General features: G+C 42.2%; 230 protein-coding genes, 1 tRNA gene, 1 other RNA gene, 2 pseudogenes and 1 CRISPR repeat array (2 of these 235 cut by a window edge). Of the genes and pseudogenes, 83 read left to right on the forward strand and 151 right to left on the reverse strand.

The features are described from left to right. A protein-coding gene (locus CDG61_RS09520; protein ID WP_087551060.1) for a M16 family metallopeptidase crosses the window boundary here: on the forward strand, window positions 1-449 show its final stretch. The gene continues 1,129 nt to the left of window position 1, outside the view; 449 of the gene's 1,578 nt are visible here — the last part of the coding sequence; its start codon lies off the left edge, out of view; it ends in the stop codon at window positions 447-449. Here CDG61_RS09520 and CDG61_RS09525 read toward each other — a convergent pair. After that, a complete protein-coding gene (locus tag CDG61_RS09525) occupies window positions 373-696 on the reverse strand; it encodes a hypothetical protein (RefSeq protein ID WP_087551059.1) in 324 nt (107 codons plus the stop codon). The genes CDG61_RS09520 and CDG61_RS09525 overlap by 77 nt on opposite strands. A gap of 114 nt (window positions 697-810) precedes the next feature. Further along, entirely contained in the window at window positions 811-1,164 is a 354-nt protein-coding gene (locus tag CDG61_RS09530) for a hypothetical protein (protein ID WP_087512218.1), read from the reverse strand. 212 nt (window positions 1,165-1,376) lie between these two features. On the opposite strand from CDG61_RS09530, the gene CDG61_RS09535 reads away from it, so the two are divergent. From CDG61_RS09535 to CDG61_RS09545, 3 genes are all read left to right on the forward strand, one after another. Continuing rightward, window positions 1,377-1,610, forward strand: coding sequence for a hypothetical protein (locus CDG61_RS09535; protein WP_087512219.1), 234 nt, complete (start codon window positions 1,377-1,379; stop codon window positions 1,608-1,610). Between the two features lie 139 nt (window positions 1,611-1,749). Next, window positions 1,750-2,127, forward strand: coding sequence for a DUF2750 domain-containing protein (locus CDG61_RS09540; RefSeq protein WP_087512220.1), 378 nt, complete (start codon window positions 1,750-1,752; stop codon window positions 2,125-2,127). 134 nt (window positions 2,128-2,261) lie between these two features. Continuing rightward, window positions 2,262-2,693, forward strand: coding sequence for a CBS domain-containing protein (locus CDG61_RS09545; protein ID WP_087551058.1), 432 nt, complete (start codon window positions 2,262-2,264; stop codon window positions 2,691-2,693). Between the two features lie 63 nt (window positions 2,694-2,756). Here CDG61_RS09545 and trpB read toward each other — a convergent pair whose 3' ends face one another. The 10 genes from trpB to CDG61_RS09595 form a co-directional block, all read right to left on the reverse strand. Beyond that, complete coding sequence (trpB, locus tag CDG61_RS09550) at window positions 2,757-3,965, reverse strand: tryptophan synthase subunit beta (RefSeq protein WP_087551057.1); 1,209 nt, start codon at window positions 3,963-3,965, stop codon at window positions 2,757-2,759. Between the two features lie 45 nt (window positions 3,966-4,010). Next, the gene (locus CDG61_RS09555) at window positions 4,011-5,198 is read right to left on the reverse strand and encodes a vWA domain-containing protein (RefSeq protein ID WP_087551056.1); all 1,188 of its coding nucleotides are present in this window, start codon (window positions 5,196-5,198) and stop codon (window positions 4,011-4,013) included. 285 nt (window positions 5,199-5,483) lie between these two features. Next, a complete protein-coding gene (locus CDG61_RS09560; protein WP_087551055.1) occupies window positions 5,484-5,729 on the reverse strand; it encodes a hypothetical protein in 246 nt (81 codons plus the stop codon). A 406-nt stretch (window positions 5,730-6,135) separates the two neighbouring features. Further along, on the reverse strand, window positions 6,136-6,987 hold the full coding sequence (locus tag CDG61_RS09565) for an AAA family ATPase (RefSeq protein ID WP_087512225.1): 852 nt from the start codon (window positions 6,985-6,987) through the stop codon (window positions 6,136-6,138). Window positions 6,988-7,008: 21 nt separating this feature from the next. Further along, window positions 7,009-7,392 (reverse strand): hypothetical protein, encoded by a 384-nt coding sequence (locus CDG61_RS09570; RefSeq protein ID WP_087512226.1) that lies wholly within the window; start codon window positions 7,390-7,392, stop codon window positions 7,009-7,011. Between the two features lie 20 nt (window positions 7,393-7,412). After that, window positions 7,413-7,706 (reverse strand): YcgL domain-containing protein, encoded by a 294-nt coding sequence (locus CDG61_RS09575; protein ID WP_087512403.1) that lies wholly within the window; start codon window positions 7,704-7,706, stop codon window positions 7,413-7,415. A gap of 128 nt (window positions 7,707-7,834) precedes the next feature. Next, window positions 7,835-8,977 (reverse strand): ribonuclease D, encoded by a 1,143-nt coding sequence (locus tag CDG61_RS09580; protein WP_087551054.1) that lies wholly within the window; start codon window positions 8,975-8,977, stop codon window positions 7,835-7,837. A gap of 220 nt (window positions 8,978-9,197) precedes the next feature. Further along, window positions 9,198-9,794 carry a recombination mediator RecR gene (gene recR, locus CDG61_RS09585; protein WP_087551053.1) on the reverse strand — a complete coding sequence of 199 codons (597 nt, stop codon included), beginning with the start codon at window positions 9,792-9,794 and terminating at the stop codon, window positions 9,198-9,200. Between the two features lie 12 nt (window positions 9,795-9,806). Next, a complete protein-coding gene (locus tag CDG61_RS09590; RefSeq protein WP_087512229.1) occupies window positions 9,807-10,136 on the reverse strand; it encodes a YbaB/EbfC family nucleoid-associated protein in 330 nt (109 codons plus the stop codon). 39 nt (window positions 10,137-10,175) lie between these two features. Further along, complete coding sequence (locus tag CDG61_RS09595) at window positions 10,176-11,363, reverse strand: O-succinylhomoserine sulfhydrylase (protein WP_087512230.1); 1,188 nt, start codon at window positions 11,361-11,363, stop codon at window positions 10,176-10,178. A 129-nt stretch (window positions 11,364-11,492) separates the two neighbouring features. Between CDG61_RS09595 and CDG61_RS09600 the strand changes: the two genes are divergently transcribed. The 5 genes from CDG61_RS09600 (at window position 11,493) to CDG61_RS09620 (ending at window position 15,592) form a co-directional block, all read left to right on the forward strand. After that, window positions 11,493-12,593, forward strand: a complete 1,101-nt coding sequence (locus CDG61_RS09600; protein WP_087551052.1) for an alpha/beta fold hydrolase — start codon at window positions 11,493-11,495, stop codon at window positions 12,591-12,593. Window positions 12,594-12,602: 9 nt separating this feature from the next. Then, entirely contained in the window at window positions 12,603-13,475 is an 873-nt protein-coding gene (locus CDG61_RS09605; protein WP_087551051.1) for an NAD(P)-dependent oxidoreductase, read from the forward strand. A gap of 85 nt (window positions 13,476-13,560) precedes the next feature. Next, complete coding sequence (locus tag CDG61_RS09610; RefSeq protein WP_087551050.1) at window positions 13,561-13,830, forward strand: YARHG domain-containing protein; 270 nt, start codon at window positions 13,561-13,563, stop codon at window positions 13,828-13,830. 30 nt (window positions 13,831-13,860) lie between these two features. After that, on the forward strand, window positions 13,861-14,274 hold the full coding sequence (locus CDG61_RS09615; protein ID WP_087551049.1) for an HIT family protein: 414 nt from the start codon (window positions 13,861-13,863) through the stop codon (window positions 14,272-14,274). 265 nt (window positions 14,275-14,539) lie between these two features. Further along, window positions 14,540-15,592, forward strand: a complete 1,053-nt coding sequence (locus tag CDG61_RS09620) for a porin (protein ID WP_087551048.1) — start codon at window positions 14,540-14,542, stop codon at window positions 15,590-15,592. A 132-nt stretch (window positions 15,593-15,724) separates the two neighbouring features. Here CDG61_RS09620 and CDG61_RS09625 read toward each other — a convergent pair whose 3' ends face one another. Together CDG61_RS09625 and CDG61_RS09630 are read right to left on the reverse strand one after the other, a co-directional pair. Then, on the reverse strand, window positions 15,725-16,315 hold the full coding sequence (locus CDG61_RS09625) for a YidB family protein (protein WP_087551047.1): 591 nt from the start codon (window positions 16,313-16,315) through the stop codon (window positions 15,725-15,727). A 125-nt stretch (window positions 16,316-16,440) separates the two neighbouring features. Then, window positions 16,441-16,911, reverse strand: a complete 471-nt coding sequence (locus CDG61_RS09630; protein WP_087551077.1) for a DUF6231 family protein — start codon at window positions 16,909-16,911, stop codon at window positions 16,441-16,443. 33 nt (window positions 16,912-16,944) lie between these two features. Here CDG61_RS09630 and CDG61_RS09635 point away from each other — a divergent pair, with 33 nt between their 5' ends. Next, window positions 16,945-17,817 (forward strand): DUF2797 domain-containing protein, encoded by an 873-nt coding sequence (locus tag CDG61_RS09635; RefSeq protein WP_087551046.1) that lies wholly within the window; start codon window positions 16,945-16,947, stop codon window positions 17,815-17,817. Between the two features lie 130 nt (window positions 17,818-17,947). On the opposite strand, the gene CDG61_RS09640 is transcribed toward CDG61_RS09635, so the two are convergent. From CDG61_RS09640 to CDG61_RS09650, 3 genes are all read right to left on the reverse strand, one after another. Then, window positions 17,948-19,819, reverse strand: a complete 1,872-nt coding sequence (locus CDG61_RS09640) for a SurA N-terminal domain-containing protein (protein ID WP_087551045.1) — start codon at window positions 19,817-19,819, stop codon at window positions 17,948-17,950. Between the two features lie 132 nt (window positions 19,820-19,951). Continuing rightward, on the reverse strand, window positions 19,952-20,224 hold the full coding sequence (locus tag CDG61_RS09645; RefSeq protein WP_087512240.1) for an HU family DNA-binding protein: 273 nt from the start codon (window positions 20,222-20,224) through the stop codon (window positions 19,952-19,954). Window positions 20,225-20,394: 170 nt separating this feature from the next. Next, window positions 20,395-20,862: a phasin family protein gene (locus CDG61_RS09650; protein WP_087551044.1), complete on the reverse strand. Its 468-nt coding sequence runs from the start codon at window positions 20,860-20,862 to the stop codon at window positions 20,395-20,397. A 215-nt stretch (window positions 20,863-21,077) separates the two neighbouring features. Here CDG61_RS09650 and CDG61_RS09655 point away from each other — a divergent pair, with 215 nt between their 5' ends. From CDG61_RS09655 to fdx, 8 genes are all read left to right on the forward strand, one after another. Continuing rightward, window positions 21,078-21,722, forward strand: coding sequence for a hypothetical protein (locus CDG61_RS09655; protein WP_087551043.1), 645 nt, complete (start codon window positions 21,078-21,080; stop codon window positions 21,720-21,722). A 111-nt stretch (window positions 21,723-21,833) separates the two neighbouring features. Next, entirely contained in the window at window positions 21,834-22,307 is a 474-nt protein-coding gene (locus CDG61_RS09660) for an Rrf2 family transcriptional regulator (RefSeq protein ID WP_087512243.1), read from the forward strand. 1 nt (window position 22,308) lies between these two features. Continuing rightward, window positions 22,309-23,526: an IscS subfamily cysteine desulfurase gene (locus CDG61_RS09665; RefSeq protein WP_087551042.1), complete on the forward strand. Its 1,218-nt coding sequence runs from the start codon at window positions 22,309-22,311 to the stop codon at window positions 23,524-23,526. A gap of 113 nt (window positions 23,527-23,639) precedes the next feature. Then, the gene (gene iscU, locus CDG61_RS09670) at window positions 23,640-24,026 is read left to right on the forward strand and encodes a Fe-S cluster assembly scaffold IscU (RefSeq protein ID WP_067667749.1); all 387 of its coding nucleotides are present in this window, start codon (window positions 23,640-23,642) and stop codon (window positions 24,024-24,026) included. A 44-nt stretch (window positions 24,027-24,070) separates the two neighbouring features. Next, a complete protein-coding gene (gene iscA / locus CDG61_RS09675; RefSeq protein WP_087512245.1) occupies window positions 24,071-24,391 on the forward strand; it encodes an iron-sulfur cluster assembly protein IscA in 321 nt (106 codons plus the stop codon). A 107-nt stretch (window positions 24,392-24,498) separates the two neighbouring features. Then, on the forward strand, window positions 24,499-25,014 hold the full coding sequence (gene hscB / locus CDG61_RS09680; RefSeq protein WP_087551041.1) for a Fe-S protein assembly co-chaperone HscB: 516 nt from the start codon (window positions 24,499-24,501) through the stop codon (window positions 25,012-25,014). Between the two features lie 46 nt (window positions 25,015-25,060). Further along, on the forward strand, window positions 25,061-26,920 hold the full coding sequence (hscA, locus tag CDG61_RS09685) for a Fe-S protein assembly chaperone HscA (RefSeq protein WP_087551040.1): 1,860 nt from the start codon (window positions 25,061-25,063) through the stop codon (window positions 26,918-26,920). Between the two features lie 14 nt (window positions 26,921-26,934). Then, window positions 26,935-27,273: an ISC system 2Fe-2S type ferredoxin gene (fdx, locus tag CDG61_RS09690; protein WP_087512248.1), complete on the forward strand. Its 339-nt coding sequence runs from the start codon at window positions 26,935-26,937 to the stop codon at window positions 27,271-27,273. A gap of 98 nt (window positions 27,274-27,371) precedes the next feature. On the opposite strand, the gene CDG61_RS09695 is transcribed toward fdx, so the two are convergent. The 7 genes from CDG61_RS09695 to CDG61_RS09725 all read right to left on the reverse strand — a co-directional run bounded on the left by CDG61_RS09695 (window position 27,372) and on the right by CDG61_RS09725 (window position 35,674). Then, window positions 27,372-28,823 carry an adenylate/guanylate cyclase domain-containing protein gene (locus tag CDG61_RS09695; RefSeq protein ID WP_087551076.1) on the reverse strand — a complete coding sequence of 484 codons (1,452 nt, stop codon included), beginning with the start codon at window positions 28,821-28,823 and terminating at the stop codon, window positions 27,372-27,374. Window positions 28,824-28,883: 60 nt separating this feature from the next. Next, entirely contained in the window at window positions 28,884-29,318 is a 435-nt protein-coding gene (locus CDG61_RS09700; protein WP_087512249.1) for an HIT domain-containing protein, read from the reverse strand. Between the two features lie 312 nt (window positions 29,319-29,630). Continuing rightward, window positions 29,631-33,098, reverse strand: coding sequence for a transcription-repair coupling factor (gene mfd, locus CDG61_RS09705; RefSeq protein ID WP_087551039.1), 3,468 nt, complete (start codon window positions 33,096-33,098; stop codon window positions 29,631-29,633). A gap of 88 nt (window positions 33,099-33,186) precedes the next feature. Further along, window positions 33,187-33,540 carry a hypothetical protein gene (locus tag CDG61_RS09710; protein WP_087551075.1) on the reverse strand — a complete coding sequence of 118 codons (354 nt, stop codon included), beginning with the start codon at window positions 33,538-33,540 and terminating at the stop codon, window positions 33,187-33,189. Between the two features lie 131 nt (window positions 33,541-33,671). After that, entirely contained in the window at window positions 33,672-34,457 is a 786-nt protein-coding gene (locus tag CDG61_RS09715; protein ID WP_087551038.1) for a glutathione S-transferase N-terminal domain-containing protein, read from the reverse strand. Between the two features lie 29 nt (window positions 34,458-34,486). Next, window positions 34,487-34,996, reverse strand: a complete 510-nt coding sequence (rraA, locus tag CDG61_RS09720) for a ribonuclease E activity regulator RraA (protein WP_087551037.1) — start codon at window positions 34,994-34,996, stop codon at window positions 34,487-34,489. A 12-nt stretch (window positions 34,997-35,008) separates the two neighbouring features. Next, window positions 35,009-35,674: an NAD(P)H-binding protein gene (locus tag CDG61_RS09725; RefSeq protein ID WP_087551036.1), complete on the reverse strand. Its 666-nt coding sequence runs from the start codon at window positions 35,672-35,674 to the stop codon at window positions 35,009-35,011. Window positions 35,675-35,888: 214 nt separating this feature from the next. Between CDG61_RS09725 and rpsT the strand changes: the two genes are divergently transcribed. After that, complete coding sequence (gene rpsT / locus CDG61_RS09730) at window positions 35,889-36,158, forward strand: 30S ribosomal protein S20 (protein ID WP_087512254.1); 270 nt, start codon at window positions 35,889-35,891, stop codon at window positions 36,156-36,158. Window positions 36,159-36,363: 205 nt separating this feature from the next. Next, window positions 36,364-37,074: a DUF3592 domain-containing protein gene (locus CDG61_RS09735; protein WP_147387783.1), complete on the forward strand. Its 711-nt coding sequence runs from the start codon at window positions 36,364-36,366 to the stop codon at window positions 37,072-37,074. 39 nt (window positions 37,075-37,113) lie between these two features. Here CDG61_RS09735 and CDG61_RS09740 read toward each other — a convergent pair whose 3' ends face one another. The 3 genes from CDG61_RS09740 to CDG61_RS09750 form a co-directional block, all read right to left on the reverse strand. Beyond that, on the reverse strand, window positions 37,114-39,783 hold the full coding sequence (locus CDG61_RS09740) for a M66 family metalloprotease (RefSeq protein WP_087551034.1): 2,670 nt from the start codon (window positions 39,781-39,783) through the stop codon (window positions 37,114-37,116). Window positions 39,784-40,145: 362 nt separating this feature from the next. Further along, window positions 40,146-40,880: a histidine phosphatase family protein gene (locus tag CDG61_RS09745; RefSeq protein ID WP_087512256.1), complete on the reverse strand. Its 735-nt coding sequence runs from the start codon at window positions 40,878-40,880 to the stop codon at window positions 40,146-40,148. Between the two features lie 55 nt (window positions 40,881-40,935). Next, a complete protein-coding gene (locus tag CDG61_RS09750) occupies window positions 40,936-41,787 on the reverse strand; it encodes a 3'(2'),5'-bisphosphate nucleotidase CysQ family protein (RefSeq protein WP_087551033.1) in 852 nt (283 codons plus the stop codon). Between the two features lie 11 nt (window positions 41,788-41,798). On the opposite strand from CDG61_RS09750, the gene CDG61_RS09755 reads away from it, so the two are divergent. The 4 genes from CDG61_RS09755 (at window position 41,799) to CDG61_RS09770 (ending at window position 44,920) form a co-directional block, all read left to right on the forward strand. Further along, complete coding sequence (locus tag CDG61_RS09755) at window positions 41,799-42,485, forward strand: HAD-IA family hydrolase (RefSeq protein WP_087551032.1); 687 nt, start codon at window positions 41,799-41,801, stop codon at window positions 42,483-42,485. Continuing rightward, the gene (locus CDG61_RS09760) at window positions 42,478-42,903 is read left to right on the forward strand and encodes an RNA-binding S4 domain-containing protein (protein WP_087551031.1); all 426 of its coding nucleotides are present in this window, start codon (window positions 42,478-42,480) and stop codon (window positions 42,901-42,903) included. The genes CDG61_RS09755 and CDG61_RS09760 overlap by 8 nt, the downstream gene beginning before the upstream one ends. A 145-nt stretch (window positions 42,904-43,048) precedes the next feature. Next, on the forward strand, window positions 43,049-44,095 hold the full coding sequence (gene recA, locus CDG61_RS09765; protein WP_087551030.1) for a recombinase RecA: 1,047 nt from the start codon (window positions 43,049-43,051) through the stop codon (window positions 44,093-44,095). Window positions 44,096-44,290: 195 nt separating this feature from the next. Continuing rightward, window positions 44,291-44,920, forward strand: a complete 630-nt coding sequence (locus CDG61_RS09770; RefSeq protein ID WP_087551029.1) for a regulatory protein RecX — start codon at window positions 44,291-44,293, stop codon at window positions 44,918-44,920. 72 nt (window positions 44,921-44,992) lie between these two features. Here CDG61_RS09770 and ffs read toward each other — a convergent pair. Further along, window positions 44,993-45,089: signal recognition particle sRNA small type (gene ffs / locus CDG61_RS09775), an RNA gene on the reverse strand. 287 nt (window positions 45,090-45,376) lie between these two features. On the opposite strand from ffs, the gene CDG61_RS09780 reads away from it, so the two are divergent. Beyond that, window positions 45,377-46,258, forward strand: coding sequence for a tetratricopeptide repeat protein (locus CDG61_RS09780; protein ID WP_087551028.1), 882 nt, complete (start codon window positions 45,377-45,379; stop codon window positions 46,256-46,258). Window positions 46,259-46,322: 64 nt separating this feature from the next. Here CDG61_RS09780 and lpxA read toward each other — a convergent pair whose 3' ends face one another. From lpxA to rimO, 12 genes are all read right to left on the reverse strand, one after another. Beyond that, complete coding sequence (gene lpxA / locus CDG61_RS09785; RefSeq protein WP_087551027.1) at window positions 46,323-47,111, reverse strand: acyl-ACP--UDP-N-acetylglucosamine O-acyltransferase; 789 nt, start codon at window positions 47,109-47,111, stop codon at window positions 46,323-46,325. After that, the gene (gene fabZ / locus CDG61_RS09790; protein WP_171405497.1) at window positions 47,108-47,593 is read right to left on the reverse strand and encodes a 3-hydroxyacyl-ACP dehydratase FabZ; all 486 of its coding nucleotides are present in this window, start codon (window positions 47,591-47,593) and stop codon (window positions 47,108-47,110) included. The genes lpxA and fabZ overlap by 4 nt, the downstream gene beginning before the upstream one ends. A 7-nt stretch (window positions 47,594-47,600) precedes the next feature. After that, window positions 47,601-48,674, reverse strand: coding sequence for a UDP-3-O-(3-hydroxymyristoyl)glucosamine N-acyltransferase (lpxD, locus tag CDG61_RS09795; RefSeq protein WP_087551026.1), 1,074 nt, complete (start codon window positions 48,672-48,674; stop codon window positions 47,601-47,603). 3 nt (window positions 48,675-48,677) lie between these two features. After that, window positions 48,678-49,175: an OmpH family outer membrane protein gene (locus tag CDG61_RS09800; RefSeq protein ID WP_087551025.1), complete on the reverse strand. Its 498-nt coding sequence runs from the start codon at window positions 49,173-49,175 to the stop codon at window positions 48,678-48,680. A gap of 44 nt (window positions 49,176-49,219) precedes the next feature. Next, window positions 49,220-51,739: an outer membrane protein assembly factor BamA gene (gene bamA, locus CDG61_RS09805; RefSeq protein WP_087551024.1), complete on the reverse strand. Its 2,520-nt coding sequence runs from the start codon at window positions 51,737-51,739 to the stop codon at window positions 49,220-49,222. A gap of 38 nt (window positions 51,740-51,777) precedes the next feature. Further along, window positions 51,778-53,133 (reverse strand): RIP metalloprotease RseP, encoded by a 1,356-nt coding sequence (gene rseP, locus CDG61_RS09810; RefSeq protein WP_087551023.1) that lies wholly within the window; start codon window positions 53,131-53,133, stop codon window positions 51,778-51,780. 3 nt (window positions 53,134-53,136) lie between these two features. Next, window positions 53,137-54,333, reverse strand: coding sequence for a 1-deoxy-D-xylulose-5-phosphate reductoisomerase (ispC, locus tag CDG61_RS09815; RefSeq protein WP_087551022.1), 1,197 nt, complete (start codon window positions 54,331-54,333; stop codon window positions 53,137-53,139). Further along, on the reverse strand, window positions 54,334-55,158 hold the full coding sequence (locus CDG61_RS09820; protein ID WP_087512270.1) for a phosphatidate cytidylyltransferase: 825 nt from the start codon (window positions 55,156-55,158) through the stop codon (window positions 54,334-54,336). It abuts the gene before it with no gap. A gap of 3 nt (window positions 55,159-55,161) precedes the next feature. Next, entirely contained in the window at window positions 55,162-55,914 is a 753-nt protein-coding gene (gene uppS, locus CDG61_RS09825; protein ID WP_087512271.1) for a polyprenyl diphosphate synthase, read from the reverse strand. Between the two features lie 6 nt (window positions 55,915-55,920). Next, window positions 55,921-56,475, reverse strand: a complete 555-nt coding sequence (frr, locus tag CDG61_RS09830) for a ribosome recycling factor (RefSeq protein ID WP_087512272.1) — start codon at window positions 56,473-56,475, stop codon at window positions 55,921-55,923. A gap of 79 nt (window positions 56,476-56,554) precedes the next feature. Then, the gene (gene pyrH / locus CDG61_RS09835) at window positions 56,555-57,283 is read right to left on the reverse strand and encodes a UMP kinase (RefSeq protein ID WP_087512273.1); all 729 of its coding nucleotides are present in this window, start codon (window positions 57,281-57,283) and stop codon (window positions 56,555-56,557) included. Between the two features lie 66 nt (window positions 57,284-57,349). Next, on the reverse strand, window positions 57,350-58,693 hold the full coding sequence (gene rimO / locus CDG61_RS09840; protein WP_087551021.1) for a 30S ribosomal protein S12 methylthiotransferase RimO: 1,344 nt from the start codon (window positions 58,691-58,693) through the stop codon (window positions 57,350-57,352). Window positions 58,694-59,044: 351 nt separating this feature from the next. On the opposite strand from rimO, the gene glnL reads away from it, so the two are divergent. Together glnL and glnG are read left to right on the forward strand one after the other, a co-directional pair. Beyond that, the gene (glnL, locus tag CDG61_RS09845) at window positions 59,045-60,154 is read left to right on the forward strand and encodes a nitrogen regulation protein NR(II) (RefSeq protein WP_087551020.1); all 1,110 of its coding nucleotides are present in this window, start codon (window positions 59,045-59,047) and stop codon (window positions 60,152-60,154) included. After that, window positions 60,141-61,616, forward strand: a complete 1,476-nt coding sequence (gene glnG / locus CDG61_RS09850; RefSeq protein WP_087551019.1) for a nitrogen regulation protein NR(I) — start codon at window positions 60,141-60,143, stop codon at window positions 61,614-61,616. Before glnL ends, glnG begins: the two co-directional genes overlap by 14 nt. 63 nt (window positions 61,617-61,679) lie before the next feature. On the opposite strand, the gene CDG61_RS09855 is transcribed toward glnG, so the two are convergent. Then, window positions 61,680-62,000 (reverse strand): hypothetical protein, encoded by a 321-nt coding sequence (locus CDG61_RS09855; RefSeq protein ID WP_087551018.1) that lies wholly within the window; start codon window positions 61,998-62,000, stop codon window positions 61,680-61,682. Between the two features lie 292 nt (window positions 62,001-62,292). Between CDG61_RS09855 and CDG61_RS09860 the strand changes: the two genes are divergently transcribed. Next, window positions 62,293-63,192 carry a LysR family transcriptional regulator gene (locus CDG61_RS09860; RefSeq protein ID WP_087551017.1) on the forward strand — a complete coding sequence of 300 codons (900 nt, stop codon included), beginning with the start codon at window positions 62,293-62,295 and terminating at the stop codon, window positions 63,190-63,192. Between the two features lie 264 nt (window positions 63,193-63,456). Here the strand turns inward: CDG61_RS09860 and map are convergent, their stop codons facing one another. Beyond that, the gene (map, locus tag CDG61_RS09865; RefSeq protein WP_087551016.1) at window positions 63,457-64,251 is read right to left on the reverse strand and encodes a type I methionyl aminopeptidase; all 795 of its coding nucleotides are present in this window, start codon (window positions 64,249-64,251) and stop codon (window positions 63,457-63,459) included. Between the two features lie 341 nt (window positions 64,252-64,592). Between map and brnQ the strand changes: the two genes are divergently transcribed. Together brnQ and CDG61_RS17475 are read left to right on the forward strand one after the other, a co-directional pair. After that, window positions 64,593-65,885: a branched-chain amino acid transport system II carrier protein gene (brnQ, locus tag CDG61_RS09870; protein ID WP_087551015.1), complete on the forward strand. Its 1,293-nt coding sequence runs from the start codon at window positions 64,593-64,595 to the stop codon at window positions 65,883-65,885. Window positions 65,886-65,996: 111 nt separating this feature from the next. Further along, window positions 65,997-66,452 (forward strand): hypothetical protein, encoded by a 456-nt coding sequence (locus tag CDG61_RS17475; protein ID WP_171405596.1) that lies wholly within the window; start codon window positions 65,997-65,999, stop codon window positions 66,450-66,452. On the opposite strand, the gene CDG61_RS09880 is transcribed toward CDG61_RS17475, so the two are convergent. The 27 genes from CDG61_RS09880 to CDG61_RS10010 all read right to left on the reverse strand — a co-directional run bounded on the left by CDG61_RS09880 (window position 66,449) and on the right by CDG61_RS10010 (window position 87,509). Next, the gene (locus CDG61_RS09880; RefSeq protein WP_087551014.1) at window positions 66,449-66,802 is read right to left on the reverse strand and encodes a lipopolysaccharide assembly protein LapA domain-containing protein; all 354 of its coding nucleotides are present in this window, start codon (window positions 66,800-66,802) and stop codon (window positions 66,449-66,451) included. The genes CDG61_RS17475 and CDG61_RS09880 overlap by 4 nt on opposite strands. 15 nt (window positions 66,803-66,817) lie before the next feature. Continuing rightward, window positions 66,818-67,126, reverse strand: a complete 309-nt coding sequence (locus CDG61_RS09885) for an integration host factor subunit beta (RefSeq protein WP_087512282.1) — start codon at window positions 67,124-67,126, stop codon at window positions 66,818-66,820. Between the two features lie 166 nt (window positions 67,127-67,292). Further along, complete coding sequence (rpsA, locus tag CDG61_RS09890; RefSeq protein ID WP_087512283.1) at window positions 67,293-68,969, reverse strand: 30S ribosomal protein S1; 1,677 nt, start codon at window positions 68,967-68,969, stop codon at window positions 67,293-67,295. Between the two features lie 108 nt (window positions 68,970-69,077). Then, entirely contained in the window at window positions 69,078-69,767 is a 690-nt protein-coding gene (gene cmk, locus CDG61_RS09895) for a (d)CMP kinase (protein ID WP_087551013.1), read from the reverse strand. A gap of 10 nt (window positions 69,768-69,777) precedes the next feature. Beyond that, window positions 69,778-70,209, reverse strand: a complete 432-nt coding sequence (locus CDG61_RS09900; protein WP_087551012.1) for an SRPBCC family protein — start codon at window positions 70,207-70,209, stop codon at window positions 69,778-69,780. An 82-nt stretch (window positions 70,210-70,291) separates the two neighbouring features. After that, entirely contained in the window at window positions 70,292-70,813 is a 522-nt protein-coding gene (tadA, locus tag CDG61_RS09905; RefSeq protein WP_087551011.1) for a tRNA adenosine(34) deaminase TadA, read from the reverse strand. A 7-nt stretch (window positions 70,814-70,820) separates the two neighbouring features. Beyond that, window positions 70,821-71,945, reverse strand: coding sequence for an enoyl-CoA hydratase/isomerase family protein (locus CDG61_RS09910; RefSeq protein WP_087551010.1), 1,125 nt, complete (start codon window positions 71,943-71,945; stop codon window positions 70,821-70,823). Next, complete coding sequence (gene ung, locus CDG61_RS09915; protein ID WP_087551009.1) at window positions 71,942-72,655, reverse strand: uracil-DNA glycosylase; 714 nt, start codon at window positions 72,653-72,655, stop codon at window positions 71,942-71,944. The genes CDG61_RS09910 and ung overlap by 4 nt, the downstream gene beginning before the upstream one ends. Window positions 72,656-72,692: 37 nt before the next feature. Continuing rightward, the gene (locus CDG61_RS09920) at window positions 72,693-73,292 is read right to left on the reverse strand and encodes a 6-pyruvoyl trahydropterin synthase family protein (RefSeq protein WP_087551008.1); all 600 of its coding nucleotides are present in this window, start codon (window positions 73,290-73,292) and stop codon (window positions 72,693-72,695) included. A 102-nt stretch (window positions 73,293-73,394) separates the two neighbouring features. Beyond that, complete coding sequence (gene gspK, locus CDG61_RS09925; protein ID WP_087551007.1) at window positions 73,395-74,387, reverse strand: type II secretion system minor pseudopilin GspK; 993 nt, start codon at window positions 74,385-74,387, stop codon at window positions 73,395-73,397. Continuing rightward, on the reverse strand, window positions 74,388-75,014 hold the full coding sequence (gene gspJ / locus CDG61_RS09930) for a type II secretion system minor pseudopilin GspJ (RefSeq protein WP_087551006.1): 627 nt from the start codon (window positions 75,012-75,014) through the stop codon (window positions 74,388-74,390). It lies immediately after the preceding gene. After that, complete coding sequence (gene gspI, locus CDG61_RS09935) at window positions 75,011-75,394, reverse strand: type II secretion system minor pseudopilin GspI (protein ID WP_087512292.1); 384 nt, start codon at window positions 75,392-75,394, stop codon at window positions 75,011-75,013. The genes gspJ and gspI overlap by 4 nt, the downstream gene beginning before the upstream one ends. Next, on the reverse strand, window positions 75,381-75,941 hold the full coding sequence (locus CDG61_RS09940; RefSeq protein WP_087551005.1) for a pilus assembly FimT family protein: 561 nt from the start codon (window positions 75,939-75,941) through the stop codon (window positions 75,381-75,383). Before CDG61_RS09940 ends, gspI begins: the two co-directional genes overlap by 14 nt. A gap of 8 nt (window positions 75,942-75,949) precedes the next feature. Next, window positions 75,950-76,564: a TetR/AcrR family transcriptional regulator gene (locus CDG61_RS09945; protein ID WP_087551004.1), complete on the reverse strand. Its 615-nt coding sequence runs from the start codon at window positions 76,562-76,564 to the stop codon at window positions 75,950-75,952. Between the two features lie 49 nt (window positions 76,565-76,613). Then, window positions 76,614-77,387, reverse strand: a complete 774-nt coding sequence (locus CDG61_RS09950) for a TatD family hydrolase (RefSeq protein ID WP_087551003.1) — start codon at window positions 77,385-77,387, stop codon at window positions 76,614-76,616. A 25-nt stretch (window positions 77,388-77,412) separates the two neighbouring features. Next, entirely contained in the window at window positions 77,413-77,754 is a 342-nt protein-coding gene (locus tag CDG61_RS09955; protein ID WP_087512296.1) for a PilZ domain-containing protein, read from the reverse strand. A gap of 11 nt (window positions 77,755-77,765) precedes the next feature. After that, a complete protein-coding gene (locus CDG61_RS09960; protein WP_087551002.1) occupies window positions 77,766-78,749 on the reverse strand; it encodes a DNA polymerase III subunit delta' in 984 nt (327 codons plus the stop codon). A gap of 15 nt (window positions 78,750-78,764) precedes the next feature. Then, window positions 78,765-79,526: a 3-deoxy-manno-octulosonate cytidylyltransferase gene (gene kdsB, locus CDG61_RS09965; RefSeq protein ID WP_087551001.1), complete on the reverse strand. Its 762-nt coding sequence runs from the start codon at window positions 79,524-79,526 to the stop codon at window positions 78,765-78,767. Between the two features lie 8 nt (window positions 79,527-79,534). Further along, a complete protein-coding gene (lpxK, locus tag CDG61_RS09970) occupies window positions 79,535-80,539 on the reverse strand; it encodes a tetraacyldisaccharide 4'-kinase (protein ID WP_087551000.1) in 1,005 nt (334 codons plus the stop codon). Window positions 80,540-80,541: 2 nt separating this feature from the next. Next, window positions 80,542-82,269, reverse strand: coding sequence for a lipid A export permease/ATP-binding protein MsbA (msbA, locus tag CDG61_RS09975; RefSeq protein WP_087550999.1), 1,728 nt, complete (start codon window positions 82,267-82,269; stop codon window positions 80,542-80,544). A 3-nt stretch (window positions 82,270-82,272) separates the two neighbouring features. Continuing rightward, a complete protein-coding gene (locus CDG61_RS09980; RefSeq protein WP_087512301.1) occupies window positions 82,273-82,695 on the reverse strand; it encodes an ExbD/TolR family protein in 423 nt (140 codons plus the stop codon). A gap of 8 nt (window positions 82,696-82,703) precedes the next feature. Continuing rightward, window positions 82,704-83,342 carry a MotA/TolQ/ExbB proton channel family protein gene (locus tag CDG61_RS09985; protein ID WP_087512302.1) on the reverse strand — a complete coding sequence of 213 codons (639 nt, stop codon included), beginning with the start codon at window positions 83,340-83,342 and terminating at the stop codon, window positions 82,704-82,706. A gap of 55 nt (window positions 83,343-83,397) precedes the next feature. After that, window positions 83,398-84,288 carry a ParB/RepB/Spo0J family partition protein gene (locus tag CDG61_RS09990; RefSeq protein ID WP_087550998.1) on the reverse strand — a complete coding sequence of 297 codons (891 nt, stop codon included), beginning with the start codon at window positions 84,286-84,288 and terminating at the stop codon, window positions 83,398-83,400. Next, on the reverse strand, window positions 84,285-85,067 hold the full coding sequence (locus CDG61_RS09995) for a ParA family protein (RefSeq protein ID WP_087512304.1): 783 nt from the start codon (window positions 85,065-85,067) through the stop codon (window positions 84,285-84,287). Before CDG61_RS09995 ends, CDG61_RS09990 begins: the two co-directional genes overlap by 4 nt. Before the next feature lie 22 nt (window positions 85,068-85,089). Next, window positions 85,090-85,722 carry a 16S rRNA (guanine(527)-N(7))-methyltransferase RsmG gene (rsmG, locus tag CDG61_RS10000; protein ID WP_087550997.1) on the reverse strand — a complete coding sequence of 211 codons (633 nt, stop codon included), beginning with the start codon at window positions 85,720-85,722 and terminating at the stop codon, window positions 85,090-85,092. 84 nt (window positions 85,723-85,806) lie between these two features. Further along, entirely contained in the window at window positions 85,807-86,496 is a 690-nt protein-coding gene (gene murU / locus CDG61_RS10005) for an N-acetylmuramate alpha-1-phosphate uridylyltransferase MurU (protein WP_087550996.1), read from the reverse strand. Further along, window positions 86,496-87,509: an aminoglycoside phosphotransferase family protein gene (locus tag CDG61_RS10010; protein WP_087550995.1), complete on the reverse strand. Its 1,014-nt coding sequence runs from the start codon at window positions 87,507-87,509 to the stop codon at window positions 86,496-86,498. Before CDG61_RS10010 ends, murU begins: the two co-directional genes overlap by 1 nt. 120 nt (window positions 87,510-87,629) lie before the next feature. Between CDG61_RS10010 and CDG61_RS10015 the strand changes: the two genes are divergently transcribed. Together CDG61_RS10015 and CDG61_RS10020 are read left to right on the forward strand one after the other, a co-directional pair. Continuing rightward, window positions 87,630-90,089, forward strand: coding sequence for an LPS-assembly protein LptD (locus tag CDG61_RS10015; protein WP_087550994.1), 2,460 nt, complete (start codon window positions 87,630-87,632; stop codon window positions 90,087-90,089). Next, on the forward strand, window positions 90,089-91,405 hold the full coding sequence (locus tag CDG61_RS10020; RefSeq protein ID WP_087550993.1) for a peptidylprolyl isomerase: 1,317 nt from the start codon (window positions 90,089-90,091) through the stop codon (window positions 91,403-91,405). The genes CDG61_RS10015 and CDG61_RS10020 overlap by 1 nt, the downstream gene beginning before the upstream one ends. Before the next feature lie 127 nt (window positions 91,406-91,532). Here CDG61_RS10020 and hfq read toward each other — a convergent pair whose 3' ends face one another. From hfq to tsaE, 4 genes are all read right to left on the reverse strand, one after another. Further along, window positions 91,533-92,060 (reverse strand): RNA chaperone Hfq, encoded by a 528-nt coding sequence (gene hfq, locus CDG61_RS10025; RefSeq protein ID WP_087550992.1) that lies wholly within the window; start codon window positions 92,058-92,060, stop codon window positions 91,533-91,535. Between the two features lie 94 nt (window positions 92,061-92,154). Next, window positions 92,155-93,099 carry a tRNA (adenosine(37)-N6)-dimethylallyltransferase MiaA gene (gene miaA, locus CDG61_RS10030; protein WP_087550991.1) on the reverse strand — a complete coding sequence of 315 codons (945 nt, stop codon included), beginning with the start codon at window positions 93,097-93,099 and terminating at the stop codon, window positions 92,155-92,157. Window positions 93,100-93,102: 3 nt separating this feature from the next. Continuing rightward, window positions 93,103-95,043: a DNA mismatch repair endonuclease MutL gene (gene mutL, locus CDG61_RS10035; protein WP_087550990.1), complete on the reverse strand. Its 1,941-nt coding sequence runs from the start codon at window positions 95,041-95,043 to the stop codon at window positions 93,103-93,105. Further along, window positions 95,036-95,512: a tRNA (adenosine(37)-N6)-threonylcarbamoyltransferase complex ATPase subunit type 1 TsaE gene (gene tsaE / locus CDG61_RS10040; RefSeq protein ID WP_087550989.1), complete on the reverse strand. Its 477-nt coding sequence runs from the start codon at window positions 95,510-95,512 to the stop codon at window positions 95,036-95,038. The genes mutL and tsaE overlap by 8 nt, the downstream gene beginning before the upstream one ends. Window positions 95,513-95,646: 134 nt before the next feature. On the opposite strand from tsaE, the gene CDG61_RS10045 reads away from it, so the two are divergent. The 3 genes from CDG61_RS10045 to CDG61_RS10055 all read left to right on the forward strand — a co-directional run bounded on the left by CDG61_RS10045 (window position 95,647) and on the right by CDG61_RS10055 (window position 97,533). Beyond that, a complete protein-coding gene (locus tag CDG61_RS10045; protein ID WP_087550988.1) occupies window positions 95,647-96,552 on the forward strand; it encodes a pseudouridine synthase in 906 nt (301 codons plus the stop codon). Between the two features lie 110 nt (window positions 96,553-96,662). Beyond that, window positions 96,663-96,995, forward strand: a complete 333-nt coding sequence (locus CDG61_RS10050) for a type II toxin-antitoxin system RelB/DinJ family antitoxin (protein ID WP_087512314.1) — start codon at window positions 96,663-96,665, stop codon at window positions 96,993-96,995. A 94-nt stretch (window positions 96,996-97,089) separates the two neighbouring features. Continuing rightward, a complete protein-coding gene (locus tag CDG61_RS10055) occupies window positions 97,090-97,533 on the forward strand; it encodes a GNAT family N-acetyltransferase (protein WP_087512315.1) in 444 nt (147 codons plus the stop codon). Window positions 97,534-97,670: 137 nt separating this feature from the next. On the opposite strand, the gene CDG61_RS10060 is transcribed toward CDG61_RS10055, so the two are convergent. After that, on the reverse strand, window positions 97,671-98,393 hold the full coding sequence (locus CDG61_RS10060; protein WP_087550987.1) for a pseudouridine synthase: 723 nt from the start codon (window positions 98,391-98,393) through the stop codon (window positions 97,671-97,673). Between the two features lie 135 nt (window positions 98,394-98,528). Between CDG61_RS10060 and CDG61_RS10065 the strand changes: the two genes are divergently transcribed. Continuing rightward, a complete protein-coding gene (locus CDG61_RS10065) occupies window positions 98,529-98,990 on the forward strand; it encodes a DUF441 domain-containing protein (RefSeq protein ID WP_087550986.1) in 462 nt (153 codons plus the stop codon). Between the two features lie 22 nt (window positions 98,991-99,012). On the opposite strand, the gene CDG61_RS10070 is transcribed toward CDG61_RS10065, so the two are convergent. Both CDG61_RS10070 and CDG61_RS10075 read right to left on the reverse strand, forming a co-directional pair. After that, the gene (locus tag CDG61_RS10070; protein ID WP_228199564.1) at window positions 99,013-100,191 is read right to left on the reverse strand and encodes a CynX/NimT family MFS transporter; all 1,179 of its coding nucleotides are present in this window, start codon (window positions 100,189-100,191) and stop codon (window positions 99,013-99,015) included. A gap of 124 nt (window positions 100,192-100,315) precedes the next feature. Beyond that, entirely contained in the window at window positions 100,316-101,335 is a 1,020-nt protein-coding gene (locus tag CDG61_RS10075; protein WP_087550984.1) for a sensor domain-containing diguanylate cyclase, read from the reverse strand. A 385-nt stretch (window positions 101,336-101,720) separates the two neighbouring features. Between CDG61_RS10075 and CDG61_RS10080 the strand changes: the two genes are divergently transcribed. Next, the gene (locus tag CDG61_RS10080) at window positions 101,721-102,383 is read left to right on the forward strand and encodes a hypothetical protein (RefSeq protein WP_087550983.1); all 663 of its coding nucleotides are present in this window, start codon (window positions 101,721-101,723) and stop codon (window positions 102,381-102,383) included. 52 nt (window positions 102,384-102,435) lie between these two features. Here CDG61_RS10080 and CDG61_RS10085 read toward each other — a convergent pair whose 3' ends face one another. From CDG61_RS10085 to gltS, 4 genes are all read right to left on the reverse strand, one after another. After that, the gene (locus tag CDG61_RS10085; RefSeq protein WP_087550982.1) at window positions 102,436-103,356 is read right to left on the reverse strand and encodes a LysR family transcriptional regulator; all 921 of its coding nucleotides are present in this window, start codon (window positions 103,354-103,356) and stop codon (window positions 102,436-102,438) included. 390 nt (window positions 103,357-103,746) lie between these two features. Further along, window positions 103,747-103,893 carry a hypothetical protein gene (locus CDG61_RS17480; RefSeq protein ID WP_171405597.1) on the reverse strand — a complete coding sequence of 49 codons (147 nt, stop codon included), beginning with the start codon at window positions 103,891-103,893 and terminating at the stop codon, window positions 103,747-103,749. A 78-nt stretch (window positions 103,894-103,971) separates the two neighbouring features. Beyond that, entirely contained in the window at window positions 103,972-104,118 is a 147-nt protein-coding gene (locus CDG61_RS17485; protein ID WP_171405598.1) for a hypothetical protein, read from the reverse strand. Between the two features lie 138 nt (window positions 104,119-104,256). Beyond that, window positions 104,257-105,471 carry a sodium/glutamate symporter gene (gene gltS / locus CDG61_RS10090; RefSeq protein ID WP_087551074.1) on the reverse strand — a complete coding sequence of 405 codons (1,215 nt, stop codon included), beginning with the start codon at window positions 105,469-105,471 and terminating at the stop codon, window positions 104,257-104,259. Between the two features lie 667 nt (window positions 105,472-106,138). Here gltS and CDG61_RS10095 point away from each other — a divergent pair. Next, window positions 106,139-107,335, forward strand: coding sequence for an MFS transporter (locus CDG61_RS10095; RefSeq protein WP_087550981.1), 1,197 nt, complete (start codon window positions 106,139-106,141; stop codon window positions 107,333-107,335). Between the two features lie 61 nt (window positions 107,336-107,396). Here CDG61_RS10095 and CDG61_RS10100 read toward each other — a convergent pair whose 3' ends face one another. The 3 genes from CDG61_RS10100 to CDG61_RS10110 all read right to left on the reverse strand — a co-directional run bounded on the left by CDG61_RS10100 (window position 107,397) and on the right by CDG61_RS10110 (window position 112,283). Further along, window positions 107,397-108,380: an ion transporter gene (locus CDG61_RS10100; RefSeq protein ID WP_087550980.1), complete on the reverse strand. Its 984-nt coding sequence runs from the start codon at window positions 108,378-108,380 to the stop codon at window positions 107,397-107,399. Window positions 108,381-108,477: 97 nt separating this feature from the next. Then, entirely contained in the window at window positions 108,478-110,193 is a 1,716-nt protein-coding gene (locus tag CDG61_RS10105) for an AAA family ATPase (protein WP_087512324.1), read from the reverse strand. 89 nt (window positions 110,194-110,282) lie between these two features. After that, the gene (locus CDG61_RS10110) at window positions 110,283-112,283 is read right to left on the reverse strand and encodes a hypothetical protein (RefSeq protein WP_087550979.1); all 2,001 of its coding nucleotides are present in this window, start codon (window positions 112,281-112,283) and stop codon (window positions 110,283-110,285) included. A gap of 366 nt (window positions 112,284-112,649) precedes the next feature. On the opposite strand from CDG61_RS10110, the gene mdh reads away from it, so the two are divergent. The 4 genes from mdh to CDG61_RS10130 all read left to right on the forward strand — a co-directional run bounded on the left by mdh (window position 112,650) and on the right by CDG61_RS10130 (window position 116,797). Next, window positions 112,650-113,822, forward strand: coding sequence for an iron-dependent methanol dehydrogenase (gene mdh, locus CDG61_RS10115; RefSeq protein ID WP_087512326.1), 1,173 nt, complete (start codon window positions 112,650-112,652; stop codon window positions 113,820-113,822). A gap of 205 nt (window positions 113,823-114,027) precedes the next feature. Further along, on the forward strand, window positions 114,028-114,858 hold the full coding sequence (locus CDG61_RS10120; RefSeq protein WP_087550978.1) for an SDR family oxidoreductase: 831 nt from the start codon (window positions 114,028-114,030) through the stop codon (window positions 114,856-114,858). 76 nt (window positions 114,859-114,934) lie between these two features. Then, window positions 114,935-115,768 (forward strand): SDR family oxidoreductase, encoded by an 834-nt coding sequence (locus CDG61_RS10125; protein ID WP_087550977.1) that lies wholly within the window; start codon window positions 114,935-114,937, stop codon window positions 115,766-115,768. A gap of 66 nt (window positions 115,769-115,834) precedes the next feature. Beyond that, entirely contained in the window at window positions 115,835-116,797 is a 963-nt protein-coding gene (locus CDG61_RS10130; protein ID WP_087550976.1) for an alpha/beta hydrolase, read from the forward strand. 33 nt (window positions 116,798-116,830) lie between these two features. Here the strand turns inward: CDG61_RS10130 and CDG61_RS10135 are convergent, their stop codons facing one another. Then, window positions 116,831-118,012 (reverse strand): transcriptional regulator, encoded by a 1,182-nt coding sequence (locus tag CDG61_RS10135; protein WP_087550975.1) that lies wholly within the window; start codon window positions 118,010-118,012, stop codon window positions 116,831-116,833. Between the two features lie 332 nt (window positions 118,013-118,344). Here CDG61_RS10135 and CDG61_RS10140 point away from each other — a divergent pair, with 332 nt between their 5' ends. Further along, entirely contained in the window at window positions 118,345-119,856 is a 1,512-nt protein-coding gene (locus CDG61_RS10140; RefSeq protein ID WP_087512331.1) for an aldehyde dehydrogenase family protein, read from the forward strand. A gap of 299 nt (window positions 119,857-120,155) precedes the next feature. Here the strand turns inward: CDG61_RS10140 and CDG61_RS10145 are convergent, their stop codons facing one another. Further along, window positions 120,156-121,028, reverse strand: coding sequence for a LysR family transcriptional regulator (locus CDG61_RS10145; RefSeq protein WP_147387804.1), 873 nt, complete (start codon window positions 121,026-121,028; stop codon window positions 120,156-120,158). Between the two features lie 129 nt (window positions 121,029-121,157). On the opposite strand from CDG61_RS10145, the gene CDG61_RS10150 reads away from it, so the two are divergent. After that, window positions 121,158-122,075, forward strand: coding sequence for an AEC family transporter (locus tag CDG61_RS10150; protein ID WP_087550973.1), 918 nt, complete (start codon window positions 121,158-121,160; stop codon window positions 122,073-122,075). Window positions 122,076-122,345: 270 nt separating this feature from the next. Here the strand turns inward: CDG61_RS10150 and CDG61_RS10155 are convergent, their stop codons facing one another. Both CDG61_RS10155 and CDG61_RS10160 read right to left on the reverse strand, forming a co-directional pair. Beyond that, window positions 122,346-122,942: a 2-hydroxychromene-2-carboxylate isomerase gene (locus tag CDG61_RS10155; protein WP_087550972.1), complete on the reverse strand. Its 597-nt coding sequence runs from the start codon at window positions 122,940-122,942 to the stop codon at window positions 122,346-122,348. Window positions 122,943-123,064: 122 nt separating this feature from the next. Continuing rightward, entirely contained in the window at window positions 123,065-123,802 is a 738-nt protein-coding gene (locus tag CDG61_RS10160) for an SDR family oxidoreductase (protein ID WP_087550971.1), read from the reverse strand. Between the two features lie 141 nt (window positions 123,803-123,943). On the opposite strand from CDG61_RS10160, the gene CDG61_RS10165 reads away from it, so the two are divergent. Both CDG61_RS10165 and CDG61_RS10170 read left to right on the forward strand, forming a co-directional pair. Continuing rightward, the gene (locus tag CDG61_RS10165; RefSeq protein WP_087550970.1) at window positions 123,944-124,513 is read left to right on the forward strand and encodes a TetR/AcrR family transcriptional regulator; all 570 of its coding nucleotides are present in this window, start codon (window positions 123,944-123,946) and stop codon (window positions 124,511-124,513) included. A 104-nt stretch (window positions 124,514-124,617) separates the two neighbouring features. Beyond that, window positions 124,618-125,331: a glutamine amidotransferase gene (locus CDG61_RS10170; protein ID WP_087550969.1), complete on the forward strand. Its 714-nt coding sequence runs from the start codon at window positions 124,618-124,620 to the stop codon at window positions 125,329-125,331. A gap of 74 nt (window positions 125,332-125,405) precedes the next feature. Here CDG61_RS10170 and CDG61_RS10175 read toward each other — a convergent pair whose 3' ends face one another. Next, window positions 125,406-126,011 carry a YceI family protein gene (locus tag CDG61_RS10175; RefSeq protein ID WP_087550968.1) on the reverse strand — a complete coding sequence of 202 codons (606 nt, stop codon included), beginning with the start codon at window positions 126,009-126,011 and terminating at the stop codon, window positions 125,406-125,408. A 305-nt stretch (window positions 126,012-126,316) separates the two neighbouring features. On the opposite strand from CDG61_RS10175, the gene CDG61_RS10180 reads away from it, so the two are divergent. After that, window positions 126,317-126,721, forward strand: coding sequence for an OsmC family protein (locus CDG61_RS10180; RefSeq protein WP_087550967.1), 405 nt, complete (start codon window positions 126,317-126,319; stop codon window positions 126,719-126,721). 248 nt (window positions 126,722-126,969) lie between these two features. Here CDG61_RS10180 and CDG61_RS17665 read toward each other — a convergent pair whose 3' ends face one another. The 5 genes from CDG61_RS17665 to CDG61_RS10200 all read right to left on the reverse strand — a co-directional run bounded on the left by CDG61_RS17665 (window position 126,970) and on the right by CDG61_RS10200 (window position 131,773). Further along, window positions 126,970-127,080, reverse strand: a complete 111-nt coding sequence (locus CDG61_RS17665) for a hypothetical protein (RefSeq protein ID WP_087512410.1) — start codon at window positions 127,078-127,080, stop codon at window positions 126,970-126,972. 285 nt (window positions 127,081-127,365) lie between these two features. Continuing rightward, complete coding sequence (locus tag CDG61_RS10185; RefSeq protein ID WP_087512411.1) at window positions 127,366-127,581, reverse strand: hypothetical protein; 216 nt, start codon at window positions 127,579-127,581, stop codon at window positions 127,366-127,368. 190 nt (window positions 127,582-127,771) lie between these two features. Beyond that, a complete protein-coding gene (locus CDG61_RS10190; RefSeq protein ID WP_147387784.1) occupies window positions 127,772-128,311 on the reverse strand; it encodes a hypothetical protein in 540 nt (179 codons plus the stop codon). A 132-nt stretch (window positions 128,312-128,443) separates the two neighbouring features. After that, complete coding sequence (gene tkt / locus CDG61_RS10195) at window positions 128,444-130,432, reverse strand: transketolase (protein ID WP_087550965.1); 1,989 nt, start codon at window positions 130,430-130,432, stop codon at window positions 128,444-128,446. 159 nt (window positions 130,433-130,591) lie between these two features. Beyond that, window positions 130,592-131,773: a GGDEF domain-containing protein gene (locus CDG61_RS10200; protein WP_087550964.1), complete on the reverse strand. Its 1,182-nt coding sequence runs from the start codon at window positions 131,771-131,773 to the stop codon at window positions 130,592-130,594. 509 nt (window positions 131,774-132,282) lie between these two features. Here CDG61_RS10200 and metK point away from each other — a divergent pair. Then, a complete protein-coding gene (metK, locus tag CDG61_RS10205) occupies window positions 132,283-133,449 on the forward strand; it encodes a methionine adenosyltransferase (RefSeq protein WP_087512343.1) in 1,167 nt (388 codons plus the stop codon). Between the two features lie 114 nt (window positions 133,450-133,563). On the opposite strand, the gene CDG61_RS10210 is transcribed toward metK, so the two are convergent. Continuing rightward, window positions 133,564-133,809 carry a hypothetical protein gene (locus CDG61_RS10210; RefSeq protein WP_394357268.1) on the reverse strand — a complete coding sequence of 82 codons (246 nt, stop codon included), beginning with the start codon at window positions 133,807-133,809 and terminating at the stop codon, window positions 133,564-133,566. Window positions 133,810-134,060: 251 nt separating this feature from the next. Here CDG61_RS10210 and CDG61_RS10215 point away from each other — a divergent pair, with 251 nt between their 5' ends. Continuing rightward, the gene (locus tag CDG61_RS10215; RefSeq protein WP_087550962.1) at window positions 134,061-134,270 is read left to right on the forward strand and encodes a hypothetical protein; all 210 of its coding nucleotides are present in this window, start codon (window positions 134,061-134,063) and stop codon (window positions 134,268-134,270) included. Here CDG61_RS10215 and CDG61_RS10220 read toward each other — a convergent pair. Both CDG61_RS10220 and CDG61_RS10225 read right to left on the reverse strand, forming a co-directional pair. Beyond that, window positions 134,241-134,882: a LysE family transporter gene (locus CDG61_RS10220; protein WP_087512346.1), complete on the reverse strand. Its 642-nt coding sequence runs from the start codon at window positions 134,880-134,882 to the stop codon at window positions 134,241-134,243. The genes CDG61_RS10215 and CDG61_RS10220 overlap by 30 nt on opposite strands. Before the next feature lie 130 nt (window positions 134,883-135,012). Beyond that, on the reverse strand, window positions 135,013-135,582 hold the full coding sequence (locus tag CDG61_RS10225) for an FxsA family protein (protein ID WP_087550961.1): 570 nt from the start codon (window positions 135,580-135,582) through the stop codon (window positions 135,013-135,015). A 537-nt stretch (window positions 135,583-136,119) separates the two neighbouring features. On the opposite strand from CDG61_RS10225, the gene CDG61_RS10230 reads away from it, so the two are divergent. Continuing rightward, complete coding sequence (locus CDG61_RS10230) at window positions 136,120-137,481, forward strand: NAD(P)-binding domain-containing protein (RefSeq protein ID WP_087550960.1); 1,362 nt, start codon at window positions 136,120-136,122, stop codon at window positions 137,479-137,481. A 181-nt stretch (window positions 137,482-137,662) separates the two neighbouring features. After that, on the forward strand, window positions 137,663-138,208 hold the full coding sequence (gene ruvC, locus CDG61_RS10235) for a crossover junction endodeoxyribonuclease RuvC (RefSeq protein WP_087512349.1): 546 nt from the start codon (window positions 137,663-137,665) through the stop codon (window positions 138,206-138,208). A gap of 139 nt (window positions 138,209-138,347) precedes the next feature. Here ruvC and CDG61_RS10240 read toward each other — a convergent pair whose 3' ends face one another. From CDG61_RS10240 to CDG61_RS10255, 4 genes are read right to left on the reverse strand one after another with little or no spacing between them, the layout of a single operon-like run. After that, window positions 138,348-138,689, reverse strand: a complete 342-nt coding sequence (locus CDG61_RS10240) for a hypothetical protein (RefSeq protein ID WP_087512350.1) — start codon at window positions 138,687-138,689, stop codon at window positions 138,348-138,350. A 1-nt stretch (window position 138,690) separates the two neighbouring features. Beyond that, window positions 138,691-139,542 carry a hypothetical protein gene (locus tag CDG61_RS10245; protein ID WP_087550959.1) on the reverse strand — a complete coding sequence of 284 codons (852 nt, stop codon included), beginning with the start codon at window positions 139,540-139,542 and terminating at the stop codon, window positions 138,691-138,693. Window positions 139,543-139,588: 46 nt separating this feature from the next. Next, window positions 139,589-139,861, reverse strand: a complete 273-nt coding sequence (locus tag CDG61_RS10250) for an acylphosphatase (RefSeq protein WP_087550958.1) — start codon at window positions 139,859-139,861, stop codon at window positions 139,589-139,591. A gap of 24 nt (window positions 139,862-139,885) precedes the next feature. Next, window positions 139,886-141,403 (reverse strand): NAD(P)H-hydrate dehydratase, encoded by a 1,518-nt coding sequence (locus tag CDG61_RS10255; protein ID WP_087550957.1) that lies wholly within the window; start codon window positions 141,401-141,403, stop codon window positions 139,886-139,888. Window positions 141,404-141,435: 32 nt separating this feature from the next. On the opposite strand from CDG61_RS10255, the gene queG reads away from it, so the two are divergent. Together queG and bioB are read left to right on the forward strand one after the other, a co-directional pair. Further along, on the forward strand, window positions 141,436-142,530 hold the full coding sequence (gene queG, locus CDG61_RS10260) for a tRNA epoxyqueuosine(34) reductase QueG (protein WP_087550956.1): 1,095 nt from the start codon (window positions 141,436-141,438) through the stop codon (window positions 142,528-142,530). 303 nt (window positions 142,531-142,833) lie between these two features. Beyond that, window positions 142,834-143,823: a biotin synthase BioB gene (gene bioB / locus CDG61_RS10265; RefSeq protein ID WP_087550955.1), complete on the forward strand. Its 990-nt coding sequence runs from the start codon at window positions 142,834-142,836 to the stop codon at window positions 143,821-143,823. 178 nt (window positions 143,824-144,001) lie between these two features. Here bioB and CDG61_RS10270 read toward each other — a convergent pair whose 3' ends face one another. Beyond that, a complete protein-coding gene (locus tag CDG61_RS10270; protein WP_087512355.1) occupies window positions 144,002-144,211 on the reverse strand; it encodes a hypothetical protein in 210 nt (69 codons plus the stop codon). A 771-nt stretch (window positions 144,212-144,982) separates the two neighbouring features. Here CDG61_RS10270 and CDG61_RS10275 point away from each other — a divergent pair. After that, window positions 144,983-145,273: a hypothetical protein gene (locus tag CDG61_RS10275; RefSeq protein WP_087512356.1), complete on the forward strand. Its 291-nt coding sequence runs from the start codon at window positions 144,983-144,985 to the stop codon at window positions 145,271-145,273. Window positions 145,274-145,508: 235 nt separating this feature from the next. Further along, entirely contained in the window at window positions 145,509-147,131 is a 1,623-nt protein-coding gene (locus CDG61_RS10280) for a long-chain fatty acid--CoA ligase (protein ID WP_087550954.1), read from the forward strand. A 122-nt stretch (window positions 147,132-147,253) separates the two neighbouring features. Here the strand turns inward: CDG61_RS10280 and CDG61_RS10285 are convergent, their stop codons facing one another. The 3 genes from CDG61_RS10285 to CDG61_RS10295 form a co-directional block, all read right to left on the reverse strand. Continuing rightward, complete coding sequence (locus CDG61_RS10285; RefSeq protein ID WP_087550953.1) at window positions 147,254-147,475, reverse strand: hypothetical protein; 222 nt, start codon at window positions 147,473-147,475, stop codon at window positions 147,254-147,256. Window positions 147,476-147,747: 272 nt separating this feature from the next. Then, window positions 147,748-147,975: a hypothetical protein gene (locus CDG61_RS10290; RefSeq protein WP_087550952.1), complete on the reverse strand. Its 228-nt coding sequence runs from the start codon at window positions 147,973-147,975 to the stop codon at window positions 147,748-147,750. 173 nt (window positions 147,976-148,148) lie between these two features. Beyond that, entirely contained in the window at window positions 148,149-148,364 is a 216-nt protein-coding gene (locus CDG61_RS10295; RefSeq protein WP_087512360.1) for a cold-shock protein, read from the reverse strand. Between the two features lie 289 nt (window positions 148,365-148,653). Then, a CRISPR array of direct repeats spans window positions 148,654-151,142; the repeat unit is 28 nt; unit sequence TTTCTAAGCTGCCTATATGGCAGTGAAC. Between the two features lie 554 nt (window positions 151,143-151,696). Here CDG61_RS10295 and CDG61_RS10300 point away from each other — a divergent pair. The 3 genes from CDG61_RS10300 to CDG61_RS10310 all read left to right on the forward strand — a co-directional run bounded on the left by CDG61_RS10300 (window position 151,697) and on the right by CDG61_RS10310 (window position 153,790). Continuing rightward, a tRNA-Ile gene (locus CDG61_RS10300) sits at window positions 151,697-151,773 on the forward strand. A gap of 591 nt (window positions 151,774-152,364) precedes the next feature. Then, window positions 152,365-152,928, forward strand: a complete 564-nt coding sequence (locus tag CDG61_RS10305; protein WP_087550951.1) for a 1-acyl-sn-glycerol-3-phosphate acyltransferase — start codon at window positions 152,365-152,367, stop codon at window positions 152,926-152,928. Between the two features lie 112 nt (window positions 152,929-153,040). Then, window positions 153,041-153,790, forward strand: coding sequence for a YebC/PmpR family DNA-binding transcriptional regulator (locus tag CDG61_RS10310; protein ID WP_087550950.1), 750 nt, complete (start codon window positions 153,041-153,043; stop codon window positions 153,788-153,790). 82 nt (window positions 153,791-153,872) lie between these two features. On the opposite strand, the gene CDG61_RS10315 is transcribed toward CDG61_RS10310, so the two are convergent. Further along, a complete protein-coding gene (locus CDG61_RS10315; RefSeq protein ID WP_087512413.1) occupies window positions 153,873-154,346 on the reverse strand; it encodes an Lrp/AsnC family transcriptional regulator in 474 nt (157 codons plus the stop codon). Window positions 154,347-154,568: 222 nt separating this feature from the next. Beyond that, window positions 154,569-155,333, reverse strand: coding sequence for a glutathione S-transferase family protein (locus CDG61_RS10320; protein WP_087550949.1), 765 nt, complete (start codon window positions 155,331-155,333; stop codon window positions 154,569-154,571). A gap of 274 nt (window positions 155,334-155,607) precedes the next feature. Between CDG61_RS10320 and ychF the strand changes: the two genes are divergently transcribed. Next, window positions 155,608-156,699, forward strand: coding sequence for a redox-regulated ATPase YchF (gene ychF / locus CDG61_RS10325; RefSeq protein WP_087512364.1), 1,092 nt, complete (start codon window positions 155,608-155,610; stop codon window positions 156,697-156,699). 72 nt (window positions 156,700-156,771) lie between these two features. Here the strand turns inward: ychF and CDG61_RS10330 are convergent, their stop codons facing one another. Then, window positions 156,772-157,314, reverse strand: coding sequence for a DUF962 domain-containing protein (locus CDG61_RS10330; RefSeq protein WP_087550948.1), 543 nt, complete (start codon window positions 157,312-157,314; stop codon window positions 156,772-156,774). 115 nt (window positions 157,315-157,429) lie between these two features. On the opposite strand from CDG61_RS10330, the gene CDG61_RS10335 reads away from it, so the two are divergent. Next, entirely contained in the window at window positions 157,430-158,134 is a 705-nt protein-coding gene (locus CDG61_RS10335; protein ID WP_087550947.1) for a Crp/Fnr family transcriptional regulator, read from the forward strand. Between the two features lie 92 nt (window positions 158,135-158,226). Here CDG61_RS10335 and CDG61_RS17490 read toward each other — a convergent pair whose 3' ends face one another. Beyond that, window positions 158,227-158,391, reverse strand: a complete 165-nt coding sequence (locus CDG61_RS17490; RefSeq protein ID WP_171405599.1) for a hypothetical protein — start codon at window positions 158,389-158,391, stop codon at window positions 158,227-158,229. A 234-nt stretch (window positions 158,392-158,625) separates the two neighbouring features. Next, window positions 158,626-159,108, reverse strand: a complete 483-nt coding sequence (locus CDG61_RS10340) for a hypothetical protein (protein WP_087550946.1) — start codon at window positions 159,106-159,108, stop codon at window positions 158,626-158,628. A gap of 103 nt (window positions 159,109-159,211) precedes the next feature. On the opposite strand from CDG61_RS10340, the gene CDG61_RS10345 reads away from it, so the two are divergent. From CDG61_RS10345 to dapC, 5 genes are all read left to right on the forward strand, one after another. Beyond that, window positions 159,212-159,952, forward strand: coding sequence for an AzlC family ABC transporter permease (locus CDG61_RS10345; protein ID WP_087550945.1), 741 nt, complete (start codon window positions 159,212-159,214; stop codon window positions 159,950-159,952). Between the two features lies 1 nt (window position 159,953). Then, window positions 159,954-160,295 carry an L-valine transporter subunit YgaH gene (gene ygaH, locus CDG61_RS10350; RefSeq protein ID WP_087512369.1) on the forward strand — a complete coding sequence of 114 codons (342 nt, stop codon included), beginning with the start codon at window positions 159,954-159,956 and terminating at the stop codon, window positions 160,293-160,295. A 350-nt stretch (window positions 160,296-160,645) separates the two neighbouring features. Then, on the forward strand, window positions 160,646-161,860 hold the full coding sequence (gene purT / locus CDG61_RS10355; RefSeq protein WP_171405600.1) for a formate-dependent phosphoribosylglycinamide formyltransferase: 1,215 nt from the start codon (window positions 160,646-160,648) through the stop codon (window positions 161,858-161,860). A 28-nt stretch (window positions 161,861-161,888) separates the two neighbouring features. Next, window positions 161,889-164,555 (forward strand): [protein-PII] uridylyltransferase, encoded by a 2,667-nt coding sequence (gene glnD / locus CDG61_RS10360; RefSeq protein ID WP_087550943.1) that lies wholly within the window; start codon window positions 161,889-161,891, stop codon window positions 164,553-164,555. Window positions 164,556-164,580: 25 nt separating this feature from the next. Further along, complete coding sequence (gene dapC, locus CDG61_RS10365; RefSeq protein ID WP_087550942.1) at window positions 164,581-165,750, forward strand: succinyldiaminopimelate transaminase; 1,170 nt, start codon at window positions 164,581-164,583, stop codon at window positions 165,748-165,750. Between the two features lie 81 nt (window positions 165,751-165,831). On the opposite strand, the gene CDG61_RS10370 is transcribed toward dapC, so the two are convergent. The 3 genes from CDG61_RS10370 to msrB are packed head-to-tail and all read right to left on the reverse strand — an operon-like array spanning window position 165,832 to window position 167,227. Continuing rightward, the gene (locus CDG61_RS10370; RefSeq protein WP_087550941.1) at window positions 165,832-166,269 is read right to left on the reverse strand and encodes a hypothetical protein; all 438 of its coding nucleotides are present in this window, start codon (window positions 166,267-166,269) and stop codon (window positions 165,832-165,834) included. 59 nt (window positions 166,270-166,328) lie between these two features. Beyond that, window positions 166,329-166,811 carry a glutathione peroxidase gene (locus CDG61_RS10375; RefSeq protein WP_087512373.1) on the reverse strand — a complete coding sequence of 161 codons (483 nt, stop codon included), beginning with the start codon at window positions 166,809-166,811 and terminating at the stop codon, window positions 166,329-166,331. Continuing rightward, window positions 166,808-167,227: a peptide-methionine (R)-S-oxide reductase MsrB gene (msrB, locus tag CDG61_RS10380; RefSeq protein ID WP_087512374.1), complete on the reverse strand. Its 420-nt coding sequence runs from the start codon at window positions 167,225-167,227 to the stop codon at window positions 166,808-166,810. Before msrB ends, CDG61_RS10375 begins: the two co-directional genes overlap by 4 nt. Before the next feature lie 151 nt (window positions 167,228-167,378). On the opposite strand from msrB, the gene CDG61_RS10385 reads away from it, so the two are divergent. Further along, window positions 167,379-168,614: a pyridoxal phosphate-dependent aminotransferase gene (locus tag CDG61_RS10385; RefSeq protein WP_087550940.1), complete on the forward strand. Its 1,236-nt coding sequence runs from the start codon at window positions 167,379-167,381 to the stop codon at window positions 168,612-168,614. 129 nt (window positions 168,615-168,743) lie between these two features. Next, a complete protein-coding gene (gene gloB, locus CDG61_RS10390; protein ID WP_087550939.1) occupies window positions 168,744-169,475 on the forward strand; it encodes a hydroxyacylglutathione hydrolase in 732 nt (243 codons plus the stop codon). A 71-nt stretch (window positions 169,476-169,546) separates the two neighbouring features. On the opposite strand, the gene CDG61_RS10395 is transcribed toward gloB, so the two are convergent. From CDG61_RS10395 to CDG61_RS10410, 4 genes are read right to left on the reverse strand one after another with little or no spacing between them, the layout of a single operon-like run. Then, complete coding sequence (locus CDG61_RS10395) at window positions 169,547-170,590, reverse strand: alpha/beta hydrolase (protein WP_087512377.1); 1,044 nt, start codon at window positions 170,588-170,590, stop codon at window positions 169,547-169,549. Beyond that, window positions 170,591-171,718: a YdcF family protein gene (locus CDG61_RS10400; protein WP_087551073.1), complete on the reverse strand. Its 1,128-nt coding sequence runs from the start codon at window positions 171,716-171,718 to the stop codon at window positions 170,591-170,593. It lies immediately after the preceding gene. Between the two features lie 3 nt (window positions 171,719-171,721). Further along, a complete protein-coding gene (murB, locus tag CDG61_RS10405; protein WP_087550938.1) occupies window positions 171,722-172,768 on the reverse strand; it encodes a UDP-N-acetylmuramate dehydrogenase in 1,047 nt (348 codons plus the stop codon). 15 nt (window positions 172,769-172,783) lie between these two features. Then, window positions 172,784-173,287, reverse strand: a complete 504-nt coding sequence (locus tag CDG61_RS10410; protein ID WP_087550937.1) for a low molecular weight protein-tyrosine-phosphatase — start codon at window positions 173,285-173,287, stop codon at window positions 172,784-172,786. Between the two features lie 117 nt (window positions 173,288-173,404). On the opposite strand from CDG61_RS10410, the gene CDG61_RS10415 reads away from it, so the two are divergent. Both CDG61_RS10415 and CDG61_RS10420 read left to right on the forward strand, forming a co-directional pair. Next, entirely contained in the window at window positions 173,405-174,565 is a 1,161-nt protein-coding gene (locus CDG61_RS10415; RefSeq protein WP_087550936.1) for an iron-containing alcohol dehydrogenase, read from the forward strand. A 173-nt stretch (window positions 174,566-174,738) separates the two neighbouring features. Further along, complete coding sequence (locus tag CDG61_RS10420; protein WP_087550935.1) at window positions 174,739-175,176, forward strand: acyl-CoA thioesterase; 438 nt, start codon at window positions 174,739-174,741, stop codon at window positions 175,174-175,176. A 59-nt stretch (window positions 175,177-175,235) separates the two neighbouring features. On the opposite strand, the gene CDG61_RS10425 is transcribed toward CDG61_RS10420, so the two are convergent. The 5 genes from CDG61_RS10425 to CDG61_RS10445 form a co-directional block, all read right to left on the reverse strand. Beyond that, window positions 175,236-177,464, reverse strand: a complete 2,229-nt coding sequence (locus CDG61_RS10425; protein WP_416240712.1) for a phosphocholine-specific phospholipase C — start codon at window positions 177,462-177,464, stop codon at window positions 175,236-175,238. 309 nt (window positions 177,465-177,773) lie between these two features. After that, the gene (gene dnaX / locus CDG61_RS10430) at window positions 177,774-179,840 is read right to left on the reverse strand and encodes a DNA polymerase III subunit gamma/tau (RefSeq protein ID WP_087550933.1); all 2,067 of its coding nucleotides are present in this window, start codon (window positions 179,838-179,840) and stop codon (window positions 177,774-177,776) included. Between the two features lie 187 nt (window positions 179,841-180,027). Beyond that, complete coding sequence (locus CDG61_RS10435) at window positions 180,028-181,293, reverse strand: serine hydrolase domain-containing protein (RefSeq protein WP_087551072.1); 1,266 nt, start codon at window positions 181,291-181,293, stop codon at window positions 180,028-180,030. Window positions 181,294-181,361: 68 nt separating this feature from the next. Then, window positions 181,362-182,216 (reverse strand): MaoC family dehydratase, encoded by an 855-nt coding sequence (locus CDG61_RS10440; protein ID WP_087550932.1) that lies wholly within the window; start codon window positions 182,214-182,216, stop codon window positions 181,362-181,364. Window positions 182,217-182,352: 136 nt separating this feature from the next. Next, a complete protein-coding gene (locus tag CDG61_RS10445; RefSeq protein WP_087512385.1) occupies window positions 182,353-183,744 on the reverse strand; it encodes a 3-oxoacyl-ACP reductase in 1,392 nt (463 codons plus the stop codon). Between the two features lie 241 nt (window positions 183,745-183,985). On the opposite strand from CDG61_RS10445, the gene CDG61_RS10450 reads away from it, so the two are divergent. Continuing rightward, a complete protein-coding gene (locus CDG61_RS10450) occupies window positions 183,986-185,518 on the forward strand; it encodes an acetyl-CoA C-acetyltransferase (protein WP_087550931.1) in 1,533 nt (510 codons plus the stop codon). Window positions 185,519-185,682: 164 nt separating this feature from the next. On the opposite strand, the gene aceI is transcribed toward CDG61_RS10450, so the two are convergent. The 8 genes and pseudogenes from aceI to CDG61_RS10490 form a co-directional block, all read right to left on the reverse strand. Next, window positions 185,683-186,105 (reverse strand): chlorhexidine efflux PACE transporter AceI, encoded by a 423-nt coding sequence (gene aceI / locus CDG61_RS10455; RefSeq protein WP_087550930.1) that lies wholly within the window; start codon window positions 186,103-186,105, stop codon window positions 185,683-185,685. A gap of 167 nt (window positions 186,106-186,272) precedes the next feature. Next, complete coding sequence (locus CDG61_RS10460) at window positions 186,273-187,052, reverse strand: Rossmann-like and DUF2520 domain-containing protein (RefSeq protein WP_087551071.1); 780 nt, start codon at window positions 187,050-187,052, stop codon at window positions 186,273-186,275. Between the two features lie 96 nt (window positions 187,053-187,148). Then, entirely contained in the window at window positions 187,149-188,183 is a 1,035-nt protein-coding gene (locus CDG61_RS10465; RefSeq protein ID WP_087551070.1) for a lysozyme inhibitor LprI family protein, read from the reverse strand. Between the two features lie 123 nt (window positions 188,184-188,306). Next, window positions 188,307-189,791 carry an OmpA family protein gene (locus CDG61_RS10470; protein ID WP_087550929.1) on the reverse strand — a complete coding sequence of 495 codons (1,485 nt, stop codon included), beginning with the start codon at window positions 189,789-189,791 and terminating at the stop codon, window positions 188,307-188,309. 165 nt (window positions 189,792-189,956) lie between these two features. Next, window positions 189,957-191,201 (reverse strand): dihydroorotase, encoded by a 1,245-nt coding sequence (locus CDG61_RS10475; RefSeq protein ID WP_087550928.1) that lies wholly within the window; start codon window positions 191,199-191,201, stop codon window positions 189,957-189,959. 15 nt (window positions 191,202-191,216) lie between these two features. After that, window positions 191,217-192,233 carry an aspartate carbamoyltransferase catalytic subunit gene (locus CDG61_RS10480; protein ID WP_087512391.1) on the reverse strand — a complete coding sequence of 339 codons (1,017 nt, stop codon included), beginning with the start codon at window positions 192,231-192,233 and terminating at the stop codon, window positions 191,217-191,219. A 220-nt stretch (window positions 192,234-192,453) separates the two neighbouring features. Continuing rightward, window positions 192,454-192,816 (reverse strand): hypothetical protein, encoded by a 363-nt coding sequence (locus tag CDG61_RS10485; RefSeq protein WP_228199565.1) that lies wholly within the window; start codon window positions 192,814-192,816, stop codon window positions 192,454-192,456. 255 nt (window positions 192,817-193,071) lie between these two features. After that, window positions 193,072-193,719 (reverse strand): annotated as a pseudogene (locus CDG61_RS10490) (LysE family translocator). A 188-nt stretch (window positions 193,720-193,907) separates the two neighbouring features. On the opposite strand from CDG61_RS10490, the gene rlmKL reads away from it, so the two are divergent. Beyond that, a complete protein-coding gene (gene rlmKL / locus CDG61_RS10495; protein ID WP_087512394.1) occupies window positions 193,908-196,112 on the forward strand; it encodes a bifunctional 23S rRNA (guanine(2069)-N(7))-methyltransferase RlmK/23S rRNA (guanine(2445)-N(2))-methyltransferase RlmL in 2,205 nt (734 codons plus the stop codon). A 20-nt stretch (window positions 196,113-196,132) separates the two neighbouring features. Here rlmKL and CDG61_RS10500 read toward each other — a convergent pair whose 3' ends face one another. The 4 genes from CDG61_RS10500 to epsC form a co-directional block, all read right to left on the reverse strand. Next, complete coding sequence (locus CDG61_RS10500; RefSeq protein WP_147387785.1) at window positions 196,133-196,621, reverse strand: hypothetical protein; 489 nt, start codon at window positions 196,619-196,621, stop codon at window positions 196,133-196,135. A 163-nt stretch (window positions 196,622-196,784) separates the two neighbouring features. After that, the gene (locus CDG61_RS10505) at window positions 196,785-198,074 is read right to left on the reverse strand and encodes a DUF945 family protein (RefSeq protein ID WP_087550926.1); all 1,290 of its coding nucleotides are present in this window, start codon (window positions 198,072-198,074) and stop codon (window positions 196,785-196,787) included. A gap of 205 nt (window positions 198,075-198,279) precedes the next feature. Next, window positions 198,280-200,859, reverse strand: a complete 2,580-nt coding sequence (clpB, locus tag CDG61_RS10510; RefSeq protein WP_087550925.1) for an ATP-dependent chaperone ClpB — start codon at window positions 200,857-200,859, stop codon at window positions 198,280-198,282. Between the two features lie 356 nt (window positions 200,860-201,215). Continuing rightward, on the reverse strand, window positions 201,216-202,124 hold the full coding sequence (gene epsC, locus CDG61_RS10515) for a serine O-acetyltransferase EpsC (RefSeq protein WP_087551069.1): 909 nt from the start codon (window positions 202,122-202,124) through the stop codon (window positions 201,216-201,218). A gap of 370 nt (window positions 202,125-202,494) precedes the next feature. Between epsC and CDG61_RS10520 the strand changes: the two genes are divergently transcribed. The 3 genes from CDG61_RS10520 (at window position 202,495) to CDG61_RS10530 (ending at window position 206,015) form a co-directional block, all read left to right on the forward strand. Continuing rightward, the gene (locus tag CDG61_RS10520; protein ID WP_087550924.1) at window positions 202,495-202,983 is read left to right on the forward strand and encodes a rhodanese-like domain-containing protein; all 489 of its coding nucleotides are present in this window, start codon (window positions 202,495-202,497) and stop codon (window positions 202,981-202,983) included. A gap of 178 nt (window positions 202,984-203,161) precedes the next feature. Further along, complete coding sequence (locus CDG61_RS10525; RefSeq protein ID WP_068974224.1) at window positions 203,162-204,094, forward strand: family 2A encapsulin nanocompartment shell protein; 933 nt, start codon at window positions 203,162-203,164, stop codon at window positions 204,092-204,094. Beyond that, a complete protein-coding gene (locus CDG61_RS10530; protein ID WP_087550923.1) occupies window positions 204,069-206,015 on the forward strand; it encodes a family 2A encapsulin nanocompartment cargo protein cysteine desulfurase in 1,947 nt (648 codons plus the stop codon). The genes CDG61_RS10525 and CDG61_RS10530 overlap by 26 nt, the downstream gene beginning before the upstream one ends. Before the next feature lie 151 nt (window positions 206,016-206,166). On the opposite strand, the gene CDG61_RS10535 is transcribed toward CDG61_RS10530, so the two are convergent. Further along, on the reverse strand, window positions 206,167-206,586 hold the full coding sequence (locus tag CDG61_RS10535; RefSeq protein ID WP_087512401.1) for an OsmC family protein: 420 nt from the start codon (window positions 206,584-206,586) through the stop codon (window positions 206,167-206,169). A 147-nt stretch (window positions 206,587-206,733) separates the two neighbouring features. Between CDG61_RS10535 and crp the strand changes: the two genes are divergently transcribed. Together crp and CDG61_RS10545 are read left to right on the forward strand one after the other, a co-directional pair. After that, window positions 206,734-207,441: a cAMP-activated global transcriptional regulator CRP gene (crp, locus tag CDG61_RS10540; protein WP_087513889.1), complete on the forward strand. Its 708-nt coding sequence runs from the start codon at window positions 206,734-206,736 to the stop codon at window positions 207,439-207,441. Window positions 207,442-207,602: 161 nt separating this feature from the next. Further along, window positions 207,603-208,651, forward strand: a pseudogene (locus tag CDG61_RS10545) (NADP(H)-dependent aldo-keto reductase). Between the two features lie 107 nt (window positions 208,652-208,758). On the opposite strand, the gene CDG61_RS10550 reads toward CDG61_RS10545, so the two are convergent. From CDG61_RS10550 to CDG61_RS10580, 6 genes are all read right to left on the reverse strand, one after another. Further along, window positions 208,759-209,538: a M48 family metallopeptidase gene (locus tag CDG61_RS10550; RefSeq protein WP_087513887.1), complete on the reverse strand. Its 780-nt coding sequence runs from the start codon at window positions 209,536-209,538 to the stop codon at window positions 208,759-208,761. A 112-nt stretch (window positions 209,539-209,650) separates the two neighbouring features. Beyond that, entirely contained in the window at window positions 209,651-209,956 is a 306-nt protein-coding gene (locus CDG61_RS10555; RefSeq protein WP_087513886.1) for a hypothetical protein, read from the reverse strand. A 158-nt stretch (window positions 209,957-210,114) separates the two neighbouring features. Then, a complete protein-coding gene (locus CDG61_RS10560; RefSeq protein ID WP_087550922.1) occupies window positions 210,115-210,957 on the reverse strand; it encodes a M48 family metallopeptidase in 843 nt (280 codons plus the stop codon). 160 nt (window positions 210,958-211,117) lie between these two features. Beyond that, window positions 211,118-212,437 carry an adenylosuccinate synthase gene (locus CDG61_RS10565; RefSeq protein ID WP_087513884.1) on the reverse strand — a complete coding sequence of 440 codons (1,320 nt, stop codon included), beginning with the start codon at window positions 212,435-212,437 and terminating at the stop codon, window positions 211,118-211,120. 71 nt (window positions 212,438-212,508) lie between these two features. Continuing rightward, window positions 212,509-213,675, reverse strand: a complete 1,167-nt coding sequence (locus CDG61_RS10570; protein WP_087550921.1) for an ATP phosphoribosyltransferase regulatory subunit — start codon at window positions 213,673-213,675, stop codon at window positions 212,509-212,511. A gap of 223 nt (window positions 213,676-213,898) precedes the next feature. Next, entirely contained in the window at window positions 213,899-214,354 is a 456-nt protein-coding gene (locus CDG61_RS10580) for an Lrp/AsnC family transcriptional regulator (protein ID WP_087550920.1), read from the reverse strand. 159 nt (window positions 214,355-214,513) lie between these two features. Here CDG61_RS10580 and CDG61_RS10585 point away from each other — a divergent pair, with 159 nt between their 5' ends. Both CDG61_RS10585 and CDG61_RS10590 read left to right on the forward strand, forming a co-directional pair. Continuing rightward, window positions 214,514-215,257, forward strand: coding sequence for an AzlC family ABC transporter permease (locus CDG61_RS10585; protein ID WP_087550919.1), 744 nt, complete (start codon window positions 214,514-214,516; stop codon window positions 215,255-215,257). Next, complete coding sequence (locus tag CDG61_RS10590) at window positions 215,254-215,553, forward strand: AzlD family protein (protein ID WP_087550918.1); 300 nt, start codon at window positions 215,254-215,256, stop codon at window positions 215,551-215,553. Before CDG61_RS10585 ends, CDG61_RS10590 begins: the two co-directional genes overlap by 4 nt. A 132-nt stretch (window positions 215,554-215,685) precedes the next feature. On the opposite strand, the gene CDG61_RS10595 is transcribed toward CDG61_RS10590, so the two are convergent. The 6 genes from CDG61_RS10595 to gap all read right to left on the reverse strand — a co-directional run bounded on the left by CDG61_RS10595 (window position 215,686) and on the right by gap (window position 221,320). Then, a complete protein-coding gene (locus CDG61_RS10595; RefSeq protein WP_087550917.1) occupies window positions 215,686-216,426 on the reverse strand; it encodes a PqiC family protein in 741 nt (246 codons plus the stop codon). After that, window positions 216,416-218,080 carry an intermembrane transport protein PqiB gene (locus CDG61_RS10600; protein ID WP_087550916.1) on the reverse strand — a complete coding sequence of 555 codons (1,665 nt, stop codon included), beginning with the start codon at window positions 218,078-218,080 and terminating at the stop codon, window positions 216,416-216,418. Before CDG61_RS10600 ends, CDG61_RS10595 begins: the two co-directional genes overlap by 11 nt. A gap of 2 nt (window positions 218,081-218,082) precedes the next feature. Continuing rightward, window positions 218,083-218,895: a paraquat-inducible protein A gene (locus CDG61_RS10605; RefSeq protein ID WP_087550915.1), complete on the reverse strand. Its 813-nt coding sequence runs from the start codon at window positions 218,893-218,895 to the stop codon at window positions 218,083-218,085. Further along, the gene (locus tag CDG61_RS10610) at window positions 218,892-219,527 is read right to left on the reverse strand and encodes a paraquat-inducible protein A (protein ID WP_087550914.1); all 636 of its coding nucleotides are present in this window, start codon (window positions 219,525-219,527) and stop codon (window positions 218,892-218,894) included. The genes CDG61_RS10605 and CDG61_RS10610 overlap by 4 nt, the downstream gene beginning before the upstream one ends. A gap of 336 nt (window positions 219,528-219,863) precedes the next feature. Further along, window positions 219,864-220,163 carry a hypothetical protein gene (locus tag CDG61_RS10615; protein WP_087513875.1) on the reverse strand — a complete coding sequence of 100 codons (300 nt, stop codon included), beginning with the start codon at window positions 220,161-220,163 and terminating at the stop codon, window positions 219,864-219,866. Window positions 220,164-220,297: 134 nt separating this feature from the next. Continuing rightward, window positions 220,298-221,320, reverse strand: coding sequence for a type I glyceraldehyde-3-phosphate dehydrogenase (gene gap, locus CDG61_RS10620; protein ID WP_087550913.1), 1,023 nt, complete (start codon window positions 221,318-221,320; stop codon window positions 220,298-220,300). A 295-nt stretch (window positions 221,321-221,615) separates the two neighbouring features. Here gap and CDG61_RS10625 point away from each other — a divergent pair, with 295 nt between their 5' ends. From CDG61_RS10625 to csrA, 4 genes are all read left to right on the forward strand, one after another. Then, window positions 221,616-222,413, forward strand: coding sequence for a hypothetical protein (locus CDG61_RS10625; protein WP_118998484.1), 798 nt, complete (start codon window positions 221,616-221,618; stop codon window positions 222,411-222,413). Between the two features lie 181 nt (window positions 222,414-222,594). Further along, window positions 222,595-225,288, forward strand: a complete 2,694-nt coding sequence (alaS, locus tag CDG61_RS10630) for an alanine--tRNA ligase (protein WP_171405601.1) — start codon at window positions 222,595-222,597, stop codon at window positions 225,286-225,288. 64 nt (window positions 225,289-225,352) lie between these two features. Then, window positions 225,353-226,633 (forward strand): aspartate kinase, encoded by a 1,281-nt coding sequence (locus CDG61_RS10635; RefSeq protein WP_068974245.1) that lies wholly within the window; start codon window positions 225,353-225,355, stop codon window positions 226,631-226,633. Window positions 226,634-226,884: 251 nt separating this feature from the next. Beyond that, window positions 226,885-227,139, forward strand: a complete 255-nt coding sequence (gene csrA / locus CDG61_RS10640) for a carbon storage regulator CsrA (protein ID WP_087550910.1) — start codon at window positions 226,885-226,887, stop codon at window positions 227,137-227,139. Between the two features lie 57 nt (window positions 227,140-227,196). On the opposite strand, the gene rnhB is transcribed toward csrA, so the two are convergent. Together rnhB and CDG61_RS10650 are read right to left on the reverse strand one after the other, a co-directional pair. Beyond that, complete coding sequence (gene rnhB / locus CDG61_RS10645; RefSeq protein WP_087550909.1) at window positions 227,197-227,766, reverse strand: ribonuclease HII; 570 nt, start codon at window positions 227,764-227,766, stop codon at window positions 227,197-227,199. A 62-nt stretch (window positions 227,767-227,828) separates the two neighbouring features. Next, a complete protein-coding gene (locus tag CDG61_RS10650) occupies window positions 227,829-228,173 on the reverse strand; it encodes a hypothetical protein (RefSeq protein WP_087551068.1) in 345 nt (114 codons plus the stop codon). A gap of 242 nt (window positions 228,174-228,415) precedes the next feature. Between CDG61_RS10650 and CDG61_RS10655 the strand changes: the two genes are divergently transcribed. Continuing rightward, complete coding sequence (locus CDG61_RS10655; RefSeq protein ID WP_087550908.1) at window positions 228,416-228,970, forward strand: cytochrome b; 555 nt, start codon at window positions 228,416-228,418, stop codon at window positions 228,968-228,970. Between the two features lie 122 nt (window positions 228,971-229,092). Here the strand turns inward: CDG61_RS10655 and CDG61_RS10660 are convergent, their stop codons facing one another. The 3 genes from CDG61_RS10660 to CDG61_RS10670 all read right to left on the reverse strand — a co-directional run. Beyond that, on the reverse strand, window positions 229,093-229,446 hold the full coding sequence (locus CDG61_RS10660) for a hypothetical protein (protein WP_087551067.1): 354 nt from the start codon (window positions 229,444-229,446) through the stop codon (window positions 229,093-229,095). A 74-nt stretch (window positions 229,447-229,520) separates the two neighbouring features. Then, complete coding sequence (locus CDG61_RS10665; protein WP_087550907.1) at window positions 229,521-230,522, reverse strand: adenosine deaminase; 1,002 nt, start codon at window positions 230,520-230,522, stop codon at window positions 229,521-229,523. Window positions 230,523-230,614: 92 nt separating this feature from the next. Next, window positions 230,615-230,686 carry the 3' portion of an NCS2 family permease gene (locus tag CDG61_RS10670; RefSeq protein ID WP_087513865.1) on the reverse strand. It continues 1,251 nt past the right edge of the window, so the window shows 72 of its 1,323 coding nt (coding positions 1,252-1,323); its start codon lies beyond the right edge, outside the window; it ends in the stop codon at window positions 230,615-230,617.

A 230,686-nucleotide genomic window follows, 5' to 3' on the forward strand; every position in this document is an offset into this window, starting at 1 on the left:
AGGTTGCACATAAAGCTTTGCTTGATTTTGTTAACCATCCTATAGACAAAAAACAGCTTCGGGAAACAAAGGCAGGCATGTTACGGGCATTTCCAAATACCTACCGAAGCAATGCATCCATCAATGCACAACTTGGTTCAATTGGTTTTTATCAGTTACCTGCCAGCTATCTGAGTCAATACCAGCAGTTACTGGAAAAAATCTCTGCGGATGATGTGCAAAAAGCCGTCCGAAAATATATTCACCCTCAGGATATGACACTTGTGATTGTCAGCGAAGAACTGGATAAAGAAAACCTGAAACTGATGCTGCAACGCAACTCAGATCCATCCTACAAACCAGACACCATCAGCCCTGCAAAGAAAACTGAGGCTACTGATCCTCAAGTGCCATTGCAGGAAGCTGTTTTGCCTGATGAAGTTCAGTCTGATGCGCCTGCATCAGTTTGAGGTATTCACCATAAGAAATATGTTCCTGCTCCATTAACACCGTTGCCATCTCCTGAGTCTGAGTATGGACCTGCTGCATGGAAAGTTTTTTGATATTTTCAAACTGAACACTGCCAATGGGACGTAACAGTGCGAAGACTGAGAGCAGCATAATGACTGCTACAATCAGAAGAATAACGCCATTATAAATCTGTTCGAGTGAAAACTTTGATTTGATATTAATGATTTTTTGAATAGCAATATGCATGTTCTACCTCAGTTCAAAGGTAGTGTATGGCGCATATTTGAGAATCACAAGCATATTTGCTCAAATTCACAACAGTAAAGCTGTGAATCTGAGCAATATAAACAGCCGGTTCATTTAAACCAGTTTCAAGACTGCTGAATAAAGCACCACGGCGATAATCAGCAGAACAATTACAACCGCAAAAGCACTGACACCACCTTCAGCATCTGCGGGATGCAGATCTTCATCATCAGCAATTCTGCGTAACTCCCCATCATAGGTCTGATAAAATGCTTCTCTCTGTTCTGGAGCTAAGCTGCTGGTAAAGTCATACACCCTTTTGCGCTGTGCCAGGCAATAATTTCCAAGATGTATTTCATTGTGAAAAACTGCTTCATCAAGCTGCTGTCTATGAAACTGAGCCAGGGCAACGACCTGTGAAGCATCCGGAGGAACATCAAACGCAAATCCATCTATCATTGTTGTCATTTTCTTCTCCTTCTATTACAGTTTCCTGTATAATCATTTTAATAAAAATTATTTTTGTTCATTGTTTAATCGTGTAACCTTGAAATTCAACGATGTACCCCCATAACTTATTTGACAATTCATTTAAATTGTAATATTAGTTTAACAATAGCCAGTTAAACTGGTATCAGGCTTAAAAGCCATCAGATCATAATTACAATAAGGAGTTATATATGATTCAGAACATCTCTCACCATGACCTCGAACACACTTATGCAAACGCGGTCAATACAATCCAGTCTCAGATGAACTTTGTGGATGCAGTAAAACAACTTGAAGAAGTTGCCCGTGCAGGTCACGGTAAAGCAGCACTTTTCCTTGCTGAACTTTATTATCAGGGTTTCCGTGTTGAACGTGACTCGCTTAAAGCTCAGTACTGGCAGAAGCTGGCCACAATGCAGGCATAATAAAACGTCACTCAGGTGGCGTTTTTTAATGCCTGTGATTTAACCAGGACATAATTTTTTACGATTTATATCAATCCTTACACTGAATTTTCATAGATTTTTCTTAAAATAATAATGGTATTCACAACTAAAGACGGTCATGAATCAAATCAGTCAATTGCAACCAGTGCAAAGAGACTTCATTCTGAAAATCAATATTTTAAAAACCATGATGTATTGTGGTGTTTTATGGGGACTCTATCATCAGGGATGGGCAATCATGTCTGACCATGAAGATAATATTTTTCCATTCTGGCTGAATGGCGTGCAGGCAAGCAGATATGCCAAACGTCACTGGCCGCACTATACACCAAGGAAAATTACGCCTGAGGATTTCCAGAAATCCTTACTGCCAACCCTGACACGACTTAAAGTGATTCCTGCACTGTGTAACTCTTCAAGTCAGACACTGAAACTTACAACGCAGCAGATGCGTCATTTCTTTTTTACTGAAAACAATGCCATGCAGACTGCATGAAAATTTTAAGCACAAATAATATGGAGAAGCTGGAATCTTGTAAATAGTTTATTCTGACTGATGAAGTATTTTCATTTTCCAGTTTTCACGCTAATTTAATATCAAACAATAAACAACAATTCAGGATCAGCCCCATGACAAATGTAGCTAATGTTCTTAAAGATAAAACCAGCATTTCTGTATATACAATCAGCCCTGAAGCGACAGTACTTGAAGCAATTACCCTCATGGCTGAAAAAGGCATCGGTGCTCTGGTTGTCACTGAAGGTGAAGAAGTTGCAGGCATTCTCTCTGAACGTGACTACACACGAAAAATTGCCCTGATGCAGCGTAAATCATTCGACACCACTGTCAGTGAAATTATGACAGCCAAAGTTCTGACTGTTTCCAATGCAACTACAGTTGAGGAATGCTTAAACCTGATGACGGACAAACATCTTCGACACTTGCCCGTGGTTGAAAGTGGCAAACTGATCGGTCTGGTTTCCATTGGTGACCTTGTTAAAGCAACCATGGAAGATCAGAAAAAACTGATTGAGCAGCTTCAGCAATACATTTCAGGCTAAACCAGATGACAGCAATAAAAAAATCCCTCATCAGAGGGATTTTTTTATGACAAGATAATCCGTTCAGTGTAAACCAAGCTTATCAGCTACATAGTCAGAGTCTTTATCGCCACGACCAGACAGGTTCACCACAATCTTCACATCTTTGGACATTTTTGGTGCTTCACGCAAAGCCCAGGCAACTGCATGACTGCTTTCCAGTGCAGGTACAATACCTTCAACCCGCGAAAGTGTCATAAATGCATCCAGACATTCCTGATCCGTTGCAGTCGAATATTCCACACGGCCAATATCTTTTAAGAAGCTGTGCTGTGGACCAACACCTGGATAGTCCAGACCAGATGCAATGGAATGTACAGGTAATGGTTCACCTGCTTCATCTTCCAGAACATAACATGCCATACCATGAATCTGTCCTGGTTTACCCAAGGTCAGAGTCGCGGAATGCATATCTGTATCCAGCCCATGTCCTGCTGGTTCCACACCCACCAGTTTTACTTCCGGATCATTTAAAAATGCAGTAAAAGCACCTACAGCATTTGAACCACCACCCACACATGCCACAACATAGTCAGGCTGCGCACCGAAACGCTCCTGTGTCTGGACTTTGATTTCATTTCCAATAATCGACTGGAAGTCACGAACCATTTTAGGGAAAGGATGTGGACCAACCACTGAACCGATTGCATAAATGAAATTTACAGGGTCTTTCAGATATTCTTCAAATGCACTGTCCACAGCATCTTTTAAAGTTGCTGTGCCCTGGGTCACTGAAACCAGTTTTGCACCCAGAATCTTCATTTTTACAACGTTTGGATGTTCTTTTTCAATATCCACCTGCCCCATATGAATTTCACATGGAATACCCACCAGAGCACAGGCAGTTGCCAGCGCAACACCATGCTGTCCTGCACCAGTTTCAGCAATCACTTTTGTTTTACCCATGTATTTGGCAAGTAATGCTTCACCCAGACAATGGTTAATTTTATGCGCACCGGTATGGTTCAGATCTTCACGCTTCAGATAAATCTGCGCCCCACCCAGTTGCTGAGAAAGTCGTTTTGCATGAAACAAAGGGCTGGGACGACCGACATAGTTTGCAAAAAGATCATTCAGCTCATCCTTAAATTCAGATGTATTACGAATGGCTTCATAGGCAACATTAATTTCATCCATCGCTTCTTTCAGATGAGGTGGAATGAACTGACCACCATATTCACCAAAAAATCCGTCTTCATTGGGTAATGCGATGCCATTAATCTGATGATTCATTTAAGTTCCCTGTTTTATCCCTGGTACAAATTCAATTTAGCCGATTTAACGGGCCAGATAACGGGTCATATCTTCAATACCTTTCAGGGTCATTGGATACATATGATCGTCAAAAATATGCTTAATTAAACCAATAGTCTGCGTGTAATGCCAGTAATTTTGTTCTTCAGGATTCAACCATGCGGTTTTATCAAAGTGCTTACGCAAACGACTCAGCCACACATTTCCAGCTTCATCATTCATATATTCAACAGAACCACCAGGAGAGTTCAGCTCATAAGGTGCCATACTGGCATCCCCCACAACGATCACTCTGTAATCCCGCCCATAGGTATTGAACAGATCCCATGTGTTCATCCGTGTATTTGAACGTCTGAAGTTATCTTTCCACACATGGTCATACAGGCAGTTATGAAAATAAAAATATTCCAGTGTCTTAAATTCTGTTTTTGCTGCACTGAACATTTTTTCACACTGAGCAATATGTGAGTCCATAGAACCGCCCACATCGAACAGCATCAGGACTTTAATACGGTTGCGTCGTTCAGGAACAAGCTGTACATCCAGAATACCCTGTCTTGCTGTTTCTTTAATTGTAGAGTCAATATCCAGCTCTTCTGCTGCACCCTGACGGGCAAATTTACGCAGTCTGCGCAGTGCAAGCTGCATCTGGCGTGTTCCCAGTATCTGTTCATCATCCAGATTCTGATATTTACGCTGTTCCCAGACTTTGACAGCAGATTTTTTACGCCCAGGTCCACCAATACGAACCCCTTCAGGATGATCACCAAACGCACCGAAGGGAGAAGTCCCTCCGGTACCGATCATCTTATTACCACCCTGATGCTTTTTATGCTGTTCTCTTAAACGCTCTTCCAGCATTTTCATCAGTTCTTCAAGTGAACCCGCCTTGAGCAGTTCTTCGCGCTGTTCAGGTGTCAGATGCTTTTCCAGCAGCTCAAGATCAAACCATTCTTTAGGTAACTTATGTACCTGATCAAGCAAAGCATCAAGATCAAAGGTTGAAATACCTTCAAAATAATCTTTCATGCCCCGGTCAAACTTATCAAAGAACCGTTCATCCTTAACCATGACCGTTCTGGCAAGCTGATAAAATTCCTCCTGATCTGCAAATACCAGACCCGCAGCAACAGCTTTGTTAAGATCAATCAGTTCCTGAGTGGTTACAGGAACACCATATTTTCTGAGGGTATAAAACAGTCGCACAAACATGCCGAGACAAATCCTTTTACTTTATTCGTTTAATTACACTGTTTGCTTTGGATTGGGCTTGGGAAAATTTCAAAATTCAAAAACATCAGCAAATCATTCAGCTTTTTCATTATGTGAGATCACAAAACACAAGTAAAGTCAGAAAACTTTACTCTGCGTTCAGCAGCATCCATTGCTATGCTTTACAGAGAATACAGAATCGGCTCCATAATTCTGCGCTCATTATAAACATTATATTTTTCAGCATACTGTCACTTCAGGACAGAAAATATTTCATAAAACATACTAATGCAGAATCTCCAGCACAAATAAGGAATGCACATATTCCTGCCCTGGTCTTGCTGAATCAAAAAAGTCAGATACAGATGGATCTATCACTTTGGCACCATAGTCACTGACCCAGTATCCTTTTTTAGCCAGTGAAATGTAACCCTGTCCACAGGAAACCCATTCTTCATCGTATGCATACTGCACATAACCTACGGAAATTTCCTTTGTTTTACGGTCTGTCCGTTTTACCCTGACCCGCATCTCCCTGTTCCCCAATAAAAAATAAATCAGATCATAGAGTCAGACAGTTGAAAAATAAACTGATTATTCTGACAGAAAGGCAGTTGATGCCCATCTTTTTACAACTGTCAGCACTCAATTAAAAAATAGCGGACAAAAAAAATCCTGAAACTTTGGGGAAAGTAACAGGATTATTAACTGAAAAATCTGTTTTCAATGAGACTTATCTCTATCTCTTAAACACATTATGTGACACAGTTATCATTATTGCAAGCTTTTATTTAAAATAATTTAAATGTCTTTGTATCCAGTCCTTAAACTCCTGTATTCACACATTTTTTGATAACAAAAAAATCCTGCACAATGCAGGATTTTTTATTTCCATACTCAGGATCTGAAAAATCAGTAATCCATCGTCTGAAAGGGATTATCTTCTGGACATGAAAGCAAGACGCTCAAGCAACTGTACATCCTGTTCATTCTTGATTAAAGCACCATACAAAGGCGGAATTGCTTTGGATTTATCATGATTACGCAGTACATCTTCAGGCATGTCATCTGCCATCAGCAAGCTCAGCCAGTCAATCAGTTCAGATGTTGAAGGTGGTTTTTTCAGACCCGGCACCTGACGCAATTTAAAGAAAATCTGTAAAGCTTCGCTGACCAGCGTCGTAGAAATATCATCAAAATGCACACTGATAATTTCACGCATTGTTGCTTCATCAGGAAATTCAATATAGTGGAAGAAACAGCGACGCAAAAATGCATCTGGCAGTTCTTTTTCATTGTTTGAGGTGATGATGACAATCGGACGCTGAGTCGCTGTAATGGTCTCACCCGTTTCATAAACATAGAAAGACATTTTGTCCAGTTCATGCAACAGATCGTTAGGGAACTCAATATCTGCTTTATCAATCTCATCAATCAGCAGAACGCAGCGCTCTTCACTCGTAAATGCTTCCCACAGTTTACCTGGCTTAATATAGTTCCGGATATCATATACGCGATCATCACCAAGCTGACTGTCACGCAACCGCGACACGGCGTCATATTCATAAAGCCCTTGCTGCGCTTTGGTGGTTGATTTGATATGCCAGGTGATCAGTTTTAATCCAAGACTCTCTGCGACCTGTTCAGCCAGCAAGGTTTTCCCTGTACCCGGCTCACCTTTAACCAGCAGTGGTTTTTGCAGTGCACGTGCTGCTTTCACAGCAAGCTTAAGGCTATCCGTAGCGATGTACTGATCTGTACCAGTGAATTGTTGTTTATCAACAGACATGTTTTAACCTTATTTTTTTACTTAAAGCGGTGTGCTTTTTTTGTTAATCACAAGTTTTGCTTTTTCAGACATGTATCTGTTCCAGCAGTATCCCACAAGCATTCCAAGTCCAGTGACAAACAGAATAGCGGAAAGATTGGACCAGATCAGCGGTTGTTCCTTTGTCAACACACCAAAAAGTAATCCAAAAAATGCCGGAGCAATTGATGCATTGTTTCCTTCAGAGACCGTCGGTGTAAGCAGTATTGCAAAACCGATAATCCAGCTGATACCACCTAATGGCTTGGGTAACAGTCGGGCTACCGCATACCAGCACCATAAAATAATGATACTGCCAAGCAGATATACCGTGATTGCAATACTGTCTTCAGGAATTGAGTCCAGTATGGAAAGAAATTCATTCATTGCTCAACCCCCAGGCTGCATTAAGCACCACGCAAACCTTCCGGTTCCATGGCATTCACATCAATAAGACCTTCTGGCGGTACCTGAATAAAGAAACCACGGTTCTGAATTGAATCCATAACATGCAGAACATTTACACGAGCCAGCTTCCGTGACTCACTCAGTTCCAGATGCATTACAAATGTTGCACGACCAAAAGCTGTACGCATGACTTCAGGTACAACCTCCAAAGGATCTGTACCCTCTTCCTGTGTTTTAGACACATACAGGTACATCTCGTCTTTTTTGCTCGATTTATAAATTGAACAATACATATTTAAAACAGCACTCATAAAACTCAGAACAAAGCATACATCAAAAAAAAGACTGATACATTAGTGATTATTAACGCATCAGTCGTGAAATTGTGTAATTGACAATTCTTTAAACAAACAGCCCCTGACTAATCAAGCACTTTCATCTGACCTGACAGATACTGCTCATCTGCCTGAAGAATTTCAATCAAGGGCTGTGTCAGCAGCTCATAACGCCAGCCTTTCAAAAATGCAGGCAGTTTTTCTTCATCATTATGAAATACGACATGCTGATAAATAGCATTCATCCATTTTTTTCTGATCAGAACTTCTTTTGGAATATCCGTTTCAAGTGATGCTTTCTGAATCACCATCTCCACCTGGGATTCGGTTTCTTTACTTGCATGTCTGATCGGTCGTGCCATTCTGAGTGGCCAGTGTTCCTGCTCAGGTAAAAACTTCAGCAGATCCAGGATGGTTTTACCATGCTCTCGCACAATATTGGGTCTGATGTCTTTTACTGTTGAAAGCTGAAAATGATTGCGTGGATTTTTTTCGACCATGTCAATCATGGTTGAATTACGCAATATAAAGCTTCTCGGCTGATTTAATGCCTTGACCATCTGTTCGCGCCAGACAGCAATCTGCTGCAGCTGCATTAACTGACGCCGTGAATGTCTGTAGTTGCCAATATCATGGTACAGCTCATCCACAAGGGTTTCCACACCAATTTCATGTGTCAGATTTGAACAGTCTTCAAGCACAAAACTGAGGAGACTTTTATTCTTAAGTTCAAGCTGAATATGGTCTGAGAGCTTCATCAGATACAGCACATCATTGGCTGCATAATTCATCTGCTCAGGACTTAAGGGTCTTGCCAGCCAGTCTGAACGGGTCTGGTCTTTTTCAATATCCACATCAAGAATAAGTTTTAAAGCATTCTGATAACTGACCTGCAACCCATGTCCCAGAAAAGATAATGCCACCTGTGTATCAAACACATTCTTCAGTTCTTTCTGCTGTGAATAATGGTAAATCAGGTCGATATCTTCACTGCAGGCATGAAAGACGTTCTGCTGAGCTGAAAAAAGCCGCTGCCAGAACCCTGTCAGATCCAGTGTTGTACCATCGAGTAAATAAATCTGATCATTTACGTTAATCTGAAAAAGCCCAAGTTTAGGCCAAAGGGTATCCACCTTAATAAATTCGGTGTCGAGCCCATAAGTTTTCGTCTGACCCATCAATGCCAATACATTTTCAAGATCTTTTTGCTGTTGAATAAACTGAAACATAATCTGCGAGTCTAATATTAGATTCTCTTGAATGGCATTCTAACTCATATATAGTCTATATATATAACAAATTTCATCCACTCAGGTTTTATTTAATATATATTTGGTGTTTAAGAAAAATTTAATAGTTTATTTATATGTTTTTTATATTATTTAATACCTGCATTCTTTCATTATAAACAGATGAATGTTCATGGTATGTATGAAATAAGTTCAGCACTTATTTCATACGCATTCTGTTGTGTACTGCCTGACTGAGTGTGTGACTGTCCACATACTCCAGTTCACCACCCTGAGGTACGCCCTGAGCAATCCTGGTCATCTGTACAGGTAAATGCCTGGCTGCTTCCACCAAATAGTGAGCCGTTGCCTGCCCCTCTATGGTTGCATTGGTCGCCAGGATGACTTCTGTAATCTGACCATCGCTTAAACGGTGTATCAGATGCGGAATACCGATTTCGTCAGGACCTATTCCATCCAAAGGTGACAGATGTCCCCCCAGAACATGGTATCTCCCCCTGAAACTGCCACTCTGCTCAATAGCCATAACATCTGCCGGTGATTCAACAACACACAGTACATGTGTGTCACGGTCATGAGACAGACAGATATTACAGACTTCATCCTCTGTTAAAGAATGACAGACTGTACACTCCTGAATATATCCAGTTGCTTCATTTAAAGCATGTGCAAGCCCTACAGCACCTTCCCTGTTTTTCATCAACAGGTGTAATGCCATGCGTTGAGCCGATTTCGGCCCAACACTTGGTAAAATACGCAAAGCCTGTACAAGCTGATCAAAACGATCGCTGAACACTATATGCTTTCCTTAGAATAAACCTGACAGACCTGGTGGCAAGCCCATTCCAGAATTAGCACCTTTCATTTTCTCTTCAGTAATCACTTCAGCCTGACGTGCAGCATCGTTCATTGCAGCAGCAATCAGATCTTCAATCATATCTGGGTCGTCCTGAAGCAGTTCAGGATTGATTTCAATACGTTTAACAACATTGCGACAGGTCATGGTGACTTTCACCAAACCACCACCTGCTTCAGCCTGAACTTCAGTCTGCGCGAGCTCCTCTTTGGCTTTTTTGACATTGCTTTCCATGTCTTTCTGCATACGCTGCGCTTGCTGCATCAACATATTAATGTTCATAAAGTTCTCCGAACATAAAATTTAAATCATAAAACGGGATCAGATTAAATCCAGACCACGACTGATGTCACCGATAATATCATCAATATCTTCAAGACCAACAGATATACGGATTAATCCTTCCACAATTCCTGCTGCCTGTTTAGCATCTGCGGACATTCTGCCATGAGAAGTGGTTGCAGGATGAGTAATGGTTGACTTAACGTCACCCAGATTACTTGTGATGGATAAGAAACGTGTATTATCAATTACTGTCCACGCACCCTGACGTTCACCTTTCACTACAAAGGAAACAACGCCACCAAATCCAGACTGTTGTTTTTTAGCCAGTTCATGTCCTTCATGATGTGGCAGACCCGCATAATAAACTTTCTCAACTTTTTCATGCTGATCCAGCCATTCCGCCAGTTTTTGAGCGCTTGCACAATGTGCTTTCATACGCAGACTGAGTGTTTCCAGTCCTTTTAAGAAAATCCAGGCATTAAAAGGACTCATGGAGTTACCCAAAGTTCTGATTACACCGTTAATTTCTTCCAGTAACTGATGATTACCCACAACAGCACCACCCAGCGCACGCCCCTGACCATCAATATATTTGGTTGATGAATAAACAATCAGGTCTGCACCAAATTTTATCGGTTGCTGTAAAACAGGCGTGCAGAACGTATTATCCACCGCAAATAAAGCACCATGTTCATGTGCAATATCTGCAATTGCCTGCATATCACCGACCTGAGCCAGAGGATTCGATGGTGTTTCAATAAACAGCAGGCGGGTATTCGGACGGACTGCCTTTTTCCATGCATCCAGATCTTCAAGGTCTACAAAAGTAACATCCACACCGAATTTGACGACATATTTTTCAAACAGTGAAATGATTGAACCAAAGACTGCGCGCGAACAGATAACATGATCACCTGCTTTCAGATAAGCCAGACATACTGCATGAACTGCTGCCATACCTGAACTGGTCGCAACTGCACGTTCTGCACCATCCAGTACAGCCAGACGCTTTTCAAAAGTATGTACGGTTGGATTTGTATATCGTGAATAAGTATTCCCTGGAATTTCACCTGAAAATTTAGCAGCAGCATCGGCAGCACTTTCACAGACAAAAGAAGAAGTCAGAAATATTGGCTCACTGTGTTCCCCCTCAAAAGTACGGTCATGACCTGTACGGATTGCTAAAGTATCCAGCTGATATTCAAATTCGTCTTGTTGGTTCATGTCTTTTGCTCAGTCCTTCAGACCGCCTGTATAAATCATTGCCAATATTTTGAGCGTCTACGGTATTTAAGGTCAAGGCATAATATGAAATTATCGCTTAGACTTCATACAAGCCCGCCATTTCAGAATATGAAAAGAATGAAAGAAACCGAAAATAAAAAGCAACTGCTCAACAGCAAGCTCAAAAATCTGTCCACCCGGATTTTTAATGGCAAATCACTGGTGCTCTCTCAGTCCACACCTTATGAGGTCATTGCCCGTTTTGACCGTACCCGTGTCCGTTATTATGCAGCGCCAGAAAAAAAGTATGCTGAACCACTGGTGTTTACAGCACCGCTGGCAATCAATATGGCAATTTACGATCTGTACCCTTACCGCTCACTGATCAAATACTTCCAGAATGCAGGCTTTGATGTCTATCTGCTTGACTGGGGAAGACTGAAATATGACAGCCGCGATTTTAATTTCCTGACATTCATCGACAATTACATTCCACAGTGTATCGAAAGCATTCAAAAACATTCAGGCAGTGAAAAGATTTCATTACATGGATGGAGCATGGCAGGTATTTTTGTACTGCTTTACACTGCACGCCATCACCCAAGTGCTGTTAAAAACCTGATTGTGCTGGGCAGTCCAATTGACAGCTATAAGTCTGGTGGCATTGGTAAACTGTATCGCCGTATTAACTATATGCTGTCAAAACGTCCTGCTTTTCAGCAAAAAGTATATAAAGGGATTTTACCGAAACGACTGCTGCATACCCCAGGCCTCTTAAATGCCATTGGTTTTAAAATACTCGATCCTAAAGGCTGGTACGACGGTCATAAGCAGCTGTTACAGAATCTGGATGATGATCAGACCATTCATGAGCATGCAACACTGGGTAATTTTCTGAACCATATGGTAGATTATCCCGCTGGCATAAACCAGGATATGCTGTTTAATGTATGGCTGCAGAATCCATTGAAAAATGGCTCAATTCAGCTGAAAAAGCAAAAAATTGAGTTAAAGCATATTGATTGTCCTTTGCTGATTGGTGCGGGTAAAAATGATCAGATGGTGACGGCTGCTGCTGTTGAACCACTGACTGCATTAACTGGCAGTAAAGATGTTACATTTACACTTATTCCAGGTGGACACCTGGGACTGATGTCCAGCCAGAAGAGCTCAGAAGAATTCTGGCCTGCACTTGCTGAATGGCTGGATCAACGTTCAACAAAAATTTAAGGAGTTTTCATGATTCAGTCAGTCGCATTTATTGGATTAGGCGCAATGGGTTACCGTATGGCAGCTCATTTAACCAAGCACTTCAGTACGGTACTGGTCTGGAACAGAAACTTTGAGAAAGCTGAAAAGCATGCGGCTGAGTATGGAACACAGGCTGTCACATTAAACGAAGCTGTTCAGGCAGACATTATTTTCTCCTGCCTTCCAACCAGTCAGGATGTTGAACTGCTCATTACAGAACTGGAACTAAAACCAGGTTCTGTCTGGGTGGACTGTACAAGTGGCGTGCCTGCATCTGCAAAAACACTAGCGGCACAGCTGAAACTGAAAAATATCGATTTCCTGGATGCACCTGTCAGTGGACAGACTATAGGCGCTGAAAATGGAACACTGACCGTCATGGTCGGTGGTGATGCTACAGCATTTGATAAAGCACTGCCTGCCATGCAGACATTTGGCAAGCTCATTAAACATGTTGGTGAATCAGGTGCAGGTTTTGCAGTCAAAGCTGTAAATAATATGTTAATGGCTGTAAACCTTTGCTCAGTCGCTGAAGGATTTACCACACTGAAAGCACACGGTGTGAATCTGAATGAAGCGCTGGATTGTATCAATGCTTCAAGTGGCAAAAGCATGGTGACCGAAACTGTTTTACCACAACGTATTTTAAACCGCTCATTTCCTTTAACCTTTGCTCTGCCTTTACTGGCAAAGGATACAGGAATTGCACTCGACCTGATCCGCGATGCAAAACTCTCCGCACCTGTGATTGCTTTAACACAAAGCCTGATTCAGGCTGCCAGTGATTTATCTGAAAAAGACAGTGACTTTTCCACTGCTGTAAAAATGTACGAATCATGGAGTAAGATTACAATAGAATAATAAGATACTATTGATTAATCATAACGAAACCCAATATTGTGAATATGTGCCAACACACAATGTTACAAACTCTGAGGAAACTCTTATGAACAGGTTCACTATTGCTGTATTTGCGAGTCTTGCTGCTCTTACCGGGGTAAACTCTATGGCCGCTTCACCTGAACAGGAATGTCAGAAACTTAAAAATGATCATGATGTCATCTATGCATCAAAAGGTTTCTGTTTCAAAGATCCTGAAGCACAAGCAAAGTTTGGTAATGACAACTGTTATACAACTAAACCAAAGTTTTCAGATAAAGAGCAACAACGACTTGACGAAATCAAGGATCGTCAGAAAGAATTGAACTGTAAATAATTACGTTCATTCACTTAATAAGGAACAGACATGGCTTACGACAATCAGAATATCTTTGCCAGAATTTTACGTGGCGAATTACCCGCCATCAAAGTCTATGAAGATGATCAGGTTCTTGCCTTTATGGACATCATGCCACAGGCAGATGGTCACACACTTGTCATTCCTAAAACAGCTGCCGTTACTCTGCTGGACTTACCTGCTGAAAATGCAGCATATACCATTCAGATTGTTCAGAAAATTGCCAAAGCTATGGAAAAAGGGCTGGGCGTTGAAGGGATTGTGCTGATGCAACTGTCAGGTACCGCAGCAGGTCAAACTGTTCCACACGTACATTTCCACCTGATCCCAAGTTCAGTACACGAACTGGGTAAACATGCCATTCAAATGGGTGATCAGGAAAAAATTGCAGCGCTTGCGGAAAAAATTAAAGCTGCGCTCTGAATATTCTGAAGTAAATACACAAAAAAATTTAAAGGAGCTTCTGCTCCTTTTTATTTAAACTTATAAAAATAAAGAAAATATCAAATTGTCATACACTTCAAGCCATGTCATCAAACTGTCATCTCCTCTTCATTTCACTGTCACATAGATTGCAGATACTTCAATGCAAGTTAGTAAGCACATGTAACTTTTTGTACTACATAGGCAAACTTAAAAAAAGAGTTAAGGCTAACGCCATAAAAAATTGTGTTCTGGAGAAATCTAAATGAAAAAATTGCTTCTCGCTGCCGCGGTATCAACCTTAAGCTTAAGTGCAGCGCAAGCAGCACCTACTCTTTATGGTAAGGTGAATGTCTCTGTTGATCAGTTTGATAATAAAAGCTTCGGCACAGAAAATGTGACTGAAGTAAACTCAAATGCTTCCCGTATTGGTGTTAAAGGCGAAGAAAAAATTTCTGATAAACTTTCTGCGGTTTATCTTGCTGAATGGGAAATCAGTGTTGATGGCGACGAAGATGACAGCCAGACTTTCAAAAAACGTAATATTTTCGGTGGTTTAAAATGGGCTGATATCGGTACCTTAAAAGTCGGTAACTATGACTCATATTTCAAAAGTGCTGCTGCCAGTAAAAATGATATTTTCAATGATCACGCTTTCGATATCACAAGCATGATGTATGGTGAAGAACGTCTCAAAAACGTTATTGGTTTCGAAACAGATCCTAAACTGCTTGCCGGCATTGGTTTCAACCTGATGCTTCAACAAGGTGAAGAAAACAAAAAAGACGGTGACAACGGTATTGGCGACGCAATTTCATCTTCCATTACTTATGAAAATAAAGATTTAGGTCTTGCCGTTGCTCTGGGTGCTGACTTTGATGTTAAAGGTAAATACTCTGCATCAACTTTTGGCAGCACGAAACAGGCAACTGATGCATTCCGCCTTGCAGGTTCATATGACTTAGGCAAAGTAGGTGTTGCAGGTCTGGGGCTGAATGCACTTTATCAGACTGCTGAAGCAACTTCTGATGAAGGTAAAGCTGCAAACCTTGAAGAAGATGCATGGGTAATCAATGCAGCATACAAAATTGCTGAAACACCTGTAACAGTTAAAGCTCAGTACCAGTCGGCTGACACTTCTGAAAAAGGTCAGAAAGACAAAACTGTTGACCAATACGGTTTAGGCGTTGACTATACCCTGAACAAACAGGCAAAACTGTATGGCCTGGTTGCTCAGCAGAAACGTGACTGGACAACAACAAAAACTCCTGAGAAGAAACAGACTGTATTTGGTGTAGGTCTGGAACTTAACTTCTGATCAGCAGTATCTTCCTGAATAAAAAAGAATATGCCTCGGCATATTCTTTTTTTTGCTTTCAGTAAGTCTGTATATCCACTTTACAGATAAAAAATCCAGCAACATAGCTGGATTTTTTACAGCAGAAACAATTTAACGTTTCAGAAAACCAGAAACCAGGTTCATGACCTGTTGAATATCTACATTCGCTTCATGTTGATCAGTTGCATCACCTTGTGGTGTCAATGAATCTATGATCTGCGGCAATACGGATGAAATAGCACCATAGACTTCCTGAGCTTGAACCTGAGCCTGTTGCGCAACCTGTTCAACCTCCTGTGAGTTGAACAACGACTGTATCTGCTGTGCAGAAGCAGCGCTGTTGGACTGAGATGGATCTACCCAGCTCTGAACCTGACCGCCCAGACCCGCGCCCTGCAGTTTAGCCAGTGCACCCTGTAAACCACCCTGTTGCTGAATCCAGCCCAGAACCAAAGGTACAACTGCGATCAACAGCGATTGTGCATTAAATCCACCTGTAGCTGCTGGCGCTGACTGCTGACCGCCCAATCCACCCAGCACCGAACCCAGAATACCGCCCAGTCCGCCCTGCGCCTGCTGTTGTCCACCACCCAGTCCACCCAGGACCGAGCCAAGAATACCACCCAGTCCACCCTGTGACTGCTGTTGACCACCGAGTGCCTGCTTTGCAAGAATTTCTACAATATTACTTAAATCAGTCATACGTCATCCTTTTATCTGATAATTTTTTACTCAAAGACAGCATACCTGGAAATACCAGAGTTACAACAGCGCGATTTGTTAATTTTTGCAAGAAATTTTATTATTCCTGGTGGATATTCAAGTGTTTACCAACGAAATTTATTCCAGTTTTCGGGATTTGCCCAGAATTTTGAATTGAACCAGTCCGGCACATGTTTGTAGGTCAATATATTGAACTGCCAAAGTGCAAAATCGCTGTCATGTGTTGTTTTATCTATCAGCTGTGTAAATCCTAAAGACCTTAAAAGTTGCTCATCTTGCCTTTGACAGAGCACAACAATCTTTTTTGCCATCAGATCCCGCAACTTCACAAGCAGCTGAGATTTATGCTGAAGCGTGATTGACGCCATTTCATCTGTATCCAGCAAAACAAATGCAAGATCAAAACGCTGCGTAAATGGCAGATTTAAAAAGTCAGTTGCGTTAAAATACTGCCATTGAATTGCTTGATTGTTGTCATATTGCGTCAGATTCTGCCCAATACAGAGTGCTGTCTGTATAGACTGCTCGGCAGATAAATCTTCCAGCATAGATGTAATGACATTCTGTTCAGCCATTGCAGCATCCTTTTTCAGATTGAGAGTATTTAAATGGAACTTCAGGGCATTTGCCATAAAATGCACGCGGGTCTTAAAGACCTTAGTGTAACTGATCAACAGACGCACAGGGCAAATGTTGAGTACAAATTCATACTGGACCGATCAGAAGTTCAGCTGCCATTCCTGCCTGGACAGGAGATCGAGCTGGAATGGACCGGAAATATCTACTGCGTATCCTGTGGTTCAAAAACCCCTAAATCCTATTCGCAGGGACATTGCTTTAAGTGTTTTAAAACAAAAGCTTCATGTGATATGTGTATCATGAAACCCGAAACCTGCCATTACCACCTGGGAACATGCAGAGAAGACTCTTTTGCTCATGAAGTCTGCTTTCAGCCTCATATTGTTTACCTTGCCAATTCCAGTGCCTTAAAAGTTGGCATTACCCGCCTTGGACAAATGCCAACACGCTGGCTGGATCAGGGCGCAACTCAGGCATTGCCTATTATGAAAGTGGGCTCAAGAAGGCTGTCTGGTCAGCTTGAAATTATGTTCGGAACTCAGGTTGCTGATAAAACGGACTGGCGTAAACTGTTAAAAGGTGAAGCAGAGCCAATTAATCTATCAGAAATCAGAGAGCAACTGATCAATGAGTTTGCTCCAAAAATCGAAACGATCCGTAATGAGTTCGGGCAAAATCTGGAATTTAATGAAAATATTGAACTGCTTGAAGATGAACTGCCACGGGAGTTTATTTATCCAGTTGAACAATACCCTGAAAAAATCAAATCACATAACCTGGATAAAACACCGGTTATCCGTGGGAAATTGCATGGGATTAAAGGACAATATCTGATTATGGACACAGGCGTTATCAATATCCGTAAATATACCGGTTATGAATTAAAAATCCGAACTGAATAAGTCGATATATCTGCAGCACAACCTGCCATGATCAGCCTGTAACTTATATGATTTTTATTTCATACTTATACAGCGATTGTACAGAGCATAAAAAAACCAGCCTTAGGGCTGGTTTTTTATTACAGAGGTTTTATTTCAGTTTTGCATGAGCTTTCAGATACTGAGTGTAATCATCCAGTTCCTGCTGACCACGAAGTTGCTGATACAGTTTGGTCAGTTCCTGAAGCTGTTCAGCTGGAATTGCATCCACTGCTGATTTATCGACAGCAGAAACAGCCACTACAACCATCTCTCCCGGTAAGGCAGCTGTCGTTACAGACCACATACCTGCTTTTGGCGTATTGAGACTGAATGCAGCTCTTTCAATTTCACGTTTCAAACGACCTTCAGAACGGGTAAACACACCAGCATCAACAAATGCAATTTTATTTTTTGCTACAACACTGGATGCAGGCTGAACTTTAAACTCATTTAAAGTTGTCTGAATTTTAGCTTTAGCCGCTTCATATGCTTTCTGATCAATCAGTTTAGCTTTGACAGCCGGCGTTGCTGCTGCAAGTGTCTGTACACCTGCTGAAACATGGTTACGAACTTTCACCCAAACCACATTGCCATTTGCCAGCTGAATATTGCCAGATGCATTTCTGTCACCACTTTTCACATCTTCATTGAAAAGTTTAACTTTTACTGCTGGATCGCTCAGTACAGGATGCTGTGCAGAAAGTGTCAGACCTTTGACAGACTGAACCTGAACACCTTTCACTTCCTGAGTAATTACACTCAGATCATCACTGCCAACAACAAGCTCATTCAGGCTGTTTACAGCATCTGAAAATGCATTGGCAGTTTTTGACTTTTGAAGCTCAGCCATCAGACGCGGTTTTTCTGTTTCAAATGAAGGCAATTTCAACTGTGCAGATTCTGCCTGAATCAGATGATAACCGTACTGTGTTTTAACAGGTGCTGAAGTCTCACCAGCTTTCAGTGCTGATACAGCCTGATCAAAACTGTCACCAAAGACACCTTTATCATAAGCAGCGACCTGACCACCCGCATTCTTGGATGCAGGATCATCAGAATACTGTGCCGCAGCCTGAGCAAAGCTTAAACCTGCTTTGATTTTGGCAGAAACATCAGCAGCCAGTTTTTTAGCTTCAGCATCACTACGGGTATCAGCAGTAATCAGAATATGTTTAACAGAAACTTTCGCTTCTTTTTTCTGTGTTTCCACAAACTGCGCATAAGCCTGCTGTAACTCAGCATCGGTAACCTGGGTACTGGCAGGTGCAATATTTGCAGGAGTCAGCTCTACATAATCCACATCCACACTTTCAGCCTGTTTAAAGCTGTTTTTATGCTTAGCGTAGTAATCTGCTATTTCTTTAGCACTGACTTTAACAGCTGGCTTATATTCATCAAGCTGAATACTTGCAAGATGCAATGTCCGCTGTTCAGCCTGTAAAGCAGCAATCTGACGGATATCAAGCTGGCTGACCAGTGTGTAATCCGTAAATGTCGCTGTCAGCATTTTTAATGCATGATCCTGACGCAGATTTGCAATCAGTGCAGGACTGGTCATACCCACAGACTGTAAATAATTGGAATACAGTTGCTCAGAAAATTTACCGTTTGCCTGGAAACTTGGCTGTTGAGCAATCATCTGTTCAATCTGTGTATCACTTAATGAAATCCCCAGCTTTTCAGCCTGCTGCAAAAGCAAAGTACGTGCAATCAAGGTATCCATTGCTTTATTTTTTATAAAGTTCTGATTCAGCAGCGTTTCATCACCATTCACATATGAAAGGTATTGTTTTTTGAATGTATCGGTCAGTGAGTCAAGTTCTTTTTGCGTTATATCCTGACCATTGACAGATTTCACAGCGTCTTTAGATTGTCCACTGCTAAAATATCCTTCAATACCTACAAGCGCCAATGGGGTCAGAAACAGTACCAGCAGTACCTTGCCCAACCAACCCTTAATAACTTTACGAAAAGATTCCATAAGTATTCCAATATTTTATTTCTGGGGGATTTTACCCGAAAACCAGTAATGAATGAATGCGCAGGCGATGCATTTTAGAAATAATAATAAAAAACGCGCCAAACTGGCGCGTCTTCTGGCAAATACAGTTACTTATGCAACTGAATCTTTCAGACCTTTACCTGCTTTGAAGCTAGGCACTTTGCTTGCTTTAATTTCAAGCGTTGCACCAGTCTGTGGGTTACGACCAGTACGGGCAGCGCGTTCTTTAACGCTGAAAGTACCAAAACCGACTAAAGTTACTGTATCACCAGCTTTAAGTGCTTCTGTAACGGAAGCAATCGTTGCGTCGAGGGCTTTACCAGCGTCAGTCTTAGACAATCCCCCTTTTTCTGCAATCGCATCAATTAATTCTGATTTATTCATGAAGGTTACGTCCTCTTAATATCGTTTATTTAAGGTCCAGAAATATAGTTTATATTACCATAACGCCTTTATAGCAATGCTTTAGGGGTAAAGGCAATACTTGTTTTATGCATTTCTACAAAATAATGACCAAAAAATCGGTGAAAAATTGAGAAACAGATAAAGTAATTTCACTTTTCAGTGATTCTTTCTTTTATTTTCCTGTTTTCTTCAGACAAAGTGTCGACCTTTTCATGCAGCTGCATGATCAATTGTTCCAGATGCTGGATGTCCTTTACAGAAACAAGCCCGATACGGTTAAGAGAATGCGTAACCCTCTGATCAAGCAGACGTTCCACTTTGTCTTTAGTATCCGATACAGATTCTTTTGCTTTTTCCGAAACTTTCTCTACAGCCTGATCAGCTGCATCAGTCGTCCTGGATTCCAGTTCTTCACCCACCTTCACCAGTGAGTCGAACAGTTTGTTACCTTCTTCTTCCGCTCTTGAAAAAGCCCCAAGACCTGCAAGCCAGATCTGTTTTGTATATTTTCTGAAATCCAGTGCAGATTTTCGTCCCTGGCGGGATTTCTGTCCTTTTTCCGGCACAGCGTCCTGTAGATCCTGATCCACTTCCACCTCTGTAGTTGCTTTATCCATCAGCAATACTCCTGCTTATTTTATAATCTGCAATACATATGCAAGACAATTTTATCCACAAAATATGGGTATAATCGCATAATATCAAATTAAAGACTTGAACGTTTTATTAAACTGTTCTACAAATCAGTTTTATTTTTTGATTTTTTGAAATCATTTTCCTACACAGGAACAGGACTTCCTGAATTCAGGAACAGGAAAAGGAACAGGCTGTTATGAGTGAAGCGCAACAAAGACAAAATCAACCACATTTGTTGCTGACATTAATGATGATTATTATTGAAACAGTTTTCACCATTATCTTGAAGCACGACAAAGTAGCAGCTCTTCAGGCAAAGAAATTTGTAGATCAGAAAATCGCTATCAAATTCAACAGCTATATCCCTTATTTTGACTTCTATGTACAGTTCAGCGAACACGGTGTGCTTTTTGACTTAAAAGCACCTGAAAAAGCCGTTGACCTTGATATCCGCACGACCCTGATGGATCTGGTGAAAATTTTTGTTTTCGGAAACAGAAAAAGCGTCAAATCAATGCGTATAGATGGTGACAATACATTAAAGGATGAATTTCGTGATCTTGTGCTTATCTTCAGCATCCCTAAAGTTCTGTCTGACTGGAAACTCTGGTTCAGATCATCCGATGAAGATGAAGCTGTTGCTTCAAAAAAACGGATTGCTCCCCTGCTTGAAAAAATTGATCAGCAACGTTCACGGATCAATACTTTACAGGTTGAAGTAAAGCAGTATCAGAACCGTATCCGTCGCATGGAGCAGAAACAGAAGCGTATTAACATCACATTTTTTGTAACAGTCGTGCTTTTAATTGCTTTATTAGTGTATAATTTTTGGCTAGCCTAAATACTTAATTTTTTTAACGAATTAAAAATAATAGATCATTAATAAAAAACTTGACTATTTTAGTCAGGATTCTTAAAATCTACACATCCAGTACAACATGTGTATCGAATCATGCGCTTAACAACTCGCGGTCGCTACGCAGTGACTGCACTTCTTGATTTAGCTTTGCAGCCATCTGAGCAGACGATCACACTTGCAGAAATTGCAGCCCGCCAGACCATTTCAGTCGCTTATCTAGAGCAGTTATTTGCAAAATTAAAGCGTCATGGCCTGGTTTCCAGTGTCCGAGGTGCAAATGGTGGTTATCACCTTGCACGCAGCGCAGAAGAAATTACAGTGTTGGAAATCATTGAAGCTGTAAATGAAACTGTCGATGCGACCCGTTGTGACCATAAAGGAAACTGCCAGAATGGTGCAATGTGCCTGACTCACGACTTATGGCATGAACTCTCCCACCACATTGCCGATTATCTTGCAAAGATCACCCTGGCTGACCTTGTAGCCCGTGACAACGTTCAGACCGTTGCCATCCGCCAGAATACAACCAGTTTTGATTCAGCTTTATTATCGGTTACAGGTATTTGACATGAAACGTCCTATTTATCTCGACTACGCAGCAACAACCCCTGTCGATCCTCAAGTTGCAGAACGCATGATGGAATGCTTAACTTTTGACGGGACTTTCGGTAATGCTGCATCACGCTCTCATGCGTATGGTTGGCAGGCAGAAGAAAAAGTTGAATATGCCCGTGAGCAGATCGCAAACCTGATTAAAGCAGATCCACGTGAAATCGTATGGACTTCTGGTGCTACAGAATCTGACAACCTTGCACTCAAAGGTATTGCTCAGTTCTATGGCTCAAAAGGCAAACACATTATTACAAGTAAAATTGAACATAAAGCCATTCTTGATACTTGCCGCGAGCTTGAAGAAGAAGGTTTCGAAATTACTTATCTTGAACCAGAACCACGTACTGGCCTGATCACACCTGAAATGGTGAAAGCGGCTCTGCGTGCTGACACCATTCTTGTCTCCCTGATGATGGTAAACAATGAAATCGGTACTGTAACTGATGTTGCTGCCATTGGTGAACTGACCCGTGCCAACAAAACATATTTCCACGTCGATGCGGCTCAGGCTGCAGGTAAAGTAGAAATTGATCTTTCAACCATGAAAGTTGATTTGATGAGTTTCTCTGGACACAAAGTTTATGGTCCTAAAGGCATTGGTGCACTGTTTGTACGCCGTAGCCCTCGTGTTCGTATCAAAGCTCAGATGCATGGTGGTGGTCATGAACGTGGTATGCGTTCTGGTACACTTGCAACTCACCAGATTGTTGGTATGGGTGAAGCATTCGAAATCGCAGGAAAAACCATGGCTGCTGAACAGGCTCGCTTACGTGTTCTGCGCGACAAATTATGGAATGGCTTACAGGAAATGGAACAGGTTTTCCTGAACGGACATCCTGAACACAATGTAGCCAACTATCTGAATGTCAGCTTCAACTTTGTTGAAGGCGAATCACTGATGATGGCACTTAAAGATGTAGCTGTATCTTCTGGTTCAGCATGTACATCTGCAACACTTGAACCATCATACGTTCTTCGTGCGCTTGGTCTGTCTGATGAGCTTGCTCACAGTTCAATCCGCTTCAGCTTTGGTAAATACACCACTGAAGAAGATATTGATCACGTGATTGCCATTTCCAAAGCTGCGGTTGAAAAGTTACGTGAACTTTCACCACTTTGGGATATGTACAAAGACGGTATCGACTTAAATTCTGTAGAATGGGCTGAACACTGATTTTCAGCCTTGCTCTAAAGGCATTTTGTTGAAATTCAGTAAAATGCCCCCATATTATTTAGCATGTAGCAATACATATTTTTAACGCTGACCCCGAGGTTTGGAGAAGCATCATGGCTTATAGTGAAAAAGTAATTGATCATTACGAAAACCCTCGTAATGTTGGTGTTCTGGATAAAAATGCTGAAAACGTTGGTACAGGTATGGTCGGCGCACCTGCATGTGGTGACGTTATGCGTTTACAGATTCAGGTCGATGATAATGGCGTGATTGAAGAAGCACGTTTCAAGACTTACGGCTGTGGTTCTGCAATTGCGTCCAGCTCGCTGGTAACTGAATGGCTCAAAGGTAAAACTCTGGATCAGGCTCAGGCAATTAAAAACATTGATATTGCGACTGAACTTGCTCTGCCACCAGTGAAAGTACACTGCTCTGTACTTGCAGAAGATGCAATCAAAGCAGCTGTGGAAGATTACCGCAGTAAAAAGACTAAAGCTTAACAGCAGTCTGGATTTTAAACAGAACATAAATTAACGGAGTTTTCATGATCCATTTAACTGAACATGCTGCAACGCATATCAGCAATTACCTGAAAAATCGTGGTAAGGGTGAAGGAATTCGTCTTGGTGTGAAAACTTCCGGCTGTTCTGGTCTGGCTTATGTACTCGAGTTCGTAGATGATATCGACACACATGATCAGATGTTTGAACAGTTCGGTGTTAAAGTTTTTGTAGACCCGAAAAGCCTCGTTTATCTTGATGGTATGGAAATGGACTATGTTAAAAATGGTCTGAATGAAGGCTTCGAGTTCAATAATCCAAACAAAAAAGGTGAATGCGGTTGCGGTGAATCCTTTACCGTTTAAACTTATGCACCTTTTTCATTAAAACAGTGCAATGCACTGTTTTAATTACATTTACAGCAATATTTTTGTATTACCTGTCAAACACATCATTGTGGATGAATCCTCCCATGAGTCATTTTGAGCTGTTCAACCTCCCTGTCGCACTTGATCTTGATCCTGCCAGTCTAAAATCCAGTTTTCTTGCATTACAGCAACAGTATCATCCCGATAAAGCTTCCGATAAAGATACAGCCCTGATTAAATCCAGCGAAATCAACCAGGCTTATAAAGTGCTTGCCAATGTAGACAGCCGTGCTGCATATTTACTGGCGCTGAAAAAGCAGGATCATCATCTTGATCAGTCCATTAATGATTTTGAGTTTTTACAGTCAGCGCTTGAAATTCGTGAACAGCTGGATGAAGCGGCTGACAGCAAAGAACTTCAGTCACTGAAAATTGAAGTACAGCAATGGATTGATGGTCTTGTCCGCGAGTTCAAAATTGATTATGACGATGAAGACTGGGCTGAAGCCCGTGATGCTGTACGTAAACTGCGTTTTTTCCAGAAAGTGATGAATGATATCGACAAAGCAGAAGACCAGTTGCTTGATGATGACAGTTTTGATCTGGACGATGAATTTTAATTTTTTGATTTCACTTTTTGATATTTTTTTGTTAAGGATGTAACCCATGGCACTCTTGCAAATTGCAGAACCCGGACAATCAAGTGCGCCACACGAACACCGCATTGCAATTGGAATTGACTTAGGCACAACCCACTCCCTGGTTGCCACCCTGCTGTCAGGTAAAGCAAAAGTTCTGAACGATGAACAAGGTCGGGTGTTACTTCCTTCAATTGTTCACTATTCTAAAAATTCAACTGAATATGGCGATGCTGCAAAGCCATTTATGACGACCGACCCTAAAAATACAATCGTTTCAGTAAAACGTTTCATGGGTCGTTCAAAGTCTGATATTAAGTTCCAGCACCCGTATGTGCTTGTGGGCGAAGATAACCAGATGCCTGCTTTTGAAACTGCACAGGGACGCAAAACACCTGTTGAAATATCAGCAGAAATTTTAAAGCAACTGAAAGACCGTGCAGAATTAAGCCTGAAAAATCCTGTAAACGGTGCTGTCATTACAGTACCTGCCTACTTTGATGAAGCTCAGCGTCAGGCAACCCGTGATGCTGCTCAGCTTGCAGGCTTAAATGTCCTGCGTTTGCTGAATGAGCCGACAGCAGCAGCAGTTGCCTATGGACTGGATCAGGAAACAGGTCTGGCAACTGACCAGAACTATGTGATTTATGATCTGGGTGGCGGTACTTTTGATGTCTCCATTCTACGTTTCTCACAAGGTGTCTTTGAAGTTCTGGCGACCGGTGGGCATACTGCACTCGGTGGTGATGACCTTGACCGTCTGATTGTCAAATGGGCTAAAAAACAGCTGAATATTGAAACACTGGATGATGCCGAATATGCTCACTTTATTGTGACTGCCCGCAAAGCCAAAGAAGCACTTTCAGATACTGATTCGGTAGAAATGAAACTGCTCGATCAGAAGCTGACACTGAACCGTCAGACTTTTGAAGAAATCATTCAGGTTGCACTGGACAAAACCATCAGTGTCTGCAAACGTGTTTTACGTGACGCTAAACTTGAACTGACTGATATTCAGAATGTGGTTCTGGTGGGTGGTTCAACCCGCTCTTATGCTGTTCAGAATGCGATCCGCGATGTATTTAACCAGGAACCTCTGTGTACCATCAACCCTGATGAAGTTGTTGCCATTGGTGCAGCAATCACTGCCAATCAACTGATTGGAAACTCTCAGGACGGCTCCTTACTGCTTGATGTTACTCCATTGTCACTCGGTCTTGAAACCATGGGTGGACTGGTTGAACGTTTGATTTCACGTAACACCCCTATCCCTGTTGCACGCCGTCAGGAATTCACCACGTACCAGGATGGTCAGACTGCCATGCTGATTCATGTTGTTCAGGGTGAGCGCGATCTGGTTGAACATTGCCGAAGCCTGGGACGTTTTGTTCTGCGTGGTATTCCACCAATGACTGCCGGTCAGGCCCGTATTGAAGTCACCTTCCAGGTCGATGCAGATGGACTGCTTTTTGTGTCTGCCAAAGAAACCTCTTCAGGTGTTCATGCTCAGATTGATATCAAACCATCCTATGGTCTTTCTGAAGATGACACTCAACGTTTATTATTGGATGGTTATAAGTTTGCTGAAGAAGACAAAAATTTACGCCATCTGAATGAAACAAAAGTTGAAGCCCGTCGTGAACTTGAAGCTCTTGAACAGGCTTTAAAAGCTGATGCAAAACTCCTGAACAGCGAACAGCTGTCGAGTCTGAATCAGGCAGCTGATATTTTAAAATCTCAGCTTGAAACAGATGATATTAAAAACATTGAAGAAGCCGTACAACAGCTTAAAATACACAGTGATGCTTTTGCTGCTGCCCGCATGAATCAACATATTGATCATGCACTGAAAGGCACTAAGCTGGATGACTGGTCAAACTCAAACTAATCAAGGTCAAAACTATGCCACGTATCAAAGTATTACCACATGCGACAATTTGCCCAAATGGTGCTGAGTTTGAAGTTGAAGCCAACAGCAACCTGTGTCAAAGCCTGCTGGACAATGGTATTAAAATTGAGCATGCCTGTGATATGTCCAAAGCATGCACCACCTGTCACGTAGTGGTTCGTAAAGGTTTCGATGAACTCGAAGAAATGGATGATGTAGAAGCAGATCTGCTTGACCGTGCATGGGGTCTGGAACCAGACTCACGCTTATCCTGCCAGGTAAAAATCACAGATGAAGACATGGAAATTGAAATTCCAAAATACACGATTAACCATGCTTCAGAAAATCACTGATATTCTGTAAAAATATTAAATATTAAAAAACCATTCCATGAGAGTGGTTTTTTATTGCCTTGATTCAGCATCTGTTATGAAATGGATCGTATTAAAAACTATTTAACCTCATCTACAATAATTTCATCTTCCAGTTTTAGCTTCACAATTCCCTGAGAGTTCGTCAGTTTCTGCTGGGTATGGATACGTTTAATCATTTTTTCCAGAACATTAATCAGTTCAGGATACTCAAAGTTCTGAACTTCATCCAGATTAAGCAACAGATGGAATCCTTTATATTCATAATCAAACCAGCGCTGATAGTCAGACTTACTGGCGGTATATTTTTCCATGACCTGCCAGGTACGCACAGGACCATTAATCCCTTTCAGAAAAATAGGAGCTTTAGGCGCGCAAAGATAATCATTTTTAATTAATTTATAGGTTTCATCAGACAGCAGAATCTCATCCACTTCAGCCGCACTTTGCAGTCTTGCAGCAAGGTTGGCATCCCGTCCAACAATGGTATATGCCATTCGATGCGCTGCGCCGTAATTCCCCACGTGGCAGTAACCTGTACTGATACCCATACGGATATGCAATGGAGGGTAACCCATCTTAATCCAGCGCTCCCGCAACAGCTTCATCTGCTGACGCATGGCAATCGCCATTTCCACACAGGTTTTTGCATCCTGCTCGACGCCCTGAGTGGTCGGATCGCCAAAAAAGATCAGGATTGCATCACCCATGAACTTATCAACGGTTGCTTCATACTGTTTTGCGATCTCAGTCATATGACTCAGATAGTCATTTAAGAGGAACGCAAGATCATCAGGAATCAGCGTTTCTGACAGCTCAGTAAAGCCCTGAATATCTGAAAAGAAAATTGTCATTTTCTTACGTTTGTATTCAATTTTGGCTTCGGCTTCTCCCTTCATAATAGACTGCCACAGCTGCAAAGGCGCATAACGGCTCAGCTGATTGGCAAATTCCATATAACGGTTCATCTGAGCGTAGTAATAGTCCTTACGCCCAATCGAATAACGGATGCGCTTGGTCTGATAGACACTGCCCACACCGAAATATGTGATCATGCACAGAAAAGCGAGTACAGTCAGCTCACTGGATGTGTGCTCAAAGTATTCACCGAATCCAAATACAAAAATATTGCAGATATAAAAGACGGTAGCCCCAATCAGGCTTGCCAAAGAAGCAACCACAAAGGATGTTCTGATATTGATTGCGGTATACAGCAGTACAAAAATTGCTGCAAAAGTCAGCACAAGATTGAGATGTACAGCTGACAGACAGATCGCAACGACCACAATATCAATAATAAACATGACATTGGCTCGCATGCGGTTATTGAAACGGTACTGCAGCCAGTGAGACAGTTTTGGAATTATCAGAATCAAAAAACCCAGAAACAATGGCAGATAGATCTGATAATTTGTATCTGGGGAGGTGTAATAATAAACAACTAATATCAGAGATAGCATTGTATACCCCATCAAACGATGAAGGTAATCAAACTGCTTCGGCTCTCGTTCCATCCAGCTGTCCAATGACACCACTTTTCACCCCTTTCGGACTTTACAGTTACACATCCCTATGCAACCGAAATGTGAATATCAATCCATGCGCCAGTCAAACGGCATATCACCCTGACCACGCAGTGCCAGCATCAGCGTCTGGCGCATATGTGCCAGTACTTCATTGTTATATGGAACTGCCGGCGTACCCCATACAGGTTTTGGCCATGCAACATCATTCTGATAGCGTACAACGTGATGAAAATGCAGCTGTGGAACCATGTTACCTAAAGCAGCTACATTCATTTTGTCTGCACGGAACACACGTGATAACTGACTGGATAACCAGCTTGATTCGCGTAAAAACTGTTCCTGATCCGCCTGGCTGAGTTCGTATAATTCTGTAACACCAGGTACACGTGGAATAAGAATCAACCACGGGAACTGCATATCATTCATTAAACGACATGTTGACAGCGGAAAATCGCCTACAAAAAAAGTATCTTGAGCAAGTTGTGGATGCAAACTAAACATATCTTTATAAATGATGCAAAATTAGAATGATGACCAATACTATCACATACAAATCAGTGTGAATATTCCATAGAGCGTGTTTCAATGCAAATAAAGCTATATTTGCTTTGAAATCCATCACACTTCAACTTTAATAAATTATCTAAAAAAATCAAGAACTTCTTTCCGCTTATTTTCCTGATTTCAATCGTTTAAAATAATCATATAGTTTTCAGATACTTTCAGGAAGCCTCTGTATTTTGCGCTGTTCCCACCTATGGGCTCATGACACACATAACAGAGCTTCCTCCTGAAAGAATCAGATCAACCAGACTATGGCTTAAGACCTGATTCACTGACCAGACTGTTCAGCAGATCACTGATAAATCTGATCCGTTTTTCATACTCTTCCATCATGACCATAACCCTCAGTCGCTGCCCACCTTCCATTCGGAACCAGGTCGGATGCTTCTGCATCATCTGAATAATGGTGATTGCCTGTACGGGAGTGTCTGGTGAAAATTCAATAGAACCGCCGTTTGCACTCAGATCAATTTTAGTAATTTCAAGTTTTTCGGCAATGATCCGAATCTGATGCACACTGAAAAGCTGTTTGACCTGTACAGGTGGCACACCAAAACGGTCAATCAGTTCCATACGGATATGATCCAGTTTTTCCTGAGTATTTGCATTACTGATACGCTTATAGAACATCAGACGCTGATGGACATCACCCAAATATTCATCGGGGATCAGCGCAGGCATATGCAGGTTGATTTCCGCTGTCAGTGACAATGGTGCATCGAAATTTGGAGTTTTTCCGTTCTGAATGGCTTTGGTCGCCTTTTCAAGCATTTCCATATACAGACTGTAGCCTATTGCCTGCATGGAACCACTTTGCTGTTCGCCCAGCAGTTCACCCGCTCCACGGATTTCCAGATCTTCGGTCGCAAGCATGAAACCGGCACCCAGCGTAGATGCCCGGCTGATGGCATCCAGACGCTTTTCGGCATCACCTTTCAAGCCTTTGATTGAAGGTACCATGAGGTAAGCATAGGCCTGATGATGTGAACGTCCAACCCGCCCACGCAGCTGATGCAGCTGAGCCAGTCCAAGTTTGTCTGCCCGTTCTATAATGATGGTATTGGCATTTGGTACATCAATACCTGTCTCAATAATGGTTGAACAGACCAGGACATTAAATTCTTTATGGTAGAACTGCTGCATAACCTGCTCCAGTTCACGCTCACGCATCTGACCATGTGCAACAGCAACACGGGCTTCAGGCACCAGGTTACGGATATTTTCCGCAGCACGTTCAATCGTATCCACTTCATTATGAAGAATATAGACCTGCCCACCACGCAGCAATTCACGCAGAATCGCTTCTTTCATGGTTTCATCGGTCTGTTCATTGACAAATGTTTTGACTGCAAGACGACGTGCAGGAGGCGTTGCAATAATAGATAAATCACGCATGCCGCTGAATGCCATATTCAACGTCCGTGGAATCGGAGTTGCCGTCAGGGTCAGCATATCCACATCTGCACGCATCGCTTTAATACGCTCTTTATCACGTACGCCAAAGCGATGCTCTTCATCGACAATCATCAGCCCTAAATTTTTAAACTGGATATTTTCCTGCAGGATTTTATGTGTGCCAATCACAATATCTACTTTACCATCAGCAAGATCTTCAATGGTTCTGGTATGTGCTTTACTTGTTCCGAAGCGGGACAGAACCTCTATGCGGATAGGCCAGTCAGCAAAACGGTCTTTGAAAGATTCATAATGCTGCTGCGCCAGCAAGGTTGTCGGCACAAGTACTGCGACCTGCTTATTGTTCTGAACAGCTACAAATGCAGCCCGCATCGCGACTTCAGTCTTACCAAAGCCCACATCACCACAGACCAGTCGGTCCATCGGTTTTGCCAGCTGCATGTCATAAAGTGTGGCTTCGATGGCATTCGCCTGATCCAGTGTTTCTTCATAAGCAAAACCACTTGAAAACTGCATATAGCTGCTTTGCTCAAGTTCAAAACTGATCCCAGGTTTTGCCTGACGACGTGCCTGAATATGCAGTAGTTCTGCTGCTACATCGTGAATCTGCTCCAATGCTTTACGTTTGGCTTTGTTCCAGGCATCTGTACCCAGTTTGTGTAGAGGTGCAAGATCAGGATCTCCACCACTGAAGCGACTGATCAGATGCAGGTTGGTCACAGGAACATAGACTTTAGCTTCATCTGCATAATTCAGCTGTAAAAACTCGTAGTCCTGATCATCAATATTCAGCGTGATCAGACCTGCATAACGCCCAACACCATGATCAATATGTACAACAGGCGCACCAATACTCAGCTCTGTCAGACTGCGAACCAGAAACTCTTCAGAAACTTCATGCTGACGTTTACGACGGCGTTGAACCACTCGATGTTCATACAGCTGATTCTCTGAAATAACCGAAAGATGATCTGTAATGACCAGCCCTCGATCCAGAGGTGCATTGGTGATTGCTACTGAAAAATGTGATTGCTGAAATTCAGCAAAGTTACTGACTACAGGAATTTCACCCAGCGTTGGGCATAAAGCATCTTTCAGGGTTTCACGGCGTCCTGCACTTTCTGCCACCAGCAATACAGGATGATTTGCGTCATCAATATATTTTTTGACGGCTGAAAAAGGTTTTTCCTGCTTCGGATCTACAGCTAAGCGTGGCGGTAATTCTGCGGATAAATTCAATGCGCCTGAACGGATTTCCACAACTTCTGTATCTGCAATGATGCGTGGAAACTGATTCAGAAATTCAAAGATCTGATTGGGCTGTAAAAAAATCTGTTCAGGGGGTAGTAAGGGCTGATCCACATTATGACGGCGGTCTTCATAACGGCGCATCACATCTTTCCAGAAACTGGTCAACCCATCTTCCAGATGTTTATCTGTAATGACAACTGCATTACCAGGTAGGTACGATATGAGGCTGCTTTGGGTCTGCATAGCCTCTGCACTGAAGAACAATGGGAAATAAAAGTCCAGCCCTGGTGATGCAATACCTTCCATGACATCCTGATAAATTGGATTTTTCTTTGGGTTTGCAGTTGGAAAACTTTCTGCATAACGATCACGAAAGGTAGAGCGTGCTTCTTTCAGTGGAAATTCTTTGGCAGGAAGAACAGTAAAACTTTCTATTTTTGTTGTTGTTCTCTGAGTTTCAGGATCAAAAAATTTCAGCGTATCAATTTCATTATCAAACAGGTCTATACGGATCGGAGCATCCTGTCCAGATGCATAAATATCCATAATACTGCCTCGCACAGCAAATTCGCCATGATCATAAACAGTATCCACAAGATGATAACCTGCCTGAATCAGTCGCAGTTTCTGCTGCTCCAGATCAAATGTCTGACCGATTTTAATATCGAAATGTTCACCCAGTACCCACGATGTCGGTGCTACACGCTGAGCCAGTGTAGTCGCTGAAACAAGCAGAATACCCGACTGAGGCATGTTGGATAAAATTGAAAGGCGTTCCGACACAATATCCTGGTGTGGAGAAAGTCGGTCATAAGGCAAAATTTCCCAGTCCGGAAAAATAGTCGGTTTTATACCATAAAACTCAAGTTCACTTTCCAGTTGCCCCAGATGCTGATTGTTTCTTGCCACCAGTACAAATAACTGGCTAGATTTTTCTGAAATTTCCTTGAACAGTAATGCAGCTGATGAACCAAGCATGGAACCAATCCAGCGTTTTTCACCAGCTTTGAGTTGTTTTAAATTCAGTTCTGAAATTTCTTGTGTAAACATAATCGCTTTGGGTCAGAATGACATGGGCGATAGTTTAACATGATGCATCAAAGGCAAGCATTCATTTCATGACTAAGTTCAGTGAGTATCAGCGATCCCGTTTAAACTGTTTATAATAGTCATTCAACTTAAAAATCACAGTCTTCAGCTGTTGTAGATTTTCTTCGTTATTGCCTAAACGAGCCACATAACGACCTGATGCAATTTCCAGATCTATTTTTTCATTGATCAGAATTGCTTTATAAAAAAGTTCTTTTAAATCATCAAAATTATTCAGTTTACGGTTAGAAAAATATTCCAGCCGTTCAGACAGACTGTTGGCAACAATTCCATCGACAATAAAACCCCGCTCTGCATCGATCTGAATATTATTTTTTTCTAAAAACTCAAGTTCAGCTTTCGCCTCTTTACCTTTAAATAAATCAGCAATTCTGTTCAACATCTGATATTCCAGCATTCCAAGCAATAGTTCAGTTTAGTTTGATTTAAACCCATATAAAAGTATAGATATGCTTAGGCTATTTTATTCCAATGGTAAAAAAAGCATCCTTTCGGATGCTTCATGACGCAAGATTATGCATATCTACGTTTTAAATAATCCACAATAACCTCAGATTCAAAAAGTTTTGCACCTGTATTAGGATCTGCCAGATAAGGCACCTGAATATCTTTTTTATGACGGCCCATGACTGGAACTACTTTTTCACGTTTTCCTCCAGCCAGAGGAATATATTTGCCTGGTTTTAAACGTAAAACCGATGGTCCCTGATCCTGCCAGCGTTCTTTTGCTACGTTATGAAAAACAAAAGGCAGTTCCAGTTCGGTCAGAATCCCACGCACGATACGGGTATATGGACTAGCTTCAAAACCCCACAGTTCCAGAAGCTGTTCAGGTGTTTCACGGTTTATAATTTTTTTATTGACCCAGACACCCCGTGCGCCATTCAACAGTGTTCCTGCTAAAGCAACGATTGGATATTTTGGATAATGTGCATATTTTTCAGGCGTTTTGCCACTTTTGCCATAATGCTGAAACAGGTAATGAATAATATCCTGTGATTCATACATGGCTGTGCCGGTATTTTCATCTACAAAATACGGAAAACGCAGTTTACCGCCTTGCTCTTTGACGATTTTACGGAATTTAGTACCGCCTTTTGGGCATGGATACACTTCATAATCCAGGTTCAGTAAAGTCATCACTTCACGGACACGGCGACAAAATGGTGAACCTTCAAACTCATACAGTTTTAACGCTTTTTCAGGCTGAACTGGAAATGCGGTTCCGTTTGCTCCACGACCACCTTCTGTCAGCGAAGTCGCCAGAGCCTGAATGACTTTGATTTGATGATACACCATTTTGTTATCTCCAGGCTTTGCGCCTATTTTTATAAATCGACCAGTTTTTCTTTGGATACAACAATTCCGTTATTATCTGCATAGACATAATCACCAGAATTGAATGTCACACTGCCAAAATACAGTGGAACATCAACCTCGCCTATGCCTTTACGGTTACTTTTTTGAGGAATTGAAGCCAATGCATGTACTCCCAGATCGAGTTCTGCAATTGCATCAACATCTCGGACACATCCGTAAATAATCACACCATTCCAGTTATTTTTTACAGCAGATTCAGCAATCATGTCACCCATCAGTGCGCAGCGCATTGATGCACCACCATCCACAACAAGTACTTTGCCCTTGCCATCTGTAGCAAGCAACTGTTTGACACGTGAGTTATCTTCAAAACATTTTACAGTGACAATCTGACCACCAAAACTTTTACGCGCGCCATAGCTACGGAAAAAACGACCATCGAGCGATGGAATCAGAGTCTGAATATCTTTTTCAGGATGATCATCAAGTAAATCACAGGTAACGAATGCAACAGTCATGCTTATTTCCTTTTATATGGATTTTTGTATGCGTAAATTATCATAAATTTCAAATGGCTTTTCCTGCTTTTGTGCAGCCTCGACCATAGTATGAGCCACCTGTTCAGCAGTCACAGGCTTATATTTAAATGAATCTGGAACCAGATAAGCGAATTTTCTGTACAGCTTCTGTGTCGCATCTTCAAGTGTACGCTGTTCAGTACGCTCACCCAGCAACAGTGATGGACGCACGATAGACGCCTTACTCAGTTGCAGTACCTGAACATGATCTTCAAGCTGTCCTTTGACCTGATTATAAAAAATTTTAGATCCAGCTTTAGCCCCCATGGCACTGACCAGCAGATAATGTGTCGCTGTTTCTTCAAACAGATCGGCAAAATGTGCATTGATTTCAAAATCAATATTATAAAATGCTGATTTCGACCCTGCTTTTTTTATCGTACTCCCAAGGCAACTGAAAGCATGGCTATAACCATTTACATCTTCATCATTCAGTAACAGAAAATCAGACAGAACCAGCTGTTCAACCTTATTTAAACTTTTAAACAGCTCATCTTCATATCGGACCACTGCTGTTATCTTTTTACATGAAGGCAGCTGGTTCAGTTGTTTCAGCAGTTCTCTACCCACCAGACCCGTTGCCCCGATCACGATTGCACTTTCAATTGATTTTGTCATTTTTTAACCACTCACTCCCTCTCAGCACTAATCTAACGATTTAATTCAAAAAAATCTTCATCTAAAATGTTGCCAAAGTATGTCAAGGCTTGACTTCCGTGCTCTATTTAATCACAATATGGCACTTGTTTACGGGCTGGTGAAAATTCTCTGATGTAGGTTTTCAGATGTAATTTCAGCCCGCCCAGACCAATCTATTTCAAGGAGTGCACGAGTGGCAAACTCTGCTCAAGCAAAAAAACGTGCTCGTCAAAACGTTAAAGCACGTAAACACAACGCTAGCTTACGTTCTATGGTTCGTACTTATATCAAACGTACAGTAGCTGCTATTGCAGCTGGTGAACATGCTGCTGCTGCTGAAGCATACAAAGTAGCGGTTCCTGTAATCGACCGTATGGCTGATAAAGGCATCATCCATAAAAACAAAGCTGCTCGTCATAAGAGCCGTTTAAATGCACAAGTTAAAGCATTAGTTGCTAAATAATTTTGCATTTGAAAAAAGCCCGCAAGGGCTTTTTTTATACCTGAAATAAATTCATTCTTATTAAAACGACACAATTAAAAACGAATTTCAGCAACACCATCTTCTATACTCTCAAAATTAAAACCCATGATAAAAACGAATAATGACAACATCAGGCTATATTTTTGTAATCTGCTTTTTTCTGTTGGTGATCTGGTCAAGATGGTTGGCAATCAGACTGATCCGCAAAAGCAACACGGATACTTCTGAAAAAATCACCCTCAGCACATATATTTTTCCGGCACTGATTATTTTTGTCATTTCATCACTGGTTATTCCCTTTTCCTTTTTCATTCCACAGTCAGTATATAACCTGTTCAGCAAACCAGCTTACGAAGCAACCATACAGCGCTACAGCAGCGAATGGGTCAACAACCCTGGCAAAGGGGGCAACCGAATCCTGATGTACCACAGCTATGTCAGTTTTCAGACTGAAGACGGTATAGTTCACAAAGACATACCCACCGATATACGCTCCGGAGGAAGACCTGTCATTGGAGATAAAGTTACGATTGTCTATACTCCAGGTGATAAAAGAGTCGGAGAAAAGTCTGCCCGTAGTGGTCTGCTGCTTTTTGCAGGCGGTTTAATGACATTCATGATGGCAATGGTGCTCTATACGCTGTTTTCTTATGCCATGAACTTCAAAACAAAGTCTTTAGGGAATCTATGGAGTTTTCTGCTTCTTCGGGTCATGATCCCATTTGCAACATTTGGCATGTTTGCACTGCTTCTCAGTGTTGTTTATAAATATATTTTTTTAGGAAATCCTGCAAATGATCCTGTGATCGTACCGATTCTTTGTGGATTTTTTGCATTTTCATTATTACCACTGATGATTTTACTGGTGCGCCCCAGATCAAAACATACAGAATAAGCCCCCGAAGGAGCTTATTCATCATGATCATTTACATATTTACTGACTGACTTCAGATGTCATCAGACGAGTGATCAGTCCAAGATTTTCAGCTTTTGACAATCCAAGAATCAGACTCTGATTCTGCTCCATTATTGTCCATTTCTGGTTTGCACCATTGGTACATCCATAACGGATCAGACGGGCGCGGTTTTCTTTCAGATTGCCACCTTCAAGATCGAAACACTGATTTGCCTGTCTGATTGTTCCAGTTGCTTCATGCAAACTCCAGAGCTGATTTGCCTGATTGCTCTGACAGGTAGCCATACTGATAACATTACCACCACCCGTTGTCAGACACTGATCCAGCGCGGCACGGTTATGAATCTTACCGTCAATATCGTAAATCCACTGTTCAGTTTCATCATTGCTGCAACCACTTGCACCGCTGATATAAGCATTCAGCTGACCATTTGCCAGCGTTTCAGTTTTCAGACAGTTTGTTCTGTTCTTGATACTGGTCACTCCCTGCAGAGGTTTTTCCTGATCCAGTCTCAATACTGTCAGAAAGTTTTTAAAAGCTGATTTAGCCTCAGGCACACCTGATGTCAGATCAGCACGATAAGCATCCACCCAACGGTTTAAACGGTGCATGGTGCCTGTCTGCTGGACGTAACGGTCAAACACAGCCTGTGCAGCAGCTGAAAGCTCTGATTTATACGCCGAATACGAATCCATCCAGAGCCGTGCATCTGTTCCCAGGTGAATCACAGATTTATCTGCATTTTCAAGCAAGGCCTGTTCCAGCAGTGGCAACTCAATCTTTCTCAGCGCACTGTAACCCGCTTCACGACCAATTTTCACATATGCAGGCAGAGCTGCTAAAACAGGAATATCAATCTGTGACAGTTTAACGGCATCAGCTCCTACTTTCTGGCAGAACAGCTCTACGTGTTGTGGCTGATCGCTCTGTGCAAGATTGATATGGAATTTATTGGCTTTACTGTTGGCTGCCAGCTGAGCCGGTGCAAGTGCGATATTTTTTGCACCATTTGCAAACTGTACATTTAACCAGCAGTTGGCCGTACCTGCAGACAATACTGGTGCAGGCAGATTAAAGACATTCCCCCAGTTACCACGTGCCGCAGGATAAATAATACCGCTCTGGTTCTCTACATCGTAACCACCCAGAATGGTATATACAGGCACACCAAACATAGCAGGCTTCAGATAGTTACCATCTGCACTGTTATACCAGACCCCACTTGATTTAGGCACTTTAGGCTGAACGACTTCCATTTTTCTGGTCGTCTCATTCCATTTTTTATAGCCCGTAGGAGATTTTTCATCCCAGACATGGCGTGCATTGAAGTGCGGCTGAATCTTCCAGCGGGTGCTGTAACCCGTGTAGTGGGTATAACGGGAAATCGAACTGGACGAATATCCACCCGACATCGCATCTTTACCATACGGATACAGGTTCTGGAAGTTAGGAATACCATTACTTCCATCTCCAAGGTTTTTATTGCCCCAGTCCAGGTTGCCCCGCATTTTGTTACGGTAGGCAATATAACCCCATCCGCTGTCTGCATGATGCGCCGCCCAGAACATGTTGTTTCCAACAGAACCCGGGTAGTGCCCCAGTCCATAATGATGCCCGATTTCATGACTGAACTCATTTCCAACAGAGTCAATAATGGTCAGCATACCATTACCACCACTCAGACCATGATTTGCTTCACCATTGGCGTATTTACCACGTGCATGATGCACCACAACACTCTGAGTCAACTGTGGCTGTTCCTGACTTGCCATGGATGAAGATGTCACGCCCCAGTTCGCAAGATTAGTTCCCACACTGAAGGTTGATTTTGCAGTATTTTCCCGCATATCTCCATCATAATAACCACCATTTGATGCACTGACAGAATCATAAATTGTGCCGCTAGCGATCATGACCCGATCAAGTTTCATATCATCATATTTAGTAACAATCATCTGTGCAGCAGGAATTGTCTGAAAATAATCCGTTCCCGCTTTTTCAGGCTCAAGCAACATATAATGACCGCTTGATTTAGGTGGATCGGTCAAAAGACCTAAACGGATATTCTGTAATACAAGCTCACCCGGTGCAGCAAAATCAATACTTTCAGCCGTAATCTCACCACGTTTACCTGAGTCCGGCTGAACAATCTGAATACTCAGACCAGGCACAACCTCATCCCACTTCAACACAGCCGACCATGCTTTTTTTGAATACAGCACTTTAGGTCTGTCATCCGTATTTGCCTGATCAGACAGCGGAAGCTGAGCTGGATCATTCAATTCAACTGTTCTGAGCAAACGGCCATCCTGGTAAATTTCAGCATTTAAACGCCGAATATCTCCCATACCCTGTACAGGTGTCACCAGCAGTAACGCTTCACGTTCACCGGTCAGGCGAGGCATATTCTTATCTTCATTTCCTTTCGGATCTACAACATGCCCCTGTGCAAACTGAAGCATAGCTTCAAAATTCCCACTCAGATCATTGCGGATTTCGCGGTTCTGTCCCTCTGCATTTAAGTCATAAAAACCCAGCGTACTGCTCTCAATGCTGTCCTTTTCTGGCTCCGCATATTTTTGTACAACTCCACCTTCTGAAGCTGACTGGCTTCCGCCCCCGCCACCACAAGCCATAAGCATGGCTGATAGTGTACAAATAGTTAAATATTTATACTGAAGCTGCATCACATTTTCCAACTCAAAATTGGCACGATTCTCTAACAAAAAGAAAAATGTGCACTTATTAATTATGTTTTATCAAGCATTTAATGCTTAAGGCATGCTACACAATCAGATGTCAGAACTTCAATACTATTCACTTTTTTTATTAAATAATTATTCATGTATATTTGATCGTTATTAAGTTTTATTAAAACAATACAACTCAGTTTACAGATCAGGAGTGGAACAGGGAGAAAGACTTAAAATTATAATTTTACATATAACACTGATCAGAACAGAATTAAGGATGGGAACTGATCCACAAAAAATATGACCAATAAAAGCAGAGATACGAACGGATTTAAACAGTTGACACCAAATCAATATCAGCCATTTTTCTGAAAATCACGGATAGACAGCTCATGTCGCTCTCCCCGCCAGATCCATTTCAGATGAGAGTCCAGAAAATCCTCGCCTTCAAACCAGACAAACAGACCTTCCATCATTTCCGGCCAGTCCTGCTGAGTGACTTCATTCCGTCCTGAAATAACCGCCAGAATTGCAGCCAGAATCGTGTCATGACTGACAGCAAGGCTTAAACCATCCGCCTGCTGTGGATGTGTCTTATAAATCAGCTCCAGTACGTCTACAACTCCCGTAATCGGGTGTTTCATACCAGGCAGTGCATTATTGACAAAACTGTTGATAAACCCAAGCGCACCCTGCTTCCTGAAATATGGACCTGCCTGCTGGATATCCAGCACAAAACTTCCCGGTTCCACCAACAAACGCTGCTCCACTATTTCAATATGATGCGTATTGGGCTGAACAGTAATGGAATCAGCTCCCTGAATCATCAATGCTGCGGTATCCACACAGCGCTGAATTGGACTGGAGATGCAGTGCTGTACAGCACGGTCTGTATTTTCAATCAGATACGCTCCCCATGCCTGTGCAAGGTCACGCCCCTCAGAAGTCAGCTGAAGATCGTAACCTGCCAGTCCCTGACCACTGACAACCTCACGAATTGAATGTCGTGTAAACAGAGTCACTGGAGTTTTAACATCAGGCAATAAATCAATCGCCTTCAGCATACTGGTCGGGAGCAGGTCTAATGCCATGATTCAGTCAGATTTCAACAAATTTATGGACACTATAGCATGTTCTCTTTTTTGCTCAATGCTTGTACTGCATCTGCGTAAGTGCCTGTAAAGCAATTTTTTTCATATTTATATTCCGATAAGCAATGAAACCATTATTCAACAAGGTATCCCGTTGATTATACAGAAATGGACGCTGCCTGAAATCGACCAGCCCACCACCGATCCGTTCGATCAAACACTGACCTGCACTGGTATCCCATTCACAGGTTGGATGAAATCTTGGATAGATATCCACCTGATCTTCAAGCATCATGCAGAACTTATAAGCACTGCCCGCACGTACAGTTCCAAAAGACGCTATGTTTGCCAGTTCATCCAGATAAGCTGCATATTCCTGTTTCTCCTGACTGCTGTGACTCAAGCCCACACAAAGCTCATGCTCCGTTTCAGACGACTCAAAAACACTCCATTCACCTGAGTCTGTTTTCAGCTTAAGTGGCATACCCTGTTCAGGACAGACATAGATTACAGACTGAGCCGGAACAGCGAGCAAAGCGAATACAGTATCGGCACCTTTGATCATACTCAGATTGATTGTAAATTCGGGTCTTTTGTGCAGAAACTCTTTTGTTCCATCCAGAGGATCGAGCAACCAGAATTCTTTCCAGTTCTGCCGATGTTCAGCACTGCCTTCTTCAGACAGTAATGGCAGTTCAGAAATCTGTGCCAGTGCATCAGTCAGATAGCTGTTCACTCTGTAATCCGCCTGAGTTACAGGTGAATTATCGGATTTTTTTACAACGTCAAAATCTGCGCCTGAACAATAACGCTCATATTCTTCTCGCAAAATTTCACAGGCATGTGTCACAATGGGGATCAGTTTTTGTATAAGCGCATCCTGCGGCGCTGTTGTAATTTTAAACATTGAATTCCTATATGCTGAATATGTCTGAAAAACCTACCATCATTTTCGATATGGATGGAACCTTACTTGATCTGGCTTATGATGATCAGATCTGGAATCATCTGCTTCCTGAACGCTATTCCCAGATCCATCAGTGCTCACTGGAACAGAGTAAATCCACTCTTGCAGAATTTTATCAGGAACACAATCATACCCTGAAATGGTATTCATCCAGCTTCTGGACTTCAAAAATAGGCGTTGATGTACTGGCTCTGCAAATTGAATTTCAGCACAAAGTCGCTTTACGTGAAGGTTGTCTTGAATTACTGGACTATCTGAAAGAAAACCGTTATCCCTGCTGGCTTGCGACCAATGCCGATCTGGCAGGATTAAAGTTTAAACTTGAAATCACAGGTCTGGCTCAGTATTTCGATGTGATTGTCAGCAGTGAAAGTTTTGGACATTCCAAAGAGTTTCCTGAGTTCTGGCAAAAACTGAATACGCAGCACCCTTTTAATGCTGATCAGGTGTTCTTTGTAGACGATACTGAAAAGGTTTTACAGGGCGCACAAAATTATGGCATACAGAATCTTGTCACCATTCAGCAACCATCCTCCATGGGCAATATCCGACAGCATAGCGCTTATCCTATGCTGAACCGACTCACTGACTTAATTCCACTGATTGAACAGATTGAGGGAAATAAAAAATATGCCTGAAACCGCTGCGGGTATCCGAATTGATAAATGGCTATGGGCTGCACGATTTTTTAAAACACGCTCTATTGCCAAAGCTGCAATTGAAGGCGGAAAAGTCCACCACAATGGCGATCGGGTAAAAGTTTCAAGAGAAGTCCGTATAGGCATGGAACTGACCATTCAGCAGGGTTTTGACAAAAAAACCGTGACAGTCAAAGCACTCTCCAGTGTCCGGGGTCCTGCTCCAGTCGCCCAGCTTCTTTATGAGGAAACTGAGGTCAGTATTGCGCGCAGGGAATTGATTGCAACCCAGAGAAAGTTGCATAATCTAGCCCGACCTGACAATCGGCCAAGTAAAAAAGACCGTCGGGACATCAATAAGTTTAAACAGGACAATGATCACCAGTTTGACCAGTTCTGGTCATATAATGATGATTGAATTAAGCGTCATATTATGTCGCACATGATATGACTTTTATGGAACAGAAATATAAATTCTGTCACTATACTTGCCGTGGACAAGGTTTTAATTTAATACATCCACTTGAGTATATAGTTAAGTGACATCGTTTTGAGGTTGTAAGATGGATGATAACAAAAGTAAGGCACTGAATGCTGCACTGAGCCAGATTGAAAAACAGTTTGGTAAAAATACAGTCATGCGTCTTGGTGATAATAATGTACAGGCAGTTGAAGCAGTATCCACTGGTTCACTGACTCTTGATATTGCACTGGGTATTGGCGGTCTGCCAAAAGGTCGTATTGTTGAAATCTATGGTCCTGAATCTTCAGGTAAAACGACGATGACCCTCCAGGCCATTGCTCAGTGTCAGAAAGCTGGCGGAACCTGTGCATTCATTGATGCTGAACATGCACTTGATCCACAGTATGCCCGCAAGCTGGGTGTAGATATTGATAACCTGCTGGTTTCTCAGCCTGACAATGGTGAACAGGCGCTTGAGATTGCAGACATGCTGGTACGCTCTGGTGCGATTGACATGATTGTTGTCGACTCCGTAGCGGCATTGACACCACGTGCTGAAATCGAAGGTGAAATGGGCGATTCGCACATGGGCTTACAGGCTCGTTTAATGAGTCAGGCGCTGCGTAAAATCACCGGTAATGCTAAACGCTCGAACTGCATGGTGATCTTTATTAACCAGATCCGTATGAAAATCGGAGTCATGTTTGGCAGTCCTGAAACGACAACTGGTGGTAATGCACTGAAATTCTATGCTTCTGTACGCCTTGATATCCGCCGTGTCGGTCAGGTTAAAGAAGGTGATGAAATTGTAGGTTCTGAAACCAAAGTTAAAGTTGTTAAAAATAAAATGGCGCCTCCGTTCCGTGAAGCACTGTTCCAGATCCTGTACGGCAAAGGTGTTAACCACTTAGGCGAACTGGTGGATCTAGCTGTAGCACAGGAACTGGTTCAGAAAGCGGGTGCATGGTATTCATATAAAGGCGAAAAAATTGGTCAGGGTAAAAACAATGTGATCCGTCATCTTGAAGAAAACCCTCAGATTGTCCAGGAGCTGGATAAAGCAATCCGTGAACAGCTGTTGGTTACTGCAAATGCAGCACCTGCTGAAGAAAAAGACGAAGAAGAACCAGATTTTCTGGATGTCTAAGATTCAGCAATAATCAAACGCCTTTCGGGGCGTTTTTTTTATCATAATGCATATTCAAGCCCTTAATAGTCTGCAATAGTGAACCATGCGCATTGCATCGCCCACCATTCAGACATCTACGATGAATTCAGCTACATTCAGACGTATAAAGCATTAAACTAATCCCGTTATATTCAGGCATCTTTTCCAGACATTATGAGTCACCCCAAATTTACCAAACTGATTGATTATGAAGCCCTGAAAGAACAATATGGGGAATCAGATCCATCCATTACCCAGAAAGAACTGGAAAAATCATCTTCAGGGCACTTTTCACAGGATCATGCCGACCCCAATGCCCTCTCATTTTCCAGTGACAGCCAGAAGTCCGATCAAGGGCTGACAGGCACACGCTTACGCTCTTATGCTTTTGCCGTCCTCACTCGCAAAGAATACTCAAAAGCGGATCTGATAGAAAAACTGGCAATGTACGCTCAGAACCGTGATGAAGTGATAGAACTGGTCAATGAGCTTGCCAAAGAAAACTATCAGAGTGATTTACGTGTTGCAGAAATGACACTACGCAGTCAGGTACGCAAAGGAAAAGGACCCAACAGGATAAAACTGGCTTTACGCAGTAAAAGCCTGGATAGAACCCTGATTCAGGATGATCTGAATGAAATTAACTGGTATGAACAGGCTTATCAGTTAAAAATTAAAAAATACGGCGTGAAGGTCGAAAAAGATCAGAAGCTCAAAGCCAAGCAAATCCGTTTTTTACAGTATCGAGGTTTTGAAATGGATGTGATTATGAAAGCGATATCAAGAAAAGAAGATGGAGAATAAATAACAGGACAGGAAACAGAAGCTAAGAATAGATTTTGAAAGGAGATTATTATTTTAAAAATATGGTGGCAACCCTACCAGCAAAGCCTCGGCACATCATAGTTCTGATACCGTTGCTACCTTCCGGTCCTGGCGGGGTTTTCAGATTACAATTGCGAAGTAACCAGCAGGGCTACCATTACAGGAACAGAGTATAGAGATTTTTTCTTAAGTTGCAAGCCTTGCACAGCACTTTTAAAGAAACAGCTATCCGTTTGATTATTTTAAAAACAATCCATACTTTTTACACTCCTGAACACAAAATTCATATATGCAATCAAACACTTTAAAGTATGACCTGTTTTGTAAAAGCTTATTGCATTTCAATGCATGGGCGTTTTTAATGTGTTCATTCAAAGAATTTTTATCGGAACTCCGTAATATCTACAGTATCCGTTATACAGATGGAAATTTACTATGCTAAAAAAGCATGCTCTTTATGCGCTCACACTTACCTGCTCTGCATCTTTATACGCCAACATCCCAATTGAGTCTCGAGGTCTGAGCCAGGGAAGCAATGAACTTTCTTCTGGCAACAGTACAGCAGTCAACAGCACTGCTCAGGTTCAGACCAATCCAACCTGGCAACTGATACAGAAAAACCAGCAGCTTGAAAATGATATCCGTGTACTTCGTGGAAAAATGGAAGAACAGGACAATGAAATAGAGAAGCTGAAGAAAGAACTGACCAATCGCTATACCGACCTGGATCAGCGACTTGAACTTCTACAACAAAAAGTAGACCCTGAAAGTGCAGCCAGCCCAGAGGAGGATAACCAACAGGATACTTCTCCCAGCACAACCACAGGCACCACAGGCACCACAGGCACCACAGGCACCACAGGCACAGTAAACACAACTGTACAGCCCAAAGCACCTGCCACAACTCCTGCCATCAATGCAGGGACCACAGTCAATGTCAGCTCACAGCTGGAACTGGAAAAAGCAGCCTATACCATTGCTTTAGATGCCTATAAGCAAGGTGGTGCAAAAAAAGCCATTGCACCTATGCAGAATTTTATTAAAAATCATCCCAACAGTGTCTATATTGGCAATGCTTATTTCTGGCTGGCAGAATTTAATCTTGCAATTGAACCCACCAATTACACTGAAGCCAAAAAGAACTTCAATATCGTTGCAAACCAGTATCCCAACTCTGCCAAAGCATCAAATGCACTCTATCGCCTATACAGCATTGCGAAAGACGTAGATCGTGACTCTGTGCAGGCAGCCAAAGCTAAAAATAAAATTCTGGCTAACTATCCAAAATCCGAAGAAGCCAGCTATTTCAAAAAATAAATATTCTTTATTCTTCAAAAGAAAAGGCACCCTACAGGTGCCTTTTTATTAACTCATCATTATATTAACGTACAATACCACGACTTGAACTCTCTACAGAGTCAATCAGAAGCTGAGCTTCAGACACTGTTGGCAGTATTTCATCACGGATTTTACTGATCGCCTGTTCAGTTGTCAGCCCAGATTTATAAATAATTCTGAATGACTCACGCAGTCCCTGGATAACATCACGGGACCACCCTTTACGGCGCATTCCTTCCACATTCATTGCATAAGCATGTGCAGGATTACCAGAAACCATCACATAAGCAGGAACGTCTTTCAGAATCAAAGAAGCTCCACCAATCATGCTGTAGGAATCAATTTTACAGAACTGATGAATACCTGAGTTACCACCAACAATGACATAGTCACCGATGTGGACGTGGCCGGCTACACCAACATTATTTGCAAAAATATTGTGATCACCCACAACACAGTCATGCGCGATATGTGTATTGACCATAAGCAGATTATGACTGCCTACTTTGGTTATTCCACCATCCTGAACCGTACCACGATGCAGACTGCAATGCTCACGAATGGAGTTATGATCTCCAATTTCAAGCCAGGTCTCTTCACCCTTATATTTTAAATCCTGGCACTCTTCTCCGACACTGGCGAACTGAAAAATATCATTATGTTCACCAATTCGGGTATAACCCCCAATTACAACATGGGAGCGAAGTCGGGTACCAGCCCCAATGCTGACATTTGGACCAATAATACAGTACGGTCCAATCTGAACATCAGGTGCAATTACTGCTGATGAGTCAATAATAGCTGTAGGGTGAATAAGTTCTGTATTGCTCATGCCTTCTCTATTTTCTGATGCGAAACAATAATTTCCGCTGTGGTTGCAACTACGCCATCAACTGTGGCAATACAATTATATTTGTAAATGCCACGCTTTTGCATCACAAGTTCTGCTTTTAAGACCAATTGATCGCCAGCCACAACCTGTTTTTTAAATCTGACTTTTTCAGCACCAGCAAACAGGAACAATGAGCCAGGTCCTGGTTTTTCATTATTCATAATGAAACCCAGAATACCGGCAACCTGTGCAAGTGCTTCAATAATCAGAACACCAGGCATAATTGGATAGTCAGGAAAATGCCCCTGAAGAAATTCTTCATTAATGGAAACATTTTTATAACCCACAATACCATTGTCAGTTACTTCAACTACGCGATCGACCAATAAAAAAGGATAACGATGCGGTAAATATTCACGAATCGTTTGAATATGCATTGGCAGTTCTGGTTTCGTAAACACAGGAGAATTCGACTCAGTCATCATATTTCTATTTACGCAATTTAAAAGTTGATTCAAGGGACTCAATTTGAGCCTGTATATGATCAAGTTTTTTGGCAAACTGGGTCAATGGCACATCTGCTAATTGTTTGAAGCGTATCGCAGCCCGCTTCCACTGAGCAGTTTCCAGCATTGGCGTACCAGAAGAATAACTTCCAGCTTCAGAAATACTTTTTGTGACCATTGACATGCCGGTAACAGTCACATTATCAGCAATATTAATGTGCCCTACAACACCTACAGCACCAGCAAAGACACAGTTTTTGCCAATGACCGTACTTCCAGCAACACCACACTTTGCAGCCATTGCTGTATTTGCACCCACTTTAACGTTATGCGCAATTTGCACAAGGTTATCAATAATTACACCATCTTCAATAACAGTGTCATCCAGAGCACCCCGATCCACACTGCAGTTTGATCCAATCCGGACATCATCTCCAATGCGGACCGAGCCTAACTGAGCAATGCGGTTCCATTTTCCCTGATAAGGTGCGAAGCCAAAACCTTCTCCACCAATCACAGTATTTGCATGGATGCGCACGCGGTCAGCCAATGTACATTCACCTGTCAATGTGACATGAGAATCAATAAAGCATTGCTTTCCAATTTCAACACCATCATCCACTTTTGTATGTGAAAGAATAACGGTGTCATCTCCCACTACACAGTTTTCACCAATATAGACAAAGTGCCCAATATAAGCACTGTCAGAAATCATGGCTGATGGATGGATGAATGCAGAGCTTTCAATACCGCGCTGCTCATGCTTCCGTTCAAATGTATGTGTCAGTATTGCAAAAGCAAGATACGGATTTGCAACCACAATGAAGTTCTGATGAACATCCTGCAATTGAGCCCGTAACTGCTCAGTGACAATTAAAGCGCCTGCTTTAGACGACCTTGCCAGATCCAGAAATTTATCTGCATTTACAAATGCAATATCATCTGACGATGCATTTTCCAGACTTGCAAGGCGCTTAAGTTTTAAGTCTGACTGACCAACAGGCTCGCCCTGGACCTGCTTTGCGAGTTCATCAAGACGATATTGTTTTGAAATCATGGTTTACTTAATTGCATTAACCTTTTGAATCATTTTATCAGTTAAATCATACTTAGCGTCATACGCCAGGGCAGAGTTTTTATTTAAAATAAAATCCAGTGTGTTTTCTTTACGCAATTGCTCTGCAGCCTGTTTGATTCGACCATCCATCAGCTTATTGGTACTCTGAATGGAACTCTGCACAGTTGTCTGAACACTTTGCTGAATCGTATTAAATTCTTTCATTTTAGACTGATACTGAGCAGACATTTTCTGCTTATCCGCTTCAGACAGATTGGTGCTCTGCTGTGCTTTCTGCTGCATTGCCTCAAGCTCTTTACCCAACTGTTCAAGTTTGGTTGACTGCGGCTTTAAAGACTGCTGTAAAGCTGCATTCTGCTGTTTAAGAAAACTGCTTGATTCTACAACTTTTTCCAGATCAACCACGCCATATCCTGCTGCATGAGCACCAGAACTCAGAATACTTACTGCGACAGCCATACTGCAAATTATTTTTTTCATGTTCAGCCCTATATTTCCATATTAAAGTCAGATGCGGACCGTACTTAGAAAGTACGGCCGATTTCAAACTGAATACTCTTCGTATCATCACCCTCTTTATCATTCAGCGGATAAGCATAGCTGAGTGATAATGGACCAATCATCGTAATCCAGGTAAAGCCTGCACCCACACTGTAGCGCATGTTGCCAAAATCGAATCCAAAGTTATCTTTACAGTACTTTTTCGCATCGAGCAGTCGATTGGTTGGTCCACCCAGATACAGTTCACCTTTAGGAACATCACACTGTGTATCAAACACCTGCGCACCTTCAGCAAAAAGAACCGGACGGATCTGACGTACCCAGTCCCCTTTAAACGGTAGTGGCAATGCCAGTTCAGTACCAAACTGAAGCAATGCATTACCACCAACTTCTTCATAAGAAGGGTCTACGTTTTTAGTTTCATTAAAGTAAACACCAGGATACTTAGGACCCAAAGTACTGTTGTCATATCCACGTACCGAGCCATAACCACCTGCATAGAAGTTTTTATAGAATGGCAGATCATTACCGTATCCCAGCTTACCATAACCACGCAGAACAAAGTCCTTACCTAAAGGTATGAAACCCTGTGCATCATAGGTCACTTTCTGATATTCAACATCACTGCCAGGAAGTGCAATCTCGGCATTAACACGATGTGACATACCATTGGTCGGGAAAATTGGACGGTTAAGTGTATTGTACGACCAGCCTAAATTCAGGTTATAGGTCAGGAAGTCACCCTTGTATTCACTGAAATAAGTATTTTCATCTACAGGGCATTTATAACCTGTAATTACACCATCATTGTCTTTGATCGCTTCAAGATCCTGAGGACAGTAAGTTGCTGTTTTAGTCCCCTTACCATCATGCGCCATCAGATAGTCTTTTACATAAGTCGAAACGTAAGGACCTGTTGTCACTTCAGTCTGGTCAATATTCAGACCTGCACTGATGCTCTGGTTTTCATCAATTGGGTAACCAAATGTGATACCACCACCCAGACTGTCTGTAACGTAGTTGTTGACGTTATAATCATCATCCAGTTTAGTTTTACGGTAGTAGACATTGTAACCACGACGAACACCATCAATCGTGAAATATGGATCCGTCACACTCAGGTTATAATAATCCTGCGTTTCAGAACGGGATAAATCAACTGAAACACTGTTCCCTGTACCCAGGAAGTTTGTCTGACTTAAGCCTGCCTGGAATGTAATACCGCCACTGGCAGAATAACCGACAGCCAGTGTACTGGTACCTGAATGCTGTTCTTCAACATCAATGTTCAGATCCACCTGATCCGGCACGTTGGGTACACGAACAGGTTTTACATTGACCGTTTTAAAATAACCTGTGCGTTCAAGTCGAACTTTAGACAGATCAATTTTTTCATTACTCGCAAGAGCACCTTCCATCTGGCGCATTTCACGACGTAAAACTTCATCAGCAGTTTTAGTATTACCTGAGAAATTAATACGACGAACAGTAATCTGTTGACCCGGGTTGATAAAGTAGTTCAGATCAACAACTTTGGTTTCTTTATTGATTTCTGGAACGACATTCACTTCAGCATAGTAATAACCGGCATTACCATATTTTCTGAGCAGCAACTGTTTAACAGCATTGACCTGTTCCTGAGAATAAGTTGCGCCATCTTTATAAATCTGTAGAACTTTCAGATCTTCCGGCTTATATAAAGCATCGCCCAGGAACTTACTTTCACCAAATTTAAACTGCTCGCCTTCATCAACAGAGACTTCAATAAAAATATTCTTTTTATCTTCACTCAAATTCAGACTGGAGTTTGAAATATTGAAATTGATATAACCTTTGTTGAGATACATCGCACGCAGTGCTTCAAGACTTGCTGCCATTTTTTCACGAGCATAGCGGTCATTACGTGAAATCACAGAGCTCCAGCTGCTTTCTTTCACAGAGAAAGCCTGTTTGATTTCACTGTCTTTAAAGACTGTATTACCAATCATATTGATGTCTACAACTTTTGCAGACTTACCTTCAATAAATTCAATCGTCAGATCAACACGGTTATTGGGTCTGGCTGTAGTGACGACTTTTACATCAGCATCATAACGACCCTGTTGCATGTACTGTTGCTCAAGTTCTGATTCAACTGTCTGTAGTGCAGACTTTTTCAGAACCTCACCTTCACTGATGCCCATTTTCTTCAAGCCATCCTGAAGTGCTTCTTTAGGAATCAGCTTATTACCTTTAAAGTCAATTTTTGAAATTAACGGACGTTCTACAACTTTAAAAACCAGAGCTCCATTTTCATTTGAAGCTTTAATATCATCAAATAAACCTGAGGCATAAAGAGAACGGATTGCATTTGCAACCACTGGGTCATTAACACGATCACCTTTCGTTACAGGAATCATTCCATAAACATTGGCGGGTGTTAAACGCACAAGACCATCAACTTTTATATCCTGTACAATAAATTCATCTGCTGCATATACTTGTTGTACAGCTGCCATTGCACTCACGAGCGCCAGTGGCATAAATAAATGTTTGTGCTGCATGCCTGTTTTTCCGATGTTAATTTAGTCCATTACGACGCTTATAAACGCATAAAGTCATTGAATAATGCAAGGAGCATCATACTGCCGAGCAATACCATACCAATTTTTAAGCCAACCAATTGTATTTGTTCAGATACAGGTTTGCCTCGAAGAAGTTCCACAAAATAATAAACCAGATGCCCACCATCAAGCATCGGGATTGGTAATAAATTCAGAATCCCCAGACTGACACTCATCAGTGCCATAAAGGAAATAAAGGTCTGCCAGCCCATTTCTGCACTCTGACCTGCAACCTTGGCAATAGTAATCGGACCTGATAAATTTTCAAGACCGATCAGTCCACGTACCATTTTCACGATTGAGTTCAAGATCATGCTTGAGATCTGACCCGTTTTTTCAACTGCTTTTATACCCGCTTCAGCAGGAGAATACTGAATCACCTGTTTGTATTCATCAGGAATAATCACTTTTCCAGGATTATTCTGCACACCAAGCATACCTGTGACATTACCCATACTGTCACGTTTGCCTTGTGGCATAACCTCAAGCTGTACCCGCTGAGAATTTCTCAGCACATCAATTTTGAGCAGTTTTTCTGGTGAAGCCTGAACAACCTGAACAACATCAAACCAGTCATTCATTTTCACACCATTAATCGCGATAATTTTATCGCCATTTTTCATCCCTTGACGGATAGCAGCACCATCCTCACTCAGCTTTGAAATCACTGCAGGAATGTGTGGGCGGTATGGTGTGAATCCCAGTACATCAAGCGTAGACTGACTCTGATCTTTCAGAAAGTTCTGAACAGGTAGATTAAAAGTCCTGATCTGCCCCTGACGCTCTGCCTGAATTTCAATTGTGCCGGTTTCACCTACCCGATCCACCAGAGCAAAGTTGAGTTTTTCCCATGTAGATACAGGAGTTCCATCAACAGCAGTAATCAGGTCTCCAGATTTCATCTGAACTGTAGCCGCAGGTGTACCAGGAATCACCTTACCCACTTTAGTGTTCAGCTGTTCCTGAGATGGCAGAAACAGTATCCAGAAAAGCAGAGCAGCAAAAACCAGGTTGATTAAGGGACCTGCCGCAACAATTGCAATACGTTTCCACGGATGCTGTCTGTTAAACGCTTTAGGGCGATCCTCTTCAGACACATCACCTTCACGCTCATCCAGCATCTTCACATAACCACCCAGTGGCAATGCAGACAACTGATACTGAATACCTGATTTTTTAGATGTCCATTTCAGCAGTGTCGGACCAAACCCAATGGAATAGACCAGCACTTTAACACCCAGTTTACGCGCAACGATATAATGCCCAAACTCATGAATGGCAATCAATGGACCAAGTAAAAGTATGGCTGCGACAATAATAAACAGGGCATTCATCGTTTAACTTCCTTTACTTGAAACAAACTGCTGCGCCAGCAGCCTGGCTTTCTGATCTGCCTCAAGAATAACATCAAGACTGGATGCTGCTGCATTAGATAAAAGGTTCAGCGTATGTTCAACAACCACAGGAATATCTGTAAATTTAATCTGATTGTTTAAAAACGCACCGACTGCAATTTCATTTGAAGCATTCAGCACAGCGGGTGCCAGTCCGCCACTTTTCATTGCTTCTCTTGCAAGTTTCAATGCAGGAAAGCGCAATGTGTCCGGCTCCTGGAAATCCAGCTGATGATTTACAAACAGATCAAGAGGAGGAACATGGGTCTGAATTCGTTCAGGCCATGCCAAAGCATGCGCAATTGGTGTACACATATCCGGATTCCCCATCTGAGCCAGTGTAGAACCATCTACATACTGAACCATAGAATGAATGATACTCTGCGGATGCACAACAACTGTAACAAAATGTTCTGATATTGCAAAGAGATGGCACGCTTCGATCAATTCCAGCCCTTTATTCATCAAGGTAGCCGAATCGACAGATATTTTTTGCCCCATTGACCAGTTTGGGTGCTTACACGCCTGAGCAGGCGTGACCTGACGCAACTGATCAAGTGTGTGATTTCGGAATGGACCACCGGAAGCCGTCAGAAGTAATCGGGACACCCCTTTTTTAGGCTGCCCATTTCTTTCTGCCTGAAGGTAATCCGCAGGAAGGCACTGAAAAATTGCATTATGTTCTGAATCGACAGGAAGCAGTAAAGCCTGATGATCAATGGCAGCCTGCATCATGATGTCACCAGACATCACCAGTGCTTCTTTATTTGCCAGTAATACCCGCTTACCTGCCTTGACCGCAGCCAGTGTAGGCAATAGCCCTGCTGCTCCAACAATAGCAGCCATCACCACATCCACTTCAGGATGTTCCGCAATGCTGATCAACCCTGCTTCGCCTGACAGAATTTCAATGTGATGAAGGTCTGACTGTTTTAACAGTTGCTGTAATTCACCGACTTTATCAGAAGGAACTACAGCGACTTTCGGTCGGAACTGTCTGCATATTTCTACAAGTTCAGCAATCCGACTGTGTGCCGTTACTGCAAAAACCGAATACTGCCCAGGATGTTGCTGCAGTATTTTCAGGGTGCTTTGTCCAATGGAACCAGTTGCACCCAATATACAAACAGATTGAGACATCTATAAATCTACACCAATGAGTTTTAAAATATACATACCCGCAGCAAACACAGGAGCTGCTGCAAGCAGCGAGTCAATACGATCCAGCACACCGCCATGACCAGGTAAAATCCGACCAGAGTCCTTAATACCGGCACGACGTTTGATCATAGACTCAAACAGATCACCAAGCACTGAACTGAATACAGTTACAACAGAAAGAATAAGAAATAAAACATGCTGAGCAAAAGTCAGATCGAGATACAGTAACTCAACAGCAACCACAATGATCATTGCTGTAAACAAGCCACCATAGAGACCCTCTACAGATTTATTAGGACTGACATCAGGTGCCAGTTTCTTTTTACCGAGTTTACGCCCAACAAAATACGCACCGCTGTCTGCGCCCCATACCAGCAGAAAGAGATACATCAGCCACCATGGTGAGCTATGCCATACAGCAAAAATAGCGGTTACAGCAGCAGAAATCAGAATAAAACCGATGAAATTCAGACTCGGATTATACCAGCCATCATATTCAGGATAGGCTTTTACCCAGTAAACACTCAGTATCCAGGATAAAATGGATGCTGCCCACAATAATAATGCAACATCATCCAGATATAATGCCAGTGCAGCAAGTGCCGCTGTAAAGGCACCATAAGCCCATGCAACCGGTTTCAGGGTGTTTTTTGTTTTTTTAGGCATGAGTTTATACCACTCATAGCCTGCAACCCCAGCTGCAATAATCATCAGCACAAACATTGGGTATTGTGACTGAGTTGCAAACATGCAACTCAATACAACAGCAACCAGTACCAATGCGGTAATAATCCGCTCTAACATTTATTAATTCTCAGTTTTTTCTTGCAGAATCTGTTCTGAAGTTTTACCGAAACGACGTTCACGACCACCAAATACAGCAAGTGCATCATCAAACTCTTCAACAGTAAACTCAGGCCACAAGGTCTGGCTAAAATACAATTCAGCATAAGCTGCCTGCCAGAGCAGGAAGTTAGACAGTCTGAAATCACCACCAGTACGGATCAACAGATCAACAGCAGGCAAATCAGCCATACTGACATACTTTCCAAACAGCTGGCTGTCTATCTGCTCAATCTTTATTTTATCTGCTGATACATCCGCAGCAATCCGTTGAGCAGCCTGTGCCATATCCCACATACCACCATAACTGATCGCAATGGTTAATGTCATGCTTGTGAACTTAGCAGTCCTTTCCTCAGCATGCAACATTAATGCACGTAAATGTTCTGGTAATGGCGCACGGTCACCAATAAAGCGCAATGCGATATTGAATTTTTCCATACGCGGTAACTGCTCATGAATGGTTTCTTCAAGCAGTCTCATTAACAGATCGACTTCAAACTGTGGTCGGTTCCAGTTTTCACTGGAAAACGCAAAAACAGTCAGTGCTTTAACACCTACCTTTCGGCAATGCTCAACAATCGGATCAAGGACATTTTTTCCTTCACGGTGTCCATCACCCTTTTGCATCTGATTTTTTTTAGCAAAACGGTTGTTGCCATCCATAATGATGGCAACATGTTCTGGAAGATTTTTACAGTCTTCGGATGAGGTCATTGAGTATCAGACCTTCATCAAGTCAGCTTCTTTCGCAGCAAGACGTTTTTCAACTTCAGCAACAAATTTATCTGTAATTTTCTGAATATCATCACCAGCACGACGCTCATCATCTTCAGAAATTTCTTTTTCTTTCAGCAATGCTTTCACATCACCCAGAACATCACGACGGATATTACGGATCGCAACTTTAGCATTTTCAGCTTCGTTACGCGCAACTTTCAGCATATCCTTACGTGTTTCTTCTGTCAGAGCAGCCATTGGAACACGGATGGCATCTGCAGTAATCGGGTTTAAGCCCAGATCAGATTCACGGATTGCTTTATCAATTGCAGAAACCATTGAACGCTCAAAAGGCTGAACCAGCAATGTACGTGAATCTTCAACACCCACGTTCGCAACCTGATTTAAAGGCACGTCAGAACCATAGTAAGAAACCATGACACCATTCAGGATGGATGGATGTGCCCGACCCGTACGGACCTTTGCAAAACCATGTTCCAACGAGTCCAGTGACTTGTTCATACGGTCTTCAGCATCTTTTTTAAGATCGTTAATCATATGATCTTCCTTACTTAATAATCTAAATGTGTATAACGTAAAATTGCAGCAGTATAAAGAGCTTTCAGGCTCACGTACATCAGTTTGTAACGTGAGTTCCTTCTTTTTCACCCATAACGACTGAAAGTAAAGCACCGGACTTATTCATATCAAAGACCTGTAACGGTACATTGTGGTCACGGCATAAGCAGATAGCTGTCAGATCCATAACACCCAGTTTTTCATCCAGCACCTGGTCAAAAGTCAGATTGTCATATTTAACAGCATCATCATATTTGCTTGGGTCTTTGTTGTAGACACCATCAACCTTAGTAGCTTTTAAAATCAGATTGGCTTCAATTTCAATACCACGTAAGCACGCTGCTGTATCTGTCGTAAAGAATGGGTTACCTGTACCAGCAACAAATACGCAGACTTCGCCCTGAGTCAGATGACGGATTGCATCACGGCTTGAGTAAGATTCAACCACTGCACCAATTGGCAGAGCAGACATCAGGCGGGTTTTGATATTACGACGGACCAGTGCATCACGCAAAGCCAGACCATTCATCACAGTTGCAAGCATCCCCATCTGATCGCCTGTTACACGACCAACCAGACCTTCTTTCTGAAGCTGGCTGCCACGGTACAGATTACCACCACCAACCACGATACCAACCTGCACACCCAGTCCAACCATGTGTGCAATGGACAATGACATCTGATCAAGTACCTGAGCATCAATACCCATATCCTTGTTTCCAGCCAGCGCTTCGCCTGAAAGTTTCAGCAGGATGCGCTCATAACGTGGCTTTTTTGAATCCATCATCACTTTACTCCAATATCAATCTCTAAAATTTTATTCGTTTCAGGTTAAGAACTGCTTAAAACCAGCTTAAGCTGATTTAACCTGAATTAATCGGGCATACAGGTCATATTCATCTGCATCGGTAATTTCGACTTCAAGCAGATCACCTGCTTTAATCTGAGTTTTATCGATATCTTCAACAAAAACATTACCATCAATTTCTGGCGCATCTGCATAAGAACGTGCAACAGCAACCGGGAATTCTTCTTCCAGGTCATCCACCAGCACTGTCATTGTCTGACCAATACGTTTCTGCAGTTTGGCTGCAGAAATTTCCTGCTGTACTTCCATAAAGCGTTCATAACGCTGCTGTTTGATCTCTTCAGGCACATGATCAGGCAGATCGTTCGCTGTCGCACCTTCAACAGGTGAATATGTGAAACAACCAACACGATCAAGCTGAGCTTCTTTAAGCCAGTCAAGCAGCATCACGAAATCTTCTTCAGTTTCACCAGGGAAGCCAACCACGAATGTTGAGCGGATGACCAGATCAGGACATTTTTCGCGCCATAATTTCAGTCGTTCCAGTGTATTTTCACTGTGGGCTGGTCGCTTCATCAGTTTTAAGATGCGCGGACTGGCATGCTGAAAAGGAATATCCAGATATGGCAGGATTTTGCCCTGTGCCATTAAGTCAATCACCGCATCCACATGTGGATAAGGGTAGACATAATGCAGACGCACCCAGATGCCTAACTGACCCAGTGCTTCACACATGTCATAGAATTTGGTTTTAACTGGCTGACCATTCCAGAAATCAAGCTTATATTTAGTGTCCAGACCATAGGCAGAAGTATCCTGGGAAATTACAAGGACTTCTTTTACACCTACATTTTTGAGTGCCTGAGCTTCACTCAGTACAGAACCCACAGGACGGGAAACCAGATCACCACGCATGCTTGGAATAATGCAGAACGTGCAACGGTGGTTACAGCCTTCTGATATTTTTAAGTAAGCATAATGCTTCGGGGTCAAACGGATACCCTGTTCTGGAACAAGGTCAATAAACGGATTGTGCTTCGGTGGTTCAGGAACATACTCGTGTACGGCTTCCATCACTTCCTGATAGGCAGCTGCACCTGTTACTTTTAAAACATTGGGGTGCATTGCACGGATTTTATCTTCATCTTTACCTAAACAGCCTGTCACAATAACACGGCCATTTGCACTCATTGCTTCGCCAATAGCGTCGAGTGACTCCTGTACTGCTGATTCAATAAAACCGCAGGTATTTACAACTACAAGATCTGCACCATCGTAATCTGATGCAACATCATAACCCTCAGTCTTTAACTGAGTTAAAATTCGTTCAGAATCTACCAATGCCTTAGGACAACCTAAAGATACAAAACCGACTTTGGGGGACTTCATGAATCTGCGCTCCACTAGAATGCGCGTATTGTATGACTTTTCTGTTTATAAAAACAGGTGAAAAGCGGACTCTTTGTATAATGCACCAAAATACAACCATCAAAATTATGCCATAACACTTGTTGCACCATTTTGGTTCGTTTTTAATATACACTGATTCATGAACAGGTTATACATTTAATAATAAGTCCACTTTGAGCGCATTTATTTCATTTATGACCTTATCTGGCACCATTTTTATAAAGTTGGCTTATATTTTGCTTTATTTGCCTCAATTCAGTCCTTTTATATGGACATTGCTTATTTTATGAAGTTGCCATTGCGCTATTTTAATACAGGATGCTTACGCTAATGGAACAACCGAATGCGATCGACTACCGATTACTGGTGGACAATTTAACCACCGCAATTCTGCTCGCCGACAGCAATCTGAATATCTTCTATCTAAACTCCTCCTGCGAATCACTGTTTGACATCAGCCTGCTCAGAGCATCAGGACAGCCCGTTCTGAACTTACTGCATATGCCGGATGATGAGTTCAATACCCGAGAAGCCTTACTGAACACTCTTTCCAAGGGACAGCACTACACAAGACGTGAAGCAACCATCAATGTCAATTTCAAAGATATTCATGTCGATTATTCTGTATCACAGCTCAACACTGGCAAACCCTACCACCCTCTGCTATTGATAGAACTCAATCCAATTGATCGCATGCTGAAAATCTCAAAAGAAGAAAACCTGATCCAGCAGCACCAGGTTGCGCGTCAGCTGATTCGGGGTGTCGCTCATGAAATCAAAAATCCTTTGGGCGGAATACGGGGTGCAACACAGTTACTTGCCCGCAGTCTGAACGATCCTCAGTATGCAGAATTCACCGATATTATTATCAGTGAGGTTGACCGTTTAAGGAATCTTGCAGATACCATGCTCGGCTCAAGACAACTGCCGAGTTATGAAGCAGTTAATGTCCATGAGCCACTGGAACGTGTCCGCTCACTGATTGCAAACCAGACCAAAAAGAAAATTAAAATTACCCGTGACTATGATCTGTCTTTACCTGATGTCAAAGCAGATCGTGATCAGCTGATTCAGGTCATGCTCAACATCAGTGTCAATGCCGTGCAGGCAATGATGGAAAATAAAGACTTCTTTATAGATCATCAGCCCGAACTGATTTTAAGAACACGGATTCAGCGATTGGTGACCATTAATGGCACGCTGAACAAATCAGCCATAAGAATAGATATTGAAGATAACGGACCTGGTGTCCCTGAAGAAATTCTTGAGTCTGTTTTCTATCCACTCGTGACAGGTCGCGCCAAAGGTACCGGTCTGGGACTCAGTATTGCTCAGAACATCATGCATCAACATAACGGAATGATTGAATGCCAGTCAGTTCCAGGAAAAACAACATTCAGCTTATATTTACCTTGGGAGTCAAATCATGTCGCGAAATAAAATATGGGTCATTGATGATGATCGCGCCATGCGGTGGGTGCTGGAAAAAACATTCAAAGAAGAAGGTTTTGATGTAACCAGTTTTGAGGAAGCTCAGTCAGCTCTGGATCAGCTTAGCCTGGATGCACCCGATGTCATTCTCACGGATATCCGCATGCCTGGAATAGACGGTCTGACTTTCCTCGGTAAAGTAAAAGCAAATTATCCGGATCTGCCAGTTATCATTATGACTGCACATTCAGACCTTGAATCTGCCGTTTCAAGCTACCAGACAGGTGCATTTGAATATCTGCCTAAACCGTTTGATATTGATGAAGCACTGGCGCTGGTTAACCGCGCTATTCTCCACATCACTAAGTTACAACAGCAGGAATCTGCCAAAACTGTTCAGCCTATTCAGTCCACTGAAATTATCGGTGAATCTCCTGCTATGCAGGAAGTATTCCGTGCAATTGGTCGCCTGTCTCAGTCTCACATTACAGTCCTGATCAATGGTGAGTCCGGTACAGGTAAAGAACTAGTCGCTCATGCACTGCATCGCCATTCTCCACGCAGCAGCAAACCGTTTATTGCACTGAATATGGCGGCTATCCCCAAAGACCTGATTGAAACCGAACTTTTTGGTCATGAAAAAGGAGCATTCACAGGAGCCAATTCACAGCGACAAGGGCGTTTTGAACAGGCAAATGGCGGCACACTGTTCCTGGATGAAATTGGCGATATGCCTTTTGAAACTCAGACCCGTTTACTGCGAGTCCTTGCAGATGGTGAGTTTTATCGTGTAGGCGGACACATTCCTGTCAAAGTGGATGTCCGTATTGTTGCGGCAACCCATCAGGACCTTGAGAAACTTGTGCATGAAGGTCGCTTCCGTGAAGACCTTTATCACCGCCTGAATGTCATCCGTATCCATATTCCAAAACTTGCGCACCGCAGTGAAGATATTCCTATGCTGGCTCAGCACTTCCTTGCACGGGCAGGTAAAGAACTGGGGGTGAGTCCAAAAATCCTCAGACCAGAAACTCAGGAATACATGCAGCAACTGCCCTGGCAAGGTAACGTCCGCCAGCTGGAAAATACCTGTCGCTGGCTGACAGTCATGATTACCGGACGTGAAGTCTACCCTGAAGATCTGCCTTCGGAACTGAAACAGATTCCAATTGAAAAATCAGGTGAGCAACAGGCAAATACGCAGTTTGACCGTATTTCACTTCACCACTGGGATGAACTGCTGGGACAGTGGGCGATTCAGAAACTGAAAAATGGCGAAATGAAAATCCTGGATATTGCAACACCCATGTTTGAACGTACCCTGATTAATGCTGCACTGCAACAGACCCGAGGACGTAAACGGCATGCAGCCGAACTTCTTGGATGGGGGCGCAACACGCTGACCCGCAAGCTGAAAGAACTGGGTATGGACAGTACAGATGATGATGTTGAAGAAGAAGTGGAAAACTGAGTACTGAATCAAACGAACCTGTCTTTAAATAAAAACCCCCTCAATTGAGGGAGTTTTTATTTCTTACTTTGAAAAGCCTGTATATCTGAACATATCCATCACCCCAAGATCTGACTTCACAATCGTCATATCATTGATATTCACAGCACTCACAATTTTAAAAATATCCTGCTCAAGATCTTCATGCAGCTCATCTACAGATTTCGGTAGAAGTTTTTCAAATCTGTCTGCCACATATTCAAAACCGATATTCAGCGCAATAAACAAAGTATGTTTACATGGCTGAATGTATTCTTCATTTGCAAGATTCACAACTGCCTGCTGACAGTGTGGGCAATGAATATTTGCAGATGCATCTGTTACTTCTATTAAATGATATGACATAAAAACACTGAAAAATGAAGATTTCACCAAGTATAAAAGATTCGCATCCGCAGGTTAATCAAAAAATGCAGCTCGATATGATAAACCTTACACCCAACCCGCATTCTTCTGTACAAAGCATTCTTTCGGGCTTAAATCATCTGTCACTTTTCATTCATTTTCATTCTGATTCAGACAGTGAAAATGAACCCAATCAAGCAAATACGTTAATTAAAAAACACAAATCTATATTTGACATTGTGCAACGATAATTTTCTAATTTGTAACATTGTTGCAAAAATGGTGTAAACAAATGCTTTCCGATCTGGATGATTTTTATTGCTTCGCCCTTGTGGTTGAGCATGGTGGTTTCAGTGCTGCCGAGCGCGCTACAGATATCCCAAAATCCAAACTCAGCCGCAGGGTTTACAACCTCGAAGAACGCCTGGGAGTCAGACTGATCCAGCGCAGCTCAAGACATTTTGCAGTGACCGACATGGGCATGAATATTTACAGACATGCGCAGGTCATGATGAATGCTGCCCAGGCTGCACATGATATGGTTGACCATTTAAGTATTCAGCCGCGTGGTGTGATCAAAGTCAGCCTGCCCGTTTCCATTGCCCAGAATGAAATAGCAAAAGTTTTACCTGAATTTTTAAAAATTTATCCCGAAATCAAAGTTCAGCTCATGGTCAGCAACCGACGTATCGACATTATCAATGAAGGCATTGATATCGCTTTACGTGTCCGCTCCAGCCTGGACGATGACCCAAGCCTGGTTATCCGAAAATTCAGCACCATAGAACAGCATCTGTTTGCCAGCCAGGCATATTTAAATGAATTTGGCGATCTGAAACAGCCGGAAGATTTAAGCCAGCACAAAATATTAAGCATGGCAGATGAACATCTTGATCAGCATATCGTGGTACATGATCACAATAATCATCAAAAGAAAATTAAAGTGAATCCTGTTGTCATGGGTTCTGATCTGATGATGCTTGCACAACTGACCCGTCAGAACTGTGGTATCGCACTTCTTCCAGATACCATTGCCCAGGATTTTATTAAAACAGGCGAACTCGTGCGTGTCCTGCCCGAATGGAAAGCTCCCCACGGTATATTCCACGCCGTTTATGCATCCCGCAGAGGAATGCTGCCTGCCGTACGCGTATTTATAGATTATCTGGTTGAAAAGTTCAGCATCCGATAACAGCCTACTGTTTGCTGAATTACAGGCAAAAAAAAGCTTATCCTTGGAGGATAAGCTTATAAACTGAAAATAAAGAAACTACAGCTAGTATCTTCAGTTTTTATTTTAATCACTTTACCAAACCACAACTAATACTTAAAAACGATCAGTTAATATAATTTACATCTAAATAAAGCAATAAGTTACGTAATTTTCAAATTAAATGATAAGCATTTATCAATCAATCACACCATCATTAAAGCAAACATAGACTAAAGTATTGAATTATATAGCAGGATATTCCCCTGTTCCCTCAGGCCATGGTGAAAGTAACTCAAATCCTGTTTCAGTCACAGCAACCATGTGTTCCCACTGAGCTGAAAGTGATTTATCTGCCGTCACAACAGTCCAGCCATCTTTCAGCTCTTTAACATGAAGTTTTCCGGCATTGACCATCGGCTCAATGGTAAAGACCATTCCTTTTTTAAGAACCATGCCTGTACCTGGCTGTCCGTAGTGCAGAATATTCGGCTGCTCATGATACACCCTACCAATTCCATGCCCACAATATTCACGCACGATACTGTAACCTTCGCGCTGAGCAACTTTCTGGATCGCATGTCCAATATCACCCAGTGTCGCACCCGGTTTTACTGTATGAATACCCGCAACCATCGCTTCATAAGTGGTCTCACATAATTTGCGCGCTTCAGGGCTGACATTCCCGACATAATACATCCGACTTGTATCACCAAAATACCCATCTTTAATAATCGCAACATCAATATTAATAATGTCGCCATCTTTTAAAACAGTTGAACCCGATGGAATACCGTGACAGACCACTTCATTGGGTGAAATACATGTTGTTTTGGTATAACCGTAATATCCCACATTTGCAGGAATCACTTTCAGCGTATTTACAATATAGTCATTACAGATATCATCAAGATATTCCGTCGTGACACCTGGCTTGACATACTTCCCTATCATTTCTAAAACACTTGCGGCAAGACGCCCCGAAATCCGAAGTTTCTCCAGATCCTGTTCGGTTTTGATTGTGACAGTGGAAGCTCGCATAACATCGCCCTCTTGGTAAGGCTTGTAATTATATGCCTTTTCTGAGTATTTTGCTCAAGTATCAACTGCAGTCATCGAAAACTGGTCAGATTATATACTCCACCCATCAATACAACCAATCAAAAGCCCGACACCATCAAAAGTCCATCCTGGCTTATGCAGTTTTTAACTATTTATTTTTCTGTTTATATTTTAATTATATAAATGAACCATGAATCCTCCTCTACGAGTACAACTCTCTAAATCATAAAAAAAATTAATAGCATGCATAAAATAAATTACAAAATTTAAGCAACATGGACTAAAATCCTTTTCTTTTGTGAACAATACCTCTCCCCACTATGACGAATCTACGCACAAGGGATATTATTGCATTAGGTTTTATGACCTTTGCACTGTTTATCGGTGCAGGTAATATTATCTTCCCTCCTATCGTTGCACAGCAGGCTGGCGCTCATGTCTGGCTTGCTGCAGCAGGATTTCTGATTACAGCTGTAGGATTACCCGTAATTACAATTATGGCATTATCCCGTGTTGAAGGCTCTATTCAGCTACTCAGCTCTCCGTTGGGTAAAATCGCCAGTCTGATCCTGACAGTGGTCTGTTATCTGTCGGTTGGTCCACTGTTTGCCACTCCAAGAACAGCAACTGTTTCCTATGAAATAGGCTTCTCTTCTTACTTTGGTACATCCGCTGGCAGCTTACTGATCTACAGCATTATCTATTTTGCTGTTGTCACGATAGTCTCACTTTACCCCAATAAGCTACTTGATACAGTCGGGCACTTTCTTGCTCCACTGAAAATCATTTCCTTAGCGATCCTGGGTATTGCTGCCGTAATGATCCCTTCAGGTTATATTCCACCTGCCGTAGGTAACTACATCAGCAGCCCGGTATCTGAAGGTTTTGTAAGCGGCTATCTGACCATGGACACATTAGGTGCACTGGTTTTTGGTATCGTAATTATTCACGCCATTCACTCCCGCGGTGTTACAGACAAAAAACTTGTCACACGCTATGCCATTATTGCCAGCCTGATTTCGGGTATAGGACTGACACTGGTTTATCTCAGCCTGTTTAAACTGGGCTTAGGAAGTCACGAAGTTGCTCCAAATGCTGCGAATGGTGCAATTATTCTACATGCCTACGTACAGCATGCCTTTGGTGATTTAGGTTCACTGTTTCTGACAGGAATGATTTTCCTTGCATGTATGGTGACAGCAATTGGTCTGACCTGTGCCTGCGCCGAGTATTTTTCACAACTGACCAAGATTCCTTATAAAATCCTGGTATTTGTTCTTGTTGGCTTTTCCCTGCTCATTTCAAACCTGGGTTTAACCAAGCTGATTACAGTCTCTGTACCTGTTTTAAGTGCAATCTACCCACCAGCGATTGTGGTAATCATGCTGAGCTTTTTCTCAAAATTCTGGAATAACCCTTCACGTGTGGTAGCACCTGTTACAGCAGTTGCATTTATCTTCGGTATCATTGAAGGAATTAAAGTTGCAGGTTTTGAAGCAATTCTGCCTGAAACCATTCAGCACCTGCCTTTAAATGAACAAAACCTTGCATGGCTTATTCCTGCTCTGATCGTTTTAGTACTGTCAGTTGTAATTGATAAAATCAAAAAATAAGCAGCACTGAAAATAAAAATGGATTTTACCAAGATCTGTTTTTATATGAGGTCAATATCTGTCTAATCTTACCCAGATCGGCAAATATTGCTTACCTCACAAGCCTTGCTTATGTTAACGATTTACACCCATAAAAGCCCCTTAAGAAGCTCCCTGCTTAATCTTTTAACAGCACTCACCCAACCCGCTCAAACGCTCAAACGCTCAAACGCTCAAACGCTCAAACGCTCAAACGCTCAAACGCTCAAACGCTCAAACGCTCAAACGCTCAAACGCTCAAACGCTCAAACGCTCAAACGCTCAAACGCTCAAACGCTCAAACGCTCAAACGCTCAAACGCTCAAACGCTCAAACGCTCAAACGCTCAAACGCTCAAACAGAATTCAGTATCCTCAGAATCGGGTAAATACCATGATAACCCATACACAAAAAACATCCCTACGCACAGATAACCTGAAACCCATACTGACAATCCAGGCAGATATTCTTTTTAAAAGGCATAAAAAAGCCCTGTACCATAAAGATAAAGGGCATTTTTATATTAATCGTTTTTATAACGGATTTTAAGGTCTGTCTTCAGGCTGAATATCCAGGACAGTCTTCTCATGACGGGTACTTGCAGCAGCTTCAGCGGCAGCCTGCTGAGCAGATTTAATCTGCTCTTTACGCAGATAATCAATATCTTTACGCAAGCGTTTAATTTCCCAGCTGTTCTGAAAAACACGGAACACCTGAACACCCAACAACAGACCGACCACTATACCCAATGCCAGCGTGAGTAAAAGCAGTAAGCCTAAACGCATCGCTGGAACCTGAGTAAACAGTAAATCAACTGTCAGTTCAGTGCCATTTTGCAAAACCAATGCCAGGGAATAACCAAACAGAACGATCAGCAGTGCAACTAAAACATAACGCATATGTACACCTACCTGTTATCCCTGGTTGATTGATTCATTTACAGCATCACGCAATGCCTTACCAGGTTTGAAGTGAGGAACAGCTTTCGCTGCTACATCTACAGATCTGCCTGTTTTAGGATTACGTCCTACTCTTGGTTCACGGTGATGCAGTGCAAAACTGCCAAAACCACGAATCTCTATACGGTTATCAGTAGATAGAGCTTCTATCATCTGATCAATCATGATCTTAACTGCTTCTTCCACTAAAGGCTCAGCCAGATGTGGATTCTTAAGTGCAATACGTTCAATTAAGTCTGACTTATTAAGTGCTTCGGTAGTCATCTTCGACCTCTTTAATTATCAAGCTACTTTCATAGATGCGAAGATAATAACCTGTTTAAATACAAAACGGTAGCGTAATAAGTGAATACTACGCTACCGTTTACAGTAATTGTGCAAAAAGTATTAGTTAAATTACATTAATAATACTTTTTTTACATCCAACTACTTAGTGGTTCATTTGAGCTTTGATCAAATCACCAATAGTCTTAGGACCGTTGTCCTGACCAGTTGTTGTCTGACGTAAGTTAGCAACAGCTTCTTTCTCTTCAGCTTCGTCTTTCGCTTTGATAGACAGGTTGATAGAGCGAGACTTACGATCAACGTTGATGATTTTCGCTTCAACTTCCTGACCAACTTCTAAGAATTTAGTAGCATCTTCAACGCGATCACGGTTGATTTCAGATGCTTTCAGAGAAGCTTCAACTTCATCAGCTAACTTAACAGTTGCGCCTTTAGCGTCAACAGCAGTTACTGTACCTTTAACCAGCGCACCGCGCTCGTTAGCAGCAAGGAAGTCATTGAACGGGTCGTTGTTCAGCTGTTTGATACCAAGGCTGATACGGTTGCCTTCAGCGTCAACTGACAGAATAACCGCTTCAACTGTGTCACCTTTCTTGTAACGACGGATAGCGTCTTCGCCTTGTTCGTTCCAAGAGATGTCTGACAGGTGAACCAGACCATCAATACCACCTGGTAAACCGATGAAGATACCGAAATCAGTGATTGATTTGATAGTACCAGAAACTTTTTCGCCTTTATCGTGGTCTTTAGCAAACTCTTCCCATGGGTTAGCACGAGTCTGTTTGATACCAAGAGAAATACGACGACGCTCTTCATCAACTTCAAGAACCATAACATCAACTTCGTCACCGATCTGAACTACTTTAGATGGGTGGATGTTTTTGTTAGTGTGATCCATTTCTGAAACGTGTACCAAACCTTCAACGCCTTCAGCGATTTCAGCGAAACAGCCGTAGTCAGTTAAGTTAGTAACGCGAGCTTTAACGATAGAACCTTTAGGGTAACGGTTCATGATCGCTAACCATGGATCTTCACCAAGCTGTTTAAGACCTAAAGATACGCGGTTACGTTCGCGGTCAAATTTAAGTACTTTAACAGTAACTTCCTGACCAACTTCAACAACTTCTGAAGGATGCTTGATACGTTTCCAAGCCATGTCAGTGATGTGAAGAAGACCATCAATACCACCAAGGTCAACGAATGCGCCGTAGTCAGTAAGATTTTTAATAGTACCAGTAACTGTCTGACCTTCTTCAAGCTGAGCAAGAAGAGCTTCACGGTCAGCTGAAGATTCAGCTTCCATAACAGCACGACGTGAAACAACAACGTTGTTACGTTTAGCGTCAAGTTTGATTACTTTAAATTCTAACTCTTTACCTTCTAAGTGAGTAGTATCACGAATAGGACGAGTATCAACTAAAGAACCTGGAAGGAATGCACGAACTGGACCGATGTCAACAGTGAAACCGCCTTTAACCTTACCAGAGATAACACCAGTAACGATTTCGCCGTCTTCAAAGATTTTTTCAAGTTTAGTCCATGTCTCAGCGCGTTTAGCTTTTTCGCGAGAAAGAACAGTTTGACCCATACCGTTGTCAAGAGCTTCAACAACAACGTCTACAGTGTCGCCAACTTGAACTTCAAGTTCACGTTGTTCATTTAAGAATTCAGCGCGGTCAACAATACCTTCTGATTTAAGGCCAGTGTCAACTGTTACCCAGTCAGAATCGATGTTTACTACAACGCCCTGGATGACAGCACCCTTTTCAACGTTGAGGTTTAATTCGCTTTCTTCAAAGAGGGCTGCAAAAGATTCGGTCATGATATACCTGATAAAGTCAGCGGTCTTGGATCAGACAAGGCCGGTTTAATAAAGCGTCTACATAGTCCATATAAAACTGATCAAGCTATGCTTCTGCTGAAAGATTTTTTAATCAGCCAGTTTAAGGTCGATATATTCAGTCATCAGATGAAACACCTCATTGATGTTCAGTTCTGAACTGTCAATGATATATGCATCTTCGGCTGGCTTGAGAGGAGCAACTGTTCGCTCCATATCACGCTTATCCCGAGCCTGTATATTGGCTAAAATGTCGTTCATTTTAACATCCTGACCCATACCCTGCAACTGGTTTACGCGACGCTGTGCCCTCGACTCTGCTGATGCAGTTAAATATATTTTTGCCTGAGCCTGTGGAAAGATGGATGTCGCCATATCACGCCCATCTGCAACCAGACCTGGAGCCTGAGCAAAAGCATGCTGCCGTGCAACCAGTGCTGCTCTCAAAACAGGAATGGCAGCCACTCTGGACGCATATTCCCCCACATGTTCAGTACGGATGGTCTGAGTAACTTCTTCGCCATCCAGAAATATCTGGGTACCCTGTTCTGCTGTCTTAAATACAATATTCAGATGTTCTGCAATTGAAGCACTTTGCTGTAGCGCATCTTCATCATCAAGCTTTTCAATTAATTCAGCTTTATGCAAAGACAGCCCAAGCAACCTGTAAAGCGCCCCTGAGTCCAGCAGATGGTAACCATAGTGATCAGCCAGTTTTGCTGCGAGCGTACCTTTTCCAGAACCACTCGGGCCATCAATTGTAATAATTTGAATTGTCATAAACTTCCGCTTATACAGATTTTGCCAGTTTTGAAAAACCTAGTGTAATCGCAAGTTTCAGCTGTGCAAGTATTAATTTACTGACAAACGGTGCACGCGCCTGCAGTTCAATCGTGTATTTCACCAGAGTTTTTGCAGGAGTGATACTTTCAAACTCAATAACACCGAGATGATGTTTGATCAGTGGATTTTTAATCAGCTTGTATTCTATGCGTTTATTTAGGTCAACCAGTGTGATCTGCTCCTGAATCGGTTTTACAGGTCCAAAGCCCATACGACGGATAGAACCCAGACCATCTGGACGCCCCGGATCTGTCGAATCCTTTACACGAACCACCTGAATCGGTGCAAATGCAACATTATATGTCGCATGTTTCGACAACAGATCAAAGACCTGTTCCACTGATGCATTAAATTCTTTTTTGACCTGGATGGAATTCATTATTATTTCCCTCAGCAATATGTGTGGTATCAAAATATATTTTTGACAATTATTATTGTCAGTTATGCAGTCTCATTCTAGATTATTTATGACTGTCATTTAAGGACTTTTGTTGCTGTCTCAGTATTTTTTTTTGTTCTCTGCGCATTTTAAAGAAACTGGAAAGCTGTACAGAACAGGCATCCTGCATGCAGCCTGACTCATACTCAAAAACATGATTGTAATAACCACTTTCAAGCAGTCTGCGTGCACTGACCAGTGAACCTGATTTTGACTCAAGCGCACCAAACACAACTTTTTTGATGCGTGAATGAATCAATGCCCCTACACACATGGTGCAAGGCTCAAGCGTAACGTAAATAACAGCATCATCAGGCATACGATAGTTATCTATCTGACTGCATGCCCGTCTGATTGCCTGTATTTCTGCATGCGCTGAAGGATCTTTCAGGCTGATCGGTGCGTTGAATCCCGCACCGATCACTTTGTTCTGACTGACAATGACAGCACCAACAGGAACTTCCCCCTGCTCAGCAGCAAGTTGAGCCTGCTCAAGCGCAAACTGCATCCAGTATTCATCAGTGTATTCAGAAATATCCGTCATTTATGAATCAACTGACGACACCGTACTGTTTCAGCAAAGCCATCCAGCTTTCATTGTCAGCCAAAGGAGGATTATCTGACAGAATGCCTTTTAAGGACATATCAGCACCGGTTTTCCATTCCGGAGACAGGTCTTTATCAACCAGGCGGGCGCGCACGCCTTCAACAAAGTCAGGGTGACGGATTTTCCAGTCTGAAATCTGAGTTTCAAGCTCAAAAACTTCATTCCAGGCATGTACCTGCTTACCCCATTGCCATAAAAGCCAGGTTAATGCAGCCGTGGTTGGTGAACCTTTCTGAAGGTTTTCACTCGCCTGACGAAGCCAGTCACTGCGGGCGTCACTTAAACCAATGATAGACTCATAATCATGTTCGAAATTAACACCTCGGCATACGCTCTGAATCACATCGAGTGAGTTTTGCAGAGGACCAGGTGCAACTGGACGGTGCATGCTGTTCAGTGTGTCATCAATTGCTCTGAAGTCACCTGCCGGATAATGATCCCAGTCAATATTAATGACTTTCTGAAGGACATTATCACGCTGTGTATCACAGATATGCGTAGCCCATCCAATACCATAGGCACCGGCAGCGGTCATAATTGAACCCGTCAGACCAGTAAACAGACCAATCGCACCTCGATCTGCCAGGAAGCGTGTTGCCCCGACATCTGGATAAAGCCCAATGTTGATTTCAGGCATAGCCAGTCTTGAATAAGGTGTCACCAGACGGAATGGTGCAGCCATAAACAAACCAAGCCCACCACCCATCACATAACCTTCACCCCATACAAGTACAGGTTTTGCATAGTTGTGCAGCAGCAGATCAAGCGCATATTCCTGCTCAAAGAATTTATTGGCAGTATCCACTTCATCATTGATGACAAGCTGACGGAGTTTACGGACATCACCACCAGCACAGAATGCTTTTGGTGTTGTTGAATCAAGCCAGATGGCTTTAACACTGCTGTCATCATGAAAGTCAGTAAAAACTTCCAGTAACGCAGTAACAATGGATTCATCCAGAGCATGCAGAGATTTTGGGCGGTTCAGTCGAACAATACGCCATCCATTCTTTGCTTCTTCTACAAGGATATCCGGATGATAATTTTTTAATACAGGAGAATTTGTCATGCGTCCAGCTGCCAGTCTATGGGCTCAATGCCATTTTGTTTCAGATAATTATTGGATTTAGAAAAAACTTTACAACCAAAAAAACCACCACGGTTTGCTGCAAGCGGAGAAGGATGTGCAGCTTTCAGTATGAGATGTTTTGTCGGGTCGATCCGTTGCCCCTTACGTTGCGCATATGCTCCCCAAAGGATAAAGACAATATGCTCACGCTGTTCATTTAAAACATCAATCACGTGATCTGTAAAATCTTCCCATCCACGCTTCTGATGTGAAGCAGCCATACCTGCTTCAACTGTTAAAACACTGTTCAACAGTAATACACCCTGTTCTGCCCAATGGCTCAGATTGCCATGTTTAGAGACAGGAATCCCCAGATCAGTGTGTAATTCATGAAAAATATTACGTAAAGAAGGTGGTAATGCAACCCCTTTCTGCACTGAAAAACTTAGACCATGAGCCTGACCTGGACCATGATATGGATCCTGCCCTAAAATAACGACTTTTACATTCGCCATAGGTGTTGTATTCAGCGCATTAAAGATCAATGATCCTGAAGGATAAATCACTTTACCTGCCTGCATTTCATTTACAAGAAATGCTTTCAGCTCATCCATGACAGGACTGAGCAGAAAGTCTTTCAACCCGTCTTTCCATTGTGCTTCGAGTTGAATTTTATCCAGTTTTATCTGCTGTAATTCCGTTAAAGACATATAATCCCTGATTCCTTTTCAGTACGATGGACTGGTTTTATTCACTGTGAACCTGAAGTTCCACAGCAGGATTCAGAAATTTGACACCCTGTTTCAGTTTTTCATACATTTCGGGATCAGCCCACTCTGACTGAATCTGTTCCGAAAACTCAATCTGTTGCAGACTCAACACCCCCATCTGCTCATTTTCAATATCTTCAATAAAGCTTTGTGCATAACCCGTATCTGTTTCATGCACAATAACCGAATACACTTCCACATCTCCCTCGCCATTCTGAGTTTCTGTGGAGCGCAGAATCTGCTGAGCAAGGTAGAAAAAAATTCGGGAAAACTGTTCTGCTGATGGTGAAACGGGCAGTGCGACCCATCGTGCACTGAATTTTTTACATGCAGCAATATATTCAGCATCATCTTTCTGCCAGAAACAGATCGCATGATCGAAGCTGTCAAAAATATCTTTTATTACGCCTTTAAGCAGACCAAAGTCATATACCATCTGACCATGGTCAAGCCGATTTGCTTTCAGCAGCAGCTCAACTTTATAACTGTGACCATGAATGGAGCGTTTGCAACGGTCTGATGTGCAGTTCCGCACAATATGAGCATTTTCAAACTTAAAAAGCTTACGTATTAACATATACCTTGATGTAATCAGAAAAATATGAATTGTGTTTGATTATAATGCAAAAGCGACAGGATAGGCATCAATTTTACCATTGAGACTTATCTTAATAAAATATCAGTATTTTGCATCCTGTGCAGAGTTACTGATCTCAATAGGTGTAAAGGGCGCCATACTTCTGTTCAGTATATAAACTTTCTTATCCTGACGAACCAGCAATGAATTGAACTGTCGCACACGCTCACCTAGTGAGACTTCAATCTGAGCTCTGAAAAATGTGGACTGAACACCCAGAAGGTTATTCAACTGAACTCTTTTTTCATTATCAACTTGAGTAAATGGTTCAACATCCCACAGTTCATTTACAGATTTAAAGTGTTCAAGTGCAGTCTGTTTCGTATTCAACATATTCTGCACCACTTTTTCATCCAGCCGTTCATCCATGCTTGCCAGTAAAAAAGCAGATGCAGTGTTGATATTGACCTTAGCTTCAGTCGAGGGATTTGCAGTTACATACGGTTCCAGCTGCAGATATTTCTGCCCTTCAAATCCTCTGACCATTTTCAGCTCTTCAACGCTGTGAAATTTATTGTTTGCAGGTAAATAACCCGGGTTCAGACCTTGATAATAATTACTTTCCGCACCCATTGAACCTGATGTTTCATCATCAGTATCCTGCCAGTCAATCACTGCCTCAGAAAGCTGTGCCGGCAAACCTGCCTTTACAAGCAGTTTTTCAAACCAGTTTTTTGCCTGAGCATTTACTTTCCCACTCTTATCTACAAGACTGTTTAAATTAAACTTTCCACTTTCATCACGTAAAATTCCTGCCACATATCCATCATCCACAGGAAATGCAGGCATAGGCTTAGCCCAGGTTTCCTGCAGATGATCCACTTCACCTGCATTTTCAGCATCATCCACCAGCAGTTCTGAAAAAAAGGATTCAGCACTTTTTGCATAATACAGAGACTGATTCTGCCGCATGACATAAGCAGTACTTTCAGCAGTTGCAGACTGTCTTTTTGCAATCATAGCAGCAAGTATGGTTGCCAGAGCAACCATGATCAGAATAGTCAGCAGTGCAATTCCACGTTGGCTCTGTTTCATTTATTTTACGGCTTCCTGTTTCAGAAAGTCTGTATTCAACAGGCTATACAACCACTGATAGGATATCCCCTGTACAGTCAGTCTCAGCATAATCCCTCTAGGCAACAATGCTTTCTGCTGAACATTTTCTGCATCTGCCGTCGCCTCAGGCCAGCTTCTCAGCTCTGCTGGATTCAGTACTGAGACATCATACTGTTCAACATTTTCAAGCAGTACACTCGAAACCGGCTGTTCCTGCCCTGTCTGATTCAGGTAACTATATTTTAATCTATAGAGTTTTTTTTCATCTGCACGATAGCGGTATTCCACCCGCTCATCGGGTGGTGTGCCCTGAGCCAGAGGATCTGTAACGCCTGTTTTACTGAAAATCAGCACACCATTCTGCAGAATCAGCGCGGGCGCTGTTTCACCTTTGATATTTGCAGTTAATGGTGCAATCTGAAGACTGTCTCTGAGAATCTGCTGATGAGCTTCCTGTAAGGCTGATAAATTCGCCTCATGCATTTCATTACGCTCACTGACCTTCGAGAGATAATCAAACACTTTCCAGCCGAGTGCAGAGAGCACTGCGAAAATTGCAATTGCAACCAGCAGCTCAACAAGGGTAAACCCTTTTGACCTGCTCATGATGCAGCTATCCGATAATTAAAGAACACAATATTGGTAATACCGGCTTCGACTTTACCTGTTTCCTTATTGAACAGACTCACCTGAACAGTGACACGCTGTACATCAGGACTGACTGTGGGTTGAGTACTTTTATCAATCTGCCAGTTTTCGCCCTGTTGTTCCACCTGTTCTGACTGAGTTCCCTCCAGCCATTCTCTGTTGATTTCCATCTGCGCTGCTGCATTCATTGCAACAAACTGTGCTTTGGTGCGCAGTACAGCATTTGAGGTTGCCTGGGTATACTGCATCGCCACTTTGGTCAGCGCCATTGCGGCTGTGGCAAAAATTGCGAGAGCAACCATCACTTCAAGTAAGGTAAATCCTTTATTTTTCTTCATGAATCTTACCCAGGTGATCAATTTCTATTTCCTGACCAATAGGCTTTTGCTGAAAATAGAACTGAATTCTTACAGGTTTTGCCTCACCATTCCCAAGCCATACCAGCTGTGGAGCATCATTTGAGATCAGTTCAGTATTCGCTGCATTCTGAAACTGATAGTCAAGTGACTTCACTGTAAAACTGACTTCTTCCGGTAATTCTTTTGATTTAAATTCTTCCCATTCTTTCCAGATCTGTTTTTTATCCAGCCTTGAACTTTTTATCTGCTGTACAGTCGGGTTCTGGTATTCAACTACAGTATAACGAAACGGTGACACATCTGTTTTACTCTGAACATTCAGTGCCAGTATTCTTGATTGGTCTGTTGCTTCACGCTGGATTTTTTTCATATCCATCAGGAAAACAGCCCTGGACTGCATTGCTTTACGCTGATCAACACCACCTGTATTCATCAGCACAAGAGAAGCCATGATTGCCATAATCACAATCACCACCATCAATTCGACCAGTGTAAAACCCCGTATTGATGATGGTCGCATATTCATACGAACCTTCAGGCAACCTGCTGTGCATGACTGGCATGCTTAGGCAAAGCCAATGCCTGATCAATATAGGCGACGCGCAGTGTATCCCTGGAGCCCAGATAACGCTGATAAAAACTTGAATTCAGGATTGCAGCAGCACCATGTGTCAGTGCCCAGATGGAAGCCAGATAATCCCTGACCGTCATTGTACTGTGTATATCCAGCAGATAGGTTTCCGTCATACGTATAATCAGCCTGAGACGCTGACGTCTGATCTGATACAGCTCACTGAACAGATGATAAATTCCTACACCTGTGGTTGAAAGTCTCTCTTCAATCTGATGAAACAGCACAGTACGTTCAGGATGGTGCAAATGATGCAGCATAAAGAATGCGAGGTGTTCAGGGAACTGTTTTTCAGTGTCTTTTATCATCTCAAGCAGCATATTTTCATTGCGGATGATCAGCAGCATATACAGCTCATCCTTACTCTGAAAATGCTTATAGAGGGTTCCTTTTGCAAGATCAAGTTCAGCTGCGAGCGCATCAAGCGTCATTCCTGACTCGCCATTTTCCAGCAGCAGCTGTTCCGCCACCTGAAAAATCAATGATTCTCTTGCCCTGAACTGCGCCTGACGATCCATCTTCACCCTGTCACTCTCTTCTATGCTTCTAACTGTTTATTCAAGCTATTTATTTCATTTTCAGCAGGTTTTCAAAATTCTGCATTGTAATAAATGCCATTTCTTCAAGTGACTTATCATATACATCACTTAGCGCTTTTGCTACATATGGAACGTATTTTGGTTCGTTAGTTTTACCACGATATGGAACCGGAGCCAGATACGGGCTGTCAGTTTCAATCAACACTCTGTCCAGTGGTACCTGTTTTGCGACATCACGCAGATCCTGCGCATTTTTAAAAGAAACAATGCCCGAAAATGAAATGTAGTATCCGCAATCCAGTACAGCTTTTGCCGTTTCCCAGTCTTCAGTAAAACAGTGCAGAATGCCGTGTGTGGATTTTTCTGCACGGATAATATCCACAGTGTCATGCTTCGCAGATCGGGTATGCACCACTACAGGTTTAGATACCACCTGGGATGCATGGATATGTCGTGCAAAACAGGCTTTCTGTTCAGTAATAAAATCCTGACTGTGAAAATAATCCAGCCCCGTTTCACCCAGTGCCCAGACTTTTTCAGACTGTGCAAGCTCAATCAGACACTCCGTAGTTGCCCGTGCCATGGTCTGAACATCTTCACAGGGATGTACCCCAACGGTATAACCGACGTCATCATGACGGGCGGCAATCTCTGACAAAGGAATATGATCATCCAGATCGACAGAGATACCCATAAACTTACTGACGCCAGCTTCACGTGCCTGAGCCAGTGCCAGATCCACATCACCATTATAAGGTGTAAGGTCGAGCATGGTTAAGTGGCAATGAGTATCTACAAACACGGTCTGATCCTATGAAGTTTTTAACCTACATAGTGTAACTGGATCTGCCGTCAGACTTAATACCTGCAAGCAGTTTTTCCGCTTCTGATTTGTAATAAACACCCTTTTCACCCATCAGCTGAATACCAAAACCCTGAAGTTTTGCACCATTCTGCTTATGTGCAATCCAGATGACTTTTCCTGTTAAAGGGATTTTCTGAGACTGTTCCGGCAATGTTGCCAGCACAAAAACCTCTTCGCCCAGTTTCACCGGCTGTTTTGATGGTATAAACAGACCCCCACCCACAACATAAGGCATATAACTGGCGTAAAGTGTATTTTTATCAGGAATATTTGCCTGAATAATCCCACCCATACGTGGCTGCATACTGTTCCCCTTTAAACATTCATTAACTTTATACACAACTGATCAAGTACAAGATTTCCCTGTATATTCTGCTCAGTCATTTTTTTTGATTGTTGTAAATCTGCATAGATCCCAAATAATGTTTCAAGTGTGTACTGTTCCGCAAGTACTGCAAAGTCCAGATCAGTATTATTCACCTGCTGATTGAGCTTGACACAAATCAGGTCTGACAACAAGTATTCAAACATCTGACTGAACTCATTGAAACCAAGCTCTTTATTCCATCTGGTCGCTGTTGCCATTGGCATATTTTTCTGCTGTACCAGTTTCTGCCAGTCCTTTAAAAAGTCATTCCTTCTGGAAAACCACGTGCTCTCTGCCAGATGAACTGCCTGTAATGGCATCTGCCCTGAAAGATTCAGCAGCAGCTGTTTCTGCTGCTGCAGGTCTTCAGGTAAATGCTGACTTAAAAACTCATCCGACTGCGCCGAAGTTATACGATCCATGGCAAAGTGCTGTAAACGGCTGCGAACAGTTGCAGGCAGTTTAAGAAAGTGATCTGCCAGTAAAATGATGATGACTCTGTCACCAGGCTCTTCAAGCGTTTTCAGCAATGCATTTGCCGAGGCGATATTCAGGGCTTCTGCCGGTTCAATAACAACGACTCTCCAGCCATCCACTGTCTGCTGCACAAATGGTAATAAATCCCGGATCTTCTCGATCTTAATTTTCGCGTTCTGCTTTTTATTTTCTTCATCGATCGTGATGTATACATAGTTTGGGTGCGTATCCGACTTCAGCCACTGGCAACTGCCACATTCACCACATGCTACACGATCCACATGACGGTTTGAACACAGTATCCAGGCAAGAAAATGCTTGGTAAAAGCATCTTTGCCACATCCTTTTTTGCCATAAAACAATAAGCCATGACCAATTGCAGGAAAGCGCCCTGTGAGCGTATTCCAGACATCCTGTTGCCAAGGATAGACCCTTGCCTCAACCTCACTCAGCATCCGATATTCCTGCTTTTACTGAAACAGACTGATATCAAGTTCATTTAAACGATCCAGATCCTGCTGCGTATCCACACCTGGCGGCAGACTTGCTTCTGCAACTGCAATTGCAATCCGGTGACCATTTTCAAGTACTCTTAACTGTTCGAGGCTTTCCAGTTTTTCCAGCATCCCCATTTCCCAGCCAACATATTCCTGAAGCAGTTTGACACGGTAGCCATAAATACCCAGATGACGATATGCCTGATTATGCAAAGCTGGATTTTCCTGTTTATTGCCATCACGGTCATAAGGAATCGTTGCCCGACTGAAATACAGTGCTTCATTAAAACGTGACATGACAACTTTTACGATACTGTCGCGCTTGAATTCATCCAGATCTGTGACTGGCTCACATAACGTAGACATTGAACACAATGGTTTCATTTCAAGTAACTGAGCAACCTGCTGAACCAGCTGAGCAGACAATAAAGGCTCATCACCCTGTACGTTGACAATAATATCTTCAGCAGCCCAGCCTTTAATTTTTGCAACTTCACTCAGCCGATCCGTACCCGATGGGTGATCAGGTGATGTCAGAACTACATCCACACCTTCAGCAATACAGACATCTGCGATCCGCTGATCATCCGTCGCCACACAGAGATCGTCAAAACCTTCGACTTTTCGAGCCTGATCCACAACCCTTAAAATCATTGCGCGACCATGAATCTGCAATAATGGTTTACCCGGTAAACGCGAGCTGGAAAAACGGGCAGGAATAACAATGTGTTTCATAAAGTCGCCTAAGAGATCTGAATGCCTGATTCCTGTAACTGCTGATGCAGCTTCAGATAGCATGCCTCAGAGAGTACTGCTTCCACAGGAACCACCCAGATTTCACGATTAAAAGCTGGGTTCTGTTTCAATAAAGGTAAAATTTTAACTGCATCTTTTTCAGTTGTAATCACCGGATTTGCATCATCAAACTGAAAATCCGCAATTTCATATTCATAATGATCGGGAAACTCATGACACTGAAAATGGTGTATACCCATAGATTCGAGCGTTGCGTAAAATCTCTGAGGAAAGCCAATACCCGCAACTGCGTAAAAATCTGCTTCTGGATTAAACACCCGTCCATCCATTGCATTCAACAGATAAGGTTCAGCAACTTCAAGGTGCATATATAGCTCACTTTCAGGCTCTGCTGCATGCTCAATCACAGTAGCCCCTTCAAGTCTGGACGGAGGTTCTCTCAGATAACCCTCAGGGAGGATTTTCCCGTTGCCTAAACCACGGTTATTATCCAGAACAATCCACTCAATCTGCCGGTTCAGTGCATGGTGCTGTAATCCATCATCACTGATGATCAGATCCAGTTCATATTTTTCAAGCAACAGCTCAATACTTTTTTGCCTGTTAGACCCCACAGCCATAGGCACACCCGTTGACTGAACAATCAGACAGGGTTCATCTCCAACGGTTTCAGGTACAGCATCGAGTCCTACAAATGCAGGAAATGGACCTTTCCCACCATAACCACGACTGATGACACCTACTTTGACATGATGTCTGAGCAGATAGGTCACAAGCTGAATCAGAAGCGGAGTTTTTCCACTGCCACCTACTGTAATATTTCCAATAACCATGACAGGAACAGGAGCTGTATAAGCCTGTTTAACATCCATTTCATAGAGTTTTCTGTTCAGCAGAAAACCTCCACGATACAGCCACGACAAAGGTCGAAGCACAATCAGCCATCCTGCCTGTTTATTCCAGGCATCCTGAATGAATTGCGCCAGTGACATAATTACTGTTCCTCAAAGTTACGCTGATGTAACTGATAATAAGCACCATGCTTTTCAATCAGTTCTGTATGAGTACCTTGTTCTACAATCATCCCTTTGTCCATCACAACGATCAGATCTGCATTTTCAATGGTAGAGAGTCTGTGTGCAATAACAATAGTGGTTCTGTCCTGCATCGCAGCATCAAATGCCTGCTGAATGAAATATTCGGATTCGTTATCCAATGCACTTGTTGCTTCATCCAGAATTAAAATCGGTGCATCTTTCAGGATAGCCCGAGCAATGGCAATACGCTGTCGTTGACCACCAGAAAGATTCAAGCCCTGAGCACCCAGTTGCGTATCATAACCTTGAGGTAAGGACATAATAAAATCATGTGCATAAGCTGCTTTTGCCGCAGCAATCACCTGTTCATCTGTTGCATTTTCCAGCTGCCCGTATGCAATATTTTCACGGACAGTCCGGTTAAACAGAACGACCTGCTGATTGACCATAGCAATCTGAGTCCGCAGACTGGTGATTTCAATATCCTGAATGTCATACTGATCCAGCAGAATACGACCTGAGCTCAACTCCTGGAATCTGACCAGCAGATTCACCAATGAAGTCTTACCCGCTCCTGACCGCCCCACAAGTGCGACAGTCTGACCTGCTTTTACATTCAGGTTAAAGTTTTTAATCGCCTCATGTCCATCAGCATAGATCAATCCAGCATTTTCAAACTGAATATTGCCTTTTAATGCAGGTGTCAAAGTTCCTGTATTTTTTTCTTCCGGCAGATCAAGCAGTTCAAACACTGAATATGCTGCAGCCATACCACGCTGAAGTTTTTCATTAATATCTGTCAGCGCTTTGATTGGCTTACTGAGCATACCAGCTGCTGTGATATACGCAACAAATTCACCCGTAGTGGTTTCTCTGAGAATTTCAGGGCGCAATGCAATCCAGATAATAATACTGAGCGACATGGCCATAATCAGCTGCACAACAGGACTGTTCAGCTGCTGTACAACCACCATTTTCAGACCACGACGCAGGTTTTCAAGGGAATGTAATTTAAAACGTTCCTGCTCATAAGTCTGTCCGCCAAAACTTTTAACCACCAGGTTACCGTTTACCGTTTCCTGAACCACATGATTGACGTCACCCATAGTGTCCTGCACCTGCATGGACAGTGTACGCATACGCTTGGCAGCTTTACGGATTAAAAGACCAATCAGTGGACCAAAAACAAGAATACACAGTGTTAAACGCCAGTTGCTGTAAAGCAGATACCCAAGCAGAGCCATTGCAATCAAGCCCTGCTGAACCAGCGTTCTGAGTGAATCAGTTGATGCCGCTGTCAGCTGCTCAACGTTGTACATAATTTTAGCTGTAATGTGTCCACTGGTATTATCCAGATAATACTGTGACGGCAGTTTCAGTAACTTGGCAAACACTTCCTGACGGATGTTAAAAACCAGATTCCGGGAAATGACTGAGGTATAATATCCACCGACAAAACTTCCCACACCACGGAAAAAAATCAACAGAACAACCAGAAACGGGAAAAGCGAAGTAAAACTTTCATCCCTGTCCTGAATTGCAGTAATGATTTTTTCAAGCAATTTGGCTACCGACACTTCCGTTGCTGCATTGATAGCAAAACCTACAACAACCAGTATCATCAGACCCCAGAATGGTTTCAGATAACTGAGCAGGCGCAAATAAACTTTTAAATCGTGGTTCACTGATTAATAACCCCTGGACGGCACTTTCGTACTGATATTGATGTTAACAAAGCCCAATTGCCCTGCAACATCCATGACTCGAATTACATCCTGATGCGTTGCTTTGGCATCAGCAGCAATGACAAACATTAAATCACGCTGATCATTGGAAATCTGTTTAATTGCCGTATTTAAATCTGCTGATTCTTTACTGGACAATGCCTGTCCATTGACCGAGTAATGCCCGGAAGCATCCACCACAACTTCAATCTTATGATTGAACTGCTTCGGTGGTACTCCCTGGGCATCAGGTAAAGTCAGATTCATACGGCTGAACTGATTAAATGTTGTGGAAAGCAACAGGAACACCAATATGAACAACAGGCAGTCAATCATTGGCGTCAGGTTAATATGAATATCTTCCACTTGTGTACGTTTAAATTTCATATTTCACCTTAACTTGCTTTCTTCACTTCCTGTTCTTCCACAGAATCATTCTGATAGAAAAGTGCTGCATGAAAAAGTGTTGACTGCTGTTCAAGTTCCGCAATGTACTCCTGAACCAGCCGCTGAAAATAACGGTATGCAAACAGCGCTGGGATAGCAATCAGCATACCTGCTGCTGTTGTAATCAAAGCCTTGGAAATACCCGGAATCATGAGTGTTGGATTACTGTTGGTTCCCAGGTCAATCACCAGAAATGATTCAATAATTCCCAGTACTGTACCCAGCAGACCCAGCAATGGAGCAACAGCACTTAAAGTCCCCAGAAAATTGATATTTTTTTCAAGATATCCGATTTCCTGAGAAGCTGTGGCTTCCATTTGAGCACGAGCATAATTTTCCGGCTGCTGGCGATTCTGATAGCCTGCCATAAAAATCCGCCCAAGTGTACTGCTCTGTGCCGAATCATTCTGTTTCAGGTACTGCATTACACCTTTAACCCCCGCTCCCTGACTCAGCAGCAAGCCCGCAGGTAAAATATTCGATTTTTTCAAGCGAATGAAACGCTCAATTGCAATTGCAACGGTAAAAATCGAACAGATCACAAGCGGCAACATCAGCCACCCACCAGCTTTAACCAACTCCCACATTCCGCTTCCCCAAGACTTTCAAAACTGCAAATTTAAAAAATTTAAAACGATAAAATTATTCAGCAAGACAGATATTTAAAATACCATCCAGTTCTTCAAGCGAATGATAATGAATAACCAGTTTTCCTTTACCCTGCTTATTATGATCTATTTTTACATCCGCACTGAAACGCTCAGTTAAGCGCTGAGTCAACTGTTGTATATCCGACTGAAGTTCAGGTTTTTTCTTTTCCTGTTTCGGTGTGTTCATGTCACGGACAATCTGTTCTGTCTGACGGACGGACAGATTTTTTTCAACAACCTGCTGTGCTACTTTCAGCTGTTCTTTTTCTTTCAGTGTCAGTATTGCACGGGCATGCCCCATATCGAGCAAGCCTTGCTGCATCAGATCTTTTACAGGTTCTGCAAGTGCAAGCAACCGCAGTAAATTACTGACTGTCGTTCTCGCTTTACCTACTGTTTCTGCAATTTCCTGATGGCTCAGACCAAATTCTTCATGGAAACGCTGTAATGCCATTGCCTGATCAATCGGGTTCAGATCCTGACGCTGAATGTTTTCAATCAGTGCCAGAGCAATCGCAACCTGATCAGTCAGATCACGGACGATCGCCGGAATCTCAGTCAGACCCGCCTGTTTTGCAGCACGCCAGCGACGCTCACCCGCAATAATTTCATAAGGATGAACTTCATCATCTGCAACAGAGCGGATAACAATAGGCTGCATCACACCATGTTTTTTAATGGATGCTGACAGTTCCTCAAGTTCCTGTTCGTTGATGAAACGGCGTGGCTGATATTCACCACGCTTCAGCAAATTCACATCAATCTGTTTCAGCTGACCATGATCCAGGGTTTGAACTTCGAGTTGTAATTTTTCTTTCTGAATGGAACCCAACAGGGCATCCAGACCACGACCCTTAGCTAATCCGCGTTTTTTTGTGGTCATGCTTTCGTTCCTTTTTTCACTTTACTTTTTTTCAACATTTCAGCCGCAAGGTTTAAATACGCTACAGCACCCTTTGAGCTTTTTTCAAAATAAATAATAGGCAAACCATGTGCCGGCGCTTCTGCCAGACGGACATTTCGTGGAATCACAGTATCGTAGAGTTTTTTCCCAAAATACTGTTCAAGCTCTGCGGATACGTCACGCGTCAAAGCATTACGGGCATCGTACATGGTACGCAGCACACCCATAATTTCAAGTTCAGGATTCAATGCCTGCTGAATGCGGTCTATGGTCTGTGTCAGATCTGCCAGACCTTCCAGTGCATAATATTCGCACTGCATCGGGATCAGCACACTGTGTACAGCTGCCATCGCATTTACAGTGATCAGGCTCAGACTTGGCGCACAGTCAACAATGATATAATCAAAGTCTTTTTCAATCTGCTGCAAAGCATTGCGCAGAATATACTCTCTGCCTTCCTGCTCTGCAATGACAAGCTCAACACCCGCCAGATCACGATTTGAACCAAGTACTTTATAACCGACTTCTGCCTTGGTGATGGCTGTCTCAATCGGCACTTCACCCAATAAAACATCAGTAATGGAATAAAGTAAATCATTTTTCTGAATGCCCGAACCCATCGTGGCATTACCCTGGGAATCCATATCGACCAGCAGCACACGCTTTTTCAGAACAGCAAGAGAAGCAGCAAGGTTTACAGCTGTTGTCGTTTTACCGACACCACCTTTCTGATTCGCGATTGCAATAATTTGCGCCATGGAAACCCCAACTCTATAAGTCTTAAATTTGTTTTAATAACAGCAAATGACGCTGTTCATCCAGTCTCGGAACTTTCAGTTCAATAATGTCACAGCTGAACTGTTTTTCTACAGCTTTGACTTCATCTTCTGGAATCAGACCTTTCATTGAAGCAATGATGCTCTGATCATGCATATACGGTCTGGAAGCAGCTATAAAATCGGTTAATGATGCAAATGCCCGACTGGTAATGACATCAAATTTACCCAGTTCATTAATACTGTCTTCGTTTTCAACCCGTGTCTGCACAGCAATAACATTCTGCAGTTTCAGGTCTGCGATAAACTGTTTAAGGAAACGGATTTTTTTGCCGTTTGAATCCAGCAGCACACACTGACGTTCAGGCTGACATAAGGCAATAATCATGCCTGGCATACCGCCACCCGTTCCGATATCCAACAGACGACCTGCAGGCAGATCTTTCAGAATACTCAGACTGTCGAGCAGATGCTTGACCAGCATTTCCTTAGGATCACGGATTGCAGTCAGATTATAGGCTTTATTCCAGAGTACCAGTGCATCCTGGTATTTAAGTAACAAAGTTAAGGCATCTTCACTGAGTTCAAGCCCAAGTGCCAGACTGCCCTGTTTAAGTTCCTGAAAAAAAGGATGCATAGATAAAACGTCCCGAGAAAGTTAGGTGGAAGTATACCGATTTATCGTTATAGTCACAGTAGCCGATGATTAGTGAATATGCACTTAAGCATATTCACCCTGACGAATTTGCGAATCAAGTGCAATAAGGCGCTCAGGTGTACCTACATCCACCCAGGCAGCTCGCATTTTTTCTGCAGAAATCCGCCCATCCAGCATTCCCTGCTTTAAAATAGGTGCCAGTGGACGTTTTCCTGCTTCCAGTCCATTGAACATTTCAGGATGAATCACAGAAACGCCGCTGAATGTTAAATTCTCACCTTCACGCTGCTGATCAAATGTATAGGCACGCCCATCCGCCAGTGTGAAATCACCTTTTGGGTGCTGTTCAGGATTCTGTACAAACACCAGATGCGCCAGATCCTGCTGCAGATTTACATCCAGCAATGAAGCAAAATCAAATGTTGTCCAGACATCACCATTGATCAGTATGAACGGCTCGCTGCCAAGTAAAGGCAAAGCATTGATGATTCCACCAGCGGTTTCAAGCCCTTCATCTTCACGTGTCCAGCGAATGTTAACCCCAAACTGAGAACCGTCGCCCAATGCACCGATCAGCACATCTGCAAGCCAGGCTGAGTTAATGATAATTTCGGTCACACCGATATTTTTCAGTTTTTCGATATGCCAGACGATCAGCGGCTTCCCGCCTACTTCAAGTAAAGGTTTAGGCTTATAAAGCGTCAAAGGACGCATGCGGTTTCCAAGACCCGCTGCCAGAATCATGGCTTTCATTATGCAACAACCTCATATTTGCCGTATTTGGCTTCAAATTCCGGCATTACTCTATTATGAATAAACTGCATAAAAGGTTGTAATTCTGCATACGCTTTGCTTTCTTCAAGTAAATACCACATCACACGAGGTAAATCCTTGAGGTAGCCTGATTTGCCATCACGTTCAAACAGTCGCATAAAAATACCCAGAATTTTGATATGACGCTGAATCGCCATCAGGTCTGCATCACGTCTGAACTGTTCAAAATCGCGATCCTGCTTTGCAGACTCGGGCAACAGGTCATAGAACACTTTAAACCACTGATAAACACGCTCAGGATTCCACTGCACATAAGCATCGCGTGTAATGGAAATCAGGTCATAAGTGTCTGCACCAATCACAGCATCCTGAAAATCAATCACACCCAGATCCGTTTCACCTTCTATTTTCATCAGGTTACGACTGTGAAAGTCACGATGTACAATCACCTGAGGCTGTGCAAGCGCAGCATTTGCCAGGATTGCAAAACTGCGTTTGATCAGTGCCAGCTCATCTGCTGTTGGCTGAATCTTCAGTGATGGCAGCATCCAGTCGGTCAGCAGTTCCATTTCTGAAATAAGCTTTTCATACGCATATTCTGGGAACTGGTTTTTACCATCAATCGACTGTAACTGTACCAGCTGCTTAAAACTCTGCGCATAGTACTCATCCACAGTTTCATCTGTTAAAAGTGTAGAAAGTAATACATCGCCAAAATCTTCAAGTAAAAGAAAGCCCTGCTCAAGATCTTTTGCCACAATATGAGGTACACGAACCTGATGAGCATCGAAAAATTCGTCTATCGTCACAAAAGGCACACAATCTTCTTTTTCAGGAGGTGCATCCATCAGCATAAATGTTTTATTATTCAATTTGATTCGTGCATAACGACGGAAGCTCGCATCACCTGCAAGGAAGTTAATTTCAAATTGATCTGAACCAAGTACAGATGTAATCCATGTTTGTATCAATTGTTCACGTTGTGTATTCATTTGCGATAAATTCTAATACAGGCTGAGTTTTTAAAGTGCTAAGTGTAGCCACTTATCAACTTTTTCTCTATGATGCGACAATAATTAATTGCGATTAAGCATGCCTGGTTAATGAGACAAATGAAGCATCAGTTTAAATTCAATCCTCTAGCAACTGCGATCTTCACCCTTCTGTGCGGTAGTTCCGTTTCGGGTTTTGCTGAGTCCGTGGATGTAGATCAGGTCTCTACCACAAATAACCAGCAACTTAAGCAGACCATCCAGGAAGCATATCCAGGTCAGCAGTTTTTTGAGCAGTATTATGTGGATAAAACCGCACCTGAAGCTCAGATGCGCAATGGAAAATATTTAAGTTCCGCATTCTGCAGCGGTGCCTGGATTACCCCGGTCAGCCCAGAAGTCAAACCCGTTCCTGCGGATCAGGCGACATCCACTGTCACCGCTGATTATGGACACTATGATCCAAATGGTGACTCTGTACTGGAAGGCAATGTTCTGATTGACCAGGAAGGTCGACAGATCCGTGCAGACAAAGTCACGATTGATAAAACACAGACTTTTGCCAACGCACAGGGGCGTGTCCAGATGGCACAGGCAGGTCTGCTGGCTCAAAGCGATCAGATTGATTACAACCTGAAAACTCAGAAAGGTGAACTGAACAACAGTTTCTATATTTCTGAAGAACAGCATGCGCATGGCCGTGCAGAAAAAATTGCCCGCACTTCTGAAAATGTTGTGGTCATGAATAATGCAACCTATTCAACCTGCCCACCCGATCAGTCACCTGGATGGAAAATCCAGGCAGATCAGATCGAACTGAATCAGGATACAGGTCGTGGTACAACCCGCGGTACTAAGCTTTATGTAAAAAATACGCCTGTACTGGCTGTACCTTATTTTAATTTCCCGATTGATGACCGACGTACAACCGGTATTCTCACACCGTCTTTTGGCTTTACCAATGACGGCGGAGTTGAACTTGGTGTTCCGGTTTATCTGAATCTGGCACCAAATTACGATGCAACGCTCACACCTCGATTTATCAGTGACCGTGGACCCATGCTTGAAGGCAGTTTCCGCTATTTAACTGAAAATTTCGGTGAAGGTCAGTTATGGGGTGGATATCTTCCTTCAGATAAAAGTTATGATGATGAAGACCGTAAGGATCTTCATTTTCTGCATAACTGGCAGATCAACAAGCAGTTCTCTACCAATCTTGAATACAACTACGCTTCAGACAAAGATTATTTTTCAGATCTGAACAACAATCCAAACTCTAAAACAGATCTGAACCTGCGTCGTGCATGGGAGCTGAATTACAAAAATGGTATTCCCGGTTTAAAGGCTCAGCTGAAAGTTGAAGACTTCCAGACGCTGGATCCTGAGGTACCTCAGTCTGACCGTCCTTATGCCCGTCTGCCACAGTTCCTGCTGAACTACAAAGCAGGTGATCTGCAGGGTCTGCAGTATGAATTTAACAGTGATACTGCTTATTTCAAAAAGGACATCAATGCCTTAAACCAGAGCAGCAGTACATCTGAACCAAGTGGTACACGACTGTATAATGAATTTGCTGTGCGTTATAATTACCGCAATCCATGGTCATTTGTTATTCCTGAAGTCAGTGTTGCCAATATCAATACTTTCTTTGACAAAAAAACCGTTGAAGCACAGAATCTGAATTCTTCTGACGAATCGGTTTCCGTAACTGTTCCGCAGTTCACACTGGATGCCGGTCTGACTTTTGAAAAAGATGGTAAATATCTTCAGACCATCACACCACGTGCTTTCTATGCATATGCACCATATCAGAACCAGCAGAACCACCCTAACTTTGACTCTGCAACAGCATCCATCAACTATGACCAGCTGTTCAGTCCAAACCGTTTTTATGGGCATGACCGACTTGAAGACAACAACTTCCTGTCTCTCGGTTTAAGCTACAGCCTGTTTGATGATATTGGTCTGGAACGGATCAAAGCCAGCGTTGGACAGAGTTTCTTTTTTGAAGACCGTCGTATCACACTGGAAAATTCACCTGATGAATTTGACCGTGAAAGTCGCACAGGACCTATCGTCAGCCTTGCAAGTCAGCTGTCTGAAAACTTCAGCGTCGTGGCAAATTCTGCCTGGATGTCCAACAACGATAATGCCCAGCGTGATTTCCAGCTGTACTACACTGGCGATCAGGGCAATCTGTACAATGTTGGATATTTCTACCGTAAAGATATTACCAACCGTCAGGATCACTACGATCAGGTTGTTGCCTCTTTCATTCAGCCTGTTCATAACAACTGGCGCATTATGGGGCATGCACAGTACGACATGGACAACAATGTTGCCCGTGAATACCTGCTGGGTATCAACTATGAATCCTGCTGCTGGGGCATCTCAGTCTATGGCCGTTCTTATTATAATGACCTTGACAACGTGAATGACGCGGATGTAAAACCTAAACGGGCTATCATGGCGGAAATAAACCTGAAAGGACTGGGCGGATTCAATAACAAACTGGCTTCCTTACTGGAAAACCGTATTTTAGGTTTTAATAAAATTAATCAATCCTGGACACAACGTTAATGAAGACGAAACAGTTAAGAACTTTTTTTAAAGCAACGCTACTGGCAGCAGCAATTTCATCCTCACTGCCTGTTTTTGCCCAGTCAACTGATGAAGTCGTTGCCGTTGTAGACAACAGTGTTATTCTCCGCAGTGATCTTGCGCAATCCATTGCTGAAATCAAACATCAGCTGGAATCACAGAAAAAACAGCTGCCGCCTGAGCAATACATAGAACAACAGGCGCTTGAACAGTTGATTATCCGCCAGACACAACTCGAACAGGTCAAACGCTACAACATCAGACCCGATGAAAAAGCACTGAATGAAGCTGTGATGAAAGTTGCTGCTCAGTCCGGTTCATCAAGTCTCGAAGCTTTCCAGCAAAAACTGGATGCAATGGCACCAGGAACCTATGCATCTTTACGTTCCCGTATTGCTGAAGACCTGACGATTAACCGCATGCGTCAGCAAGTGGTGACTTCACGTATTAAAATCAGTGACCAGGATGTTGAAAACTTCCTGAAAACACCTCAGGGACAGGCTGCATTAGGCAACCAGGTTCACGTTCTGCACGTCCGTATTTCAGGTAACAATAATGTGGGATCTGTAGCCAAACAGGTACAGGCTGAACTCAAAGACAATAATGATATTGCTGCCATCAGTAAAAAATTTACAACTGCCGGCACCAAAGTTGAAGGTTCAGATATGGGCTTCCGCAACCTGTCTGACATCCCGTCTGAACTTGCCGCCCGCGTCAGTACGATTGAACCTGGTCAGACCACAGAACTGATTTCTGTACGCGATGGTATTCATATTCTGAAATTACTTGAGCGTAAAGGTTCTGAGCAAAAAGCCATTATTCCTCAGTATAAAGTCCGCCATATTCTGATTCAGCCAACTGAAGTGGTCAGCCCTGATAATGCAAAACAGATGATCGACAGCATCTACAACCGCTTAAAAGCGGGTCAGAATTTTGCTGAGCTAGCCTCCACTTTTTCTACCGACCCTGGCTCTGCCCGCGATGGCGGTAGTCTGGGCTGGGTTTCTCCAGGTGTGATGGTGCCAGAGTTTGAAGAAAAAATGAAAAATACTCCTGTGGGTCAGATCAGTGAGCCATTTCAGTCTCAGTTCGGCTGGCATATTCTGGAAGTCACAGATACCCGTCAGCAGGATATGACGAGTGAATACCAGCAACGTATGGCGCGTCAGATACTTGGTGAACGTCAGTATGATGCTGAACTGGACAGCTGGTTACGCGAAATCCGCAGCAATGCTTTTGTTGAAATTAAAGATCCTGCACTGGATCGTAAAAACAACAAAAAATCTGACAGCTGATCTCATACTGACAACATTGAAACCAGTGCTTTAAGCACTGGTTTTTTTATTTGCACTCCATTAGATCCTGCAGCTTAAGCATAAAAAAAGCCCCTGTAAAACAGGGGCTTTTAAATACAATCAGATATTAACGATTGTTGTCATCTTCCTGCGAGTCTTCAAATTTTGATTCGCCGTCAAAACCTGTAGAAGACTGACCACCGAAGCCGCCCTGACCACCGAAGCCGCCTTGACCACCGAAGCCACCCTGACCACCGAAGCCACCGCCTTGACCACCGAAGCCGCCTTGACCACCGAAGCCGCCTTGACCGCCAAAACCACCGCCCTGACCGCCGCCAAAGCCACCGCCTTGACCGCCACCAAAGCCACCGCCCTGACCGCCACCAAAGCCACCAGTCTGAGCACCACCACCGAAGCCGCCAGCCTGACCAGCAGGAGCACCAGCAGGACGTGGGTTACGTGCAGGAACTACAGTTGAAATCGCATGTTTGTAAACCATCTGGCTTACAGTATTTTTTAACAGAACAACATACTGGTCAAAAGATTCAATGTGACCCTGTAATTTAATACCATTCACAAGGAAAATAGAAACTGGAATACGTTCTTTACGGAGAGAATTTAAGAACGGATCTTGTAAGGTTTGACCTTTAGACATTTTATAACTCCAAAAATAATTCAAAAATCAGCGCAAAAAACTATCTTTATTTTTCAATTAAAATTTATAAAAAAGACAGCTGTTAAATTTTGCTTTATCCGTAACAGTTTCGCAAGTCTTCTTGGGCTTGTTTTATTGTTAAATATGTCTGAAAATTATGCGATTCCTGCAACGATCTAAGCCACGTATATTGACGTTTTGCCAATTGTCGTGTCGCAAACAGGGCTTTATCCTCCATTTCCTGTATTTTTTTGAGACTTCTGTCACCATTGTACAAAAATTCCAACACCTGACGGTAACCTACAGCACGCATAGAGGGTAAATTTTCATTTAAATCGTATTTTTTAATCAGGTCTTCCACCTCATTTAAAAAACCGATTTTCCACATAATTTCCAAACGCTTTTCTATGCGCTTATGCAATTCTAACCGATCTGGCAACAGGGCGTGATTATGAAAAGTGTAACGATATGGTACGTTTTTAGGCTGTTCTGCCTGTAGTTTTGTAATCGGCTGCCCGGTCAGCTTATAAACCTCAAGAGCACGGATAATCCGCTGCCTGTCACTGACCTTAAACTTTTCACCTGCAAGCACATCCACCGCACACAATTCAGCATAAACTGCCTCCCAGCCTTCCTGTTCAGCTTTGGCTTCAATCTCTGCTCTGACTGTCGCATCTGCACCTGGCAGATTTGTAGACAAACCTTCCAGTAACGCTTTGAAATACAGCATTGTTCCACCAACCAGTACCGGTGTTTTCCCCTGCTGATGAATATCATCAATCAGCACACAGGCATCATCCACAAACTGAGCCGCAGAATAAACTTCCAGTGGGCTGATAATATCAATCAGATGATGCGGAAACAGCGCCTGTTCATCTTTTGTCGGCTTGGCGGTACCAATATCCATATCCTTGTAAACAAGCGCAGAATCGACGGAAATCAGCTCAAATCCACCACGCTCATATAATTCACAGGCTAAAGCTGTTTTACCACTGGCTGTTGGCCCCATCAGATTGATCACAGGTAATTGTTCTGACATGCCTTATTCTCCACGGGCAAAAAGTTTATCCAGCTGAGCGAGCGGAAATGCTCTCCAGGTTGGTCGTCCGTGATTACACTGACTTGCAAATTCGGTCTGCTCCATCTGTCTGAGCAAAGCATTCATTTCTGACAGACTCAACATTCTGTGCGCCCTGACAGCACCATGACATGCCATACCCGCCAGAATCTGATCCCTTTTCTGTAATAAACCCTGCACTTCATCACCAGGGTCCAGATCATTCAGCAGTTCAGGAATCAGTGCAGCAAAATCTGCTTTATGCAATATGGCAGGCACCCCACGTACAATCACCTGCTCATCGCCATACTGGTCTATTTCCAGTCCCAGTCGGGCAAGCTGATCTTTCAGCTCATCGACACGCATTGCCTGCATACGACTGATTGAAATCACTTTAGGAATGAGCAGCTGCTGTGATATCCAGAAATCCGGTCTGTCCCATGCCGATTTCATCTGTTGCAACAGAATCCGCTCATGTGCGGCATGCATATCCACAATAATCAGCCCTTCAGTGTTCTGCGCCAGAATATAAATACCGTGCAGCTGTGCGATGGCTATTCCTAAAGGATGTTCATCCACTTTTACAGCAGAATCTTCAGAGGAGTTTTCAGACCATCCGGCCGATGTATCCCGCAAAGGTGCCAGATAACTTTTCAGTGCATTGTTCAGGCTCTGTGGTGCTTGAGCACTGTAATCTGCACGGGTTGAATACTGAACCACCTGTGGACTGCTGACATTAAAATCAGTCAGAATTTCTGTAGACAGCTGTGGTTCAGGCTGAGGCGTATAAGCATCAACCGCTTTGTGTAACTGAAACTGTTCCTGATAGCGTGGCTGAATCACATCAGGTTGTTGTGTCTGCTGTTCAATTTTCAAGGCTGAGCCCAGTTCTGCACTGGCCGTCTGAAACTGTGAAAGTGTTTCTTTTGCATAATGCCGTACAAACTCATGAACTTCACGCTGGTTTAAAAAACGGATTTCATGTTTGGTTGGGTGTACGTTGACATCAATATTTTCAGGTTCAACTTCCAGGAACAGCAGATAACCAGCATGCTGATGCCCATGCAGAATGCCATCATAAGCCATACGCAAGGCATGTGAGATGGTCTTATCCTTTACAATCCGTCCATTTACATAGACATACTGTAAATCTGCCTGCGCACGGGCATCAGAGGGATGCCCCAGCCAGCCTGAAAGACGCATATGTACGCTGTCAGCATCAATCCAGTAGGCATTTTCCGTAAACGTCCGCCCGAGCATCTGCTGCACACGCTGAAAACGCAGTTCGCCACTGTCCGCAACAGGAAGATTGATCTTAATACTGTCATTGTGCTCAAGCACAAAGCGGATATCGAAATGTGTCAATGCCAGACGTCTTACGATTTCTTCAATATGACCAAATTCTGTGCCTGGTTTTTTTAAGAATTTCCGTCGTGCCGGTACATTAAAAAATAAATCCTGTACACGGATCACTGTGCCTTTTGAAGCAGCTACAGGCTGTATCTGCTGATGGTCAAATGCGGTACCATTAACTTCAACCTGATAGCCGATCCCTGAGTCATCCTGACTGCTTGTCAAAGTTAAGCGCGACACTGCCGCAATCGAGGCGAGTGCTTCACCACGGAACCCCAGGCTGACAATCGCCTGTAAGTCTTCGGAAGTCTGAATTTTACTGGTTGCATGGCGCATAACCGCCAGCGCCAGATCATCCTGGTGAATGCCCCGACCATTGTCCATAATTTCAATCAGCGTACTGCCACCCTGTGCCACACGGATAATCAGTTCGGTAGCACCTGCATCAATTGCATTTTCCAGCAGTTCTTTAACCACTGATGCCGGACGCTCAATAACCTCACCTGCCGCAATCTGGTTGGCAAGTGCAGGATCAAGGGTTTTAATTCTCCGTACGCTGATATCTTCACGCATGTCCGAGTTTTTGCTCCAAAGTTTGATGCAGAGTTTCCAGAGAAGTCTGAACTGTCACAATACGGGTCGTTTCATCCATGGATTTTTCTATCTGAATCACCAGGTCTGCCTGTGGAATTTCATCACCACCTTTAGATGGCCATTCAAAAAGGAACAGTGCATCAGGTGTTTCAAGATAATCACGGATACCCATTAACTCCAGTTCATAGGGATCATTCAGTCGATACAGGTCAAAATGGAAAATTTCCTGACCAGCTATGCTGTAGGGTTCAACCAGTGTATAGGTCGGGCTTTTTACAGCGCCATTATGCCCCAGACTTTGCAGCAAAAAGCGCGTCAGCGTTGTTTTACCCGCACCAAGGTCACCAATCAGATAGATCACACCAGATTTAAAACAGCTTGCCACAACCTGCGCAAGGTTCTGTGTATCAGTTTCACTTTGGAGGTTCAGGCTGAATGAATACTGCATATTATGAGACACGACATGATTCAAAAGAGCGATTATGATAGCATTCCACAGTCTTAAAGCCTATGCGCTGCAACCGAAATGCACATTTTTATATCAGTGCATTATGTTAATTATTTCTGTCAGATCACCTGTATATGAACGCATCTTCATTTATTCCCCCTATGGTTCGGGGTGTCAGTGCCAGCAGACTGTATCTGCCGACGATTAAACCTGCACCCGTCAGCGTTTTTGAATATCTGTGCATGCAGTTTTCCCATATTACACAGCAGGAATGGCAACAGCGTTTCAATGATGCTCAGATTTACAGTGAAACAGGCGAAATACTCACACTTCATTCCCCATACAGCGCAAATACCCAGATTTTTTATTATCGCTTTCTGGAACATGAGCCACATGTCCCATTTAAACATCATATTCTGTTTGAAAATGATGATTTACTGGTGGTGGACAAACCTCACTTTCTGACCATGAGTCCAACCGGACAGTACGTTCAGGAAACCTTACTGGTACGGCTTAAAAATGAGACCGAAAACGAACTCCTGACCCCCATACACCGTCTTGACCGGGAAACCGCAGGTGTAGTCATGTTTTCTAAACAGGCTGAAAGCAGAAGTCTGTATCAGCAACTTTTTGCTGAAAGAAAAGTTCAGAAAACTTATTTTGCAATCGCGCCTTTTTGTGCTGAGCTGAAATTTCCGCTTGAAATGAAAGTTCGAATGGAAAAGGGGAATCCCTTCTATACCATGAAGATAGTTGATGGTGAGCCTAACAGCCAGACTCAGATTGAACTGACAGAGCATAATGATGCATGGGCGATCTATAAGCTGGATCCTCACACAGGTAAACAGCATCAGCTCAGACTTCATCTCAGCTCACTGGGCATTCCGATTAAAAATGATCCTTTTTACCCGTCTTTAAATCATAAAGACAAAGATGATTTCAGTGCGCCATTGCAGTTACTGGCAAAGCATCTTGTCTTTACTGACCCTGTTACCAAACAGAAAATGCATTTCAGTTCCAGGCATGAATTGACACTGTAATATATTTGTCATTACAAATGTTTCAAAAAATTATTGTATTTATATTGAAATTACAAATTCTTTGATTACAATAAGGCTGAAAAGTTTAGTAATTTACAATTTTAAAAATCATGAGAAAAACTGAAGTTTATCAAATACGTCTTGATTCTCAAGAGAAAAAACAGGCGTTTGCTGTTTTCAAACAGCTGGGAATTACTCCCGCCCAGGCAGTGCGACTGTTTTTTAAACAGGTTGTTCTCACCAAGTCCATCCCCTTTTCTATTGAAAATCAGAATATCAATCTGGAACAGCTGATCCGTTTAAGAAAACTGAAACAGGAACAGAAATTACAGTCAGGCACGGAACAGGTTTCACTGCCGCTGACAGATACAAACTTTGATGATGAACATCAGGATATTTTTGAAGAGCTGAATGCTCTGCTGGGCGAAAGCGACAAAACTTAAACAGTGTTGCATTTATAAACAAAATTTAATCAATTTTTCCTGTAAATGCTGGTTATTCTTCATGCATAGATAAAAGAACAGCATGAGGAATAAAATGATTGTAAAGCGTGCAACTGTTGAAGACCTGCATCAACTCTCTGTTCTGTTTGATGAATATCGACAGTTTTATGGGGCTTCCTCAAACATTGATCTTTCATATAAATTTTTAAAACAACGGTTTGAAAATCAGGAAAGTGTTATTTTTATTCATGCTAAAGATGAAGTCATAACCGGCTTTGTTGTGCTGTACCAGGGCTTCTCCTCCATCTCCTGTTCAAGCTACTATATTCTGGACGATGTCTATGTCACCCCAGTCTACAGGCGACAGGGTTCTGCAAAACAGCTGATTGACACCGCCATTTTATTTGCACGGCATGACAATGCTCTGCGGATCAGCCTGGAAACACAAAAAAATAATTATCAGTCACATCGGTTATATGAACAGCTGGGATTTGTCAAAGATGAGGAGTTTCAGACCTGGCACTGTTTCCTGAAATAAAGTCAGCTTCTATATTGTCCAGTCAACGCATGGCAGATCTGTATCATCAGTTAAGTGGGAAAGAGCAACAGGAAGCCAATCCTCTGAGTTCTGCGGAAACATAAATATGCGTCACTATGATTCAGTGACTCCCAATATCAGATCCCGACAATCTTTTCCGATAAGTTTTTCGCGGCTGAAATCTGCTCATCAGACAGATAAACCCACTCTCCTTCAGCTAAACTGCTTAACTGAAGCTGCCCCACCTGAGCCCGATGCAGACTTTCAACTTTATTTCCCACGGCGGCAAGCATTCTTTTGACCTGGTGATAGACACCCTGATGTACAGTCATTTTCAGTTCATTCTGACTTAATGCTTCAACATCTGTAGCAGCAAACACACCTTTTTCATTGCGCAGCTCCACCCCCTGCTGTAACTGTTGAATCTGTTCAGCAGTAATGGGGTCAGCGGTCTGCATCTGATAGACTTTAGGAACATGCTTTTTAGGATGAGTCAGCGCCTGTAAAAACTGCCCGTCATCGGTCAGCAGTAACAGCCCTGTTGTATCCTGATCCAGCCGCCCCACACATTGCAGACCACGGTTCATCAGTACATCATCAAACAGATCAAATACGCTGAAATGGTGTGTTGCCTGATGTGAACATTCATAATTTGAGGGTTTATTCAGTGCAATATAAATTTTTTCACGATACTGAAATTCCGTACCATAAACTGAAAATTCAGGCTGATGGAGATCAAACTTATGCTTCAGATCTGTAACAATTTCACCCTGAATACTTACTGCGCCATTTTTAATCAGTTGCTGACAGTTTTTCCTGGAGCCAAAGCCCTGTGATTGCAACATTTTTTCCAACAGCATTGTAAATTCTCAGAATATCAACAGAAGTGCCTAGTTTAGCTGATCTGTGCTGTGATTTCCGCTGTGACAGCCATGATTCGGCATTTACCGCAATACAGGCTACAATAAGCCGTTTCTAATACTGCCCCGAATGATATGCCACAACTTGCCCAGCTGGATCTGAATTTAATCGTACTGCTTGTATTACTGGCGTGTGGCATCTTCAGTCATAATACGGCTGTCACCATTGCTGCTGCGGTGCTGATTGTTTTTCGCCTTACCCCATTAAGTGAATATTTTCCTCTGCTGCAACAACACGGACTGAACATCGGTATCATTATTCTGACCATTGGTGTACTGACGCCAATTGCCAGCGGGAAAATTCCTGGCGATGAAATTTTAAAGTCTTTCATGCACTGGAAATCCTTACTGGCGATTGCTGTTGGATTACTGGTTGCATGGCTCGGTGGACGCGGTGTTCAGCTGATGAGCCATCAGCCCAATGTCGTTGCGGGGCTGTTAATTGGCACGGTTGCAGGTGTCGCGCTGCTGCGCGGTGTACCCGTAGGTCCATTAATCGCAGCAGGTATTCTTTCATTGCTGATTGGAAAATCCTGATATCAGGAACACCTCTTTCAGCTTAAGCCTGTTTTTGTTTAAACAACCTTTGACTGAGTAAAATACCGATACAGGATAATGCAGCCATCATAATGCCGATCCAGAACCAGCCGCCTGTTTCTGAAACAGTCATGGCAATCACAGGCGGTAAAATAAACTGGGAACTTGCAGAGCACTGAAGTATCAACCCGACAGTTGCACTGATTGCCAGTGGAGATGGTGCAAAATGCAGGGCCTGTGAAAAGACAACTGCTGCCACTAGCCCCCCGAACAAAGAAAAACTGAACACCAGTCCATACTGAATGAAAAAGTTCAGTTCATTCATGCTGATATAAAAAAATAAAGCACTGACACTCAGAACACTAAAACCCAGCTGGACTAAAGTTTTAGCGCTGAAACCACGTTGCAGCATCAAACCACAGAGAAATGTTCCCACTGCATTGGCAATAGCAACACATGCTGTTAATGCTCCAGCCAGCTGAGGAACAATGTGGTTTTGCTGATAAATCGCAGGTAAAAAACCCACCATACTGAACCACTGACCTGCGTAGACACCAAAAATACCAGCAAGTATCCAGGCTGGACGATGCACCAGTGTACTTTTAATCAGTTTCAGAATAGATGAATGTTGTGATACTGACTTTGGTTCAGGCACAAAAAATAAAATACATAAACCCAATAACAGGCTCAGTACTGAGAAAAATATCCATACACCCTGCCAGCCCGCCAGTGTAATTAAATAAGGTGTGATGAACAGTGCTATCCCCATGCCACCGCCCATATACGCACTCCACAGGCCCATGCGGGTCTGCAGTTGTGAAACTGATACAAGCTGCCTGATATATGCAGGACCACTGAGTGTCACGAGTAAAAAACCAAAGCCTTCCACCACACGCAGACCTAACAGCATTTCGACACCATGTGCCTGACTGCCGACTGCACTGGCAAGACTGAGTAACAGCAACCCGGTCAGCACGCAGCGCTTTAATCCAAATTTTTCAGTAAAACTGCCCAGACTCAGTGCGGACAGCATACCTGCCAGCTGCACCAGTGACAGTAACAGACCTGCCTGTACAAAACTGATTCCCAGTTCATTCTGTAAGATCGGAACAGATGGAGGAAGTTTTCCGACATGCATTGCAGCTACAAAACCTGCGCAAATAATCCATAGATCCCTGGAGAGCCTTTGCTGATCTGACACGCTCATATTCCTGATGATTTCAACACACACAGCCTAACCAGAGTGATTCAGCCGATTCATCGTGAATAAATATAAGCTGAGTGTTTTTTATAATAAATATCTGTTCAGTCTGAATACTCAAAACTTATGTATTACCGATGGATTCTGATGATTTTTTCAGTTTTTTATGCACATACATTTTATGATCTGCATATTCAAGTAGCTGCTCCGAGGTTTCTGCATCTTCAGGATACACAGCAAGTCCAACACTTGCGCCTATCTTCAGGCGGATATTTTCAAAGACAAAAGGCAAACCGCATGCTTCAGCAATTCTGTTCATGGCAGCACTTGCCAGTTCCTGATTCTGCACTGATGACAGTATGACGGCAAATTCATCTCCCCCCAGACGTGCAACCAGGTCTTCATGACGGGTATTTTTCAGGATACGCTGTGCAATTTCCTTGAGTGCTGCATCTCCCATTCTATGCCCATACTGATCATTGATTGGTTTCAGGCCATCCATATCAATCATGAGGACGCCCAGCACTTTGTTGCTGTATCGGGCTTTTTCCATTCCCTGACGCAGACAGTCCAGGAACAGCGCACGGTTTGCAAGCCCTGTCAGATTATCCTGAGTCGCCAGTTTATATAATTCCTGAGCGCCATATCGGGTTGCATGAAACATTGCAGCAGCAATCAGCTCCGACATCAGACTCAGTATCTGTAAGTCACCATCATGGAATGCATTGACTTCCGAGGAGTAAATTTTCAGTACTCCAATCCCTTCACCGCAGTGTACCAGCGGCACAACCGCCATTGACCGCAATCCGACACGGCGGCAGGCATCCCGATCGACACGCTCATCCACCTCACTGTCCATACAGTACAGCGTTGTATTTTCAGAAATACAGCGCCCTGAGAGACTGTTCGCCATTTTCAGCCTTAAACCCAGCAGATGTGCAGCACCACCCGAAACAGCCCGGTAGACCATATCTCCATCTTCTGCAAGTTCAACCACAGCGCCTTTGGCATGGGTAATCTGCTGTGCCTGTTCAGCGACAAGTGTCATGACTGCATTCAGATCCAGACCCAGTTTTGCAATAGCGGTCTGTGTCTGAATAACAGACATCAGCTGTGATGGTGATGGCTGATCTGGCTTTTTCATGCAGAACCCGATGCTCATAAAAATAAAAGATAAGAGCCTAATTTTAAAAAGTTTAATCCATCTTGTATAGCAACTTACTGAGGAGCAGTTCTCAGTTTTTTATATATTTAAAAACTTTGAAACATCATGATTCTATACCCCATTCAGTCCATACTGATTTTTTACCGTCATTGATGATTAAAACCGACATATAAACCTATGATTTTCAGAAAAAATAAATAAAATAGCGCTATAAAAATGACAACCTGAATACTGCAGACATAAAAATCAGAAAAGATTCCTCCTGTCTGATGCAGATCATGCAGAATATGGTCCTGACCAGGAAACAGGCACTGTCATAAAAATACTGATTAACAACATAACAATGAATACACAGGGTAAATGCATGAATAAAACACTTCTATTTTTTATCAGTAAATTTTCATTTCTTGGGGTCATTACACTATTGATGCTGACAGCATGCAGTAAAGCACCGCATGAACCTAAATCTGGAGAATATGGCAAACAGCTGATTGCAAGTTATGATCTGACTCCAGAGCAGATTGAAGCGCTGAATAAAACCAGTATGCCCAAACCGGATATGAAAGACCGACCTGATCTTGGAATTGGATTCAATGCTAATGCAGCAGATAACCCGTATAGATTTGTCATTGTGGCACGGGGACATGCTATTGCTGATGGTGAAGTGGATTTAAGATTTATCGGTGGCGTGGAAAGATCGAGTCAACAGGGTTACAGACCGGAGGCTTATCGTGAAGATGATACTCACAGCTATAAAGCCAATGAACCTGTTCTGTTGGTGATTGCATCCGACCCATTTTCCATTGATGCAACACAGAACTCTGCGGGCAACGAATTTGGTACACATGCTGAAATCACTGAAAGAAATAATTTTCAGTTTCACAGTGCGCAACTTCAGATCTGGCAAGGCAAAGGCTCTGTACAGTCATGGACCCGATACCTGGGCTTTGCTGTTATTTTCATAGGCATCTTTGCCTTTGTCCTGTCCAGAACCAATTTACTGGCAGATGCATTTAACCGCAGATAATAAAACCAGCATCAGTCAGTTCAACCTCAGCTGACTGATGCCACTCACCGATTCAGGCTGAATAGTACTGATTACGCTTCAGTGAAAACTTTGCAAGCTGTTTTAAAAAGCCTTCAAAATAACTTTTTTCTTTTTCTTCCACCCGATAGCCGGCATACAGTGTACGTCGTAACCCTTGAGGAGACACACAATCCAGACGACGGGATGTGACCCATCCTTTCTGTTCATACTCATTGACCACCCAGTCAGGCAACGCACCAATCCCCCGTCCGCTGGCAACCAGCTGAATCAGCATCTGCGTTAAGTCCGTTGTACGGATCTGCTTAGGCTGAATATTGGCTGGAATAAACAGCTTTGCCATAATATCCAGTCGGTGTTTGTCTACAGGATAAGTTATCAGCGTTTCTTCCGCCAGTTCCTGAACACTGATCTGACTTGCCCGCACCAAAGGATGCGTATTGGACAGCACCAGCCTGGATTCATATTCAAAAATTGGAAAGTATTCGATGCCTTTCAATGCAATCGGATCTGCAGTTATCAGTAGATCAAATTCAGCGTTCTGCAATAATTCATGTGGATTTGCTTCAAAACCTGAAGCAAAGTCCAGGTCTACATCAGGATACTGCTGACGGTACTGATTCAGCAAAGGCATTAACCAGTCAAAACAGCTGTGACATTCAGATGAGAAAATAATACGACCGGTCTGACCATGTACAATACGGGTAATATCAGACTGAGCAATCTGAATCTGTGGCAAAACATCATCTGCCAGTTTCAACAGTCTTTGCCCAACATTGGAAAAAGTCACAGGCCGGCTGCGTCTGTTGACCACCTCTACACCATACCAGTGATCCAGTTCTTTGAGCTGATGGGAAATCGCCGATGGCGTTAAACAGAGATCATTGGCAGCAGCCACCAGTGAACCATGTTCCCGTAAGGCGGTTAATGTTTTTAGGTGGCGAATTTCCAGCATGAGCGAAGTCCAGTAAAATAATGTTTTGTCCTTGTACAAGGGCATAAATCAGTATGCTTTACCCGAGCGTAGAGCGGAAAGCCATGCTTCGGATAAGAAGTCCGGGAAAATAAATTGACTCAGATACAGTGAAAACTGCACATTGAGTAGAAAGTTAAACAAAACAGTGTATAAGCAAGAAGATACACTTCAAATAACAGCCTTAAAAATAACTGTGCATGCATCTGTATGAAGAAACATGATGCTCAGCAATAAGCCTGACTGGAATTTGACTTCCAATATCTATAAATGAATAAAATTCACTATATCACAAAATTAATGAGCATACCTAACCCATATTTCATTAAACTTAGCTACCCAATACTTTTAGGCCTTTTGAAAAAGTTAAGGTTATTCTGAAGCAGACTCACTTTCCCATTCACCTGACTGCGGATCATACTTAGCAAACTCACCTGTATCTGTAAATTCTGAGGTAGTCATGGTCACGTCAAAAATATCATCCTGATTAAAACCCAACTGAAAATACACACCTGACATTGTCAGTCATGCTGAAATGGTTGAATCAGGTTTTTCAAATTCAATTGTTCCTGGCTTTGTTTTTACAGGTTCAAACTTCTAAGCCATCAGACGCTCTTTCAATTCTTCAAACTGCTGCTCTGTAAACTTACAGAGATGATCAGCATGCTCAAAAAAGTCTTCATCTTCTGATTGCTGATATTTATACATCGTTTCAATACTGAATAACTGCAGGTCATAGCTCATGTTTATTCTCACTTTGAAATAGATTATTTTCAGAACAGTTCAGAATCCCGTATACATCCAGATGTTTCATGAACATGAACTGTAAAAACAAAAACAGCTCCTTTTCAGAGCTGTTTCAGTTCATCCAATGGATTTCTATTAAAAAAACTTAATCAGTGTCTGAATTACAAAAGCATTAATAATGTCGATAAAAAATGCACCACACAGAGGAATAATCAAAAAGGCTTTATGCGATGGACCGTAGCGATCCGTCACAGCCTGAATATTGGCAATGGCTGTTGGTGTAGCCCCCATACCAAACCCACAATGCCCTGCAGCCAGTACAGCAGCATCATAGTTTCCACCCATAACTTTAAAGGTGACAAAAGAAGTATACAGCGCAAGTACAGCCGTCTGAGCCACCAGGATAATAACCAGTGGACCCGCCAGATCAGCCAGCAACCATAACTGTAAAGACAGTAAAGCCATCGCCAGGTATAAAGACAGCGAGGTATTACCAAACACATCAATGGCGCGGTCAAAGATATTCACTTTGAACACATGTTCAAGCACATTGCGGACAATCACACCTGTACCCAGCGCCCACACAAAAGTTGGCAGCTCAAACCATTGTCCCTTGCTGAATTCGGTCATCTGATTTGCCACAAAAATACACAGCGCAAACATTCCCAGTGTGGAAATGGCATTATCAGCAGTAATTAAACGGGTTTTACGACGGTATTCAAATGCAGCTGAGTTATCATGCGCTGGTGTGTCATCATTCGGATCATTATCCACCGTTTCGAGCTTATATCTTTTAATCAGAAACTTCGCGACAGGTCCGCCTGCCACACCACCCATAATCAGACCGAAAGTAGCACTTGCCATTCCCAGTACGATTGCACCGTGTATACCATGTTCCTGTTCGAGTACTGTTCCCCACGCCCCAGCTGTTCCATGACCACCCGTCAGTGTAATTGAACCGACAATCAGACCAATCAGCGGGTCAAGTCCCAGCATTTTAGCCAGACTGATACCTACTGCATTCTGCACCAGTACAAAACCGATAACACAAAGCAGAAAAATAAACAGGGCTGAACCACCTTCTTTGAGTTTGACAAAACTTGCACTCAGACCTATCGAGGTAAAGAACATCAGCATCAGAATGGTCTGTATTTCACTGCTGAATTTTGCACTGATTCCAAAAAACTTAAACAGAAGAAAAGCCAGAATTGCTGCGATCAGACCGCCGACTACAGGCTCTGGAATATTATAATTTCTTAAAAATTTAATCCGATGTACCAGAAAACGTCCAATAAAAAGAACAATAACTGCAATGACCAGTGTTCCAAAAGCATCAACCTGAAAATTCATAGCATCATCCATTTTAAGTTTAATTTATTTTGCTGAATTACATGTCAGTTCTGATTATTTTTCAGCAGTTAAAATGTTAATTGAAGCACAAAACCCGCCATTCAACAGACTGCGACAGATATAGCGCTTATATCCATTTATATTATGCAGCCGAACAGATTCAGCTTCGGATAAAAAACTCTCAGGAGTCTATAAAACAGTATTATAAATCACACATTGAAATTAGATATATCATTACATATCAAATATTTCAGAGATAGACTCATTGAGTTTCCATATTGTATCTCTAGCGCTTGCACCGACAGACATTCAGACTGCGGAGTCTGTAAAGAAGTCATTGGTGAATACTGGAAGACACTGGATAAGCGTATTCTACTTATTGGCTCTGCCGGCTCACACATGATCCACTCACTTTGCAAATTCAGATGACGCCGCTTCAGCGCAGATTTTTTAAGAAATGGACACAGGCACACACTTGATGACAGCGGAACCAGGAACTGTATAAAACTGTGATTATTATATTTATCAGCCTTTAAAATAATCAGCCCATCATCACTGTCAACTGGCGAAGACGCACTGTTTCTTATCCTGTTCAATATGCTTATATGAATTAAGTTGTACCCTGTAATATAATAAAGCCTGTTTAATTTACTATAATATTCACTTAATGTCCTCCAGTGCTGCATCCCCCTCTATATCCAGACCGCCCTTAACGCTGATTATTCTTGCCCTCGCCATCGGTGGTTTCTGTATAGGAACGACCGAGTTCGTGGCGATGGGACTGATCCAGGAAATTTCCAAAGATCTGAATCTGAGCATTCCTGTTACAGGGCATTTTATCAGTGCCTATGCACTTGGAGTGACAGTTGGCGCACCTGTAATTGCGATTCTTGCCGCCCAGGTTCCCCGTAAAATCCTGTTGACTGGTCTTATGCTTTTTTACGGTATCGCAAATGCCATGACAGCGCTCACTGATCAATACTCAACGGTACTGATTTCCCGTTTTATTGCGGGTCTGCCTCATGGTGCATATTTTGGTATTGCTGCACTGGTTGTAGCCGAATATGCAGGGAAAAACCGGCGTGCTTCTGCTGTTGCAAAGTTGATGCTTGGACTGAATCTGGCGACAGTCATTGGTGTTCCATTTGCCACCTGGCTGGGACAGAATTACGGATGGCGTTCAGGCTTTGAGTTCTCTGCATCCCTCGCATTTCTTACTGTTGTTGCAATCAGCTTCTGTGTACCGCAGATTGCTGTTGACCGCTCTGCCAGCATCATCAACGAACTGAAAGGTTTGCGTAATCTTCGCATGTGGATGACCCTTGCGGTGGGTGCAATCGGATTTGGTGGGCTGTTTTCCGTTTACAGTTATGTTTCCCCTATTCTGACCGAATATACCCAGCAGAATATTACAGTTGTTCCCTTTGCCCTGGCAATAATCGGCATGGGACTGGTGACTGGAGGACTGGTTGCAGGCTATTTTGCTGATAAAAACCTGAATCGGGCGATTGTGGTGATTTTACTCAGCAACGCCTGCTCTTATCTGATCTGTGCTTTAAGCATGCAGAATATATATACTGCCTATGCTGGTCTGTTCCTGGTCAGCTTCAGTATTGCAGGTCTTGCTCCCCTGCTCCAGACCCGTCTCATGGATGTTGCGGGCAATGCACAGGGACTGGCAGCCTCACTGAATCACTCTGCTTTTAATATTGCCAATGCAGTTGGTGCGTTTCTTGGTGGATGGGTGATTGCTGAGGGTATGGGATGGCTGGCACCCATCTGGCTCGGAACAGCATTAAGTCTTGGTGGGTTAGCGGTACTGTGCATTGCTTTTGCAATGGACAGAAATCAGAATAAAATTTAAAACATGCATCAGGGTCTACTCATCAGTCCACACAAAGACATTGAGCAAACCCTGTAACCATTCACTCGGGCAGCTTATGTCCACAATGAGGACAGAAACAGTATTTGTTTTTTTCCCTTTCAAGCTGTTTTTCCTTTCGCTCCCGAATCAGCTGTAAAACAATATCCTGTGTCTGTTCAGTAGATAAGCCTACATCTTTTCGGATATTTTCAATCTTTTCTTCATCTTCAATAATATCTATTTCACAGTTTTCCAGCAGATCCCTGAATTTTAACTCCAGCTGCTGCTTGCGCAGTTCCAGTTCATTTGCCAGTCCATTGGCGAGAATACCTGCCGGTAAAGCTGCCAGTCCAACCCCAAGGATGGTAATCAGTGCGCCAAGAAAACGTCCAATTGGCGTAATCGGAGTGACATCACCATAACCCACCGTTGTCAGTGTTACGACTGCCCACCACATGGAAGCCGGAATTGAGCTGAAAACCTCTGGTTGAGCACGGCTTTCCACCACATAAATACCTGCGGCAGCCATCACAATCATGATCATTAAAATAAAAATAACGGCCTGGAAAGATCCTTTTTCCCGTTCAATCACCCGCAGTAAAATCTGTAACGATACAAAATACCGCGTCAGCTTGAGTAAACGAAGTAAACGTAAGGTTCTGAGGAAGCGCAGATCTATATGTACAAAGAAATTCACATAGGCTGGTAAAATTGCCAGTAAATCAATAATGGCTGCACCACTGGTAACGTATTGCCACCGTACTTTCCAGCCAGAATCAAAAGGGCTTTTTTCAACCACGCTCCAGAAACGGAGCACATATTCAACACTGAATATGACAATTGAGATATTTTCAAAAATATCAAAATAAAACTGATATGTACTGTAAATCTGATTGACTGATTCAAGCAAAACCGCAACGACATTTCCAATAATCAACAGAATCAGAAACCAGTTGATACAACGGCTGAACGGCGTTTCATACTCATCGTTATGCAGATTGTTATAAACAAAATTCCGCAGCTTAAACCATGCTGTAAATGCCATATAGAAGCAGTCTGATTTTTATAAAGTCATATAATATCCGATGTTATAACCGAAAAATTACAGCTGTAACAAAAATCATCGTTTTACAGATTCAGGTTTATTCAATAAACAGCAATGCCAGTCTGACCTGGTCGTAACCCATACGTGGACTGGTCGCTTCCACAATTGGGCGCAGTTTGATGTTGCCATCTTCGCTGAAGTTTTCTGCATTCTGACGCTTCATCAGTTTTTTATATATTTTACGAACCTGCTCTACAACTTCTTCACCTGGATTTGCAACTGAAATGTCCAGACCCTGCTCTTTCTGTAAACGCCCCAGGTGATTGATAATGGTTGCAGGCGTCAGTCCACGTTCATGTGCAATATCCTGAATTTCATAGCCTTCTTCAAACAGAGCACGGGTTTCATCCAGAGTTGCCGCCGAAACACTCTGCTTTCCACCATTTTTAGCCAGTTTCTTTTCGTTACGCTCGATTTCCACTTCGTTTAAAGTCCCACCACAATGCCGGATAAAGGCTTTGTGCTGCGCACTCAGATCAGTCAGTTCATAATGCTGTTCAGCTTCACCAGACAGCTCCTGGAAACGTTTATCTGCCTTAATTGCCAGACTGTCCAGCTCCAGTGCCTGTTCATTAAAGCCCAGCAGTCTTAAACCGCTGATGGATTTCAGACGGGACAAAGCCACATAACCCTGACCTTTTTCAAAAGTATGCGTCAGATTGATTTCAGCGGCTTCAAGTGTCATGCCCTGAGATTTATGAATGGTGATTGCCCAGGCAAGACGCAAAGGAATCTGTTGAAAACTGGCAATGGTTTTCCCTGACTCATTGTCAATTGACCATGTCTCAGGCTCTACAGCCATAACCGTCCCATCGGTCATTTTCACCTTTGGCAACATTCCGTGATCATCATCTTCTTCAAATCCAATCACTTCACCCATGCTGCCGTTAATGTAGCCCATATCAAAATTGTTTTTGACAAACATGACTTTGGCATTCTTTTTCAGCACTAGCTCTTCTGGTGCCCGAACTGAGGACTTCAGGGTTTCCATCAGTTTTTCATTGCCATCGAGTACTGCATTGAACTGATGCGGATCTGTTTCAATGGCATTGAGATGTTTATAGTTAATCGTGTCCACATCCATATTGTGGGTATACAGACGGGTAAATGTGTCGCCGATATCCTGCTGGCGTGTCGCTTCAAGTGCCTGAATATGTGCCTGCTGAATATTCTGCGCCCGAATGGCATTTAAAATATCATTCAGATAGTCATCACCCTGACGGTGCTGTTCGGTCAGATAACAGACTCTGAATTTTGCCTCGACCCATGCATCTGACATAAAACAGAATTTATCACGGTTGCGTTCATCATTTTTTCCCACTGGCGGCAACTGGAAAAAGTCTCCAGCCACAATGACCTGAATCCCGCCAAAAGCCTCATCACTTTCTTTGAAATATTTCAGTACCTGATTGACCAGATTGAGCTGTTTTGCATGCAGCATTGAAATTTCATCAATGATCAGTACCTGAGCATTTTCAAGATGCTCTTTCAGGTATTTACGCTCTTTCATGTTCTTCAGATCAGCATCGGACAGAAAATCCTTAATGCCGATGCCCGCCCAGGTATGGATGGTCATACCGTTCATATGTGTAGCGGCAATCCCTGTAGATGCGGTAATAGCAACGGGAACTTTACGGACTTTCAGATAGTTGATGTACTGATTCAGGGTATATGTTTTCCCTGCTCCTGCCGAACCCGTCAGAAATACATTTTCGCCAGCTTTTAGCAGTTTAAGAGCAGTTTCCTGTTTCATATGACCCATACCGTAAATGAACGGCTATAGCCTAACGACTTTTATCGCAAAAGTTAAGCAAAAGACGGATGTTCAGCCGATGAAACTGATCACTGCTGCTGAAGCGACTGATTCAGCCACTGAATAAATTCCTGCGCAATCTGTATCACAGGCTGTTCCGCTTTTTTATTATCAGGATATTCAAGCTGATCAAAAATCAGCATCTGACTGACCACATGACAGCCGAGAGTCAGATGTATGTTCTGCAAAGGACATGACATATGAAAAGCAGCATATTCACGCTGTATCATCTGACGGGCAAAACTGACCGCAAGACAGTGATGAAAATTCCTGGATTCTTCAATCATCCGATCCACACTGGTCAGTTCTTCAAAACACCAGCCTGAAAAATACTGAACAGGCTCTCTGCTGAATCCCTCCCAGCGTTCAATCTGTAACTCTTTTCCAAGTCTGGACAGCACTTCTTCTTTCTGAATCTGCGCATGCCAGCCAACTGCCTGATGAAACAGCGCGTACCAGTTTAAATTTTTAGGCACAATTCTGAAATGCGTAAAAAAATCCATGACGTAGTCACGAACAAAAGCATCAAAAACAGATTCCCTGCATGCGCCATCCCTGAGGTAAAACCTTTGTCTGAATTCATCTGCCTTTATATGATGGCGCTGTAATGAAATATAAAAATCCCGGTTCTGCTGATTATGAGGATGGATATAGGGCATCAGGTCGTCGGGCAAATGACTGCATTGTTGCTGGAGATGCAGCATATAAGCCTGCATTATACGGCTCATACCGGTATAGACCTGTTTCAGCAACTGACTGTCTTCTGAGGCAACATTGTGTAAAAGACTCATCCATTCATCCAGATAAAGAATGGAGGGACTGATGGCTGTCCGCTGGTCATCCATAGCCTGCTGCTGACCTTTGAGTACGACTCCACCATTATTTGCATGTTCAAACCATTTCTGCTGCGTCGCAAAATAATCGCAGCTGTAAATAAACATGCGTGCCGCGGCATAGTGAAAATACTGTAAAACTGCAAGAATAACCTGAGGATGCACCTGACTGGTATCCATAAAACTCAGCGCGGTCACAGTCACCCGTATACTCGAATACTGAATATTCTGACTGATCCAGTCCACCACTTCTTGTGACTGCCTGAACATCCAGCTGGCAGCACGTGGGAAGTCAAACAATGGAAGCCTGGCAACTTTTTTCTGCCATAACTGCAAAGATGGCTCCAGAAAACTGGTTTTAGCCAGAATGTCCTGGCGATGCCAGCATTCTCTGTTCATGAGCCGTACAAACCCCAGCAGATGACTGCGCTCCTCTGCATGGGCATACAGCAGTGCAATATCATCCTGATATTCCACCATATCTGCCAGTCTGAAACTTTCCTCAAACGACAGTTTTATAATCCTGTACATGGGTACAGGCAGGAACTGAGCCGCACTGAAGCAGAATTCGTCATAACTATCCTTCAGCTGCTGCAAAGGCAGAAAATCCTCAGGTGCCGTATATTTCAGAGAACAGATCTCCTGGAGCATATACAACAGGTGCTCTGGAACTTCTGTCCCGTTTTCAACACACTGACTCAGGATTTTTGTCTTATAAAACCCTTCCTTAATCATCATATGATCAATAATCTGTGCCTGAATGGCTGACAGATGCTGTAAAAACATTCTGACCCGCTCTGCACCATTTATCCAGCGATAGACCTCGTTCACGATCAGCTGTTTCAACTGCTGTGCTTTATTCATCAGGTAAATTGAATGCAGCGGTTTCTGATCCCCTGTCATAAAATTCACATCATGCAGGATAAAATCTTCCAGACAGCCTGCCCGAAACTGATGATGCCGGAAACTGAATACAGCTGACTGCTGCTGAAATGGAGGGGAATGAAACTGAACTGAAAACAATCCATTGCACAGGTAAATACAGGAGTGCTCCTGATCTATCTGAAACATATTCTGAGCATTCAGATGACTGATTATCTGAAACTGCTCCATCACAATATCCTGGACAGTTCCAGAAATACGGATCAGCTGTTTCACAATCTGCTGATACTGCTGTACTGAACGTTCCTGTTCCATATACACCTCAGCTCATTTTTGTTTTCAGTTCTGATCTTAACTAAAAATACATTCTCTTTCCAGCGAGCCGATCTTTTTCCATTCTGATCGACCACCTTGACTGACCATCCTACAAGACATGCAATAATTCAATTAAATATCAATTAAATATCAATTACTTGAACCAATAAAAATCACAAAAAACCGTTCAGTTTTCCTGTAATTTTTCCACTTATATTCTGCTTACGGTTGCTGATTCTGACTCATTCTGTATCTCCTTACTTTTGGTAGGTATTTAGTAGGTATGAAAGCAGAACGGTTAATTTAATACTCAGATACACGGTAGAACACCGCAAACATAACGAAAATGGTAGAAGGAATCGCACCATGGCTTTTAAAAATATTGCAGATCAGACTAACGGTTTTTATATCCCTTGTGTATCACTTTTTGGACCAGGCTGTGCCAAAGAAGTGGGTGCAAAAGCTCAGAATTTAGGTGCTAAAAAAGCACTGATCGTAACCGATGCAGGCTTATTCAAATTTGGTGTTGCTGACATTATTGTTGAATATCTAAAAGAAGCAGGCGTGGACAGCCATGTATTCCCAGGTGCAGAGCCGAACCCAACGGACATTAACGTACACAATGGTGTAAATGCCTACAATGAGAACGGTTGTGACTTTATCGTATCTTTAGGTGGTGGTTCTTCTCATGACTGTGCTAAAGGTATCGGGCTTGTAACAGCTGGTGGCGGTCATATCCGTGACTATGAAGGTATTGATCAAAGTAAAGTTCCAATGACACCGCTTGTTGCGATCAATACAACGGCTGGTACTGCATCTGAAATGACCCGTTTCTGTATTATTACCAATACTGATACTCATGTAAAAATGGCGATTGTTGACTGGCGCTGTACTCCGCTTGTAGCAATTGATGATCCTAAGCTGATGATTGCTAAACCTGCTGCACTGACCGCAGCAACCGGTATGGATGCACTGACTCACGCAGTTGAAGCATACGTTTCTACAGCAGCTAACCCAATTACAGATGCATGTGCTGAAAAAGCTATTGCCATGATTGCAGAATGGTTACGTCCAGCAGTTGCCAACGGTGAAAATCTTGAAGCGCGTGATGCAATGGCATATGCACAGTACCTTGCGGGTATGGCATTCAACAACGCTTCTTTAGGATATGTTCATGCTATGGCGCACCAGTTAGGTGGTTTCTACAACCTGCCTCACGGCGTATGTAATGCGATTCTGTTACCGCATGTCTGCGAATTCAACCTGATTGCCTGCCCTGACCGTTTTGCAAAAATTGCACAACTGCTGGGTGTGGACACCACAGGTCTGACCGTTTCAGAAGCCGGTTTTGCAGCAATTGACGCCATCCGTGAACTGTCAGGTGCAATTGGTATTCCATCAGGTCTGGCTGAGCTGGGTGTAAAAGCCGAAGATCATGCAGTAATGACTTCTAATGCGCAGAAAGATGCCTGCATGCTGACCAACCCTCGTAAGGCTAATGATGCACAGGTAATTGCAATTTTCGAAGCGGCAATGTAAGTCTCTCCTCTCCTTCTTTTGTCCTTTGACTTTCGGAATATCACGTCAGGTGATATTCCTTTTTTTTATTTGCCAGTGTCCTTTTCCAGGCAATTCATTCTTTGCTGATACTTTTCATCTCTCCTCAAAACAACTCTCACTTGACAATCCGCATTGTCTAAAATACAAGTAATGTTCCATTGCTATAAAAATGAGCAGTTTCAGCATGAAAACAATTTTAATCACCGGGGCAAATACAGGTATTGGACTCGCGACAGCGCAGACATTCGTCCAGGATGGTCACCATGTCATTATTGCCTGTCGTAACCCTGCCAAAGCTGAGCAGGCAAAACAGCACCTTGAAACATTCAATGCAGGCAAAGTCGATGTAATCGAACTGGATCTGAACAGCCTGCAACAGGTGAAAGAAACTGCTGAAAAAATTCTGCAAAATTACAACCATCTTGATGTACTGGTCAACAATGCTGGCATGATGACACCAGAACTGGAAACAACCATCGATGGTTTTGAAAAACAGATCGGTGTGAACTACCTCGGACCATTTTTACTGACCATGAAACTGTTGCCTTTGATTCAGAAATCTGAACAGGGTCGTATCATTCATTTAGCATCGATGATGCACGCTATGGGACGTATTCAGCCTGAACAGTTCAGAGCCGATCAGGTCAAAAAATACAATGGTATACTCAGTTATGCCAACAGTAAACTTGCCAACCTGCTGTTCAGCAATGCTTTGGCAAAACAGTTACAGGGTACGCATGTAACCAGTAACGCCCTGCACCCTGGTGGCGTGGATTCGGAAATATATCGGGAACTGCCTGAATGGCAATACCGCGCGATTAAGCTGTTTTTAATTCCTCCAGCGAAACCTGCAGAACTTATTAAACGTATTGCCTTTTCAAATGAATGGAAAAATAAAAATGGGCAATACGCCAGTTTACAGACTCCAGCTTTCCGTTCTGCAAAAGCCAAGGATGCCCGCCTGGCAGATCAGCTGCATCAGCAGACCTTAACACTACTGGCGCAGTATTTATAAAACTGACTTTTAATAAACACGCTATCCGTATAAATTAATCGTTAAACATCATTCTGTTGCTTTCAGGAATCATGAAATGAGCAAAACAGTTTTAATCACAGGTGCCAACGCAGGTATCGGCCTGAAAACAGCCGAACTGCTGGTTCAGCAAGGTCATCATGTCATTCTGGCATGCCGTAATCCTGAAAAAGCTGAACAGGCAAAACAACAGCTGCAACGCGCAGGCAATGGACAGGTTGATCTGGTGCAGCTGGACTTAAACAGTCTGAGTAAAGTCAGTGAGGCTGCCGAGCAGGTTTTAAAAAATTATGATCAGATTGATATCCTGATCAACAATGCCGGACTGATTTCACAGCAGCTGGACAGCACTGAAGATGGTTATGAAAAACACTTTGGTGTGAACTATCTGGGACATTATCTGTGGACAATGAAGCTACTTCCTTTACTTAAAAAAGCACCCGAAGGACGGATCATTCATCTGTCTTCCATTGCTCACTGGGGTGGCAGTATTCAGCCTGAGAAGTTTTCTGCAGCGAACAATAAACGCTACATCATGTTTCCAAGTTATGGCAGCAGTAAACTTCAGAACTTACTGTTCAGCAACCACTTAGCCCGTCAGCTCAAAGGCAGCACCGTCACCAGTAACGCCATACACCCTGGTGTCGTGGATTCAGAGCTATACCGCCAGTTGCCTAAATTTCAGTATATGTTTGTAAAGCTCGCATTGATTCCTCCATCTAAACCCGCTGAAAAACTGGTGCAGATGGCACTGAGTGACAACTGGAAAAATAAAAATGGTGAATATGCCAGTGTACAGACACCTGCATTAAGCTCTGCAAAATCCAGAGATATACAACTGGCTCAGAAACTGTATGACCTGTCTTATGAACTGGTGAAGGAATATCTGTAAAAATATCCAGTCAGATAATGATTTGTGTATATTAAACACAAAGATAAACCTTCAGAGAGAATAAAAATGACAACAACACGCAGTGCATATACCCAGGATGTCCTCGGAACAGGATATGAACAACTGACCCTGAGTTTTCCTGATGATTATGATGGAAAAGTCACAGCGACCCTGATCCGTAAAAAAGCAACGGCTCCAACAGCTAAAGCCGTGCTGTATATTCACGGATTTGTAGACTATTTCTTCCAGACCGAAATGGCAGAAAAATTTAACCAGCAGGGTTATGATTTTTATGCACTGGATTTAAGAAAATATGGACGCTCACATCTATCTCATCAGAAATATTATTATGTGAAAGATCTGAATGAATACAATGCAGAAATTGATGAAGCTCTGAATATTATTGGAGAAGAAGGTCATACAGCCGTACTGCTGGCAGGGCATTCAACAGGCGGACTCACAACCACCCTCTATGCAGCGCATCATCCTGATCATCCACTGATTAAGGGTCTCTGGTGTAACAGTCCTTTTTATGACTTCAATATGCCTGGATGGAAGAAAAGACTGGCATTGCCCCGACTTGCTGCACTGGGCAAGCACTTCCCCAACTTAAAATTTCCAAGTGAGTTAAACAAATTTTATGTGCAGAGCCTGCATAAAGATTTTTATGGAGAATGGGACTTTAGTCTTGAATGGAAAAAACCGACTTATTCCAAAGTTTATCTGAGCTTTGTCACCACTATATTTGAAGCACAGAAAGAAATTCATGCAGGAGTCGCACTGAGTGTACCTGTATTGGTCATGCATTCGCACAAAACCACATATCCAAAAAAGTTCAACCGTGATGCACAAAGTACAGATGTCATCCTGGAGGTTCAGGATATTATAAAGTACTCAAACAAAATACAAAGTGATGTCAATGTAATGACAATTAAGGATGGATTGCACGATTTAGTGCTCTCTGAAGCCCCTGTTCGTGCTCAGGTCTATGAACAGCTTTTCCAGTGGCTCAAGATTAAAATAGCTTAGGCTATTTTAATCAGTCAGTTTAATCACTGCTCTTCAGTGCTCATCCTTGTATTTCAGCAATAACTGATGTGCAGGATGGCTCTGAGGTGTCAGTTCGATCAGACGCTCAACGGCATCAATCGCTTCAGGAAAATGTGCCAGATGCTTGAGTAACACATCTGTTTCATTGGCTTTGAATATAGCCTCACTGAGTCGTGATTCCAGACAGTCCCTCCATGCTGTTAAAAAAGGACTTTCTGTTTTCGCCAGAAAAACGCCCTTGCAGAGTTTCAGTGCAGAGTCGATATACCCTGCATCCAGTGCATTTTCTGCCTGCAAAAAGTCGGCTTCGACATGTGCCAACAGACGGTACGGACGTGATCCCAGCATCCCACCCAAAATATCCCTTAACTGCGACATTTCAGCTTTCAGTGTGCCAACACTGACCTTGCGCTCCCCATACAGTGCCTGATGCAGATTTTCCAGATTCATACCCTGTGGACACAAAGCAAGAATTGTCAGAATTTCAATTTGCCGTGGGGTTAAAACAACAATTTTTCCATTAAACAACACCTGCGGAACAGCAAATGCCCGGATAAACAGATGCTGTTGCTGAAACTCCAGTAAAGCCGACTGAATAATCGAAGCGCAACGCTCCGCAGCAAGCAACCCCAGACTGTTGTGATGATTCCATGTGGTGGACAGATCAATCACACCGAGAACCTGCTTTGAATATGGATCTACAATGGGTGAGGCATAACACACCCAGTCATGTATGGATGACATGAAATGTTCATTTGAAAAAACACAGCTGGACTGCTGAGTTTTCAGTGATAAAGCCAGGGCATTGGTTCCTACGAGTTCTTCACGCCACTGACCACCTTCCATAAAGTGTACACGCTCTGCCGCACTGCGCATCTGCCCACTTGCTGCTGACCAGATGATGGTACTGCCTACATCACCAACCGCAGCAACCATGGAAGACTGTTCTGCAATATGGGTCAGTTCATCACGGCAGTGTGCCACAGCTTTTTCAAGTACGCTCTGTCTGGTCTGTTTAATCGTAATCAGCGGGGCTGCTTCACGGTCTTTAGGAATATCTGCTGAAGTGGATCTTTGCCATGAACTGGCAATACTCTGACCCAGCAGATCTGCATGATGTAAGGACAGACTGCTGCTTTGGCGTAACTGTTCAATCTTATTGCGCTTTTTTACAAGTTCCTGCTGATTCATCATTTGCTACATTCCTGTGTAATCACGCTGACGATATCCATTATTTTTAATTATTTTTATTGAATAGAAATTGTTTATCTCCATACACCCTAACATATCTACCTGCAATGCAGTCAACACTGTTAAGACCAAAGCGGTATTAAAATTTAGCTGACACCTCCACTTTTTCAGCAACAACAAAACATTGCCAAAAATTAAATCTTAGCGCAAATCCTCTGTTCTGAACTCCAACCTTTTACCAACCTTCAGCATTCTATGTTCAGTTCATCATGTAATTTCTGACACAGTGTCATACATGCAACTTACATTGAAAAAATAAGTAAAGGGAAATTCTTATGCGTTATGTAGATCCAAACCAGCCTGGTTCAAAAATTCAGTTCAAGGCTCAGTACGAAAATTTTATTGGTGGTGAATGGGTTGCACCTGTCAAAGGCGAATACTTTGACAATATCTCCCCAGTTGACGGTAAAGCCTTCACCAAAGTACCCCGTTCTACCGTAGAAGACATTGAACTTGCACTGGATGCTGCACACAAAGCAAAAGCCAGCTGGAACAAATCATCTCCAACAACCCGTTCAAACATGCTGTTAAAAATTGCTGACCGCCTGGAAGCCAATCTTGAGCTGCTGGCAGTAGCAGAAACATGGGAAAACGGTAAACCTGTCCGTGAAACACTGGCTGCGGACATTCCATTGTGTATTGATCATTTCCGTTATTTTGCAGGCTGTATCCGTGCGCAGGAAGGTGGTATTTCTGAGATTGATGAAGATACCATTGCTTACCATTTCCATGAACCTCTGGGTGTTGTGGGTCAGATTATTCCATGGAACTTCCCGATTTTAATGGCAGCATGGAAGCTTGCTCCAGCGTTAGCCGCAGGTAACTGTATTGTACTGAAACCGGCTGAACAGACGCCTTCAAGTATTCTAGTACTGGTTGAATTGATTCAGGATTTACTGCCACCTGGCGTACTGAACATTGTAAATGGTTATGGCGCTGAAGTAGGTCGCCCACTGGCAACCAGCCCACGTATTGCCAAAGTTGCCTTTACAGGTTCTACCGCAGTTGGTCAAAAAATCATGGAATATGCAACTGAAAACATTATTCCTGTAACACTTGAACTAGGTGGTAAATCACCAAATATCTTCTTTGAAGATGTTATGGCTCAGGACGATGACTACCTGGATAAAGCCCTTGAAGGCTTTGCCATGTTTGCACTGAATCAGGGTGAAGTCTGTACCTGTCCTTCACGTGCTCTTGTACAGGAAAGCATTGCTGAAGAATTCCTTGCAAAAGCCGTTGAGCGTGTAAAACGTATTAAAACTGGTCACCCGCTCGATACTGATACCATGATTGGTGCTCAGGCGTCCCTGCAGCAGCAGAACAAAATCCTGGGCTGTATCGCAACAGGTAAAGCTGAAGGCGCTGAAATCCTGACAGGTGGTGGTGACCGTAAAGAAGTGGGAGAAGGTTTCTATATCGAACCAACCATTTTCAAAGGCAACAACAGCATGCAGATTTTCCAGGAAGAAATTTTTGGACCAGTACTGGCTGTGACTACATTTAAAGACTATGACGATGCCATCCGTATCGCCAATGAAACGATGTATGGCTTAGGTGCAGGTGTCTGGTCACGTTCAACACATACGGCTTATCGTGCGGGTCGTGCAATTGAAGCAGGTCGTGTCTGGACCAACTGTTACCACATCTACCCTGCACATGCGGCATTTGGTGGTTATAAAAAATCAGGTATCGGTCGTGAAAACCACAAAATGATGCTTGATCATTATCAGCAGACTAAAAACTTACTTGTGAGCTACTCAACGAAAGCAATGGGCTTCTTCTAAGTTTTAGACTTGAATCTGGTGTGATTTAAAGCGAACTTCGGTTCGCTTTAATTTTTTATAAGATTAACCTTCTTGCAAAAGTGTTCAAACTCTAAATTCAAAAGCGTACCAAAGTTCCTTCTCCCTTTGGGAGAAGGCTAGGATGAGGGAGCTTTTAAATAGAAGACTTCACCCCATATAAAATTGTATTCCTTATCCTTAAAGCAAAGAGACTTTCAATATTGACCTGAATCTAACTTTTGCTAATCCAGAGCCTTCAAAATTTAACTTTTAAAATGTTATTTTCTTGTACTTTAAACTTAAACCTTTTGCGCAATCTCAATAAATGCTTTCACAATCGGACTGATCTGTTTTTTATTTTTTACAGCTAAACCAATCGACCTTTTAATATTCGGCGAAAGTGGTAACTTCTGCACATTGGGAAATAACGTCATCAATTCCTGATTCAATGCCATATCCGCCACAATTGAAACCCCTGCATTATTATTCACCATATTGATAATGGTTAAAATCTGCGAGAAATGACACTTAATTTTAGGCGTTAAATTTGCCTTTCTAAACATTTCAGTGACATGACTCTGACTCCCTGCCGAAGTCATTAAAAATGGATGCTCGACCAATTCCTTCAAACTCACAGCGCTTTGTTTAGCAAGTTCATAAGAGTTTGGAATCAAAGCCACAAAAATATCATTCATCACAGAAAAAGTATCAAAACGTTCATCAGGCAACACCACAAATCCAACATCAATACTGCGCTCCTGAATCCATTGTGCAATATCCTTGTCTGTTCCTTCTTTGATAAATACTTCAATATTGGGATATTCAGCATTGAATTTTTCTAAAATCAGTGGAATCAAAACATTAGATGAAGATGCGCCAAAAGAACCAATACGCAAAGTTCCTGAATGAAATCCATGAATATCTGAAATTTCCTGTTCCAGCTGATTTGAAATATTCAGAATTTCTTTCACATGCAACAACAACCGTGCGCCCGCTTCAGTGAGTTCCACTTCATTATGATCACGATAGAATAAAGTCACCGCCCAATCCTGTTCCAGACTTTTAATTGCATGCGAAATCGCAGACTGTGAAATCTGTAACCTTTGCGCGACAACAGTAAAACTTTTCTGCTCTGCCAATAACGCAAAAATACTCAACTGGGTAAAAGTCATGATCACGAAACTCATGAGTAAAAACTCATTTTACCATGAAGACTCATAAGGAATATTCTCTACAGACATTTATAGACCTTACGAAATAAAGAACTGATATTTTCAGTTCACCAAGGATCGGCACCATATATGTTACAAATGATCAATATCCTATTTTCACCGATTGCACTGATTGCCCTGGGATTCTATCTATTCCAATCACGTACTTTGGATGAAAAATTTTGGAATGGTGCTGAGAAGCTCAATTATTATATGCTGTTTCCCTCATTGCTGTTCAGTTCCTTAGCCAGTGCTGACATGCACATGGGACACCTCGACAGCATTTTGATGGTGATTTTTGCCATGATGATGATCATCATTGTCAGTACCTATGTTTTTGCCAAACTGAATAAAAGCCCAGATGCACATTTCGGAGTGTATATCCAAAGCCTGATTCGGTTTAATACTTATCTTGGGCTTTCAATTGCAACCACACTGCCCAATCCTGAAATTAAAAGTATTCTGGTCAATATTTTAGCGATCGCCATTCCCTTTGTGAATGTGGTTTCAATCCTGTCACTGACACCTAAAAATCAATTAAATATCAAAAATATTGTGATTTCGCTGCTCAAAAACCCTTTGATCAGCTCGTGCATACTTGGCATAGCTTTTAATTTTTTACAGATTCCTGTATGGACAGGTTTTCAAAGTCTGCTACAGGCTTTTTCCAACAGTAGCTTAATGTTAGGTCTGCTTTGTGTAGGTACAGCGATTCAACTCAAAGGCATGCAAACCTATTTCAAAACAGCACTCATCATCAGTTTAACCAGATTAATGATCATTCCCATTGTGGCATTTATTGTATTGCAGTTTTTTGATCTGAGTTACGCAGCAGTCGTTGCGATCATGATTTTCTTTTCGATTCCAACTGCTTCTGCTGCCTATATCCTAACTAAACTTTTAAATGGCGATTATCAGCTGATGGCTGCTGTGATCAGCTTACAAACAATACTGTCTGTAGTGACTTTGGCGATCATGCTGACTTTGGTACAAAGCTATTATTTTTAATACTGATTCAGTGACTTATTCATCAGCCCTCTTACGTAAGTTAGTTTTAGATCAAAATCAATATTGAACGTTTCAACACCTTTCAGGATGATAAACAGCGTTTCGCAAGAGGGAGGCTTCCTATTTAAAAGCCCTCATCCCAGCCTTCTCCCAAAGGGAGAAGGAACTCCCGATATTCTTTTTGAATCTAAAATTTGAATATTTAGATCATAAATTTTCAAATCAAAAAATTCGTGGATTAAAATTCAAATAGAAAGAGTCAAATCAAAACTATTCCATCGCTTGCAATGCATGTTCCACAAAATGTAAATGATCGACACCCCAATACATTTCATCACCCACAAACCAGGTTGGTGCACCAAAAACACCTCGTTCAATGGCTTCTTCCGTGACCTGTTTAAGCTGATTTTTAACCTGATCATCGACAAGCCAAGCCTGTACCTGATCAATATCAAGTTCCAGTGATTGAGCCAATGCGACCAGTTCATTCATATCGTTTAAATTTTTTGGCTGTCCAAACATGGCATCAAATAGTCCCTGCAACACTTTTTGAAAATTTTCAGGCTGATACAGCTGAACTGCTGTTATCAAACGCATCAAGTTCAAAGTATTAATCGGGAAATACGGATTCATCTGCACAGGAATATGCCAGAGTTTTGACCATCTGCCCAGATCAATCATGGAATAACGTGCTTTCGCAGGAACAGCCATCGGACTGCTGTTTCCTGTTGCCTTAAAAACACCGCCTAACAGCATCGGTTTCCAGATAATTTCAGCCTGATACTGCTTTGCAATCTGCTGAATACGGTAAAAACCGACATAACTATACGGACTTCCAAAATCAAAATAAAATTCCGCTTGTTTCATTTTGCTTTCCTTCGCTTAAAGAATGATTATTTATAACTTACTATTTTATAGCCTATTACAAATTTGCAGTTAATTACTAATTTACATATTAAATCGCTACAGGATTGATCATTTACGATCAATTACCACTTCTCAATCCACGGACGTAAATCCAGTTCATGCGTCCAGGCGTCACGCGGTTGCTGACTGATGTGCCAGTAGTTTTCAGCAATATGTTCTGGATTTAAAATGCCATCCTGATCTTTCTTTTCATACAGATGAGGAAAAGTATTTTTAATAAAATCCGTATCAATCGCACCATCCACCACCACATGCGCCACATGAATATTCTGAGGACCAAGTTCACGCGCCATACTCTGCGCCAAAGCACGCAAAGCATGTTTTGCACCTGCAAATGCAGCAAAATAAGCTGAACCACGCATTCCCGCAGTTGCACCTGTGAAAATAATCGTACCTGCTTGACGTGTGACCATCCGTTTAGCCACTTCACGTCCAACCAGGAATGCAGCAAAACACGCCATTTCCCAGATCTTGAAATATTTACGGGCTGTTTCTTCAAGTATGCTGCAAGGTACATTCGCGCCAATATTGAAAACCAGTACATCAATTGTCCCAATTCTGGATTCAATGTCTTCAATCAATGCAATCACGTCTTCTTCTTTACGTGCGTCCGAAGCAAAACCGTATGCAGTACCACCATCAGCCTCAATTTCAGCGATCAATGGCTGTAATTTTTCGGCACTTCTACGGGTCATACAACTGATATAGCCACCTTTGGCAAACCGTTTTGCAATCGCACCACCGGTCGCATCTCCTGCCCCGATCACCAGTGCAACTTTTTGTCCGTTTTTGTCTGTCATCGAATCATTCCTGTTTCATTTTTATAAAATAACGGTCGTTATCATAACGATTACTATGTTATGATTTTCTTCAGCGGTCAAGAAGTTTTTCATCAATACATTCTGCTTCCTTTGCCGCCATTCAGGAACACAGGAGTTCATATGCGTTATAAAGCAGGTTATAAAGAAGAAAAACGTAAAGAATTACTGAAAGTCAGTGGTCAGCTTGCTAAAAAAAATGGCTTTCATGCGACTGGTGTAGACGGTTTTATGAAAGAATCAGGTGTGACCAGTGGTGCATTCTATTCACACTTTTCTTCTAAAAATGAGTTATTTAAAGCACTGGTCGAATCCGAACTTGAACAGAGCATCCAGCTTTGGCAAAGCAACCCTCACAATGATGCTGCTGCCTGGATTGAATTTGAGCTGAACCGTTACCTCTCACCTTTACATGCAGAAAAACCTGAGTACGGTTGTGTCCTGCCTGCACTTTCATCTGAAATTTCCCGTGCAGAAGAAGATATCAAACAGGTATATGAAGCTGAACTGATCCGTGGAATCCAGCTGTTCGAAAAACACCTGGGCAATCAGGATCAGGCATGGGCAGTCCTTTGCCAGATGGTCGGCAGTATACTGATGGCACGCAGTGTTGCCAGTCCTGAATTAAAAATCAGAATTCTTGAATCCAGTAAGCTGTTTTTACTCAGTCAAATTACACTTCGCACCGCATGAGTTCATTTATTACGATTTTATGACGAAATTTCAAACAATACATCTTGCCTAATCTGCACAGTATTTTTAATCTGTAATCCTTTCAAGGATTGCGACTGACAATAATGACATTTCCTACAACTGTGTATGCGATACAGCATCTGGCATTTGAAGACCTGGGCTCACTTGAAGATGTATTTTATCAACTGGGATTCCGTGTCCGTTATTTCGAAGCTGGAGTTGATGACCTGACTCAGGCAATGCAGTACGAGGGCTTAACCGTCATACTGGGTGGTCCAGTTGGTGTTTATGAAAATGAAGACTACCCTTTTCTGAATGAAGAAATTTCATTACTTCAGCAACGTCTGGCACAGAACTTACCTACTCTTGGAATCTGCCTGGGTGCACAGTTGATTGCCCATGCCTCAAATGCAAAAGTCTATCCAGGTCACCAGAAAGAAATCGGCTGGAGTCAGTTACAGCTGACTGATACACAGGATAATATTCTGTCTGCCCTGAAAGATTACGAAGTACTGCACTGGCATGGTGATACTTTTGATTTACCTGAAAATGCAGTTTTGCTTGCCAGTTCAGAAATTTATCCGCATCAGGCATTTCAGATCGGGAAAAATATTCTTGCACTTCAGTTCCATATAGAAGTAGCAGCAGACAGCCTGGAAAAATGGTTGATTGGACATACCTGTGAGCTACAAAAAGCAAAAATCAATATTCCGCTGCTCAGACAGCACAATCAGAAATACGCCTCTGATCTTGAAAATCAGGCAGCCATCATTTTAAAACAGTATCTACAGCAGATCGGTGCTGTTGCCTCCAGCTGATCACAGCATCATTTAAAAATCATAAAAAAAGCACCATTTATGGTGCTTTTTTAACTTACAGCTGGAAATAAGGCTTATTTAGCAGCTTTGGTTTCTTCTTTTGCCGCAGCAATTGAAGCTTCAGTTGTGATGTTTACTGTGATTTTATCACCGACGTTTGGAACATAAGCACCAACACCAAATGCAGAACGGTCAAACGAAGTTGTTGCATTGAAGCCGATAGACTGAGCTTTAGTCATTGGGTGTTCGCCCTGTTTATTCAGTACCGCATCCAGTACAACTGACTTAGTCACATCTTTAACCGTCAGATTACCTGTAATTTTATATTTACTGTTGCCTAAAGACTGAACTTTAGTACTTTTAAATGTAATGTTTGGATATTTTGCAGCATCAAAAAAATCAGGAGTTTTCAGATGATCATCCAGTGCTTTAACGTTTGTGTTTAAGCTCGCCAAAGGAATAGTCACATTTACAGAAGAATTTGCAGGTTTTGCATTGTCTACAGAAATTGTGCCCTGAATGTCACTGAAATTTGCAGATGGTGTAGAAAAACCAAAATGATTCCAGTTAAATACAGTCGCTGTATGAGTTGGGTCAATTGTATAGTCTACAGGTTTTGCTACAGTGAAAGTTGCAACTGAAGCTACCGCTAAACCTAATGTAAGTGCTTTAAAGTTCATGTTTTTAATCTCGCTTTAGAATGGTTGCTAGTTTATACCAATGATATTTTAATTCACCGTCATGAATAAGACGATCTGTTCCATTCCTGGAACAATATCTGTCATTGTGTGCCTTTAACGCAACACACCTCTCAAATAACTGAATAATAAAAATATAATTTCAAGTTGTGGAAAAATATGGAGATCACAGCATACAAAGAAGTGAACACCGTTCATACAACTTTGCCATTAGAAACAAAAAATTACAGTAGAAATTTCAACAAAGTCTTTTTATATACTTTGATGATAATGACTTAGGTATAAACATGAACAATTCCGTTCTGGCAACAGGCACCACTACACCTTACCGTGTTACATTGACCAACCCACAGGGTCATCACTGGTATGCAGATGAACCTGTCGAAAAAGGTGGGCAGGATACTGCACCCAATCCTTTACAGATGCTGTTATCTGCACTGGGTGCCTGTACCACGGTCACTTTGGAGATGTATGCCACGCATAAAGGCATTAAAATTGATCATGTTCAGGTTGATTTAATACTGAATCCAGATGGAGACCCTGAACCAGGTACCAATATGATTGAAAGAAAAATCACTTTAAAAGGCGATTTTACTGAAGATCAGCATAAACGTCTGCTTAAAGTGGCTGAAAGCTGTCCTGTACATAAATTACTGACTTCAAACATTCAGATACAGACTGCACTGGTATAATATTTCTATTGATATCAGAGTGATACACTGAACCAAAATAGAAATTTATAAATATCCATTTATAAAAGACTTTTACTATGAAATCAGTCTTTACTCGGCTGAATGAAGAAAATCATATGATCAACAGTCACATCTGAAAACTTTCCAGAATACAATTAGCTGAAATACAAAACACTCCGTATGGAGTGTTTATGTGTATTCATTCAGGCACGTATTGCTGAACATTTCATGATGAAACTCATCGAATTTTACATGAAGTATTCGGTCAGCAGATAACCCAACCCAACGCCAATAAATGAATACAGAATCATAATAAAGAACACAAAGCTGGTCTTATTTTTCTTCTTAAAAAACTTCATCATATTAAGCGTACTCTGCAACTGCTGAAATAGACATTATATTAACCCACACCAGCTTAAAAATCAGGATATTTAATTATTCAGCCTCATATTAAAGCCATTAAGCAGACCACTTTTAAAATACAAATTACATTAACTTTATTATTATCAAAAATTTAACCGAATGAGTACCGTCTATCGCACTACCGGCTTCATACCACTATTCAGTAAAAAAACAGACCAGTTTTATTCCACTGTTCAACTTTTTAACACACATAAAAAAGCCCCAACTGGGGCTCTTTATCATTACAGTTTTTCAACCAGAATCCGGTCTACATGCTTCAAGCCAGTCTGCTTTTCATGGTTTTTACGACGGATCTTAATTTGCTTATCTTCCGCCATATCCTGAAGTAACAGTTCGACAGCAACCATAGCTTCAAGTGGCAGATCCTGCCCTATCCACTTCTGCTCACCCGCATCCATTAAAATGATTTCTTCACTAATCTGCTCATAAAGGCTCATATTTTCCTCACTTATGGTATATGAATCACCATATTTCATGATTACTGAATAAGGGCACAACTATATACCTTTTGTTTAAAACGTCCAGTGTTTTCCACTCTATTTAAGCCATACCTCAAAAACAGTCAGATTCTATTGAAAATGTCTTTCACAGCAATGACGGAATCAATGATTTCAGGAAATCTGATCTCTATGAACAATTGACAGCAGCCATAAGTAATTCAGGTCGCTGATTGATAAATTTAAAAGGCGCACCATAAGTTTCAGCATTGAACTGAATAAGCTTTGTCTGCATTAAAGCCTGTTTAAACTTATCCATATCCGTAGCAGCATCATGAGCAAAGGGATTTCCATAGTGCTGACCATCCAGAACAATATCTACAGTGATCTGATCATCAGAACTCAGTCTGTCCAGTCCGCCTGCATCTTCGATCAGAAATTTAGCTTTAACATCGGCTTCCATGCAGTTGAAACCAAATGATAAAACATAATTCCTGACATTTTTATTCTGAATAAATACATAATTCTGCTCAGGTGAATACAGTTCAAAATAACTCCATTGATCCTGTGGCGTGAGTTTTTTCAGCTCTTTTTCCCACTTTGAATGACCGTCCACAATAATCCGTGTCGGTGTCAGATTTGCCTGAGCAGGCAAACTGTCTGCAAAAACCGGACTGACCATCACAGGAAGAAATAAAAGTGCCCAGCTGGCTTTCATTATTATGTTCATACTGGCATCGCTCTCAGAATGCTTTTTTAAATTTATAGACTCCATTCAGCAGTTCAAAAGATATTTGTTCAATGATTCAAATGTAAAAAACGCCTCAATAATGAGGCGTTTTTTTATTTAAAACGGTGTGTTTTAAGCTGTAACTTCTTTCACAGCAGCAACAACTGCTTCAGTGGTAATACCGAAGTGTTGATACAGATCTTTCGCAGGAGCAGATTCACCATAAGTCGTCATACCGATCACACGACCGTCCAGACCCACAAATTTCCACCAGTAATCGACATGAGCTGCTTCAACCGCAACACGCGCACGAACTGCAGATGGAAGAACAGCTTCACGATACGCAGCATCCTGTTTTACAAATTCTTCAGCACATGGCATAGACACAACACGTACACCTTCAAGTTGTGCATACGCTTCCATTGCCAAGCCCACTTCTGAACCAGTTGCAATGATGATCGCTTTCAGTTCACCTTTTTCTTCAGCCAGTACATAACCACCTTTCACAACGTCCGCAATTTGTGCTTCTGTACGTGTTTGGAAAGCCAAGTTTTGACGAGAGAAAATTAACGCTGTCGGACCTTCGCTACGTAACAATGCTGATTTCCATGAAATAGAAGCTTCTACAGTGTCACATGGACGCCAGGTATTTAAGTTTGGTGTACCACGTAAAGATGCAATTTGCTCTACAGGCTGGTGCGTAGGACCATCTTCACCCAGACCAATCGAGTCATGGGTATACACATGGATCACACGTTGTTTCATCAATGCAGACATACGAACTGCATTACGCGCATATTCCATAAACATCAGGAATGTTGCAACGTAAGGAATGAAACCGCCATGCAATGCGACACCATTGGCAATTGCAGTCATACCAAATTCACGTACACCATAATGTACATAGTTACCCGCAGCATCAGACTCAACGCCTTTTGCACCTTTCCAGAGTGTCAGGTTTGAACCTGCAAGGTCAGCAGAACCACCCAGAATTTCAGGTAGTTGTGGTGCAAATGCCTGGATTGCATTCTGGCTTGCTTTACGCGTTGCAATGGTTTCTGCTTTTGCATTCACTTCAGCGATATAAGCATCTGCTTTTGCAGCGAAATCAGCAGGTAAATCACCACTTAAACGACGTTTAAGTTCAGCCGCTTCAGTTGGATATTTTGCAGCATAAGCAGCAAAAGTTTCATTCCAGGCTGCTTCAGAAGCAGTACCTTTCGCTTTAGCATCCCATGCTGTATAAACATCAGCAGGAATTACAAATGCTTCTTCTTTCCAGCCTAAAGCTTCACGGGTTAATGCAATTTCGTCATTACCCAGTGGCGCACCATGGCAATCTTCTTTGCCCTGTTTATTTGGTGAACCTAAACCGATCACAGTTTTACACATGACCAGTGTCGGTTTAGCCGTTTCAGCCTGTGCTTCCAGAGTTGCAGCACGAAGCGCATCCGCATCATGACCATCAACTTTAAGCACTTGCCAGCCATAAGATTTGAAACGCTGTTCTGTATCGTCAGAGAACCAGCCTTCTACTTCACCGTCAATTGAGATGCCGTTGTCATCATAATAAGCAACAAGTTTGCCCAGACCTAAAGTCCCTGCAAGTGAACATGCTTCGTGCGAAACACCTTCCATTAAGCAACCATCACCCAGGAAACAGTAAGTGAAATGATCAACAACTTTGATATCTTCTTTGTTGAACTGTGCTGCTAAAGTTTTTTCAGCAAGTGCAAAACCAACAGCATTGGCAATACCCTGACCCAGTGGACCAGTCGTTGTTTCAATACCAGGTGCATAACCCAGTTCAGGGTGACCTGGAGTTTTAGAATGTAACTGACGGAATGATTTTAAATCTTCGATTGAAAGATCATAACCTGTTAAATGAAGTAATGCGTACTGAAGCATTGAGCCATGACCATTAGACAGTACAAAACGGTCACGGTTTGCCCACTGTGGGTTTGATGGATTGTGATTTAAAAATTCACGCCACACCACATCTGCGATATCTGCCATCCCCATTGGCGCACCTGGATGTCCAGAATTTGCTTTTTGCACAGCATCCATAGCCAATACTCGAATTGCATTGGCATTACGACGTTCATTCAGCGGGGTTGTCATAGATCAGAGTCCAGTAAATTTAAAATTAAAGGAAGAATAAAAATTCAAACTGCGCATATTGTCTTAGAAAAACCCTGGAGCGTAAAGCCCGATCAAGCATAAATAGAGTTTCAGTACGCAATAGAACAAAAAACAACCAAATCTATAATGAGGAAAAACTCAGTATCCTTTAGATTGGACTGTTTCCGAAAAACAGATACAGTTACGTCCTCTGGACTTGGCTTTGTACAGTGCCTGATCTGCAAAATGTACAGCATCCATGACCTGTTCTTTTTCATTGAAAAAAGCCACTCCCATACTGCCACTGACTTTGATTGAAAAGTCTTCTGCAATGGCGTGATCTTCTTCGTACAAAGCAATACGACAACGCTCAAGCCTCTCTCTGATCCCCTGTTCATCGGTATGACAAAGAATCATTAAAAACTCCTCGCCACCATATCTTCCCAGTAAATCATTATCCGTTGTGTTTTCCCTTAGAATCTGCGCCACTTTTTTCAGGACTTTATCACCTGCGATATGCCCATAAGTATCATTGACCGATTTAAAATAATCCAGGTCCAGCATGACGGCAGCATGCAGCAGTGCTTCAGCATTACTCTCTGCTTCCATGCTGAGCAACTGTTCATTGAGCATTCTTCGGTTATACAGACCAGTCAGTGCATCTACCTGCCCCATCCGTACAATATATTTTTCACGTTTACGCCACTGGACAAGTACAGCAATCACAATGAATGAACAGGCGATCAACACAGGGAAACTGAAATATGCCATAGACAGCAGCCAGAATTTATTCAGATATTCCGGATAGCCAATCGTTTCAAAATTAAAAAGAGGTGCATAGCGGATACTCTGATTCAGCGTATGAAAGACGAGATAACTCAATATGACCGTAGCGATGGACAACGCAACTAAAATGACCCGCATGTGAAAAAGAAACATGCCTATAAATACATAACAGGTCGTATTCAGAAACATTGCCACACTGAAAATTCCTGACAGATAAGCGTCAACAATTAAAGTTACTGTGAATGCGACAACACAGAGATATGGCATAATTTTGTGGACAGTTTCTGTATCTTTAAAACGCAGGCAAATGATCAACAGTAAAACAGAGAGAATCAGCTCTATACTCTCAATGCCCAACTGTAAAAAAACAATATCAAGAAATACAAAGGTATGCAGTTCAGGTGTTACTACAATAAAAACTTTCCAGCATATCCATAAACATTTCAGAAAAGCATAGTATCCCAGCAGCAACAAGCAACTCTGAACGGGTGTCCAGTTCAGTACAAAAGGGATTTCTCTTAATTTTTTAAGAAAATATTCTGGTAGTTCCGCCATATAAAACCAATAAAAAAAACAGTCAGCTGAAGAAAAGACGTTTTATCTGAAATATAAATGCCTGATGTTTCAGAATCATATGCACCTATATTTTACATGATCTGATGCTTCTATCTGATGCTTTTCCGTATGACTAAAATCAATGAATATCCTGATTTTTTCATTTTAATTTTTATCACTTTATCTGCATCGCCCAAAATTACTCTAACAAAATGATTTATAAATAAAAGTCATAATTATGTAATTTCGACCGATGGATAAATCCAGGATTCAAAATATTTCAACATAAATTTAAGCCTGAAAAACACTTTGCATTTCAGAATAAAATTAAAACTGTAAAAATCTGAAATCTACCTGGATTCCGCCGGATTTATGCTTTTTGTTCACTTATTCCAAAAATTATGACTTATATTGAAATTTATTCATCTATTTCAGCTCAGAGGAACTAGTCCTGAAGTCCAAGTCGATGTACCATATTGCGTCATTTGAATTTAGCTGTGATAGGACTTATGCGCGAGTACGCTGTATTTACTTCAGAATCTGTAAGCGAAGGACATCCGGATAAAATGGCTGATCAGATCAGTGATGCCATTCTGGATGCAATCTTAAAAGAAGACCCATATGCACGGGTTGCCTGTGAAACGCTTGTCAAAACAGGTGCAGTTGTACTTGCTGGTGAAATCACAACAACTGCCAATGTCGATTTTGAAGCGATTGTCCGTAATACTGTAAACGGTATCGGATATCATCATTCAGATCTGGGCTTTGATGGTTCAACCTGTGCCGTCATCAACATGATTGGTAAACAGTCTCCTGAAATTGCTCAGGGTGTTGACCGTCAGAAACCTGAAGATCAGGGTGCGGGCGACCAGGGCTTAATGTTCGGTTATGCAAGCCGTGAAACTGATGTGCTCATGCCAGCACCAATTTCATACGCGCATCGCCTGATGGAAAAACAGGCTGAACTGCGTAAGCAAGGCAAACTGGCATGGTTACGTCCTGATGCGAAAAGCCAGGTAACTTTTGCCTATGAAAATGGCAAACCTGTTCGCCTGGATGCAGTTGTACTTTCAACTCAACACGATCCTTCAATTTCACAAGCTCAATTAAAAGAAGCTGTGATTGAAGAAATCGTGAAAAAAGTCATCCCTGCTGACATGTTCCATGCAGATACCAAATTCCACATCAATCCAACAGGTATGTTCGTCATTGGCGGCCCTGTAGGTGACTGTGGTTTAACAGGTCGTAAAATCATTGTAGATACTTACGGTGGTATGGCGCGTCATGGTGGCGGTGCATTCTCTGGTAAAGATCCATCAAAAGTTGACCGCTCTGCTGCTTATGCAGGTCGTTATGTTGCGAAAAACATTGTTGCGGCAGGTCTTGCAGACAAATGTGAAATCCAGGTGTCTTATGCAATTGGTGTTGCAGAGCCAACATCTATTTCAATCAATACCTTCAATACTGCAAAAGTATCTGAAGATCTGATTATTGCGCTTGTACGTGAACACTTTGATCTACGTCCATACGGCATTACCCGTATGCTTGATCTGATTCAACCAATGTACCAGCAGACAGCTGCTTATGGTCATTTTGGACGTGAAGGTTCTGATCATGCATTTACATGGGAAAAAACAGATAAAGTTGAAGCACTTAAAGCATCAGCAAATCTGTAATACCGCCAGTAAATAATAAAAAGCCCACAAATATGTGGGCTTTTTTAATTCCAGCAGATAAAAACTCTGATCATTGATCTGTTTTTTATCATAACTGTATGGAGTACTTTAATTTTACCGCGATGTCTTTTGATTCCCCTGATTGAGCACATCAAGTAGAGTTGGATGAGCAGGTTCCTGATGACTGTTCAGATAAACATGTACAGATTTTACAATGACGATGACCACAAGACAGGTCACTATACAGAAAATCCAGAATCCATAAGGACTGCGTATATTATGCGAGCCACACTCAGGACACTCTTTAGCTACTGATGCAACAACCTTGTCACAACAAGCGCAATGGTATTGATGATACAGCATAGGTATCCTCCTATTTTATTGCCGTTCTTTTTATTCTCATGCTACATTTTTATTGGATGTAACATTGTTTTATCTTATGTGAGAAAATGTATTCGCACAACAACAATGTGAACAAATTCACACTTTAATGTAAATGAAGTAATTCCTGTATTCCACGCCTGGTCTGCTTTACAGACATATCGTGATTTACATCTGCCATTCTATCCGACAAATGGTTAAAATCAGTCACTGATTTCAGGAGTTTTGACATGGTTCAGCTGATAAAAAAAGGCGGGTTAAGAGAGCGCGCCAACCGCAGTAAAAAATATCAGGGATCTGAAAATACAGAAACTTCCCTACAACCCAATCAGTACAGCCTTGGAAAAAAACTGACACCTGAGCAGCTTTCAGCGGAAGAAAAAAATGACGCTGATTCTACAAATGTATTGTCAGAACATTCTGATGGCATCAAACCATAACCAGACAGCAAAGATCAGAAACAGCCCACCTGAAGCCACATCAATATAACTGCCCGATTTCTGATACGCTTTCTTGATTTCAGGCATTGACATAATCAGCATGAACATTGAAAAAACAACAAACGTCTGGATCGGAATAATAAAAGCCAGCTGCATTTTCAGTCCTGCACCCGCAGTCGAACTGAGTGCCAGTGAAAATACACTACTGAAATAAATCAGTGTTTTGGGATTGGACAGGTTTGTAAAAAGTCCCCATAGAAAATAATTTTTCTGCTGAGTCCCTTCTTTAAAACTGTCATCAGATTCAAGTGAAGTATGCTGTTTCAGTGACTTCAAACCGCCACTCAACATTGCCCAGCCCATTTTGGCAAGGAACAGACCACCCACCAGCATCAGAATCTGCTGTATCCATGGAAACTGTTCAACCAGCACCGTAAAGCCAAGCAGAGTCAATACAACCCAGACCACAATACCTGCGGATATTCCCAGAATGATTTTTAATGTATTGCTTCGGCTTGTGGATGCCGAACTTTTTGCAATAAGAAGAACATCTGGACCTGGACTGAGCTGAGCAACAAAATGCAAAGCACATATGGTCAATAATAAAGACATATAGATGGATTAAAAGAATCTGAATATTCACATATTATATCGTTTGTTTAAAACAGTAAGTACTTCTTTCATTTTATAGATGCAAAAAAAAGCCGGACTGTTGATCCGGCTTTTCCTGAAATAAATGTACTTATTTATTGACATCTTTCATTTCAATTTTTTTAGCTTCAGGTCTGACTTCACGTGCTTCACCATCAATAATGCTTGAATCACGGCGACCACCACTGTTCTGCTGATTCTGCATTTCCTGCATCTGACGCATCATATCTGCAAATGGATTTCCACCCTGCGGATTACCCATATCACCCATCATTCCACCCATCATCTGATCCATCATGGACTGCTGACGTTTCATCATCACTTTCATCATTGCACCTTTCAGTGCGTTCTGAACACCTGGTATCAGAATCAGTAAAGCGAGTACATCAGTGATCAAACCTGGAACAATAAATAAAAAGCCTGCAATAATTTTAGGCAGATTTCCTGTCAGAGACGGATCAGCTCCCATTTGCCCCATCTGCATCTGCTGCATTTGTGGCATCAGTCCGGCTGAATATTTCCGGATCATATTCAGACCAATAAAAAATGCAGCAATGAACCAGAAAAACACATACCACATGCTTCCGACAAGGTCACCCACGCCAATCCATACAAATACTTCAAGTACAAGCGTAGCCAGGACAATAAGAGCTAATTTCATGAAAATTTATCTGATCTCAAAAATAAATAAAGGATGTCTTATGCTGACAGAAACAGTAAAGCTGCAACCATCATAACAACCTGAGGTTTAAATTATCTATTAGGGCAGTTTTCCATTTTTAAAGCAAAAAACAAGAGTTTTTGCACGATTTTTTAATATTTTCCTGATTTTAAAGCCAGTTTCAGCGTTAAAAAATCGGAGCATGTACTTTGAGCAAAATCATTTCCTGAAAGAATAATTGTTTCTAAATAAATTAATTTGATTCACATTTGTTTACTTAATCTGTTTTTATGATATGTTGTGTGTTCTTTCTGTGAACAATTCTTAATAAGGGGACATGATGCAATCAGTGCATCAAATCATTCCCCCTTTATGTTCACACTTACAGGCTTCCTGATTTCATGGGTTTTTTCTCTGAAATTACGGCTTTTAAATCATATTTTTCACCTGAAAAATATTTTTCTGAAACTTACCTCAGAGGGATTACTTATCTAAGCAGGAGCTTAGTCACAGAACTCAAAACTAATGGAGATAGCAATGACTCGAATTGCAATAATCGGAGCAGGCCCCAGTGGCATGGCTCAATTAAGAGCATTTCAATCAGCAAAGGCCAAAGGTCAGCAAGTTCCTGAAATTGTATGTTTCGAAAAACAAAACGATTGGGGCGGCCTATGGAACTACACCTGGCGTACAGGGGTAGATCAGTATGGAAATTCAGTACACGGCAGTATGTACCGTTACCTGTGGTCCAATGGACCAAAAGAAGCACTGGAGTTCGCAGACTATACGTTTGATGAACATTTCAAAAAACCGATTGCATCCTACCCACCGCGTGCTGTGTTATGGGACTACATTAAAGGGCGTGTGGAAAAAGCAGGAGTCAAAGATCAGGTCCGTTTTAACAGTTCGGTCAATCAGGTCGATTTTGACGATGAAACCCAGCTCTTTACTGTACAGGTCTGCGATCACATCAATGATCAGACTTATACGGAACAGTTTGATTATGTGGTTGTGGCTTCAGGTCACTTCTCTACGCCAAAAACACCTGAATATGAAGGCTTCGATATATTTAACGGTCGGATCCTGCATGCTCATGACTTCCGTGATGCAGTACAGTTCAAGGATAAAACCATTCTGATTGTTGGCAGCAGCTATTCTGCTGAAGACGTCGGTTCTCAATGCTATAAATATGGCGCAAAACAGATCTACAGTTGCTACCGCAGTCAGCCTATGGGCTATAAATGGCCAAAAAACTGGACTGAGAAGCATCAGCTTATCCGTGTAGATGAAAACAGTGCATATTTTGCCGATGGAACTTCAGCCAGAGTGGATGCAATTATTCTCTGTACGGGCTATCTTCATCACTTCCCTTACATGGCTGAAAACCTGTGCCTGAAAACCCATAACTGCTTATATCCACAGAACTTATATCAGGGTGTGGTATGGGAACAGAATCCAAAACTGTTTTATCTGGGCATGCAGGATCAGTGGTATACCTTCAATATGTTTGATGCTCAGGCATGGTATGTCCGCGACATCATCATGGGTAAAATTGTGCTGCCAGACGCTGAAACCATGCAGGCTCACAGTAACAGCTGGCATCTGCGTGAGCAAAAACTGAAAAACTCAGAGCAGATGGTCAGGTTTCAGGGCGAATATATCCGTCAGCTGATTGATGCTACGGATTATCCGAGTTTTAATATTGATGCTGTCAATGAAGTCTTTATGCAGTGGAAAAAGCATAAAAAAGACAACATTATGGCGTTCCGTGACAAAACTTATCGCTCAGTCATGACCGGGAAAATGTCAAAACCTCATCATACACCATGGCTTTACGCCCTGGATGACTCTCTGGAAGCCTATTTACAGACGGGCAATCAGGAACAGAAAGCGATGTAATCTCCTGTATCTGAAACAGAAGACCTGAATATTCAGGTCTTCTCCATAGACATCCCCCCCCCTGATGTTTCATTTTTATATTATTTATGTTTATTTTTCATGCACATATATTTTAAAAAATTTGCATACACATCCATCATGAAATCATATAATTCACTTAATCTTACTTTACCGATGCACTATGCCTTTAATTATTGGAATTGACCCTGGTTCCCGACTGACCGGATATGGAATTATTGAAAAAGATGGGCAAAGCCTGCGGTTTGTCGATGCCGGTACAATCCGCACGGAAACCACAGAAATGCCTGAACGCTTAAAACGGATTTTTGCTGGCGTTGAACGCATTGTTAAATTTCATGGTCCAACCGAAGCTGCCGTTGAACAGGTCTTTATGGCACAAAACCCTGACTCTGCTCTGAAACTGGGGCAGGCACGTGGTGCTGCGATTGCGGCATTGGTCAATCTGGACTTACAGGTTGCTGAATACACCGCCAGACAGATTAAGCAGTCCGTTGTGGGTTATGGTGCAGCAGATAAAGAACAGGTTCAGATGATGGTGATGCGACTGTTGAATCTGTCCATCAAACCTCAGCAGGATGCCGCGGATGCACTTGCAGCTGCCATCTGCCATGCCCACGCTTCAGGCAGTATGAGTAAACTCGCTGTCCTGAATGCATTAGGTGGAATGGCACGCGGTCGAAGCCGTAACAGTAGCCGCAGACGCTAAAGAATGCCTAGCAGATCCTGAAAATTGACTGATCATTTTTCAGGATTTATCACTGCATTTCAGTCATAAGTGATTAATAAACAATATAAGCCCATCAGAGACTTATAAATTCCTGCAAAAATACTGCGCTATATCTGAATTAGACCAGATAAGGTGCAGCGTCCTTTTTAATTTCCCTGACAGATGGCTGTTTTGCATAAGTTGCAATTAACATTTTGCCGGAAGTTCTCAGATTTTTCTGCTGATTGGGATCAATACGGATTAATACCAGTTCATCAGGTATTCGAGGGTTAGCGCCCTCTTTACAGATAATAATATTCTGATTTCGCTCAATCACCTTAAAACCAGGGAATTCTTTCTGCAACCGATCTTTCAGGCTCAGATGATCATCGGCTTTGTCACGGCTGTTCAGTTGCGTATATGCCACAAGCAGCAGGCAGGCTGCAAAAACGATTCCGACCACCAGATATTTTTCCAGCATATTATTTGACCTGAATATATTTCTGTTGTTTTGCATTATAGTGATAAACACGGGTTTCATTCATCGGCACAATTTTTCTGCTTTCATCTGCCCGCTGAGTACCCTGATATTTAATTTCAATATCATACAGTCCGTCATGTACAGAGTTCAGGAATCTGTACTGTCCTTCAAACGCATACGTGTCATCTGCACCCGTTGCACTGTCATCAGCCCGTATCTCTGCAATCTGATCCATTTTCAGCTCAGAACGTTCATCAAAAGGTGCTATGGATAATGTTGTTATACTGTAGCCCTGAAGTCCAGACTCATCTTCTTCGATATATCCTTTTACTTTTGGACCGATCAACTCCAGTTGCCTAACTATCGCCTTTGGTTCATAAGGACTGATGTTATAGCCAGAACTCGCCCAGCTGTTTTCACCAGCAGACTGACTGACCAGCTGATACTGTCCCTGAGCTGTTTTACTGAACAGATAGACATCTGTCTGCACCGCACAGGCACCACAATAAATAATTTCCTTTCGACCCTTATCCACTCCCATTTCTGACACGGTCAGCACATATCTTTCTTCATTGGCAGCATTGGTATATTTTTCAGCAGGGTAAAAAATCAGTACAGTATCAATATCATCAGCTTCCGAACCCACATACTGTACTTTTTCTGCATCCAGTTCAGGAATGACAACATGCCTGATTTTATGCTGATAAAAAGCCATCATGACTGTTTTAAAATCGAGGTTTTTTAGAGTGACTGCCTGTTTTTGCTTCTGTGGCACAGATACAGATGGTGGCTCTGCCAGTACACTTGTGGCGCATAAAACTGAAAGTGAAGCCATCAGTACAATCTTTTTCATTTTATCTCTCTGTTATTTTCAGTCTGTTCATCAGCATTTTTTAACACTATCTCAGCATCTTAAAATCTGTATAAGGTGCATCCTCTGCCAGCTGTTCCTGCTGTATAGAACTGACACTGGCGCGTAATGGTCCAACATAGGCATGACGTATGATTGTGGCAACAGACTGCTCAGTCCCAATAATCACAGCTTCAACATCACCATTTTCCAGATTTTTTACATAACCTTTTAAATTTAAAGCGATGGCTTCTTTTTCAAACCAGCGTCTGTAGCCAACGCCCTGTACTTTGCCATGTATTAAAAGTTTAACTGCCTGCATTTGCCATACCGCTCCTGAATTATTTTACTGATGGTTTTTGTGATCATGATTGACCACATAATACACCGCTTCATTCATATGCTGAGCCTGTAAGCCGCGTTGACCTTTCAGCGCAAGATGATCCCCAGCCAGTGCATGCAGAGTGACAATTTCATGCAGCTGAATCTGTTCTGCAAACTGAGCTTTCAGACTGGCAATCATTCCTGCCAGTACATCCCCCATACCTCCTGTCCCCATGCCAGCATTGCCTGCTGTGCAGATCCATAGATCATCAGGTTTTTGCAACGTCAGACTGCCTGCGCCTTTGAGTACCCACTGCCCTGAATATTTTTGCTGTAATTGCTGAATTGCTTCAATCCGGTCATTTTCAATTTCAGCAACCCGACAGTTCAACAGTTTAGCAGCCTCTCCTGGGTGGGGTGTTGCATAACACTGAGCTTTGAGCCGAACAGACTGTTCAGCAAGAAACCACAATGCATCAGCATCCAGTACGACCTGTAAATGACTGGACTGATGAATGACCTGAAACCACTGGGCAAACTGCTGGGCTGCCCACTCATCCCGCCCCAGCCCCATGCCAAAACAGACTGCATCGACATGCTCAGTCAATGCCTGAATTTCGGAAACTGATAACGCATCAATATCCCGAAGCATAATATTCGGTGAACGGGATAAAATAGCCGTGTGATGTTTTGCATGGCAGACAATGGTGACTTTGCCCGCTCCTGCTGAAAAGGCAGACTCAGCAGCCATCATCACAGCACCGCCCATTTCTGCATGACCACCTACCACCAGAACATGACCATAACTGCCTTTATGACCAAAAGCCTGTCTGACAGGTAACTGAATCTGTGTTGAAGATAAATGCGCCAGCGGTTTAAGTCTGTTGTCGACAGGAATTGCGGATATGACTTCAATCTGTCCTGAAAACTCTTTCCCCTGACCTGTAAACAATCCTGCTTTTAAACCCAGTACGGTAAAAGTCCGGTCTGCCTTGACTGCACAGGGTAATGGCTGTCCACTGTTGGCGTTCAGACCACTTGGAATATCCACAGCTACTTTCAGTCCCGACTGAGCATTAAACAGCTGAATCAGCTGTTGCCACGAAAAATCCAGCTCTCGGTTCAAACCAATCCCAAACAGAGCATCAATATGACAATCGAAGTCTTTACTGATTTCAAAGTGGGAGTGAATCTGCACCTGATGATTACTGGCAACTTCAACTGCCTGATTTAAATCAGCTGATGCTCCTGGAGGAACAGCGAAGATCTCCACCTGATAACCCATATTTTTCAGATATGCCGCCAGACAGTAACCATCACCTGCATTATTTCCCGCCCCACACCACACCGCAATACTGCGCACGCCATATCCAGCATGAGATACAGATTCTGAAGATGCAGTCTGCTGAAACAATGCATGCAGTCGCTGCGCAATTGACCATGCAACCTGCTGCATCAACCCAAAGGAACTGTTCTGCTGTGCAAACCAGCGTTGCTCCCATGCCTGAATGTCGTGGCTATGATAAACTTGTTGGCTCATGCATCTGTCCCATCTTATATTTGAATATCGTTATGTCGGCTTCCACTTCCAAACCCCAGATTCCCTTGCAAGAGATTGATCCACATGAGTTAAAAACATGGATTAAAGCACAGGCTCTACAGCTGGGTTTTGCTGATTGTGTCATTGCCCGACCCGATGCTCAAGCAGAATTACCCCGTTTTAAGGAATATTTAAAACGTGGATACCACGGTGATATGAAGTTTCTGGAAGAAAATCTGGAAAAGCGTGCCAACCCTGCACTGCTGGTTCCTGGAACCCGAAGTATCATCTGTGTGCGCATGAATTACCTGGTGGAGACTCCAAAACCACGCTATGTGCCTGATGAACCGAACAATGCCATCATTGCCCGTTATGCACGGGGTCGTGATTATCATAAAGTCATGCGCGGACGTCTGAAGACACTGGCCGGTCTGATTAAAGATAGAACTGGAGAATTTGAGTCCAGACCATTTGCAGACTCTGCCCCTGTTTTTGAAAAATCTCTCGCAGAACATGCCGGAATGGGTTGGACAGGTAAACACACCCTGCTCATTCATAAAAAATCAGGCTCTTTTTTTGTACTGGGTGAACTGTTCACCTCTCTTGACCTACCCTTCGATGAACCTGCAACAGCGCACTGCGGCTCATGTACCGCATGCATAGATATCTGCCCGACACAGGCAATTGTTGAACCTTATATGCTGGATGCCCGTAAATGCATTGCTTATCTGACCATAGAATATAAAGGTATCATTCCAGAAGAATTACGCCGTGGGATTGGTAACCGTGTTTTCGGTTGTGATGACTGTCAGCTCATCTGTCCCTGGAACAGTTTTGCAAAAAAAGCGAGTATTGATGATTTCAATCCAAGACATAATCTGGACAGACTGACTCTGCTTGATTTATGGCACTGGGATGAAACCACCTTTTTAAACTGTACAGAAGGCAGCCCAATTCGACGTACAGGTTACCAGAGTTTTATGCGGAACATTGCCATTGGTCTGGGAAATGCACCTTATTCGCAGCAGATCATTGATGCATTACAACTCAACCGTGCATTGCATGATGACATTGTGCAAATCCATATTGACTGGGCAATTGCGGAACAGTTAAGCAAAAGCGCCTGATTCAGCCTTAAAAACAAGGGACGGAAACCTGTATTTCGCAACTTCACGTTCTTTGCAAAATTTTCATTATTATTCTGTTTTAGTGGCACATACAAAGAAATTATCAATTTATAAGATTAAAATTATGCAGCTAAATTCAAGGTTTTTAATATAACTTAGCAACTAAATCGTATATTTTTATTTTTTATGTTTTTTACTTTTTCTATCGGCAGATACCATGAAATATGGACACTTTTGCCCTGCGATTATGATCTGGATTATGTATTATAAACTGATAAATAATGACTATCACGGATTTGACCAATGACTGTACGTAATGACTGGACACGTGAAGAAATTCAACGACTGTACGAACAACCCTTCATGGATCTGGTATTTCAGGCGCAGCAGATTCACCGCGAACATTTTGATGCCAATATCATTCAGGTCAGCACTTTACTGTCAATCAAAACCGGTAAATGCCCTGAAGACTGTAAATACTGCTCTCAATCTGCCCGTTATGATTCAAAACTTGAAGCAGAAAAGCGTATAGCCGTTGACAAGGTGATCTCTGAAGCGAAAGAAGCACTCGCATCCGGTTCATCACGATTCTGCATGGGCGCAGCATGGCGCAATCCACATGAACGTGATATGCCATACGTACTGGAAATGGTTCGTGAAGTTAAATCTCTTGGACTCGAAACCTGTATGACACTGGGCATGCTCAACCAGTCACAGGCTGAACGTCTGCATGAAGCAGGTCTGGACTATTACAATCACAACCTCGACACCTCACGTGAATATTATTCACACATCATCAGTACACGTACTTTTGATGACCGCCTGGATACACTTGATCACGTGCGTAATGCCGGCATGAAAGTCTGCAGCGGAGGAATTGTGGGACTTGGTGAAGACCGTAAAGACCGTATTGGACTGCTGCATGAGCTTTCAACGCTGCCGGTTCATCCTGAATCTGTACCGATTAACATGCTTGTTCCAATTGAAGGCACTCCCCTTGCCGATGTTGAAAAACTGGATGTTACGGAGTGGATCAGAACGATTGCTGTCGCACGGATCACCATGCCAGAAAGTTATATCCGCTTATCTGCTGGTCGTGAGTCGCTTTCAGACTCAGATCAGGCACTCGCATTCCTTGCAGGTGCCAACTCGCTGTTCAGTGGTGAAAAATTATTAACCACTCCAAATGCGGGTGATGGAAGAGATAAACAACTGTTCCAGAAACTGGGTTTGCAGGCTGAAAAAGCCAAGCCAGGACTGGCGGAACTGACCGTCGATGCAATGGCCGTCTGAAGTACAATAAAATCAAAAGCCCATCTGGGCTTTTGATTTTTCACTTAACAAAAATACTGTATTGACCTGATTCGCAGTATTTCCATAGATCTGAATGGAAATACCCTGTATTCAGAACGCTTTTACCATGAAAAGTACAAAATCAAATAAACACTTCATAATGTAAAAGGTTTATTGATCAGGATGTAACAAGCAAGCCATAACCAGCATTCAGATACATCCCTTTACGGATAATATCCGTACCGTTTGCATGATGAACTTTCAGTTCCTGATGCTCCACATCAAATTCAAAAGCATCAAAACAGTCCTGATGCCTGACCAGCCAGCATAATGTATCCGCAAGACTTTCATCCACAATATAAGTCAATGCTGAAAAATCCTTATTCATTACACTTGGTGCCCCGATGAAATTAACTGGAAATAAAGTTTAGCTTTTTTACAAAACAATTTGAATTATTCTGAAATGCTTACAATCATTTTTATTTCATTATTTTAATCTAAAAACAATCAAACGGAATCTTCAGCTCTAAGCTTTTACAGCTGAATCTGTCGAAACAAGCAGAACTGAAAACAGGAATATAAAAGATAGACAGCATAAAAAACCATGATCCGTTATAGATGATCATGGTTTTTTATTTTTTAATCTGAAGCGGCATATTTGCCTGATGTATATTTAGATAATGAAGTGAGAGCTGTACTCACTTCATCAGTATAAACGGGTCAGCTGACTTAAAGAGAATTATGGAGTTTTATGAACACCACATTTTCTGCATTCAATATGTTCTCCTATTTCTTCCATGTGTTCATATTCATATATATGCATGCAAAACAATTTTTTTAAAATACGAAGCATTTTCAAAACTCCCGTTCATGTATTCGCTTCTCAGATATTTCATCCTGAAACATCAGTTTCATCTTCATGACAAAACTGTATTTACTATTAGCATAATATTTCAATAAATCAAACATTATTTCATTAAATTTTACCATTTTTTAAAATTATGAAAAAATCCTCACTTACAGATCAATTGTGTGCTTGAAAAAACAGTTCCCAAAAATTATTATAGTCTCTGATCAAATAATACACACAAATCTGAAAAACACGTGCAATGACGCGGATCAATAAAAAACCTGTTGAGAAACAACGACGAGTAAAAAAATGACGACTTATATGATTCAGTATGAAATGTTTAAAAAACGTGATTCCGCCCCACTGAAGCAACGGATTGAAAAATTGGGGATTGAAGCAAAAATCACACCAATGAGCCACCTCTGGCTGATACGTTCCCAGCTCGATTCTTCAGAAATCAGAGATCAGCTGCTGCCTTTTATCGATGCAAAAGATAAATTATTTGTCGTCAGAGTAGACACCGATGACTGGGCATCCTGGAACTTAAATGACAAAGAGGTCAGCTGGCTCAACCAGCATATTTCAGTTTCAGAATCCTGATCACTGATTTTAAATTTTTCCGAAGCAGTCATTTCAACGCAAAAAATAAACATAAAATATTGTTTTAAAACAATATTTAAAAAATCAGTCTGATCATAAAAGTTTTTAAAGAAGTATTGATTAATTCAGATAAATGGATAGGATGAAAATGAAGAATATTTTCTGCCCGCGCTGACCGGCAGATATTAGAAATTGATAAATTTAATCCTATAACCAACACAATAAAGGAAGACCTATGCACGGACGTATGATGTTTCAACCTCTACTGATCAGCAATCTGCTTGATCATGCAGCCCGTTATCATGGGGACACAGCAATTATTTCAAAAAATACTGATGGCAGCATCAGTAAAACTGACTGGACCCATGTTTCTGAAAACTCAAAACGTTTCGCAAATGCCTTAAAAAACTTAGGCGTTCAGATGCATGACCGTGTTGCAACCATTGCATGGAATAACCATCGCCACCTTGAGTCATGGTATGCCATTTCGGGCAGTGGTTTTGTCTGCCACACCATCAACCCGCGCCTTTTTCCTGAACAGCTGATCTTCATTATCAATGATGCCAAAGACCGTGTGGTTCTGTTTGATAAGACTTTTTTGCCACTGATTACAGGTGTTAAAGCACACATTCCCCAGGTTGAACATTTTATCTGTCTCGGAGCATTTGACCAGGACGTTGCCGATGCATTACCTGAAGTTAAGTTTTATGATGTACTGATTGCAGAAAACTCTGATCAGTTTGAGTGGCCTGAATTTGATGAAAATACAGCAAGTTCGCTCTGCTATACATCCGGTACAACAGGAAATCCCAAAGGTGCTTTATACAGTCACCGCTCTACGGTTTTACATACGTATGCAATCTGCCTGCCTGACTCACTGAATCTTTCAGCTTCTGATGTCATGTTGCCCGTTGTACCTATGTTCCATGTCAATGCCTGGGGCACACCTTATGCAGCCGCAATGGTCGGCTGTACTGTGGTATTACCAGGTCCAGGACTGGATGGTGCAAGCCTGGTTCAGATGATTGATGAATATAAAGTGACTGTTGCTTTAGGTGTACCAACCATCTGGCAAGGTTTGCTGGCCGCTGCAAAACAGGCCGGTTCAGTATTGCCAAGTTTACAGCGAAATGTGGTGGGTGGTTCTGCCTGCCCTCCTACCATGATGAAAGCTTTCCGCGACCTGTTCAACTGTGAAACCATTCATGCCTGGGGCATGACAGAAATGAGTCCATTAGGTACAAGTAATCAACTGAAAGCCAAGCATCGCAATCTCAGTGAAGATGAACAGTTTAAAATTCGTCTTTCACAAGGTCGTCCGCCTTTTGGTGTGGATTTACGGATCACCACTGAAGAAAAAGGAACGACTGAAGTCATTCGAGATGGTCATAACACGGGTAACCTGCAGGTTAAAGGCCACTGGATTATCAGTACTTACTTTGGCAAAGATGAAAGTGCACTGACTTCAGATGGCTGGTTCGATACAGGTGATATCGCATCCCTCAATGAAGATGGCTATTTATATCTAAGTGACCGCGCCAAAGACTTAATCAAGTCTGGTGGTGAATGGATTTCTTCAGTAGAACTTGAAAATATTGCCATGGGGCATCCTGAAATTGCGATGGCTGCCGTCATTGCAGCTAAACACAGCAAATGGGATGAACGCCCGATTGTGATAGCCATCAAACACAAAGATGCCCAGATTACCGAAGAAGGTTTACTTGAATACTTCGCAGATAAAGTCGCTAAATGGCAGATTCCTGATAAAGCAATCTTTGTAGAAGCAATCCCTCTAAGTGGTACGGGTAAAATGCTGAAAAAAGATTTACGTGAAAAATATGATTCTGTACTTCTTTAAGCCCTGTTGGTCATTCAGCAAATTAAAAAACCGTAGCTTTAAACTACGGTTTTTTATTAAAACAGACTGAATTCATAACTTTTCACATACACGTGAAAAACGCATGAACCAGTAAAATACTTTTATTTAGCTTCACTTGCAGCTAGAGTATTATATTCTTCTGGCATAGGTGCAGCGTCAATTTCATCTGGATTTACTTCAACAGATGAGACCGCAGTTTCATTCACCTCTGAAGTCGCCTGTTCCTGAGCAGGCGCCTGCTCTTCCTGTTTTTTCCCACAAGCCACCAGTGTCAGCGACACTGCTGATACAAGTACAATAAGTGCTGTTTTTAAATTTTTCATCCAGAAACCTCAAATTAAAAAATAATCAATCCTTCTTTATTGTATTCAATTTCAGTGTAAATGTAATTAAGTGGTTGTTTATATTTTGTTTTAATTACTGAACATAAATCAATGCCTGAACAACCACTCCAGCCTTAAAAGACTGTCCACAAGCAATCAACCGGTGTCACTTTAAAGCTGTATCAGACAGTAAGCACTACAGTACAGTAAAAGCTATATGACAAAAACCGCCCTTAGGCGGTTCTATTTTCAAAAACTGGATAATCAGATTTCTAAATAACTTTTTGACTTAACTTAAAAAGTTGATGCAGCGAAGTATAAAATGAACGACCATCGAGATTTAAATCAACGACTGTTCCAGACTGCAGCAGCACTCTTTTACCTACTTCAATTTTTTTTGAACCCTGACAGGTGTTTTGCATTTTAATAAGTGGAATTAAGGATACAACGATTTCAGTGCCATTATTAGATCTGGCTATTAAATTATTTGTTTTTAACAACTTTTTTCCTATTTTTTAGAGTTCACTTTCTGTAAAACAACTCTAAAATTAAATTTTAAAACTAATAAAGCACTATATAGTGCTTTATTAGACATCATTCATGTCGCCTTTCAGTTCACCTGCCACAGGAGAACAGACAAGGCATTACAAGTATGAAAGTGGTAAATTATTACTTACAGAGCAACAATATTTACAGCTGTAGGGCCTTTTTGACCTTGAGCAACGCTGAATTCAACCTTCTGGCCTTCAGTCAGAGTTTTAAAACCTGAACCTGTGATTTCACTGAAATGAGCAAAAACATCAGGACCTGATTCTGGCTGAATGAAACCGAAACCTTTAGTTTCGTTGAACCACTTTACAGTACCTTTAACAACATTTGAGTTTGACATAGTAAATCCTACGTAGTTTTTTAATAGTATTAGTCATTTTTTATAAATGACTGATGACAACTTTGAAAATAATAAAGCAAGGTACTGGAATCTGTAAAACGAAGCATTATCACTAAAACCACGATACTTAAGAAAGACTTACCAAAACAAAACTTTTTCCAATGACAAATACTACGCTATTTTCAAAAAACAATCAACTTTTCTTATGCTTATACACATACCACGTATGGTACTTTATTTAGAACATTGCAGTGAATCGGACAGGAAGTCTGTGTCGCGATCCTACTCATCACCAAGCTGCCTACATGGCAGTGAACCAGTCTTACTTCTACCGATACCAACACAGACCTTTCTAAGCTGCCTATATGGCAGTGAACTTTGAAAGTCTAGTAGATGTATCTGAAGTCTGTTTCAAAGCTGCCTATATGGCAGTGAACTATCCTGTATCTCTTTTTGGCTGTGTTCAAAATTTCTAAGCTGCCTATATGGCAGTGAACACAGATACCGTAGATACGCATTTTGAACTGACATTTCTAAGCTGCCTATATGGCAGTGAACGACCAACGGCACAGCAGGGTCGCCGTGGTAAATTTCTAAGCTGCCTATATGGCAGTGAACTCAAACGGGCTTGTGATGTATGCTCCAAAAATTTTCTAAGCTGCCTATATGGCAGTGAACATTTCATGGTCAATTACTAAAAAATCATGCATTTTCTAAGCTGCCTATATGGCAGTGAACTTTGAATCAGTGCCGACTCACTATACTGGCATTTTCTAAGCTGCCTATATGGCAGTGAACAAAGCTACCAGTAGTATTTTTGATGCCTTGAGTTTCTAAGCTGCCTATATGGCAGTGAACCTGCAAAAGTAACAGTAAATACCACTCAAACATTTCTAAGCTGCCTATATGGCAGTGAACATTTAAAATTCAAATAGTTCAAATTGAGGGAATTTCTAAGCTGCCTATATGGCAGTGAACATGCAGACACCCTGACACTTGTCTGTGAAACGTTTCTAAGCTGCCTATATGGCAGTGAACAACTTACATTTGGAGCTGCAAAGTCAGCAGTTTTTCTAAGCTGCCTATATGGCAGTGAACGCCATTTTTTACAGTCTGCTTCAGATATGCCATTTCTAAGCTGCCTATATGGCAGTGAACTCTTCCTCTTCATCTCTAAGTCTAACTGTCGTTTTCTAAGCTGCCTATATGGCAGTGAACGTAATCCTAAAATCCATTCATTCAAGCTCAATTTTCTAAGCTGCCTATATGGCAGTGAACCGGAGGCTGTGCCAGTTGGAATAAAGCGGGAATTTCTAAGCTGCCTATATGGCAGTGAACTTCAAGCTCAGTACAAATATTGTCATATGTGTTTTCTAAGCTGCCTATATGGCAGTGAACAAACTTTCGAGAGTCAGGCACACTATTAGACATTTCTAAGCTGCCTATATGGCAGTGAACTAATAACTGCAGGTAATAATTATGGGCTTTAATTTCTAAGCTGCCTATATGGCAGTGAACGTTTACCGCGCCAACCGCCCGCAGCTTTAATATTTCTAAGCTGCCTATATGGCAGTGAACTGTTTTTGGGGTAATTACAGTTTTCTTAATCTTTTCTAAGCTGCCTATATGGCAGTGAACAGAATTGCTTAGTCGGATCAGGTTCGTTCGGATTTCTAAGCTGCCTATATGGCAGTGAACGAATTATATGCACAAGTTCACTTTCTTTTATTTTTCTAAGCTGCCTATATGGCAGTGAACTTGAACATATCAACCCCATTTAATTTCTTTACTTTCTAAGCTGCCTATATGGCAGTGAACATCAGATGAGAAATGCAATCGGTCAGGCTAAATTTCTAAGCTGCCTATATGGCAGTGAACTCAATCAGCTTTTCAATGAATCTTATAGTGTTTTTCTAAGCTGCCTATATGGCAGTGAACTACTTTGCAGATGATATCGAAAGCAAGGCATTTTTCTAAGCTGCCTATATGGCAGTGAACAATTAGATCTACAACACATAAACCTTTCGACTTTTCTAAGCTGCCTATATGGCAGTGAACACTCCGCGAAAGTCTCCCCGCACTCGGCCAGATTTCTAAGCTGCCTATATGGCAGTGAACAAATATCTAACTGAAAAATACGGTGAAATTCATTTCTAAGCTGCCTATATGGCAGTGAACTGATTAAGTATTCGACTTGGGGTTTTGTGATTTTTCTAAGCTGCCTATATGGCAGTGAACATATTCATTGAGAATCTGAGCTTCTGTTCTTCTTTCTAAGCTGCCTATATGGCAGTGAACTGTAAGGGTTAGCGACTGATCATCGCGTCTTTTTTCTAAGCTGCCTATATGGCAGTGAACTCAACTCAGATAATATTGATATAAGTTTTGATTTTCTAAGCTGCCTATATGGCAGTGAACGCACACCGTGTTTCCGTGGCTCATTTTCAACTTTTCTAAGCTGCCTATATGGCAGTGAACTCACAAACAATCTTGAGGCTATCTACTGTATTTTTCTAAGCTGCCTATATGGCAGTGAACAGCTAAGTCTTTGGCGGTAGTCATCACGTAATTTTCTAAGCTGCCTATATGGCAGTGAACGGTGGTGTGTCTGGTTACATTGATATTCATAATTTCTAAGCTGCCTATATGGCAGTGAACATCGGAACTTTCGATCTATTCTTTGCATCACTTTTCTAAGCTGCCTATATGGCAGTGAACAATGTCAAGTAGAGATATAGCAAAGTTAACAGTTTCTAAGCTGCCTATATGGCAGTGAACACAAAAAAATATGATTAAAATCATTTTACAACAATAGTTTAACCACAAAATCAGGAAATAACCCAATTTTAAATAAAAATTATAAACTATTGATTAAATTTAGTTTTTAATGAGTCAAAATATTTTGGGTTAAAATCATCTTCTAACCTATTGAGTGGCTTATTCACTAGATACTCATAATACCTGATTACCCTGAATCATCCATATTAAAAACAGAGCTGAAGCCTGCCCAATTTTACTGCCATTGTTATATGCTTAAGCAGATGCTGAATAACGGCAGAATTACAATCCCACCCACCAATTATCAAGCCAGAAGTTTTGTGCAAATCAGATCGCAGCAACCCGTTCCAATTGATCAATAAATGGCTTTGTTCGCTTTACTCTTTGTGATGACCCAGATAAAATCTCTAGCGGTCGCAGTGCTTAAAAATATATGCTGTATTTTCCACGATCCACTCCAGGTCAATTCAAAGAAAATACTTGATAAAAACGGCATTCATAGATAGTATTGCACCTTTCCAAGTAATTGATAATAGTTCAGTTAACTTGATTCAGGGCCTATAGCTCAGTTGGTTAGAGCAGCGGACTCATAATCCGTTGGTCGACAGTTCAAGTCTGTCTGGGCCCACCAGATTCAAAAAAAACCACTTTGGTACATTAAATCCAGAGTGGTTTTTTATTTTCAAGCCGATAAGACTTTTAAGATATGGTTTAACGACCCGTCAGCATTTTAAACTATGCATGACTTACAGATAACAGGAATGTATTCCCTGTTCAGACAGAATCACTTCTGAAGTTCATTGCTTTCTTTTCCTTACGCTTTTCCATAAGCAATTCCAGTAAAGACCAAAGTATCACAATGATAAAAATACCAGTCACCACTATAAAAGCCGTAAAATAGGTCATATCCCTTATTTCCCATTAAAACAATTGACTTAGTTTTGAGCCATTCGACCACACCCTGGACAAAAGTCTAATAGTTATTTTTCAGCCTGAACAGAAAAATTTGGTGATTGATCATACTTTGTTTATATCAGTTTATATTTTATAAATATTTCAACCAGACCTTTAAGACATTAAATCGATTCATTCTCATCATTTCACAAACATTAAAAATACAATTGTATAATTATATTCCATCATCACACTCAACTGCTCTTGACGTTATAAAAAAACAGGCAGAAAGTAGCACCTTTCCTGAGGTCAGGTATAAAGTATTCAAATGCTAAAAAAATTAATCGGTAATGCCACATTCAAACTTTCAGGCTGGTCCTACCATGTAGAACCCAATGTCCTGGAAAACAAACAGGTCATTGTTGGCTTTGAACATACATCCATGATGGATGCAGTTTTATCATTAGCCCTGTTCCAGATTTATGATATTAAAATTCATACCCTGATTAAAAAGGAACTGTTCAAGGGACCTTTCAAGCCTGTACTTGAAGCAATAGGTGGAATTGCTGTTGACCGCAATTCCAGTAAAGATATTGTCTCTCAGATGGTTGAGCATTTTGAAAAGAATGAGAAATTCAATCTGGTGATAGCCCCTGAAGCAACTCGGGCAAAAAAAGATGAAGCAAGAAAACCGATCCGAACTGGCTTCTGGCATATTGCAAAAGCGGCAAATGTGCCTATTGTGCTGATGTATGCCAATTCCAGAACACAGAAAGGCGGAATTTTTGGAAAAATATATCCCACTGAACTGGAACATGATCTGGTTTTGCTGAAAAAACTGTATAAAGAACATACTGGACTGGACATTATTATTCCAGATACCAAAAAATAATGCTAAATGCGGCATTTCTAAAATTCAGGTACTTTCTCATAAAAAAGTGCTTATGGTAGAATCGCAGCAATCTGATATGGCATAAAGCCAATCTACAAGGAGCAAATTTCGCATGGCGGGTCATTCCAAGTGGGCCAATATTAAGCATCGCAAAGCAAAACAAGATGCCAGTCGCGGTAAAGTTTTTACTAAATACATTCGTGAGCTTGTAACAGCTGCCAAACTCGGCGGACCAGATGCTGCTAGCAACCCGCGTTTACGTGCGGTGGTGGAAAAAGCACTTTCTGTCAATATGACTCGTGATGTGATTAACCGTGCGATTCAGCGTGGTGCAGGCGGTGAAGATAACGATGACTTAAAAGAAGTCACTTATGAAGGTTATGGTGTAGGTGGTGTTGCCGTGATTGTTGAAACAATGACGGACAACCTCAACCGTACCGTACCGGATGTCCGTCACTGTTTCTCAAAAACAGATGGTAACCTCGGTACCAATGGTTCTGTCTCTTTCTTATTTACAAAACGTGGTGAGATTACTTTTGAAGATGTATCTTTAGAAGATCAGATCATGGATATTGCTCTGGAAGCTGGGGCAGAAGACATCGAAGTTGATGAAGACGAAATTCTGGTCATTACAACACCTGAAACTTTTGGTGTGGTACAGGATGCTTTAACTGCTGCAGGTTTAAAATCTGACAATGCTGAAGTGGTTATGAGTCCATCGACCAAAGCTGAAATCACAGATATCGATCAGGCGAAAAAAATCATGAAAATGATTGATATGCTTGAAGACCTGGATGACGTTCAGAACGTATATACAAACGTTGAATTCTCAGATGCCGTACTGGCAGAGCTTGAAGCTTAAAACGTCCAGTCAATTCATAAAAAAACGCGCTGAATGCGCGTTTTTTTATTGAACAGATCAAACCACAACTGCCGCCCCTGTTTCAGACTTTACTGAGCAAGCCCGTACAGTTAAACACATGATTATATTCTTTGATCACAAAACTTGAATGCAAAGCAACCACATGCTCAATCTTACCGATGCGTTTCAGTAAAATTTCGCTGTAATTTTCCATATCCTTAGCCACAACTTCAACCAGAAAGTCTGCTGTCTGCCCTGTCACCAGAAAAGCATTGATCACTTCAGGGATATTTTCCAGTTCTTCAAGAAACTTCGCAAATGTATCGGTGTCGTGCTTACTCAGTGAAACCTGCAAAATAACATGCAGCTTAAACCCCAGTTTTTCATAGTTAATATCACGCTTCAAATGCGTCATGACATTGGTTTCAATCAGATGCTTAATCCGGCGATGTACAGAACTGACTGACAGGCTGATCCTTTCCGACAGCTCATTCAGATTGATGTCTTCATGCGTCAATATTTCAAGAATCTGTTTATCGTATCTGTCCAGTTCCATGTCCACACTCCCACGTTTAAGCTGCAAAGCTATATTTTTATAATTTACATTTACCACATTTTTCTGTTTATAGGTCTATTTATTTCACCCAGCCTTATTTTAAGGGGAAATATTTTTTATAAAATGCACAAATGACGTAATTTCATTCAAAAATCTCAGACTGTTTTGAGCGGACTGCTGGAAACACCGGCTGATCAGTCCTGTACTAATCAACCTGAATGTTTAAATACCGCGCCAGTCAACTCTTGCTCTGCGTTCCGTCATATAAATGCGCTGTACATACTGCCCAAGTGGAAGCTCGGCAAGAAAGTTCTTATAACTTCTGAATTCTTCAGACTGATTTTCACCATGTTCCTTTTCCCAGGGAGTCCCTTCAATTTCAAGTAAAGGAGCAAGCATGGAGCACACGGCTATATCGGCAAGTCCCAGTCGGTCACCGACAAAATATCTGCCACCATTGTTGTTCAGTCTCTGATTCAGCTCTGCAACCAGGATATCCATTTTTTCACGTGACTGAATCACTTTCTGTGAATCGACTTTATAGCCCTTCGCCATGAGTGCTTTAATCAGAGGTTTTGAATATTTTTCAAACTGACGCAGATAGCCTTTTTCTCCAATCAGAATTTCGAGCGACTCGCCACCATCTGACAGGGCATGTGACAACCCCCATCTACGGACATGCTGCCCAAGTTCCGTGGCAATCGCATTGACTTCAAGTGCGCTCTCACGAAGTTCAGGATCTGACCTCAGCAAGGTATGTTCTGGATACAGCTCATCCAGATATAAAGCTATCTGAGTTGAATCTGAAATCCATTTTTCCTGATCTTTCAGAATCGGGAGCGTGTTCTGCCCTGTCTTTAACTGTGCAAATGCACGATGAACGCCAGGAATTAAATTCTGTGCAACAAAATCCAGCTCTTTATAGTCAAGTAACCAGCGTGCTTTCTCACAAAAATGGGATAACGGAAACTGATACAATATCCGCATAAACTCTCCAGCATTATTTTTTTAGTTCAGCTCGGACACTACTTTAGTCACAGCTGAGCTGAATAACAATGTACTTTTGCTACAAAAATTCAATCAGAACATCAAACTGCATTTTTATGGACAGCACAAACTCCTGTTATACCAGTCAACTGAACTGACCATACGTTAAAATTTCATCTTCGGCACAGTTTACTGTCACTGTATGACCTGACTTTGCAGTGTCTTTGATGTAGAATCAGCAACAATTTTCAAATAATTCAGTGTGAGTAACTTCATGGGTTTTAATTGCGGTATTGTCGGCCTGCCGAACGTTGGTAAATCTACACTTTTCAATGCATTGACTAAAGCTGCTATTGCTGCAGAAAATTTCCCATTCTGTACCATTGAACCAAACACAGGCATTGTACCTGTACCTGATCCACGTTTAGACAAACTGACTGAGATTGTTAAACCACAGCGTGTGATTCCAACCACAATGGAATTTGTGGATATTGCTGGTCTGGTTGCAGGCGCATCCAAAGGTGAAGGTTTAGGTAACCAGTTTCTTGCAAACATCCGCGAAACTGATGCAATTGCACACGTTGTCCGTTGCTTTGAAGATGAAAACGTCATTCATGTAAATGGTAAAATTGACCCGCTTGATGATATCGCAACCATCAATACAGAACTTGCTCTTGCTGATCTGGATACTGTTGCTAAAGCATTACTGCGTCTGACTAAAGCTGCAAAAGGTGGTGATAAAGAAGCGATTGCTACCAAAGCTGTCCTGGAAAAAATTCAGCCTTTACTGGATGAAGGCAAACCAGCCCGCGCTGCTGACCTGGACGATGATGAACGTAAAGCAGTCCGTGGCTTTGGTCTTATGACTTTAAAACCGACCATGTATATTGCAAACGTTGCTGAAGATGGTTTTGAAAATAACCCTCATTTGGAAGCTGTGAAAAAACTAGCTGCTGAAGAAAATGCCATTGTTGTTCCACTGTGTAACCAGATCGAAGCTGAAATTTCTCTGCTTGAAGATGAAGACCGTGCCGAATTTCTTGAAGCACTGGGCATGGAAGAACCTGGACTGAATGTCGTGATTCGTGCCGGTTACAGCCTGCTGGGTTTACAGACTTACTTCACAGCTGGTGTTCAGGAAGTACGTGCGTGGACTGTTAAAGTTGGAGCGACTGCACCTCAGGCAGCTGGTGTGATTCACACAGACTTTGAAAAAGGCTTTATTCGTGCTGAATGTGTTGCTTACGACGACTTTGTACAGTACAACGGTGAAAATGGTGCTAAAGAAGCTGGGAAATGGCGTCTTGAAGGCAAAACATACGTTGTTCAGGATGGTGATGTTCTGCATTTCCGTTTTAACGTATAAGTCAGTTTAAAAAACAAAGCCCGCTTTTGCGGGCTTTTTTTCTAATTCTGTTTAATTTCTTATGAACTGTATTTACTGACCTGAAGCTGTATGCATCGTTTTCAGATCCATTTCTGCACGCTGTTTTCGCGCTTCCACCAGCATACGCTGCTGAATATCTTTACGGAATCCAAGCAAAAAGACAAATTCAGCCAGCACAAATAATGGACCAATAGCCAGACCGATCAGATCATCCACAAAAGCAGGTTTTTTCTTTTCATAATAATGTCCCACAAACTGGAACACCCACCCCACGACAAAGATACCAACACTGGCACTTAACCATGTAACGGTCTCCCATTGTGCAATTTTATAAGCAAACGGATATGCAACTGAGAAAAGAACCAGCATGATCACACCAAAAATCCGATCCAGACTCAGATAATAAATCACACTCAGTACAATCAGCAGCAGTGCAAGTGTTAACTCAAAGCCAGACACCATGACACCAGCCCGGGCAGTCAGGCAGATGATTGAAAATACAATCATGGGAATACCCACAAAATGTGTATAAATATTTTTATGATCAAGATGATAAGCTGCATACTGGCTTAACAGTTTTTCTAATTTTGTCATTTTCATCGTCCTTGTTACATTACACTGTAGGCTTTAATATACAAAAAAAGAATATGTGAAGTTGTCAGCCAGACGACAATTCAGCCTGCCCACCTGCCAGACACCGGAAAGAGTTATGTTTAGTCAGAACAATACAGACCAGCTGAGCAACAACCTATGGTTTTCAAATCTGGATCTGAACTTACAGCAATATATTCTTAAAAATGCAGTGACTCAGCACTACGAAAAAGATCAGACTATTTTTCAGATGGGTAATCTGTTTGATGGCATTTATGCCGTACTCACAGGCTCTGTACGCCTGGGATATATAGATATAGAGGGCAATGAATCTGTTGCGGCCTATGTAGAACCGATTATGTGGTTTGGCGAGATTTCACTGGTGGATAAACTCCCCCGCTCACACAATGCTGTAGCCACCCAGAAATGTGAAATCCTTTATCTGTCGGATACAGCGATTCAGACACTTTTACAACAGAATCCTGGCTTCTGGTTTCATATCGCGCAATTAACCAGTCAGAAACTGAGACATGCTTTTCTTGAGCTGATTTCAATTCAGACACAGACCATCAGTCAGCGTCTGGCGCAACGTCTGTTATTTATACTGCAGGGTTATGGCAATCATGCTCAGATTGAGCAAAAAGAGATTCATTTCAGTCAGGAACAGCTGGCACAGATGCTGATGTGCTCAAGACAGACCATAAATCAGGAATTACAGCAACTGGAGAGAAAAGGCATCATCAGAATTGCTTTTAAAAAAATTGAAATTATCAACTTTGCTGAATTGCATCAGATCGCGCATTCTCATTATGAAAAAAGCTGAACCTTCACATAAAAATGCACGATTTAAATACACATCAATGCACCACAGCTAAACAGTCATTATATTTTTGCACACTGTCAGTGCATATGTTTTCAGGAAATTAACTTACACACATCAACATCATCAAAACCATTGGTACATGGTGCAACTTCATTGTGAGCAATAACAGGCTGAACATTCACAGCAGACTCTGTGTACAGCGCTGATGCACTAAAAGCACCAAGAAGACTTATAGATAATAAAACTTTATAAAGCATAAAAATCACTCCTATATTTAATATCAATCACACTATAAATCAAATTATAAGCCATTTTTATTGAATTTTATCAAATAATGATATTTTTTATTATTATTGATTTATATTTTTTAACAATAACAAAGCCATCCGTTATGGCTGTTTTACAGGTAAATCATTCATTCAAACCCAAAAAGCCACATACAAGACAGTGGTTTCCTATATGTGGCTCATCCCTAAAATCGGTTTGACGGATTAAAAAAGATTGGTGTGTGGTTTAGTATTACCCAGTGCCGGATTTGCAATTGCGTCTTTGCACTGTGCTTTATCACGCTCATAATCAGCCTGTTTATGTGCAACTGAGCCTGTATTTTCAACAGTTTCACGTGCCCAGGTATCCAGTGATGTCAGCGCTTTTCTGCATAATGCATACTTTCCTTCCGTCACAGAGTCTGTCATTTTGACATTGATACGCCAGTCGGTGCTCAGTTTTCGGGCTGGTTTACGTACTTTCTCATCAATTTCATTGATTTTTTTTGCATAAACAACAGCATCCACCTCATTGATGAACTTCCATGCTTCATTCGCATACGTTGTTGCGTCATTGCTTAACTTAGGTGCCGCTTTAATTTCAACCTGTTCCGCAGGTTCCTGCGCAGGCTTGCTGCATGCCTGCAACAGTAAAATTACACCAATCAATGATGTAAACAGTACACTTTTTGAGTTAAACGTCAGCATCTATGAGCTACCTGGACAAACATTTGAGTAATATGCTAGTGAATTCGAGTACAATACTCAATCTTATTTGACCCTTTGTTCAATTCTCCTCTTAAGGTGTGTTGTGTCCGAACACAAAATTTCCTCTGTGCAGCCGGCTGGTTTCTGGCAAGGCGCTAAAGACAGTCAGGCTATTATTTTTACTTATCTCCCTGTTTCATTTGCATTTGGTGTCTCAGCTACACAATTTGGATTTACCGCATGGGAAGCACTGTTTTTATCCTGCTCCATGTACGCAGGAGCAAGTCAGTTCCTGGTCGTAGCTCTGCTGGGCAGTGGCACTTCCATATGGATGACCGCACTCACAGTGATTGCACTTGATATCCGCCATCTGCTTTATGGTCCTGCCCTGCAGAACCTGATTCAAGATCGTTTAAATTTAAAGAAAACCGCGATCTGGTCATGGGGACTGACTGACGAAGTTTTTGCTGCGGGCATGATCAAACTGTCACAACGCCGTCAGGAATGGTCTGAATCCTGGATGCTTGGTCTGAGTTTGTTCAGCTGGCTGTCATGGGCTTTGGGTTCATTTTTAGGGGGATTGTTTGCAGACCAGGTCAGTGATTTACCTCAATTCCTACAAGCTGCTTTAGACTTCCTGCTTCCTGCACTATTCTTAAGTTTCTTACTTGCTGCCTTTGAGAAAAAACATACCTTTGTCGTTGCCATATCTTTGATTGTTTCTGCTTTGGCGTGCTATTTCATTAATATGTCAGCTGCTATTTTTATAGGCATCACTTCTGGAATTTTTGCCGGATTATTTAAACATTATGTTTTAAAACAGCATGATGAGACAGGTATTTGAGATGGATTTACATATTATTGCGGTGGGTATACTGGTGGGTATTGCAAACTTTGCATCCCGTTTCGGTCCATTTTATGTGATTCAGAAAAGTCAGCAGAACACTCAAGCACGCGGTTCAACCTGGCTTAAAGTTGCATTGGGCAGTATCGGTATTGCTGCTATCAGCTCCATGCTGGTTGTTGCGACACTGCCACCCTTGATTGAAACACCTGATAAAAGCTTCGCCATGCTGGTTGGATTTATTGTACTTGCAGGATTGTATTTTAAGTTCAAGCGTATTGTTCTTGCGACCTTAACAGCTGCACTGGCTTATGGACTGGTTTATACCTATTTTCCAATCTGATACATCAGTCAAATGGCTCAAAATGAGTCAAAAATATCTGCGCAGATTTTTATCATTCACGCAGATTCAGCCTTAAAATGTAACCACGTCAGTTTTGAGGCTGTATAAATCACAGTTTAAAGTTCTGAGAGTGCTCACAATAAAGTACTCTTGAGAGTGTTTAATAAAAATAATTTTGCTTTCGGTTAAACTCACTCCTAACAGCTCAAGCTATAAAACACATAAAAATGAATAATATATGAAAAACAGGTTTATTCAATTGTTGGACAAAATTGATGATTTTATGTGAAACAAGGCTTAACACCTGTCTCAGTTCTGATATGCTTAAAACCCCATAAAATCAAGCATGGATGATTCTCATGAGCGTGACCATCGGTACTCCCCTACAGTCTTCTGCGTTTAAAGTTTTACTGTTAGGTTCAGGAGAACTCGGTAAAGAAGTGGTGATTTCACTACAGCGGCTTGGTGTAGAAGTTCACGCAGCAGACCGTTATAAAGATGCACCTGCCATGCAAGTTGCTCATTTCTCTTATGCCTTGAATATGGCAGATCCTACAGAATTAAAAAATTTAATCGAAAAAGTTAAACCCAATCTGATTGTTCCCGAAATTGAAGCGATTGCCACTCATGTTCTGACAGAAATTGAAGAACAGAACATTGCAACAGTCATTCCTTCAGCCAAGGCTGTTAATCTGACCATGAACCGTGAAGGTATCCGTCGCCTGGCTGCTGAAGAACTTGGACTCCCGACTTCTGCCTATCGTTTTGCCAGCACTTTAGAAAGTTTCCGTGCTGCTTGTGATGACATCGGTTATCCAAACTTTGTAAAACCTGTCATGTCATCTTCAGGTAAAGGGCAATCACGTGTCAAAGAATATGCCGAAGTTGATGCTGCATGGGAATATGCTCAAACGGGCGGTCGTGTAAATCAAGGCACTGTGATCGTTGAATCACAGATTGATTTTGATTTTGAAATCACATTACTGACTGTCCGCTCAAAAAATCCTGAAACCGGTGAAATCGAAACTTCATACTGTGATCCAATCGGGCACCGTCAGGATTCAGGTGACTATGTTGAAAGCTGGCAGCCTCAGGCAATGACCAGTGCTGCACTGGACGAGTCAAAAAGGATTGCAAACAAAGTCACCACAGCATTGGGTGGCTGCGGTATTTTTGGGGTTGAACTGTTTGTCAAAGCAGACAAAGTATGGTTTAGTGAGGTATCACCCCGCCCTCATGATACAGGACTTGTCACACTCGCTTCTCAGTTTCAGAGTGAATTTGAACTGCATGCCCGGGCTATTTTAGGTCTACCTGTCAATACTGCCCGTCACAGTGTGGCTGCAAGTGCTGTTATTTATGCAGGTGCAGATGCTGAAAATCTTTCGTATTCTGGTCTGAATCTTGCTTTAGCAAATCCAGATACAGATCTACGTCTGTTTGGTAAACCCGAAGGGTTTAAACGCCGCCGTATGGGTGTCGCAACAGCTCGTGCTGAAACAACCGATCAGGCACGTGAGCTTGCACAACAGGCAGCGAATCAGGTCACTGTGAACCAGAACTGAGACTTTTAAATAATACGGACCACTGTTCATGATCATTACTTCACCATTACATAACTATGTTAAAGGTATTCACGACATTCAGGCGATCAATCAATGGCGAACTGATGTCGAGCAACAACTGCAGGAAAGTTATGAGCATGGACAGCCGATTCGTGAAATTATCCAGACCCGTTCTGCTCTGATTGATGAAGCATTAAAATTTTTATGGCAGCATGCCGAACTTGAGACAACCGACCTGGGGCTTTTTGCTGTAGGTGGATATGGTCGTCGCGAAATGTTGCCGTATTCTGATGTTGACATCATGATTTTATCTGAAGATGAAATTACAGCCGAACAGGAAAAATTAATCTCAACTTTTATTTCCTCTTTATGGGATGTCGGAAACTTTAAACCTGGGATCAGTGTACGCACCATCCGTCACTGTGTAGAAGAAGCAACCAATGATCTGACCGTCGCCACTGCCCTGATTGAAGCACGTCTGATTATCGGCAGTCAGCACCTGGCTCGATGGCCACGCCGTATTGTCTCTCAGACCTGGACGGACAGAACCTTCTATGATGCAAAAATGGAAGAACAGTCACGTCGCTATGCCCAGCATAATAATACCGAAAGCAACCTTGAGCCTGACATCAAAAATGCACCCGGAGGTATCCGGGATATCAACCAGATTGGCTGGATTGCAAAAAGACATTTCCGTGTAAACCGTATTTATGACCTGGTTCATCTGGGCTTTATTTCTGAGTTTGAACTGGGTGTGCTCGAAGAAGCAGAAAGTTTTCTCTGGGAAATCCGTAATGAGCTTCACCGTCTGACAAAACGTGATGAAAACCGTCTGTTGTTCGATTATCAGCGCGAAATAGCAGCAAAATTTGGCTATCAGAGAGAAGAAGGTAAATCACCGAACTATCCAATTGAACAGTTCATGAAGCGTTATTACCGGACGGCACAACAGGTATCCACCCTGAACGAAATGCTGCTGGCCTATTTCAATGAATCTGTCATTACGCCACGCCTGCCTGATTACGAACGTAAAATTGAAGAAATCAATGAAAATTTCAAACTGGTGGATGGCAAACTGGCAGTCAATCACCATAAGATTTTTTCTGAAAACCCAAGTGCCATTCTTGAACTGTTCTATCTGTTGGCAAACCGTCCTGAAATTGAAGGTATCCGAGCCAGAACGCTTCGCCTGCTGACCCTGGCAGCAAAACGTATTGACCAGAGCTTCAGAAATAATCCTGCGCATCAGGCCATGTTCATGGCGATCATCCGCTCGCCACACCGTCTGTATGACACACTGGTGGCAATGAAACGCTATGGCGTACTGGGGAACTATATTCCTGCTTTTGGTCAGATCATGGGGTTAATGCAGTATGACCTGTTCCATATTTATACCGTCGATGCACACACCCTTTTACTGATCCGAAATCTGAACCGTTTTAAAGAACCTGAGTTTGCAAAAGATTTCCCTGTTGTCAGTTCTGTTTTCCAGCGTCTTGCACGTCGTGATATTGTCTATCTGGCTGCTATTTTCCACGACATAGCAAAAGGTCGTGGTGGAGACCACAGTGAACTTGGTGCCGAAGATGCGATTGAGTTCTGCAGGATGCATGGTTTTACAGAACGCGAATGCAACCTGGTTGCCTGGCTGATTCAGAATCACCTGAGCATGTCCGTTACCTCTCAGAAAAAAGATATTTCAGACCCTGATGTCGTCAAAGATTTTGCTGAAAAAATGGGTGACATGGAGCACCTGGATTATCTGTATACACTGACAGTTGCAGATATCAATGCCACAAATCCTAAACTGTGGAATACATGGCGTGCTTCGCTCATGCGCCAGCTGTACACCCATGCCCGCGATGTGATCCGCTCTGGGTTGGGGCGTCCTGTCGATTATCAGATGCTGATCGAGGATACTAAATTTTCTGCCAGCGAACTCCTGGTCAATGATTTCTCCCTTGCCGATGTAGAAAAAGTCTGGCAGGAACTCGGTGATGAATATTTCCTGAAAGAGTCTGCTGATGAAATTGCATGGCATACCCGAGCCATTCTCCAGCATGGCGATAACCCTGCCCCCTTGGTGATGATGCGAGCACACCGCAAGTATGCTCAGGATGCGGTACAGCTGTTTATTTATACTCAGGACAAGCCAAACCTGTTTGCAACCACAGTGGCTGTTCTTGACCGCATGAACCTGGATGTCCAGGATGCGCGTATTATTACTGCGGTCAAAGCATTCAGTCTGGACACTTATGTTGTACTGGACCGTTTCGGCACGCTGCTGACTGATCCGCAGCGCGAAGAAACGGTCACAGAGGCGCTGGTAAATGCTCTGAGCCATTCAGACAAATACCCAGGTCTTATGCAGCGACGCATTCCACGTCAGTTACGCCATTTTGATATTGAAAATACAGTGGATATCACTGTAAATGAAGCACTTCAGCAAAATATGGTCGAAATTGCAACACTTGACCATCCAGGTCTGCTTGCGAAAGTCGGTGGATTATTTATGATGCAGGGGCTGGATATTCATTCAGCCAAAATTGCAACTCTGGGCGAACGGGCGGAAGATATCTTCTTTGTCACCAAGAAAGATGGTGTCCTGATGACCGATGCCGAGTCTGAAACTTTTGCAGCACTGCTGAAATCTGCACTGGATGAAGCTTCCAGTCAGGTATGTGGACAACATTAACCCTAAATATATCGGTAACGATTACATGAACTCCAGTTTGTCATTATTGCACCCTTATCCGTTTGAAAAGCTGAGCAAACTTTTTCAGGATGTTAAACCTGCAGATTTACCACTGATTCCGCTGTCTATAGGTGAACCGAAACATCCTGCACCGGAGTTTGTAAAGCAGGCAATTATTGACAATTTCCATCACCTGTCCACCTATCCAAACAGTAAGGGTCTACCTGAACTCAGACAGAGTATTGCAGACTGGTTAAGTCAGCGTTTTAAACTGAACAGCATCAGTGCTGAAGATCATGTCCTGCCAGTATCAGGGACTCGTGAAGCAATTTTTTCTTTTGTGCAGGCTCTGGTCAATCGTGACGATGCACCTTATGTGGTTATGCCAAATCCTTTTTACCAGATATATGAAGGAGCAACTCTGCTTTCCGGTGCAAAACCTTACTTCATTAACTGCACTGAAGAAAATGGATATCTGGGTGACTTCGATGCTGTTCCTGCCGAAGTATGGGAAAAAACCGCACTGCTGTTTGTCTGCACACCTGGCAACCCAACAGGTGCTGTACTGTCCAAAGAACAGTTTAAAAAACTGATTGCTCTTTCAGATCAGTATAATTTTGTCATTGCTTCAGACGAATGTTATTCGGAACTCTGGTTTGATCAGGCTCCAGTCGGCTTACTGGAAGTCTGTGCTGAAATGGGTCGTAACTACTATAAAAACTGTGTGGTGTTCCATTCACTGTCGAAGCGCTCCAACTTACCGGGTATGCGCTCTGGCTTCGTCGCTGGCGATGCAGCACTGATGAAACCTTATCTGAAATACCGTACTTATCATGGTGCTGCAATGCCTGTTCAGCATCAGTTGGCTTCCATCGCCGCCTGGAATGATGAGTCGCATGTTGAAGAAAACAGAAGACTTTACCGTGCTAAATTTGACCTTTTCCAGCAGGAACTTGGCTCGTTATTACCATTACAGAAACCTGATGCAGGTTTTTATTACTGGCTTAAGGTTGATAACGATGAAACATTTGCAAAAAGGCTGATGGAACAGGCGCATATTAAAGTTCTGCCTGGTCGTTACCTGTCCAGAGAAACATCACAGGGTAACCCTGGTGAAAATCATGTCCGCATGGCTTTAGTTGCTGATATTGCACAGTGCGAACAGGTCGTTCAGCGACTGAAAAATATTCTCTGAGAAAACTGCATCAGGAGCCATTTTATCGACTGTATAAAATGGCTTTTTTATCACATTTTATATCTGCTGAGAGTCCCATTATTATTCTGCATTTCTGATATCCAGGTCATATACCAGTGGATAGGTCAGATATCTGTCTGCACGTGGAATCGGTTCAAGCTTCGCCAGCAGCAGTGCCCTTTTTATTTTTTCATCAATCTTCGGCTGACCGGATCCTTTGATTATTTCTGTTTCAGCAATAATTCCTTTGGCTGCAATGACTGTCATTCTGACCCGTACAGGTGAAATTGCCTGAGACATTTCTGCAGGTGTCAGATTATACGCTGGACGCACCACCCAACCGACATAATACTCTCTGTTCAACAGCATAGGATCAACCGTGTAATCCTGCTTTTTTAAACTGTATTCTGGCTGTTTAGTTTTGATTGATTTCAATAATTTATTATATTCATGAGGTGAAGCCTGCGCCGCAGTACAGACTAGTGTCATGAATGAAGCAGATACTATTTTATTTTTCATTATCAGAATCCATTCATCATGGGTTTTCAGGCAGCTTAAGCATAAACTGCCTGAATCAGTTAAGCCTGCAAAGCTTTCTGAATCTCACTCTCGATTGACTCAGGCTTTGTTGTTGGTGCAAAACGATCAATCACTTTACCGTCACGCCCAATCAGGAACTTGGTAAAGTTCCACTTAATGCCATTGCCGAGTACACCTTTAGAATTATTGGTCAGATAGCGAAACAGTGCATGTGCTTCTGCTCCTTTGACATCCACTTTGGCAAACATCGGAAAATCCACGCCATAGTTTTTCTGACAGAATGCACCGATCTGTTCACTGGAACCAGGTTCCTGACCACCGAACTGATCACATGGAAAGCCTAATACCAGAAAGCCCTGATCTTTGTACTGCTCATACAGCTTCTCCAGTCCTGCATACTGCGGCGTAAAACCACACTTGCTCGCCGTATTGACTATCAATAAAACTTTCCCTTCATAATCAGCAAAAGATTTATTTTTTCCATCCAACAATTCAGCCTCAAACTGATAAATGCTCGTCATGGATACGTTTCCTCATCATTTTTTTCTTGTGTTTGTAATTCTAATGATGCCGAGTTGACACAATAACGCAGTCCCGTCGGCTGTGGTCCATCATGGAAAACATGTCCAAGATGGGCATCGCAATGATGACAAATAATTTCTGTTCTGACCATACCATGTGAGCTGTCCTGGCTTTCTTCAACCGCACTGCTGTTTACCGGTCTGAAAAAGCTGGGCCAGCCACTCCCACTGTCATACTTCGTCTCCGAAGAAAATAAAGGCGTGCCACAACAGCGGCATACATAAACCCCCTCCTGTTTAGTATTCCAGTATTTACCTGTAAAAGCAGGCTCCGTCCCCTTCTGACGCGTAATGCGAAACTCATCTGGTGATAACTCTCTTTGCCATTCACGTTCCGTTTTATTGAGTTTTCCCATCACTAAACTCCTTTAAATCTTTGACATTCAATGTCATGCTTCAGTACATCCATATTTACGCTGGAGTGCTCTAAATTTCCAGCGATATTTAAAGATGGATTGTGCTATTTGCGTAATTATTTTTTTTCACTGACAAAAACCGGATGGAGCTATGTCCACATTAAGTAACACCAAGCCACGCGAAATTAAAAAATCTTCCAAGCTCGAGCATGTATGCTACGACATTCGCGGACCTGTGTTACAAGCGGCCAATGAAATGGAAGAGGCCGGACATAAGATTATTAAACTGAATATCGGTAACCCCGCCCCGTTTGGCTTTGAAGCACCTCAGGAAATCATTAATGATGTTGCTTTAAACCTGCCGAATGCCGTCGGTTATACAGATTCAAAAGGTATTTTTCCTGCACGTAAGGCAATCTGCCAGTATTATCAGCAAAAAGGCATCCTGGATCTGCATGTCAATGATGTCTATGTCGGTAACGGTGTTTCAGAACTGATCGTTATGGCAATGCAGGGGCTGCTGGATGATGGCGATGAAATGCTGGTGCCTATGCCAGACTATCCGTTATGGACAGCTGCAGTCAATCTGTCAGGCGGTACAGCCATTCACTATAAATGTGATGAAGAAAACTTCTGGTATCCTGATATTGCAGACATGGAGAGTAAAATCACTCCAAGTACCCGCGGTATTGTGGTCATCAATCCAAATAACCCAACTGGTGCGGTATACCCACGGCATGTACTGGAGCAGATTGTTGCTTTAGCGAAAAAATACGACCTGATTCTGTTTGCCGATGAGATTTACGACAAAATCGTTTATGATGGTATTGAACATGTTTCTGTCGCTGCGCTTGCAGGTGATCAGTTATGTATTTCCTTCAATGGTCTGTCCAAAGCATACCGTATTGCAGGATATCGCTCAGGCTGGATGGCGATTACCGGCGACAAGTCCCGTGCAGAGGATTATATTGAAGGTCTGAACATGCTGGCTTCAATGCGTCTGTGTGCCAACCACCAGGCTCAGTATGCGATTCAGACAGCATTGGGTGGATATCAGTCCATCAACGATCTGATCCGTCCTGGCGGTCGTCTGTATGAGCAAAGAAATATTGCATGGGAAATGCTGAATGATATCCCTGGCGTCAGCTGTGTCAAACCTGAAGGGGCAATGTACTGCTTCCCTCGTCTTGATCCAGAAATCTATCCTGTTCAGGATGATGAAAAGCTGATGCTCGATTTCCTGCGTGCAGAAAAAGTATTACTGGTACAGGGTACTGGATTTAACTGGCCAACACCGGATCACTTCCGCGTTGTATTCCTGCCAGCAGAAAATGAATTACGTGAAGCCCTGACCCGTTTGAGCAGATTTCTGGCAAAACTGCGTTAAGTCAACTTTTGATACCAAAAGCCGTGAATAATTCACGGCTTTTTCTTTTCAGGGTTAAAACCTTATACCACTTGCATCTCATCCAGGTTAAGCTGATCGATCAAGGAATTTATTTCAGGAGTATTGCCAATGTCATTTAAAGTTCACATGATTGATGTTAAAAATCAGCTTCAAAATTACATATGGCTACTCGAACATACCCCTTCACGCCAGGTCATTGCTGTAGACCCGACTGAATCTGGACTGGTTGAAGCATACTGTACCGAACATGGGCTGGAACTCAGTCAGATCTGGATTACACACTGGCATAAAGATCACACCGGGGGCGTTCCTGAGCTGATACAGCAAAAAAATATCGCCATTTATGGACCACGGGATGAACTCAGTAAAATACCGTTTATCAGTCATCCTTTGATGGATCATTCCACTTTCAGTTTCCAGGGGCTGAATATTGAAATTTTAGCTGTGCCTGGACATACACTTGGGCATATCGTCTATTTTATTGATGAGCTTGATCTGCTGTTCTGCGGTGATACTTTATTTGCAATGGGTTGTGGCAGAGTGTTTGAAGGTACCTTCGAGCAGATGTATCACTCCCTGAACCGGCTGGCAGCTTTACCTCCCCGAACTCAGGTCTACTGTACGCATGAATACACTTTATCCAATGCCAGATTTGCACTGCATGTCGAACCGGACAATAAAGAAATTCAGAAACGGTTTGCCCATGTAGAAAATCAAAGACTACTTGGACTATGCACACTGCCAAGCACCATCGAGGCTGAACTTGAAACTAACCCATTCCTGAGAGTTGAAAGTGTTGATGAGTTTCAGAAACTGCGCGAATTAAAAGATAATTTTTAAAATATACTGAATATAGAAAAACCCGATTCAATCTGAATCGGGTTTTTTATACCATCGCTCAAACAACTGTTTCAGTAATAATCACCGGAACGCTGTGCATGAAGAAATGCAGGAATCAGTCCAGTTAAAGCCGCCCGTATATCAGCCCGTTCATTAATCAGCTGATGTGAACCTTCTTCGAGCATTAACAAGGTCTGCAATCTGAATTTCCTGCGGATAAATTCAATGTTATAACGCCAGTCCACAGTCTGATCCAGTGCCCCCTGAGCAAGCCATACAGGTATACGGCATGACTGCCTGTTTTCCATTTCCTGCATCCATCTGGACATTGCCAGAATCCAGTCCATTCCCATCATCCGGGGTTGAAGTGGATCTTTTAAACGGACAAAACGTAAAAACTCCGGGTTATGGTTATTACGCTTAAAATGTCTTGGTACCTGACTTTTAATTCTTCTGATAATGCCCAGGCCGACAGAATTGTGCCACCATGCCGATTTTGCCGGTCTGATTAATGGTGAAAGCAGCAATACTCTGTCTACATAAGGGTTTTCACGCTTTTCTGCAAACTCAAGTAAATGATGCATCCATATTGCGCCCCCTGTACTTTGACCAATCCCCAGCCAGGGTTTAGGTAACTGCGATGCCTTTTCCACATGCTGATAAACTGCATGCAGCACCTGCTGATAATGATCAAAGTCTTTAATATTTGCAGGTGAGCCATCACTGAGCCCATGCCCAGGTAAGTCATAAGTCAGAACACTGAAACCCTGCTCCAGAATTTCCCGGATAATCGGCTGATAAATACCGCTGTGTTCAAGATATCCATGCAGTAAAAAAACAGTTCCCTTACTTTTCTGGTTTTCAGTCTGACTGAAATCAGGTGTAAACACCTGAACATGCAGTTTAAATAAAGGCATCTGGACATAACCCTGCCAGTGCAGACACTCAAGCAGATGTAAACCGTACAGTTTTCTGTATGCCTGAATTTCCACAGTCGGTTCATACTTTTGATTCAGATCCAGAACCTCAAGTAACTGTGGCGTTGTATCCCTGCTGGGTACAGGTAAGTTCAGCTGTTTAAGTACAGCAGGATTTAAAAACGGGATATCAGACAATTAAGGTACCTCCCGACAGTCACTGGAACCCAGCAATACATCACGTATGGTCGCCAGGACTTCATAATTTGCACGGCGGCTGTGATCATAATTCTGTTCCGCAGGTTGCCATTTTGTTAATGTTGTCGGCATAGGTGCTTCCACAGGTGTCGTTTCTATTCCATTCAGTGCAAACAAACGACGGGTTCGTGGCATATGATAACGGTCTGTAATCAACAAAACCGTCGGTGCTCCACCTTTTTTCTGTAAAAGTAATGAGCTGAATCTGGAGTTTTCACAGGTGTTCATACTTCTGTCTTCAAGAAGTTTAGCATCAACATTGTGCTGTTTAAGCCATTTCTGCATATATGGTGCTTCAACACCACTCAGAACAATCGGAAGCTTATACTGCTTTTCCACTTCCAGGGTTTTTTCAAGACGTAATCGTGTGTAGTTATTTACCACAATGTCTTTACCATTTTTATCAAGCGTCAGACCACCGCCCAGAACAACAATGGCATAAGGAGCATCAGAAGTACTGCCTTTCTGTTCATTCTGCCCCTGAACCATCTGAATATCTTTGTAAGTCGCTGCATCGACACTCTGTGCTGCAACTTCGGTTTCTTCAATTTCATGATTACGTAAAAATTTAAGATACTGCTCCATCAAGGCTTTATTTTCACTGCTGCCCAAATCCATCAGATCCCTTACCGCCTGTCCTGGCTGCTCGACAACAGCCTCTGAGGCAGACTCACTGGACACCAATGGAATCTGTGGCTTTTCTTCCTTGTTTTTTTCATCTGAAAGCTGCTGTTGAATGATTGCCTGCAGGGCTTTATAACGCGCCTGGATCAGCGTCAGATCCTGAGGGTTGTCCCTCTGAATTTCATCTTCAATGACTTTCAGATAAGCCTGACGTGCAATCCACAAGTCTGAGCCAGGTTCCAGATTCTCCTGATCACTTAATGCCGCAGTTTTCTGACTTTTAGCTGCAACTTCATTGACATCAACAGGGACAAAGGTATTCAGTGCCTTTACTGCCAGCTGCGAATAAAAAGGTGTATAAATAAAAACCATCAGACAGCCAGACAGTACAAACAGCACTGAGGCTATCTGTACCAGTCTGATCATCAAATGGGTCTTTTTCATCATTTATATCCGCTCAAATGTCTCATGTGGCACAATCAGTCCCAGCGCATTGAACAGCACTGGCTCAGGTTCAAGCATAACACCAAATTTCTGATGCACAGCGGACTGAACAGCATGATATGTTGCCTTGACATCTGAAAGCCCAGCATCCTCATAATTTACAAGAACCAGTGCCTGCTTTTCAAACATACCGACTTTACCGAGCTGCCTGCCTTTCCATCCTGACTGATCAATCAACCATCCAGCTGCCATTTTAATCTGCGCATTGGGCTGAGGATAATGGGGCAAACCCGGAAAATTTGCAGCAATCTGGTCAAAAACACTCGCTGAAACAACAGGGTTTTTAAAGAAACTGCCTGCATTTGGAAACTCAACAGGATCAGGCAATTTACTCTGACGGATTTTAATCACCTGTTCCTGTAAATTTTCAGCCGTAAGATCATCACCGACCGCCTGTTTCAAGTCCCCATAGTTTAATTTCAATTGTGGCTTTTTCAATAATTTAAACGTAACATGGGTAATGATATACCGCTCTGGTTCATCCTTGAAAATACTGTGTCTATAAGAAAAATTGCAGTCTTTAGCCAGAATTGAGCTGAATGCTTTCAACTTTCGGTCATAAACCTGTACAGATTCAATGAATTCACCCGCTTCAACACCATAAGCACCGATATTCTGTACAGGAGAAGCGCCGACACGCCCAGGAATCAGAGCAAGATTCTGCAATCCAAATAAATGATGTTCTGTCGTCCAGAGCACGAAGTCATGCCAGTTTTCACCAGCACCTATTTTCAGTGTAACCGTCTCAGGGCTTTCTGATAACTGTTCTATACCGGCAATACTCATATGCACCACCAGCGCTTCAATTCTTTCAGGCAACAGCATATTACTGCCACCTGACAGAATCAGTACATTCAGATTTTTCTGATGAGCAAACGCCAGTGCCTGAAGTAAATCTTCAGTATGGCTTACTTCTACGTAATAGGCCGCAACCGCATTCAGGCTCAGTGTATTAAACGCTTTTAACTGAACATCTGTTTCTATATTCATGTCAGTGCAATCCTGTTAATCATTTCTGCTTTTAAATATACCGACCCAGGCACGACTACTTGATTCACACTGATCCAGCACCCGTTCAAAACCCTCTGCACCGCCATAATATGGATCAGGCAGTTCCTGTTCTGGATAATCACCGTCATGTTCACTCATTAAGGCAATTTCCGCCAGAACCTGGTGTGAAAAATGATGCTGTGCCTGATTTTTTAAAGTCTGAATATTTTCCAGATTGTTATAATCCATAGCGAGAATCAGATCAAAATCAATGAAGTCATCCACTGTCAACTGTCTTGCACGCAGATCAGCCAGATGATAGCCACGCTTTAAAGCATGTTCCTGACTGCGTAAATCTGGTGCTTTACCAGGATGATAATTACTCGTTCCCGCTGAATCTATTTCAATATTCAGCCCACTTTCATTGCAAAAGTGTCTGAGTACAACCTCAGCCGTTGGTGAACGGCAAATATTTCCGAGACATACACACAAAACCCTGTACGGCGCATCGGATGGCATAAACAACCTCAAAGCTGGTTTATTTTCAGGTGTCTTATGTTAAGTTATTTACAGGATGAATCCTATATCGCATCACAACAATAATGTTTCATTGGTATAAAAATTAAGGATAAGTGTATGAGCCATTTTCAGTTTCAGACAGTTTCGAACATTATTTCAGGACCTGGTTCCATTCAGGAACTGAAAAATTTACTCCCCGTGTTCAACTGCAGAAAACTGTTACTGGTCACTGACCCAGGCATGATCCAGCATGGCTTACATTTACCGATACTTGAACAGCTGGAGCATTTAAAACTGGAATATGCCATTTACTCAGATGTACAGGCAGATCCTGCTGAGCACATAGTGCTGAATGCTGTACAGTTTGCCAAAGACGAAAAAGTCGATATGGTTCTGGGTTTTGGTGGTGGCAGCTCAATGGATGTGGCTAAAATTATTGCGATCCTTGCCCACCCTGAACAATCGCAAAGCCTGACTGAACTTTATGGTGTCAATAATGCAAAAAAACCTCGTTTAGCATTAATACTGGTGCCGACAACAGCAGGAACCGGTTCTGAAGTCACACCGATTTCAATCGTTACCACAGGTGAGACAACCAAAACAGGTATTGTTTCCCCTGTCCTGTATGCAGATGCCACAATCCTGGATGCCGAATTTACCCTGGGATTGCCTGCACAGATTACAGCGGCTACAGGTATTGATGCCATGGTTCATGCGATTGAAGCCTATACATCTAAAGTCAGGAAAAATTTTTATGCCGATATGCTGGCAAAGCAGGCACTTAAATTACTGAATAAAAACTTAGCACTGGTACTGGAAGATGGTCATAACGTTGAAGCCCGTCAAAATATGCTGACTGGCTCCATGCTGGCAGGTCAGGCATTTGCCAATGCACCCGTTGGTGCAGTTCATGCACTCGCCTACCCACTGGGTGGACATTTTCATCTTTCACATGGACATACCAATGCCCTGGTACTGACCGAAGTCCTGAAATTCAATGCTCCTGAAGCTAAAACACTGTACGCTGAACTTATGAGCTGGCTTGACCCTTTCAGTAAAGGAAGTACAGATGGACTCTGCGATCTGTTTATTGGACATATGCAGAATCATTTAGATAAAAGCGGTTTAACCCTGAAACTCAAAGAACTGGATGTTCCTGAAAATATGCTGAATCAGCTGGCAGAGGATGCCATGCTCCAGACCCGCCTGTTACAGAACAATCCAAGAGTCATGACTCAGGCAGATGCTCACAGAGTTTATCAGGCAATTTATGCCTGACAGCATGAATGCCGCCATCTTCACTAACTGATGGCAACCTCATGAAATGAGCTGTTTTTCAAAAAAAAGAAATCATGGATAATACCTTGTGCCTGTGAAGACTGATGAACCATCAGTCTTGCTTAAACTTCAGATTCCAGGTAAAAAAGTAAAAAATCTGTATAGAAAATAATATGAAACAAACTGCAAAACTGAGATCGGAATATAAGTTTATCTTTCCCATACAGACCCGCTGGGCAGATAACGATATGTATGGTCACGTCAACAATGTCACTTATTACAGCTATTTTGATACGGCTGCAAATGCACTGCTGATTCAGCAGGCTGGTTTCAGCACCAGTGATTCGCCACAGATTGGACTTGTGGTCAGTTCAGCCTGTGATTTTCTCAAAGAATTAAGCTATCCCGAAATTATTGAGGTCGGTGTTGCCATATCACGTATGGGCAATTCCTCATTGACCTATGATCTCGCCATCTTTAAACAGAATGAAGAACCCGCTGCGGCACAAGGGTACTTTGTGCATGTATTTGTTGACCGTCAGACCCGAAAAAGCACAACCATTTCCCAACCCATGCGGGATGCTTTAACACCTTATCTTGCAAGGGAATAAAATCAGAAGCCTGGCGAAATCACCAGGCTTCTGATTATTTCAAACAGCAATTCAAGCCATTAAACCATGGCAGGGTCTGTCACAGAATCCTGACCTGTTTCCACCCGCCCTGAAAAACGTCTTAAATATGATGCATCCTGTTTAATTCTTACTTCAAAGTCATACCAGTGTCTGGAACTTTCAAGCGACCAGTGATGCGTCAGGGTTGCCCCCGGTTTTACGATCAGATTTAACGTCAGGTCTGCTCTGTAAGCCAATGGACTGATCAAAAATTCAATATCTTTGGAGCCTGTATTCATCAGGTCCACATAAACATCACCCTGTGTAATTTCATAACACACGCGGATTTCAGGATTGACATCCAGTGCTTTGAGCTTATTCAGATCACCTTTAAAATGACGATGGAAACCGTTAGGTCCAAGCACCCATAAATCATATAAGCCTTTATTGTCCGCCATAACCTGCCAGATATCTTCAAGCATCTTCCCTGCCTCAACCACATAACGGCGGGGAATCCTGTTCAGATTCAACCGGTCATATACATGAAATACAGCACCCTGCGTGCCTGTATTTGAAAACAGAAGTTTCACTGTACCGTTATTCTGACAACGGGCACTGGTATGCAGCTCATACGGTAATGCACGGGACTGCTTAATCCCTTTCTCCTGTACCGGCAATAACGGATTCTGAGGCAAAGGAACTGCTGACAGTTTTTCCTGTGCCTTGCGCAGTTCATCTGCCTGAGTACGGGTCTGCTTTCCATTCAGAAACGGTAATATATCGTCATTTGGGTTTTTAAAATTGAATACTGATGTCAGGTCACCACAGACTGCCCGTCGGTAAGGACTGATATTGCTTTCTTTCACCCCAAATCTTTTTTCAAGGAACATCAGCACAGAGGTATGATCAAAAACCTGTGAGTTCACCCATCCACCCCGACTCCACGGCGATATTGCAAATAACGGCACTCTTGGACCAGGTCCATATACACCTTTGTCCTGCAGTGGCTGACTTGTACTGCCGTCAGGCGCACCATGCACAAAGTATTCTGCGCGCATATCCGCTTCACTGAGTGTTGATTTACCTGCATAACTGCCGTCATCCTGAATGGATGGTGCAGACGGCGATGGTATATGATCAAAATAACCATCATTTTCATCATAGTTGATCAGAAATACGGTTTTACTCCAGACTTCAGGAACTGCGGTCAGTGCATCAAGCATTTCCTGAATGAACCAGGCACCCTGTACCGGACTGGATGGTCCAGGATGCTCACAGTAAATGGACGGAGCACTGACCCATGAAACCTGTGGCAGTCTCCCTTCTTTCACATCTCTACGGAATGCATCCAGGTATTCTTCCGGTTTTGAACCAGGTAATGTATTTGCGACCCCTTTATACAGCGGATTTTCAGCATTATCGGTTACATGATCATAGGCTTTATAAGGCAAAGGCTGAGCTGCGGCATTGTATGGACTGCCAGGCGCACCACCGCTGGACACCGGATAACCTGAATCTATATTTGCCTTTCGGAAAGTACGGAATGCACCCAGCATATTATCTCCCCACTCATCAGGCATGTTCTGATAACAGATCCAGCTCACACCTGCTTCTTCAAGCCGTTCAGCATAAGTTTTCCATGTATAACCGACATTCACGGTCAATGGATTACCATCAATCCAGTCCCATTCATTGTTCACAAAGGCTGTACTGGTCGGGACTGCACCATTGGTTCCCGTCAGATGAAAAGAACGGTTTGCATCCGTCCCAGTGTGCATGGAGCAGTGATAGGCATCGCAGATGGTAAATGCATTGGCTAAGGCAAACTGATAAGGAATTTCCTGTTCCTTGAAATACCCCATGGATGTTGTGGTTTTATGCTTTGGCCAGTCTGCCATTCGCCCATGATCCCATGCATCCTGGCTGTCTCGCCATGCATGTGGTGTACCACTTGCACGCTGTGCATTATTATTTTCGCCATCCAGATGATAAGGTGTCAGAATAGCGCCATTGCTGCGCTTCTGTTGCCAGACTTTCAATCCATTTTCCATTGGGATGGTTATTCTGTCACCAAAACCACGTACACCTTTTAAAGTACCAAAGTAATGATCAAATGAACGGTTCTCCTGCATCAGGATAATGACGTGCTCCACATCCTGTATCGTGCCAGTTTTATTGTTTGCAGGAATTGCCAGTGCTTTCTGAATACTGGCAGGAAAAGAAGCCAGTGCAGCTGCACCAAAACCAGTTTTAAATGTATTTTTTAAAAATTCGCGACGGTCCATTATTTTATTCCCCAGAGATCATTTAACTTATGGTGCACAGCGTTTGACAGGTTTTTCAGATGTTTCAGGCTTTGTTGCCTCTTTCTCATCCGAGTCATTACATGCGGTTAAATGCACAGTGAAAAATAAAACCGAAAATATATATAAAATTTTTCTTCCCTGCTGAAACATGGCTGAAACCCTAAAAGTAGTTCCAGATACAGTAAACTTCCACTATTACAGCGAGGTGACTGCCATATTTCAGCTCCATGAAAAGAAAAATAGACCCGAAGGTCTATTTTAGAATTACAGCTCGAGCCACGGATGCTGCTGTTACTTCAGCTCGATATTTTCCAGTCTGGCATCAAATGCCTGAATCAGCTCTTTGATCACTGGCTCCTGATGCAGCATTTCTTCAGCACGGTTAAATGCTTTCTGTTTTCGTTCATTCTGCATAGTAAAAGGCGTGATTTCATTCACCTCTCCATACTGAACACTGAATACAGTTGCCGACCATTGCTGTTTAAGTGCTTCTTCTAAAGCATACTGCAACTGATGCAGTAATTTTTCATACTGCTGAGGAATATGAAATACACAACTGCCATCAATCTGACCCGTCATTACACCATGCTGTGCCAGCTCCTGAACAGCAGGTGAAAGTGAACTGTTACGGAACCAATACTCCCATTTTTTTGCATCCCATTCACCAGACATATCCTGTGGAGGAATCTCCAGAATCTGCTGTGGCATCAGTTTATCAGCAGTTTCAGGTATAACCGCTTCCTGAACAGCCACGGGAACTTCTGTTGTCTGTGTTGCAGGCTCAGCTGACTCATCTGTTACTGACGGATGTTCCTGCTGCTGAACTGCCTGTTGTGGTGCAGGTTCAGGCATATCCTGTGGCATCACAGACTCTGTTGAAGATTCAACAGGATCAAACAGGTTCAGTGCATCGGTATCTGAAATATCTGCAGCTGCTACAGTCGCAGTTTCAACTGATTCAGCGATCAGGTCATCGCCAAACAGAACCTCTCCATGATTCGGATCAAAAACAATCTGATCATTTTCCTGATCAGCACTGCTCTGCTGACTCTGATCTTCGACCTGTTTCTGTTCAGGCTGAACATCATTGTGCTCATTTTCAGAAGATGCTTCATGAACTGGTTCATCTGGAGCAACCTGAATCTGTACTGACAATTCAGCAGGGGGTGTTTCCACTGTCTGAGATAGCGCAGACTGCGGAGCGGAATCTGATTGAACGGGTACGTTATCACTGACAGCTGAAACCGTCCGGGACACAGGAAGCTCATTGACTGACAGTGGGCGGAACGCAAGCAACCGCAGGACACACATCTCAAAGCCCTGCTCCTGAGTGACTGCCAACTGTAAATCAGCGCGTCCCTTACATGCGACCTGATAATACAGTTGCAGATCCTGAGCAGAAATCACCTGTGATAAATGTGTAATTTTTCGGTTGATTTCAGCACTGTACTTCAGGCTTAACTCAGGCAGATACTGTAACAAAGCCAGCTCATGCAGTGTTGAAATCAGCTGATCAAGCACCATGGAAACATCAAGTGCCTGCTGTCTGAACTGCATCAACAGTTCACTGACTCGTTGTCTCTGATTCTGATGAATGGACAGAATCAGATCATAAATAATGGTACGGTCAATCAGCCCCAGCATGTCTTTGACATCCTGATGACGTATTTCACCCTGACCATAAGCAATAGCCTGATCTGTCAGAGACAGCGCATCACGTAAAGACCCCTGCGCAGATTCAGCAATCTGCCAGACGGCATCCTGATCAACCCCAATTTCTTCTTTGCTTAATATGCTGGAAAGATGTTCCGTAATTTCATCCACTGCCAGTGGACGTAACGTAAACTGAAGACAGCGGGAAATAACAGTGATTGGCAGTTTTTGTGGATCGGTCGTAGCAAACAGAAATTTAACGTGTTCAGGCGGTTCTTCCAGCGTTTTCAGTAACGCATTGAATGAATGCGTGGACAGCATGTGCACTTCATCAATCAGATAAACCTTAAATCGCCCCTGGGTCGGTGCATAAGGAACATTGTCCAGAAGCTCACGGGTATCTTCAACTTTGGTCCGTGACGCAGCATCAATCTCAATCAGATCAATAAAGCGCCCTTCATTGACTGATTTACAGGTCGCGCAGACTTCACATGGTGTAGAGGTAATACCTGTTTCACAGTTCAGGCATTTTGCCAGAATACGTGCAATGGTTGTTTTACCTACGCCACGAGTCCCTGTAAACAAATAGGCATGATGCAGGCGACCACGATCCAGCGCACTTGTCAGAGCACGTGAGACATGATTCTGTCCAACCAGTTCATTAAAATTACGAGGACGATATTTCCGTGCAAGTACCTGATACATGAGTGCTCCTGATGTCAGGTCTTAGGATACTGTTTTTTATGCATAGAGTGAATTAAAAATACAAAAACCCGCTTCAGCCGATGAAATAGGCTTCAATACTGCACAGAACAGAACCGTCACATCATATTACGGCTCAAAGGTATTTAATCTTCACAATCACTCATACGCACAGATCACTCAGAATAAATCAGAACCATCCTTTATGACCTTTCAGAACTGCATCAGCACAACGTAAGGTTTCCTGAGTCAGTCCCCACAGGCGGTAATCCCCCGTAATGGAACCAATCAAAAAATTATGTGTATAGGCAAAGCTGAGCTGGCGATCTGGATCACACCATGCCCCTGAACCATTATAGCCAATATGACCAAAACCATGTTTGACACGTTTTCCCATGGTCAGTACACGGTGATAACCCATACGCCATTTCATAGGCACAGGCATCACACGGTCACGGCGTATATTCTGGATTTTACTCAATGCCTCAAAGGTTTCAGGTTGAATCAGTTGCTGATCGTTCCATTGCCCACGATTTGCCAGCATGGCATAAATGCAGGCAAGACTGCTGGCTGTAAATGCACCATTTGCAGCAGGAATCACCGACTGAAGCCCCTGGTCACCATAAAAGCTGAATTCACGCATATTTTTTGGCACCATGGCATCCAGAAAGTCCTGTGGATTCTGTCCGCTCAGCTCAATCAGTCTGTCTGAAAATGAAGCTTTATACTTCTTTTTGGCATAAGACTGCGTTCCTGTTTTTTTCTCTGGCTGAACAGGCTTAGGTTTCTTTAATGGGCGAGCCACCCGTTCCAGCTGATTTGATGGAACACCAAAATATGCACCATCGAGCTGTAGGGGTTCCACCAGATAACGCTGCATCAACCAGGTCAATGGTTGTTTTGCCGCTTTTTCGAGTACGCCACCAATCAGCCAGCCAAATGTCAGTGCCTGATAAGCGATATCTTCACCTGCCTGGAAACGCGGTGTTGCCTTTTCCATAACCTGCAGCATATGTTGCCAGTCATACATTTCCACGGCACTGCAAATATTATTACGGATATCATACAGTCCGCTCTGGTGACTGAGCAGATGACGCAAAGTCATCCCAGATTTACCATTCTGAGCAAACTCAGGCCAATATGCTGCAACAGGTGTGTCATAGTCCAGAATGCCCTCACTGACCATAATATGCGCCAGAGTCGCGAGCACACCTTTACCTGTAGAAAAACAGACCGATAAAGTATCTGTCTGCCAGTCTTCCGTCTGTGATTTTTTACCGGTACAGATATCAACAACTTTCTGCCCCTGAAAATAAACTGCTACTGCAGCTCCACCCTGATCACTGCGGGCATCCTGCATACGGCTGAACTGCTCAGCCAGTCCCTGAAACCGTTCATCCACATAGCCCTGATAGCTGTCTTTTTCTGCAAGCAGGTATTGTTTGAATCCATTCATTTTCTTATCAGCCATAAAATATTGGGGCAAAAAAAAGCCTGAATCACTTTATGATTCAGGCTTTATGTTTACAGTGCCTTCACGCTTCCTGCAACATGTGGTTTCTGATTTTTAGAGTTCCTGATCAGAAACTCTGTATCTTTTGCCTGTTCAGCCACCATAAAATCAACCACGCCAGGCAGGAACATTGGCAGTTTAAAATGTACATCTGCTTCATAAGCATCAGGCAGATTCAGGCTGGCCAAAGCACGTGCCTTGCTCCACATACCATGAGCAATTGCCTGTTTAAAACCGAATGCTTTTGCTGTAACTGCATGAATATGAATCAGGTTAAAATCGCCTGAAGTCTTTGCATAACGGCGACCGATATTTTCAGCCACTGTCCATTGCGCTTTTAATGTATAAGCAGGTGTTTTATCTTCTTTCGCTTTAGCTGCAGCCTGCCCATCTGTTTTCTGACGTGCAAGATAAGTCGTGACACCTTCCATAACGACTTCATCACCTACTTTTGCAGTCGTGATGAAATCAAACTGTACACCTTTATCGTGAGGCTGAAGATCACCAAATTTACAGGACAGCGTCAGTTGCTCATTGACACCTGTTTTACGGTTCTGCTTAACCTGGTTACGGATATGCACCAGACCCAGTACAGCAAAAGGAAACGCTTCTGCTGTCATCATGTGCATCTGCAGGCTCTGAGACAGAACAGCAAGATAAATCGCTGGAATATAACCGTTGTTTTTAAATCCACAGACTTCGTTATATGCTTTTAAATGATCAGGATCAATTTTGAATGAATCCACCACATATTCAACCTGCGGCAGAACTTTCTCTCCTTTAGGCTTTTTAAAAATCAGACCCTGAATAACTTTAGGATAAGCAAGATAAGGTTTTGGAAGTTGACTGAAATGGCGAGTATTCATACTGAACCTTTAAAATATTTTATTTTATAAAATGTAATCTTCCATCGAAGATCAATCGGTGAATGGTTTTAACTTTCGGCTAAAACCATTCATCCTGCCCTGTTTTACATGGTTAAGTATAAACAGGGTTTAAAACTTATGCGCCCAGCAGACTCTGACCACATACACGTACAACGTTACCGTTCAGACCTGAAGAACCTGTCGCAGCAAACAGTGCAATTGTTTCTGCAACATCAACAGGTAAACCGCCCTGACTCATGGAGTTCATACGACGACCTGCTTCACGAATGGTAAATGGAATCGCTGCTGTCATCTGAGTTTCAATGAAACCAGGTGCTACTGCATTGATTGTTACACCCTGCTGCAGGAATGGAGCAGTCATTTTCACCACACCAATCACACCGGCTTTAGATGCCGCATAGTTGGTCTGTCCAAGATTACCGGCAATACCTGAAATAGAAGATACGCAGACAATACGACCATTTGCATTGATACCCTGATTATTCATCAGATATTCATTTACGCGCTCAATTGCAGACAGGTTAATATTAATCACCAGATCCCACAGTTCAGGCTTCATATTCGCAAGCATTTTGTCACGGGTGATACCGGCATTGTGAACAATGACATCCAGACCGCCCTGAGCTGCAGCAGCTTCTTTAATTTTCTGTCCTGCGTCTGCTGCTGTAATATCAATAGCCAGTGTAGAACCACCAATTTCAGCGGCAACACGGTCAAGATCAGCCTGTTGCTGAGGAACATCCAGACAGATCACATGTGCGCCATCACGTGCCAGTACATGTGCAATCGCTTCACCGATACCACGGCTTGCACCGGTAACCACTGCTGTTTTACCCGCTAAAGGTTTTGCCCAGTCCACATCCAGCACTTCAGCTTTGGATACACGGATCACCTGACCTGAAACATAAGCAGAACGTGGCGAAGCAAGGAAACGTAAAGTCGATTCAATATTATCTGCAGCACCGTCATCCACATAGACCAGTTGCGCTGCAATTCCCTTTTTGAACTCTTTGCCTACAGATTTTACAAAACCTTCAAGTGCGCGCTGAGCAACAGCCTGTTTTAAAGTTTTTGCTGTTTCAGGAGTAATACCCACCACAATAACGCGGCCTGAAGCCTGAATCTGACGCGCAATCGGGTTAAAAAATTTATACAGTTCGATCAGCTGTTCTGAGCTCTGAATACCTGAAGCATCAAAAATGGCAACTTTAAATGCAGACTCTTTATCGCCTTCATTAAATGCACCCAGGTTCAGTCCAGCTTTAGCAGCTGCCTGCTGAAGTTCAGTATTCTGTCCGGCATAGCTGTTGGCATGAATATTTGCCAGTACCTGTGCAATCGCACCAGACAATGTGCTGGATGGTGCTGCACCCAGAATAACCGCACCTTTTACAACAGGTGTTGCTGACTCAAAACGCTCAAGAAAAGTTGGCGCTGGCAATCCCAGGTTTTTGATGACAAATTTACCAATCGGGGATTTTGCAAATGCCTGATACTGGTCAGTCATGATTATTATCTCTCATTAAAATAAATTTATGGTGAACCTGAATATATCCCTTTAACTTCAATATGATGTCAGAGCCCTGTTTTTCAGTACATTCACCTGTTTCATAGGAATAATACTTGAGTTAAACTCCAGATGTCTTGACCTGAAAGCATTCTGCATTGTCATTACAGTCAATCCAGGCTTTTTGCAGATATGTTAATGTAAGCTTCTGTAATACCTTATACATGCTTGGAAAAGCCTTATGAGCAAAACAACTCAAGAAAATCCGGCAGTCGAGAATTCTACTGTTGAAACTGTGTCAAATACATCAAAGAGCACTACCCGCTCACGAAAAAGTACGGGCACAGCAGTGAAGTCAACAACAGCTGCAACAAAACCGGCCCGCAGTACCACACGTGCTGCCGCTGGCAGAAGCAAAACTGCAGCTGCAACAACAACTACTACTACAAAACCCAGATCTACCGTTAAAACTAAAGTTCAACAGGATAAAACCATGAGTCAGAACACAGTTCGCCGCGTTGCCATTATTGGCGGTAACCGAATTCCATTTGCCCGTTCAAACGGTGCTTATTTTACTGCATCCAACATTGACATGTTCACAGCTGCACTGAACGGTCTGGTTGAACGTTTTAACTTAAAAGGTCAGCGTCTTGGCGAAGTTGTTGCTGGTGCAGTTTTAAAGCACAGCCGTGACTTTAACATGACCCGTGAGTGTGTGTTAAATACTGAACTTGCTCCTGAAACACCTGCTTACGATATTCAACAGGCTTGTGGTACAGGTTTACAGGCAGCGTTCCTTGTTGCAAACAAAATTGCACTGGGTCAGATTGAAGTCGGTGTTGCAGGTGGTGTGGATACCACTTCTGATGCTCCAATTGCATTTGGTGATGGTCTGCGTAAAGCACTGCTTGAGCTGAATATTGCAAAAACAGGTAAAGACCGCTTAAAAGCACTGGCTAAAATCAATGTTAAAGATCTGATGGATGCTCCAAAAAATGGTGAACCACGTACAGGTCTTTCCATGGGTGATCACCAGGCAATCACTACGCTTGAATGGGGAATTCCTCGTGAAGCACAGGATGAACTGGCAGCTGCTTCTCATCAGAAAATGGCAAAAGCCTATGAAGAAGGTTTCTTTGATGACCTGATCACACCTTTCCTGGGTCTTGAGCGTGACAACAACTTACGTGCTGACTCAAGCGTGGAAAAACTGGCAAAACTTAAACCAGCGTTTGGTAAAGGCGATGCACGCACCATGACTGCAGGTAACTCTACACCGTTAACTGATGGTGCTTCATGCGTACTGCTGGCTTCAGAAGAGTGGGCGAAAGCCAATGGTCACGAAGTACTGGCATACTTAACGTTCTCTGAAACTGCAGCTGTAGACTTTGTTGGCAAAAAAGAAGGACTGCTGATGGCTCCTGCATATGCAGTTCCACGCATGCTTGACCGTGCTGGCATTACACTTCAGGACTTCGATTATTACGAAATTCATGAAGCATTTGCATCTCAGGTTCTTTCTACGCTTAAAGCATGGGAAGATCCAAAATTCTGTAAAGAACGTCTGGGACTGGAAGCTCCTTTGGGTTCAATCGACCGTTCAAAACTGAATGTTAAAGGTTCATCTTTAGCAGCTGGTCACCCATTTGCTGCAACTGGCGGCCGTATTATTGCAACTGCTGCAAAACTGTTAAATGAAAAAGGTTCAGGTCGTATTCTGATTTCCATCTGTGCTGCAGGTGGTCAGGGTGTAACAGCGATTGTAGAAAAATAATTTCTACCAATAAGCATTAAACAAAAACAGCCCTCACAGGTTTATACCTATGAGGGCTGTTTTATTCAGGTACTTAAAATTTTACTGTTATATTTTTAAAAAAATTCATTGTAAATATCATGCTGCGTAACGACCGAAGGAATCAGATCTCAGCCCATGCTTTTTCAGTGCACAACCTGGTAACCCATACGGGCTTCAACTGCGTCGTAGATCCACTGGAAAATAAAAGTATAAACCAGGATACACATCGTCAGTCCAAAATCCAGCATTATCGCCTGTAACAGACTCATTTCCATGGCATAAGCCACCATTGGAATCGTGGCAAGCATTAAACCACCCTCAAACCCAACAGCATGGAGTAAACGGATTTTCACTGTTCTTTTCAGTTTACGTTTTGCTTCAAATTTTTCAAAATGATGATTGAACACCATATTCCATATAACGGATGTCACAGCCATGGCAATCCCCAGTGTACCTGTCACATCCAGAGGAACTTTAAAAATCAGACTTAATGCAACCGCAATGATGACCAGCAGAATAATCTCATAGCTCAGCGCATGAATAATCCTTCTTTTGGAAATCAACATAACCACTACTCTTCAACTAAAAATGATATTGTATTTGCAATAAATTGATTAAAAAAGTCAGATACTTTCATTTTAATTGATAGATTAAATTTTACTCAGACCATCACCTGAGAAACTCCTGTTCGGATGCCTCAGAACATTTCAGACATAGAAAACGTACAAACAAATCATGAAGCCGTGTGCCTTTCTTTAATCTGAGCGCTTAATAACTGATAAACATCAGATAAATCTTTACGCTCAGACTGATTAAGCATGCGTTGATGCATCTCCAGAATATTTATATCACCCCGCATAGCGGGTCCTGTCTGCATAAGCTGTGGGTCAGCCTGCTGTGCTTTCTGTGCAGTTTCGTTAATTAAGGGATAAAGCAGACGGAAATCGACCTGTCGGGCATCAACAATCTGTTTTGCCATGTCATAACAGTAGTTACTGAAGTTACAGGCAAACACAGCAGCAAGATGCAGACTGAGCCGCTGTTCCGATGTATAAGCATAGACGCGCTGACTTAAACTTTCAGCAAGTTCAGTCAAGCGTTGCAGGTCTCCAGTATCTGTTGCTTCAACAAATAAAGGGGTACTGCTCCAGTCCACTGTTCTTTCAACACTGAATGTCTGTAGTGGATAAAATACGCCTGCCCGCTGGTGCACTGCTGTCAGCCTGGAAATATGAGTACTGCCTGAAGTATGTACCACAAGCGTATCAGGAAGTACCTGATGAATTGGTACAATGATGTCGCTGATCGCCTGATCACTGACTGCAATAATGCACAACTCAGTTTCAGGACTGAGCAAGTTCAGATCTGAAATGATCTGTGGAGCGTTCTGATCTGCTGTCAGCCCATGAAACTTACCCGTACGACTGAATATCTGGATAATCTCATGCTGATCTTTCAGCACCTGAAACAGATGATATGCAACACGTCCTGCGCCAATAATACTGATTTTCATAAACTCATCATCTTTCATTATCCTGTGGTGAAAGCATGCCCGTAAAAAAAGGACGAATCAATTCGTCCTTTTTTATTTTAAGAAATTTATAAAAAATCAGTTATAAACATTGTTCAGATAAACTGTTCTTTCCTTGGTTTTCTGAATAAAACATTTTGTATACTGCATTTCCTGGTCCTGAGCATACATCGCATCATCCCAGTAACCTGAGTGCTTCTGATAAGTCTCTTTATCACTTTCATTCAGTTGATTTACAGACTTCTGTGCCAGTACTTTACAGTCTACATCACGTTTTTCAAACCAGTCTGACTGATCCTGCTGTAACTGCTGCTTCTGTTCATCTGTAAACTGATCCCAGGTCTGATTCAGACGCTCAACCGCTTTTGCTTTATCTACATCGAACTCTTTTTTACGGATATTCATGGCTTTTTGTGCAAGTTCAGCCTGTGCTGCGTATTCCTGAGAGTTTTTCTCAGAATACTCCACTATTTCTGCATTTTCCTTCTTATATGCAGCGTACTGAACAGCCTTGACGGTCACAAAAACCACTCCATCAATCACACTGCTCTGACCTGGCACATTCAGGCTCAGACCTTCTTTATCCGTTTTTGTGATGCTGTAACTGAAGTCACCTTTCAGCTGATCATCTCCAAGGCTCAGTGCATATTCACCGCCTTCCAGATAATCTCTCAGAGTGGAATTCTGGTTGCCATCCTCACCATCACAGTCCTCACAGATGTTCTGCTCAAGATAAGCATTTTCAGCCCGTTTCTGTAATCCTTTAGGAAAATGTACAATCAGCTGGCTCGAACAGTCGAGCTGTTTTGCCTGCTCAGGATTTTCTGTCAGTGTAGTTACACCCTTTATTTCAAATTTAAGATTTTTAGTGATTTTATCCAGCAGTTCCTGATCTGCACCATAACTGGACTGACGAAGGTCTTTCTCCAGTTTTTTCAGATATTCAGCTTTCATGAAATCCTGCACCTGATTGATATTACCCTGATCAGTACAACTCCAGTCGGACATCACTTCGGTTTTTTCTTCAGCTGTTTCCTTCTTGTTTTTGAAGTAATCACATCCTGACATGAATGTTGCTGAAACGACCAGGATGGAAATTATTGATTTTTTCATCATTTTATTATTAACCAAGTTAAGTTTTGTTCTGCGCCGCGTATTAAATCAAAAACCTGACTGTTTGACGAGTACCAAATAAAAATCCCCACAGATTTGCAGGGATTTTTTTACAGACTGGCTTTATTGCTGCTGTACACCGTTTGCATCAACTGTACTTACACTGCCTGTTTCTGTGTTCAGTACTTCAAAAGCAATACGACGGTTTTTGAAACGGCCTTCCGGCGTTTCATTTTCAGCAACCGGTTTTTCCTGACCAAATCCTACAGCTTTTAACTGAGCAGCATCAACACCTTGCTGTACAAAGTAATCAACAACAGCCTGAGCACGTTTCTGAGACAGTGTTTTATTTGCATCAGGATTACCCGTAGCATCTGTATGACCACCGACAACCAGCTGCACTGATTTCGCATTTTTCAGTACATCCGCTGCTTTATTCAGTACAGCTTTGTTTGCATCAGGAATCGCATTTGAACCTGTAGCAAAATTAATGATCTGTAAATTCAGTGCATCCGCCAGTTCCTGTGCTGTCGTCTGTTCAGCATTCAGCTCAGAAAGTGCTTTTTCTGCACTGCTGATACTTGTGCTTACAGCTGAACTTTCATCCAGTGGAGCAGCAACAGACACTGTCGCATTTTTCAGTAAAGGCTGGATTTTTCCTACTAAAGCTTCTGCTGCCGCCTGATCAGGTGCCTGCACAGTCAACTGATTGCCTGTCCAGTTCAGATTGATACCAGGAACACCTTTCAACAGCTGTAGAACGCCTGGAATTGCATCCTGATCCACAAATTCTTTTGCAAGCTCAGCATTTGTTTCCACCGTACAGTCATTGGCCTGGCTGAACAGTGATTTAATATCTGTTTTCAGTTTTTCAAGGAAACCTGCATCGCCTGAACTGATCTGACAATGTGTCAGCTGACCAGCCTGATCCGTCACCAGCTGTAGCGAAGATGCTTTAAGATCAGCGCTCTGTGAACTGACTGCACCTGCTCCTACATCAACATCTTTTTTGGTACTGCAGGATTTATACAGGAATGCGATCAGTCCAAGTAAAACCAGTAATGCAATTAAAGGCAGTAAAAAACCGGATTTCTTTTCTTCTTTTTGTGGAGGAGTTGAAGAAAGAGTCGGTTGAGTCACAACTTTTGGTGCCGCTGTGGTCGCTGCTGCTGCAACACTGCCAATACCAAATGCAGAAAGAATGGAAGCCGCCCATACCGGTACTTTACTGCTGATACTGCCAATCTGGCTCTGAATCAGTTTTACAATATCCTGCGGATGACTGCTGCCTGCTTCATCAGAAAGCAGACCTAAAGTTGGTGCAATAGCTTTACTGAGCACATTTTCAGTCTCATTCAGAGGCGCATCGCCACTGACCTGACTTAAAAACTGCAGTTTCAGATCAGTACCTGTTCTGAAGAGATCAGAAAAACGAGGATTCAGCTGGTTCTGTAAAGCACCAATCAGATCTGGATGAGCTTTTAAAATGGATAAAAGCACAGGATAAAAAGATGCAAGCGCTTGAGTTTTCTCAGGTAAATAGCCTGTTTCACCATCAAGTACAGCTGCCGTAACTTTATTTTTGAGTAGTTCAATTAAATCTGTCATTTAAAATTCCTCTTATTTTCGTTTTTTCTTTTGACCTATAAAAGTTTATAGAGAGTATTTTAATATTTTGTTAATTATTTGTTTTTTTAGGTTTGATTTGTGAATAAAAACACATAAAAAAGCCAGCCGAAGCTGACTTTTATACAAAATTTAAGCTCGGATGACTTAAGCTGTAAATGTGCGGATCGCTTTTCCGGTCACTTTCTGCCCGATCAGAGGTGTGTTTTTACCCTGTGAAACAATACTTTTTTTATCAAGTGTCCATTCCAGTTCAGGATCAATCAACACAAGCCCTGCTTCATTTTCCCAGCGTTCTGCCATGTTCGCGACTTTTGCAGGAGCAAGCGTCACTTTTTCCACCCATTGTAACGGTGTGAACAACTCTTCTTTAATCAGCTGCACACCAAGTGGCACATAACTGTCAAATGCTGTCAGACCAGGTTCTGTTTCAGCAAACGGTGCCATTTTGGCAGAGCTGCTTAAAGGTTCATGATGAGTACAGATTGCATCAATAACACCCTCTCTCACCGCATTACGCAGAACCTGTTTGTCATGCTCAGAACGTAACGGTGGGCGTACATGTGCCAGCGGGTTAAAACCATCAATCAAAGCATCAGTTAAATGGAGCTGATGCATTGCAACATCAGCAGTCACCGGCAGACCTTTGGCTTTGGCAATTTTAATCAGTTCCACTGACTCAGCACAGGACAGCAGCCCGAAGTGCGCATGAACACCTGTGACTTCAACCATCAACAGATATTTAGCAATCGCAATGGTTTCAGCAAGAGCCGGAATCATCGGTAAACCCTGGCGCGAAGCGATGAAGCCTTCATGCACACAGCCATCTTTGGCAATCTGATGTTCTTCTGCATAGAAGACCACAGTCATGTCCAGACCTGCTGCATATTCCAGGGTACGGATGACCACATCATCATCTGCAAATGGAGCATTAGCATTGGTCACTGCAGTACAGCCACCCTTTTTCAGACCCGCCATATTTGCAGGCTGTTTGCCATTTAAACCCTGGGTCTGTGCGCCAATCACCTGTAGGTAAATTCCACCATCCAGCATCGCTTTTTCAACCAGACCATGAATCAATGCACCATTATCCTGAACAATCGGTTTGGAATCAGGTGGGGTAAATACATGCAGAATACCGTTTTCACGGGCAGCCTTACCTTCCGACTTCAAAGTCCCATGCTGTTGCTGACCTGGTTCACGCATACGTGCGCAGAGATCCACCATGGTTGGCATGAGCCATTTACCCTGACCATCAATGGTTTCAGCAATCTGACTCTGATCCGGTCGGATATCCAGCAGTTTGCCATTTTCAATATGCACCGTCTGAACCTGATCAGTCTGTTTTACAGGGTCCAGGACACGGACATTTTCAATTTTTACAATAGTCATGACGTTTTCTGCCCCTTATCCTGCAATCGCTTCCAGTAAACCCTGTTCTTCCAGCTGCCCCTGCATGGACAGTGCAAGTACTGCCATACGCACAGCGATCCCATTGGTGACCTGATGCAGAATCACCGACTGGTCACCGTCAGCAATACTCGAATCAATTTCCACACCACGGTTCATCGGACCTGGATGCATCACGATACAGTCTGGTTTTGCCAGTGCAAGACGTTCCTGATTCAGACCATACATTTTGTAGAATTCAGCCTGAGATGACAGTGCCGGCGAATCAATCCGTTCATTCTGAATACGTAAGGTAATAATCACATCACAGTCTTTAATCCCTTCATTCATTTTATTGAACAGGCGAACACCCTCACCATATTCATTAAAACCATGAGGTAAAAGCGTATTCGGTGCAATCACACGAATATCTTTACAGCCTAAAGTCTGTAATGCAGCAATATCAGAACGGGCAACACGGGAATGTTTGATGTCGCCAATAATTGCCAGGCTGATATCTTCAAAATTCTTTTTAGTTTCACGGCGAATGGTCAGCATATCCAGCATCGCCTGAGTCGGATGCGCATGACGCCCGTCTCCAGCATTGATAATTGCCACATTCGGGCAGATATCTTTGGCAATAAAATGTGCTGCACCAGAAGATGAGTGACGTACCACAAAAATATCGGCAGCCATTGCTTCAAGATTCCACAGTGTGTCCCGCAGGGTTTCACCTTTGGACGTACTTGAACGGGCAATATCAATATTTAAAACATTGGCAGATAAGCGTTTTGCAGCGGCTTCAAAAGTCGTTCTGGTACGGGTGGAGTTTTCAAAGAACAGGTTCATCACTGTACGACCTTCTAAGAGGTTATTCGTTACAAGTTGATTTTGATCATTGATAAAAGAATGGGCTGTATCGAGAATTTTTGTCAGAGTTGCTTTAGAAAGCCCCTCGATGGTGATGAAATGTTTGAGATTTCCATCTTTATTCAGTTGAATCTGACTCGGTGTATGCAATGCCGCCAAGTGCATGAGAGATTCCTTAGAGGTTAAGTTAACGCATTATACAGATTTCCATTGCTTTTCGCAGTTGAAGTTTTGGGCATTTGCAACGATTCACTCAACAGACAAGTATGTACTGAATATTCTCCATTCCCGTTCAACACACCTTTTGAACCTACAGAGTCCAGTCACTTCTGATCAGTGCAATACAGACTGCTCTGCTTTTTACAGCCATGTATTGCACTCTTTTTTAACGAAGTGCCCCAATATAGTGATGTGAAACCTGTGCCTTATAAATTTCTTCTGCGCTAAGCTCATCTGAACTTTCTGTCTGATATGCACGGGGTAGTTTTTCTGCCTCACCCGATTTATCAGCAGAAACTGACCTTGTTTTTTCCTGATCTACAAACAGCTGAAGTTTCATGCCTAGACGGCTGAGTTCTTCATCCTGAGCTGCAAAGGCAAGCTGCACCACATATTCAGCATAAGCAGGATTTTCCACCAGATACATGACATCAATCACTCGCCCTGATACCCGTCTCAGACGGGCAAGTATCAGCGTTGCAATTGAAAACACATCTGTACGGGACAGAAAAGTTGAGCCAGTATCCATAAATTCCCCCATTCAATCAATTAACCACCTGAAAACCAGGTGAAACTGATCAATGGTTTAGCAATATTTATACCAGAGCAAAGACAGTCAAATACAGAACATCAAGCTCACAACCTTATTCAAAGCAAAAATGATCTGAATTTACTGATTTAAGTTTGAGAATGATGGAATTCAGACATCAATCCAATACGACAGACTACTGATTAAGCGAATATCATTATGTCTCAGGAACTTTACTATTAATTGTATGGGCTGTTACTGACCATAAAAATGCGTCCAGCACATATGCAGAGAAATTACGATCAACACCAGTCCCATTACAATATTAAAGATACGTGCTCTGTGACCTGTATTGAGAAATGCAGCCAGCATTTCCCCTGCCACACCCCATATCCATAATGACAGATAACAGACCACAAAATAAATCAGGATAAAAAGCACAAGTATCTTCGGGTTCTGAGACGCGGAAAACAAAGCAGTTCCCGCTACAGCAGCGATCCATGCTTTAGGGTTTAACCACTGCATGAGTACGCCCTGCATAAAACCAGGAACCTGAGCGGTTATACTTTCCTCAGATGACACAGATTGTTCTGTGGAAGAAATGTCCCCTGTAATCCGCTCGCCTTTTGCCATCAGAATATTAAAACCGATCTAGACCAGTAACGCTGTTCCGAGTAAGCTGATCACATTCAGTAAAACTGGATAGATCATAATAAACTGATACAGTCCAAAGCAGACAGCCGCCAGCAACAGCGTAAAACCAAACGTTGCACCCGAAATAAAAGCCATGACAGGCTTTACACCATAATTCATACTGCTGCTGAGAATGGTCAGGTTGACAGGTCCAGGTGAAATGGACATGGATAATGAAAAACTGATCATTGAAATGATGAGAGCCAGCATAGGTTTATTTTCTTTTTTCAGTCACTTATTTATCTGGTTGAACTGACCGATTTCAATTAATTTTTCATCTTTATTTTGCAAACTTATCTCTGACCCACTAAAAAAATCAAACTTCGTGTGTCTCTACAAGTATTCGTCACGAAAATAAGCTAAAATACTCGTTTGCTTTTTTGCTGCTGGAAATATTCATGAATGCTAAACCCCGTCTTTCTACATATTGGGTCACCTGTGCAGATGGACTTGAAACCCTGCTACAGGAAGAAATTGAAGGTTTAGGCGTTCAGAATATCGAAAAATTTCCAGGACGCCTTGTTTTCAAAGGCAAACTTGAAGATGCGTACCGTATCTGCATGTGGTCACGTCTGGCTTCACGTGTACTGACTCCTATTCATGTGCATGAGCTGGACTTCACGCACGATGCCCGCGATGTCGCAGAAGAACTTTATGAGGGTGCCATCAATTTTGACTGGTCACTGATTTTTGCCCCACAGAGCACTTTTGCAATCCGACTTCATGTAGAGCGTGATATTAAGGTCAACACTCAGTTTGCTACCCTGCGTGTAAAAGATGGCGTAGTGGATTCCTTTATGGAAGCTGTAGGTAAACGCCCAAGCATTGACATCAAGCAGCCAGAAATCACGCTGTATGTACTTGCAGGTAAAACGGCACATACTTATTGCCTGGATTTATCAGGCGATTCCCTGCATAAGCGTGGCTACCGTCACTATATGACAGATGCGCCGATTAAAGAAAACCTTGCCGCTGCCATCCTGCAGAAAGCAAAACTCAAAGAACGCAACCCTGACATTATCCTGGACCCAATGTGTGGTTCAGGGACGTTTATTATTGAATCTTTAATGATTCTGACAGATCGTGCACCTGGTTTGGTACGACGTTTCGGTTTTAATGGCTGGAACGGTCATGACCATGAACTATGGATGTCCATTAAAGGTGAAGCTGCTGAACGTCATAAAACAGCTCTGGCTCAACCACTTCCACAGTTTTATGCTTTCGATGCTGACTGGGAAGCAGTCAAAGCAACCAAACAGAATATTATTGCAGCCGGTTTTGAATCTGTACTTGATCAGATCAAAATGGAAGAACGCACGCTGGCGGACTGGCCTGATTTCAAAGCTGAGGGTAAAAAGTCCTTTATTGTGACTAACCCACCATACGGTGAACGTCTGGGCGACAAAGCATCCAACCGTTCGCTGTACTTAGGCTTATCTGCTCTGCTGCAAAAGAATTTTCCAAACCAGTATGCGGCAGTGATTGCTGCTGCGGTTGAACAGGCAGATGTACTGGCATTCAACAATCCTCAGATTCTGCGTCTGATGAACGGTAAATTACCAATTTATGTACGTTTTGGTGATATTAAGCCTGCCACTGTGAGCCGTCCATTCCTGGCTGAATGGCAACCACAGCAGTTCGAAGCTATTGAAGGTGCTGAAGACTTTACCAATCGCCTGCAAAAAAACATGCAGGCGTTAAAAAAATGGGCAGTGAAAGAAAATATTTACTGCCTGCGTCTATACGATGCCGACCTGCCTGATTTTAATGTCGCAGTAGATCTGTACGGTGATCGCCTGCACGTACAGGAATATGCACCACCAAAAACCATTGACCCTGAAAAAGCGAAGAAACGTTTCAACCTCGCTTTAGCTGCAATCCGTGCAGTAACAGGTCTTGGTCGTGATGCTATTTTCATTAAAACCCGTGCCCGCCAGGAAGGTAAAACTCAATATGAGAAGCAAAGTACTGCTTCCAAGCGCTTTATCGTTCAGGAAGGCAAAGCAAAAATTCTGGTCAATTTAACTGACTACTTAGATACAGGTTTATTCCTGGATCACCGTCAGATGCGTCTGCGCATAGCGGCTGAAGCCAAAGGCAAACACTTCCTGAATCTGTACAGTTATACGTCCACAGCCAGCTTACACGCAGCTTTAGGTGGTGCAGCCAGTACCACAAGTGTCGATCTGTCCAATACCTATCTGAACTGGTCCAAAGAAAACTTCGTTTTAAACGGCCTGACGGTTGATCATCCAGATGAACAGCATCAGTTCTTCTCAAGTGACTGTTTTGAATGGTTAAAAGAAGGTCATGAACAGTATGACCTGATCTTTATTGATCCACCGACATTTTCAAACTCGAAAAAATTCTACGGAACCTTTGATGTTCAGCGTGACCACAACTCACTGCTGAAACGTGCCATGAACCGTCTGACAACAGGTGGCACACTTTACTTCTCAAACAACTACCGTGGTTTTGAGATGGATGAAGAAGTTCAGGCAATGTACGATGTGGTTGAAATCAGTAACGAAACCATCGGGCAGGATTTCAAACGTAATCAGAAAATCCACCGCGCCTGGAAAATTCAGCATCCACCGGTGTGATGCTGAATTTTTAACTCAGACTATCGCATTTCAATGGTAATTCCATTCGGATAAGTCACTGTAATATTGTCATAACTTTGCTTGTAAACTATGTTGTTTACAGGCAAAGTTTTTTCATCCTGTAAAATTCGTGCCTTATCATCTGCTTTTTTCTTCTGAATCAGGTAATCACTCATTTCAGAACCTTCAAGATTTTTTTCCTGAATATTCTGATTGTTCTGACTCACCAGTCGATGAGCCTCTTTCTGATGATCCGCTTTAGAAGTTTCCTCATCCGATTTAAATTTCTGTAATGCAGAAGAATTCACATAACCATTTTCACCAGCTGTATCCGCCAGAGACTGATCGGACAAAGCCACTCCAGCTGCCTGAACAAAAATCGGAACGCTGCTGCAGATTACAACAAGTATTCCTGTTTTTATGACACTTTTCTGACTTTTATTGTTATTCATCATCATGATGCTGTATTCCATTTTATTATGCAGAATTACGCTAACAAGTTTAGTCATACACAACAAGGACTGTTCAGGACAAGCCGACATATAGCAGAAAATTCATTTTTATTTTCACATAATTATTTGATTATCATAATAATTCCATATGTCTGATTATTGTAAATTTCATCACACAATAAAAAACCACCCGCAGGTGGTTTCTGATGATGAATCAAGCTTATTCTTTTCTGTATGACTGCTGCCCATATTTATAATCAAGCCGCATGATCATGTTATTCCCATCACGCTGAACCTGACCCTGCTGCTGCATTGCCTGAATCATATTTTCCACTTCCTGATCCGACATGCTCCGACCAGCATTCTGCAGATAATTATTCATCATTGCTTTCAGAAGTGCTTTATCAAACTGAATATCCGCACTGAAATCCAGCAGGCTTGGAACCATCTGAACAAAACCTGTAATTGAACCATGATGACCAGGCATCAGCTTTCCTGTCAGACTCGCTTTCGCCTCACCACCGGATGCTTTAATCATATTGTCTTTCGACTCAAAGTTAAAACCATCCCCTATAACGGCAAGCAAAGAATCCAGCAGTACCTGAGTTTCTGCATCTGATGACGTACAGGTCTGATTAAAATTTTCAAGTGTGTCAAAAAAGCTCTGAACTTTTTTCAGCTTAAGATCTTTCAGATTCATATTCATGGAAAATTCGTCAAATGAACCCGCTGCCGGCATGGTCATTTTGCCAATGTTGAACTGTGTAGCAATATCTACAGTCTGCTCATGTACTTTTGTTGTACTTTCAAGATGCATATTTTTGATACTGCCCGCAGACTTGCCAGCACCTTCATTACGACTCATGGAAGATATACTTAAAATGGTATATCCATCCTTTAAAGTCCCTTTATTCAGCCCCTGACTGGTTTCAAGCACAATATCCTGAGCCAGTAAATGAGCATCCTTTTCAGTCATATTGATCACAGGTATGGAAAGTTTTACAGCCGAAAGGCGGGTATCCTGACCTGGGTAGGACTGCGTGCGTATTTCAGCATTCAGGGCATCCATTCTGACACTCATCCCATTTACATTTTCTGTGATTGCCGGCAACTTAAAATGTGTTCGGGACTGCCCAAGCCAGTTGATTGTTGTATCGGCTTTGACTCCCCCTTTCAGATATTTAATGGCTTCGGGTTTACCCTGGTGCACTTTAGAATCAGAATTCACAGCATAACCTGTCAATGTTCTTCTGATCTGATCCTTGCCTTTTAAAATAACAAACTCAGCAGGTATACATGGGTCAGGTATAAATGTCATCATCCAGCTGGCAGACCCCGTCATGAGCCCCATCTGAAAATCCGAATATTGCATTTTAATATTTGCATCTGCCGATACATCAGGTTTTTGCTCATAAAATGCCTGAAGCACTTTATCTGCATATATGTTTCCACCGACTGCAACAGCTCCCAGAAACACAATACCCCCTATACCCCATTTTATTTTTGACATCTATATCTCATTTTGATCTTTTTATGCGATTGATTATAGCCAAAACAACTGAAATTAAAAAACTTTTTATTCCAACTTAATGTTTAAATCCATAAATTTCCAGACATTCATTCAACTGCTTCATGGATGAAAATCCATAGGCAATAAAAAAACCTGACCGAAGCCAGGTTTTTTATTTCAATACTTAGTTTTAAATCAGTTCAAATTAACTCAATTTCAGTTTCCCAAAATCAAGATGACCATCTTCAGCACTGATTAAAACAGTATCGCCCGCAGTAAAATCACCTGCCAGGATACGTTGTGCTAAAGTATTTTCAACCTGTTGCTGGATCGCACGTTTCAATGGACGCGCACCATATACGGGATCAAAACCAGCATCAATCAGGATATCGAAAGCCTGATCATCCACTTTCAATCCAATGTCACGCTCAGCTAAACGAGAGCGTAAACGATCCAGTTGAATGTCCGCAATGCCGCGAATCTGCGATTTTTTCAATGAATGGAATACCACCAGCTCATCAATACGGTTGATAAATTCAGGACGGAAATGTTGCGATACCGCACCCATTACCACCGCACGAACTTCTTCATCCGTAGCACCATCGCCAAGCTCACGTACATCACTTGAACCTAAGTTCGATGTCATCACAATCACTGTATTTTTAAAGTCAATCAAACGACCTTGCGAATCCGTCAATCGACCATCATCCAATACCTGTAAAAGAATATTGAATACATCAGGATGCGCTTTCTCTACTTCGTCAAACAATACAATACTGTATGGTTTACGACGTACGGCTTCAGTCAGCACACCGCCTTCTTCATAGCCGACATAACCTGGAGGCGCACCCACCAGACGACTGACCGAGTGTTTTTCCATGAATTCAGACATATCGATACGGATAATCGCATCATCACTGTCGAATAAGAAATTACCCAAGGCTTTGGTCAATTCAGTTTTACCCACACCTGTTGGTCCAAGGAATAAGAATGAGCCACTTGGACGATTCGGATCAGATAATCCTGCACGTGAACGACGCACTGCATTCGACACCGCAACCACAGCTTCATCCTGACCAACCACACGGTTATGTAAGAATTCTTCCATGTGAAGAAGTTTCTCACGTTCACCTTGCAGCATTTTCGAAACAGGAATCCCTGTTGCAGCACTGACCACTTCAGCAATTTCATTTTCAGTGACTTTGGTACGAATCAGTTTCGGTTCTTCATTGGTTTCCGCAACTTCTTCTTCATTCAAGCGTTTTTGCAGTTCTGGAATCACGCCATATTGCAAACGGCTTGCTTCAGCCAGATCACCTTCACGTTGCGCTTTTTCAAAGGCTGTACGTGCTTTATCCAACTCAACCTGTGCCTGATTTGTACCATCAACTAAACGTTTTTCCGCAATCCACACTTCTTCAAGATCGCTATACTCTTTTTGAACTTCTTGAATCTGTTTTTCGAGATGTTCAACTTCAGCTTTAGACACAGAATCAGCATCTTTTTTCACTGCTTCCAGCTGCATTTTCAACTGGATTAAGCGACGATCCAAACGGTCTAATGGCTCAGGTTTTGAGTCAATTTCCATTTTGATTCGTGATGCAGCTTCATCAATCAAGTCAATCGCTTTATCGGGTAATTGGCGATCTGTAATGTAACGATGTGACATTTTCGCCGCAGCAATAATCGCTGAGTCCAAAATCTGCACACCATGATGGGTTGCATATTTGTCTTTTAAACCACGTAAAATTGCAATGGTATCTTCCACACTTGGTTCATCGACCAAAACTTTTTGGAAACGACGCTCAAGTGCCGCATCTTTTTCAATGAACTGACGGTATTCATCTAAAGTGGTTGCACCTACACAGCGTAGTTCACCACGTGCCAATGCAGGTTTGAGCATATTGCCCGCATCCATCGCGCCATCGCCTTTACCTGCACCGACAAGTGTATGCAACTCGTCAATGAACAGGATGATTTCACCATCGTATTTGGCTAAGTCTTTCAGAACTGCTTTTAGACGTTCTTCGAACTCACCACGATATTTTGCACCTGCAAGTAAAGAACCTAAATCAAGTGAAAGAACACGTTTTCCTTTCAGGCTTTCAGGGACTTCACCATTGACAATACGCTGTGCTAAACCTTCAACAATCGCAGTTTTACCCACACCTGGTTCACCAATCAACACAGGGTTGTTTTTGGTACGGCGTGATAAGACCTGAATGGTACGGCGAATTTCTTCATCACGACCAATTACAGGGTCAAGCTTGCCTGACAATGCACGCTCAGTCAGGTCAACGGTATATTTATTTAACGAATCACGTTGATCTTCATGGTTATTTGCCATCACTTGCTCACCACCTCGTATATTTTCAATCGCTTTGCGCAGTTTGTCTGTCGTCACACCCACGCTTGTGAATAATGTTTTGGTTGCACCAGTTTCAGCAAGTGCCAGAATCACCCAATCAGTTGATAAAAACTCATCGCCTGCTTTTTGTGCATAACTGTCTGCTAAGTTAAGCGCACGAACCGCTTCAGGATTAAGGTTAATATCCCCTGTTGGCGTACCGATTTTCGGTGCATCGTTGATTGCCTTTTGCAGCTTCGTTTTCAGCTCAGGAAGATTTGCACCTGACTGTTGTAATAAACTCAGGTTCGACGGCTCTTCCAGTAAAGCAGAAAGAATGTGAATACCCTCAATCGCAGTATTGTCATTCCCCATCGCGAGAGATTGAGCATCAGATAAGGCTTGCTGCAGGCGGTTGGTAAATTTTTCAAATCGCATTCTTGTTATTCCTCACAACAAATTTTGTACTTGAATAATAAATGGGAACGCTTGGTCGGATTTCAATAGACAAATTAAATTATTTTATATACTTTTCAAAAACTTACTATTTTAATCAGAATAGATTTCAGTATTAATATCTGTGCTGATTCAACTTTTTTCAAGTCAGTACTTTAGAAAAATATATGTTTTGAAATGTCCTTATATTATTGATCAACTTACCATTTAGACTAAGCTGTATTGGAAAATTTTAGAATCTGAAAAATGTTAATATTCATTAAACGTGAATGTATAGAAGGCTGAACAAATATTGCAATTTGATCAGCCTCACTCATTCATCTTAAATTTATATACAACTAAACCTGTGACTTGGTTGCTGAACTTTGCGATACAGCGCTATTGGCAGGCACACTTTGGGTAATCCACACATTTCCACCAATCACCGCACCCTGCCCAATGGTAATACGCCCAAGAATCGTTGCCCCTGCATAAATCACCACATTATCTTCCACAATCGGATGACGTGCATATTCTTTCTGTAAACGCCCTGCATCATCGACTTCAAAACGCTTCGCGCCAAGTGTCACAGCCTGATAAATACGGACATTTTTACCAATCACACAGGTTTCACCAATCACCACACCTGTCCCATGATCAATAAAGAATCCTTGGTCAATCTGAGCACCTGGATGGATATCAATACCTGTTTTAGAATGAGAAATTTCAGCAATCAGACGTGCCAGTAAAGACAAATCCTTTTTATAAAACTCATGTGCGATGCGATGGTAAATAATGGCGAGTATGCCTGGATAGCACAACAAAACCTCATCTACACTACGTGCCGCAGGATCACCCTCATAAGCCGCAATCACATCAGTATCCAGAATACGGCGCAATTCGGGAAGTTTTTGTGCAAATTCACTCACAATACTTTGTGCAAGCACATCAATCACTTCCGCATTTTCATTATGCTTTTTATATTTATAGTCATAGGTCAAATTGAGTTTGACCTGTTCCCGCAATGCATAAAGTGTTTTTTCAAGTGTATGTGCAATATAGAAATTTTCACTTTGCTGACGTAGATCGTGCGGCCCCAGACGCATTGGAAATAAAATCCCACACAGATCATTCATAATTTTTTTAATTTCTTCTTTAGAGGGCAACTCTCGCCCACCAAAATCTTTCAGACTTTTCTGTTGTGTACGCCATTCATTACGCGCTTGCTGTAATTCAGTGACGATATTTTGAATGTTCCATTGCGTCATGGGATTGCCTGTATGAGATTTTTTTTTCATTATATGAATAAAGTATTCGGTTCAATATTCTTTATTCAATTCTTATGAAGAATATTATTTTATTTGCCAAGTTTTAGATAAACATTGTTGATATATCTTTATCGAAATTTTGCATTTAGCCACCATTTATTTTGATGCCATGTTTGAATGCTTAGCAATAAATAATCCAGATAATAAAAATCTCTTTTCCCAAAATAAGAATAAGCAATTCAATTTTTATTCATTTTCAGAATATAAAAAATCATTATATTTAATATCAACTTCTCTAATAGATTATTTCAAATTTTGCATAGCTTAGCTTAAAAACTGCTTTATTCAAGATTTGATTCAGGTGTGTAACATGAATAGTGCGACTAAAATTGAACTTCCAAAATTGGATGACAACAAGATTCAGCAAATCTTTGCCGATGCAAAACAACGGGTTGAAGATCATTATCTTGAATTTACTGGCACTGTTTTGCCACATGAAGCCTGGGCTTTATTTCAGGCAGGACATGCCGTGATTGTCGACGTACGTACCAATGAAGAACGTAAATTTGTGGGCTATGTCGAAGACACCATTCACATTCCGTGGGCAACGGGAACAGCGTTAAACCGTAATCCTCGTTTTGCCAAAGAACTCGAATCTAAAGTGGGTAAAGACAAAACCATTCTACTTCTATGCCGTAGTGGTAAACGTTCTGCGGCTGCGGCAAATGTCGCCTTTAATGCAGGCTTTGAAAATATTTACAACATCGAACAAGGTTTTGAAGGTGATCTGGATGAAGACAATCATCGAGGTTCATTCAATGGATGGCGTTTTCATCACCTGCCTTGGCGTCAAGAATAAATAACTCGGGCGAACTATAAGTTCGCCCTGAAACTGACGCTCCATTTTAATTCCATTCTCCATTTTTTACTAAAACTTCAATTGCCTGGGAGAGGATCACTTTTGCCTAAAAAAACTTAAACCAACTGTAATGCTTCATTTTTGAAATGTTTTCTTTAGAATTTTAGGATGTATAAAAATGGCTAAAAACCAAGAAGTAGCCCGCCAATCGTTAAGTGATCAGGCTGCCCGTCAGCTTGCCAATGCAACAAAAACAGTACCTCAGCTTTCAACCATTACACCTCGTTGGTTAACACATTTATTGCAATGGACACCTGTAGAAGCCGGTATTTATCGTGTCAACCAGGTCAGCAATACTGATGATATTCAGGTGGCGTGTACACAACGTGACGAAGCGACATTGCCACAGACTTTTGTGGACTATGAACTTAACCCACGTGAATATTTTCTCAATGGCGTTTCAACGGTTTTAGACATCCATACCCGTGTCTCAGATTTGTACAGTAGCCCGCATGATCAGATCAAAGAACAATTACGTTTAACCATTGAAACCATTAAAGAGCGTCAGGAAAGCGAACTGATCAATAACCCTGAATATGGTTTATTGGCAAGTGTTGCTGATAGTCAGCGTCTTTCAACCTTGACAGGTGCGCCAACGCCTGACGATTTTGATGATCTCCTGCGTAAAGTATGGAAAGAACCAGGCTTCTTCCTTGCCCATCCTGATGCGATTGCAGCATTTGGTCGTGAATGTACCCGCCGTGGCGTGCCACCACCAACCGTTAGCCTATTCGGTTCTCAGTTCATCACATGGCGTGGTGTTCCATTGATTCCATCGAATAAAATTCCTGTAGAAGATGGTAAAACTAAAATCATCCTGTTACGTGTTGGCGAAAAACGTCAAGGTGTGGTCGGACTATTCCAGCCAGGTCTTGCAGGTGAACAAGCGCCTGGTCTATCTGTACGCTTCATGGGGATTAACCGCAATGCAATTGCATCTTATCTGATCTCATTATATTGCTCTTTGGCGGTACTGACTGAAGATGCTTTGGCTGTACTTGAAGATGTGGAGGTTGATAAATACCATGACTATCCAAGCACTTACAAGTAATTCATTGCCGACTGATACGGCATCTGCACAAGCCGATGCACCGATCAGTGAATCTGTACTTACACAATTGGCTGCAGAGTTTTTCTCTGCTTTACCCAAGCAAAATGCGCAGGGTTTAAACCTGGATTTACCTGAACAGGCTACAGGCAATGGCATCAGCCATCCACCGCAACCGAAAGATCCAATTGCGGCATTGAGTGGTCGTGTGCCTGCTGTGATGCAACAAAGCAGCCTGAATCCAAGTGCGACACAACGATTCGCCGATCCAACTGCAGATCATCCTGAGCGTCGAATTATATCTTCAGCGCCTGTGGTTGGTGGTGCGCACAATCCTGATCCGTCTGCGTTATCAAATCGAATTCACTTGCCTTCTGCGACAACTGAAACACCAAGTTCATCTGCAATATCGCAACAAAATACGGCTCAGGGGCAGTCTGCTTATTACTTTTTAGACATCCCAAAGCCTGATGCGCTACAAGCAACAGCGCCAAGTGATGTATTGCGTAATCCTTTTGCTTTTGATGACTATCATGTTGTAGATGATCATCAACTCAAAGGTTTACTCAAAGATCGTAATGACAAACCTGCGACTACTGAATCGGGCTATTATTTTGCTTCTGCACCAAGTGTTGAGCAATCACAGTTTCAACGTGAGCAAAATGTGCAAATTCCGAGCACTGCACAAAATCATCAACCGATTGATATTTTGCAGATCCGTCGTGATTTTCCGATTTTACAGGAACGTGTGAATGGCAAACCATTAATTTGGTTGGATAATGCGGCAACCACGCATAAACCTAAAGCGGTGATTGATCGAATTTCATATTTTTATGAACATGAAAATTCCAACATTCACCGTGCGGCGCATGAACTTGCGGCACGTGCAAGCGATGCTTATGAGCATGCCCGTGATGTGGTTGCCCGTTTTATCGGTGCGCCCTCTGCACAAAATATTGTTTTTGTCCGTGGTACGACTGAAGGCATTAACCTGATTGCAAAATCATGGGGCAAGCAAAATATTGGTGCAGGTGATGAAATCATCGTGTCCAATCTAGAACACCATGCCAATATTGTACCGTGGTTCCAACTGACCAAAGAAACCGGGGCGAAATTACGTGTTATTCCTGTGGATGATACGGGTCAGATTCGCATTGATGAGTTTATTAAACTACTCAATCCGAAAACCAAACTGGTTGCCATTACCCAAGTATCCAATGCTTTGGGAACTGTGACACCGACACAGGAAATCATTGCCTTGGCGCATGCCGCAGGTGTACGTGTATTGGTTGATGGTGCGCAGTCCGTGTCACACATGCCCACCAATGTCACCGCACTTGATGCAGACTTCTTTGTCTTTTCAGGGCATAAAGTCTTCGGCCCTACAGGGATCGGTGCTGTCTACGCCAAAGCCGAATTGCTCGACAGCATGCCAGTCTGGGAAGGTGGTGGTAACATGATTCAGGACGTGACTTTTGACAATGTGATTTACCAACCTGCACCCAATAAATTTGAAGCAGGTACAGGAAACATTGCTGATGCAGTCGGTTTAGGTGCAGCATTAGAATATGTGGAAAGTATTGGTATTCACAATATTGCACGTTATGAACATGACTTGCTTGAGTATGGACAACACGCATTGCAAAGTGTTTCAGGCTTACGTCTGATCGGAACTGCGTTGAATAAAGCGAGTGTGATGTCTTTTACCCTCGCAGGTTATGAAACGGAAGAAGTCGGTAAAGTGCTGAATCAGTATGGTATTGCAGTGCGTACAGGTCATCATTGTGCCCAACCGATCTTGCGCCGTTTTGGTGTAGAACGCACTGTACGCCCTTCTTTAGCGTTTTATAACACCACTGAGGAGATTGATCTGCTGGTTTCTGTGCTTCACCAGCTAAGACGTAACCGTTCACTCAGAACCTGATCGAACTGTTTATCCATAAAAAAAGAACCGCCTTTTTCTAAAGGCGGTTCTTTTTTATGCAAAATAAAAATAAAATCTGTGTTTATTCTTTCTTAAAAAAGAAAAGGCTGTTCAATAAATAAGCCGTTACATAACTTTACAGTCAATTATTTTATATTTCAATAATTTCAAAATCGTGTGTAATTTCAACGCCACCGTCAGACAGCATTTTACTGGCAGAACAGTACTTTTCTGCGGACAGCTCTACAGCTTTAGCAACCTGCTTTTCCTTGACTGCTGTGCCTTTCACCACAAAATGCAAGTGTATTTTTGTGAACACTGCTGGAATGGCGTCTGCGCGTTCAGCTTTAAGCTCACATACAACATCTGTCACATCCTGACGTGATTTCTTAAGAATAGTCACAATGTCAAATGAAGCACACCCACCAAGTCCCATAAGTATGAGCTCCATGGGACGTGGTCCACGGTTTTCCCCTCCATACGCAGAGGCCCCATCCATCACTACACTATGACCACTTTCAGATTTTGCTTCAAAAGCAACATTCTTAAGCCAATGAACACTAGTTTGCATTGCAACTACCTAAAAAAAGCTATAAATTTACAAGGTACCTGTACACTAACATAATTTGAGTTGATAAGGAATTTCATCTCTTCTGTGTGACAAGTTCATTTTAGGTCTTGTGCGATCTATTACTTATCCAAATTCGGAACCGTTAGCATGACTTCAAACTTTTCACAACTAAGCACTGATGCGCTGTCTCCAGGACAGCTGCCAGAGTCAGTCAAAGCATTATTAAAACGTGCTTATATCAACCGTTATCCAAAACGTACAACAATTGTTGATGCAGGTTCAGAATCCAAATCGCTGTATCTGATCCTTAAAGGTTCAGTATCTATTATTCTGCGTGAAGATGATGAACGTGAAATCGTTGTTGCATATTTGAATCCGGGTGATTTTTTTGGGGAAATGGGTCTTTTCGAAGCGAATCCACAACGTACTGCTGAAGTCCGCACTCGTGACGTTTGTGAAATTGCTGAAATTACCTATGAAAATTTTCACGAACTCAGCAAGCAATATCCTGACTTAAGCTACGCTGTGTTTGCTCAGCTTGTGCGTCGTTTAAAAAACACCACACGCAAAGTAACAGACCTTGCATTTATTGACGTATCCGGTCGTATTGCACGCTGTCTGATTGATCTGTCTTCTCAACCAGAAGCAATGATTCTCCCTAACGGTCGTCAGATCCGTATTACCCGTCAGGAAATTGGTCGTATTGTCGGGTGCTCCCGTGAAATGGTCGGCCGCGTTCTCAAGACCCTGGAAGAACAGGGAATGATTGAAACTGATGGTAAAGCTATCCTGATTTTTGATGTATCTTTAGAACAGAATGAAGTTTCTGAAGATGAATTTGATGAAGAAGATTAATCTTCTGATTCAATAAAAAAAGCAAATCTCCGGATTTGCTTTTTTTATGCCTCATATATTCTTTTTTGATTTCTGTCCCTATTTTTATCATTTTACAGCCTGTGACTCTTAGGATAATGTATCCAAAGAATGAAACATACACATATCAACAAGGATGTACCATGCAGTTTAAACCACTCGCCAGAACCGGAATTCTGTTACCTGAAATTTGCCTGGGCACCATGACATTTGGAGAGCAGAACTCACAGGACGATGCGTTTAAACAACTGAGTTATGCACTTGAGCGCGGTCTGAATTTCTGGGATACCGCAGAGATGTATCCCGTTCCTCCCAAGCCTGAAACCCAGGGTTCCACCGAGCAGATGATAGGCAACTGGATTACAGAAAATGGACAACGGGACAAACTTTTCCTGGCGTCAAAAATTGCAGGTCCATCTCAAGGTGGATCTCACATTCGTGATGGGCAGACACGTTTCACAGCAACAGATATCAGCTCTGCACTGGATGGCTCTCTAAAACGATTACAGACCGATTACATTGATCTCTATCAGTTCACTGGCCTCAGCGTCCAAGCCCGATTTTCGGCAAGCTGAGCTACAGAAACGCAGAAGCAACTGCACAGCAGGATATTACGCCTCTCGAGGAAACGTTTTCTGCACTGAATGATGAAGTCAAACGGGGACGTATCCGCTTTATTGGCTTATCCAATGAAACACCATGGGGAACCATGAAGTTCCTGCAGCTCGCAGAGAAACTGGGAATGGAGAAAATCGTCAGCGTACAGAATGCTTACAGTCTGCTGAATCGAACCTATGAAAGTGGCATGTCAGAAATTGCCCGTTTTAAAGATGTCGGACTATTGGCGTATTCACCTCTGGCTTTTGGCTATCTGACAGGAAAATACCGCCATGGCGCACGACCTGCAAATGGTCGGATTACTCTTTTTTCACGTTTCAGTCGTTACAGTAATCCCGAAAGTGAATGGGCAACTGAACAATATGCGCAACTTGCCGAACAGCATGGACTGACTCTGACACAGCTTGCACTTGCATTTATCAAGCAGCAGTTTTTTGTCACAAGTACCATTATTGGCGCAACAACCATGGAACAACTTAAAGAAAATATTGATGCATTTGATACTGATCTTTCAGATGAAATCTTAGAAAGCATCAATGCCATTCACCGTCAGCAGCCTAACCCTGCTCCCTGAAGTATACTTCTGAGATATTTCTGAAAATACTTTCTTCCTGATTAAAAAAGGATGCATCTGCATCCTTTTTTACTGACCAGGTTGATCAGTTCAATTTTTTTAAAGTGTTATTTACCGCCACGAGCATTATAGACTGTCATCGCCGCAGGTAAATTTTTCCTCATTGCCTCAATACGCTGAGTGTTAGATGGGTGTGTTGACAGGAATGATGCATTACCACCATTACTTGCTTTTGCCATCTTCTCCCAAAGCGTAATCGCAGATTGCGGATTATAACCCGCCCTCGCCATCAGCATTAAACCACCCTGATCAGCACGGCTTTCCAGGTTACGTGAATACGGCAAGCCTACTCCCAGCTGAGAACCGATCTGTGCAATAGCTGCACCACCTTCACCCACACCTGCACTACTTAAACCAATTCCTAAAGCAAGGTCAGTCAGTGCCTGAGCACCTAATTTGCTTTTCGAATGCTCTTCCAGCGCATGGATCATTTCATGCCCCATAATTGCAGCAATCTCAGCATCCGTAAGATTTAAACGCTCTACAATTCCGGTATAGAACACGACCTTACCGCCAGGCATGACCGAAGCGTTCAGTTCATTCGATTTGATCACAGAAACCTGCCATTGAAATGGCTGTCCCGTCTGATTCATCTGGTCTGCATATGGGCGTAAACGGTTGTATACTGAATTAATACGTTTGTAAGTATTTGAACTTGTATCAAGCACGCCTTTACTGCGAGCCGTACTGATAGTCTGAGAATAGTTCTGGGCTGCCGCCGCATTTAAAGTAGCAGAATCTGCTCCTGCCATATCAGCTACGGTCGCACAACCCGAAACCGTAACCACTGCAACTGCACATAAACTGAATAACAGTCTGTTCTTCATTATAATAATCTCCACATTTCAGAAGCATACTCATGATAGGCGGATTATAGGTGATAGAAATGTAGCTTCCTATTATTAATCAACACACATTAATATTATTTATGTAATCACATTATAAAAACTGATAGCAAAGCCAGTACACCAGGCAGGCAATATTCAGCACAAGATATGCATGACACAAAGGTTCAATTTTTAAATCAAGTTTTTCATTTTTACGTTTAAACCATAAAAAAGCATTCTGTGCCAGTATTACAGGAACCAGGATGCAGGCATATATGACAGATAGTCCAATAAATGCCTGATATACAATTTCGGGATTATGTGCCTGTGCCTGAATCGTCAGCATGGCAATCGTTGGTGCTCCACCCATTGCAAACAGCAATGAATAGAAGATAGTTCCTGAAATATTTTTATGCATCCGTGCTTTCCATAGGGATTCAAAACTGCATTCTAGCAATGCCACTACGCTCATCACAGCAATACTGCATGGAACTTTAGTCGAAAACTGAGCTTATCACAAAAAGATCCACCCTCAGGCAGATCTTTATTCCAGTTCCGAGATCTTTGACTGAAATATTATTTAGACTTTTTCGCCTTTTTTACAGTCTTTGTTTTTGTTCCAGTAACCGTGGCTTTATTGCTGCTCGCATATAAAACTTTAGCTTCTGCCATACTCTTGTTCAGATCTTCAATACGGGCATTGTTGGATGGATGTGTCGAGGTGAAACGTGCCACTCCATTATTACTGCTTGAATCGAGCTGATTCATTTTTTTCCATACAGATACTGCAGCTTCAGGGTCATAACCTGATTTTGCCATCAGCATTAAACCGCCACGGTCAGCCCTGGATTCAAGACTCCGTGAATAAGGCAGCCCCACACCATATTTACTGCCAAAATCGACCGCCTGGGAGCCCATTGATCCAAGTTTATCTCCTGCGTAGGTTTTACCTGCATCCACTGCAAGCTTAGTCAGTGCCTGGGCACCAATTTTACTCTTTGCATGTTCCTCCAGGGCATGGGTAATTTCATGCCCCATAACTGCCGCAATTTCTGCATCTGTCAGTTTCAGATTATTGACAATTCCTGTGAAAACAACCACCTTTCCACCAGGGACAACAAAAGCATTAACCTCATTCGATTTTATTACAGCCAGCTGCCAGTCAAATTTCTGACCCGTTTTATTGGCTTCATCTGCAAAAGGCAACATACGCTGATAAACAGCATTTACACGTTTATAAGTTGATGATGATGTGTCTAGTGCCTTCTGGGTCTTCGCATCCGCGATCAGGGCTTTATAATCTTCTGCGGCATTCAGATTCAGTGTTGCAGAATCATTGCCAGTAAATTCAGCAATTGTGGAACATCCAGACAATAAAACTACTGCACTGATTCCAACCAGGATTTTTTTCTTAATCATTATTTCACCAAAAAATATAATTTTTAAAATAATTTAAAGTTCATTTGAACGATTCAAAACATGAATCAGCTCACAAAAATAGATTGTTTTAAATTCAATTACAACAAAAAAGCTCCCGAAGGAGCTTTTTAATAATTCAATACTCTTTCAGGAGCATGAATTATGCATCAAAAGGATGACGCATTACGATTGTTTCGTCACGATCCGGACCAGTTGAAATGATGTCAATTGGACATTCAATCAATTGCTCAAGACGTTTTACATAGTTGATTGCTGCCTGCGGCAACTGATCCAGTGATTTAGCACCAAAGGTAGACTCTGTCCAGCCTGGCATTGTTTCATAGATCGGTTTCAAAGTTTCAAATGCAAGTGCATCTGATGAACCTACGCAACCAGAATCAGCAGCTTCATAACCTACACAGATTTTCACTTCTTCCAAACCATCTAAAACGTCAAGTTTAGTTAAGCAGATACCTGAAAGTGAGTTTACGTCTACTGAACGACGTAGAATTTCAGCATCAAACCAGCCACAACGGCGCTGACGACCAGTAGAAGCACCAAACTCAGAGCCAACAGTACCTAAGTGTTTACCAATCGCATCACCAACATCGTTAGCAGCATCGTAAACCAGTTCAGTTGGGAACGGACCAGCACCTACACGGGTTGTATACGCTTTAGTAATACCCAATACATAGTCAAGGTGCAGTGGACCAAGACCTGAACCTGAGCTTACGCCACCAGCAGTAGTATTTGAAGATGTTACATACGGATATGTACCGTGGTCAACGTCCAGTAAAGAACCCTGCGCACCTTCAAACATGATGTTTTCACCATTTTTGCGGTAGTTATGCAGTTCTGTAATGACATCAATCACAAGTGGTTTGATCACTTCACGCCACTGGTCGCACAATGCAAGTACATCTTCAACCTTAACAGCTTCAACACCAAAGAACTGAGTCAGCTGGAAGTTATGGTATTCAAGCAGTTCTTCAAGCTGTGCTTTAAGATGCTCACCGCCACGCACAAGGTCTGCAACACGGATTGCACGGCGTGCAACTTTATCTTCATACGCAGGACCGATACCACGACCTGTTGTACCGATTTTTGCATTACCGCGTTTTTTCTCACGTGCCTGATCCAGAGCAATGTGATGAGGTAAAATCAGTGGGCAGTTTGGAGAAATACGCAGACGTTCACGTACAGGCACGCCTTCGCTCTCAAGAATACCCATTTCTTTGATCAAAGCTTCTGGTGAAAGTACAACACCATTACCGATCAGACACAGTACGTTTTCACGTAAAATACCCGATGGAATGAGATGAAGAACTGTTTTCTTACCACCAACGACCAAAGTGTGGCCTGCATTGTGTCCACCCTGATAGCGAACAACCGCTGCCGCCTGGTCTGTGAGCAGGTCAACGATTTTACCTTTACCTTCGTCGCCCCATTGGGTACCGAGTACCACAACACTTTTGCCCATAATAGCCTCTTCACATCATGCTGTTAAAATTGAAAACCAGACACTGACAACAGACTGTCAGTGTTTTGCCGTTAAATCTTCTGAATGACCCATTCACCTGCAACACAGACCATTTTGTGTGTCGCATTCGGTACAGAGTTCAGTTCATCATTACCCAGTAACTGTATTACGCTCAAGCCCTGCTTTCGTGCAGTTGCAATTGCATTCTGTAACTGCTGTTCAGTCCCTTTCGGTGCAACCACTTTTTCAGCCTGGCTGTACTGACCAGCACACAGAGAATAAAGATCACATGAGAAACCGGTTGCTGGACGGGCACGACCAAAATGTTCGCCAATACCGTCATAACGACCACCCTGTGCGAGTGGAGCAGCACGGTTCGGTGCATAAACAGCGTACATCAGCCCCGTATGATAATGATAAGAACGCAGTTCAACCACATCCACACCAATATCAAGCGCAGGCCAGCGCAACTGAATTTCACGCAGCGTTTCAGTCAGTGTGCTGAGTGCATCCTTAAAAGATACATCTGCAAGAATTTCAGCGCTTAAATTTGTCTGCAGTGCATCAAGATCGCTCGCATAACGACCCAGTGCATAAAAATCTGAACCAGATTTTAATTCTTTTGTGAACTCTGCAAGTTCTGGCAATGCTTTACGCTGATACAGGTCAGAAAGATGACTTTCTGTCGCTTTGTTCAGACCTGCATGTTTCACCAGACTGCGGAACAGTCCTACATGCCCCAGATCCAGATGGACACCATCCACCAGACCTGCTGTTTCAATCAGATTCAGCATGACATCAATCAACTCGACATCTGCATCAATACTGTCTGAACCAAATAACTCTGCACCCAGCTGTAACGGTGCACGTGTGGTATTGAAACCCTGAGGTTTAGTATGAAGTACTGTACCTGCATAGCAATAACGTGCTACGCCATTTACAGGATGTACATGCGCATCAATACGAGCCACTTGTGGTGTCATATCGGCACGCACACCAAGCAGACGACCGGAAAGTTGGTCAATCACTTTAAAAGTGGCTAAGTCTAAATCCTGGTTCGATTCTGAAAGAGAAGAAAGAGATTCAATGTATTCAATAAACGGCGTGTACACCAACTGATAACCACGGGATGCAAGAAAATCCAACGCAGTACGGCGCAACTTTTCAATAACTTGCGCCTGTTCCGGTAATACATCAGCTACACCATCAGGTAATAACCATGTCTCTGAAATGGGCATGTTGTAAACCTAAATCCTGTCAGCGCGGAAGTAATCCGCATAAAAAAATCGGGAACACACCCGATTTCTCTTATTTTAGCACGATCATTGTTGCTGTGCATCAGACTTTTGCAGAAAAGATGCGTTTCAGGAACAATTCAATGATTTTTAGTCTCTATTCATTTCCATCACTGTTTTACAACTGTAAAAACAAAATTTAATGACTCAAGGAAATTTATATTTTCTATGTTAAGGGTAAAACCGTTGTCTGTTTAATTTTCTGCAAAGGAATCTCAGTTTTCACATTCTGAATCCCTGATATTTTATTTAAATGATGAATCTGGAATTTACGGTATGCTTCCAGATCTGCAACCACAATCCTTAAGAAAAAATCACAATCCCCTGCCATGAGCTGACATTCAACAATTTCAGCAATATCCATAATCGCATCAATGAAATGATTGACCGTTTTCTCATCCTGACTTTTTAACCAGATTCGAGCAAAAACAGTCAGCCCTAAGTTCACTTTTTGTGGATTGACCAATGCCACATAGCGATCAATGATTCCAGAATCTTCAAGCTGTTTCACCCGTCTCAGACATGGTGATGGAGATAAACCGATTCTTTCTGCAAGTTCATTATTCTGCAATTTTCCATCACACTGTAATGCCTGGAGAATATTTTTATCCATCTGATCCACACAACCACCACATTTAAGCTACTTAATTCCATTAAAACTACAAAATAAGAAATAAAATATCAATTTTAATTTTTATAAAAGCAATTTAAACAAAATATAGCGTAAATAAAGGCATAAAATAATTCTCCCAAATGATTGCAACATCATCGAGTGAGCACCATGTTCCAGTTTAAAAACTCCGCCAAAGACCTCGACGCTTCAGTTGAATATCTGGAGTTTTTACGTGGTGTCAAAATTTCGATTCCAATGCTGCTCGGGATTATTCCTTTTGCTTTGGTTTTAGGTACACAAGCCGCGCAAAAAGGTTTCTCTGCAATTGAAGTTCCATTACTTACGGGGCTTAATTTTGCAGGCGGTTCCGAATTTGCCATTATTGAAGTCTGGACTCAACCACCACAGTTGATGTTCCTGCTTTTAATTACGTTCCTGGTCAACAGTCGTCATATTTTAATGGGCGCAAGTTTAGCACCGTACATTCGGCATTTACCCAACCGTAAAGCGTTACCTTTACTGTTCTTTATGTGTGATGAAAGTTGGGCACTGAGTATTACGGATGCACATAAAAATAATCCACGAAATCCATATACAGGTTTTAGTGTGTTCTTTTATATCGGTCTATGCTTTGCACTGTATGTAATGTGGGTGGTTTTTACCACTTTAGGTGTTGGCATCGGCGCATTCTTAGGCGATGTATCGAAGTTCGGTTTTGATATGGCATTTCCTGCCGTGTTTCTGGTTTTATTGCGCGGTATGTGGAAAGGATTCAAGCCTGCTTTGCCCTGGCTGATCAGTCTGATTGCTGCGGCTTTGGCTTATCTTTATTTACCCAAAGGCTGGTATGTTTTAGTCGGTTCAGTAACTGGCATTATTGCTGCCATACTGTTTGTGGGAGATGAAAAATGATCCACATACCAACGCTCATTGCCATTATTTGTGTTGCTTTAACCACATATTCCACACGGGTTTTAGGCTATTTATTGCTTAAAAATAAAAAACTCAGTAAAAGAACCACACAGATTTTACAGGTCATTCCCGGCTGTGTATTGGTTTCAGTCATTGCGCCCTATTTTGTTTCAGACAATCCAGCCAATTTAATTGCAATTATTATTACCTTGCTCGCAGCATGCTATTTATCACTTTTACCAACAGTTTTGATCAGTATCGTTGCGACAGGTTTTTTGAGATACTTTATCGGCTAAGGTATCTCAAATTCGACTTAGGTCAAAATGCACATGATGTTCAATCCAGAACTGAATCAAATCATGTGTATTTAAACCAAAAATTTATTTAAAAAATCAATTGTATAAAAGTAAATTCACAAGCAGCTTACATCAATTACATAGAACTCCGCTTTTCAAATTTTTTCGCCGATCTTCAATATTCAAGATAGAGCTTGCTACTCCATCAACAACCTGGTCTAAAGCATCTTTAGAAGAATTCACTAAATCCACTATACCGCCCTGATGCTTCGCTACAGGCTGTGTAAATACCATCCGACAACTGAATGTATTGCTTTGCACAGGCTTTGTCTCATTTTTAGCTGTCGTCAATGGATGATTCACCTGATCCAGTTTAATTGTCCAGTTTACAGCGACAGCAATCTCATTCTTTTGATTAACATTTGCTGTCCCTTGATTATCAATAAAATCAAATCTGGAAAAATCTGTCGCAATTCGATAAGTCGTTTTAGCACCACTCATTCCACTATTATAACGATCTACCGCACCTAATTTTTGCTGTAAGCCCGAAGAAAGACCGTCACGTAGTTCTGCCGCCAAAGTAGATGTCCAGCGATTTTCATTTAAAACTTTTGATTTTCCATTTGCTTCAAAAATGACGATAGGAATGCGATTTAAGCGATCTGCCAATCCTACAGGCAATACCTCAATCATCATCAATTGATTTATTTGATGGAGAGGTGTCGTAACAGGGTTTTTGCCATTAAGTGAGTAATAATTCGGTGGAGCAGAAGTCGAGCATGCTGTAAGCACTCCACCAAACAACCCCACGATGACATGCAATACAACACTTTTGCGGTAAAACTTAATTTTAATCTTATCATCAATTGTCATTTTTCTTAGGCTCCGCTGTTTTACCTCGAATCAATGATTCAGGATGTTGTTCAATCTGGTCTGACATCAACTGCAGTGAAGCCGCAGCCCGAGTGATCTGTTGCAAGGCTTTGCGTAAATCCTGCTGTACAGGTGCATCACTTGCCAGAACTGTTTCGGTGGACTGTACCGTTTTACGTACATCGTCCAGTGTTGCCTGTAGATTCGGAGCAACTTTACCATCCAACTGTTCAATCAGCTTTTTCGTTGAAAGGACAGTTGTATTCAGCGTTGCTAAAGTTGTACGGACATCCTGACCTATTTCCACCAGCGGGAACTTCGTAACATTATCAGCAATCTGAGCAACCTGAGCCTGCAAGCCTTTCAGTTCAGTTGCAGTGGTTGGTATTTCAACTGAACCATTCGAATGCTGTACCGTTGTGGCAAACTTTGCCTTAGGAAATACATCAAAAGCGATATAGTTCTGACCGGTCAGCAAGTTCCCTGTACGCATCTGTGCACGCCAGCCACGTTCTACAAAATTCTTAAAAATAACCCCATGAGGATCGAGTTCACGACCATCTGCGATACGGGACGGATACACCTCTGCTTCCACCCGCATGCGGATTTGAGTGTAATTATGATGAAATTCGGTATTGATTGCTTTCACATTTCCAATATCCACCCCCATAAAATCAATAGGTGCACCCACTGACAAGCCTCGAAGTGACTCAGTAAAATACATCACGATACGTCGCGGATTGATATCCGGTACTTTGAGTGCCAGTTTTTCACTATCAAACAGTTCAAAACGGCTGCGGTCTGGTGCTAAGCCTGCACTGGATTTTTCAGGATAACCAAAAGCAATACCGCCCGAAACAATACTTGCCAGAGACTGTGTATTCAGGCTGAAACCCGATGCATTCAGGCTGACATCCACTCCACTTGCCTGCCAGAATCGGGCATCACTCGTCACAAATTTATCGTATGGGGAGCGGATAAAAGTCTGCAACTCCACACTTTTACCATCCTTTGCCAGCTGATAAGCAGTAACCTGCCCAACATTGATTCTCCGATAATAAATAGGTGAACCATAATCCAGTGATCCCAGATCCTCTGCTTTTAAAAAGAAAACCTTACCAGGAACATCTGAAGCAATAACCGGTGGTGTTTCCAGCCCCTGAAACTCTTTCTGTTTCTGATCAGAGCGTCCACCATCAACCTCTATATAAGCACCCGACAACAGTGTATCCAGACCCGACACTCCACCTGAACCTACACGGGGACGCACCACCCAGAAACGGCTGTCTTTCACCGCAAAATTACTGGCATCACGGCGTAATTCAATTTTAGCTACAACATGAGAACGATCTTCTGACAGCTCAAGCTCCCGAACCAGACCAATATTGACATGCTTATAACGGATAACTGTTTTTCCTGCTTCCAGTCCTTCGGCCGTCCTGAAGCTGACCTCGACTGTCGGTCCTGTATTTAAAAATGCTTTTATTGCCAGTGACAGAGCAATCAGCAATGCAATCAGTGGTATTAACCAGATCAGAGATGGTTTTAATTTGCTGCGCTTTTTAACAAGTTCAGGCAGTTCAGATATATTATCCGGAACATTTACCTGAGCATGCAATTCTGCTTTTTCATTGTCTGAATTATCGTTCGTCATACTCATATTTCTTTTTTTGATGAGTTAAAATCAGCATCGGTCACATGGACACTCGCATACTTATTCATTTTCTTACGCTGTTCAAGACTATAATTGTCCCAGATCATTCGCGGGTCAAAACTCTGTGAAGCCAGCATGGTCAGTACAACAACCGCACCAAAAGCTACAGCACCCGGTCCTGCAAGAATTGTTGCCAGTGACTGAATCTGAATGAGTGCTGCCAGCAATGCCACTACAAATACATCAATCATGGACCATCGACCGATAAACTCCACAATACGGTACATCGTAGCGCAATGCGCCGGAGAAAAAGTCACGCTTTTTGATGACTGGAGATATACCGCAACCAACAGTACAGCCAAAATGATCAGCTTCAGCATCGGAATAAAAATACTCGCCATAAAAATCACACTGGATACCAGATAATCTCCACTTTTCCAGAAATAGATCACACCACTCATAATCGTGTCCTGCTGTCGCCCGAGCAATGATTCAGTCACCGTCATAGGCAAAATATTGGCAGGAATATAAAGAATGATTGCCGCTGCCAGAAAGGCAAATGTCCTTTGCAGACTTACAGGCTTGCGCAGGTGTACAGGGCTGTTACATCGGCTGCAACGCTGATTCTCATCAACGGTATGATCAACAGCATCTGTCTCCTGCTGTGGGTTCAGCAATCCACAGCAATGACAAAGCACCAGAGACAGATCAATCGCCCTTAATGGCACTGCTTCAGTATGCAGATCTTTATCTATATCCACACGGGAGGCAGGTTGCAGAACCGCAACATCGGGATTATTTTCAGAATGTTTCATAATGGTACATACACATCAATCGCATCCCATAAATCTTTAATTTTTATGGATCCGATATATACCAGCAGCACACTTAATATTGCAATCGCCCAAAGTGCAATCCCTGGGATTACAACCACCATACCAACCAGTTTCACCAGGGTCACCAGTATCCCGATCAGGAAAACCTCCACCATTCCCCAGGTCCGCAAGAAATAAAGTGTTCTCAGCACCACCCGAACAGTTTTACGGGAGTTTCTGAACACCTCCCTTCTGATACCCATGATGACCGTCAGAACATAGGTCATTAACAGAATGTATAACAAAGGAACAATAAAAGTGGTCAGCATGAGTAACACGCCCACGAAAGCCCGATCAGTCTGAAACATGATCCACGCTGCACCCAGCAGTGTCGTTTCTGAATAGTTCCCCTGAAGCTCAACTTTAATAATGGAAAAGCCGTTCGCAATAATAAAAACGATAAGTGCCGTGACAATCATTGCAAGCAATGTATTGAAGTTATTTATTTTTCTGTATAACTCTGCACCACAGCAACTGCAATAAGCATACTCGCCTGTTGCAAGTGGCACTCTTTGAAAAACCGCATCACATTCTTCACAACCAATAAGGTCAGTATGATTTTTCAGTTGCATGCTGCGCACATACCTTTTTTAATATCGTTATAGAGTTTTTTGTCTTTAATAATTAAATTAACTCAAACCAGGCGTTTTTATGTTTATTTTTATAAGTGAATTGTTTACTGACAGATCAGTTTGATAAACCCAAAGAAATTGCCCCACCAGACAAGCATCCGATGGAGCAACCATGTTCAGAACCATTAACAAGACTAAGGTTTATTCTGAAATTTAATTCATTTTCAAAAGATTAAATAACAAATATAAGTTTAGCATTCCTTTAAGTCTGTTAAACGCATGACCAGTTCCAGGCACTCAGAAGCTTGGTATCTGAAACTATTTATACTGCTCAAATTACAGATTCTTCAGTTTAGCCAGAAGACTCACCAGTTCTGCATTTTGAAGTTCAAGCTGATTCAGACGGGTCGTGGTTTTATCCAGTACTTCCTGCTGAACCTGCATTTTTTTTGCCAGTCCCTGCATTATTTCCAGGGTTTTTTTCAGATTTTCTTCCAGATGCAGAACTTTATCCTCTGTCTGCATAATCTGTGTATCCGAATGCACAGAATCATCCTGATTTCTAAAGTACAACCAGAACAGAAAGCCCACCGCACAAACCAGCAACAGAATAAATCCCCAGATCAAAATCAGCATCGCATTTCCCACTTTATTTAAAGTTCATTCTTTATTGATATAAAAAATCACATCTTATGTGAACTGATGCATCAAAGATACTTTTCTTTATTCAATCAAAAGCTTTTTAAAGTTCTGACAACTACATACTCAGTTCAGGTAAAGGACTCACACAAATCGAGTAAGCGGTTTGCATATCCCCATTCATTATCATACCAGGCAAAGACTTTCGCCTGGTGCCCTGCAACCATAGTCTGAGTCAGATCAACAATTAAAGAATACGGCGAGTGATTGAAGTCACTGGAAACCAGCGGTTCTTCTGTAATATCCATAATTTCTGAATAATCACGCTCTGCTGATTCCCTGAGCACCCGATTGATCGTATGCGTATCAAGAGGTGAACGTGAGACAAAAGTAAGATCAACCGCTGCAACATTGATGGTTGGAACACGTATGGAATAACCATCTATACGCCCTTCCATTTTAGGCATCACCCGCTTTAATGCTCCCAGTGCAGAAGATGTGGTAGGAATAATATTCTGCCCAGAAGCCCGTGCCCGTCTTAAATCACGATGTGCATGATCCAGTACAGCCTGATCGGCTGTTACGGCATGAATCTCAGTCATCAGCGCACTTTCAATACCAAAAGCATCATCAATAATCTTTACCAGAGGTACCAGTGCCTGAGTCGTACAGGAAACACCCGAAATGATCCGGTCAGTTGTCTTAACATCATGATGGTTGACCCCATAGACAATGGCTGCATCTACCGTATCAAAAGGTGCAGCACCAATAATGACACGTTTGGCACCTGCTGTAATATGCTTCGTCGCGGCTTCATGTGAACGGAACAGTCCTGTACATTCCAGTACAACATCCACATTCAGCTGATGCCACGGCAGTTTCTCAGGATCTGCTTCAGCAAAAACTTCCACCCGCAGACCGGCAAGCCCTGCACTGATATTCAGAAAAGAATGTCCGTCCTCTGTTTCAATACTGACCTTACCTTTAAAGCGACCATGAGTACTGTCATATCGAAACAGATGAGCAAGTGTTTCAACATCGGCAACATCATTGACAGCGACAATTTCAAAATGAAAATCTTTAGGATTCTCAAACCAGGCACGTAGAACATTGCGCCCTATCCGCCCAAATCCATTAATCGCCACACGTTGCATTGCTTATCCTTAGAATTGAAACCACACATTTCAGCTGAATATGTTATCGGATTTCTTTGCTTTATGGAGAATATTTGTCAAAATGACAGCGAAATATTCAGACTTAAAACTCTGCAGGGTCTTTAAGTACAATTAAGAGTTTCTAAAATGATAAATTTATAACCAGATTCAAAAACCTGACCATATTAGATGCATCATTTTTATTATTTCAACATCACCATTAATATCGCAACTTATAACACTGAGCGGTGGATGAATTCATTTTAATTTTTAAACACAGATCACAACAATGATAATGCAATTACAATTTATATTTTTAGTATTCCTGAGTGCTATCTCTTTAATAACCAGTTCTCAAAGCTTTGCAGTTGAAAAACATACTTTATGTTCAGACCAAGAAATACAGCAAATCAATCAAAAATATTCACTCAGGCTAAAGCCCGAACCGATTCCAGATGATGAAAAAAATACTTTTAACAATTATGCATGTATAAAGATAAAACCCGAAAATAAAATAATCTTTGCTTATATTTCAAATGGTAGCAGTGATTCCTATAAAAACCAGGACTACAACCTTTCAATGCTGGTGTTAGATGCTCATCAGAAATTACTGAACCGTTTTCATCAAAAAGATTTTATTGAGTTTTCAGGCTTGGAATTTGAAGGAATACGCCTGGAAAACGTGCCATTTTCCACACTCAAAAATACAACCGTGTTTGGGCTTTCAAGCACCGAAAGAAAGTTAGGTGATCCAGGTATCACTCATCATTCTCTCAACTTATTTCAGATCAGTTCATCTGGGAAAATACAACGTATTTTGTACCAGTTCCCTGCTTATACTTATTCCTCACTATCACATCGTCAATGTCATGATGCCACGACTGATCTCATTGAGCGTAAGCTGATCCTTACTGATCAGCTCAGCCATGGCTTGCAAAACATCATTGTGAAAGAAACAAAAACATCACATGGTTCTGAATATAAAACCTGTAAAAGCAGTGCAAATAAATATAAACGTCAACATATTATGAAATTTGATGGGGTAAAATATATTTTCAATGAAGCGTTTTTTTTACAAAGCGATGGCATCTGAATTTCACCTCTCCGCTTTTACATAGAAAAAGCTGCAATTCACCTTAAAATCATTGGTGGAGAGCGGTTTTTCCGTTATACTTTGGCGTTTTAAAAAATTAAGCCCGTGTGCTGACTAAGCATAAAAATCAGACTTAGCCACGCACTTTTAGCCAATATGAAAATTAAGGAGTGACTTGGTTGTGAGTACTCGTTTTATGACAACTGCCGAAATACGTGAAGCATTTTTGCGTTACTTTGAATCGCAAGGACATACACGTGTCGCGTCGAGTTCACTTGTACCCGCCAACGACCCTACTCTGCTGTTCACCAATGCAGGGATGAACCAATTCAAAGACTGTTTCTTAGGTCTGGAAAAACGTGACTATGTGCGCGCAACCACTTCACAAAAATGTGTTCGTGCAGGTGGTAAACACAACGACTTAGACAATGTCGGTTATACCGCACGTCACCACACATTCTTTGAAATGTTGGGTAACTTCTCATTTGGTGATTACTTCAAACACGATGCAATCCGTTTCGCTTGGGACTTTTTGACTGGCGAAGAATGGTTAGCATTACCAAAAGATAAACTCTATGCCACTGTTTATCATACCGATGATGAAGCATTTGACATCTGGAACAAAGAAATTGGTCTGGATGCAAGCCGTATCATCCGTATTGGTGATAACAAAGGCGAAAAATACGCATCAGATAACTTCTGGGCAATGGGTGATACAGGTCCTTGTGGTCCTTGTTCAGAAATCTTCTTTGACCACGGTGATCACATCTGGGGTGGCTTACCGGGCACACCTGAAGAAGATGGCGACCGTTTCATTGAAATCTGGAACAACGTATTCATGCAGTTCAACCGTACTGCGGATGGTGTATTGCATAATCTTCCTGCTCCTTCTGTCGATACAGGTATGGGCTTAGAGCGTATTTCTGCGGTTTTACAACATGTAAACTCAAACTACGAAACAGATCTATTTCAACACTTGTTGAAATCTGCTGCTGAAATTATCGGTGTAGATACCACTGAAGCTGTTGCAACTGCACAAGCAAACAACAGTCCTGTTGAATACCCTGCTTCACTTAAAGTCGTTGCTGACCATGCACGTTCTTGCTGCTTCCTGATTGCGGATGGTGTAAATCCATCCAATGAAGGTCGTGGTTATGTATTGCGTCGTATTATCCGTCGTGCTGTACGTCATGGTAATAAAATGGGCGCAACAGGTACATTCTTCTACAAAATGTTGCAACCTCTGATTGAAGTAATGGGCGAAGCGTATCCTGAGCTTGCTGAACGTCGTCAGGTAATTGAAACTGCATTGATCCGTGAAGAAGAACAGTTTGCAAAAACTTTAGAGCAAGGTTTGAAATTGCTTGAAGGTGAACTGGCGAACTTAAAAGGCAATGTCATTGCGGGTGAAACAGTATTTAAACTTTATGATACCTACGGCTTCCCTACAGATTTAACTGCTGATATTGCACGTGAACGTGATTTAACCATTGACGAAGCTGGTTTCGAAGTTGAAATGGCTGCTCAACGTCAGCGTGCCCGTGATGCAGGTAAATTCGCTGTTGATTACAACTCAATTGTCAAAGTCGATGGCGAAACTCAGTTTGATGGCTACGATGCAACGCAAGGTCAAGGTCAGATTGTTGCGATCTACAAAGATGGTGTACAGGTTGATGAAGTTGTTGAAGGTGATGAAGCACTCATCGTATTAAACCAGACGCCTTTCTATGCAGAAAGCGGTGGTCAGATCGGTGATACAGGTATCTTCAAAAACGATACTGGTATCTTTGAAGTTCAGGATACTAAAAAATCGGGTGGCGCATTCGTTCATCAAGGTATCGTGACTGTAGGTAGCTTAAAAGCAATTCAAGCGGTTGAAGCGATTGTCAAAGCAGATATCCGTGAAGCGACTGCACGTAACCACTCTGCGACTCACCTTCTACATGCTGCTTTACGTCAAGTGCTTGGCGAACATGTACAACAAAAAGGTTCTTTGGTTGCGTCTGACATTTTACGTTTTGACTTTGCCAATGACCAACCTGTGACATTTGCTCAAATTCAACAGATTGAACGTATTGTCAATGCTGAAGTGATTGCCAATACTGCGGTTTCTACTGAACTTTTAGACATTGATGCTGCCAAAGAAAAAGGCGCAATGATGCTGTTTGGTGAAAAGTATGGCGATGAAGTACGTGTACTTTCTATGGGTACAACAAAAGATGAGAAAAACTTCTCTATCGAATTGTGTGGTGGTATCCATGTAAAACGTACAGGCGATATCGGTCTATTCAAAATCACCTCTGAGGGTGGTGTTGCTGCGGGTGTACGTCGTATCGAAGCAGTTACAGGCACTAAAGCACTTGAAACTGTACAAAAAGTTGATGCAGACATTGTTCACATCAATGACTTGTTAAAAGCACAAAAAGATCAGACTGTTGAAAAAGTTGAAGCAACTGTTGAAACAGCACATCAATTGCAAAAGCAAATTGAGCAATTGAATCAAAAACTGGCGAATTTTCAGGCATCTGAACTGATGGGTCAAGTTCAGGATATCGCGGGTCGTCAGACACTTATTGCCACTGTTCATGGTCAGGATGCGAAATCTGTTCGCCATCTTCATGACAGTGTCAAATCTAAATTAGACAATGCAGTGATTGTGCTTGCAGGTGTTGACGCTGACAAAGTCAGCTTAATCGCATCTGTAGCGAAAGATTTCACTGCAAATCTAAAAGCAGGTGACATCATCAAACACTTAGCGACTGAGCTGGGTGGTAAAGGTGGTGGTAAACCTGACTTAGCACAAGGTGGCGCGCCACTAAACGAGAAGTTTGAACCAGTTATGGCAGATCTTACTGCTTGGCTTGCTCAAAAATAATAACTTCACCTTTTGTGTAAATGACTCTAATGCCAATTAGAGTCACTGCTTATATGGAACAACTATGGCATTAATCGTTCAAAAATATGGCGGTACCTCAATGGGTACTCCTGAGCGCATTTTAAATGTTGCTCGTCGCGTGAAGCGTTGGCATGACCACGGACACAAGGTTGTCGTGGTTGTATCAGCAATGAGTGGTGAAACCAACCGCTTATTGGCTTTAGCGAAAGCCATTACCGAAACCCCTGATCCTCGTGAACTGGACCAAATGGTGTCTACGGGTGAACAGGTAACGATTTCAATGTTAGCAATGGCACTCAATTCAATTGGTGTTGCAGCTAAGTCACTTACTGGTCGTCAGGTTGGGATTAAAACTGACAATTCATACACCAAAGCGCGTATTGAATCAATCGACACAGATGTAATGACTGGGCACTTAGATGCAGGTCGTGTGATTGTTGTTGCTGGTTTCCAGGGCTTTGATGCTGAAGGAAACACCACAACCTTAGGTCGTGGTGGTTCAGATACCTCAGGTGTTGCCCTTGCTGCTGCACTGAAAGCTGATGAATGTCAGATTTATACCGATGTGGACGGTGTATATACCACTGACCCTCGTGTTGCACCAAAAGCTAAAAAAGTTGATCGCATTTCATTTGAAGAAATGCTTGAAATGGCATCGCTTGGTTCAAAAGTTCTTCAAATTCGTTCTGTAGAATTTGCAGGAAAATACCAGGTGCCTTTACGCGTATTATCAAGTTTTGATAATGACGATGATGGCGCATTCGACGAAGAGTTTAAGAAAAACGTCGGAACACTAATCACCACTGAAGCGGAAGACAACATGGAAAATCCTATTATTTCAGGTATCGCATTTAACCGTGACGAAGCAAAATTAACTATTTTAGGTGTTCCTGATGAACCAGGTATTGCCTCTAAAATTTTGTCACCGATTGGTGCTGCAAATGTTGAAGTGGATATGATTATCCAGAACGTTGAAGAAGATGGTACAACCGACTTCACATTTACAGTAAATCGTGGTGAATTGAAAAAAGCTAAAGCGATTTTAGAAGAAACAGCACGTGCAATTGGTGCGCGTGAAGTTGCTACACGTGACGATATCGTTAAAGTATCAATCGTGGGTGTAGGTATGCGTTCACATGCAGGCGTTGCAAGTAAAATGTTTACTGCACTTGCTGACGAAGGCATCAATATCCTGATGATTTCAACTTCTGAAATCAAAATCTCTGTGATTATTGAAGAAAACTACCTGGAACTTGCTGTCCGCACCCTCCACACTGCTTTCGGTTTAGACCGTGAACATGGTGAATCAAGCGTTCGTGCATAATTTTTGTTGCAAATAGACAAAAATTATCATTGTCAGACAATTTTTGCAAAAGACTACAAAAATACAGAGCCACTATAGTTTTTTCTATAGTGGCTCTGCTATATTAGCTTCTGAGGTTTTTTGAAATTTATAGCATCGATATTTATGTGATAATTATCACACTTTATGCTAGAATTTCTTTGATGCCAAAGGTTGTGTGTGTTTTTTAATTTAGATCAACTGCACGTTTAGCATTTTGCAAGGAGATAAACATGCTGATTCTGACCCGACGTGTCGGAGAAACATTAATGATAGGGGATCAAGTCAGTGTTACTGTGCTTGGTGTCAAAAGTAATCAGGTTCGTATTGGTGTCAATGCTCCTAAAGAAGTATCCGTTCATCGTGAAGAAATCTACCAACGAATTCAACATGAACGCGCTATGCACGAACATTTACAACACCTCGATCAGGATTATCAGCCTTCTTTTGAAGATGATAATTTCTCACAGAATAACTTTAATCGTTAAACATTAACTGTTCTTCATATTAAAGCGGCCCTAAGGCCGCTTTAAATTTTTCAGCAATCAGATCAATCCCAGAATTTTTTTCACAGGCGCATAACTACGTCGGTGTTCATCAATAACACCATGCTCTGCTATAGCTTCAAAGTGTACTTTAGTCGGATAACCTTTGTGCTTTGCAAACCCAAACTGTGGGTATTTCTGATCCAGCGCAACCATTTCACGGTCACGGGTCACTTTTGCAAGAATACTTGCTGCTGAAATTTCAGCATGGATTGCATCACCACCAACCACAGCATCACAACTCATCTGTAAGCCTTGAGGGACTTTATTTCCATCGACGAGCACATGATCGGGCTGAATTTTCAGTGCCTCAACCGCACGACGCATTGCAAGCAGAGATGCCTGCAAAATATTGATTTCATCAATTTCAGTATGGGTTGCTTCTGCAATTGCCCAGGCCAGTGCTTTTTCCTGAATTTCAATAAATAACTTTTCACGTTTTTTTTCGGTCAGTTTCTTTGAATCGTTTAATCCTTCAATTGGATTATTCGGATCAAGTATCACTGCAGCAGCAACGACTGAACCCACCAATGGACCACGCCCTGCCTCATCGACACCAGCAATTTTCATTTCATTTTCCAAAAAAAACAGACTGAAACTGTCAGTCTGTCTAAAATTTTTATAATACAGAATTACTGAACAGCTTCAGCAACACATACATTGATCGTTTTAGTCACGGCATTACTGACAATAGTCGCACGAGCCTGAGGATCAAGTGCCGCTGTTGCCAGATCTACAGCAGTCACACTTTGAGGTGCTTTATCACTGACACAGCCACAGATTTCCGACTGTACATCAGTTTTCTGAGTCTCTGTCATCAACTTTGTTGCCGTTTTCCATGCAGGTAAATTGTTCAGCTCAGTTGTACACTTGGCATTAATCGCAATTTTCAAAGCAACTGTTCCCAGCTGCTGAGTCGGAGTAGCTGCTGCATCTGTACCAGTAGTACCTGTTGAAGCACACGCGGTCAAGAACATTGCAGCGGGTACAAGTAATAGAGCTAATTTATTCACTGTTTCTTCCTTTTTATAAACATGTAGGCGTATTCTGCCCAAAGAAGTAAAATTTAGAAATATGAAATTGACCAATATCAGCTATATGAACAAAAAACAACATTTCTCAGCGTTGCAAATATTCAACATATTGTTCTATTCGCACCATTTTAAGCTGCCAGTCTAACCCTTAATATGAACCCAATTCTGCTATCATTTCATTTATTATGAACAATACATCCAAGTACTACACAAGAACAGCACAATGGCTTCACTGGTTAATGGCAATTATTTTCATTGTTGCCTATGTGATTGGTTTTTATAGCGGTAACTTTTTAAGTTATGAATCCGATGGCAGTTTTAAAGGTAATGTCATTACATTACATAAAAATATCGCATCAGTTTTAATTTTCCTGATCGTGATCCGAATTTTCTGGCGTTATACCCACCCTGCTCCTGAGTTGCCTGAAACCATGTCTCCAACCATGAAGAAACTGGCACATTTTGGGCATTTAGCTTTATATCTGGTCCTGCTTGCACTGCCGATCACTGGCTGTTTATTCAGCTGGAGTGCTGGACACCCTGTACCTGTTCTATACTTATTTGAAATTCCACGCCTGGTTGAACCAAATGATGATTTACTCATGATTGTAAAACCATTGCACATTTATATTTCATGGGCAGCAGGTTTACTGTTAATCGGTCATATCGGTGCGGCATTGAAACATCACTTTATTGATAAAGACAATGTTTTAAGAAGCATGATGCGCCAGAAAGACTAAGTTTTGTTTGATACCATCCATTAAACCATGATTTTAAGCACATCAAATGATGTGCTTTTTATTAGCTTAAATTTAAAAAATCAATATTTTATAAACGGCTAATTGTTAATCCTGAACAAAAACTATTTTAAAACTTCCTGCGCACATCCTTTTAAACTGCTTACCACAGCCTGATGAATGACTTTATTTTTAGTTTCTTCATTGACTGAAGCCATGACCAGATCTTTATTTGACACATCTTTCAATGCATTTTCACCGACACAGCTACAGATTTTTTGCTGTGTATGCTGCTGTTCAGAATCATTCCAGAATATAGACGCTGCCTTCCATATTTTCGAAGATTTCAGCTCACTTTGGCATTGCAGTTCGATCAGTGGTTTCAACATTTTCTGGCGTATTGTGTGAGAATCTGTTTCTGCACACGCTACCGTAATCGGAAGTATGGTCAATAAAGTCAAAGCTGTTAAAAATTTCACACATTTTTCCTCAAAAAAAAGCAGTGCTGAAAACACTGCTTTTTTAAAACTGTTCAGGATAAATCTGGATTGATTTAAGCCAGAGCATCAATCTGATTGTTCCATTTTTGCTTTTCTGTATCAGCAATAAATGAAGCATCAAATGAATTCTTCGCCAGCTTCTTTAAGTCATCGTGTGTAAGATCCAGAGCTTCTGCAATCGCAATGAAGTTATCATTCATATAACCGCCAAAATACGATGGATCATCAGAATTTACAGTCACATGCACACCTTTCTGCAATAAGCGCTGAATATTATGTTGTGCCATATCATTCACAACACATAACTTTAAATTACTGAGTGGACACACCGTTAAAGGCATTTTTTCAGCAATTAAACGCTCCATCAATGCCGGATCTTCTTCAGAACGCACACCATGATCAATACGGTTCACTTTCAGTAAATCCAAAGCTTCCCACACATATTCAGCAGGACCTTCTTCACCTGCATGTGCCACAATCAGGAAACCTGCTTCACGTGCTTTTGCAAAAACACGTTCAAACTTAGAGGGTGGATGCCCCACTTCACTTGAGTCCAACCCTACGCCAATAATCCAGTCTTTATAAGGCAAAGCCTGTTCCAGGGTCGCAAAAGCAGCCTCTTCACTCAAATGGCGCAAGAAGCACATAATCAGATGTGAACTGATACCTAATTTCGCCAGGGCATCATCACAGGCACGCTGCAAACCATTAATCACCGTTGCAAATGCCACACCACGGTCAGTATGCGTTTGAGGATCAAAGAACATTTCAGTATGAACAACGTTATCTTCTACACATTTTTCAAAATATGCCCAAGCCAGATCATAAAAATCCTGTTCATGAATGAGTACAGCCGCCCCTGCATAATAAATATCAAGAAAAGACTGTAAATTATGAAAATTATATGCCTGTTTCACTTCTTCCACAGACTTGTATGGAATATCGATCTGATTGCGTTGAGCAATGGCAAACATGAGTTCCGGCTCAAACGTGCCTTCAATATGTACATGCAGTTCAGCCTTAGGCAAGGCACGGATAAGCTCTGATCTATTCATGTTTCTATCCTCAAATTTCACTTCAGTTTTCAAATATTTTAAAATAAAAAAGGGCGTAAACTGAGTTTACACCCTTTTCCAGATGCAGATAATCAGCCACCAAAAGCAGCAAACTTAATCACCCAGAGTACAGCAATTATCCAGACCATATACGGTACAGTTGC

This window comes from Acinetobacter sp. WCHAc010052 (assembly GCF_002165295.2).
GTDB classification, from domain to species: Bacteria; Pseudomonadota; Gammaproteobacteria; order Pseudomonadales; family Moraxellaceae; genus Acinetobacter; species Acinetobacter chinensis.

What these genes read in the sequence shown, in the direction of transcription:
- CDG61_RS09525 (WP_087551059.1), bottom strand. Translation starts at nt 696, where the DNA reads ATGCATATTGCTATTCAAAAAATCATTAATATCAAATCAAAGTTTTCA.
- CDG61_RS09530 (WP_087512218.1), bottom strand. Translation starts at nt 1,164, where the DNA reads ATGACAACAATGATAGATGGATTTGCGTTTGATGTTCCTCCGGATGCT.
- CDG61_RS09535 (WP_087512219.1), top strand. Translation starts at nt 1,377, where the DNA reads ATGATTCAGAACATCTCTCACCATGACCTCGAACACACTTATGCAAAC.
- CDG61_RS09540 (WP_087512220.1), top strand. Translation starts at nt 1,750, where the DNA reads ATGAATCAAATCAGTCAATTGCAACCAGTGCAAAGAGACTTCATTCTG.
- CDG61_RS09545 (WP_087551058.1), top strand. Translation starts at nt 2,262, where the DNA reads ATGACAAATGTAGCTAATGTTCTTAAAGATAAAACCAGCATTTCTGTA.
- trpB (WP_087551057.1), bottom strand. Translation starts at nt 3,965, where the DNA reads ATGAATCATCAGATTAATGGCATCGCATTACCCAATGAAGACGGATTT.
- CDG61_RS09555 (WP_087551056.1), bottom strand. Translation starts at nt 5,198, where the DNA reads ATGTTTGTGCGACTGTTTTATACCCTCAGAAAATATGGTGTTCCTGTA.
- CDG61_RS09560 (WP_087551055.1), bottom strand. Translation starts at nt 5,729, where the DNA reads ATGCGGGTCAGGGTAAAACGGACAGACCGTAAAACAAAGGAAATTTCC.
- CDG61_RS09565 (WP_087512225.1), bottom strand. Translation starts at nt 6,987, where the DNA reads ATGTCTGTTGATAAACAACAATTCACTGGTACAGATCAGTACATCGCT.
- CDG61_RS09570 (WP_087512226.1), bottom strand. Translation starts at nt 7,392, where the DNA reads ATGAATGAATTTCTTTCCATACTGGACTCAATTCCTGAAGACAGTATT.
- CDG61_RS09575 (WP_087512403.1), bottom strand. Translation starts at nt 7,706, where the DNA reads ATGTATTGTTCAATTTATAAATCGAGCAAAAAAGACGAGATGTACCTG.
- CDG61_RS09580 (WP_087551054.1), bottom strand. Translation starts at nt 8,977, where the DNA reads ATGTTTCAGTTTATTCAACAGCAAAAAGATCTTGAAAATGTATTGGCA.
- CDG61_RS09590 (WP_087512229.1), bottom strand. Translation starts at nt 10,136, where the DNA reads ATGAACATTAATATGTTGATGCAGCAAGCGCAGCGTATGCAGAAAGAC.
- CDG61_RS09595 (WP_087512230.1), bottom strand. Translation starts at nt 11,363, where the DNA reads ATGAACCAACAAGACGAATTTGAATATCAGCTGGATACTTTAGCAATC.
- CDG61_RS09600 (WP_087551052.1), top strand. Translation starts at nt 11,493, where the DNA reads ATGAAAAGAATGAAAGAAACCGAAAATAAAAAGCAACTGCTCAACAGC.
- CDG61_RS09605 (WP_087551051.1), top strand. Translation starts at nt 12,603, where the DNA reads ATGATTCAGTCAGTCGCATTTATTGGATTAGGCGCAATGGGTTACCGT.
- CDG61_RS09610 (WP_087551050.1), top strand. Translation starts at nt 13,561, where the DNA reads ATGAACAGGTTCACTATTGCTGTATTTGCGAGTCTTGCTGCTCTTACC.
- CDG61_RS09615 (WP_087551049.1), top strand. Translation starts at nt 13,861, where the DNA reads ATGGCTTACGACAATCAGAATATCTTTGCCAGAATTTTACGTGGCGAA.
- CDG61_RS09620 (WP_087551048.1), top strand. Translation starts at nt 14,540, where the DNA reads ATGAAAAAATTGCTTCTCGCTGCCGCGGTATCAACCTTAAGCTTAAGT.
- CDG61_RS09625 (WP_087551047.1), bottom strand. Translation starts at nt 16,315, where the DNA reads ATGACTGATTTAAGTAATATTGTAGAAATTCTTGCAAAGCAGGCACTC.
- CDG61_RS09630 (WP_087551077.1), bottom strand. Translation starts at nt 16,911, where the DNA reads ATGGCTGAACAGAATGTCATTACATCTATGCTGGAAGATTTATCTGCC.
- CDG61_RS09635 (WP_087551046.1), top strand. Translation starts at nt 16,945, where the DNA reads ATGGAACTTCAGGGCATTTGCCATAAAATGCACGCGGGTCTTAAAGAC.
- CDG61_RS09640 (WP_087551045.1), bottom strand. Translation starts at nt 19,819, where the DNA reads ATGGAATCTTTTCGTAAAGTTATTAAGGGTTGGTTGGGCAAGGTACTG.
- CDG61_RS09645 (WP_087512240.1), bottom strand. Translation starts at nt 20,224, where the DNA reads ATGAATAAATCAGAATTAATTGATGCGATTGCAGAAAAAGGGGGATTG.
- CDG61_RS09650 (WP_087551044.1), bottom strand. Translation starts at nt 20,862, where the DNA reads ATGGATAAAGCAACTACAGAGGTGGAAGTGGATCAGGATCTACAGGAC.
- CDG61_RS09655 (WP_087551043.1), top strand. Translation starts at nt 21,078, where the DNA reads ATGAGTGAAGCGCAACAAAGACAAAATCAACCACATTTGTTGCTGACA.
- CDG61_RS09660 (WP_087512243.1), top strand. Translation starts at nt 21,834, where the DNA reads ATGCGCTTAACAACTCGCGGTCGCTACGCAGTGACTGCACTTCTTGAT.
- CDG61_RS09665 (WP_087551042.1), top strand. Translation starts at nt 22,309, where the DNA reads ATGAAACGTCCTATTTATCTCGACTACGCAGCAACAACCCCTGTCGAT.
- iscU (WP_067667749.1), top strand. Translation starts at nt 23,640, where the DNA reads ATGGCTTATAGTGAAAAAGTAATTGATCATTACGAAAACCCTCGTAAT.
- iscA (WP_087512245.1), top strand. Translation starts at nt 24,071, where the DNA reads ATGATCCATTTAACTGAACATGCTGCAACGCATATCAGCAATTACCTG.
- hscB (WP_087551041.1), top strand. Translation starts at nt 24,499, where the DNA reads ATGAGTCATTTTGAGCTGTTCAACCTCCCTGTCGCACTTGATCTTGAT.
- hscA (WP_087551040.1), top strand. Translation starts at nt 25,061, where the DNA reads ATGGCACTCTTGCAAATTGCAGAACCCGGACAATCAAGTGCGCCACAC.
- fdx (WP_087512248.1), top strand. Translation starts at nt 26,935, where the DNA reads ATGCCACGTATCAAAGTATTACCACATGCGACAATTTGCCCAAATGGT.
- CDG61_RS09700 (WP_087512249.1), bottom strand. Translation starts at nt 29,318, where the DNA reads ATGTTTAGTTTGCATCCACAACTTGCTCAAGATACTTTTTTTGTAGGC.
- mfd (WP_087551039.1), bottom strand. Translation starts at nt 33,098, where the DNA reads ATGTTTACACAAGAAATTTCAGAACTGAATTTAAAACAACTCAAAGCT.
- CDG61_RS09710 (WP_087551075.1), bottom strand. Translation starts at nt 33,540, where the DNA reads ATGTTGAACAGAATTGCTGATTTATTTAAAGGTAAAGAGGCGAAAGCT.
- CDG61_RS09715 (WP_087551038.1), bottom strand. Translation starts at nt 34,457, where the DNA reads ATGGTGTATCATCAAATCAAAGTCATTCAGGCTCTGGCGACTTCGCTG.
- rraA (WP_087551037.1), bottom strand. Translation starts at nt 34,996, where the DNA reads ATGACTGTTGCATTCGTTACCTGTGATTTACTTGATGATCATCCTGAA.
- CDG61_RS09725 (WP_087551036.1), bottom strand. Translation starts at nt 35,674, where the DNA reads ATGACAAAATCAATTGAAAGTGCAATCGTGATCGGGGCAACGGGTCTG.
- CDG61_RS09740 (WP_087551034.1), bottom strand. Translation starts at nt 39,783, where the DNA reads ATGCAGCTTCAGTATAAATATTTAACTATTTGTACACTATCAGCCATG.
- CDG61_RS09745 (WP_087512256.1), bottom strand. Translation starts at nt 40,880, where the DNA reads ATGGCATTAGACCTGCTCCCGACCAGTATGCTGAAGGCGATTGATTTA.
- CDG61_RS09750 (WP_087551033.1), bottom strand. Translation starts at nt 41,787, where the DNA reads ATGTTTAAAATTACAACAGCGCCGCAGGATGCGCTTATACAAAAACTG.
- CDG61_RS09755 (WP_087551032.1), top strand. Translation starts at nt 41,799, where the DNA reads ATGCTGAATATGTCTGAAAAACCTACCATCATTTTCGATATGGATGGA.
- CDG61_RS09760 (WP_087551031.1), top strand. Translation starts at nt 42,478, where the DNA reads ATGCCTGAAACCGCTGCGGGTATCCGAATTGATAAATGGCTATGGGCT.
- recA (WP_087551030.1), top strand. Translation starts at nt 43,049, where the DNA reads ATGGATGATAACAAAAGTAAGGCACTGAATGCTGCACTGAGCCAGATT.
- CDG61_RS09770 (WP_087551029.1), top strand. Translation starts at nt 44,291, where the DNA reads ATGAGTCACCCCAAATTTACCAAACTGATTGATTATGAAGCCCTGAAA.
- CDG61_RS09780 (WP_087551028.1), top strand. Translation starts at nt 45,377, where the DNA reads ATGCTAAAAAAGCATGCTCTTTATGCGCTCACACTTACCTGCTCTGCA.
- lpxA (WP_087551027.1), bottom strand. Translation starts at nt 47,111, where the DNA reads ATGAGCAATACAGAACTTATTCACCCTACAGCTATTATTGACTCATCA.
- fabZ (WP_171405497.1), bottom strand. Translation starts at nt 47,593, where the DNA reads ATGACTGAGTCGAATTCTCCTGTGTTTACGAAACCAGAACTGCCAATG.
- lpxD (WP_087551026.1), bottom strand. Translation starts at nt 48,674, where the DNA reads ATGATTTCAAAACAATATCGTCTTGATGAACTCGCAAAGCAGGTCCAG.
- CDG61_RS09800 (WP_087551025.1), bottom strand. Translation starts at nt 49,175, where the DNA reads ATGAAAAAAATAATTTGCAGTATGGCTGTCGCAGTAAGTATTCTGAGT.
- bamA (WP_087551024.1), bottom strand. Translation starts at nt 51,739, where the DNA reads ATGCAGCACAAACATTTATTTATGCCACTGGCGCTCGTGAGTGCAATG.
- rseP (WP_087551023.1), bottom strand. Translation starts at nt 53,133, where the DNA reads ATGAATGCCCTGTTTATTATTGTCGCAGCCATACTTTTACTTGGTCCA.
- ispC (WP_087551022.1), bottom strand. Translation starts at nt 54,333, where the DNA reads ATGTCTCAATCTGTTTGTATATTGGGTGCAACTGGTTCCATTGGACAA.
- CDG61_RS09820 (WP_087512270.1), bottom strand. Translation starts at nt 55,158, where the DNA reads ATGTTAGAGCGGATTATTACCGCATTGGTACTGGTTGCTGTTGTATTG.
- uppS (WP_087512271.1), bottom strand. Translation starts at nt 55,914, where the DNA reads ATGACCTCATCCGAAGACTGTAAAAATCTTCCAGAACATGTTGCCATC.
- frr (WP_087512272.1), bottom strand. Translation starts at nt 56,475, where the DNA reads ATGATTAACGATCTTAAAAAAGATGCTGAAGACCGTATGAACAAGTCA.
- pyrH (WP_087512273.1), bottom strand. Translation starts at nt 57,283, where the DNA reads ATGATGGATTCAAAAAAGCCACGTTATGAGCGCATCCTGCTGAAACTT.
- rimO (WP_087551021.1), bottom strand. Translation starts at nt 58,693, where the DNA reads ATGAAGTCCCCCAAAGTCGGTTTTGTATCTTTAGGTTGTCCTAAGGCA.
- glnL (WP_087551020.1), top strand. Translation starts at nt 59,045, where the DNA reads ATGGAACAACCGAATGCGATCGACTACCGATTACTGGTGGACAATTTA.
- glnG (WP_087551019.1), top strand. Translation starts at nt 60,141, where the DNA reads ATGTCGCGAAATAAAATATGGGTCATTGATGATGATCGCGCCATGCGG.
- CDG61_RS09855 (WP_087551018.1), bottom strand. Translation starts at nt 62,000, where the DNA reads ATGTCATATCATTTAATAGAAGTAACAGATGCATCTGCAAATATTCAT.
- CDG61_RS09860 (WP_087551017.1), top strand. Translation starts at nt 62,293, where the DNA reads ATGCTTTCCGATCTGGATGATTTTTATTGCTTCGCCCTTGTGGTTGAG.
- map (WP_087551016.1), bottom strand. Translation starts at nt 64,251, where the DNA reads ATGCGAGCTTCCACTGTCACAATCAAAACCGAACAGGATCTGGAGAAA.
- brnQ (WP_087551015.1), top strand. Translation starts at nt 64,593, where the DNA reads ATGACGAATCTACGCACAAGGGATATTATTGCATTAGGTTTTATGACC.
- CDG61_RS17475 (WP_171405596.1), top strand. Translation starts at nt 65,997, where the DNA reads ATGTTAACGATTTACACCCATAAAAGCCCCTTAAGAAGCTCCCTGCTT.
- CDG61_RS09880 (WP_087551014.1), bottom strand. Translation starts at nt 66,802, where the DNA reads ATGCGTTATGTTTTAGTTGCACTGCTGATCGTTCTGTTTGGTTATTCC.
- CDG61_RS09885 (WP_087512282.1), bottom strand. Translation starts at nt 67,126, where the DNA reads ATGACTACCGAAGCACTTAATAAGTCAGACTTAATTGAACGTATTGCA.
- rpsA (WP_087512283.1), bottom strand. Translation starts at nt 68,969, where the DNA reads ATGACCGAATCTTTTGCAGCCCTCTTTGAAGAAAGCGAATTAAACCTC.
- cmk (WP_087551013.1), bottom strand. Translation starts at nt 69,767, where the DNA reads ATGACAATTCAAATTATTACAATTGATGGCCCGAGTGGTTCTGGAAAA.
- CDG61_RS09900 (WP_087551012.1), bottom strand. Translation starts at nt 70,209, where the DNA reads ATGAATTCCATCCAGGTCAAAAAAGAATTTAATGCATCAGTGGAACAG.
- tadA (WP_087551011.1), bottom strand. Translation starts at nt 70,813, where the DNA reads ATGACGGATATTTCTGAATACACTGATGAATACTGGATGCAGTTTGCG.
- CDG61_RS09910 (WP_087551010.1), bottom strand. Translation starts at nt 71,945, where the DNA reads ATGACAAATTCTCCTGTATTAAAAAATTATCATCCGGATATCCTTGTA.
- ung (WP_087551009.1), bottom strand. Translation starts at nt 72,655, where the DNA reads ATGTCTTTAACGGAATTACAGCAGATAAAACTGGATAAAATTCAACTC.
- CDG61_RS09920 (WP_087551008.1), bottom strand. Translation starts at nt 73,292, where the DNA reads ATGTTAATACGTAAGCTTTTTAAGTTTGAAAATGCTCATATTGTGCGG.
- gspK (WP_087551007.1), bottom strand. Translation starts at nt 74,387, where the DNA reads ATGAAACAGAGCCAACGTGGAATTGCACTGCTGACTATTCTGATCATG.
- gspJ (WP_087551006.1), bottom strand. Translation starts at nt 75,014, where the DNA reads ATGAGCAGGTCAAAAGGGTTTACCCTTGTTGAGCTGCTGGTTGCAATT.
- gspI (WP_087512292.1), bottom strand. Translation starts at nt 75,394, where the DNA reads ATGAAGAAAAATAAAGGATTTACCTTACTTGAAGTGATGGTTGCTCTC.
- CDG61_RS09940 (WP_087551005.1), bottom strand. Translation starts at nt 75,941, where the DNA reads ATGAATATGCGACCATCATCAATACGGGGTTTTACACTGGTCGAATTG.
- CDG61_RS09945 (WP_087551004.1), bottom strand. Translation starts at nt 76,564, where the DNA reads ATGGATCGTCAGGCGCAGTTCAGGGCAAGAGAATCATTGATTTTTCAG.
- CDG61_RS09955 (WP_087512296.1), bottom strand. Translation starts at nt 77,754, where the DNA reads ATGCAGCCACGTATGGGTGGGATTATTCAGGCAAATATTCCTGATAAA.
- CDG61_RS09960 (WP_087551002.1), bottom strand. Translation starts at nt 78,749, where the DNA reads ATGCTGAGTGAGGTTGAGGCAAGGGTCTATCCTTGGCAACAGGATGTC.
- kdsB (WP_087551001.1), bottom strand. Translation starts at nt 79,526, where the DNA reads ATGAAACACATTGTTATTCCTGCCCGTTTTTCCAGCTCGCGTTTACCG.
- lpxK (WP_087551000.1), bottom strand. Translation starts at nt 80,539, where the DNA reads ATGTCACTGGCGCAATTCATTCAGGATGCCTGGAATAAACAGGCAGGA.
- CDG61_RS09980 (WP_087512301.1), bottom strand. Translation starts at nt 82,695, where the DNA reads ATGAAATTTAAACGTACACAAGTGGAAGATATTCATATTAACCTGACG.
- CDG61_RS09985 (WP_087512302.1), bottom strand. Translation starts at nt 83,342, where the DNA reads ATGTGGGAGTTGGTTAAAGCTGGTGGGTGGCTGATGTTGCCGCTTGTG.
- CDG61_RS09990 (WP_087550998.1), bottom strand. Translation starts at nt 84,288, where the DNA reads ATGACCACAAAAAAACGCGGATTAGCTAAGGGTCGTGGTCTGGATGCC.
- CDG61_RS09995 (WP_087512304.1), bottom strand. Translation starts at nt 85,067, where the DNA reads ATGGCGCAAATTATTGCAATCGCGAATCAGAAAGGTGGTGTCGGTAAA.
- rsmG (WP_087550997.1), bottom strand. Translation starts at nt 85,722, where the DNA reads ATGCATCCTTTTTTTCAGGAACTTAAACAGGGCAGTCTGGCACTTGGG.
- murU (WP_087550996.1), bottom strand. Translation starts at nt 86,496, where the DNA reads ATGAAAGCCATGATTCTGGCAGCGGGTCTTGGAAACCGCATGCGTCCT.
- CDG61_RS10010 (WP_087550995.1), bottom strand. Translation starts at nt 87,509, where the DNA reads ATGAATACACAACGTGAACAATTGATACAAACATGGATTACATCTGTA.
- CDG61_RS10015 (WP_087550994.1), top strand. Translation starts at nt 87,630, where the DNA reads ATGAAGCATCAGTTTAAATTCAATCCTCTAGCAACTGCGATCTTCACC.
- CDG61_RS10020 (WP_087550993.1), top strand. Translation starts at nt 90,089, where the DNA reads ATGAAGACGAAACAGTTAAGAACTTTTTTTAAAGCAACGCTACTGGCA.
- hfq (WP_087550992.1), bottom strand. Translation starts at nt 92,060, where the DNA reads ATGTCTAAAGGTCAAACCTTACAAGATCCGTTCTTAAATTCTCTCCGT.
- miaA (WP_087550991.1), bottom strand. Translation starts at nt 93,099, where the DNA reads ATGTCAGAACAATTACCTGTGATCAATCTGATGGGGCCAACAGCCAGT.
- mutL (WP_087550990.1), bottom strand. Translation starts at nt 95,043, where the DNA reads ATGCGTGAAGATATCAGCGTACGGAGAATTAAAACCCTTGATCCTGCA.
- tsaE (WP_087550989.1), bottom strand. Translation starts at nt 95,512, where the DNA reads ATGCAGTATTCATTCAGCCTGAACCTCCAAAGTGAAACTGATACACAG.
- CDG61_RS10045 (WP_087550988.1), top strand. Translation starts at nt 95,647, where the DNA reads ATGAACGCATCTTCATTTATTCCCCCTATGGTTCGGGGTGTCAGTGCC.
- CDG61_RS10050 (WP_087512314.1), top strand. Translation starts at nt 96,663, where the DNA reads ATGAGAAAAACTGAAGTTTATCAAATACGTCTTGATTCTCAAGAGAAA.
- CDG61_RS10055 (WP_087512315.1), top strand. Translation starts at nt 97,090, where the DNA reads ATGATTGTAAAGCGTGCAACTGTTGAAGACCTGCATCAACTCTCTGTT.
- CDG61_RS10060 (WP_087550987.1), bottom strand. Translation starts at nt 98,393, where the DNA reads ATGCTGTTGGAAAAAATGTTGCAATCACAGGGCTTTGGCTCCAGGAAA.
- CDG61_RS10065 (WP_087550986.1), top strand. Translation starts at nt 98,529, where the DNA reads ATGCCACAACTTGCCCAGCTGGATCTGAATTTAATCGTACTGCTTGTA.
- CDG61_RS10075 (WP_087550984.1), bottom strand. Translation starts at nt 101,335, where the DNA reads ATGAAAAAGCCAGATCAGCCATCACCATCACAGCTGATGTCTGTTATT.
- CDG61_RS10080 (WP_087550983.1), top strand. Translation starts at nt 101,721, where the DNA reads ATGAATAAAACACTTCTATTTTTTATCAGTAAATTTTCATTTCTTGGG.
- CDG61_RS10085 (WP_087550982.1), bottom strand. Translation starts at nt 103,356, where the DNA reads ATGCTGGAAATTCGCCACCTAAAAACATTAACCGCCTTACGGGAACAT.
- CDG61_RS17480 (WP_171405597.1), bottom strand. Translation starts at nt 103,893, where the DNA reads ATGTCAGGTGTGTATTTTCAGTTGGGTTTTAATCAGGATGATATTTTT.
- CDG61_RS17485 (WP_171405598.1), bottom strand. Translation starts at nt 104,118, where the DNA reads ATGAGCTATGACCTGCAGTTATTCAGTATTGAAACGATGTATAAATAT.
- gltS (WP_087551074.1), bottom strand. Translation starts at nt 105,471, where the DNA reads ATGAATTTTCAGGTTGATGCTTTTGGAACACTGGTCATTGCAGTTATT.
- CDG61_RS10095 (WP_087550981.1), top strand. Translation starts at nt 106,139, where the DNA reads ATGTCCTCCAGTGCTGCATCCCCCTCTATATCCAGACCGCCCTTAACG.
- CDG61_RS10100 (WP_087550980.1), bottom strand. Translation starts at nt 108,380, where the DNA reads ATGGCATTTACAGCATGGTTTAAGCTGCGGAATTTTGTTTATAACAAT.
- CDG61_RS10105 (WP_087512324.1), bottom strand. Translation starts at nt 110,193, where the DNA reads ATGAAACAGGAAACTGCTCTTAAACTGCTAAAAGCTGGCGAAAATGTA.
- CDG61_RS10110 (WP_087550979.1), bottom strand. Translation starts at nt 112,283, where the DNA reads ATGGAACAGGAACGTTCAGTACAGCAGTATCAGCAGATTGTGAAACAG.
- mdh (WP_087512326.1), top strand. Translation starts at nt 112,650, where the DNA reads ATGGCTTTTAAAAATATTGCAGATCAGACTAACGGTTTTTATATCCCT.
- CDG61_RS10120 (WP_087550978.1), top strand. Translation starts at nt 114,028, where the DNA reads ATGAAAACAATTTTAATCACCGGGGCAAATACAGGTATTGGACTCGCG.
- CDG61_RS10125 (WP_087550977.1), top strand. Translation starts at nt 114,935, where the DNA reads ATGAGCAAAACAGTTTTAATCACAGGTGCCAACGCAGGTATCGGCCTG.
- CDG61_RS10130 (WP_087550976.1), top strand. Translation starts at nt 115,835, where the DNA reads ATGACAACAACACGCAGTGCATATACCCAGGATGTCCTCGGAACAGGA.
- CDG61_RS10135 (WP_087550975.1), bottom strand. Translation starts at nt 118,012, where the DNA reads ATGATGAATCAGCAGGAACTTGTAAAAAAGCGCAATAAGATTGAACAG.
- CDG61_RS10140 (WP_087512331.1), top strand. Translation starts at nt 118,345, where the DNA reads ATGCGTTATGTAGATCCAAACCAGCCTGGTTCAAAAATTCAGTTCAAG.
- CDG61_RS10145 (WP_147387804.1), bottom strand. Translation starts at nt 121,028, where the DNA reads ATGACTTTTACCCAGTTGAGTATTTTTGCGTTATTGGCAGAGCAGAAA.
- CDG61_RS10150 (WP_087550973.1), top strand. Translation starts at nt 121,158, where the DNA reads ATGTTACAAATGATCAATATCCTATTTTCACCGATTGCACTGATTGCC.
- CDG61_RS10155 (WP_087550972.1), bottom strand. Translation starts at nt 122,942, where the DNA reads ATGAAACAAGCGGAATTTTATTTTGATTTTGGAAGTCCGTATAGTTAT.
- CDG61_RS10160 (WP_087550971.1), bottom strand. Translation starts at nt 123,802, where the DNA reads ATGACAGACAAAAACGGACAAAAAGTTGCACTGGTGATCGGGGCAGGA.
- CDG61_RS10165 (WP_087550970.1), top strand. Translation starts at nt 123,944, where the DNA reads ATGCGTTATAAAGCAGGTTATAAAGAAGAAAAACGTAAAGAATTACTG.
- CDG61_RS10170 (WP_087550969.1), top strand. Translation starts at nt 124,618, where the DNA reads ATGACATTTCCTACAACTGTGTATGCGATACAGCATCTGGCATTTGAA.
- CDG61_RS10175 (WP_087550968.1), bottom strand. Translation starts at nt 126,011, where the DNA reads ATGAACTTTAAAGCACTTACATTAGGTTTAGCGGTAGCTTCAGTTGCA.
- CDG61_RS10180 (WP_087550967.1), top strand. Translation starts at nt 126,317, where the DNA reads ATGAACAATTCCGTTCTGGCAACAGGCACCACTACACCTTACCGTGTT.
- CDG61_RS17665 (WP_087512410.1), bottom strand. Translation starts at nt 127,080, where the DNA reads ATGAAGTTTTTTAAGAAGAAAAATAAGACCAGCTTTGTGTTCTTTATT.
- CDG61_RS10185 (WP_087512411.1), bottom strand. Translation starts at nt 127,581, where the DNA reads ATGAGCCTTTATGAGCAGATTAGTGAAGAAATCATTTTAATGGATGCG.
- CDG61_RS10190 (WP_147387784.1), bottom strand. Translation starts at nt 128,311, where the DNA reads ATGAACATAATAATGAAAGCCAGCTGGGCACTTTTATTTCTTCCTGTG.
- tkt (WP_087550965.1), bottom strand. Translation starts at nt 130,432, where the DNA reads ATGACAACCCCGCTGAATGAACGTCGTAATGCCAATGCAATTCGAGTA.
- CDG61_RS10200 (WP_087550964.1), bottom strand. Translation starts at nt 131,773, where the DNA reads ATGGCGGAACTACCAGAATATTTTCTTAAAAAATTAAGAGAAATCCCT.
- metK (WP_087512343.1), top strand. Translation starts at nt 132,283, where the DNA reads ATGCGCGAGTACGCTGTATTTACTTCAGAATCTGTAAGCGAAGGACAT.
- CDG61_RS10215 (WP_087550962.1), top strand. Translation starts at nt 134,061, where the DNA reads ATGGTTCAGCTGATAAAAAAAGGCGGGTTAAGAGAGCGCGCCAACCGC.
- CDG61_RS10220 (WP_087512346.1), bottom strand. Translation starts at nt 134,882, where the DNA reads ATGTCTTTATTATTGACCATATGTGCTTTGCATTTTGTTGCTCAGCTC.
- CDG61_RS10225 (WP_087550961.1), bottom strand. Translation starts at nt 135,582, where the DNA reads ATGAAATTAGCTCTTATTGTCCTGGCTACGCTTGTACTTGAAGTATTT.
- CDG61_RS10230 (WP_087550960.1), top strand. Translation starts at nt 136,120, where the DNA reads ATGACTCGAATTGCAATAATCGGAGCAGGCCCCAGTGGCATGGCTCAA.
- ruvC (WP_087512349.1), top strand. Translation starts at nt 137,663, where the DNA reads ATGCCTTTAATTATTGGAATTGACCCTGGTTCCCGACTGACCGGATAT.
- CDG61_RS10240 (WP_087512350.1), bottom strand. Translation starts at nt 138,689, where the DNA reads ATGCTGGAAAAATATCTGGTGGTCGGAATCGTTTTTGCAGCCTGCCTG.
- CDG61_RS10245 (WP_087550959.1), bottom strand. Translation starts at nt 139,542, where the DNA reads ATGAAAAAGATTGTACTGATGGCTTCACTTTCAGTTTTATGCGCCACA.
- CDG61_RS10250 (WP_087550958.1), bottom strand. Translation starts at nt 139,861, where the DNA reads ATGCAGGCAGTTAAACTTTTAATACATGGCAAAGTACAGGGCGTTGGC.
- CDG61_RS10255 (WP_087550957.1), bottom strand. Translation starts at nt 141,403, where the DNA reads ATGAGCCAACAAGTTTATCATAGCCACGACATTCAGGCATGGGAGCAA.
- queG (WP_087550956.1), top strand. Translation starts at nt 141,436, where the DNA reads ATGTCGGCTTCCACTTCCAAACCCCAGATTCCCTTGCAAGAGATTGAT.
- bioB (WP_087550955.1), top strand. Translation starts at nt 142,834, where the DNA reads ATGACTGTACGTAATGACTGGACACGTGAAGAAATTCAACGACTGTAC.
- CDG61_RS10270 (WP_087512355.1), bottom strand. Translation starts at nt 144,211, where the DNA reads ATGAATAAGGATTTTTCAGCATTGACTTATATTGTGGATGAAAGTCTT.
- CDG61_RS10275 (WP_087512356.1), top strand. Translation starts at nt 144,983, where the DNA reads ATGACGACTTATATGATTCAGTATGAAATGTTTAAAAAACGTGATTCC.
- CDG61_RS10280 (WP_087550954.1), top strand. Translation starts at nt 145,509, where the DNA reads ATGCACGGACGTATGATGTTTCAACCTCTACTGATCAGCAATCTGCTT.
- CDG61_RS10285 (WP_087550953.1), bottom strand. Translation starts at nt 147,475, where the DNA reads ATGAAAAATTTAAAAACAGCACTTATTGTACTTGTATCAGCAGTGTCG.
- CDG61_RS10295 (WP_087512360.1), bottom strand. Translation starts at nt 148,364, where the DNA reads ATGTCAAACTCAAATGTTGTTAAAGGTACTGTAAAGTGGTTCAACGAA.
- CDG61_RS10305 (WP_087550951.1), top strand. Translation starts at nt 152,365, where the DNA reads ATGCTAAAAAAATTAATCGGTAATGCCACATTCAAACTTTCAGGCTGG.
- CDG61_RS10310 (WP_087550950.1), top strand. Translation starts at nt 153,041, where the DNA reads ATGGCGGGTCATTCCAAGTGGGCCAATATTAAGCATCGCAAAGCAAAA.
- CDG61_RS10315 (WP_087512413.1), bottom strand. Translation starts at nt 154,346, where the DNA reads ATGGAACTGGACAGATACGATAAACAGATTCTTGAAATATTGACGCAT.
- CDG61_RS10320 (WP_087550949.1), bottom strand. Translation starts at nt 155,333, where the DNA reads ATGCGGATATTGTATCAGTTTCCGTTATCCCATTTTTGTGAGAAAGCA.
- ychF (WP_087512364.1), top strand. Translation starts at nt 155,608, where the DNA reads ATGGGTTTTAATTGCGGTATTGTCGGCCTGCCGAACGTTGGTAAATCT.
- CDG61_RS10330 (WP_087550948.1), bottom strand. Translation starts at nt 157,314, where the DNA reads ATGACAAAATTAGAAAAACTGTTAAGCCAGTATGCAGCTTATCATCTT.
- CDG61_RS10335 (WP_087550947.1), top strand. Translation starts at nt 157,430, where the DNA reads ATGTTTAGTCAGAACAATACAGACCAGCTGAGCAACAACCTATGGTTT.
- CDG61_RS17490 (WP_171405599.1), bottom strand. Translation starts at nt 158,391, where the DNA reads ATGCTTTATAAAGTTTTATTATCTATAAGTCTTCTTGGTGCTTTTAGT.
- CDG61_RS10340 (WP_087550946.1), bottom strand. Translation starts at nt 159,108, where the DNA reads ATGCTGACGTTTAACTCAAAAAGTGTACTGTTTACATCATTGATTGGT.
- ygaH (WP_087512369.1), top strand. Translation starts at nt 159,954, where the DNA reads ATGGATTTACATATTATTGCGGTGGGTATACTGGTGGGTATTGCAAAC.
- purT (WP_171405600.1), top strand. Translation starts at nt 160,646, where the DNA reads ATGATTCTCATGAGCGTGACCATCGGTACTCCCCTACAGTCTTCTGCG.
- glnD (WP_087550943.1), top strand. Translation starts at nt 161,889, where the DNA reads ATGATCATTACTTCACCATTACATAACTATGTTAAAGGTATTCACGAC.
- dapC (WP_087550942.1), top strand. Translation starts at nt 164,581, where the DNA reads ATGAACTCCAGTTTGTCATTATTGCACCCTTATCCGTTTGAAAAGCTG.
- CDG61_RS10370 (WP_087550941.1), bottom strand. Translation starts at nt 166,269, where the DNA reads ATGAAAAATAAAATAGTATCTGCTTCATTCATGACACTAGTCTGTACT.
- CDG61_RS10375 (WP_087512373.1), bottom strand. Translation starts at nt 166,811, where the DNA reads ATGACGAGCATTTATCAGTTTGAGGCTGAATTGTTGGATGGAAAAAAT.
- msrB (WP_087512374.1), bottom strand. Translation starts at nt 167,227, where the DNA reads ATGGGAAAACTCAATAAAACGGAACGTGAATGGCAAAGAGAGTTATCA.
- CDG61_RS10385 (WP_087550940.1), top strand. Translation starts at nt 167,379, where the DNA reads ATGTCCACATTAAGTAACACCAAGCCACGCGAAATTAAAAAATCTTCC.
- gloB (WP_087550939.1), top strand. Translation starts at nt 168,744, where the DNA reads ATGTCATTTAAAGTTCACATGATTGATGTTAAAAATCAGCTTCAAAAT.
- CDG61_RS10400 (WP_087551073.1), bottom strand. Translation starts at nt 171,718, where the DNA reads ATGAAAAAGACCCATTTGATGATCAGACTGGTACAGATAGCCTCAGTG.
- murB (WP_087550938.1), bottom strand. Translation starts at nt 172,768, where the DNA reads ATGAATATAGAAACAGATGTTCAGTTAAAAGCGTTTAATACACTGAGC.
- CDG61_RS10410 (WP_087550937.1), bottom strand. Translation starts at nt 173,287, where the DNA reads ATGCCATCCGATGCGCCGTACAGGGTTTTGTGTGTATGTCTCGGAAAT.
- CDG61_RS10415 (WP_087550936.1), top strand. Translation starts at nt 173,405, where the DNA reads ATGAGCCATTTTCAGTTTCAGACAGTTTCGAACATTATTTCAGGACCT.
- CDG61_RS10420 (WP_087550935.1), top strand. Translation starts at nt 174,739, where the DNA reads ATGAAACAAACTGCAAAACTGAGATCGGAATATAAGTTTATCTTTCCC.
- dnaX (WP_087550933.1), bottom strand. Translation starts at nt 179,840, where the DNA reads ATGTATCAGGTACTTGCACGGAAATATCGTCCTCGTAATTTTAATGAA.
- CDG61_RS10435 (WP_087551072.1), bottom strand. Translation starts at nt 181,293, where the DNA reads ATGAATGGATTCAAACAATACCTGCTTGCAGAAAAAGACAGCTATCAG.
- CDG61_RS10440 (WP_087550932.1), bottom strand. Translation starts at nt 182,216, where the DNA reads ATGAATACTCGCCATTTCAGTCAACTTCCAAAACCTTATCTTGCTTAT.
- CDG61_RS10445 (WP_087512385.1), bottom strand. Translation starts at nt 183,744, where the DNA reads ATGACTGACCAGTATCAGGCATTTGCAAAATCCCCGATTGGTAAATTT.
- CDG61_RS10450 (WP_087550931.1), top strand. Translation starts at nt 183,986, where the DNA reads ATGAGCAAAACAACTCAAGAAAATCCGGCAGTCGAGAATTCTACTGTT.
- aceI (WP_087550930.1), bottom strand. Translation starts at nt 186,105, where the DNA reads ATGTTGATTTCCAAAAGAAGGATTATTCATGCGCTGAGCTATGAGATT.
- CDG61_RS10460 (WP_087551071.1), bottom strand. Translation starts at nt 187,052, where the DNA reads ATGAAAATCAGTATTATTGGCGCAGGACGTGTTGCATATCATCTGTTT.
- CDG61_RS10465 (WP_087551070.1), bottom strand. Translation starts at nt 188,183, where the DNA reads ATGAAAAAATCAATAATTTCCATCCTGGTCGTTTCAGCAACATTCATG.
- CDG61_RS10470 (WP_087550929.1), bottom strand. Translation starts at nt 189,791, where the DNA reads ATGACAGATTTAATTGAACTACTCAAAAATAAAGTTACGGCAGCTGTA.
- CDG61_RS10475 (WP_087550928.1), bottom strand. Translation starts at nt 191,201, where the DNA reads ATGACTATTGTAAAAATTGAAAATGTCCGTGTCCTGGACCCTGTAAAA.
- CDG61_RS10480 (WP_087512391.1), bottom strand. Translation starts at nt 192,233, where the DNA reads ATGCACTTGGCGGCATTGCATACACCGAGTCAGATTCAACTGAATAAA.
- CDG61_RS10485 (WP_228199565.1), bottom strand. Translation starts at nt 192,816, where the DNA reads ATGGATACTGGCTCAACTTTTCTGTCCCGTACAGATGTGTTTTCAATT.
- rlmKL (WP_087512394.1), top strand. Translation starts at nt 193,908, where the DNA reads ATGAATGCTAAACCCCGTCTTTCTACATATTGGGTCACCTGTGCAGAT.
- CDG61_RS10500 (WP_147387785.1), bottom strand. Translation starts at nt 196,621, where the DNA reads ATGACTAAACTTGTTAGCGTAATTCTGCATAATAAAATGGAATACAGC.
- CDG61_RS10505 (WP_087550926.1), bottom strand. Translation starts at nt 198,074, where the DNA reads ATGTCAAAAATAAAATGGGGTATAGGGGGTATTGTGTTTCTGGGAGCT.
- clpB (WP_087550925.1), bottom strand. Translation starts at nt 200,859, where the DNA reads ATGCGATTTGAAAAATTTACCAACCGCCTGCAGCAAGCCTTATCTGAT.
- epsC (WP_087551069.1), bottom strand. Translation starts at nt 202,124, where the DNA reads ATGACGCAATGGAACATTCAAAATATCGTCACTGAATTACAGCAAGCG.
- CDG61_RS10520 (WP_087550924.1), top strand. Translation starts at nt 202,495, where the DNA reads ATGAATAGTGCGACTAAAATTGAACTTCCAAAATTGGATGACAACAAG.
- CDG61_RS10525 (WP_068974224.1), top strand. Translation starts at nt 203,162, where the DNA reads ATGGCTAAAAACCAAGAAGTAGCCCGCCAATCGTTAAGTGATCAGGCT.
- CDG61_RS10530 (WP_087550923.1), top strand. Translation starts at nt 204,069, where the DNA reads ATGACTATCCAAGCACTTACAAGTAATTCATTGCCGACTGATACGGCA.
- CDG61_RS10535 (WP_087512401.1), bottom strand. Translation starts at nt 206,586, where the DNA reads ATGCAAACTAGTGTTCATTGGCTTAAGAATGTTGCTTTTGAAGCAAAA.
- crp (WP_087513889.1), top strand. Translation starts at nt 206,734, where the DNA reads ATGACTTCAAACTTTTCACAACTAAGCACTGATGCGCTGTCTCCAGGA.
- CDG61_RS10550 (WP_087513887.1), bottom strand. Translation starts at nt 209,538, where the DNA reads ATGAAGAACAGACTGTTATTCAGTTTATGTGCAGTTGCAGTGGTTACG.
- CDG61_RS10555 (WP_087513886.1), bottom strand. Translation starts at nt 209,956, where the DNA reads ATGCATAAAAATATTTCAGGAACTATCTTCTATTCATTGCTGTTTGCA.
- CDG61_RS10560 (WP_087550922.1), bottom strand. Translation starts at nt 210,957, where the DNA reads ATGATTAAGAAAAAAATCCTGGTTGGAATCAGTGCAGTAGTTTTATTG.
- CDG61_RS10565 (WP_087513884.1), bottom strand. Translation starts at nt 212,437, where the DNA reads ATGGGCAAAAGTGTTGTGGTACTCGGTACCCAATGGGGCGACGAAGGT.
- CDG61_RS10570 (WP_087550921.1), bottom strand. Translation starts at nt 213,675, where the DNA reads ATGCCCATTTCAGAGACATGGTTATTACCTGATGGTGTAGCTGATGTA.
- CDG61_RS10585 (WP_087550919.1), top strand. Translation starts at nt 214,514, where the DNA reads ATGTTCCAGTTTAAAAACTCCGCCAAAGACCTCGACGCTTCAGTTGAA.
- CDG61_RS10590 (WP_087550918.1), top strand. Translation starts at nt 215,254, where the DNA reads ATGATCCACATACCAACGCTCATTGCCATTATTTGTGTTGCTTTAACC.
- CDG61_RS10595 (WP_087550917.1), bottom strand. Translation starts at nt 216,426, where the DNA reads ATGACAATTGATGATAAGATTAAAATTAAGTTTTACCGCAAAAGTGTT.
- CDG61_RS10600 (WP_087550916.1), bottom strand. Translation starts at nt 218,080, where the DNA reads ATGACGAACGATAATTCAGACAATGAAAAAGCAGAATTGCATGCTCAG.
- CDG61_RS10605 (WP_087550915.1), bottom strand. Translation starts at nt 218,895, where the DNA reads ATGAAACATTCTGAAAATAATCCCGATGTTGCGGTTCTGCAACCTGCC.
- CDG61_RS10610 (WP_087550914.1), bottom strand. Translation starts at nt 219,527, where the DNA reads ATGCAACTGAAAAATCATACTGACCTTATTGGTTGTGAAGAATGTGAT.
- CDG61_RS10615 (WP_087513875.1), bottom strand. Translation starts at nt 220,163, where the DNA reads ATGCTGATTTTGATCTGGGGATTTATTCTGTTGCTGGTTTGTGCGGTG.
- gap (WP_087550913.1), bottom strand. Translation starts at nt 221,320, where the DNA reads ATGCAACGTGTGGCGATTAATGGATTTGGGCGGATAGGGCGCAATGTT.
- CDG61_RS10625 (WP_118998484.1), top strand. Translation starts at nt 221,616, where the DNA reads ATGCAATTACAATTTATATTTTTAGTATTCCTGAGTGCTATCTCTTTA.
- CDG61_RS10635 (WP_068974245.1), top strand. Translation starts at nt 225,353, where the DNA reads ATGGCATTAATCGTTCAAAAATATGGCGGTACCTCAATGGGTACTCCT.
- csrA (WP_087550910.1), top strand. Translation starts at nt 226,885, where the DNA reads ATGCTGATTCTGACCCGACGTGTCGGAGAAACATTAATGATAGGGGAT.
- rnhB (WP_087550909.1), bottom strand. Translation starts at nt 227,766, where the DNA reads ATGAAAATTGCTGGTGTCGATGAGGCAGGGCGTGGTCCATTGGTGGGT.
- CDG61_RS10650 (WP_087551068.1), bottom strand. Translation starts at nt 228,173, where the DNA reads ATGTTCTTGACCGCGTGTGCTTCAACAGGTACTACTGGTACAGATGCA.
- CDG61_RS10655 (WP_087550908.1), top strand. Translation starts at nt 228,416, where the DNA reads ATGAACAATACATCCAAGTACTACACAAGAACAGCACAATGGCTTCAC.
- CDG61_RS10665 (WP_087550907.1), bottom strand. Translation starts at nt 230,522, where the DNA reads ATGAATAGATCAGAGCTTATCCGTGCCTTGCCTAAGGCTGAACTGCAT.